Here is a 229,987-nt window from a genome sequence, read left to right as displayed (position 1 = left end):
GGTGTCGACACTGTGCCGGGCTACTGCCGGCGATAGGCGCCCGGCGCGGTTCCGAACTCCCGCTTGAACGCGTTGGCGAACGCGAACTCCGAGGCGTAACCCACCCGCTGGGCCACCGTGTGCAGCGAACTGTCGGTCTCGCGGAGCAGCCGTGCGGCGGTGGCCAGCCGCCACCAGGTCAGGTACGCGAGTGGTGGCTGCCCGACGATGGCGGCGAACCGGCGGGCGAACGCGGCCCGGGACAGCCCCGCCTCCACACCGAGGCTCTCGACGGTCCAGGGATGGCCGGGGTTTCGGTGGATCGCCGACAGCGCCGCGCTGACCGAGTGATCCCTGAGCGCGGCGGCCCATCCCCTTCCCTCGTCGCAGTCCGAGCCCTCCGTCCATGCCCGCAGGGCGAACAGCAGCAGCGTGTCCAGCAGCGCGGGTATCGCGGCGTCGGATCCGGGCTGCCGCTCCTGGACCTCGTGACCGAGGAGGTCGATGGCCGCACGCAGCGAGGGATCCCGGCCAGGCCGGGCCGGGAGGTGGACGTACTCCGGTAGCTCCGACAGCATCGGATGGACCCGTGAACGGTCCATCCGGTACGCCGCGCAGAGGAGCACGGTGGGCGGCCCGTCGCCCTCGGCGGCGGTGCCCGGGGCCGAGAGGGGAGTCGTGGGACTGTCGGCCAGCGCGTGTGCGGCGCCGCGCGGCGTGAGCACCACGTCCCCGACACCGAGCGGAACCGGCTCCGCGCCGGGCAGCAGCAGCACGGCGGATCCCTGCAGGATCACGTGGATTCCCGAGCCCTGGACGGAGGAGTACGAGTGGTGCCACGGCGCCCGGTGGGTGACCAGGAACGAATCGGGCTCCCCGGTCCGCATCGCGGCGACCAGCTGGCTGAGCGCGTCCACGCCCGCCAGCGTACCCCCGCCCGTCTGCCCGGGATCAGGTCGCGAAGACGCTCGAGTATGACCGCGAGACTTCCGCGCATGGGTCGTCTTCGTGGCGGTCCGTACGGTCGAACCCATGACCAGAGTAGGAATCATCATCGGAAGCACCCGTCCCGGCCGCAACGGCGAAGCCGTGGGCCGCTGGGTGCACGAACGGGCGAGTGCCCACGGCGGCGCGGAGTACGAGCTCGTCGACCTGGCCGACTTCGATCTTGCGCACCTGGACGAGAGTGTCCCGGCCGCGGCGGGCCAGTACGCCCACCAGCGAACGCGGCGCTGGGCGGACACTGTCCGCGGCTTCGACGCGTTCGTCTTCGTCACCCCCGAGTACAACCACTCGATGCCCGGTGTGCTGAAGACCGCGCTCGACTTCGTGTACGCGGAGTGGAACCACAAGGCGGCCGGCTTCGTCGGCTACGGCGTGGACGGAGGGGTCCGGGCCGTCGAACAGCTCCGGCAGGTGATGGCGCATCTGAAGATTGCCGATGTCGGACCACAGGTCACGTTGTCGCTGTGGAACGACTTCGTGAACCTGAGCGAGTTCCAGCCCGACGCCCGGCACGAGGCGTCGCTCGCGACCATGCTCGACGAGCTGCTCAGCTGGGCCCGCGCGTTGCGTACGGTGAGGGAGGAGCCGGTGCCCGAGCCGGTCGGCTGACGTCGAGGTCCCGCCGGTGAATCCTCGGCACGGTGAGCCGCTGCTAGCCTCCCGGGAATGGAGCCTGGACACCATGAAGTAGCCGGACTCACCGCGGCCGACCGCGGCTACCTCCGCCGCTGTGTCGACCTCGCGCGGGAGGCGCTGGACGACGGTGACGAGCCGTTCGGTTCCCTGCTCGTCGACGATCAGGGAACCGTTCGCCACGAGGACCGCAACCGGGTCAAGGACGGCGACGAGACGCGGCACCCGGAGTTCGAGATCGCCAAGTGGGCGGCGTCGAACCTCTCACCGGAGCAGCGCCGAAGCAGCGTCGTCTACACGTCCGGCGAGCACTGCCCGATGTGCAGTGCCGCGCATGCCTGGGTGGGCCTGGGCCGGATCGTGTACGCCACGAGCACGGAGCAGCTGGTCGGCTGGCGGGCAGGGTGGGGCGCCCCACCGTCGCCGGTCGCGCCGCTGCCGATCACCACGGTCGCACCGGGCATCGAGGTCGCCGGCCCCGATCCCCTGCTCGCCGACGAGGTACGCGGCCTGCACGCCCGCAAGCTGGGCGTCGAGGAGTAGCGCCGGTCGGCCCACGAGATCGGCCGCTCGGCCGCCAGGTCTCGATTCAGGCACGCGGGGTTAACGGTACGGACAATCCCGGCCGCAGCCCTCCTGGTGGCGCTTGACGCTCGCCCGCCGCGGGCTCATCCTCGCGGGCATATGGGGCCGGTGCCGGGTCTCGCACGCGGCCCCGGGGGAGTGTGTGAGATGACAACCGATCCCGTCGCGGCCGGCGCCCGTCAGCTGGTCCGGCGTACCGATCTGTATCTGCGGCTCGGGATGGTCCTGCTGGTGTTGCTGCTGGCCGCCGCCATCACGTTGGAGCGGCTGCGGTACGGCTCACTGCTGGACTCGGTCAGCGCCTACTACTACACGCCCGCGCACGCGGTGTTCATCGCCTGCCTGTGTTCGCTGGGCGCGTGCATGATCATCTATCCCGGGCGGAGCGGGTTCGAGGACGTGACCCTGAACGCGGCCGGGTTCCTGGCCTTCCTAGTGGCTTTCGTACCCACCAGCCGGGGCGAGGCCGAGTGCGACCCGAGCCGTGCCTTCTGCGACATCCCGACCTCGACGATCGCGGCGAACGTGGCGGCGGTGCTGCTCGTCGGCGGGGTCGGCCTGCTGGTCGCCTATCTCGCACCGATCATGGGGGCCGGGAAGGGAGTCCTGTCCCACGTGGGTGACCGGCACGCGAGGATCGCGCTCCACGTACTCGCGGTCGGATACGTGTTCCTGGTGGCCGTGTTCTTCCTCGACCGGGCGACGTTCCTGCGGATGGGGCACGGGTGGTCGGCCCTGGTGCTCTTCGCCGGCCTCATCATCGTCATCGTCAACTCGGGCTTGCATCTCGGTCACCGAGGAAGCCGGCGGGTCTGGTACTGGGGAAGCCTCGCGCTCGCGCTGCTCGCCATGGCGATCGTCTGGTTCGCCGGGAGGCGCGGCGCGATGGAGCACTGGATCTTCGTCGAGGAGTCCATCGTGATCGGCGGGTTCACCTTCTTCTGGGTCACACAGAAGGTCGCGGAGGTCTGGGCCGAACCCGCGGCCCCCGAGCCGACCGAGCCCACCGGGCCCACCGAGCCCCCCGAGCCCCCCGAGCGGGTCCTCGCGTAACACCCACCCGGCCGGCATGACATCCTCGGCCGGGTGACAGGTCAGGGCACTTTGCTGGTGGCCGGCACGACGTCCGACGCGGGCAAGACCGTCGTCACCACGGCGCTGTGCCGGGCGTTGCGGCGGCGGGGTTACCGGGTCGCGCCGTTCAAGGCGCAGAACATGTCGAACAACTCCATGGTCACCGCCGACGGTGCGGAGATCGGCCGCGCGCAGTGGGTGCAGGCGGTGGCGGCCGGCGCGGAGCCGGAGGCGGCCATGAACCCCGTACTCCTCAAGCCCGGCAGCGATCTGCGCAGCCACGTGGTGGTGATGGGCCGGCCGTACGGCACTCTCGACGCGTCGAACTTCCTCGCCGGGAGACGTCCGCTGGCCCGGGCCGCCTTCGACGCGTTCGACGACCTGCGGGCGCACTACGACGTGGTGGTGTGCGAGGGCGCAGGGAGTCCGGCGGAGATCAACCTGCGCAGGTTCGACTACGTGAACATGGGGCTTGCCCGGCACGGCCGCGTACCCACGATCCTGGTGGGCGACATCGACCGGGGCGGGGTGTTCGCGTCGATGTACGGCACGGTGGCGCTGCTGGAGCCGGCCGACCAGGCGCTGCTGTGCGGGTTCGTGGTGAACAAGTTCCGTGGCGACGTCGGCCTGCTGCGACCCGGGCTGGACAGTCTGGAGGAGCTGACCGGGCGACCGGTGCTGGGTGTGCTGCCCTGGCAGCGCGAACTCTGGCTGGACTCCGAGGACGCCCTCGCGCTGGAATCCCGTCCCCGGCCGGATTTCGCTGCTTCCGGTTCGCGGCTGCGGGTCGCGGTGGTGGTGCTGCCGCGGGTCAGCAACTTCACCGACGTCGACGCGCTGTGCCTCGAACCCGGCCTGGACGTGGAGTTCGTACGCGACGCCCGCGGGCTGGGCACACCGGACGTCGTGGTGCTCCCGGGCACCCGGGCAACGCTCGACGACCTGGCCTGGCTGCGGCAGCGGGGTCTGGCCGACGCGATCATCGCCCACGCGGCCCGCGGAGGGGTGGTGCTCGGCATCTGCGGAGGGTTCCAGATGCTCGGCCGCGAGGTGCGCGACCCGGACGGTGTCGAGGGCCCGGCCGGTGCTCGCGCCGAGGGGCTCGGCCTGCTCGACGTACGCACCGACTTCGGGCGCGACAAGGTGCTCCGGCTGCCGACCGGTGAGGCGCTCGGCGCCCCGGCGGGAGGCTACGAGATCCACCACGGCCGGGTCACGCTCGGGTCGGACGAGGCGTTCCTCGGCGGCGCCCGGTGCGGTTCGGTGTTCGGGACCATGTGGCACGGCAGCCTGGAAGGCGACGCGTTCCGCCGGGCCTGGCTGGCGGAGGTCGCCTCCCTGCTCGGCGTGTCCGTCGAGCAGGGGCAGGTCAGTTTCGCCGCGGCTCGCGAACGCCGCATAGACGACCTCGCCGACGCCGTCGAGGAACACCTCGACCTGGAGGCCGTCGTACGCCTGGTCGAGGACGGGCCGCCCGCACACCTCCCGGTGATCAGGGGAGCGCTGGGCTGACTCTGCCGATCTCGGTGTCGGTGCCCGTGTCGGGCGTACCGCACAAGGCCAGTCGCGCTTCGGTGAGTGCCCATGAGTCGGCTCTCAGAACGGTGGCAGGTCGTCGTCAGCTGACCGTGTGCCTGCGGTGGCGGGCACTGGTTCGTCGACCGGGTCAGTGAGTGAGGGCGCTGCGCTTCGGTACTGGCGACCGAACGGGTCGGTGAGGGTGTGTTCGCCTGGCCCGGTCTGCTTCAGTTTCCAGTCCCTCTCGGTTTTCGCCTTGTGGTGGCGTGGGCACAGCGGCGCGATGTTGTCGACGGAGGTTTCGCCGCCGTCGGCGTACTCGGTGTTGTGGTCCAGGTGACAGGTCGCGGCGGGTCTTCTGCAGGTGGTCCACACGCAGCGCTGGTCGCGGGCGTGGACCAGTTCTGCCTGTAGTCCGCGCAGGAACCTCGCAGGTATCGGATGCAGGTGCAGTAACCGTCCGGTGACCGGGTGGGTGATCCCGACGCTGAAGCGGGCTTCGGGGTTGTCGAGGTGGTTCGCCACGATCCGGCGGGCCACCTCGGTGATGATCGGTCCGATTCCGCCGAGTTCCCCGGGCTGGGTGGACAGTCCCATCAGGGTGGTCAGCGGCATGTTCAGTTGCACCTTGGCGCGTGTCTTGATCGGACCCCAGCTCGGCTGCGAAGAGGTCCACGGCGGTGGCGGTGGCGGTGGCGGTGGCGGTGGCGGTGGCGGTGTGGGATTGTCTGTCGGCCGATCAGGTGGATCAGGCTGCCCCGGTGGATCGGGTTGGTCGGGCTGTCCCGGCGGTTCGGCGTTGCGGGCTGCGGCGTGGTGGGCGGCGGTGTCGTGAACCCTTATACCGTTCATCGCGGCCGCACCGCACACGGTGCAGCTGGCCACCGGTGCCGGAGAACAGTTCCCACACTCACACCAGCTGTCGTGCAGGTCGTGGTCGGGGAACCGGTGCACGGCACAGCGCCCCTCCCCACCTTGCTCGGTCTCTCCCTGCGCCAGCTCGTTCTCGGTCTCGGGCTGCTCGGTCTCGCTCTGCGCCCGCCCGGTCTCGGGCTGGACGTCGTCTCGGGCTCGCGGCTCGTCTTCGGGCTGCTCGGCGTCGGCCTGCTCCTGCGGAGCTTCGACTTCCGCCGGGCGCTGCTCAGAGTCGTCATGCCCGGGGTCGTCCTGCTCGGAGTCGCCCTGGACCTGTTCCTCCGACTGCTGCTGCTCGGACTCACCTTCGGCCGGCGTCTGGTCGTCGGCCTCGGTGCCGGCCCGCCCGTGTGGGGCGGTGTCCTGGGCGGCCTGGTTGTCGCCCTGGTCGGCGGTGGTTGTGGGGGCGGAGCAGTCGATGATGTCGGCGGTGCCGCTGAGCAGGGAGAAGGCGACGTCCGCGCGCAGCTGGCTCAGCTTGCGCGGGTCACCGGCAGACTTGACGGCACGGGCGATCGCGTCGATGTACCCGTACGCCTCCGCGGCCTGATCAGCGGACAGACCCCGAATCGCCAGGTCGGCGACACCGTCGACAGCCGGCCAGATCGCCACGTTCCGTCCGGTGCGTGCTTCCCGGTGCCGCTTACCGGCAGCTTCGGGGTCGGCCTTGACGACCTCCGCTTCGACCTTCGCCCGCAACAGTCCGCCCCGCAGTTCCAGGACCTTGGGGAAGATGGCGTCCTCGATGGCTCCCCACAGGTCGGGGTTTGCGTCGGTGATCCGGTCCACGATCGCCCGCACCTCGGGCAGCTCCAGCCCACCGGACGCCAGCGCCGCACGCACACGCGGCAGACGGGGCAGGGTGAGGGCCAGTGCGAGGTACCAGCTGGCGTGGTAGCCGGACCATCGCAGCAAAGGTTCGAGGACGGCCTGGGTCATCGGGTCCATCTCGGGACTGCGTACGGCCGGCTCGTCGGGCATACCGGGTTCGGCGTAGGCGAGCTCGTTCACCTCGGCGAGGCACTCGGCCTCGGCCCAGCCGATCAGCCGCCGCCACGCCCTGGCCCGCTCCTCCACCTCGAACCCGTTACACACCCCGCGATCCACCGACGCCAGCAGCACCGCAAGCCGCGGACCACCCCGCACATCAGCGAACCCGTCCGGCAGCACCCGGCGACGACCCGGGCCATCGCCCAGGTCGTCGCCGTAGCACTCACCGCCGTCGCTCATGTGTTCGAGTCTACCGGACAAGATCGACTTCCGCTCGCAGGAAACCCCTTACCCACAAGAAGAATCGATGTCAATTTCGACTTGCGTCACCACCGGGTTCCCACTGCGGCGTACTGCGGGCGCCGACACCTCCTGCCGGGAACGGCCTTGCGGTGAACGGACATCGGGTGACATCGGAAAGCCAAGCCTGCTTGGATTGGCGTACCGACACGATCGACCGGTCGACATCGCGGCAACCGTCGGCCACGACACAGCGAGGAGTGGTTCGGTGAGTGGTCTTGCGACGGAGTTCGCCGCCAGGATCCGTCGGCGGGAAAGGGCGATCGGCTACTGGTCGGCCCTGGACGCTCCGGTGGCGACCGAACGCATCGGCCGGCTCGGCTACGACTACGTGGTGCTCGACGGGCAGCACGGGCTGATCGGCTACTCCGGGATCCTCAACGGGCTGATGGCCGTCGACGCCGGTGGGCAGGCAGTCGGAATGGTACGGGTGGAGGACAACCACCTCACGCCGATCGGACGTGCACTCGATGCCGGTGCGGCCGGAGTGATCGTCCCACTGGTGGACACACCGGCGGAGGCAGCCGCCGCCGTGAGCTCCACCCGGTATCCACCAATCGGCAGGCGGTCGTACGGACCGATGCGGTCCGGCCTGCGGATCGGTCCACGCCCGAGCCAGGCAAACGAAGACACGCTGGTGTTCGTGATGATCGAGACCCGCGAGGGCCTGGAGAACGTCGACGCGATCTGCCGTACGCCCGGACTGGACGGTGTCTACGTCGGTCCGTCGGATCTGGTTCTCGGACTCGGGGGAGCGATGCCGGGCGATCCCGCCGTCGCCGGAGAGTTCGAGTCGGCACTGCGTGCGGTGCGCGAGGCCGCGAAGGCGGCCGGCGTGGCGGCCGGAATCCACACCCACGACGGCGAGGTCGCCGCGAAACGACTGGCCGAGGGGTTCACGTTCGCCAGTGTGGCCTCGGACCTGCTGCACCTGGAGCAGGCGGCCGGCGCCCACCTGGCCGCCGCGCGTGGCGGTGAGGACCGGTGAGCCGACCCCGGTGAAACCGGGAACGGGGAGGAAGAAACGCTCATGGCGACGATCGGCGACGTCCGGCCGCTCGGGACGGAACTGGAACGCTCCTACGAGGTGTGGGTGCGCGGCAGGTTGAAGTTCCGGGTCAAACAGATCGTCTACGTGGCGTTCTCCATCGACGAGAGCGTGATGGGCTTCGCCTTTCCCCGTGAGGAACGAGCGGCGCTCGTGGCGGGTGAGCCACACAAGTTCCACCTGCCGGCGACCTCGGACCTACGGTTCAACTGGGTCCACGCCGACCTCACCGCTCTCGAGCCGACGGAGGCCCGCGAGCTCGTCGTCGACGCCTGGCGCATGGTCGTACCGGCGAAGCTCTCCCGTGCCTTCGACGCGGCCCATCCCCATGGCCCCGGCTCAACCCTGCCAAGCATCGCGGGAGTCAGCGGTCGCGCGCGGGAAGGTCCGCGGCAGGAGTGAGGTCCTGAGTGCCGACGACCCGCAGCAGGGCAAGGGCGTCGGCTTCGGAAGTGCCGGGCGCGGCGGAGTAGACGACCAGCAACTGATCGGACTCGGGAATGTGCAGGGTGTCGCACTCGAGGGTGAGCTCGCCCAGCGAGGGATGGATCACCGTCTTGGTGTGACTCCGCCAGACCGAGGCGTCGACGTCGTCCCAGAGTTCGCGGAACTCCGCCGAACCCCGCCGCAGGTCGGCGAGCAACCGCCGCAGTCCGGGGTCGTCGGGATATCGGCCGGCCGCGGCGCGCAGGTTCGCGACCGCCTGAGCGGAGGTGCGGGCGCGCTCCTCCGGAGAGCCGCCGATGGGGCTGTGCGGGGGTTCGTTCGGGTCCGGCAGGAACCGGAGCCGGCTCTGGTTCCTGCGCTCCGGTGACAACGCGGACCAGTCACCGAGCAGCGCGGACGACATCGCGTTCCAGGCGAGGATGTCGCTCTTCGCGCTGAGCACCATCGCCGGCAGGTCGGTGAAGCGGTCGATCAGCCGGAGAACACCGGGGCGCACGTGCAGGTCGATCTGGCCCTGCCGCGGTGGCGTACCCCCGGCGACGTGGAAGAGATGATCACGCTCGTCGGTGTCCAGCCGCAGTGCCCGGGCCAGGGCGGTCAGCACCTGCTCCGACGGCTGCGGCCCGCGGCCCTGCTCCAGCCGTACGACATAGTCGACGCTGATCCCGGCGAGCTGGGCGAGCTCCTCCCGTCGCAGGCCGGGTACGCGACGGTGGCGGCCCACCGGCAGACCCACCTCGCCGGGCCCGACGCGCTCACGGGCACGCCTGATCACCCGGGCCAGCTCCTCGCGGTTCGCCTTCACGCCTCCAGCATGCCCACGGCCGCCGGACCACGCCAGTCGTGGGGGTAGGACCGCCGGTCCCACGATCGGCCGGTCCTGGCAGACCCTCGCCGACCGCCGCAGGGTGGTGCCATGACGAAGAACCGCAACCACAGTGAGCACACCAATCACACCGACCGCACCACTGTCCTGGTCACCGGCGCCAACAAGGGCCTCGGCCTGGAGACCTCCCGCCGGCTGTCCCTGTTGGGCTGGACCGTCTGGATGGCCGCCCGCGACGAGCAAGCCGGGCTTGACGCCGCGACCAGGATCAGGACCGACCAGCCCGATGCCGACGTACGCCCTGTCGTGCTGGACGTCACCGATGACAAGTCCGTCTTGACGGCGTACGACATCGTCGTGGAGTCGGGCACCGGGCTGGACGTCCTGGTCAACAACGCGGGCATCGCAGGAAGTCACCCGACGACACTGGAGACCGTGCCCGCCGACTTCCTTCCTGTGTTCGGGGTGAACGTGCTCGGCCCGGTGCGGGTGACGCACGCGTTCCTGCCGTTGCTGACCGCCTCACCGCGTCCTCGGCTGGTGATGGTGTCCAGCGGCCTCGGCTCGATCGCCCTGGTCAACGATCCCGAGCGCACCGAGTCGGGCGTACCGGGGATGGTCTACCAGTCCTCGAAGGCCGCGCTGAACATGATCGCCAACCAGTACGCCAGGGACCTGCCGGGCGTTCGGGTCACCACCGTCGATCCCGGCTACACCGCCACCGACCTCAACGGGCACCGGGGGCACCAGACCGTCACCGAGGGCACCGACGCGATCGTGGCCGCCGCGTCCGCCGACACCGTGGCCGGTCCGCACATCGACCGCCATGGCGTCGTCCCACGCTGAGTCCCTGATCGCCGATGATGCGGGCCTGGCCGCGGAGATCATCGCTGGGCGGTGGTACTGGCACCGTCCAGCGTCTCCCGGATGATGTCCGCGTGCCCTGCGTGCTGGGCCGTCTCCCGGATCAGGTGCAGCAGGATCCGGCGTACCGGCCAGTGGATCGGCTCGGGCGGGGACCACGGCGTGGTCGGGAGCAGCACCTTCCGCCCGAGATCGGGATTCGTGCGTACGACATCCGCCAGTCCGCTCGCCGCCGTCGCGTACGACTCCAGCAACGACGCAAGGGAGTCCTGCGCGCCCATGTGGTACTGCCCGGTGTCGAGCATGCCGTCGGGCAGTTCCCCGTCGCCGGTGACGACGATCCGCGCCCAGACCCGCTCACCGGTGGCCAGGTGCCGGACGATCCCGCCCAGGGTGAGTTCGCTCACCGTCGTGCGCTGCCAGGCCTGGGCGTCGGTCACGCCGCGGACGGTGATGAGGAGCAGGTCGCGTTGTTCGGCCAGCGCACCCAGCAGTTCGGCGTGCTCTTCGGGCAGGGGAGTGGAAGTAGCGGTCGTCATGAGCCCGACCGTAGGAGGGACAGCGGCCAGTTCGCGGCCTCAATTCGTCTCGCCTGTCCGATCGCCGGCGACCAGGTGGCGGGCATGGAAACCGAGCAGCTGCTCGGCTCTGGTGATGACGTACGGCGTCTGCCGCCCGGCCAGTGGCGTGCGCACCTCGCTGGTCGGGTGGTAGCGCGCGACCAGTTCGGCGGTCGGGCGGTCGGCCAGGGTGTCCGGCGCCATGACGTACACCGGATGGAACCCCGGCACGTCGCTTTCGACGCCGAGCCGGATCGCCTCGGCCGCGTCCCGTACGTCGAGGTAGGCCCACAGCTCCCGCACCGCCTCCGCCGGGTCCGCGCGGACCTGCGCGGCGCGCTCGGCAAGCGCCTCCGCGGTGGTGGTGTACGGGAACCGGTAGGCGAGGATCGGCAGCTCGAAGCGCCGGTGGATCATCGCCGCGGTCGCCTCGTCCACCTGTTTGGACAGGCCGTAGGACTCCTCGGGCCAGAACGGGTGGTCCTCGTCGATCGGCACGTACGCCGGTGAGTTCACCTCGCGGGCCCATGCCAGGCCCAGCGCGGACACGCTGGAGGCGATCACCGCCCGGCCCACCCCCGCCTCGGCGGCGTACTGCAGCACCACCAGCGTCGCGCAGGAGTTGTTGACGAACACGTCCTCGGGCCGGCCTAGAGGTGCGGGCGTCGCGGCCAGGTGCACCACGGCATCCGCACCGTCCACTGCCGGCGCCACCGCCGCCGGGTCGGTGGCGTCTCCGCGTACGACCTCGACACCGTCGACGTCCGGCGGGGTGTCCTCCTCGCGCACCAGCGCCCGCACGTCGTGCCCGGCCTCGACGAGCCGGGCGGTGGCCGCTCCACCGATGGCGCCGCCCGCCCCCGTGACAAGAATCCTCATGACTTCACCGCTCCTCGGCCTCAACTGCCGCGGATCCACGCCGGTGACGCGGACCCGCACCGGTCGCCTCCCGTCGTCCGTCCTACTACGAGGTGGCCGACACGTCCACGACACAGCCGGTCACCACCCGCGATGTCCCGCCTCGTATCCCCGGAACATGATGGGGGACATGGACCTTTCGTACGTGCTGTGGATCGGCGGCCCGGCGGGTGCGGGCAAGACGACGGTCGCCAGGAGGCTGGCGCGGCGGCACGGCCTTCGCTGGTACAGCTCCGACAGCCGCACCTGGATCCATCGCGAGCGGGCGCGCGCCGCCGGTGTGCGGATGCCGGATCGCGGGCCGGCGCACGACCTCTACGACCGGGCGCCGATGATCGCCGACGACCTGCGCGCGCTGCCGGCGTCCCCGCTGGTGGTGGCCGAGGGCGGCCCGATCACCCCGGAGCTGGTGACCGCGGCCGGCCGGGCGGTGTGGCTGATGCCGTCGCGGGAGGTCCAGTACGAACGGTTGCGCGGTCGGCATCCGGAGGGTGTGCCGGCGTACTACCTGCGGACCTGGGACCGGCAGACCGCGACCCTCGCGGACTCGGGCGTCACCACGCTGGTCGTCGACGACCTGACCGAGGAGGAGACGCTCGCCGGGGTGGAGCGGGTCTTCGCGGCGGCGCTCGCCGACGGCCCCACGGCCACGAGCGTGGACGAACGCCGCGCTCTCGTCCGGTACGGAAACGACGCGCTGGTCACGCAGTACGCCGGCCCGCTGACCAGACCCTTGGTCCCGGTCGACACCGCGACGGTCGTACGGACCTTCGACTGCGAGTGCGCCCGGCCCGTGTGCACGGCCCTGGTGGACCTCGCCGTCGCCGACGCCGTGGCCGCGGTGGCCGCGCCGGCACCGTCGATCCTCGCCGCCGGGCACTGAAGCTGCGCGGGTGGGAGGCGGCCCGCCCGGCGTTCGCCCCTACGACCGGTCCGGATGGTTCTGCTGCGGCACCGTCGGATCACCGGGCAGGTACGTCGCGATCAGGTGCAGCAGTTGGTCGATGTCCACCGGCTTGGTGACGTAGTCGGTGGCACCGGCGGAAAGGCTCTGCTCCCGGTCGCCCTTCATCGCCTTGGCGGTGACCGCGAGCATCGGCAGCTCACGGTACTTCGGCATCTTCCTGATCGTCGTCATCGTCGCGTTGCCGTCCAGGCCCGGCATCATCACGTCCATCAGCACCAGGTCGACGTCGGTGTCCTGTTCCAGCGTGCGGACCGCCTCCATGCCGTTCTCGACGCAGAGTGGGTTCAGGCCGTGCTGCTCCAGTGCGGTGGCCAGCGCGTAGATGTAGCGCGGGTCGTCGTCGACCACGAGGATGCGTTCCCCTTCGAACGCCCGGAAGTGCCGCCAGCGCGCCTCCTCCGCCGAGCCCGGCCGCGGCGCGTTTCCGGCGTACGCGGACTGGGCGGAGGGCGGCGGCGGTGCGTACTCACCGGGGCCGTTGCGGACGGTCTCGTCGTGAACCCGCCCGTCCGGCGCGCCGGGCGGCGTGTCCTCGTGCCGCTCGGCGTTCGGTCGCGTGGTGTCGCTCGCCTCACGGGGCACGACCTTGCCGGGCACGACCTTGCCGGGCACGACCTTGCCGGGCAGGCCGTTGCCGGGCGGCATCGGAGTGGGGCCGCCCGATCCGGGCGTCATCGGACCGGGAATCCGCATCCCGGGCGACTTCACCCCGGGAATCGAGCCGTTGCCGGGAGGCCGCGGGTCGGAGGCGGTCGGCGTGGTCGGCTCGGCACCACCCTTGCCATCCGTACCCTCCTTACCCTCCATGTCGGCGCTCGCCTGCGGCGCGGAGACGTCCGCGTCGGCCGGCCGCGAGTCCGACGGCCTCGTCTCGGGGACCTTCATGCCGCCCGGGATCGCCGGTCCGGGCGCCCTGGTCGCCGGGATGGCGGTACCGGACATCGGCGTACCCCGCATCGCCTGCCATCCGGGTGAGGTCTGGTCCGTCAGCGCGATCTGCTCACCGATGGGCAGTACGAGGGTGAACGTGCTTCCTCGGCCTGCCTCGCTGAAGACCTGGAGTTCGCCGCCCAGCAGGCGGGCCAGCTCGCGGCTGATGGACAGGCCGAGGCCGGTCCCGCCGTACTTCCGGCTGGTCGTGCCGTCAGCCTGCTGGAACGCCTCGAAGATGAGCGCCAGCTTGTCCGCGGCGACCCCGATCCCGGTGTCCTCGACGACGAACGCCACCCGGGAGTGCGCGGCCTGCAGTGACGGGCTGTTCACCTCGGACTGCCCGACCAGCCGGATGTGCAGCTGGACGCCGCCGGTGTGGGTGAACTTCACGGCGTTGGACAGCAGGTTGCGCAGGATCTGCTGCAGCCGGTGCCGGTCGGTCTGCAGGGTGGACGGGACCATGGGGGACACCGTCACCGAGAAGTCGAGTGCCTTCTCCGCCGCCATCGGCCGGTACAGCGAGTCCACGTAGCCGACGAGGTCCTCCACCGTCACGGGTACGACGAGCACCTCCATCCGGCCGGCCTCCACCTTGGCGAGGTCGAGAACGTCGTCGATCATCTGCAGCAGGTCGGTGCCCGCGGAGTAGATCGTCCGGGCGAACTCGATCTGCTGTGCGGTCAGGTTGCCGTGCAGGTCGTTGGCCAGCAGCTTCGCGAGGATCAGCACGCTGTTCAACGGCGTCCGCAGCTCGTGGGACATGTTCGCCAGGAACTCCGACTTGTACGTCGACGCAAGCGAGAGTTGACGGGCGCGTTCCTCCAGCTCCTGGCTGGCCTGCTCGATGGCGATGTTCTTGATCTCGATGTCGCGGTTCTGGCTGGCCAGCAGGGCCGCCTTCTCGGCGAGTTCGATGTTGGAGCGCTGCAGCTCCTCCTGCTGCTGCTGGAGCTGTTCGGAGCGGGCCTGCAACTCCTGCGCGAGCCGCTGGGACTGCGCGAGCGACGCCTCCGTACGGGAGTTCGCCACGATCGTGTTGACGTTGACGCCGATGGTCTCCTTCAGCTGCTCCAGCAGGTCCCGGTGCACCGCCGTGAAGTCCTTCACCGAGGCGAGTTCGATCACGCCGAGCGTCTGGCCCTCGAACAGCACCGGGACGAGGATGACGTTGGACGGCATGACAGTGCCCAGCCCGGTGGAGATGCGTACGTAGCTGGACGCGCCGGCCATCACGATCGTCCGCTTGTCCGCGGCGGCCTGCCCGACCAGCGACTCGCCCAGGCAGAACCTCGCGGCCGGCGCGTCCACCAGGTCGGTGGGAATGGATCCGTAGCCGGCGGTGCGTTCGAGGATCACGTCGGCGTCGAGGTCGCTGGTGGCGAGGTAGAACGATCCGTACTGCGCGGAGACCAGCGGAGCGAGCTCGCTCATGATCAGCGACGCCAGCGCCTTGAGGTCGTGGCAGCCCTGCATCAGGCCGGAAATCCTTGCCAGGTTGGTCTTCAGCCAGTCCTGTTCGAGGTTGGAGGTGGTGGTCTCGCGCAGGTTGGCGATCATCTGGTTGATGTTGCCCTTGAGCTCGGCGACCTCACCGGAGGCATCCACGGTGATCTGCCGGGTCAGGTCGCCCTCGGTGACCGCGGTGGCGACGGCGGCGATCGCGCGCACCTGGGAGGTGAGGTTGCCGGCCAGGTGGTTCACGCTCTCGGTGAGCCGTTGCCAGGTGCCGGACACTCCGACCACCTCGGCCTGCCCGCCCAGCTTTCCTTCCGTACCGACCTCGCGGGCGACGCGGGTGACCTCCGAGGCGAACGCCGACAGCTGGTCGACCATCGTGTTGATGGTGTTCTTCAGCTCGAGGATCTCCCCGCGTGCGTCGACGTCGATCTTCTTGCTCAGGTCGCCCTGCGCGACCGCGGTGGTGACCTGGGCGATGTTGCGCACCTGGCTGGTCAGGTTGTTCGCCATGAAGTTGGTGTTGTCGGTGAGGTCCTTCCACGTACCGGCGACGTTGGGCACCCGGGCCTGACCGCCCAGGGTTCCCTCGGTGCCGACCTCGCGCGCCACCCGGGTCACCTCGTCGGCGAACGCGCGCAGCGTGTCGACCATCCCGTTGATCGTCTCGGCCAGCGCGGCGACCTCGCCCTTGGCCTCGACGGTGATCTTCTTGCTCAGGTCGCCGCCGGCGACGGCGGTCGCCACGGTGGCGATGCTGCGCACCTGGGCGGTGAGGTTCTCCGCCATGATGTTGACGTTGTCGGTGAGGTCCTTCCAGGTCCCGCCGACGCCACGGACCCGGGCCTGACCACCCAGCCGGCCGTCGGTGCCGACCTCGCGCGCGACGCGGGTCACTTCGTCTGCGAAGGACGAGAGCTGGTCGACCATCGTGTTGATGGTGTTCTTCAGAGCGGAGATCTCTCCGCGTGCGTCGACGTCGATCTTCTGGCTGAGGTCGCCGCGGGCGACCGCGGTCGTCACCTGGGCGATGCTGCGGACCTGGGCGGTGAGGTTCTCCGCCATGATGTTGACGTTGTCGGTCAGGTCCTTCCACGTGCCCGCCACCCCGGGCACCTCGGCCTGGCCGCCGAGTCGTCCGTCGGTGCCGACCTCGCGCGCGACGCGGGTCACTTCGTCGGCGAAGGACGAGAGCTGGTCGACCATCGTGTTGATGGTGTTCTTCAGCGCCAGGATCTCCCCGCGCGCGTCGACGTCGATCTTCTGGCTGAGGTCGCCGCGGGCGACCGCCGTCGTCACCTGCGCGATGCCTCGCACCTGGGCGGTGAGGTTCTCCGCCATGAAGTTCACCGAGTCGGTGAGGTCGCGCCACGTGCCCGCCACGCCGGGCACCTGCGCCTGACCACCCAGCCGGCCGTCGCTGCCCACCTCCCGGGCGACGCGGGTCACTTCGTCGGCGAAGGAGGAGAGCTGGTCGACCATCGTGTTGATGGTGTTCTTCAGGGCGGAGATCTCGCCGCGTGCGTCGACGTCGATCTTCTGGCTGAGGTCGCCGCGGGCGACCGCGGTGGCGACCTGGGCGATGTTGCGGACCTGGCCGGTGAGGTTCTCGGCCATGAAGTTCACCGAGTCGGTCAGGTCGCGCCAGGTGCCGGCCACCCCCGGCACCTGCGCCTGTCCACCCAGCCGTCCGTCGGTGCCGACCTCGCGGGCGACGCGGGTCACTTCGTCGGCGAAGGAGGAGAGCTGGTCGACCATGGTGTTGATGGTGTTCTTCAGGGCGGAGATCTCGCCGCGTGCGTCGACGTCGATCTTCTGGCTGAGGTCGCCGCGGGCGACCGCGGTGGCGACCTGGGCGATGTTGCGGACCTGGCCGGTGAGGTTCTCGGCCATGAAGTTCACCGAGTCGGTGAGATCGCGCCAGGTGCCGGCCACCCCCGGCACCTGCGCCTGCCCACCCAACCGTCCCTCGCTACCGACCTCGCGCGCGACCCGCGTCACCTCGTCGGCGAACGAGGACAGCTGGTCGACCATCGTGTTGAACGTGAACTTCAGCTCCAGCACCTCGCCGGACACGTCCACCGAGATCTTCTGGCTGAGGTCGCCGCGGGCCACCGCCTTCGCCGCCTGGGAGACGTCACGGACCTGCGCGGTGACGTTCGCGATCATGGAGTTCAGCGAGTCGGTGAGGTCCTTCCAGGTTCCCGTGGCGCCGGGCACCTGGGCCTGGCCACCCAGCCGCCCCTCCATGCCGATCTCGGTGGCCACCCGGGTGACCTCCGAGGCGAACATCGCCAACTGGTCGAGCAGGCCGTTGACCGTCTTGCTGAGCGAGTCCAGCTCGCCACCGGCCGGCGCCCTGGTGGCGTGGAAGGAGACCCGCTGGCTCAGGTCTCCGTCGGCCACCGCGCCGAGCACCCGGCTGAGTTCCGCCGTGGGCTGCAGCAGGTCCTCGATGGTGTCGTTCACCAGGTTCCCGGCGATCGACCAGCCGCCCGGCATGTCGTCCAGGCGCAGGCGTTCGGTGAACTGGCCCTCCCGGCCGGCGGCCTCGCGTACCCGCATCAACTCGCCCACCAGGCCCTGGTTGCGCTCGGCGATCTCGTTGAACGCCGCGGCGATCTTGGCGGTCACCTCGTCGTCGCCGCCGACGGTCACCCGGCGCCGGAAGTTGCCGTCCCGCAGGTCCTCCATCGCCGCCAGCAGGCGGTCGAGGGCGGCATCCTCCGCGTCCCGGGCACAGCCGCCGCCATTGCTGCCTTTCGGGGGGTTCGAGCGGGTGGCTTTGCGCCGGGTGCCTGTCGTACGAGTGGTCAACGCGATCTCCGGGAGTCTGGGGGCTGCGTTCCTCGACCGTTGGGAGCCATCGGCGCCCGGCACGGGAATGTCTTCACGGTGCGACCTCCACACCACCTGACCATCTCCTCACCGGCACAGGGCCGAAAGTCCCGAGGTCTCGACGGGTTGCGGGAGAAGGGCCGCGTGGGGTGTTAACGGGTTCCGTCCAAGTTAGGCTAGCCTTCCCTTGGGGAAAGGTCCCTGCGGGAACGCTTCCCGCCAAACGCCTCTGTCGTGTCGGAGTGGACGAATGCTGGCGAACTACCTGATCGGACTGCGCGAGGGGCTCGAGGCCTCCCTGGTCGTGGTCATCCTGGTCGCCTACCTCGTGAGGTCGGACCGTCGCCGCCTCGTTCCCCGGATCTGGGCCGGGGTGGCGGTCGCCGTCGGCGTCTCGCTGGCGTTCGGCGCGCTACTCACGTTCGGCCCTCGCGGCCTGAGCTTCGAGGCACAGGAGGCGATCGGGGGTTCGCTGTCCATCCTGGCCGTCGGGTTCGTGACCTGGATGGTGTTCTGGATGGCGCGCTCGGCCCGCGGGCTGTCCTCGGAGCTGCGAGGCCAGATCGACCGTGCCGCCGGCGGAGGCCGGACCAGCCTGGTCGTCGTCGCCATGCTCGCGGTCGGCCGGGAGGGTCTGGAGACCGCGTTGTTCCTGTGGGCCGCCACCCAGGCGGCCACCCGCACCGCGCAGGGCGCCACCTCCACCGTGGCCCCGCTCGCCGGCGCGGCGCTCGGGATCGTCACCGCGGTGATCGTGGGCTACCTCATCTACCGCGGAGCGCTCCGGCTCAACCTGTCGAAGTTCTTCACCTGGACCGGGGCGTTCCTGATCCTGGTCGCCGCGGGCGTGGTCGCCTACGGCGTGCACGACCTGCAGGAGGCGCGGATCCTGCCCGGGCTGAACAATCTGGCCTTCGACGTCAGCGACACGATCGCACCGACCTCCTGGCTCGGCACGCTGCTCAAGGGAACACTCAACTTCTCACCCGCCACCACCTGGCTGGAGGCGGGCGTGTGGGTCGCCTACGTGGTGCCGGTGATGTTCCTGTTCCTCCGCCAGATCCGCCGGAACAACCGTCCCTCCACAGCCGCCGCACCGTCCGTGCCCGCGTCGCCCGCGTCGCCCGCGTCAAGCGCCAGTTGACAACGCAGTCAACGCAGGCAAGGCAGACCCGAAGGATCACCTGTCCCATGCCTTTCCCGAAACGCCCGGCGGCTCCCGCAGTCCTCTGCGCGCTCGCCGCGACGACCGTCCTGCTCGCGTCGGCGGGCTGTACGTCCAACGAGCCGCAGCCCTCCGCCGACCGGGGGGACGGCGGGCGCGCCAAGGGTGGGATCACCGTCTCCGCCTCCGACGACACATGCGCGGTCTCCGCCACCAGCGCGAAGTCGGGAACGCTGGTGTTCGAGGTGACGAACGACGGCAGCAAGGTCACCGAGTTCTACCTCTACCGCGCGGACGGCACGGCGATCGCCGGCGAGGTCGAGAACATCGGCCCGGGCCTCACCCGCCGGCTGGTCGTCCGCGCCCAGCCCGGCACCTACACCACGGCCTGCAAGCCCGGCATGTCCGGCGAAGGCATCCGGGCGCGGTTCACCGTCACCGGGTCGGGTACGGCGAACGCCGGCGCCGACCAGCGGCTGCTCGACCAGGCGGCCGGACGCTACCGGGCGTACGTCACGGGCGAGGTCGGCAAACTGCTTGGCGGCACCAAGCAGTTCGTGACGGCCTACAAGGCGGGCGAGTACGACCGCGCCCGCGAGCTCTACGCGCCGGTGCGCGCGCACTGGGAGCGGATCGAGCCGGTCGCGGAGTCCTTCGGTGACCTCGACCCGAAGATGGACCTGCGCGAGGCGGACCTTGCGGAGGGGCAGACCTGGACCGGCTGGCACCTGCTGGAGAAGGACCTGTGGTGGCCGGCCGGTGCGCCGGCCTCGAAGCGGCTCACCGACCCAGAGCGCGCGAAGTACGCCGACCAGCTCCTCGCGGACACCCGCGACCTGCACGCGCGCGTCGCGACGCTGAAGTACCAGCCGGACCAGATGGCCAACGGCGCCAAGGAACTCCTGGACGAGGTGGCCACCGGCAAGGTCACCGGCGAGGAGGAGATCTGGTCGCACACCGACCTGTACGACTTCCAGGCCAACGTCGAGGGAGCCCGGGTCGCCTTCGACTCGCTGCGCCCGGTGGTGAACACGAAGGACCCCGCACTGGGCAGGGTCATCGAGCAGCGCTTCACCGCCCTGCAGAAGGACCTCGACCGCTACCGCCGCGGCGACGGGTTCGTCTCCTACACCGACCTGTCCAAGGCACAGGTCAAGCGGCTGTCGGACTCGGTGAACGCACTGGCCGAGCCGTTGTCCCGCCTCACCGCGGCCGTCCTGGTGTGACGACATGGGCCTGGTGTGACGACATGGGCCTGGTGTGACGACATGGGCCTGGTGTGACGACATGAGTCTGGTGTGACGACATGAGTCTGGTGTGACGACGTGAGTGGAGACCCTGGAGTCAGCAGGCGCCGGCTGTTCGGCCTGGCCGGGGCCGGTGCGGCCGTCGGCGCGGCCGGGTTCGCCGGCGGTCTCGGTGTCGCGCACGCCGCCGAGCCGGATGCGGCGGACCGTGCATCGTCCCCGGACCGGAGCGCGGTCGACCGCTATCCGTTCCACGGACCCCACCAGGCCGGCATCGTCACGCCCGCGCAGGACCGGCTGCACTTCGCCGCGTTCGACGTCACCGCGACCGGCCGAGCCGAACTCGTCGCGCTGCTGCGGGAGTGGACCGCCGCCGCTGCCCAGCTGACCCGGGGCCACGAGGTCGGTGGCGGTACGCCGGGCGTGTACGAGGCGCCTCCGGCCGACACCGGTGAGGCGCTGGGCCTGCCGCCCTCGCGGCTGACCCTGACGTTCGGCTTCGGGCCGTCCCTCTTCGGTGACGTCGAGGGGAAGGACCGGTTCGGGATCGGCGGCCGCCGGCCCCGGGCGCTGCGCCGCCTTCCGCACTTCCCCAAGGACAACCTCGACCCCGACCGCAGCGACGGTGACCTGTGTGTGCAGGCGTGCGCGGACGACCCGCAGGTCGCCGTACACGCGATCCGGAACCTGTCCAGGATCGCCTTCGGCACCGCCGCGTTGCGCTGGTCCCAGCTCGGTTTCGGCCGTACGTCGTCCACGTCGACGACCCAGCAGACGCCGCGCAACCTGTTCGGCTTCAAGGACGGCACCGCCAACCTCAAGGCGGAGGAGGCCCGGCTGGTCGACGAGCACGTGTGGGTGGGCCCCGACGACGACCCGGGGGCGCGCTGGCTCGCCGGCGGCTCCTACCTCGTGGCCCGGCGGATCACCATGAACATCGAGACCTGGGACCGCACATCCCTGCGGGAGCAGGAGAATCTCGTCGGCCGCGACCGGACCGAGGGCGCACCGCTGTCGGGCGGCAAGGAGTTCAGCCCACCCGACTTCACGGTGAAGGGGTCCGACGGCAAGCCGCTGTTGACAGCCGACTCCCACGTCCGGCTGGCGCATCCCAGCCAGAACGACGGCGTGCGGATGCTGCGGCGCGGCTACAACTTCACCGACGGCAACGACGCGCTCGGCAGGCTCGACGCGGGCCTGTTCTTCGTGGCGTACGTCCGCGATCCCGGCACGCACTTCATCCCGATGCAGACGAAGCTGGCGGCACAGGACGGCCTGATGGAGTACCTCCAGCACCGTGGCTCGGCGCTGTTCGCCGTGCCGCCGGGTATACGCCGCGGTGAGTACGTCGGCCAGGCGCTGTTCACCTGACCGGGCTGTCACCCCGGGCCGGCGTCTCACCTCGGGTCACCTCAGGCGGGCACCTCGGAGTAGTGCGAGGCGTCGCCCTTGCGTACGACACCGCGCACGCCGTTCACGCTGACCGGGACGTCGCCGGCCAACGTGATGCGGTGCAGCAGCCGGGGATGGTCGTCGTAGTCGTCGACGGCGTAGTGCTGGGTCGAGCGGTTGTCCCAGATCACGAGGTCACCGGGCAGCCAGTTCCACCGGACGGTGTTGTCCAGCCGGGTGACGTGCCGCTGCAGGAGCTCGAACAGGTCGAGGGTGTCCCGCGTGCTCAGGCCGACGAACCGGCGGACGAAGTGGCCGAGCAGCAGGGAGCGCTCGCCGGTCTCGGGGTGGATGCGGACGACCGGGTGCTCGGTCACGAACTCCTGGTGGCCGAACTCCGCGCGGTACTCCTGTTGCCGGACGTCGATCCCGCCGAGCCGCCGCTCGTCTCGTTCGGCCGCGTAGTCGTAGAGGTTGGAGTGCACCGCCCACAGCTCGTTCGTCAGTGCCTGGAGCGCGGGGTGCAGTGTGTCGTACGCCCGGACGGTGTTGGCCCAGACGGTCGACCCGCCGTAGGGCGGAAGCACCAGCGCGCGCAGCAGGCTGATCGCCGGCACCCGGTCGACGAACGTCACGTCGGTGTGCCAGCTGTTCGCCTTGCTGTAGTCGGAGTCGATCGGCAGCACCGCGTCGCCGTCTCCGGCCACCGTGGGGTGCGGCTTGGTCGGGGTGCCGAGCAGGTGTGCGAACGCCCGCTGCCCGGCGTCGTCCAAGTGGTGCTGGTCGCGCAGGAACACCACCCGGTGCACCAGCAGGGCCCGCCGGATCTCGGCCACGGTGGCCGGGTCGACGTCGCCGCCGACGCGGACCCCGCCGATCACGGCGCCGATGGTCCCCGAGGTCGGGCGTACTTCGATGTGGTCGTAACCGTCCCCGGTCGCGTCGGGCCGGTCCGTGGTGAGGTCTGTGAGCGTGGTCATAATCCCTACTATCCCGCTGGGAATTGTCATTAAACCGAGCTGTCCCGAGTCGTGGACAGGCAGGGCGCACCCTGCCGCGCGGAGGAGGTGGCGGCAGGGGAGGGCGCCGAGCCGGACTTGCCAGAGTTGTCGAAGTTGCCGGGGTTGGCGGGGTCGTCGGAGTTGTCGGAGTCGACCCGCAGGATCTCGCGGGCCAGCGCGTCGTTCTGGCGGAAGAACGGTGCATTCATCCGAGGCCGGGGAAAGGCGCCGCCGGCCACGGTGCCGGCCACCCAGTAACCCGCGGCGAACAGGTCCGGCGACGCCGATCCGTCGCCGCGGACCACCCGCAGGTCGGCCGGCCTGGCCCGCAGTCTGCCGGTCGGCCGGGCGTCGCCGTCGGCGTCGATGGCGACGTGCTCGGCGGCCTCCCCGCGCGCCAGCAGGTGTGCGACCAGCGCATCGGTGGTGCGGGCGACGTCTGGCCGGGGGAGGCGGGACTCCACCAGCCATCGGGCGGTGACCCGGTGGGGAGTGCTGGCGCTGGAGGCCACGAACGCACCGCGCGCCTCGTCGGCCTCGACCACCATGCCGGCGCCGAGGAAGTCGACGACGCCGGCCCGGGACAGAGCGAGCAACTCCTCCAGGCGCGGTGCCGGCGGTCCGCTGGCGAAGTAGCTGAAGAACCCGTGCCACCAGCCCTCGATGTCGGCCTGCGCACGGGTCGACAGGCATCCGGTGGCCGTCGCGGTGGCGAGCGTGCCGTAGACCACGAGCAGGGCGAGGAACGCGGCTCCGTCCGCGCTGAAGTACGGGTCGGCCCGACGGTCGAGGTCGGCGCGGATGTAGTCCCGCACCCAGGTCCGCAGGTCTTCTGGATCCTCGAAGGTTCTTCCGGCGAGCGGCCGGTCCAACGACGCCAGGTCCAGCCTGTCCTCCTGCTTCGGCACGGCCTGAGCCACGAGTGCGGCCAGGTCGGCGTCGTCGCGGTCCGGTTCGGCGTAGCGGGCGGCGAAGTCGTCCCAGGACATCGTGACGCGGTCGGGGTGGCCGGTGAACAGCTCGTGGTAGTACGCCCAGCGGATCTCCTTCCACATCAGGGGAAACAGGTCGTCCCAGAAGTCCAGCGGGCCTCGCTCGGCCCGCAACTGCAGACAGACGTCCGGGCTGAAGAAGCGCGGGGTGGACGGCCGTCCCAGCTCGTAGGAGATCTTGGAGTGGTACGGAACGCCGCGGCCGGAGCCCACCACGAGCCGCGGTTCGCGGCCGGAGGGGAGGTAGACAAGCTCGCCGGCCCGGCGGTCGAACCGCCCGCCGCGCCCCTGCCCGAGCAACACCATCAGGTCGACGAACGCGAGACCGAACCCGCGCAGCAGCACCGCCTCACCGGCAGGCAGGTGCTCCAGGTCGAGGTCGGCGGTGTAGCCGGTGGGAACGTAACCCAGCCCGCGCCGCTCGGCGAACGAGGCGAGCCGTTGTTCCTCCAGGGTGGGCCTGGTGTCAAGGTGGCCTTGCGCGAGGACGATCCGGTCCGCGGTGAGCTGGCCGGCCTCGCCGCGCAGGCTGACCAGGTGACGTCCGGTGCCCGGCTCCGGGGTCACGTCGACGGCCTGGGTCGCGTGCACGACGATGTCGACGCGCTCCGGCGCACTCGCCCTGATCCGTTCGAAAACCCAGCCCAGATAAGCACTTTGCAATCTCCGGGTCGCGAACGAACCGGGTCCCAGTCGCCGGGCCTCCTCGCCCACGGGAGAGCCGGCCGGAAGCAGCCGGGCGACGTCGCGGCCCCACTCCCACAGGGACGGCCCGGCCACCACCGGACCCTCGCACCGCACGGAGTCGTCCGGGAACGTCGTCACGTCCGCGGTGGTCGAGTTCATCCACAGCAGCGGCGACTGGTCGTGGCGCCAGACCCGGCCACCGCCCGGCGGGTGCGGGTCGACGAGGTGGACCTCCAACCGCCTGCCGGGTTCGAGCAGGTCGACGTTGGCCACCAGGCGTTCGAGTACGGACGTGCCGCGGGGACCGCCTCCGACGATGCACACGACGAGCGAGCGCTGAGCATGCATTGCCGCGCCTCCTTCCACGAAAGGTGCCTGCTGTCAGGTCCAGAACCGCCGTCAGGTCCAGAACTGCCGTCAGGTCCTGGTTCTTTCCTCAGGACCGCTGCCGGCCGGTGCGAGAGGTCAGCGACACAGACCGCTGGCCACGCGCATCAGGTCGACGGCGCGGCGAATCGTGAGCAGGAGAACGCGTGACACAAACCCTACTATCAGACTAGGAGATGGTTCCGGCCACCGTCGTCCCACGGATCGGACAGCCGAAACGTCTACCGGCAGGGCCGGAATACCAGCGTGCACGACTTCGTTGCAGACCACCAACCGAGTTCTGGAGGAAGCCGATGCCAGCTCCGCTCCCACTGCACCTCGCGGTGGCCCTCGAGGGTGCCGGGTGGCATCCGTCGGCCTGGCGCGACCCGCGGGCGCGCGCCGACGAACTCCTCAGCCCGGCGTACTGGACCGATCTGGTCCGTGAGGCCGAGACCGGCACGCTGGATCTCGTCACCGTCGAGGACTCCCTCGGGATTCAGACGACGAGCCCGGACGGGCCCGACGATCGGGTCGACCAGGTGCGCGGACGGCTGGACGCGGTGCTGATCGCGGCCCGGGTCGCCCCGGTCACCAGGGGAGTGGGCGTGGTGCCGGTGGCGACCGTCACGCACACCGAGCCGTTCCACGTCTCCAAGGCGATCGCGACGCTGGACTACGTGAGCAGGGGCCGGGCCGGCTGGCAGGTGCGGGTGTCGCCACGTGAATGGGAGGCCGAGCTCTTCGGGCGCCGGACCGTCCCGGCCATCGGGTCCGATCTCGACGCGCCGGAATCCGTCGCCGCGATGGAGGAACTGTTCGACGAGGCCGCCGACTACGTGGAAGTCGTACGCCGGCTGTGGGACAGCTGGGAGGACGACGCGGAGATCCGGGACGTCGCCACCGGCAGGTTCGTCGACCGCGAGAAGCTGCACTACATCGACTTCGAGGGACGCTGGTTCAGCGTGCGGGGGCCCTCCATCGTCCCGCGTCCGCCGCAGGGACAGCCTTTGGTGACCGCGCTCGCTCACCGCTCCGTCCCTTATCGGTTCGCCGCGAAGGCCGCGGACGTGGTGTTCGTGACCGCCCACGACGCGGAGGAGGCCGGGCGGATCGTCGCGGAGGTACGCCACGAGCAGGCCGCGGCCGGCCGGCAGGACGAACCCCTGCACGTGTTCGGTGACCTCGTGGTCTTCCTGGCCGACGACGAGCGCGCGGCGGCCGAGCGCAAGGCCCACCTGGATGCCTTGTCCGGAACGGATTTCACCAGCGACGCGCCTGTCTTCGTCGGCACACCGGGAGGGCTCGCGGACCGGCTGGAGGACCTTCGAGGGGCCGGGCTGACCGGATTCCGGCTCCGGCCGGGAACGATCCCACACGACTTGGAGGCGGTCACCCGGGGCCTGGTGCCCGAGCTGCGGCGCCGGGGGATCTTCCGCGAGCGCTACGACGCGCCCACCCTCCGCGGACGGTTGGGCCTGGAGCGTCCCGCCAACCGCTACGCCGCCACGACCGGGGGAGCCCGATGAGCCAGAACAGCCCGACCGGCAAGCCACGCAAGCAGATTCACCTGGCCGCCCACTTTCCGGGGGTGAACAACACCACCGTGTGGAGCGACCCGCGCTCGGGCAGCCACATCGAGTTCGACTCGTTCCTGCGCTTCGCCCAGGCCGCGGAGCGGGCGAAGTTCGACTTCCTCTTCCTGGCCGAGGGGCTCCGGCTGCGCGAGCAGGGCGGCCAGATCTACGACCTGGACGTGGTGGGACGCCCGGACACGTTCACGATTCTGGCCGCGCTGGCTGCCGTCACCGACCGGCTGGGCCTGGCCGGCACGATCAACTCGACGTTCAACGAGCCGTACGAGGTGGCCCGCCAGTTCGCCAGCCTGGACCACCTGTCCGGCGGGCGGGCCGCCTGGAACGTCGTCACCTCCTGGGACGCGTTCACCGGCGAGAACTTCCGCCGCGGTGGCTACCTCGCGCAGGAGGACCGCTACGAGCGGGCGAAGCTGTTCATGCGGACGACGTGGGAGCTCTTCGACTCCTGGCGGGGCGAGGAGATCGTGGCGGACAAGGAGACCGGCGTCTTCCTCGCCGACGCCACCGTGGGGACGTTCGAACGCCACGACGCGCAGTTCGACATCCGCGGCCGGTTCGACGTACCGCGCAGTCCGCAGGGACGACCGGTGATCTTCCAGGCCGGCGACTCCGACGAGGGCCGGGAATTCGCGGCGGCGACCGCGGACGCCATCTTCAGCAGGCACGCCACTCTGGAGGCGGGCCGGCCGTTCTACGCCGATGTCAAGGCGCGGTTGACAAAGTACGGTCGTACGCCCGAGCAGTTGCTCATCCTGCCGGCGGCGACGTTCGTGCTCGGCGACACCGACGCGGAGGCACGGGAGTACGCCGACGTCGTGCGGCGTCAGCAGGTCAGTGGCCAGACCGCGATCCGGTTCCTGGAACAGCTGTGGAACCGCGACCTGAGCGAGTACGACCCCGACGGTCCGCTTCCGGACGTCGATCCGGTCGTGGGGGAGAACGCCATCGCCCGCGGCCGGGCGAGCGTGCGGATGTATCGCGACCCGCTGCAGACCGCGAAGGAATGGCGCGAGCTCGCCACCGCGAAGAAGCTGTCCATCCGTGAGCTGATGATCGAGGTCACCGGCCGCCAGTCGTTCGTCGGCTCACCGGCGACCGTCGCGGCCGAGATCGACGACCTGGTCCAGCGTGACGCCAGCGACGGCTTCATTCTCGTTCCGCACATCACTCCGGACGGGCTGGACGACTTCGCCGACAAGGTGGTGCCGATCCTGCAGGAGCGTGGCGTGTTCCGGACCGACTACGCTGGCACGACGTTGCGTGATCACCTCGGACTTGCCCCTCTGGAGGTCCCCTTGCCCGCAGGCCGCCGATGACCATCGCGAAGCAGACGCCCCTGACCGACGCGCACGACCTGACTCGGCACCACCCGCTGGACAATCCGGTGTACGCGGCGCTGACAGGTCCGCAGGCCCACCTCGGCGAGACGGTCGGGCGGGCGGTGCGCTACCTGTCCGACGTCGCGCCGTTCGCCGGGCTGCCGGACGAGCCGACGGCGCAGGACTGGGCCGACCTCGCCCGGCTGGCCGGACCCGAGTCGGTGGTGATCCTTTCCGGTCGGCGGGTCGCTCCACCGCCGGACGGCTGGGACGTGATTCAGCGTCTGGACGGCGTCCAGTTCGTCGCGTCCGGGGTGGCGCCGGGCGACGGCGCGGAGGCCGTGCCGCTGGGTGCCGAGGACGTGCCGGAGATGCTCGACCTGGTGGAGCGGACCCGGCCGGGACCGTTCCGCCCGCGCACCGTCGAGTTCGGTGGCTATCTCGGGATCCGCCGCGGCGGCCGGCTGGTGGCGATGGCCGGCACCCGGATGCGGGTGCCCGGGTGGACCGAGATCAGTGCGCTGTGCACCGACGACGCGCACCGCGGCCAGGGGCTGGCCGGTCGGCTGGTCCGGGCCGTCGCCACGCAGATCCTGGCCGGCGGCGACCGGCCGTTCCTGCACTCCGTGGCCGACAACGCCGGTGCCGTCCGCCTCTACGCCGCGCTCGGGTTCGAGCTGCGGTGCGAGACGCCGTTCATGGTGCTGCGCGTTCCACCCGAGAAACAACCAGCCTGCTGAGAAGACGTACCAGCCCTGAGAAGACGTACCTGCCGAACTCCCGCTCATGGGGTCAGCGCCGACCTCGCGTGCCACCGCTCGTCGCCCCGGTTCGTACAGGAGGTCGCACGATGACCAGCTGCGTAGAGGTTTCGAACACGACGACCTCCGACCTGTTCAGGTCGGTCTTCCGGCGCTACGCCGCGGGTGTGGTCGTGGTCACCGCCGACGCCGGGTTCGGCCCGGCCGGGTTCACCGCCACCTCGCTGGCCTCGATCTCGCTGGACCCACCGCTGGTGTCGTTCGCGCTGTCCACGAACGCCTCCAGTTGGCGCACGATCAGCGTGGCCGAGACGGTGGTCGTGAACTTCCTCGACGCCGAGCAGCACTCGCTGGCGCGGACGTTCGCGACCAGCGGGATCGACCGGTTCGCGGCACCGACGCGGTGGTCCCGGCTGCCGGACGGCGAGCCCGTGCTGGACGAGGCGGCCGGCGTGCTGCGAGGGCGCATAGAGCACCGCTATCCGGTCGGCGACCACCACCTCGTGGTCGCCCGGATCCTCGACGGCACGAGCAGGCAGCACGCACCGCTCGTCTACCATGCCGGTTGCTACCGCACGGTCGACGCCTTCGGCACTGTCGCCGCCCTGGGCAGCGTCGACCGGTCCGGTGCGGCCGGCAGTACGGAGGTGGGCACCCGATGACGATCGACGTGGCAGTGGTGGGCGGGAGGTTCGGTGGGGAGTTCCTGCCGCTGTACCGCAGCCATCCGAACGTGGGCCGGGTGGCGCTCTGCGACGTCGACGAGGACACCCTGCACACGGTCGCGGACAGGTACGGCGTACCCGACCGGTTCGACAGCCTGGACGCGCTGCTGGCCTCCGACCGCTTCGACGCGGTGCACGTCGCCAGTCCGGTCCGCTTCCATGTCGACCAGAGCGTCGCGGTGCTGCAGAGCGGCCGGCACTGTGCGTCGGCGGTGCCGATGGCCACGACGCTGGACGGGATTCGCCGGGTGCTCGCGGCGCAGCGATCGTCTGGTCGCACGTACATGATGATGGAGACCATGGTCTTCGGACGGGAGTTTCTCCACGTCCGCGACCTGTACGAGCGTGGTGACCTCGGTGCGCTGACGTTCCTGCGCGGCGCGCACATCCAGAACCTCGACGGCTTCCCGCGTTACTGGTACGGCTACCCGCCGATGACGTACTCCACCCACGCGCTCTCGCCCCTGCTGGCACTGGCGGTCGCCCGGGTGCGGACCGCCGTCGGGCTGGGTTCGGGCCGGCTGACCGCGGACCGCCGCGGCGACTTCGACAACCCGTTCCCGGTGGAGACCGCACTTTTCCAACTGGACAGGGACGATCTGGCCGCCGAGGTCACGGTGTCGTTCTTCCAGACCGGTCGCACCTACTACGAGGGCTTCTCGGTGTACGGGCACGAGGCGGGCGTGGAGTGGCCGCAGCTGAACGAGGACGACGGTTTACGGGTGTTCCGCCTGGAGCCCCTCGGTGGTGGCGACGGACCCGGCGGCCGTGGCCGCGATGCCTCCGCGACCACCGTTCACCCGCCGGACCGCCCGGACCTGCTGCCGCCGGAGCTGGCGCCGTTCGTGCGGCCCACGACCTTCGACCCGGGCGGCGGTGCACCGGCCGTACGACTGGGCAGTGCACACGGTGGGTCGCACCCGCACCTCGTGCACGAGTTCGTGACCAGCATCGTGGAGTCGCGCGCGCCGGTGGTGGACGCGCTCACCGCCGCGGCCTGGACCGCGCCCGGCATCTGCGGGCACGAGTCGGCGCTGCGCTCCGGTGAACGGGTGGAGGTCCCGGACTTCGTTACAGAGCAGGGAGTACGCACATGAGCCGACCGGCCAACCCACCGATCCCGCCCGTCCCGGACGACCCGTTCCACCGGATGCTTCACCACGTCGCACCGGCCGGGCTGTCCGAGGCGACCGCGCAGAGTGCGGGGATGCGGCGGGTGGAGGCGATCAGCGGGAAGTCCGTCGGGTCCCGCCGGCTGTGGATGGGGCAGACACACGTGTCGCCGGCGACCGCCTCGGAGAACCACCACCACGGCCACTCCGAGACGGCGATCTTCGTGGTGAGCGGGCGGCCGGAGTTCGTCTTCCTCGACCTCGAGGGCGACGAGCCGAAGGAGGTCCGGATCGTGACCGGTCCGGGGGAGTATATCTACGTGCCGCCGTACGTCCCGCACCGGGAGGAGAACCCCGACCCCGAGCAGGAGGCCCTGGTCGTCATCGCTCGTACGACGCAGGAGGCGATCGTGGTCAACCAGCCGGACCTGCGCTGGGCCGGCCCGGTGATGACCAGCAGCGAGGACGTCAGGGAGCAGTAGCCCTGTCGCCACCGCCCCGGCAATCGCCGTCGCTTCCGCTTCCGCCGACGAACGTCACGCGCCGGAGGCCGTCGAACAGTGGGTGGTCACCGGCACCCTCGGTCAGCGCCTGGCAGTCGAAGAGCTCGAGGTCGAACCCGTCGCCGGCGATCTTCAGGTGATGGGTGTGCAGAACGTCACCGGAGCCGAGATCGTGCAGGTTCATCGGATCGAATCCCGTTACCCGCAAGGGCTTGTCTCTGGTAGTGAGGACCACCTTGTCGTCGCGGGCAAGGAACGATTGACGGCGGGAGCGACGTTCGTCTCGCAGCGCGGCGACGGCATCCCGCGCCCGGGCGGCGACCGCCGAGCGGTGGTCGGCACCGAACTCCGTCGGCGTTGCGCGGGCGAGCGCCGACCGGAGCAGGTCGTCCGGGTGCGCTTCGTCGTCGTCGGCCAGTGTCGTCTGCCACCCGGGCGCGAACCGGTCGAGCAGCAACGCGATCGCCTCGCCAGTCGCGGAGGCGGCCCGCCGGATCCCGTCCGGACGTACCGGCTCGGCCAGCGGCCGCAGGCATCGTGGGCTGCCGGCAGCCCTACCTTCCACGTAGTACGCCAGACCCTCGCAGCGCTCCAGGTCACGTTCGTATTGTGCGGCCGCGTCCGCGAGAAGCCGCCGCCGCTCGTGTCGCAGGGTGAGGGCAGCCGCTGCCCAGCCGGCTGCGGCCTCGTCGGAGTCTGAGGTGGAACCTGAGCCGGGGTCAGGGGCGGGCTCGGAGCTGATGTCGGACCGGGAGGCGGCGACCACGGCGCGGTGGAGGGCCTCCGCCTCCAGTTGGCGCAGCGTCAGCACGTCCGCGTCCTCGACCGGGTAGGCCAGGGCGGCGGACTCGTCCACGAACCAGCCTGGGTGGTGCTGCCGGCAGAACAGGTGGAAGGTTTCGTGCGCGATCTCCGCCCGTACGTCCAGGTCCTGGCGGTCACCGGTGAGGACCGTCGCTGTGGGCACGCCGTCGAGTTCGACCGTCGAACTGGCCACCACGGCCGGGTGGCGACCCACGAAGACGAGGGCGTCGGCAACCTGCGGGTCCGGGTGGAACTCCTCCGGTGGGCTCGGGTGCCTGTAGAGCCGGGTGTTCTCGCCGTCGTACACCGCTACCGGGTAGTCGCCAGGGGAGAACCCTGGCCAGAGGTGACTCACAGGGCCTCCCGCGTCGGCGATCGATGGATGATCAAGGTACTCGGAGGCCGACGGCCCAGGCGGCCGCGGTCAGAGCGCGGCCCGTCGGTCGGCGAGTACGGCGTCGATCAGCGCACGGGGCGACGTCCCGCGAGCAGCCCACGCGCCGGCCGCCGTCGACTTCCCCGACCCCGCCGGTCCAGTCAGCATGAGCGTCAGCGGCATGGCGAATTCCAGGTGTCCTTCGCGGCTGTCGATCGGAAGTAGGAGAGCCACCCGTCCCGGCGTTCCACCTTCTCCGGCAGAGTGTTCTCCCAGTCGTTGGGGTAGGAGACGCCGAATGCGTGCAGAACGAGCGCGTCGGGGACCACGATGTGATGGAGTCCGTGCGTCCGCATGACCGAGGTTGTCAGCTCGAACGTGTCGAGGTACTGCGAGCTTGTCGCCCACAGATAGCTCACGCAGGACATTCCTACTTCCTGGACGACGGCTCGGAACAAGGGAGTGTTACGAACGAGTGCGCAGGCGGGATGGAGTCGTCTGTCGAACAGCCGAGACGCCTTGGCACGTTCGCGTTCGGTCGGCGTCTCCCTCTCCCCGTCCCACGACATCCGCGGACCGGCTCCGAACGCCTTCTCCTCCGAATCGAGAGCTGCTCTCATCTGCTCGATGGTTCCTTGCCTGGTGAAACAGACGTCCGTGTCGAGGAACAGGAAGTAGCTACAGTCGGCGTTGGCTGGATCCAGTACGAACCGACGAAGGATCTCACCATGGGAGTTGTTCTCCGTCCGAGTGGTGAATCCGGACGGGACGAGCGGAACGCCGTACTCGTCGACCGCGCGAAGTAGCCCGGCCCGGTCGTCGGTTGAGGCGTTGTCGTAAACCGTCAGCGCCAGGTCGAGCCCCGGATGCTGCGCGTACGACGACCTGATGACGAGTTCGGTCCAGGGCGACGTGTCGTGGTTGACGACGACCGCGCGGATCAGGGCCGGCCTGGCCAGTTGCTCGACATTTCCCATGCGGGCAGTCCTACTCCTGGTGTGAACTCACTGCCAGCGGATATCGGGACCCGAGTTCGGCCGAGCTCGGAGGGTGCCTACACCTCCGAACGGGCCAGGGCGTCGAGTGCGCCTCGGGCCCGCCTCAGCATCTCGCGCACCGCGTCGCCGCCGAGGTGGTGGGCGGCGAAGCCGAGGTACTTGATGTTGACGCATGCGGTGGCCCATTGGTATTCGAGGTTCGCCCGCGGCAGGTCCAGCGCTCGACCGGCGGTGGCTTCCCACGCCTCGACGTAGACCGCGAACCGTGGACTGCCGGGTGCGACGAGGTTGGCCAGGTCCAGCATCGCGGGCCCGAGCGTGCCGGCTCCCCAGTCGATGATCTTTGCTCCGGCGGGCCCGGCGAGGATGTTGTTCGCGTGGATGTCTCCGTGCACCAGGGTGCGAGAGAGGCGTTCGGGTGTACGAACCAGCAGTGGGTCACCTCGCAGGCTCCGAACCAGGTCGAGCGCCTCGTGCAGTGGCGCCGGCTCGGAAGCGAATGGCAGCAGTTCGGACAGGCGTCGGTCGACGTGCCGGAACCCGTTGTCCCACCACGTCCCGTCGACGACCGGGAGGCCTGGCAAGGTGGCGTTGACATGGCGAACGTGTACGACGGCGAGGGACTCGAGCACGTCATCGGACACGTCGGCCTCTGACGCCGGTGCGTTGCCGGGATAGAACGGCAGGACCACCCACGGCCCGGCGGCGTCGGTACCGTCGGCCAGCAACCGCGGAAGCGCGCTCGCCCTCGTGTCGGTGACGTCCCGCAGTGCGCGTAACACGGTGACCTCGGCCTCGGTCGCGTGCTTCCGCAACACTTGACGCTTCACTGCCGTGCCGTCGCCCATCTCGATGAGCAGGTCCAGCCGCTCGACCGACGGCGAGGAGTATCCGTTGGTGATGGGCGTACGGCGGACGACCCGAGCGACCGCATCCTGTCCCCACCGGATCTTCACCCAGTCCAGCGGGTGGCCGGCCTCCTGCCCGACTCCGTCCGATGGCATCGACCCACACTGCCACGCCACCGCCGCGCCTCGCCGCCGCTGGGCCGGGGTAGGACATGATGACGGCATGCGAGTAGTTGTGCTGTCGGACACGCACGCGCCGCGGCGGTGGAAGTCCTGCCCGCCGAGGGTGGCCGAGCACCTGCGGGCGGCGGACGTGATCCTGCACGCCGGTGACGTGTGCGTGCCCGAAGTGCTGGACGAACTCGCGGCCTACGCCCCGGTCCACGCCGTCGCCGGGAACAACGACGGCCCCGAGGTCGCCGCATGGAGCTCGGGTGTGCCGGAGGTCCTCGAGATCACCCTGGCCGGAGTTCGGGTGGCGATGGTGCACGACAGCGGGCAGGCGACCGGCCGGATGGCGCGGATGCGGCGGCGGTTCCCGGACGCGGACCTCGTGGTGTTCGGTCACTCGCACATCCCGTTGACGCAGACCGAGGACGGCGTACGGATCTTCAACCCCGGCTCGCCGACCGACCGGCGACGGCAGCCGCACGGAACGATCGGCATCGTCGACCTGGAGCGCGGCCAGGTGAAGGGCGCGTCGATCGTTCCGGTGACGTAGGGCCGTCCTCCGTTCGTACGAGCCCCTTGTGCTTCACGGTCGTTGGACTTTCTGGTGGACGTCCACCCATTCGGGCGGGATGTACTCCGGGTGGCCGTGGCTGCCCATCCGTACCTGCCAGCCTTTGTGGTGGACAAAGGTGTGGTGGCTCTTGCACAAGAGGACTCCGTTGTCGAGGTCGGTCGGCCCGAAGTCGTCCCAAGCGGTCATGTGGTGCGCGACACAACGCCGCTCGGGCACCTGACAGTCGGGGAAGTGGCAGTGGGACCCGTCGCGGACGGCGAGTGCCCTGCGCTGCGCTTCGGTGAAGAACCGGTCGGCCATTCCGACGTCGAGGACCTCGCCGTTGCCGCCGAGGACGACGGGGATGATGTTCGCGTCGCACGCCATCCGGCGGATCGTGGCGACCGAGACCGGCTCCCCGCGCAGACCGGTGATGCGAGCCGATCCACCACCGCCGCACTTGCTGCACCCGTCGTGGGGGTCGAAGGCAGCCTCGGGCCCCGCCGCGCCCTCTTCGGGTTCGGCGTCGTCGTCTTCCGCTCCGAGGTTCCAGTCCTCGGGTCCGGTATGTGGTTCCGGATTCCCGTTGTGTGGTTCGGGTTCCGGATCCCGTCGTGGTCCCGGTTCAGCTTCCGGTTCGGTTCCTGGGCCGGGTTCGGTTCCGGTGGCGGTGTTCGGTTGTGGGGGCTCGCCGGGTTCTCGCGGTGCGGGTACCCGCTCCGCAGCCCCGGCAGGGGCAGTCGGGTCGGGCGGTGGTTTCTCGGTGTCTGGTTGACTTTCCGAGGTAGCTGCCGTGGTCTGCGCGGCAGCGGGAGCCGCCTGCGGGCCACTGGTGGCGGTTGGCCTCGCACCCCTCTTAAGGTCACTGTTCGCCTCCGGGTCACCGGCACCGGCCGGGTCGCCGGGCTGGACGGGGTCGCGAACCACGTCCGGGTCACCGAGGGCAGCGGCGCCAGCCGGTTCGGTGGGGTCACTGGGCCCGCTTGCGTCGTCCGGGTCGGTGATTCCTTGGCTCGGCAGGGCTTCAGGCCCGGTGTCGTCGGCGTTCTCGCTGGCCTTGGCGTCTGCACGGTGTTCGCCGTTGCTGCTGGGCTCGTCGTCCTCGGACGTGGCAGCCTCGGTGCCGTCAGGAGTCTTACCCGGCTTGGTGTTCTCGGCCTTGTCGGGCTTGGTGCTATCACTATCGCTAGCACTCTGGCTGGGTTCGGCGTCTGTCGTGCCGCCGCGACTCGCGCCCGACCCGGACTCGCCGGACTCGGAAGTCTCGCTGCGCTTGGCGTTCTTGCGGGCCTTGCGCTTGGTGGCCTGGCGCTGGGCCTGGCGTTTGGCGTCAGCCGTCTGGCAGCCGCACGGCATGGGGCGGACGGGGTTGAGGTCGTCGATGCTGCCGAACCCGACACCGTTCATGAGCTGCTGCAGGTGGATCAGCACCGTGACGCAGTCACGTCCACGGCCACGGTTGGGCGAGGCTTCCCACTCGGCCATGCTGGTGACGAGGTTGGCGAACGCGTCGCCTCGGCGTTGGTCGAGGGGGCGGTCGTCGGGTTCGGCGCGCTTGTCGGCGGCGACGAGTGCTTCGATGATCTTGCGGAGTTGTTCCATCTCCAGCACCGGCAGCCTGATCACCACGGTTTCGGAGCCGGGAACACCGTTGGGCCGGTAGAACAGGGACCGGCTGCGTTCGGCGGCACGTTCGGCGGCGTCGAGTTCCTTGCTCAGCCGCTCCTCCCACTCCTGCGGCGCGATGACCTGGAGGAGGTGGCGGCCGAGGATCCGTACGTCGTCGGGGTTACGCCGCCGCGATTCGTCGATCAGGTACTCCTCGGCTGCCGCGCGTTGTTCGAGGCTGACCCACTTGGGCAGGTCCTTGATGGCCCCGGCGATGACCTGCGCATGCCGAAACGACAACTCCCCGCGTGCCAGTGCCCGGGCGGTCAGGGTGATGGTGCGGTCCAGGTCACGGGCCAGCGCGACGGTGGCGTAGGAGTCGTTCTTGCCCATCCGCTGGCCGTTACGCAGCCACGCGGCCGTGGTCGCCGCACCGGTCGTTTTGCCGATGTCGCAGGCGTCGGCCTGGCGTACCCAGCCGAGCTTCAGCGCGTCACACCGGGACTGCTCGATCAGGAGTTCACCGATCAGCGACCCGAGTTTGGTGGCTTGCAGGAAGGTGGCCGGGGTCGACATCGCCTGGTCCACTCCGGCGCGGATGGTGGCCAGCGCAGCCTCCAGTCGCTGTTCGGCGTCGATGCCGCCGTCCCAGCCCGGAGGGTCCTGCGTGGTCGAACTCATGCACGAATGCTATCGACAACCACCGACAGGGATCCGTTGTCCACAAAGAGACCCCGAAACAGCACCGATCGACTACCTGTGGACAGAAACCTGGTTCCAGAGCCGCAAGCCGGAGTTGCTGTCCACGCGACCGGACGGCTACCGAGGCCGATCTCTCAGGTCGGTCCACTAGCGTGCGGTAGGACGAGGCAGGCGGCAGGACGGCAGCAAGATCGGCAGGTGGCGACATGGCGTGGTTCAAGCCAGGGGACCTGCTGGACCGCACGTTCGAGATCGGGATCATCCTCAAGGGCCTGGACGGTCTGCTCGAACTGGTCGGCGGGGTCCTCCTGCTGGCGGTGTCACCGGCCACGCTCAACCACCTGGTCGCCACCCTGACCCAGCACGAGCTGTCCGAGGACCCGCACGACGTCATCGCCACGCATCTGCTGCACCTGACGGCCGGCCTCGACCGGTCGACGGTGTGGTTTGGCGCCGTCTACCTTCTTCTGCACGGCGCGGTGAAGGTCGTCCTCGTCGTCGCGTTGCTGCGCAACCAGTTGTGGGCGTACCCCTGGACCATCGTCGTACTGCTCGCGTTCATCGGCTACCAGCTGTACCGCATCGCGCTGCATCCGACGATCGGGCTCGTGCTGCTGACGGTCTTCGACGCGTTCGTCGTCTGGTTGACCTGGCGGGAGTACGGCAGGCAACGCGCCGGCCGCACTCCCTCACCCGCGCCCGAATGACCGCCCGACACCTCAGGGACTGACCGCGAGGAACAGGAACGCGACCAGCAGGACGAGGTGGACACCGCCCTGCAGCCGGGTGGCCCGGCCGGGCACCACCGTGAGGACGCTCACCACCACGGTCAGGGCCAGGAGCACGAGCTGGGTGGCACCGAGCCCGAGGTGCAGCGGCCCCTTCAGCCAGATCGACGCGATCGCGATGGCGGGGATGGTGAGCCCGATGCTCGCCATCGCCGAGCCGTACGCGAGGTTGAGGCTGATCTGCGTCCGCTGCCTCCCGGCGGCGCGTACGGCGGCGAGGGTCTCCGGCAGCAGGACGAGCAACGCGATCACCACGCCGACGAACGACTGCGGGAATCCGACCGCCTTGACCGCGGCCTCGATCGACGGCGACTCGACCTTGGCCAGGCCCACCACCGCGACGAGCGCCACCAGCAGCAACCCGAGGCTGGCAAGCGCGGCCCGGGTGGTCGGGGGAGCGGCATGCTCACCGGCGTCCGCGCTCTCCTCGACGTCACCGGCCTCGTCGGCCTCGTCGGCCTCGTCGGCCTCGTCGGCCTCGGCCGGCTTGGAGGTGGGAGCGTGCCCACGTCCGGCGACCGGATCGTTGTCGTGGTGGACGGGCAGGAAGAAGTCGCGGTGCCGGACGGTCTGGGTCAGCACGAACATGCCGTACAGCAGGAGCGAGATGATCGCCGCGAACACGAGCTGGTTGGTGGAGAACACCGGTCCGGGTGCGCCCATGGTGAAGGTGGGCAGCACCAGGCTCAACGCGGCGAGGGTCGCCACGGTCGCCAGTGCGGCGCCACTGCCCTCCGCATTGAAGCGCGTCGTTCCGTAGCGCAGCGCGGCAACCAGCAAGGAGATGCCGACGATGCCGTTCGTGGTGATCATCACCGCCGCGAAGACGGTGTCCCGGGCCAGTTGGGCGGTCTCCGGACCGCCCGACACCATCAGGGTCACGATCAGCGCGACCTCGATCACGGTCACAGCCACCGCGAGAACCAGCGAGCCGAAGGGTTCGCCGACCCGGTGCGCCACGACCTCCGCGTGGTGTACGGCAGACAGCACCGCCCCACCAAGGACGACCGCGATCACCACGGCGAACGGGACCGCGATGTAACGCCCCCAGGTGAGTCCGAGTGCGACGAGGGCGAGCAGCGGCACGACGGTCGTCCACGAGACGTACGGCGGGCGGCGGGTAAGCGTCACGGCGTGGAGCCTTCCAGTCGTGGCGGACGAGAGGGTGAGAACCCGAAACGCCAATTGTAAAGGGCAGGCAAAGTTGCCTGGTCAACCGGCACGCGCTGGCCCCCGCCCCTACGGGTCGACCTCGATCCGGCGGATCGCGGTGGTTTCCGTGGCGTACCGGCGGCGGGCCCGGACGGCGAATGGCCTGTGGCGAGGATAGTTTGGGCACATGAGTGAGCTGCCGGAGCGACCCGACGTGCCCCAGGAGACCCACTCCGGGCTGGCCCAGGCCTGGGCCAGTGCGGGGGAGGCCGCGCAACAGGTGAGCGAGACGCGTCAGACCGAGCAGGAGACCACGGCCCGCACGACGTCGGGCACCACGCCCGCGCCCGTGACGTACGCCGTACTTCCCGCCGGCGGCGCGTTCCACGTCAAGCGCGATGCCGAGGTGGTCGGCTACTACACCGACCGCGAGTCGGCCCTGGCCGACGCCCGCAAGCTGGCGGGTGGCGACAGCCCCAGCCGGGTGGTCATCCACGACGACGACCGGCGGCCCGGCGAGGAAGAGACCTACTGAGGCTCTCGCCGACGGTCACAACGTCAGCGACTCACCGCGGCCGACGTAGCTGACCCGGTCCGCCAGCCCGCGCCGCTCCACCTCCGCGCGGAAGTCCGACAGCGGCGAACGCATCACGTCGTAGTCGTCGTAGTGGATGGGCACCGCGCGCCTCGGTGAGATGGTGGCGAGCAGGTCGGCGCCCTGCTCGCCGTCCATCGTCACCACCATCCCGCCGGGCAGAGTCGTACCGCCGAGATGGAGCAACGCGAGATCGGTGGCCGGGAAGCGCCGCGCGATCTCCTCCACGCCCGGGTACATCAGCGTGTCGCCGGTGATGTAGAGCCGGTGCCGCACCTCGCCTTCGGTGGTGGCGAGTTCGAGCACGCTGCCCATCACCGGGGGAAGCAGATGGCGTACCCGCCCGGGCGCGTGCCGGCCGGGTGTGGAAGTGATCCGCAGCGCCATGCCGCCCTTGGTCATGCTGTGCTGCTCCCAGGTGCGCAGCCCCACCGCTCGCCGGAACCCGTGCAGTCCCTGCAACCGCCGCGACGCGTGCGGTGTGGTGACGATCGGCAGCCCGGAGTCGAGGTTGCGGCGGGCCACCCGGTCCCAGTGGTCACCGTGCAGGTGGGACAGGACCACCGCGTCCAGAGGCGGCAGTTGGTCGATGCGCAACGCGGGCTCGGTCAGCCTCCTGCTGGTCAGCCCGTGGCCGAGGTAGGCCCGCTGACCGCGGTGCAGGAAGTTCGGGTCGGTGAGCAGGGTGAACGGGCCGTACTTCAGCAGCACGGTCGCGTTGCCGACGAAGAACAGTTCACCGACGGACGATGACGCGGCGGGATCGGCAGGGCCGGCGGTGCGGGCGGAACCAGCGGTGCGGGTGGAACCAGCAGTACGGGCGGAACCGGCGGCGCGGGTGGGGTCGTGGGCCATGGCTTGCGGCTACCCCCTCCACGGGCGATCATTCGGTACCCGCGTCGCGGAATCGCCGCTCAGCCAACCCGCAGGACAGCCCCTAGACTCACCGATCGTGAGTACGCGTTCGGCGCCGGCATCGGCGGTCAGCTATCCCGGCGGTTTCCTCACCGGCGTGGGCCTGCTGGTCCGCGGTGTGCGTATGTACGCCGTGAACCCCCGGCTCGCGCTGCTCGGCATCGTGCCCGCCCTTATCACTGGCGTGCTGTTCCTCGGCGCGTTCGTCACCCTCGCCTACTTCGCCGGTGACGTGGCCGCGGCGCTCACGCCGTTCGCCGACGACTGGTCCGGCGCGGCCCGTACGTTCGCGCGGTTCACCGCCGGGCTGGCGTTGCTCGGACTGACGGCGCTGATCGGCGTCCTCGCGTTCACCGCGGTCACGCTGGCGATCGGTGGGCCGTTCTACGAGCGGATCTCCGAACGTGTCGAGGACGGATACGGCGGCGTGCCGAACCCGGTCGAGATCGGCTGGGCGCGGTCGCTGCGGCGCGGGCTCGCCGACTCCTCCCGGCTGCTCGCCGCGTCGGCGCTGGTCGGAATCCCCTTGTTCGGCGCGGGTTTCCTGCCGGTGGTGGGACAGACCGTGGTGCCCGTGCTCGGCGCGGTTCTCGGCGGCTGGCTGCTCGCGGTGGAGTTGGCCGGTACGCCGTTCGAGCGGCGAGGAATGGGGCTCGCCGAACGCCGTCGGGCACTGCGCGCGATCCGGCCGGTGACCGCCGGCTTCGGGGTCGCGGTGTTCGTGGCGTTCCTGATCCCGCTCGGCGCGGTGGTGTTCACCCCGGCGGCGGTGGCCGGCGCCACCCTGCTCGCCCGGCGGGCGCTCGGCGAACCCACCGGGCCCGCGCCCGCCAAGCCCCGCTAGTTGTTGCCCCGCTGGTTGTTCAGGGCGCGGCACAGTGCCGCGACCGCGCCGGGAAAGAGGTGGTCCGGCGGCGTGCCGTACCCCACGATGATCGCGTGCCGGACCGGCTTCGGCGTACCGAACGTCAGCGAAGCGAGACCGGCAACCCCGAGCCCTTCCCGTCTGGCCCGCGCGATCACCTGCTCCTCCGTACCGGCCGGAACCTCCAGCAGGACGTGCAGCCCCGCGGCGATGCCGCTGACCCGGACGTGCGGCACGGCCTGCGCGAGCGCGGCGACCAGGTGGTCCCGTCGGCGCCGGTAGCGGGTCCGCATCGCGCGGACGTGCCGGTCGTAGTCGCCGGAGGAGATGAACTCCGCCAAGGTCAGCTGGTCGACCGTGGACACCTGCCAGCGGGACGAACCCAGTTCGTTCGCGGTGGCGACGAGCCGCTCCGGCAGCACCATCCAGCCCAGCCGCAGACCGGGCGCGAGACTCTTGCTCGCCGTACCCAGGTAGACCACGTGCTCGGGATCCAGGCCCTGCAACGCGCCGACCGGCTGGCGGTCGTAGCGGAACTCGCCGTCGTAGTCGTCCTCCAGGATCACGCCACCCTCGGCCCGTGCCCAGTCGATCGCCTGCGCGCGGCGTTCCGGCGACAGCGTCCCGCCGGTGGCGAAGTGGTGCGACGGTGTCAGCAGCGCGGCCTGGACGCCGAGCTCGGGCAGCGGCGCCGGGTCGACTCCGGCCTCGTCGTGGGGCAGCGACGACACCCGCAGCCCGGCATCAGTGAGCCGCGAGCGGTGTTCGGCCAGGCCGTACGCCTCCACCGCGACCCGCCGCGCACCCTGGGCACGGAGCACCTCGGCCATCCGCCACAGGCCCTGCATGATCCCCGCGCAGACCAGGATCCGGGACGGGTCGGCGTACACCCCGCGCACCCGGGCGAGGTAGTCGGCGAGCGCCCAGCGCAGTTCCGGCCGGCCCGAGGTCGCCTGGTAGCCGAACGCCTCACTGGGCGCCGCCGTCAGCGCCCGGCGGGTCGCGGCCACCCAGGCCGTCCGGGGGAAGGCCGACACGTCCGACGAACCGGGCATCAGGTTGTACGTCGTACCCGGCAGCAACGGATGGGTCGGCTCGGGCACGGCACGCGGTCTCGTGCGCCGCGACCTCGCTCGCTCGGCGACCACCGTGCCCGAGCCCTGGCGCGCGGTGAGCCAGCCCTCGGCGACGAGTTCGGCGTAGGCGTCGGCGACGGTGTTGCGGGCGACCCCCAGGTCGGCGGCCAGCGCCCGCGAGGACGGCAGCCGGGTACCCGGTGCCAGCCGACCGCTGCGGACGGCGTCGCGCAGCTCGCGGGTGAGCGCGGCGCCGAGCCCTCGCCCGTCGTGCCGGGGATCCCGGAGCTCAAGGTGGAGGTCCAGCGAAGTGGCCCACGATTCTGCCATGGAAATGGACCATATCCCTGGGCTGATCCGGTCGTAGCGTTGAGGGCATGACACAGCGAATCAACATTCACCAGCACTCGCCGAACGTCATCCGCCAGCTGATCAAACTCGCCAACGAGGCCGCCAAGGATCTCGACCCGACGATCAAGGAACTCGTGCTGATGCGTTCCTCGCAGATCAACCGCTGCGCGTACTGCATCGACATGCACACCAAGGACGCCCGTGCGGCCGGGGAGACCGACCAGCGCATCGCGCTGGTGGCGGCGTTCGAGGAGGCGGACAACTTCTTCACCGAGAAGGAGCGGGCGGCGCTGGCGCTGGCCGAGGCGATCACCGTGCTCACCGACGGCTTCGTGCCCGACGAGGTGTACGAGCGAGCCGCCAAGCACTTCGACGAGAAGGAACTCGCCCAGCTGATCTCGACGATCGCGGTGATCAACACGTTCAACCGGCTGAACGTCACCGCCCGCGCCGAGGCCGGCAGCTACACGCCCGGACAGTTCGCGGGACAGCACTGATGTCCGTCGACACCTTCCGCGCGCTCCACCACGGGCGGGCGCCGGGGGATCCGCTGATCCTGCCCGGGCCGTGGGACGTGGCCAGTGCGACGGTTTTCGTGGACGCCGGCTTCCCCGCGATGGCCACACCCAGCATGGCCATCGCGGCCATGCTCGGCTACTCCGACGGTGAGGGGACACCGCCGGCGGAGATGTTCGCGGCGATCGCGCGGATCACCCGTGCCGTGGACGTTCCGGTGTCCGCCGACGTCGAGGCGGGGTACGGTCTCCCGCCCGCCGAGCTCGTCGAACGCGTCCTCGAGGCAGGTGCGGTCGGGGTCAACCTGGAGGACACCGACCCGAAGACGCGCCGGCTGGTGGAGCCGCACCGGCAGGCGGACTACCTGGCCGCGGTACGCGCCGCGGCGGGCGACGACCTGTTCGTGAACGCCCGCGTCGACACCTACCTGCGCGGCGGCACCTCACCGGACGTGGCGATCGAGCGCGGCAAGCAGTACGCGGCCGTGGGCGCCGACGGGGTGTACCCCATCGGCGCCCCGCCGGACCACCTGCGGGTGCTCGCCGACGGGATCGGCCTTCCGGTGAACACCGCCGCGCGGCCGGGCGACCCGTCCCCGCGGGAGCTCGGCCGGCTCGGCGCCACCCGCATCACCTTCGGCGGCGGCCTTCAGCTGCAGGCCATGGCGGCCCTGAGGACCATCGCCGAGCAGCTCACCGCCTGAGACAGAAGGCTCGAACGGCGGGTCGCGCCCCTCCCCGCGACCCGCCGTTCCTGTTGCATCCGCTTCCCCCGGCCTATGGTGTCAACAGCACCTTGACGGCGCCGTCGTCCTTGCGCTGGAACATCTCGTACGCCCGCGGTGCCTCGCCCAGTGGGAGCCGGTGGGTCGCGAGATCCTCCACGCCCAGCGGGTCGTCGTCCCCGGCGACCAGGGGGAGGAGGTCGTCCACCCAGCGCTTGACGTTCGCCTGCCCCATCCGGATGGTGAGCTGCTTGTCGAACATCGTCATCATCGGCATCGGGTCGACCATCCCGCCGTACACGCCGCTGACCGAGATGGTGCCGCCTCGCCGCACCGCGTCGATCGCGCCGTGCAGTGCGGTGAGCCGGTCGACGCCGCCGCGTTCGGTCATCTTCGCGGCCAGCGGCTTGGGGAGCATCCCCACGAGCTGGTGGGCGGCCTTGCCCAGGGGCGCGCCGTGCGCCTCCATCCCCACCGCGTCGATGACCGTGTCCGCGCCGCGGCCGTCGGTGAGGTCGCGGACCGCGTCGCCGACGTTGCCCAGGCCGGCGTCGACGGTTTCGATGCCGTACTTCCTGGCCAGCGCGAGGCGTTCGGGAACGAGGTCCACGCCGATGACCTTGCGGGCGCCGAGGTGGGCGGCGATGCGGGCCGACATCTGGCCGATCGGCCCGAGACCGAGCACCGCGACCGTCGAACCCGTCCTCACGTCGCCGTACGCCACCGCCTGCCACGCCGTGGGCAGTACGTCGGAGAGGTAGACGAAGCGTTCGTCGGAGGGGCCCTCCGGCACCTTGATCGGCCCGAAGTGAGCCTGCGGGACGCGGAGGTACTCCGCCTGGCCGCCGGGCACCTGGCCGTAGAGCCTGGTGTAGCCGAACAGCGCGGCGCCCTTGTCCTGGTCGCGCACCTGCGTGGTCTCGCACTGGCTGTGCAACTGCCGCTCGCACATGTAGCAGTGACCGCAGGAGATGTTGAACGGCACCACCACCCGGTCACCCGGCCTGATGTGGGTGACGTGCTCGCCGACCTCCTCGACGATGCCCATCGGCTCGTGGCCGAGGATGTCGCCCTCGGTCATGAACGGCGTGAGCACTTCGTACAGATGCAGATCGGAACCGCAGATCGCGGTCGTCGTCGTCCGGATGATCGCGTCGGTGGGTTCCTTGAGGACCGGGTCGGGCACCTCGTCGACGCGGACGTCTCGCTTGCCGTGCCATACCGCTGCCTTCACGCGTCCACCTCTCCTGCGGGGCCGGCGCCCCCGTCGGGCACTTTTCCGGGCCGCCGTCGATCAGGTCCGGATGCCCTGAGCGAGGTGCCGTAAACGTTCGGGTCGTACCCTTCGGCCGCGGTGTCCGCCTCAGGCCGCGGGCCGCTCCGTACGGCAGTGGGCCAGGGGTCCCTGTGCGGGCAACTCTGTGCGGGTAACACTGGCCCGGTACGACTGGCCGCGTCGGAACGCCGGAACCCGGAGGGTGGACATGTCTGCCGTACCAGCGGAGCGAGTAGGAATCCTGACCAAGCGTTCGTTCGGTCACGTCGCCACCATCGGCCCTCACGGAGAGCCGCAGTCCAGTCCGGTGTGGATCGACTGGGACGGAGAGTTCCTGCTGTTCAGCCAGACGGACCAACGGCAGAAGTTCCGCAACGTGCGACGTGACGGGCGGATCGCGGTGTCGGTGACCGACCCGGACGAGCCGCACCAGTACCTCGAGATCAGAGGACGCGTCGACCGGGTGGAGGAGGACGGCGACCACGCCTTCATCAACAAGATGGCGAAGAAGTACCTCGGTGTCGACGAGTACCCCTGGAACCAGCCGGGTGACCACCGCGTGATCGTCTACGTACGCCCCGAGCACACCTCCATGCAGTAGGACCAGGTATCAGGGGCAGTAACAGCAGGATCCGGCGAACTCTCTCGCGTGCGGTGCCCGTTTCCGGACCTTGACGACGAATGTCCTTGTCTGTCTTGTTTGGCCGATCCAGGCCTGGCTGCCGTACGCCACCGGTCCGTGCCTCACTGTCAAGGAGGCCTTGACGGCGGGGTTGGAATCCTTCCGCGCGGATGTTCGTGCCGACGCGCCGAATCCGCATGTCGTGGTACTCGGCCGTCCTCCGTTGTTCTCCTCGTTGTCGTCCCGACTGTCCTGGCCGGTAAGGCGTCTGGCCGCATCCACGGCGACGCCGGCTTTTCGCCCGCGCGACACAGTGCGACGTATGCGTTATGGTCGCCAGATCCCGAAAGGGATCATGTGCACGACGACCTGACAGACCTGCGCCCGAAACCTGGTAGTGGTGATGAGCGAGCAGACACAGGCCCGACGGCCCGGTGGGTCCGGAGTCGCCCGGAGTCGGCCGAGGTGTGATGTCACCCAGGTTGTGAGAAGCGCCACGCGATGTTCCGCCGACCCTCGCGGTACGGCGGGCGTGGCGTGACGTGTCGTCACCGCCAGTCCTGGTCGCCCGCCCGCGACATTCCCTCACCTCAGCTTCGTCCGTCGGTCGCACGGGGGCAGACCGCAGACGCAACCACCCCCTGACCAGTACGTAGCGAGACGAACACGTGGAGGGACCTAATGGCGGCAGCGACACAGGGCATCAACCGGGCACCTCGGCCGAGCAGTCTCGCCGACGTGCTCGAAGTGATTCTCGACAAGGGCATCGTCATCGACGCGTATGTCCGGGTGGCGGTGGTGGGAATCGAACTCCTCACCATCGACGCGCGCATCGTGATCGCGAGTGTGGACACCTACCTCCGCTTCGCCGAGGCGGTCAACCGGCTCGACATGCAGCCGGACGGGCAGGTGGCGGGTGTTCCCGGCCTGATTCGCGAGGTCACCGAGGGCGGCGCCAAGCACGTGACGAAGGGCGCACTGTCAGGCGTCAAGGAGACCGCCAAGGACGTGATCTCGTCCTTCACCGGTGACGACGACGAGGAAGAGTCGGGCAGTCGGCGTGCGTCCAGCCGCTCGGGCTCGCGTTCCCGTCGCAGCAGCGACGACGGCTGACGGGTCGCACGCCAGGTCGTGCTGCCGCGCCCAGTCACCGGAACCATCTGGAAGGAGAAGCAGTGGACGACAGAGCCAAGATCGGCGCGGCGATCGCGGGAGGTTACCTCCTCGGCCGGACCAAGAAGGGAAAGGCCGCTGCCAGCTTCGCGCTGTGGCTCGCCGGGCGTCAGCTCGGGGTCGAGCCCCGCGAACTCGTACGTGAAGGACTCCTGAAGCTCGCCAAGACCCAGCAGGTCGGCGAGATCGGCGCACAGCTGCGAGGACCGCTGCTGGCCGCGGGGCGCAAGGCCGCGCTGGCGACTGTCGAGTCCCGGCTGAACAGCCTGTCGGACAACCTGAACCAGCGCACGGCCGACATCACCAACCGCGGATCGAAGGCGGCCGGCCAGGCGACCGACACGGCGTCGGATGCTGCCTCGGACGTGACCGACCGGGCGTCGGACGCCGCCTCGGACGCGACCGGCAAGGCAACTGACACGGCCGGCAAGGCAGGTTCCACGGGTGCGAAGGCGGGAAAGCGCGGCGCCGGGCTCGCCGGTAGGACGTCGGGCCTGACCGATCGGCTGCGGCCAGGTCGCGGGCGGAAGGCCGAAGAAGAGGACGTCGAGCCCGACGAGGACGCGTACGACGACGCGGAGGGGTCGGACGAGCCCGACGACGAGGACGACTTCGACGACGAGTACGACGACGAGTCGGACGATGAGTCGGAAGACGACGACTTCGACGACGAGTACGACGATGAGGCCGAAGAGGACGACGCCGAGGCCGACGATCGTGCTGACGACGACGAGTCGGACGACGAGTCCGATGACGACGACGACTTCGACGACGAGTACGACGAGTACGACGATGACGACGCCGAAGAGGACGACGCCGAGGACGGCGATGACGACTCTGCTGGAGACGTAGCCGACGAGGCCGACCTCGATGAGCCGGGACAGGACGACGAGTCCGACGGGGACGAGCCCGAGGACGAGTACGACGACTCCGATGACGACGAGCCTGCGGACGAAGAGCCCGAGGACGACGAGCCCGCGGACGAGCACGACGAAGAGTCCGAGGACGAGGAGCCTGCGGACGAGCACGACGAAGAGTCCGAGGACGACGAGCCTGCGGACGAAGAGCCTGCGGACGAAGAGCCTGCGGACGAGTATGACGACGAGTCCGAGGATGAGGCTGACGAGGCCGAGGACGGCGAAGACGGCTCTGCTGGAGACGACGTAGCCGATGAGGCCAACCTCGACGAACCGGAGCCGGACGACGACTCCGAGGACGACGAGCCTGCGGACGAGTACGACGACGAGGTCGAGGACCCGGCTGAGGAAGCTGACGACGACTCCGATGGTGGGCCGGACGGTGACGAATCCACAGACGAGTACGACGACGAGCCTGCGGACGAGGCCGACGAGCCTGAGGATGAGGCCGACGAGCCTGCGGACGAGCCTGAGGACGGCGACGGCTCGGATGGTGACGAGGTAGCCGATGAGGCCGACGTCGATGAGCCTGAGGCAGAGGACGACTCCCGCGAGTCCGATCGGGATGAGGCCGACGACGAGGACGAACTCGACGAGCCGGAGGCGGACGCCGAAGGCCAGCCGGCCAACAGCTCCGAGGAAGACCCGGACGAGGAAGACCCGGACGAGCACGACTCGGACGAGGACGACCAGCCGGAGGATGACACTCCGGATGACGAGTCCGACGCCCAGGACGACTCGGAGGACGAGCCGGATGATGCGCCTCAAGCGGTAGCGGAGTCGGACGACCGCTCCGGTGACGGTCCTGCCGACCGGACCGGCGACGGCGACGGCGACGGCGACGAGGACAAGTCCGACCCCGCGGACTCCGAGGGGGACTCGAGGTCTGAGGAAGCAACCGACTCCGCCCTCGGAGCCAGCGCCGAGGAGGCGGGCAGGACCTCGGACCTGCCAGCGAAGAAGGCTGCCACCGCCCGCAGGGCACGGAAGTCCACGGCTGGTGGACGTGCGAAGAAGTCCGCCTCCTCCGAAGGCGCGAAGAAGGCCGCGTCTGCTGACGCCGGAGCGAAGAAGGCTGCGGCGTCTCGTGGGGGTGCCAAGAAGGCCGCCTCCTCCGAGGGGGCGGCGAAGAAGGCGACGTCCACTCGTGGCGGGGCCAAGAAGGCCACGTCGTCGGGTGAGGGTGCCAAGAAGGCCGCCTCGCCCCGCGGTGGGGCCAAGAAGGCCGCATCGACAGACGGCGCGAAGAAGACTGCCTCGTCTCGTGGGGGTGCCAAGAAGGCTGCTCCCTCCGACGGTGCGGCGAAGAAGACGACCTCTGCACGGGGTGGCGCCAAGAAGGCCGCCTCCTCCGAGGGCGCGGCGAAGAAGACGACCTCTGCTCGGGGCGGGGCCAAGAAGGCCGCGTCGTCGGGTGAGGGTGCCAAGAAGGCCGCGTCGCCCCGCGGTGGGGCCAAGAAGGCCGCATCGACAGACGGCGCGAAGAAGACTGCCTCGTCTCGTGGGGGTGCCAAGAAGGCTGCCTCCTCCGAGGGCGCGGCGAAGAAGACGACCTCTGCTCGGGGTGGCGCCAAGAAGGCCGCGTCGTCGGGTGAGGGTGCCAAGAAGGCTGCATCGCCCCGCGGTGCGGCGAAGAAGACCGCTTCGACCGGTGACGGCGCGAAGAAGACTGCCTCGTCTCGTGGGGGTGCCAAGAAGGCTGCCTCCTCCGACGGTGCGGCGAAGAAGACGACCTCTGCACGGGGTGGCGCCAAGAAGGCCGCCTCCTCTGGTGGTGGCGCGAAGAAGGCTGCTTCGTCGGGTGGGGCGAAGAAGGCCACATCGCGCACGGCTGCGAAGAAGACCGCATCAACCGGTGGCGCGAAGAAGGCCGCGTCCTCGCGCGCCGGGGCCAAGAAGACCGCATCGACTGGTAGCGCGAAGAAGGCAGCCTCGTCCCGGGGTGGGGCGAAGAAGGCAGCATCCGCGTCCTAGAGCGGTACCTCCAACTCTGGACGTAGGTCCGCGCGCATCGGTCGGTAAGGAGAGGAGAGCAGATGGCAGGCAAAGGAAAATCGGTGTTGACCGGTGTCGGGTCGTCACTGCTGAAGGGCCCAGTGGGGGATCGCCTCAAGAAGGAGGCACGTGACTTCGCCACCGCCAAGGGGTCGGACTTCGTCCAGTCCCTCGGTGGCCGGCTCGAGGGAGTGACCCAGCGGCTGGAGGACCACGCCGAGAACCCCAACGGCCGCAAGGACAAGGACGACGACGGCGCCGACGACGGCCAGGAGGACGGCGAGGACTCCAAGCAGGGCCGCCTCGCCTCGTTCGGGTCGGGGCTGAAGGACAAGGCCAAGTCGCTCGTGGGCAAGGGCGATGACGACGAAGACGGCGACGACGAAGACGACGAAGACGGCGACGGCGAAGAGGGCGAAGACGGCGGCGGCGACAAGAAGGGCCGCGGCAAAGGCAAGTCCGGCCCGAAGATGATCAACATCATCGAGGACATCAACATCGGTGTTCCGGTGTCGGTGGCCTACGACCAGTGGTCGCAGTTCCAGGAGTTCGCGTCGTTCATGAAGGGCGTCCGCGGTGTCGACGCCAAGGACGAGACGGAGAGCAACTGGCGCGGCAAGGTCTGGTGGTCCACTCGCAGCTGGAGCGCCCGCGTCACCGAGCAGATCCCTGATCGCAAGATCGCCTGGACGACCGACGGTGCGAAGGGCACGACCAAGGGCATCATCACGTTCCACCCCTTGGCCGACGACCTCACCAAGGTGCTCGTGGTCCTCGAGTACTACCCCAAGGGGTTCATGGAGAAGACGGCGAACATCTGGCGGGCGTTCGGCCGTCGTGTCCGCTTGGACCTCAAGCACTTCCGGCGGTTCGTGACGGTCCAGGGCGAGGCCACCGGGTCGTGGCGTGGTGAGATTCGCGACGGCGAAGTGGTGCGCGAGCCCGACGAGAACGACGACTACCGCCGCGAGGACGACTACCGTCCGCCGAACCGGCTGAACGAGGACGAGGACTCGGATGACTCCGACCTCGACGACGAGGACGACGACTTCGACGACGAGTTCGACGACGAGGACGACGACTTCGACGACGAGGACGAAGACGACGACTTCGACGACGAAGACGACGAGTCCGATGGGGATGAGCCGTCCGACGAGTCCGACGAGGATGAGCCGACGGACGAGTCCGACGAGGATGAGCCGACGGACGAGTCCGACGAGGATGAGCCGAGCGACGAGTCCGACGAGGGCGAGCCGACCGACGAGTCCGACGAGGGCGAGCCGACCGACGAGTCCGACGAGGGCGAGCCGACCGACGAGTCCGACGAGGACAGCTCGGACGAGCCCGCGGCGGAGTCCGACCAGGGCGACGGGCAGGCCGAGGAGTCCGAGGACAGCTCGGACGAGCCGGCCGAGAGGCCCGCGCGCAGGCGGCGCCCGAGCTCGCGTCAGGGTTCGCGCCGGCGCTCGGAGAGGAGCTCCGAGGGTGACTCCGGCGACAGCTCGGACGAGCCCGCGGCGGAGTCCGACCAGGGCGACGGGCAGGCCGAGGAGTCCGAGGACAGCTCGGACGAGCCGACCGAGAGGCCCGTGCGCAGGCGGCGCCCGAGCTCGCGCGAGGGTTCGCGTCAGCGCTCGGAGAGGAGCTCGGACGGCGAGCGCAACGGTCGTTCGAGCGAGGGCCGTCGCTCCCCGCGCCGGGCCCGGAAGTCCAGCGCCTCGGCATGAGCACGCCGCGGTGAGCCACACCGCGTACCAGCGAACGAAAAGTCGTGCCCCTCGCGAGCAGCGGGGGGCACGACTTCATCTGGCGTTCGTCCGCGGACATCCACGTTCGTCCGTGGCGCAACGCACCCTATGAGCGGGCGGGAATCTCCGGCGGCGTCCAGTCCGCCCAGGGGGCGACCGCCCCTGTCCACACGCGTTGCGGTGCGAGCCGGACGAACAACTCGGCGAGCGTGTGGGTCATCCGTCCGTGCCGCTGGTTGCGCCGGCTCGACAGGCGTGCCGCGCGCGCGATCTGCTGGGTACGCGGACGCCGGTCGTGGTCGTACCCCGCCAGCGCGGCCTCCAGCCCGGCCGAGGTCGCGAGCCGTCCCGCGAGCACCACCGCGTCCTCCACGGCCTGGCAGGCGCCCTGGCCGAGGTCGGGGGTCATCGCGTGGGCGGCGTCGCCGAGCAGTGCGATCCGGCCCCGTACGTACGTCGGCAGCGGGTCGAGGTCGGTGATGTCGTGGTGGAGGATCCGGCCGGGCGGTGTGGCGGCGAGGAGGGCGGGGATCGGCGGGTGCCATCCACCCACGCGCCGGCGTACCTCTGCCGGTTCGTCACCGGCCCGCAGGTCCGCAGCGTCGGCGTCGGCGGTGAGGAACCAGTAGACCCGGCGGCCGGGCAGCGGCAGGAGCCCGAACTGCTCGCCGTTGCCGAGGGTCAGGCTCGCCTCCACCGGCCAGACGCTGTCCGGCTCGGTGAGGCCGCGCCAGACCGTCCGGCCCCGGAACGCCGCTCCCGGATCCGACGGCCACAGCTGCCGGCGTACGGTGCTCGCGATCCCGTCGGCGGCGACGACCAGGTCCGCGTCGAGCCGATCCTCCCCGTCCGGCGTCGTCAAGTTCACCTTGACACCGTCGCCGGAGCCCCCGGAGCCGGAGCCGGAGGACACGTCGTCGACACCGGTGACCAGTGCGCTGGTTCGTACGACATCGGCCGGCAGGGCCCGAAGCAGCACCTCCACCAGCGCGGTCCGGTGAACGGCGAGGACCTCGGTGTCGCCCGGCCGGGCGTGGCGTAGCCACCGACCGGAAGGGGTGCGGACGTTGCCGCGGGACACGACCGGCAGACCCTGTGCCCGTACGTCCGCCCCGACGCCCAGGACGTCGAGCGTACGCAGGGCGTTCGGCCACAGGGACAGGCCGGCACCGACCTCGGCGATCGCCTCCGCGCGTTCGAGGACCGTGACGGTCCAGCCCGCCCGGCGCAGCCCGACCGCCGCCGACAGTCCGCCGATCCCGCCGCCCACCACCACCGCGTGACCGGACATTTCTGTTCCCCCGTTCGCCGTTTCGCCCCGAGGAGACGCGGGTCTACTGCCGTGCGACCATCACCCAGCTGAGCTGGATGTCCGGGGCACGCGTCGGGGACACCGTGAGAGTGATCGTGCCGTCGGCGGCCGGCGCGACGTCGGTGTAGGTGCCCGCCACCGGCTCGGCCGTGAACAGCTGCTGGTCCGACACCACGGTCCCCTTGATGCCGACCCGGGCGGCGCGGTTGGCCCACGGCCACGGATCGTAGTAGCCGGCGTGGACGGTGTAGCGCCTGCGCGGGTCGAGTCCGGACATCGTGTACGAGAGGTCGCGGTGGCTCACCGCGTACCGCAGCGTGGTGTAGATGTCGCCGGCCACGACGTCGCGCGGCTTGCTTCCCTCACTCGTGTAGCCCCACCGCGCACCGGTCGCGGGGTCGGCGCCGAGTGGCTGCTCGGGCACGGAGTTGAGCAGTGGGCCGTCCTCGCGGGCGATCGCGGCGATCCGCTGCCAGTCGGTGGTGAAGTTGCCGCCCGCGTTCACGACGTACCGCGGCTGCTTCGGCACCACGAGCCGTCGGTGTCCTCGGTCACCACGACCTGTCCGCCGTGTGCCTGGATCGGCTTGCCGCCGGTGTCCAGCCAGGGCTGCCCCGGCCGGAAGGAGTCGTACGTGGTGGTGGCCGGCTGCCCCGTCGACGGCGCGGCCGGTGCCTCCTGGGCCGCCGCGGGCGGCGCACCCCACAGCAGCGCGGGCAGTGAGCCGCTCACGACCGCGGTGGCGGCAGCGAGGAGAAGAACCAGGCGAAACGGACGACGTCCCAGGCGCATGCTTCGGGATCGTCGCACCGTGTCGCCGCGCCGTCAACGAACAGTGACGGCCGAGGTGCGCAACGGCACGGCCAACATGGGCGTGCAGAGGCGTGCACGGGCGCGCATGGGCAGCACGGGCGCCAAGGGCTACCGGGCCTTGCTGTCCCGGTTCCCCCGGCCCCCGCGCAACAGGTCGGCGTGCTGACTGCGGGTCGCCTCCGACCAGGAGGCCGGAACCGAGACGGCGCCGAGGTGACTGAGCCACCGCGCCACCCGGTCCCGCACCATGCCCCCGGCCGCGGCCGAGTGGGTGTAGACGGTGGCAGGTACGGAACCGGTCACGGCCAGGACGGTGACGGCGCGGGCGGCGGTGTCCCGGACGCCGCGAGCCACCTGCTGGACGTACGGAACGGCCTTGTTCGTCATGGATCTCTCTCGTCCGCTGGAGCGTCCGGCCCCACGCCGGTCGGCGCGGCGGTGGTTCAGTGCTTCCTGATCCGGCGCAGCACGAGCAGCGAGACGAGGGCGACCGGGATCGCCACCGCGACGGCCTTGCCGTTGCGGGTACGCACGGTCGAGGCGACCTGCGTGCCGGTCCTGCGCAGCTGCTTGGGGCCGTCGGTGCGCGCCGTCGCGGACAGGCTCCTCGCCTTGTCCATGGTCACCTTGGACGCGCCGGTTGCACTCGAGCGCACGCGTCCGGTCAGCTTGGCGGACTTGTCCTGGGCCATCGCTCGTACGTTCATCTTGGTCCCAATCTCGTCGATGGTTCCACGTAGCCGTTCGCGGGCCTGGTCGACCTGGGCCTGGATCTGCGCGGGATCGGCGGCCTCGCCGTGGGTGTTCGCGTTCTGCTGCTCGCGCATCCTGCTTCCTTCCCGGGCCGGTTCGGTCACCTCTTGCTATCGACACCTGCCAACTGCGTCAAGTCGGTCATGACGGCGGTTGGATCGGCCCAGAGGAACTGGCGAGCGAATTGCCGACGGATATTGCGTCCGAGGTGCCGCCGAACCCGGACATTCGGAATGTATGGGCGCGGCCGGGTACGGACAGGTCCTTCGCACCTACGCACAGTCATTCCTTGCCTGGAAGGCCAAATCACCTCGCGCGACACAACGCAACCGATGCGGTAGCGTCGCGAAGGCGTCACCGGGGGGCTTACAAAGCCAAGCACGAAGTATCTGACCTGACCCATATCCGCGCTGGGGACTCATGACCGAGCGACAGAATTCAGACGCCGACCAGACCCGGGGACGGGAACCCCGCGCCAAGAAGAAGCCGAGCATGGCCCGGGTGATCCGTGGCGCCGTGCAGCAGTTCGGCGAACTCACCGGCAAGCAGGCCGACGGGGTGAGTGGCGTACGCCGTGAGGGCGAGGGCTGGTCGCTGCTGGTCGACGTCGTCGAGCTCGAGCGCATCCCGTCGACGACGACGGTGATCGCCACCTACCGGCTCGATGTCACCGCCGACGGTGAGCTGGACGGCTACGAACGCCTGCGCCGTTACGTGCGTGGTTCGGTGGATCCCTCATGACGCAGTCGGTTTCCGGCCGCAACCCCCGTCCCGACACGCTTGCCGATGTCCTGGAACGCGTTCTGGACAAGGGCGTCGTCATCGCCGGCGACATCGTTGTGAACATCCTGGACATCGAGCTGCTGTCCCTGAAGCTGCGGTTGTTCGTCGCCTCGGCCCAGACCGCCCAGGAGATGGGCATGGACTGGTGGACGCGCGACGAGTTCTTCACCTCCCAGGGATCCGGCGGGAGCAAGAAGAACGGTGAGGTCGAGGGCGGGCGAGCACCTGCCGAGCTGGAAGCCGAGAACAACCAACTGCGCGAACGCATCGAACGCCTCGAGCAGGCGATCTCCGACCGTGAGCTTCCGGAGCGGTCCGAGGGATCGAACCGGTCCGGAAAGGCCCAGCAGGAGGAGGAGCGCTGATGACGGCGGGCGACGCTCGTGGCCTCTACCTCTTCGCCATCGTCGGCTCCACGGCTGTGGATCTGTCCGGATTGCCCGGCATCGCCGGGGGCGACAGCCCACGGCTGGTGGGCAGCGGCGACCTCGCGGCCGTCGTCACCGACGTTCCCCTTTCCGCATTGGACGTACGCGAGGAAGAGGTCACCGAGGACGGCCGGCTCGCCCGGATGGCGATGGACCACGACACCGTCATCCGCGCCGTCTTCGAGCAGACCCCCGCTCTGCCGTTGCGTCTCGCGACGGTGGTCGGTGACGAGGATGCCGCCCGCCGCCTGCTGGAGGAGCGTTCGGCGGAGATCCGCGACCTGCTCGCCCGGCTTGCCGGCCATCAGGAGTGGGGTGTCCGGCTGCGCCGTGAGGGTGCGGCACCGGACGCGAACACCGAACGCGAACGCGACCGGGCCGCCCGTCCGTCCGGACGGGACTACCTGCAGGCGCGACGAGAAGCGTTGCGAGCGAGTCAGGAGCAGCGCCACGCCGTACGCCAGGCCGGCGACGAGGTCTACCGCGCGCTGGCCGAGCACGCCACCGACGCCACCCGGCTGTCGGGCGGAGGTGCCGCCGACCTGCTGCTGAACGCCACCTACCTCGTCCCCATCGCGGCGACGCAGGAGTTCCGCGACGTGGTGGAGAAGTACGCCACGGACCTGGCGGCCGGAGGAGTCCAGGTCGAGCTGACCGGGCCCTGGCCGCCGTACAGCTTCGCGCAGGTGACCATCGGATCGCAGGCGGCGGCCGATGGCTAACCGCACGCTCGTCACCGGCTCCGGCGGCGGCACCAGCCTGGTGGACCTGCTCGACCGGGTTGTCGACCGCGGCGTGGTCGTGTCCGGCGACATCATCATCTCCCTGGCCGGCATCGACCTGATCCAGCTCAACCTCCGGTTGTTGCTGATCGGGCTGGAGACGGCCAACGAGATGCACCGCACCAACTTCGAGGGGAGGGGAGCGCGATGAGCGAACCGGTACGGCTGCCGAAGCTGCCGGACATGCGGCGCACCCCTCGCATCGACGCGAACGCCGAGGACCTCGGTAGGGGCCTCGGACAACTCGTGGTGGCTCTGCTCGAACTCGTCCGTGACCTCCTGGAGCGCCAGGCGATCCGGCGGATGGACGGCGGAAGCCTCGACGACGAGGAAGTCGAACGCCTGGGGGAGGCGCTGCTCGCACTGGAAGACAAGTTCGCCGAGCTTCGGGAGATCTTCGGAGTCGAACGCGAGGGGCTCCGGCTTCCGATCGACGTCGACGACCTGCTCGACGAACACGAACGGCTCGACACGACAGGGAGGCGTAACACGCCATGGCAGCTGTAGCGACGCAGGGAATCAACCGTGCGCCCCGGCCGAGCAGTCTTGCCGATGTCCTCGAGGTGATCCTCGACAAGGGCATCGTCATCGACGCCTACGTCCGGGTCGCGCTCGTGGGTATCGAGATCCTCACCATCGACGCCCGGATCGTGATCGCGAGCGTGGACACCTACCTCCGGTTCGCCGAGGCGGTCAACCGGCTCGACCTCGGTCAGCAGGAGGACCAGGTGGCCGGGCTTCCGGGCCTGGTCCGCGAGGTGACCGGCGACGGCAAGTCCTCCGGCAGCAAGACCAAGGGCGCGATCAGCGGGGTGAAGGAGTCCTTCTCCTCCGACGATGACGACGACGACGATGACGACGACGGCCGTGAGCGGTCCACCGCCCGCCGGCGTTCGTCGTCGAGCCGCAGCACCACGCGCTCGCGTCGTCCCAGCCGGCAGTCGCAGGAGTCCTGAGATGTTGTTGCTGCACGGAGTGGTCCCGGCCGGCCGCGAGCTCGACGAGCAGGGCGAGCTCGCGGACGGGGAATACGAGCTCATCGAGGACGGCGACCTTGCCGTCCTCGCCCGGGAGGTCGTCAGCGAGGACGACCTGACCGAGGACGACGCGGTGAAGTACCTCGACGCGCTGGTCGAGCTCGTACGCGACGGACCCGTTCTGCCGCTCCGCTTCGGAACGGTCGCGCCCGACGTGGACGCGGTGCGCTCGGAGGTGCTCGCGCCCGCGGCCGAGCAGTTCGCCCGGGCACTGGACGCGACCGCCTCCCTGGTGGAGCTCCGGCTCACGTTCACCCTCACCGACGAGGCCGTCCAGCGGTTGTTCAGGGAGGACCCCGAGCTGCGCGCGGCGGTCGGTCGCGGCGGGCCGGGCAGTGAGATGTCGGAACGCATCGAGGTCGGGCAGCTCGTCGCACAGCGGCTCACCGAGCAGCGGTCCCAGCTGGTCGCGGCCTGGGTCGCGATGCTGGGCGAACTCACCGAGGACTCCAAGTCGATCAGCTCCTCGGAGGAGGGCTGGGAGCAGGTGGCCCTCCTCGTCCGCCGGGAACGGTTGGACGAGCTGGACGAGGCGGTCAGGACGCTCACCAACGAGGTCGACGGGCTGGCCGAGATCGAGTACGTCGGACCGTTGCCGCTCTACAGCTTCGACGCGATCGGTCTTGCCGACGCGTCGAGCACAACGCAGGCTCAGCAGTCCCGTTGGGGCTGGTGAGACTCGACGGTCGGGAGACCTTCACCGCGGGGTACCGCGGTGACGAGGCCGGGTCTTTCGCCGTTCATCGAGAGGAGAGCAACCGTGGATGACAGGACCAAGATCGCTGTCGCGGTCGCCGGGGGATACCTCCTCGGCCGTACGAAGAAGGGCAAGGCCGCACTGAGCCTCGCGCTGTGGCTCGCGGGCAAGGAACTCGGCCTGCAGCCGCGCGAACTCGTCCGTGAGGGCGTGCTCAAGCTGGCCAGCACCCCGCAGATCAGCCAGCTCGGCGACCAGCTGCGCGGCCCGGTGGCCGAGGCCGGCCGCAAGGCGGCGCTGGCGACGCTGGAGTCGCAGCTGACCCGCTTCTCCGACGGGCTGCAGTCGCGCACCACGTCCCTGACCGACAAGGCCAAGGTCACCGACAACGCGTCCAAGGTCACGGGCACGGCGTCCAAGGTCAAGGGCAAGGCCGGTGAGGCCACGCAGGGCACCGAGGACGAACTCGACGACGACTACGACGACGAGTACGACGACGAGGTCGACGACCGCGAGGACGACGAGCTCGAGGACGACGAGGCCGAGGACGACGAGGCCGGCGACGACGAGCCGGATGACGACGACGACTCCGATGACGCCGACGACTCCGAGGAGTCCGGCGACAGCGAGGAGCCCGCGGGCGAGCGCCAGGAGCGGCCGCGGCGTCGCCCCCGTGAGAGCCGTGGTGACGACTCCGAGGAGCGGCCGCGCCGTAAGCGGTCGGCCTCCGACGCGCCTCGCCGCGCCGCGAGCAGGACCCGTTCGTCGGCCTCCCGCCGGCAGGGTTCCGGTTCTGGCCGGCAGTCTCGGTCGCGAGGCTGAGAGAGGAGATCCGGGTGGCTTCCAAGAAGAGCTCTCTCCTGGGGGACCTCGGCAAGGCTCTGTTGAAGAGCCCTGTCGTCGAACGCCTCAAAGACGAGGCGAAGGAGTACGCCGCCGCCCGTGGGTCGGAGCTTGTCGGCAAGGTCAGCGGCAAGCTCGGCGGGCTGACCGAGAAGCTCGAGGACCAGGCCGAGAACCCCAGCGCGATGATGACCGGCGTCAAGGCCCTGCTCGAGGGCAAGTCGCCGTTGCGGGCCGGGATGAGCGCGCTCGGTCAGGGCCTGAAGAACAAGATCAAGGGTCTGTTCGGCGGCGGTCGTTCCGGGCCCAAGCTGACCAACATCATCGAGGACATCGAGATCGGTGCTCCGGTGTCGGTGGTGTACGACCAGTGGTCGCAGTTCCAGGAGTTCGGCTCGTTCATGAAGGGCGTCCAGGGTGTCGACGCCAAGGACGAGGTGGAGAGCAACTGGCGCGGCAAGGTCTGGTGGTCCAAGCGGAGCTGGAGTGCCCGGGTCACCGAGCAGATTCCGGACCGCAAGATCGCCTGGACGACCGAAGGTGCCAAGGGCACGACCAAGGGTGTCGTGACCTTCCACCCGCTGGCCGACGACCTGACGATGCTCCTGCTCGTCATGGAGTACTACCCCAAGGGGCTGTTCGAGAAGACGGCGAACCTCTGGCGGGCGTTCGGCCGCCGGGTGCGCCTGGACCTCAAGCACTTCCGCCGGTTCGTGACGATCCAGGGCGAGGCCTCCGGGTCGTGGCGTGGTGAGATCCGTGACGGCGAAGTGGTGCGCGAGCCCGACGAGGGCGAGGACCACCGCCGCGAGGACGAGTTCGGCCGCCGGGACCGGAGGCCGAACGACCGGGACGAGGCCGAGAACGACGACGACCTCGACGATGAGGCCGATGACGACCTCGACGACGAGGACGATCTCGACGACGACGACGAGGACGATCTCGACGACGACGACGAGGACGATCTCGACGACGAGGACGACGAGGACGACGACGACCTCGAGGACGAGGACGAGGACGACGACGACCTTGACGACGAGGACGACGACGACCTTGACGACGAGGACGACGACCTCGACGACGAGGACGACGACCTCGAGGACGAGGACGACGACGAGTCGGACGACACCTCGAACCGCAACGGCGATCGCAACGGCAGTCGCAACGGCAACGGCCGGGAACCCTCCCGTCGTCGCCGGCGTCACGCCGAGGCGGTTCGCTGAACCACCTCACCCGGCGGACACGCCGGCGGGAGTTCACACGTACTCCCGCAGTCAGCTCGCAACGACACAGGGCGCTCGTGAAGTGCCGGCTCCGGCCGGCCTTCCGGGCGCCCTGCGCCGTTTCACCGCCGGCATGGTGACGCGGACCACCACCCTGGGTGCGCAACCACGCTCCGCTGGCCGGTTCGGGGTTGGCTGGCCTACGGTGGGGGAGAACGGCGCGCTTCCCGCCCAGTCCCAGCGAACGGAGCGAACCCCGTGTCGACCAACGAAGCCAATGCCGCCGGCGTTGTCCATGCCGGTGCAGCCGACCCTCGGATCCGGATCGATTCGACCCACACCGAAGCCGGCACGCTCGTCACGTCCGTGACCGGCGAGGTGGATCAGGCCACTTCGGCACAGCTGTGCCAGGAGCTCAACAACCTGCTCGACGAACACCCGGCGATGGTCGTGCTCTCGCTGGAGGACGTTCCCTTCCTCGACTCCGGCGGACTCGACGTGCTGGTGAACCTCCAGCGTCGTGCCCACGCCGAGCATGTTCCGGTACGCATCTGCGCCCCGCGCCGGGGGCCGACCAAACTCCTCCACCTCACCGGGCTCGATGTGGCGTTCGACATCTACCCCACGGTGAAGGACGCGCTGGCCGGCACCACCAACGCGGGATCCCCCTTCGCCTGAGCCCGCGGCTCACCTGCTCCCGGTCCGCGATGAGCCCTGCGCCGTTTCACCGCCGGCACCTCGGGTACGCGATCTTCGACCCGGACCACCAGGTTGGTCCCTCCGTGACATGCCCGAGGGCGGGAGATCCGATGGACGAACCCACGACCCGAACAGCACTGGTGACCGGCGCCTCTCGTGGACTCGGCCTCCTGGTGGCGCGCGAACTCGCCCGGCGCGGTTACTCCCTGGTGCTGTGTGCGCGGACGGCCGAGGACCTGTACGCCGCCCGGGACGACCTGGTAGCCCGCGGCGCGGACTTGCTGGCTGTTCCCTGCGACGTACGCAACGCGCAGGAGGTCGAGCACCTGGTCGCCCGCGCGATCGGCCACCGGGGCGGGCTCGACGTGGTGGTCAACGTGGCGGGCGTCATCCAGGTCGGTCCGCTGGAGTCGGTGACCGTCGAGGAATTCCGGGACGCGCTGGAGACGATGTGCCTCGGCCCGGTGCGGGTCACGCTGGCGGCGCTGCCGCATCTGCGCGAGCGCCGGAGCGGACGGATCGTGAACGTCACGTCGATCGGCGGGAAGGTCGCGGTGCCGCACATCCTGCCGTACTCCGTGGCGAAGTTCGGGGCGGTCGGCTTCTCGGAGGGGCTGCGCGCCGAACTCGCCGGCAGCGGCATCTCCGTCACCACTGTCGTACCCGGCCTGATGCGCACCGGCTCCCACGTCCGCGCGTCGTTCGCGGGGCAGTCGACCAAGGAGTACGGCTGGTTCTCCGCCGCTGCCAGTGCGCCGCTGCTGTCGATGGACGCCGAACGCGCCGCTCGCCGGATCGTGGCGGCCGGCCTGGCCGGGCGAGCGGAGGTCACGCTCACCCCGGCCGCGATCCTCGGCGCCAGGGTGGCCGCGTTGATGCCGGGTACGACGAGCAGGCTGCTCGGCCTGGTCCGGCCGTTGCTGCCCGGTCCGCCCGCCGATCCCGGAAAGGCGGGCATCGAGCCCGGTCACCGGGCGCAGGAGCGGACTGACTCCAGGGTGCTGCGGAGGCTCACCACGATGGGGCGTTCGGCCGCCCGCAGGTTCAACCAGCGGCGCGCGACGAGCACCTAGGGTGTGCTGAGCGGGGCCGGCAGGAAGGCGCCGACCTCGGCGAGGGTCCGTACGTGCTCGTGGTCGCCGGGGTCGTCGCAGTCGCCGTACGGGTCGTAGTGCACGGCCAGGATGTCCGCGGCCTGGGCGCCGCGGACGTCCGCGGGCACGGTGTCACCGACGTGCACCGCCCGGTCGCGGGTGGCGCCGACCGCGTCCAGCGCGGCCCGGAAGAAACGCGGGTCCGGCTTGTCGTAGCCGACGACCGCGCTGTCCAGCACCGCGTCGACGGTCACCCCCGGGCCCTCGCCCTCCTGGCACATCGCGGCGTCCCGCAGCATCCGGGCGATCCGCCCGTCCGCCTGCGACACGATCGCCACGCGAACCCCTTCGGCGACGAATCCGGCGAGTGCGGCCTTGGAGGCGGGGTCCGGCGCGTGCCACATGTTCCGCGTACGGGAGACCGCGCGATAGTCCTCGACCGCCTCGGTCAGCCGCTCGGCCGGCACTCCCGCGAACCTCGGCAGCAGTTCGTAGTAGTCGCGCGGCTCACCACGGGCGGGGAACGCGGCGTTGTGCGCGGCGTAGTGCGCCCGCAGGAACTCCTCCTCGGTGCTGACGCCGCCGTGCCGGGCGACCACCGGGGTGAGCAGGGCGGCGTTGGGCAGCAGGAGCACTCCGCCCACGTCGACGAGCAGGGCGGTGGTCGGCGCGGGCGACGACGAGGCGAACTCGGCTGGCGACACCAGATCCTCCAAGGCTGGGCACGTTGCTGACACGTTGCCGAACACCTGCCGACACGTTGCAGAACGCGCGGTGGAAATGATTGACGCCCCAGAGTAGTCGATGTAAATATTGCCCGCATGGGGTCGGCGGGGGCGACGCGCGCGAACGAGAGCGCCACACTGCTGGAGCGGATCGCGTCGGCGCGCGACACGCTCACTCCCACCGCCCGCCGGATCGGCGACGTCGTCAGCGAGGACGCGGCCCTGGTCGCCCGGATCGGGATCGAGGAACTTGCCGAACGCGCCGGCACGTCCACCGCCAGCGTCAACCGCTTCTGCCGGATGCTCGGCCTCGCCGGCTACACCGAACTCAGGTTGGCGCTCGCGGGCGAAGCCGGCCGGGGCGGGCCGGCCGATGTCCATGACCCGGATGCCGACCCGAGTGGTGACCTACCGGCCGACGCCGATGCCGACGCGACGGTCGCACTGCTCGCGTCGTCGACGGTGCACGCGATCAGGCGTACGGCACAACTGCTCGACACCGCGGACCTGGACCGGCTGGCCGGCGCCGTGGCCGAGGCCGGACAGGTGCAGGTCTTCGCGTTCGGGGGAAGCGCCGACGTCGCGCACTACCTCGCTGCGCAGCTCACCGGCATCGGCGTACCGACCCTCACCTCCGCCGACGTGCACACCGCCGCCGCGTACGCCGTGACGTTGGGACCGGACGACGTCGCGATCGCGATCAGTCACTCCGGCCGGGCCGTGCAGGCGATCGAACTCCTCGACCTGGCCCGCTCCCGCGGCGCGACCACGGCCGCCGTCACCAGCAGCGCCGCGTCGCCGCTCGCCATGGGCGCCGACGTCACCCTGGCGACCACCGCGCGTACGGCGACCTACCGCTATCGCGGCACCGCCGGGCGGCACGCGCAACTCTTCGTCACCGACGCGTTGTACGTACGAGTGGCACAGCGGCGGGCCGAGACCGCACGGCAGTTGCTCGACCTGGCCGGCGCCGCCACCGCGCGCTACCAGGTCGGGCCGGCGCGAAAGCGCGCGCCCAAGCCGGCAAGGAAGTCCAAGCCGGCAGCGAAGTCCGAACCAGCAAGGAAATCCGAACGCACCAGGAGCAGCAGTCGCACCTCGAATCCCCACCGCTGAAGGAGAACGAGCATGCGTGTGACCCGTGGCATCCTCGCCGGAGTGTCCGCCTGCCTGCTGGCCGCCACCGTCGCCGGGCCCGCCGCCGCGGCCACGGCCGACGGCCAGGCCCGTCCCGCGCCCATCATCGTCACCGAGCAGGCCGGTGACCGCGTTGTGGTGCTGGACAGCACCAAGCGCTGGGCGAACCCGAATGCCACCCTGTGGTCGTGGCAACCCGGCGTTGACAGCGACACCGGTGACACCAGCACGTCCTGGGGCCTGCCCGACGACGCTCGCCTGCGCACGGGCGCCGACGGCAACCAGTACGTCCTGGTCACCGACTCCTACGGGCTGCTCGCCTCGGTGCCCTACCCGGACAAGGGGCCGGTGGCGTGGTCGGTCGACGTCGGGCGAAGTCCCAACCCGCACGGCATCGAGCTCCTGCCCGACGGCAACATCGCGGCCGCCGCCAGCAACGGCAGCTGGATCCGCGTCTACACCGCGAGCCAGGGCAGGCATTCCAGCACCTACGTCGAGGCCGCGCTGCCCGGCGCGCACGAGGTCTGGTGGGACGCGCGGCTGACGGTCCTGTGGGCGATCGGCGACCACCTGCTGGTGAAGTACGCCGTGGGCGGGACGCCGGCGGCACCGACCCTGACCCAGCTGGCGGCGTACAACCTGCCGACGAACTGGGGCCACGACCTCGGACCGGTGCCCGCAGATCCGGACCGGCTGTGGCTCACCACCGTGTACGGCGTCCACCAGTTCCAGAAGTCCACCGGAAAGTTCGTCGGCTTCCCCCGCCAACGTGAGCTTTACGCCTCCAACATCAAGAGCGTGGGGACGGACGCGGCCACCGGGACGGTGCTGGAGACCACCCCGAAGGCCGGCAACCCGTGTAGCTGGTGCACGGATTCGGTGGACCTGTTCGTAGGTGCCGACGGGACGGAGGAGAAGGTCCTTCCCGGCGCCCAGATCTACCGAGCCCGCTGGTTCGACGACGAGAGCTCGTAGCCGAGGAGCGTTCGCGGCGCGGGTGCGGATGTGCCCGGGTCCCGGGCAGCTTCCGACCCGCGTCCGGTTCACCGGTGGAGCGCCGCCTCCCAGTCGGACAGGTGGAGGTCGAAGTACGCCAGGTCTCCGGCCTCCGCCCGCGGGTCGATCGCCGGCAGGTCGGCGAGCGTTCCGAGTTCAACCAGCCGCCGCATCCCTTCGACGGTGCGCCGCATCCGCTGCCGGGTGAGGGCGAGCAGGTCGGCCCGGTCACCGCCGGTCAGTCCGTACGCGTCCACGAAGAGCCGGAGCCGGCGCCCCCGTTCCAGTGGCGGCCAGCCGAGTGGCGCGGTGTACTCCGGGCGGTGCAGCGGGACCAGCCGCCAGACCGCGTACGCCAGATCCCAGGTCCGGCTGCCCGGCGCGGCGAGGTCCCAGTCGATCACCGCGCCGACCCGACGTCCCTGGAACACCAGGTTGAACGGCGCGAGGTCGTTGTGGCACACCACCTCGTGCCAGCCGCTCGGGTCGGCCACGTCGGGGTTCCAGCCGTGCCAGCCGGTGGCCAGCAGTCCGGCGGAGAGGTCGTGGAACCGCCGGATGGTCCGGGCGGCCTCGACGAGCGCCTCGTCGGAGGCGATGTCGGGGGTGATCGGCGGGTGACCCGCCCGGCCCGGCACGAACGACCAGACCTCGCGGCCCAGGTCGTCGACGCCGAGCGGCTCCGGCGCCTGCTCGAACCCGCACCGGCGTAGGCCCGTCAGTAGTTCCTGGATCGCCGGCGTATGGGGGGATGCGGCGCGGCGTACGGTCTGCCCGACTCGGACGGCGCCGGCGATCACCCCACCGGTGAGGGACTGCTCGCGGGACGACTCGGAGTCCGGCCCGGCAAACGGCTCGGGCCGCTTCGACGATTCAGGGTGGTCCGATGGTTCGGTGGCATGCATGGTTGCTCCTCGCCTTTAACCCGGCAAGCCGGCGCCGACCGAGTCCCGGTGGTCGGTGTGGTCGCCACGGTTGCGGCGGGACCGCCGGTACGCCGGACCGCGGCGGGGACCGTGGTCGCGGCGCGAACGGTGGACGAGCACGCGGGCCGGGCCGACCATCCGCGGTCCGGCGTACCTGCGTTCCGAACGCGACAACCCACGGCGCAGCGGCTGGAGGAGGAACTCGCCGAGGATCGCCCCGGCGGCGAGGGCCAGCGACTCGGTGGCGGCCAGCAGCAGGCCGGAGACCCCGCCGCGGCTGTCGCCCTGGGTGATCTGCAGCATCGCGGAGTAGATCGTGAGACCGGGCAGCATCGGCACGATGGCCGGCAGCACCACCGCCAGGGCGGGCAGCCGCCGCCGGGAGGCGATCGCCTGCCCGCACATGCCGATGGCGACCGCGACCACCCCGCGGGCCATCGACGGCGAGGAGAGCACCTGGTCCAGGCCGAGGTAGGCGACCCAGCCGAAGCCACCGAGCAGGAACACCGCCGGCAGCAGCCGCATGGTGGCGTACAACCCGACCGCCATCGCGGCGGCGACCACCCCCGCGGAGAGGAAGCGAGGCGGCAGCCCGGCGAGGGTGAACGGCGCCGGCGGAGTCACCGTCATCGTCACGCCGACCTGGCGGGCCACGATGAGCGCGGCCGCGACGCCGCCGGTGATGCCGGCCGCCAGCAGCACCACCTCCATCGCCCGGGCGGAGGCCGTCACCATGAACCCCGTCAGCGCGTCCTGCACCGCGCCGAGCAGAGCGATACCCGGCAACAGCAGGACCACCCCGCCGGCCACGACCAGGCCGGGCTGGACCGGCGCGCCCATGCCGGTCAGGGCAACGGCCACGGCGGTGACCAGGGCGGCGCCGATGAAGTTCAGGTAGAAGTCCGGGAGGTTACGCCTGGCCAGCCGGCGGCCCAGCCGGTCGATGACCACCGTGGTGGCGAAGGTGAGCAGCGCGAGCAGCCACCCGCCGCCGAGCTGGACGGCCACCGCGGCGGCCAGGGCTCCCCAGGCGCCGCTGACCACCCAGCGGGGATAGCGTTTCGGCGCGCGCACGACGGCGTTCAGCCGGAGGTACGCGGCGTCGGGAGTCAGCGAGCCCTCGGTGAGCCCGAGCACCAACTGGTGCAGGGCGACCAGCCGGTTGTGGTCGACGGCGCGTACCCGCACGATCCGCAGGTCGGTCAGCGGAGCACCCGAACCCTCGACCGCGACCGAGACCAGCACCTGGGTATAGGTGACCGAGACCTCGACGTCCTCCAGTCCCAGTGCCGTGGCGCTGGCCACGATCGAGGCCTCGACGTCGACCGAGCCGGCGCCACTTCGCAACAGCAGCTCCCCGAGCCGGAGCAGGAAGTCCAGCGCGTGCCGCAGGTCGCGGTCGTCGGCGTGGGTGGCGGTGCGGATGGGGTACGGCGAGTGCCGCGGGCGCTGGGAGACGACGGGCTCGTCCCGGCGTAGTGCGGCTCCGGCCGCGCGGCGTAGGCGGTTCCGCATCCCGGCGGTGGCGGGGTCGTGCACGGTAAGTCTTCCTTGTCGCGTTTGTGGCCGTTTCGACCCCACCACGGTACGTGGTTGCCTCGACGCTCCCGCGCGCGCCCGTCCCGCCGTCTCGGAGGGGCTACGACTCGCGTTGCCGGGCTCGGCGCACCGGACGGGGAGCCTCCACCGGTTCGGCGAGGTGGCCGGTGGTCAGCCGTTCGAGAGCGTGCAGGAAGGCCTTGCGTTCCTGGGCGGGAAGCGCGGCGAGCGCCTCCTGGTGCACCCGGTCGACCACCCGCTGGCTGCGCCGGGCCATCCGTGCACCCTCCTTGGTGACGGCCACGATCCGAGCCCTGCGGTCGGTGCTGGACGGCTGCCGCTGCGCCAGCCCCGCCTGCTCCAGCGCGTCCACCGTCACCACCATCGTGGTCTTGTCCATGTCGCCGAGCTCGGCGAGCTGGATCTGGGTGCGTTCCTCCGCCAGGGCGTGCACCAGCACACAGTGCATCCGGGCGGTGAGCCCGATCTCGCCCAGCGCCGCCGCCATTCGCGTCCGCAGGACGTGGCTGGTGTGGTCCAGCAGGAACGACAGATCGGGTTCGGCACGTGCGGGAGCCATGGCGGTCATGCCGTTCAGGCTACAACTCGATCCGAAGCGGATTATCCCGGAACGTCGTTCCCGGCGGGGTCACGGCGTGGCGAGTACGCGCGACCGGTCCGCGGCGATCCGGATCGCCAGCCCGGCCAGCACCGTGCCCATGAGGTAGCGCTGCACCCGCAGCCACGCCGGCCGCCGGCCGAGGAAGGCGGCCAGCGAACCCGCGCTGAGCACGATCAGCGCGTTCACCGTCAGCGCCACGGTGATCTGCGTCAGCCCGAGCGCCAGACTCTGCCCGGCAATGTGACCGCGCGAGGGGTCGACGAACTGCGGCAGCAGCGAGACGTACAGGATCGCGATCTTGGGGTTCAGCAGGTTCGTGACGAAGCCCATTGCGAACAGCCGGCGCGGCGGGTCGATCGGCAACGCCTTCGGCGCGAACGCCGACTCTCCGCCCGGCCGCACCGCCTTCCACGCCAGCCACAGCAGGTACGCCGCACCGCCCAGCTTCAGCGCAGTGTAGAGGGCGGGCACCAGCGAGAAGACCGTCGCCAGTCCCGCCGTCGCCGCGAGGAGGTAGACGAGGAAGCCCACGGCCACGCCGGTCAGCGACACCAGGCCCGCACGGCGTCCCTGCGTCACCGAACGCGAGACCAGATAGATCATGTTCGGTCCGGGGGTGAGGACGAGGCCGAGGGCGACGGCGGCGATCCCGAGCAGGGCGTGCGGACTGGTCGGCATGACTGTGCCAAGTTCACCCGCCCGCGCGGTTATTCCCGGACGGTCCGCCGCGGCCGGATCCCGCCCGGCGCGGTGGGATCCGGCCACGGTTCAGCCGGAGGTGTGGTCCTCGACCAGCCGCCAGACCGTCGTCTGCTTGTCCTCCGCGTCCTCCAGGGTCACCGGCACCGGCATCCGGTACGACGCGACCGCGACGAACCCGTCCGGCGGCAGGTAGGCACGCCCCGGGTCGCCGACCAGGACGCGGGCGCCGGCTGCCCGTGCCCGGCGCAGGAATGGCAGCATCCGGGCGGCGGTGGCGCGTTCGTAGAAGATGTCGCCTGCGAGCACCACGTCTGCGTCGACCGCGGGCCGTGCCAGCAGGTCACCGAGGTGCCCGGTGAGCTGCACGGAGTTGGCGGCCGCGTTGCGGTGGATCGCCGCGAGGGACAACGGATCCAGGTCGTTGGCGGTGACGGCGGCGGCACCGGCCAGCGCGGCGGCGATCGCGACCAGGCCCGAGCCCGACGCCAGGTCGAGCACCCGCGCGCCGGCCACCTCGTCCGGATGGTCGAGGAGGTACCTCGCCAGCGCCTGGCCACCGGCCCAGGCGAACGCCCAGAACGGCGGCGGCGAGTCGGTGCGGCCGAAGGTGGTCTCGGTCTCCTGCCACAGCCCGATCGCGTCGTCGGCGAGGTGCAGGCTGACCTCGGGTACGCCGGGCACCGGCCGCAGCCGGGTGTGCGCCCGGACGAACCGCAGGAACTCCTCGGACCCGGCCTCCGTGCCGGTACTCGCCTCGGGAGTCGCGCCAGAAGTCGTGACGGGGTCCGGCTCAGCGTTCGCGCCGGGATTCACAGCTGGGCAGCCGTTCTGGCGAGCCAGTCCTCGAACCGCGCCCACTCCGCCCGGGAGACCGGCGTCGACGGCTCGGGCGCGTCGAGCAGTCCGTCGCAGGCGTCCAGCAGATCCCAGTACGGATGGTGCGCGTCGGCCACACCGACCCCGCGGTAGAGCGCCAGGAACTGCTCGGCCACCTCGCCGCCGTAGCGTCCGGCCAGGTTGAGCCGCATCCGGGCCAGGTCGATGCCGCGCGGGCCGAGACAGCCGGTGGTCCAGTCGACCACCCCCACCAGGCGGTCGCCGTCCCACAGCGTCTGGCCGGGGTGGTAGTCGCGGTGGATGAAACCCGGCGCCGTCGGCGGCGGCCCGGCGGCCACCACGTCGAAGACCCGGTTCCACAGCCGGGGCGCCGCGGACCAGGCGGGCGGCCGGCGGTGGCCGTCGCGGTGGCGGTCGTAGTAGGGCCGGTACGGCGGAAGTGCGCGCACCACCGGGAGGTCCACGGCGTGGACGAGCGCGAGCGTCTCCGCCAGTTGTGCCAGCACGGTCCGGTCGGCGTGCACCGGCGGGCTGCCGGGCACTCGGGTGGTGAGCAGGGTGGGCACGTCGCACATCGTCGGCGCGGTGTCGGCGGCCACGAGCCGGGGCGCGGGTACGTCGGTACTGCCCAGCAGGCCGAGCACGGTGGCCTCGTTCGCGGGGGCGTACCACGGGTCGGTGCGCAGCCGGTCGGTCCGGTGGAAGCGGCGCAGGGCGAGGCGGTGCAGCACGCCGGTGGCGCTGAGCACGTCGACCGCGTGCAGGGTGGTCGAGTCGACCCCCATCAACCGCACGGACGCCACCAGGGCGCCCGGGCCGGTGACCTCGCGTACCCACCGAAGCGTTGCGCCGGACGGTGGGGGTACGCCGTCCGGCCGCTGATCGACACTCATCGCGTGCCTGAACGTTACCGGCGGGCTCGCGTCGCCCGGCGCGGCCTCGGGATCGGGCCCCTCCGGTGCCGTTCGGTACTCGCTCGGCCCCGTTCGGCTCCGTTCGGCCACTCGCCCGACGTCGCGGCGGCAGACTGGCCAAGTAGGGCCTACACTTTCGGTCCTGACTGAAAACGACAGGAGCGACATGGACCCGTCTCGCCCGGCGTCGACGGCGGCGCCGAGCCCGGCACCCACGCCGAATCCCGCGCCCCGGCGCGTCGGACTGATCGGTCTGGGCAGCATCGGCGTCACCCACGCGCGCGTCCTCGCCGAGCTGCGCCCGGAGGTGGAGCTCGTGGCGGCCAGCGGGGGAGCCGGCACCGACCTCGCCGAACTCGGCTGGCCGGAGGCCACCCGGGCCGACCCCGACGACATCCTCGCCCGCGGAGACCTCGACCTGGTGGTGCTCTGCGGGCCGACCCCCACCCACGCGCCACAGACGCTGGCGGCTCTGCGCGCCGGCCGCAACGTCGTGGTGGAGAAGCCGCTGGCGCTGGACGTGGCCGCCGCGCAGGAGATCGCGTGGGAGGCGGCCCAGTCCGGGCTGCTGGTGTCGGTGATGGCGCAACGCAGGCTGGAGCCGCAGCACCTCGACATCAAGCGCCGGCTGGACGCGGGCGAGCTCGGCCGGCCGATCCTCGGCGAGACGTTCGTCCACTGGTACCGCGACGACGACTACTACGCGCACGCCTCGTGGCGAGGTCGGCAGGACAGCGGCGGCGGTTCGGTGATGAACCAGTCCGTGCACAACATCGACCTGCTCCGGTGGTTCCTCGGCGCTCCGGTCGAGGTCACCGCCCAGTCGGCGACGCTCGGGCACGACCCGGCGGTGATGTCGGCCGAGGACACCACGGTCGCCACGCTGCGGTTCGTCTCGGGCGCACTCGGCGTGGTGGTCTCCTCCACTGCCGTACGCCCCGGTGATCCGGCGTGCCTCACCCTCCGCACCAGCTCGGGCACGATCGAGCTCACCCACGACGAGGTGACCCGCTGGGACCTGCCCGGCGTACCCCCTCCATCGGAAACACCATCGGACGGCGGCGGTCCGGCCAGCGGCGCGCAGAACCCGGCCGCGATCGGCCTGGCCGGGCACCGGGCGCAGTGGCGCGACATCCTGGACGCGTTGCGGGACGACCGGCCGCCGGCCGTCGACGTCACCGACGGCGTGAAGACCGTACGGCTGTTGTGCGCGATCTACTCCGCGGCCGCGACCGGACGGGCGGTCCAGCTCCATCCCGAGCCCTGACGCGGTGCTGACGCAGTACTGAAGCACCTCGTGGCGCCGGTACCGGCCCGGCACACGGCACCTGCGCGGCAGCTATTCGGCTCGGACCGGATAACCTCGGCCGCGGAGCCACCAGCCGGTGGCCGGAGCGCGCGGACGCGGCGAGGTGTGAGTGAGCGGGTACGACATCCTCCTGACCGGCGGCACCGTCGTGGACGGCACCGACCCCGGCGGCCACACCGGTGACGGCGGCACCGGAGGGCGACCGCGACGTGCGGACGTCGCCATCCGGGACGGCCGGATCGCCGCCGTGGGGGACCTGGGTGACGACGTCTCCGCCCGGACCGTGCTGGACGTGACCGGCCGGTACGTCCTCCCCGGTTTCGTCGACTCCCACGTGCACGCCGACGCGGTGCTCACCCGCCCGGACGTCCAGGAGGCCATGCTCCGCCAGGGCGTCACCTCGGTGGTCCTCGGCCAGGACGGCCTGTCGTTCGCACCCGGCTCGGCGGAGACGGTGGCCTACGTCGCCCGCTACTTCGCCGCGGTCGACGGCACGCCTCCGCCGGAGCTCGCGGCCGGTTGCACCGTCGCGCAGCTGCTGGACTTCTACGACCGCAGGACGCCGGTCAACGTCAGTTATCTCGTTCCGCTCGGCACTGTCCGGCACGAGGTGCTCGGTCCCGACGACCACCCCGCCGGCGACCGGCTGCCCGAGCTGGTGCGGCTGGTCGAGCAGGGGCTGGACGAGGGAGCGGTCGGGGTGTCGACCGGGCTGGAGTACGTCCCGGGCGTGTTCGCCGACTTCGACGAGCTCGCCGCGCTGTGCCGGGTCGCGGCCAGGGTGGGTGTGCCGTACGTCAGCCACCTGCGCAGCTACGACGGCGGCCACGCGCCCGGCATGGTCGAGGCCCGCGACCTCGGCCGGACGACCGGCGTCCCGATCCACGTCTCGCACCTGCGCGGGCGGGCCGAACCCCTGCTCGCCCACCTCGCCGACTGCGCCGCGGACGGCGTGGACGCGACCTTCGACGTCTACCCGCACATCTACGGCAACACCATCCTGGCGATGAAGGCGCTGCCGCCGCAGGTGCAGGGAGGCGGGGTGGAGGCGACGCTGCGCCGGCTCGGCGACCCGGCCGTGCGGGCCGAGCTGCGGGCGAACTGGTTCCCGCGGGTCAGCCACGACCTGGCGCCGGCGATCCTCGGCTACGTCGCGGGGGAGAAGTTCCGGTGGGCCGAGGGGCGCACCCTCGCCCAGGCCTGTGCCGAGACCGGGCTCGACCTGCCCGACCTGCTGTGCGACCTGTTGCTCGACAGCAATCTCGCCGTCGGCGCGATCATCCCGGCGCCCGGCGGCGACGAGTCCGACCTGCGCGCGATGCTGCGCGACGACCGGCACGTGGGCTGCTCCGACGCCATCTACCTCGGCGGCCACCCGCACCCACGCGGCTGGGGAGCGTTCGCCCGTTTCCTCGGCCGGCACACCCGTGAGCTCGGCGACTGGACGTGGCCCCAGGCGGCGTGGCACCTCGCGGGGCACCCCGCCCGGCGGTTCCAGCTCGCCGACCGGGGACGGCTCACCGAGGGCGCGGTCGCCGACGTCGTGGTGGTCGACCCCGAGCGGGTCGGCGACAGGGCGACGTACGACCACCCGAGGCGGCTGGCCGACGGGGTGCACGACGTACTGGTCGCCGGTGAGCTCGTGCTGACCGGCGGCGAACTCACCGGCGCGACCCCCGGACGCGCCCTGCGACGAGGAGAAGCCGGCCGATGACGCCCGACGCACCCGCACCCGACGGCACGAACGCTCCCATGGCCGGCATCGCCTACGACGCGCAGGTCCTCGACGCCACCCTGACAGCGCTGCGCGAGCAGCCGATCAGCCCGGCGGAGAAGGGATTCACCGCCCTCGCCCCGCTGACACCGGCGGACGTCGTCGCGCGCAAGGTTGGCTTGCGTACCGGCGAACTCACGTTCCCGTTGATGGTGCTGCGGGAGACCGCACTGGCCGCGAACGCCACCACGATGGCCGCGTGGTGCGCCGAACGCGACGTGGTGCTCGCGCCGCACGGAAAGACGTCCATGTCGCCGGAGGTCACCGCGCGGCAGCTGCGGGCCGGCGCGTGGGGAATCACCGCGGCGACGATCGGCCAGGTGCGCGCCTACGCCGAGTGCGGCGTACGCCGGATCCTGCTGGCCAACCAGCTCGTCGACCCGGCCGGCATCGGCTGGCTGGCCGCGGCCACGACCGCCGACCCGGACCTCACCGTCTACGTCTGCGTCGACAGCACCGAGGGCGTGACCCTGCTGGACGAGGCGCTGCGCGCGCACGCCGCGAGCCGGCCGCTGCCGGTGCTGGTCGAGATCGGCGTACCCGGCCGGCGAACCGGCGCGCGCGGCCACGACGCCGCGATGGCCGTGGGCCGGGCCGCTGCCGCCGCGCCGATGCTGCGGGTCGTGGGCGCGACCGGCTACGAGGGCGTGCTCGGGCACGGGCGCGACGAGGCCGCACTCGCCGCCGCCGCGGCGTTCTGCCAGGAGGTACGCACGCTCGGCATCGCGCTGCGCGAGGAGGGCCTGGTGGACGTGCCCGACGGCCGGCTGCTGCTGTCCGCGGGCGGCAGCACGTACTTCGACGTGGTGGCGCAGGAGTTGACCGGCGTGCCGTCGTCGACGGTGGTCGTCCGCAGCGGCGGCTACGTCACCCACGACGAGGAGCTGTACGGCCACGCCACCCCGCTGCCCACCGGGGGCCGCCCGCACGAGCTGCGGGCCGCGCTGGAGGTGTGGGCGTACGTCCTCTCCCGGCCGGAGCCGACCCGTGCGCTGGTGGGCGCCGGGCGGCGGGACGTGCCGTTCGACGTCGCCTTGCCGTCGGTGCGCGCGGCAGTGGGGCCGGACGGCCGGCGCCGGGACGTCGCGGGGGTGAGCGTCAGCGCCCTCAACGACCAGCACGCGTTCCTCGACCTGCCGGCGGAGGCAGACCTGGCCGTCGGCGACCTGGTGCGCTTCGGGATCTCCCACCCCTGCACGGCATTCGACAAGTGGCGGCTGGTCCCGGTCGTGGACGAGGAGGACCGGGTCGTCGAGGTGGCACACACGTTGTTCTGATGGGGTTCTGACCGGCCGGCTGGACCTGCTACGTGGGTGACCCGACGTCGGACAACCCGGCGTCGCATGGCCGGACGTCGCACGCCCCGGTGTCAACCCCGGGTTGGCGGCGCTGAAACGAGAAAGGCCCGGCGACTGATCATGGATCAGTCGCCGGGCTGACGTACGCTCGAGGATCTCTTGTTCTGCTGGGATCGGCCTCGGAAGGGGTCTGGAAAGTCCTACGCCCGCTTGCGGGTGCGCTTGGCCGCGGGGCGCTCAGCGCCCTGTGCGGCCTGCCGGCCAACCTCCTGGCGCAGCGCGGAGTAGTCCAGCCCGGCCTCGGCGAGTGCCTGGCCGGCCTGGGTGCGCGGGTCGCTGGCCAGGGCCAGCAGCACGTGCTCGGTGCCGATCTCGCCGCCACTGAGTCGAAGCGCCTCGCGCACGGCGACGTCCAGCGCCCGCACCGACGCCCGGCCCAGCGGGGGGTTCTTGGTGACCCGGCGCGGTCCTTCCGCGGTCAGCCGAGCCCGCGCGGTGCGGCGCACGTCGGCCACCCGCACGCCCGAGGCCTTCACCGCGCCGACGGCGCCGCCGCCACGGTTGTCCAGCAACGCCAGCAACAGGTGCAGGTCGTCGACGTAGCGGTGGTGATGGGACACCGCCAGGTCGCGGGCCGCCGACAGGGTGGCGGTGGCCCGGGTGCTGTAGGGGAGTGCGGCGCGGCTGCCCGCCGCCTCCACGTCGACCCCCTCAGCCGGAACGAAGCGCTGCTGGGCGGCCTGCCGGGTGACGCCGAGCGCCGCGCCGATGTCGGTCCAGGAGGCGCCCTCGTGACGCGCCTGGTCGACGAAGTGCGCGACCACGTGCTGGGCAAGGGCGTCCAACCGGGTCGCCGCCGCCCGCGCGGCATTGACCCGCTCCAGCGGGGTGGCCTGGGTCTGTTCACCTTCGACCGCGGCGATGATCTGGTCGAGATCCAAGTCGTTGACAGCCATGGGGACAGATTGGTTGGATGATCGCTTCATGTCAAGCGGGCGTTGACATAGTTGGCCGTACCTTGCCTGCGGTCGGGTTCAGCCGGCCGGAGGCACGAGGTCGACGTCGTCGGCGAGCACGTAGCCGATGCGGTGGCCGAACTGCACCTGGTAGTAGCGCAGTTGCCCACGGATCACCTGATGGTCGGCCGGATCGAAGGTCACCGCACGGTAGTACTCCGCGTCGGCCTCCATCCCCAGCACGTAAGCCTGTCCCGCGGGCCAGGAGTACTGCAACGGCACCAGCGGCTGCACGGGAACGTCGCTCGGATACGCCGCGGCCTCGGGGTAGGCCCGGCCGTAGATCTGCACCGAAGCCCTGCCCTGCTTGGGTTTCACCAGCGTCGCCTTCGTCCACACCGCACGCGGAGCGTCGGCGGGGTTGAAGAACCACCCCTTCTGGCCGAGGTACCAGATCGCCGTCCAGTCGCCGCGCACCTCGGCGACGGCGTACTGCTGCCCGGTGGACACCCGGCTGCCGATGTCGGCGACGTTGGTCGTACTCGCGCCGTCGGGCGGGTTGCTGCCCACGTCCTTCAGCAGCGGGGCGTCCTGACGGGGTTCGGTGTGCAGCAGCAGCGCCGACGACGGCCAGGCCCGGCAGCGACGCGGGCGGCCCTCCGACGGCGGGCCCGGTTGGTCCTCGCAGTGGGTGAAGACCGGCCGGTTGGTCGCGGGGTTCGGCTTGATGGTCACCGCTCCGCCGCCGGCGGCGGTGGCGTTCTGGGTGAACGGCGCGCCGAGGAGCTCGAAGTAGTGCGCCCAGTCCCAGTAGGGACCCGGGTCCCAGTGCATGCCGGCCACGTTGGCCGGCGTGATGCCGGGAACGTTGTCGTGGCCCAGGATGTGCTGGCGGTCCAGCGGGATGTCGTACTTCGCGGCCAGGTAGCGCACCAGGGAAGCGGAGTTGCGGTACATCACCTCGGTGAACCAGTCGCCGCGGGCGGCGTAGCCCTCGTGTTCCAGGCCGATCGACTTCGCGTTGACGTACCAGTTGCCCGCGTGCCAGGCGACGTCCTTGGTGGGCACGTGCTGGGCGATGTGGCCGTCGCTGTCGCGCAACGTGTAGTGCCAGCTGACGTAGGTGGGGTCCTGCACGAGGTTGATGGTGCCGGCGTAGCTGCCCTCGGTGCTGTGGATGACGATGTAGCGCACCTTCTGGCTGTTCGGCCGGTCGGCCAGGTCGTGGTTGCCGTAGTCGCCGTCGCCGAACTCCTCGTACGGTGCGGGAATCCACTCACACCCGAGGTCGGCGGGGCACTCCGGCGCCTGCTCCGTCGTGACCGTGCGCAAGCCCAGCTTGCGCAGCCAGGTGCGGTCGGCGCGTACGGCGGTCGGCGCGAGCGTGACCCGCTGCCCGTCGTCGGTCGCCCGGCTCGCGCCGGTTCGGATCTGGGCGTAGACGTCGTCGGCGAACGCCCGCGCCGCGGACTGTTCGGTGGCGCCGGAGTACGCCGCGACCGCGCCGTACCAGTCACCGGGGTCGGTGGCGCCCGCTCCACCCAACCGGCGTTGGTACTCGGCGAGCACCGCCGCACCGCCGCGGATGTTGGCGGCGGGGTCGGTGCGCAAGGTGGCCTTGCGCTCGCCGGTCAACCGGGCGGCGAGGTCGGCGGTCCGGAAGGCCGGGCCACTCGGGACGCCGGTCGCGCCCGGACGCGCCGGGTCGCCGCGCTCACCGGGAGCCGGGGTGCCGCCCTGTGCGGTGGCGGCGGCCAGGTCGGTGAGGTGCATCGGGCCGTAGCCGCCCGCCATGGACGGCCGTCCATGGTGGGCGTCCCAGCGGGTCTCGAGGTAGGACACCCCGAGCAGCACCGGCAGCGGTACGGCGTACTCCCGTGCCGCCTGCGCGAACGCCGCCTGGCGGGAGGCCGAAACCCCTGCTGTGGTTGAACTCTGACCACTCTGACCACTCTGGCTGGTCTGGCCGCCCTGCTGGGCCGCCGAACTCGGGACCGCCGCCCGCGCTCCGGCCGCGGGCACCCCGCTCATCGCGAGTGCCGCGGCGGCCACGGCGGCGGTGGCGACGCCAACCCGCAACGACGCCCTGCCCGGGTTCCTCGGAAACTTCCGGCGCATCAACTGACCTCCCCGTCAGCCACGCGGCACAGGCCTTCGGTGCATCAGGCCGCGAAATGTCGCGCTCAGCGTTATCCCACCCACCGAGCCGCGTCAATGGATTGCGCACATCCGGACGTCCCCGCAGGTATTTCCCGAGGCCGGGACCTCACCCCGGGACATGCCCTACCTTGGTCGGAATGAAGGCAACCACGGTTGTTCCGGGCGTCTACCGCATCAGGCACGGGTTCGTGAGTTCGTACGTCGTGGAGTCCGACGACGGTCTCGTCCTCGTCGACACCGGCGAACGCAAGGGCGACGAGGACATCGCCGAAGGCCTGCGGCAGCTCGGCCGGGAGGCGGCGCAGATCCGCCGGATCCTGGTGACGCACCACCATCCCGACCACGTGGGCGGCCTGGCCGCGATGGTGCGGCGCACCGGCGCTTCGGTGTACGCACATCCGGTCGACGCCGGTGTGGTGCGGGGCGAGACTCCGCGGCAGTGGCCGCAGTGGCAGGGCGTGGTCGCCCGCGTGCTCGGTCCCCTCGTCGTTCGGATGAACGCCAGGAGCGAGGAACCCGAGCCGGCCGCGGTCGACGTCGAGGTGGACGAGGGGGAACGGTTGCCGTTCGCGGGCGGGATCCGGGTGATCCACACGCCCGGCCACACCCGCGGGCACCTGTCGTTCCTGCTCGAACGCGACGGCGGGACGCTCCTCGTCGGCGACGCGGCGGTGAACCTCGCGGGCATCCGGTCGCCCGCCAGCCGGGCGGGGGAGATCGTCACCGAGGACCTGCCCGCCGCGGCACGGAGCTTCCGCCGGCTCGGGGAGTTCGACTTCGAGAAGGCGGTGTTCGGCCACGGCGAGCCGATCCTGTCCGGTGCGTCCGAACGCTTCCGGCGCAGGGCCGCCCGCGGGCGCAGTCGTTCCCAGGACACGCCCTAGCCGAATTGGTCCGGTGACCGGGCCGCTGATCGGCCGGTCCGCGCGCCCCGTGCACCCCTAACGTTGCCGCCGAAGGCGCGAAGCGCGTCGGAACGCTCGGAACCAGCTCGACAGGAGATTCATGGAACACCGGTATCTCGGCCGGACCGGCCTGCGGGTCAGCGAACTCTGCCTCGGCACCATGTCGTTCGGGCAGTCCAGCGACGAGGCCACCAGCCACAAGATGCTGGACCGGTTCGTGGAGGCCGGCGGGACGTTCGTCGACACCGCCGACGTCTACGGCACCGGCACCAGCGAGGAGGTCGTCGGCCGCTGGCTCGCCACGAAGAACCGCGACGACATCGTGCTGGCGACCAAGGTGTACGGGCAGATGGGCCCGGGACAGAACGACACCGGCGCCGGCCGCAAGCACATCATGGCCGCGGTGGATGCCAGCCTGCGCCGCCTCGGCACCGACCACATCGACCTCTACCAGGTGCACGTCTTCGACGACGGTACGCCGATGGAGGAGACGCTCGGCACCCTCGACCGGCTGGTGCAAAGTGGCAAGGTCCGCTTCGTCGGCGCCAGCAACTACACCGGATGGCAGCTGCAGAAGTCGATCGACCTCGCCCGGCACAACGGCTGGGAGCCGTTCGCCTGCCTGCAGCCGCTGTACAACCTCCTCGACCGCTCCGCCGAACTCGAGCTCGTCCCCGTCTGCGAACGCGAGGGCGTCGGCCTGATCGCCTGGAGCCCGCTGCGCGGTGGCTGGCTGTCCGGGAAGTACCGCCGCGGCGCGAGCGGCGCGGAGACCGGCTCCCGGGTCGACCAGGCGTGCGGCAACGACAACGGCGAGAGCTGGGACCGCTACGCCACCGAGCGCACCTGGACCGTCCTGGACGCCCTGCACGACATCGCCGGGACGACCGGCCACTCGGTCGCGCAGGTCGCGCTGCGCTGGGTCGCGCAACGCCCCGGCGTGACGTCGCCGATCATCGGCGCCCGGACGATGGAGCAGTTCGAGGACAACCTCGGCGCGGCCGGCTGGTCGCTGACCTCGGAGCAGATGGCCCGGCTGGACGAGGCGAGCGAGTTCGACCGGCCCTACCCGTACGGCCTGTTGCGGTCGTTCGTCCGCCGGCCCGCCTGAGCCTCGGCTGGACCCGTCGGCTCACCAGCCGCGGGCGCGCCACTCCGGCAGGTGGGGCCGCTCGGCGCCGAGCGTGGTGTCGGCGCCGTGACCCGGGTAGACCCAGGTCTCGTCGGGCAGCCGGTCGAACAGCCTGTGCTCCACGTCGTCGATCAGCCGGGTGAAGTCCTTCTTCGACCCGTGGGTGTTTCCGACGCCTCCGGGAAACAGGCTGTCGCCGGTGAACAGGTGCGGGCGCCTGCCCGGCTCGTCGTAACACAACGCGACCGAGCCGGGCGTGTGCCCGACCAGGTGGGTGACGGTGAGGACGCAGGACCCGACGCGTACCTCGTCGCCGTCGTGCAGCGGCTCGGTGGTGGGCACCTTGATGCCGGGAGCGTCGTCGACGTGGGCGGCGGTCGCGGCGCCGGTCCGTTGCACGACCTCGGCCAGCGCCTGCCAGTGGTCGCCGTGCCGGTGGGTGGTGATCACCCGGGCCAGCGGGGCTCCGCCGAGCAGGTCGATCAACGTGCCGGCGTCGTTGGCCGCGTCGATCAGGACCTGCTCCCCGGTCTCCCGGCAGCGCAGGAGGTAGGCGTTGTTGTCCATCGGGCCCACCGAAACCTTGGTCAGGATCAGCCCGCCGAGCTCCCGGACCGCGGGGGCGCCGCCAACCCGCACATTTCCGTCGTACGCCATGCCGGGGACGGTAGCGCACCACGGCGTGCACCACGACGCGCCACAGCCCGCCAACATGTGACCCGCCGCGTGCCCTCGGGCGGGTGGGCGTGCGATCCTTACGTGTTGTGACCGACCTTCCCGAGCTGCTCGCGCAGAAGCTGGCCCGTGCCTTCGCCGACGTGGCGGGATCGCCCGCCGATCCGGCGGTGCGCCGTTCCGACCGTGCCGACTACCAGGCCGACGGCGCGCTGCGCCTGGCCAAGCAGCTCGGCCGCCCGCCGCGCGAGGTGGCGGCGGAGGTGCTGGAGCGCGCCGACCTCGGCGAGCTGGTCGCGGCCGCGCAGATCGCCGGGCCCGGGTTCGTCAACCTCACCGTCTCCGACGCCGCGCTCTCCGCGCTGGTCGAGCAGATGGCCGCGGACACCGAGCGGCTCGGCGTGGCCACCACGCCGGAGCCGGAGCGGGTGCTGGTCGACTACTCCGGACCGAACGTCGCCAAGGAGATGCACGTCGGGCACCTGCGCTCGACGATCATCGGTGACGCCCTGTCCAGGCTGCTGACCCACCTCGGGCACGACGTCGTACGCCAGAACCACATCGGTGACTGGGGCACGCCGTTCGGCATGCTGATCGAGCACATGCTCGACCTCGGCGCCGGCGAGACCGCACACGAGCTGTCCGTCGGCGACCTCGGGGTGTTCTACCGGGGCGCGCGGCAGAAGTTCGACGCCGACCCCGACTTCGCCGACCGGGCCCGCCGCCGGGTGGTGGCGCTGCAGGGCGGCGACGCCGAGACCCTCGCCCTGTGGCGGCTGCTGGTGGAGGAGTCCGAGCGCTACTTCGCCGCGGTGTACGACCGGCTGTCGGTGCTCCTCACGCCCGCCGACATCGCGGGGGAGTCCAGCTACAACGACCAGCTCGGACCGGTGATCGACGAGCTGATCCGGCTCGGCCTCGCCCGGGAGAGCGAGGGCGCGCTGTGCGTCTTCCCCGACGGCTTCACCGGCCGCGACGGCGGTCCGCTGCCGCTGATCCTGCGCAAGAGCGACGGCGGGTTCGGGTACGACACGACCGACCTGGCCGCCCTGCGGCACCGCGTCCACGACCTGAAGGCCCGCCGGCTCGTCTACATCACCGACCTCGGCCAGCGGCTGCACTTCGAGATGATCTTCCAGGCGGGCCGGGAGGCCGGCTGGCTCGGCGCCGAGGCGCGGGCGGAGTTCCAGGGCTTCGGCATCGTGCTCGGCCCGGACCGGAAGCGGCTGCGCACCCGGTCCGGTGACTCGGTCAAGCTGATCGACCTGATCGAGGAGGCCGTCCGGCGGGCCGCCGCGGTGGTGGCGGAGAAGGCCCCCCACCTGTCGGCGGAGGAGCAGGCCGACGTCGCCCGGATCGTGGGCATCGGCGCGCTGAAGTACGCCGACCTGTCCAACGACCGGGTGAAGGACTACGTCTTCGACTGGGACCGGATGCTGTCCTTCGACGGCAACACCGCGCCGTACCTCCAGTACGCCCACGCCCGGATCCACTCGGTGTTCCGGCGCGGCGAGATCGACCCGGCGAGCGTGGCCGGCGCCAAGGTGGTGCTCGCCGACCCGGCCGAGCACGCCCTGGCGCTGCGGCTCGCGGAGTTCGAGGGCGTCCTGCACAAGGCGGTCGAGGAGGTGGAGCTGCACCGCATCGCGGGGTACCTCTTCGAGCTGGCCACGGCGTTCACGGCGTTCTACGAGCGGTGCCCGGTGCTGCGGGCCGAGGACGACCGGACCCGGACCAGCCGCCTCGTCCTGTGTGACGTGACCGCCCGGGTGCTGGCCACCGGCCTGTCACTGCTGGGGATTGCCGCGCCGACCCGCATGTAGGACGCTGACAGACCCCGGAGCAGGCGTGGAAGGATGACCGCATGAGTGAGTCCGCGAGTGCGACGCAAGGGCTGCGCGCGGCCATCGACCGCAGTGGCTACTACCCGGACGTCGTCGCCGACGCGTTGGAGACCTGCCTGGCCGGTGAACGGGTCGTCTCCTATTTCGTCCACCACGAGCCGACGTTCTACTCCGAGGAGGTTCGCCGGCACATCACGGTGCTCGTCCTCACGCCGAGCCGGCTGGTCCTCGGCCACACCGACGAGCATCCGGCCGACGAGTCCCTGCCGACGCCGTACGCCACCGCCTCCACCGAGGCGGTGCCCATCGACCGGGTGAGCTCGATCGTGGTGAGCCGGGTGGTGGCCAACCCGGCCGCTTACGAGCCGGGCGGGCCGGTGCACGAGGCGATCCTCACCATCGGCTGGGGCGCGATGGGCAGGCTCGACCTGGAGCCCGCCACCTGCGCCGACCCCAACTGCGAGGCCGATCACGGCTACACCGGCACCTTCTCCTCCGACGATCTCACCGTGCGGGTGAGTTCGGCGGTGGAGGGCGGGGACGCCGTGGGCCGGCTGCTCGGCTTCGCGCAGGAGTTGTCGGTCCTCACCCGGCGCCCGCCGCAGTTTCGATGACCTCACCGGAGGGCGGTGGCCGGCCCGGGACGCCGCCGCCTCCCTCGGCTCCGCAGCCTCCCTCGGCTCCCTCGGCTCGGCCGGGTCTGGTGCTGCCGCGCTACGGCGCCGGCGCACTGTCCGACGTGGTGCCGTCCGCTCTTGCCGCCCTCGGTCTCGAGGGTGAGCGCGACCTGCTCGGCCTGCCACCGGCAGACAGGTACGTCGTCCTCCTCGTCGACGGGCTGGGCTGGCACCTCCTGCACGCCCACGCCGAGGACGCGCCGTTCCTCACCGGACCGGGCCGGATCCGGCGTTCGCTGACCGTGGGTGCGCCGTCCACCACCTCCACCAGCCTGACCAGCCTGGGCACCGGCCTGGCGCCCGGCCGGCACGGCGTGGTCGGCTACACGATGGCCGTGCCGGGCACCGACCGCCTGCTCAACACACTGCGCTGGGACACCACGGTCGAGCCGCTGGTGTGGCAGCCGCACCGGACGGCGTTCGAACGCGGGGTCTCGGCCGGGGTGGCCGTCACCACCGTGTCCCGCAAGGCGTTCCGCGGCTCGGGCATCACGGTGGCCGGGCTGCGCGGCGGGGAGTTCGTCCCCGCGGACAGCGCCGGGCAGGCCACCGCCGGGACGGTCGAGGCGAGCCGGCGCGGGGACCGCAGCCTGGTCTATCTGTACGAGGGCGACCTGGACTGGACCGGCCACCGCGAGGGCGTGAACGCGCCGGCGTGGCGCCACCAGCTGTCCGCGGCCGACAGCTTCGCCGCCCGGCTGCGCGCGTCGCTGCCGGCCGATGTCGTACTCCTGGTCACCGGTGACCACGGCATGGTGGACGTGCCGCCGGACGCCCGCGTGGACGTCGACTCCGCGCCGGAGCTGCGCGCCGGGGTACGCCTCGTCGGCGGAGACCCGCGCCTGCGCTTCCTCTACACCGACCCAGGCGACTCCGGCGCCGCCGATGACGTCGTGGCGACATGGCGGGAACGCCTCGGCGACGGAGCCCTGGTGCTGACCCGGGACGACGCGATCGCGGCCGGGTGGTTCGGCGAGGTGGAGGACCGCGTGCGCCCCCGGATCGGTGACGTGGTGATCGCCGCACTGGACGACCTGGCGGTCGAGTGCAGGCGGGAGTTCCCGATGGAGCCGCTGATGGTCGGCTGGCACGGCTCCCTCACGCCCGCGGAGATGCTGGTACCCCTGGTGATCGCCGGCTGACAGAGGGTCCACCCTCCGTCCCGCCTGCCGTCCCCCGGCCGTCCGGCCTGCCGATTCCTCAGCCGATCCGCTGCCCCCGCCGATCACTCGGCGCGAGTGGTACGCGAAGATTGCCCGCCGTGGCCGACCTCGTCTTCTTCACCGGAACCATGGACTGCGGCAAGTCGACCCTTGCCCTGCAGATGGACCACAACGCCCGGCAACGTGGCCTCGCGGGACGGCTGTTCACCTGCCACGACCGGGCCGGCGCGGCCACGCTGTCCAGCCGGCTGGGGCTCACCGTGCCCGCCGTGGAGGTACGCCCGCACCTCGACCTCCAGCAGTACGTCGTCGCCGAGATGACCGCGGGTGCCCGGATCGACTACCTCATCTGCGACGAGGCGCAGTTCTACTCCGGCGCGCAGATCGAGCAGCTCGGCCGGGTCGTGGACGAGCTGAGCGTCGAGGTCTACGCGTTCGGCATCCTCACCGACTTCCGCACCAGGATGTTCGAGGGCAGCCAGCGGCTGGTCGAACTCGCCGACCGGGTGGAGGCACTGCAGGTGCAGGCCCTGTGCTGGTGCGGTCGCCGCGGCACCCACAACGCCCGGACGGTGGGCGGCGTGATGGTCACCGAGGGTGCGCAGGTCGTGCCCGGCGACACCGACGACGGCGCCACCCTGGAGATCGGGTACGAGGTGCTGTGCCGGCGCCACCACCGCCGGCGGGTCACCGCGCACGCGGCCGGCGCCGGATCCCCCTCGCCGGACGTCCTGCCGTTCGGTGCGTCCGCCTGAGGCGTCCGCCAACAGCCTCAGACCGTACGCAGGAAGTGGTCCAGCACCCGCGCGCCGAACCGCAGGCCGTCCACCGGCACCCGTTCGTCCACCCCGTGCGCCAGGCCCCGGAACGGGAAGTCGGCCGGCAGCCGCAGCGGTGAGAAGCCGTAGCCGGCGATGCCGAGCCGGGCGAACGACTTGGCGTCGGTGCCGCCGCCCATGCAGTACGGCACCACCACCGCGTCCGGGTCCTGCGTACGCAACGCGGCCGCCATCGCGTCGAACCACGGCGAGTCGATCGGCGCGGACACCGCCTCGGTGTAGTCCAGGGTCTCCCGCTCGACGTGCGGGCCGAGGAGCTCGTCGATGGTGTCCAGGAACTCCTGCTCGGCGCCCGGCAGGGCGCGGCCGTCGAGGTTGGCGTGCGCGGTGCCGGGGATGACGTTGATCTTGTAGCCCGCGTCCAGCATCGTCGGCGTCGCCGTCGCCCGCACGGTCGCCGTGGCGAGCGCCCCCGCCTTGCCCAGCCGCTCGATCGTGGCGTCCACGCCGGCCGGGCCGGACAGGTCGACGTCGACACCGAGTGCCGCACCGGTGCGTTCGAGGAACGCCCGCACGGTCGGGGTGAGCCGGACCGGCCACTCGTACGCCGCGATCCGGGCCAGCGCGTGCGCCAGCCGGACGACGGCGTTGTCGGGATTGGGGCGGGAACCGTGACCGGCCCGCCCGCGGGCGGTGAGCCGGAGGTGGATCGTGCCGCGCTCGGCGGCGGCCACCGGATACAGGCGTACGCCGTCGACGTCGAAGGTGTGCCCACCGGACTCGCTGATCCCGATCGCGCACCCCGCGAACAGGTCCGGGTGCTCGTCCACCAGCCAGCTCGCGCCGTAGTCGCCGTGCGCCTCCTCGTCGGCGACGAACGCCAGCACGATGTCGCGCCGCGGTCGCAGGCCGGCCGCCGACCAGGACCGCACCACCGCGAGCACCATCGCGCACATGTCCTTCATGTCGACCGCGCCGCGGCCCCACACCAGGCCGTCGCGGATCTCACCGGAGAACGGCGGCACCGACCACTCGCCCGGGTCGGCGGGTACGACGTCGAGGTGCGCGTGCACCAGCACCGCCTCGGCGTTCGGGTCGGTGCCGGGGATGCGCACCACGACGTTGGCCCGCCGGGGAGCCGACTCCAGCAGCGTCGGCGACAGGCCCGCGTCGGTGAGCACGCCCGCGACGTACTCGGCGGCCTCGCGTTCGCCCTCCGAGTCGCCGGGCCCGCGGTTGGTGGTGTCGAAACGGATCAGCCGCGCGCACAGGTCCTCCACGCCCTCCTCCGGCCGGTGGACCGGTGGGGTGCCTTCCTGCTCGGCCGCGCCGTCCGCGCCGCTGCCGGGGTTGGTGGGGGAGTACGCCTGGTCGGTTCCGGTCACTTCGATCCCTCGCTCACCTTCGCCTCGTCCTCCAACGCCGCCACGTCCTCGCCGGCAATGCCGTTCCGTGCCCCGGCTTCCTCAGCCGATCGTCTCGGTGAGCACCAACTGCGCCGCCCCGGCCTCCGGATCGGCGACCAGTTCCACCTGCGCGCCGAGCGGCACCGCGAGCTGTGCCGGGCAGTGCCCGAACCCGAGCTCCCAGATGATCGGTACGCCGAGGCCGCCCAGCCGGTCGGCCAGAAGTGCCCGGACCGTCGCGAGGTCGCCGCACTCCACCCACGATCCCAGCGCGATCCCGGCCACGCCCTCGAAGTACCCCGCGCGCAGCAGGTGTGTCACGAAGTGGTCGATGCGGTACGGCTCCTCGGTGACGTCCTCGAGCAGGACGATCGACCCCGGCGGTGGCGGGGCGACGTCGGGAACCCCGCGCCCGGAAACCACCAGGCTGAGGTTGCCGCCGACGGTGCGCCCCCGTGCCCGGCCGGGCACCATGGTCTGCGCAAGCGGCCCGGACAGCACCAGGCCGGCATCCGGCTCGAACAGCAGCCGGCGGAGGTTCTCCTGGGCGGCCGGGTCGTCCACGAACGACGCCGATCCCACCATCGCCCCGAACACCGTGGGTGTTCCGAGCCGGGAGCCGATCACCTGGTGCAGCGCGGTGATGTCGCTGGAGCCGGTGAACACCTTCGGCGGGGCGGCGGCGATCGCGTCCCAGTCGAGCAGGTCGAGGATGCGGAGCCCGCCGTAGCCGCCGCGGGCGCAGAAGATCGCCGCCACGTCCGGGTCGCACCACGCGCCGGTCAGGTCGCCGGCCCGGTCGGCGTCGGCGCCGGCGAGGTAGTCGAAGGTGGGGTGCCGGTCGCGGGCGTGCGGTGCGACCTCCACCTCCAGGCCCCAGGACCGCAGGACGGCCACACCCTTGTCGAGGTACTCCGGCACCAGGGGGCCGGACGGTGCCACCACCGCCACCCGGTCACCGGGACGCAGCCGGCGCGGAGCGGTGGTACCGGAACGGGCAGCGGAAGTGGCACCGGTATCGGCGTCGGCATCGGTAGCACCGGAACGGGCACTGTCGGGGCCGGGGAACGCGGACGTCGGCATCGAACCCTCCTCGGCGGCCGGCGCTCGCGGGCAGCCGGGCTGCCCAGCCTGTCAGATCGCCGGACACCGGTCGATCACCGGTCCACCGCCTGGAAGACTGGCCGCCATGAGCCCGATCCTCTCCGTGCCCGATCTGGTCACCTGGCTGGCTGGTGACCAGCCGCCCGTCGTCCTCGACGTCCGGTGGACGCTTGCCGGGCCACCGGCCCCGGAGGTCTACCGCGCCGGGCACGTGCCCGGCGCGCGGTACGTCGACTTCGACACCGTGCTGTCGGGTCCGGCCGATCCGGCCGGCGGTGGGCGGCACCCCCTGCCCTCCGCGCAGGTGTTCACCGCGGCCATGCGTGACCTCGGCGTACGGACCGACAGCGACGTGGTGGTCTACGGCGCCCCCGACGGGTTCGGCGCCGCGCGCGCCTGGTGGTGCCTGCGGTACTTCGGCCACCGCTCGGTACGCGTGCTCGACGGCGGGTTCGCCGCCTGGGCCGGAGCCGGGCAACCGGTCGAGACGGGGGAGCAGGCACCGGTCGAGGTCGCGGGCGACTTCACCGCCCGGCCGGGTGGCATGCCGGTCCTCGACGTGGACGAGGCGGCCCGGCTCGCCCGGTCCGGCCTGCTCCTCGACGCCCGGGCGGGGGAGCGCTACCGCGGTGAGACCGAACCCGTCGACCCGGTGGGCGGGCACATCCCCGGTGCGCTGAGCGCTCCCACCGCGGCGAACCTCGACGCCGACGGCCGGCTCCTGGACGCCACCCAGCTTCGGGAGCGGTTCGCGGCGCTGGGGATCGATTCACCGGCAGCCGACGTGCCGGGGCAGGACGCGGCATCGGCCGGGCCGGACCCGGCCGAGGGCGGATCCGTCGTGGGCACCTACTGCGGTTCCGGGGTGAGCGCGGCGCAGCAGGTGCTCGCCCTGGAGTTGGCCGGCGTACGCGCCGGGTTGTACGTCGGCTCCTGGTCAGACTGGGTGTCCGACCGCCGGCGCCCGGTGGCCACCGGCCCGGACCGGGGCTGAGCTCCGAACGGCTGAGCTCCGAACGGCTGACCTGCGGACCGCGGGCGTCCCGGTGAATCCGCCGGCACCCGCGGTGAGGTGGGGGACGAGGTCGGCGAGCAGTCGGTCGAACACCTCCGCTGCCGCGTCGACGGACAACAGCCCGGCCTTGTAACCACGCCAGCCGCGTTCGGCCGCGCCGTCGTAGCGCACGCCGCCGACGGGTCGCGCGTCCTTACGCAGCACCAGCCGGGGCGGCGCCTGCGGAGCGGGCAGGTGTTGGCCGCAGCCGCAGTCGCAACGGCCCGCCGGGTCGGCGAACAGGAAGTCACCCTCGGCGTAGCGCTCGAGGTCCACGGTCGTGCCGTGGCAGCGGAAGTGCAGCAGCCCGCCGGCCGGCAGCAGGGCCCACAGCCGCACCGGGGCGGGGTGGCTCGGCGGCACGACGCGCAGGCCGCGGTCGAAGAGAGTGCGAGTCCAGGCAGCGAAATCCATCGCGGGCGTCCTCTGGAAGCTGGTTGTTGCTGCGGCGGCAGGCCGCGGGACCGGATGAGGTCAGCAGCAACAACAACAGCGGTGCAGGACGCCAGAACGCATAGCGGGAGTCTGCCAGCCTTTCGGCCGGGCCTAACCTCGCGTCCAGCATCCGGACGCCATGTCCAGCGCGGGCAGGGCGAAACCGGGCCGCGCAGTACGAACCGTTCCTCAGGACGGAGCCTTCCGACTCGGGACGGCTCGGTACGAACCGGGCCGTCCCGAGTCGGGACGAAGCGGCCTGCAGGGGAGAACTACTCCGAACCGCGTCCGCCGCCGAACAGGATGTCGTCCCAGCTGGGCACGGCGCTGCGGCCCTTGCCCTTGCCGCCCGCGGCACGTGCCCGGCGCCGCCGGGCCTCCGCCGCCCGACGGCGGGCGGGTTGCTCGGGAACGGGCTGTTGCTCCTGCTCTTCGTGTTCCCTCTCGTCCTTCTCGCCGGTGGCGCGCTCGCTCGCGGCAGCCACCTCCGGCTCGGCAGGCTCGTCCGGCTCGGCATCCTCCGGCTCGGGGGCGACCTCGGTCCGGGTGCCGTGGGCCTTCCGGGCCGCGGCGGGTGCCGGGGGCGGCGGGAGCTCGTCCGCCGGTGCGGACGCTGCCGCCGGCTCGGTCTCCGGCGCCTCGTTCAGGTCGGGAACCTCGTCGGGATCGAGGTCGTCGGGTTCGTTCGCGTTCCCGGTGCCACGCGTGCTCGGCCGGTCTGCCGGCACCGCGCGCGGGCCCTGCCCGGCGGCGAGCTGGCGGCCGATGCTGTGCGAGAGGTCGATGGTGTCCTCGGTGTCCGGCCTGGCCTCGGCCGGCGGTGGGGCGAGCCGGAGCCGGTGGGCCTCCCGCGACAGCGGCTCGGCGGCGGGCTCGGGTGCCGCCGGTGCGGCGGGCGGCGGGACGATGCTGTCCATCGGCGCCTCACCGACCAGGGCTCGTGCCTTGGCGTCGGAGGTGACGACGACCCGGCCGAGCGGGTCGTAGCTGAACATCGCGCGGTGCTCGTCGCCCTCGAACGCGAAGGTGACGGTGACCGCCCAGCGGCCCTCGGGGGTGCGCCAAGCGTCCCACGTGGCGTGGTCGCGGCCGATCCCGAGCGCGTCCAGCCGGCTGCCGACCGCCTCGTCGAGAATCTGTGCCGGACCCTCGCGCCCGTTGCGGCGAAGGGCGCAGCGGCGGGCCTGCCCGGCGGTGTACTCGCGTTCGGCCAGCACGGGACCGGCGTAGCGCAGGATCCGCTCGATCGGCACCTCGGCGGCCGCGGCGACGGACTCCGACGACTCACCGGCACGCAGCCGAGCCTGGATCTCCTTGGGCCGGAGCCTGCTCTGCTTCTCCAGCGGCGCCGAACCCTGCCGCGCCCGGTCACTGACGACGGCTCCGCGGAGCCGGTCGTCGATCTTGAGCGCGAACTCCTCCCCCGAGCCCTCGTGAGTCAGGAGCAGATGGGTGCCGTCGTCGCTGAGGTGTACCAGCCTGACGTCGCGCACAGTGTGCCTCCCCACATCTCGAGCCTGCACAGTCTCTCGCGTACCGGGGAGACGATGCCAGGCACCGCGCCGGAGACACCCGAGGCGGTTCGACTGATCCGTGGTCTCGGGTGGAGCCGTCTTCGCTCAGACCCTAACGTCTGCCCCGCGCGTCGACGTCGGTCCCTGGTCGCGAGAGGGACCGACGTCACGGCGTCATGAACCCCGCCAGGGCCGGGCTCAGGTCGTGGTCAGCTCGACGGGCCCGGCGACGTCGGCGGCCGCACGTCGTCGTGGTGTCCTGGCGACGAACGCGACGAGCACGGTCAGGACTCCCGCGGTGAGGGGGACGTAGAAGCCCGCGCGGCCGCCCGCGGCGTCGACGACCTGGCCCGCGACGGCGGCGCCGGCCGCCACGCCCGCGGCCATCCCGGTGGTGGTCCAGGCCATGCCCTCGTTGAGCCGCGCGGCCGGGACCGTGCGCTGCACGACCGCCATGCTCGACACCAGCGTGGGCGAGATCGCGAACCCGGCGAGGAAGAGGACGACGCCGAGCACGCCGAGGTGACTGATGAACGGCAGCGGCAGCATCGTCGCCGCGATCGCGGCGGCGCCGAGCCGGAACCGCTTCATCGGCGGCATCCGCAGCCGCATCGCGCCCATCGCCAGCGCCGACAGCATGCTTCCGGTGGCCCAGCCGGCCAGCAGCAGACCGGACGCGGACCGGTGGCCCGCGTCGGTGGCGACCGCGACGACCACGACCTCGGCGCTGCCGAACAGCGCGCCGAGACCAGCGCACGCGACGACGACCGGGCCGAGCACCGGCCAGCCGAGCGGCGGCTTCACCAGCTGCCCGCCGCCGGGACGGTGGACCGGTGGTTGCGTACGCCGTTGCGCGGCCAGCAGGCAGGCGCCGACGATGCCGGCGACGATGGCCGTCGCCAGCCCCGCGACCGGGCTCACCGTGGTGGCCAGCAGGGTCACCAGCGGCGGGCCGACCATGAACACGACCTCGTCCAGCAGCGCCTCCAGCGCGAACGCCGTGTGCAGCTCCGGCCTGCCCTCGAGCAGGTGGGTCCACCGGGCCCGGACGTAGGAACCGACCAGCGGCCCGGACGCACCGGCGACCGCCGCCAGCGCCTGGGGGAGCGGGGACGCGACGCCGGCGCGGACGGCGACGATCAGGCCGCCCAGCGCGACCGCGTTGAGCGCCGCGATCAGGGGAAGGACGAGGTGCTGCCCGTGCCGGTCGACGAGGCGGGCCTGCACCGGGGCGAGCACCGCCGCCGCGATGACGTACGACGCGGAGATCGTGCCGGCCAGGCCGTAGGAGCCGGTGGTGGCCGACACCAGCAGGACCAGGCCGAGCCCGACCATCGACAGCGGAAGCCGGGCGAACCAGCCGGTGAGGGAGAAGGAGAGGGTCCCGGGCAGGCCGAGGATCGTGCGGTAGGGGCTGAACATGGCAGGGCGGCTCACGGTGGGGGTCGGTCGGGACGTGGTGGTGACGTGCTGGTGCGCTGCTGATGACGTGGTGGTGCGGTGCCTCACGTACTGCGCGAAGTGCGGCGACGGGTCCGGGGAACCGCACCGCTCACCCTAACGAGCAACACCGACAGGGCACCTGCGAATATCGGGACCATGCGAGCCGTCCCGATCGATGCCGTCCTGCTGGTCTCGTTCGGCGGACCGGAAAAACCGGACGACGTCGTGCCATTCCTCGAGAACGTCACCCGCGGGCGGGGCATTCCTCGCGAACGCCTCGCCGAGGTGGGCCAGCACTACTTCCTCTTCGGCGGCCGCAGCCCGATCAACGACCAGTGCCGGGCACTGAAGGCCGAGCTGGAGGAGGACCTGCGGGCCGACGGCCCGAACCTCCCCGTCTACTGGGGAAACCGCAACTGGGACCCCTACCTGTCCGACACGCTGGCCCGGATGCGCGCGGACGGGGTCCGGCGGGCGGCGTGCCTGTTCACCAGCGCCTACGCGTCCTACTCCGGCTGCCGGCAGTACCGCGAGAACCTCGCCGACGCGCTGGCCGAGGTGGGCGAGGGCGCACCGGAGCTCGTCCGGCTGCCGCACTACTTCAACCGTCCCGGTTTCGTCGCCCCGTTCGTGGACGGAACGGCCGAGGCGCTGGAGGGCCTGCCGGCCGGGTCGCGGATCGTGTTCGTCACCCATTCGGTGCCCGAGGCGATGAACGACGCCAGCGGACCCGAGGGCGGCCGCTACGTCGCCGAACACCGTGACGTCGCGACGGCCGTGGCCGGCGAGGTGGCCGCCCGGACCGGCCGGGAAGCCGGATGGGATCTCGTCTACTGCAGCCGGTCCGGACCGCCGAGCCAGCCGTGGCTGGGGCCGGACGTCAACGACCACTTGACAGCGCTGGCCGGCCAGGGAGTGCGGGGCGTCGCGGTGGTGCCGATCGGCTTCGTCTCCGACCACATGGAAGTGCTGTACGACCTGGACACCGAGGCCCGTGCCACCGCCGACCGCCTCGGGCTGGCCTTCACCCGGGTGGCCACGCCGGGGATCGATCCGAGGTTCGTCCGTATGGTCGGCGACCTCGTCCGGGAGCGGGTCGCCGCGGACGACTCGGAACACGACGACTCGGAGCGCGGCGGGGGAGAGCCCGGCAGTGTCGGTGACGTGGCGCCGACTGGGCTGCCCGAGCTGACCGGCTCGCTGGGGCCGACCTGGGGCAACTGCCCGGCCGGGTGCTGCCGCAACCTGCGTGGAGATCGTCCGGCCGCCTGCGGCACCGACTGAGCCCGCCGCCCGGACGCGAACCGCGCCCTCGACAGAAGGGTCGATCCGGCCGGCGTCCGGACCGTCGACCGGGCAGCCCTGGCCGGAGTGGGCCCGGGTGGCCGAAGATCATCGTCGCCCCGGGTGGGCGCCCCCCTCTAGGCTGATCGACATGACTGCGGAGACGGCCACCCCCTTCCATGATCTCGATCACTACGTAGCGTTGCGCCGGCTCGCCGGTCTGTGGCTGGCGCCCGACGGCAGCCGGCTGGTGGCCGCCGCCCAGCAGCTCGCGCCCGACCGCAAGAAGTACGTCACGTCGTTGTGGCAGGTCGATCCCTCCGGCGCCCGCCCGGCGCGGCGGCTCACCCGCGGCACCACCGGGGAGGGCGGCGTGGCGTTCCTGCCCGACGGCTCGCTGCTGTTCGTGGCCAAGCGCCCGCACGAGGAGTGGCCGGAGCCGCCGGAGTCCGCGCGGTCCGGGAATACGGACGACACCGAGGACCCCGGCTCGGCGGAGGCGCCCACCGGCGACGGGAACGACGCCGACAAGCCCGCCCTGTGGGTGCTGCCCGCCGGAGGCGGCGAGGCCCGCCGGGTGGTGGCCCGGCCGGGTGGCGTCAGCGGGGTGATGGTGGCGCGCGACGCGGGGACGCTGGTGTTCTCCGCGCCGACACTTCCCGGCACCAAGTCCGCCGACGACGACCGCGAACGCCGCAAGGCCCGCACCGACGCGTCGGTGTCGGCGATCCTGCACGAGAGCTATCCCGTTCGCTACTGGGACCACGACCTCGGCCCGGACGAGGTCCGGCTGTTCGCCGCCGACGCGTTCGACGTCGACGAGGGCCACCCTCGACCCCGCGACCTCAGCCCCGAGCCCGGCCGGGCCCTCGACGAGGGAGCGGCCGACGTCAGCGCGGACGGACGCACCGTGGTCAGCACGTGGAAGGTCGCGACCCGCCAGGGCGACCACCGCGTCGACCTGGTGGAAGTCGACACCGAGACCGGCGAGCGCCGGGTGCTGGCCACCGATCCCGACCACGACTTCGAGGCGCCCCGGATCTCACCGGACGGCCGCTGGGTGGCGTGTACGCGCGAACGCCGCAGCACCACCGAGGCCGCGGGCGACGTCACGCTGTGGCTGGTCCCCACGAACGGCGGCGAGCAGCGCGACCTCACTCCCGAGCTCGACCTGTGGCCGAACGAGCCCCGCTGGTCCCCGGACGGGCACACCATCTACTTCACCGCCGACGAACGCGGCCACAGCCCGGTGTTCGCCGTCGACGTCGCCACCGGCTGCGTGCGCCGCCTCACCGCGTCCGGCGCCTACGCCGCGGTGGAGCCGGCACCCGACGGCCGGTCCCTCTACGCGCTGCGCAACGCCGTCGACTCGCCGCCGTCGATCGTCCGGCTCGCCGTGGACGCCGTCGACCAGGAGGCGGAGCGACTGCGTGGCCCGGAGGCGACACCCACGTTGCCGGGCCGGCTCACCGAGGTGACCGCGACCGCCCAGGACGGCTCCGACCTGCGGGCGTGGCTGGTCCTGCCCGACGGCGCGTCCGCACAGGAGCCGGCACCGTTGCTGCTGTGGATCCACGGCGGTCCGCTGTCGTCGTGGAACACCTGGAGCTGGCGGTGGAACCCCTGGCTGATGGCCGCGCGCGGGTACGCCGTCCTGCTGCCCGACCCGGCACTGTCCACCGGCTACGGCCAGGAGTTCGTCGACCGGGGCTGGGGCCGCTGGGGTGCCGAGCCGTTCACCGACCTGATGGCGGTGACCGACGCGGCCCTCGAGGTGCCCGAGATCGACGCCGGCCGGACGGCGGCGATGGGCGGCTCGTTCGGTGGCTACATGGCCAACTGGGTGGCCGGGCACACCGACCGGTTCAAGGCGATCGTGACCCACGCCAGCCTGTGGGCGCTGGACCAGTTCGGGCCGACCACCGACGTGGCGTCCTACTGGTTCCGCGAGCTCACCCCCGAGCGCGCCCTCGCCAACTCCCCGCACCTGTCCGTGGAGCAGATCACCACGCCGATGCTGGTGATCCACGGTGACCGCGACTACCGCGTGCCGATCGGGGAGGGGCTGCGCCTGTGGTGGGAGCTCAACCGCCTGCACGACGGGGACCCGGCCGAGTTGCCGCACCGGTTCCTCTACTTCCCCGACGAGAACCACTGGGTGCTCTCGCCGCACCACGCGAAGGTGTGGTACTCCACCGTCTTCGCCTTCCTCTCCTGGCACGTCGAGGGTGCGGGCTGGGAACGCCCGGAGCTGGTGTGAGCACGGGACCGGTCGATGCGGGCGGGCACGCCGCCGGAGAGGGTGCCGATCCGGCGGCGTTGCTCGACCTCGCGACCCGGACGGCGCGCGAGGCGGGCGAGCTGCTGCGCGCGCGGCGGCTGACCGACGAGGTGAGTGTCGCGCACACCAAGTCGACGCCGACCGACATCGTGACCGCGATGGACACCGCGTCGGAGGCGCTGATCCGCGACCGGCTTCGGGCGGAGCGCCCGGACGACACGATCCTCGGCGAGGAGGGCGGCAGTATCCCTGGCCAAGTCCCTGGCCAATCCGGGGTCAGGTGGCTGGTCGACCCGCTCGACGGCACGGTCAACTATTTGTATGGCCTGCCGGCGTACGCCGTCAGCATCGCCGCGGAGGTGGCCGGTGAGGTGGTGGCCGGTGCCGTGTTCTGTCCGCCGGCGGGGGAGATGTGGACGGCGGTGCGGGGCGCGGGCGCCTGGCTGAACGACGACCCGGTACGGGCCAACGAGGTGCCCGAGCTCGACCGTGCGCTGGTGGGCACCGGCTTCTGGTACGACTCCGGTCTGCGCGCCCGGCAGGCCGAGCTGCTGAGGCACGTCCTGCCCCTGGTGCGTGACGTCCGCCGGATCGGTTCCGCGGCGCTGGACCTGTGCTCGGTGGCCTGCGGCCGGCTCGACGCCTACTTCGAGACCGGCCTGCATCCGTGGGACTGGTCGGCCGGCCTGCTGGTGGCGCGGGAGGCCGGCGCCCGGGTCGGCGGCCTGCCCGGAGAGCCGGCGAGCCGCCGGCTGGCGATCGCCGCGGCCCCGGGTGTCTTCGACGAACTCCGGTCGCTGGTGGTGGCTCACGGGGCCGGCGTCGTGGACAGCCCGGTGGTGGACACCGCCCCCGTGAGTCACGGCCGGGTCGACTCCTAGAAAGCGCCGCCATCCGTTTTGCCGTTCGTACGCCGAACGGGAAACCGCGAATGCGGTGAACATCACATTCGCGGGACAATCGCGCGGTTATCTGATTGCTCGCAGTAATTGTCCGGACGCTTTCCGGAGTCGAACCGGAAACGGGTTAGCAGACCGTCGCCACTAACACCGGAACGACACCACGGAACGTCCCGCCGATTCGTACACAACAGACGACGCGCGAATGGCGGCACTTCTTCCGGCGGGTGGCGTCCCGCGATTCGGCCCGAGAGCGTCGAGAATCGCCACGAAACCGGACATACGGTACAGAGAGCTGCGCGAAACCGGGTGGACATAGCCGGGAGTGTGCAGATATCCGCAACAAAATCGGGTTACAACTTGCCTGATGTGGTTCCGTTCCGCCCCGGTGAAGGTATACGTTCCGGGTCAGTCAACGTTCCCGGTGCGAATCCGCACAGGGAGCACTGTGTGAAACCACGCATCCCTGTGTCGACAGTGTCGGAACGACCGCGCATTGTGTGCGGAGGCCACCTGGTCGTGCCGGTGATGGGGAGAGCCGGGAGGTGAAGGTGGCTGCGACCGAAAGCCTGGACACGGACGAGCCGGAGAAGGGCTCGAAACCGGCCGGCCGGACATCGTCCACGACCAGATACGTCGTGGGCCGGGTCGTCAAGGCGTTCCTGACGATCTACGTGGTCGCGACCGCCATCTTCTTCCTGGTGCGGCTGCTGCCGGGCAACCCGGTGGACGTCTACATCAACCAGCAGATCGCGCAGTACGGCATGAGCTACCAGGAGGCCTCCAACGCGGCGGCCGGCCTGTTCTCCTTCGACCCGAACGAGTCGAAGTTCATGCAGTACCTCCACTACCTCGGCGGTCTGGTCCAGGGCGACCTCGGCACCTCGCTGCTCTCGCCGGGCTCGTCGGTGACCTCCCAGATCGGCGCCTACCTCCCGTGGACGTTGTTCAGCGTGGGCATCGCGCTGATCATCAGCTTCGTGCTCGGCATCGGCATCGGCATGGCGATGGCCTACCGTCGCGGCGGGATCTTCGACCACGCGATGACGCTGGTCGCCTCGATCACGCACTCCATCCCGAACTTCCTGCTGGCGATGATGATCATCGTCTTCTTCGGCGTCCAGCTGGAGTGGCTGCCGATCGCGAACATGCGCGGCGCCTACTCGCCGGGCGTCCACCCGGAGTTCAGCCTGTACTTCCTGTCCGACGCCTTCTACCACGCCGCTCTGCCGATGTTCGTGTACGTGCTCACCTCGCTCGGCGGCTGGATGCTGGTGATGAAGTCGTCGACGGTGGAGACCCTCGGCGAGGACTACGTGACGGTCGCCCGGGCGCGGGGGCTCACCGACCGCCGGATCCAGGTGCAGTACGTCGGCCGCAACGCGATGCTGCCGCTGTTCACCAGCTTCGTCCTCTCCCTCGGCTTCGTCGTCGGCGGCTCGATCCTGGTCGAGCAGGTGACGCAGTACCAAGGCATCGGCTTCCTGCTCTACGAGGCGGTCCAGCGTCGTGACTACCCCGTCCTGCAGGGCATTCTGCTGATCGTCACCATCTCCGTGGTGCTGGCCAACCTCGTGGCCGACCTGCTCTACAGCCGGGTCGACCCGCGGATCCGCATCACCAGCAAGGAGGGCTGACCGTGACCCAGATCGTCGACACCGGCACGATGCAGCCGGCCCAGGCGCCGGCGCCGGACGAGCAGGGCACGGGCGCGTTCCGCACCTTCGTACGCCAGTTGATGCGCAGCAAGACCGGCTTCCTCGGCTTCTGCGTGTTCACGCTGATGGTCCTGATCTGCCTGATCGGCCCGCTGCTCACCCCGAACGACCTGCCGACCAACACCAACCTCATCTACGGCCCGGCGAGCTGGGGTCACCCGTTCGGCTACGACTCCGAGGGCCGGGACGTGCTGATCCAGGTCATCGACGGCGGCAGGGCGGTCATCCTGGTCGGCTTCCTGGCCGCGCTGATCTCCACCGTGATCGCGGTGGTGTTCGGCGCGCTGGCCGCCTACCTCGGCGGGCGGGTCGACTCGGTCATCGTGACGGCCACCGACATCGTGCTGACGGTGCCGAGCATCATCCTGCTCGCGGTGCTCGCGGCGTTCTACCGCGTGGGCGACTCGATCACGCTGGCCGTCATCCTCGGCGTTCTCGGCTGGCCCGGACTGCTGCGCGCCGTTCGCGCCCAGGTGTTCTCGCTCAAGCAGCGGGAGTACATCGAGGCGGCGAAGCTGCTCGACCTCGGCACCGGCCGGATCGTGATCCGGGAGATCCTGCCCAACATGGCGAGCTTCATCCTGATGAACTTCGTCATCGGCATGACCAACGCCATCTACGCGATGGCCGGTCTGTACCTCCTCGGCCTGGCGCCCATGCAGGGCGACAACTGGGGCATCATGATCAACTTCGCCTGGACCCGCGGCGCCATCTTCTTCGACGGCAGCCTCGGCTACATCCTCGGTCCGGTGCTGTCGATCTGCATCCTCCAGCTCTCGCTCGTGACGATGGCGAGGTCGTTCGAGGAAATTCTGAACCCCCGACTGCGGCACAACTAGGAGGACGCTGTGGGAGAAGGCGTAGTCGAGGGTTCGAACGCGAACCCCACTGGCGAGCCGGTCCTGTCGGTACGCGACCTCGTGGTCGAGTACAAGACCGGGCAGGGTGTCCACGACCCGGCCCACCGTGCCGTGGACGGCGTGAGCTTCGACCTCTACCCGGGCGAGAGCATCGCGCTGATCGGGGAGAGCGGCTGCGGGAAGACCACGCTGGGCCTCGGCCTGCTGCGGCTGCTGCCGAAGCTGGGCTCGATCCCGTCGGGGTCGGTGACCTACCGGCGCCGGGACGGCTCGAAGGTCGACCTGCTCAAGCTCGACAACCAGCAGTTGCGGAAGTTCCGCTGGTCCGAGGCCGCCATGGTGTTCCAGGGCGCGATGAACTCCTTCAACCCGGTGCTGAAGGTCTGGGACCAGATGTACGACACCGTTCGGGCGCACGACCGGTCGATGTCGAAGCGGACGGCGTACGAGCGGTCCGCACAGGTCCTTCGCGACGTCGACCTCGACCCCGACCGGGTGCTGAAGTCCTACCCGCACGAGCTGTCCGGCGGTATGCGCCAGCGGGTGCTGATCGCGATGGCGATGCTGCTGCGTCCGCAGATGCTCATCCTGGACGAGCCGACCACCGCGCTGGACATCCTCACCCAGCGGGCGATCGTCGACCTGATCCACGAGCTGCACGAGCGGCTGGACTTCGCGATGATCTTCGTCTCGCACGACCTCGCGGTGGCCGCCGAGCTGGCCACCCGGGTGGCCACGATGTACGACGGCAAGATCGTCGAGATGGCCGACGTCCGCGACATCTTCTACCGCCCGCAGCACGAGTACACCAAGAGCCTGATCAACGCCGTGCCCACGGTGACCGAGGAACGCAAGGAGGTGCCGACCAATGGCTGACGGCGCGACGTCCGGCCCGCTGCTGGAACTCGACGGCATCACGCAGGTGTTCAGCACCCGTCGCGGTGAGGTGCGGGCCGTCGACGACGTGACCCTGCGGCTCGGGGTGGGCGAGGTGCTGTGCCTGGTCGGGCAGAGCGGCTCGGGCAAGAGCACCACGGCGAAGATCGCCTCCGGACTGCTGCGTCCCTCCGACGGTGTGGTGCGGTTCGAGGGCGAGGACATCCTCGGGAGCAAACGCCCGGACAGGAGCCGGTTCAAGCGGTTCCGGCGCGCGGTGCAGTACGTCCACCAGGACCCGTACGCCTCGCTGAACCCGATCCAGGACGTCTACACCACGCTGTCGGCGCCGCTTCGCCGGCACGGCCTGGTGAAGAGCCGGTCCCAGGCGCGGGAGCGGGTGGCCGAACTCCTCGCCCAGGTGGGCCTCAACCCGCCCGAGATGTTCATGCCGAAGTTTCCCCACCAGATGTCGGGTGGGCAGCGCCAGCGGGTGGCCGTCGCCCGGGCGCTGACCCTCGAGCCGCGGTTGATCATCGCGGACGAGGCGACCTCGATGCTCGACGTGTCCATCCGGATCGAGTTGCTGCGCATGCTCACCAAGCTGCGTACCGAACTCGGCGTCGGCTTCCTGTTCATCACCCACGACCTCGCGATGGCGAAGTACTTCGGCGCCGAAGGCGACATCGCGGTGATGCACGAGGGGAAGATCGTCGAGTACGGCCCGACCCTGCGGGTGATCGAGGACCCTCAGGACAGCTACACCAAGGCGCTGCTGGAGGCCGTGCCCGAGGCCGACCCGGACCTCGCCCGGCGCAAGCGTGCGGCCCGCACCGCGGCCAGGGCGACGGCCGGTGGCGCCCCGGCCAGTGGGGTCCCGGCGGCATGATCGGCCCCGGAGCCGGACTCACGGCGTTCCGGGTGGCGGCGTTCATCGTCGTCTTCTCCGGGCTGTTGTTGCTCATCGTCGAGCCCGGCACGGCACAGTTCGTGATCACCTGTTTCATGCTCGTCATGGGGCTGGTGTTCGCGGCGGCGGTCTTCGTTCTCGTACGTCTGAAGAATCGCTAGGCAGAACCCTCCTAGCGCTGCACTGATCCCTTGATGGGGAGGAACCTGATGAACGCAACACCAGGCCCGTTCGGGCCCGAGCTCTCCCGGCGACGGGTGCTCGAGATCTTCGGCCTCGGTGCCGCGGGCGCCGCGGTGCTGTCCGCGTGTGGCGGCCAGCACAGCGGTAACGGAGGGGGCGGTGGTGGTGGCGGCGGCGGCGGCGGTGGAGCCGGCGGCGGCGGAGGCAAGGGCGGCGAGTTCCACGGCGCCTATCCGTACTCTGTGCCGCCCAAGGGCCACTTCAACCTGATGAGCGGTGTGACCGACTCGATCATGGGTGGTACGCCGTACCAGGACCTCATTCTTCTCCCCGGCGGCATGTACCGCTGGGCGGAGAAGAAGTGGGAGCCCATGCTGGCCGAGAAGTGGGAGTTCGACGCCAAGGCGAAGACGTTCACCTACCACGTCCGGCAGGGCCTTTCGTGGAGTGACGGCAAGCCGATCACCAGCAAGGACGTCGTGACGACGTTCTGGTGCCGGCGGATCATGCGCCAGGTCGAGTGGGACCTGATCGACGACGTGAAGGCCACCGACGGCCAGACCGTGGTCTTCTCGATGAAGAAGCCGTCGACGGTGCTGGAGCGGTACGCCATCCGGCAGGCGATCTTCTCCGACGCGACCTACGGCAAGTTCGCCAAGCGCGCGCAGGACCTGTTCGGCGGCGGCAAGGACCTCGACAGCCCCGAGGGCAAGAAGCTGAACGAGGACCTGCAGGGCTACCGCCCGAAGAACCCCGCCAAGGAGTTCATCAGCAGCGGCCCCTTCACGTTCGACTTCAACAGCATCACCAACGCCCAGCTGACCCTGCTCAAGAAGGACAAGGGCTACGCCACGGACAAGGTGCTGTTCGACCGGATCGTGCTCTACAACGGCGAGGTGCCCACCATCACCCCGCTGGTGCTCGGCAAGCAGGTCGACTACGCCACCCACGGCTTCCCGGTGGCGACCGAGAAGCAGGCGATCAAGAAGGGGATGCGGATCATCCGGCCGCCGGTCTACTCCGGCCCGGCGATCTTCTTCAACCAGGCCAAGCTGCCCGAGTTCCGCGACCCGCGGGTCCGCCAGGCCATCGCGCACGCGATCAACCGCAACGACAACGGCACGTTCGCGCTCGGTGACTCCGGCAAGGGCGTGAAGTTCATGACCGGCTTCTCCGACAACCAGGTGCCGGACTGGCTGACCGACGCCGAGCAGTCCAAGCTCGACAAGTACGAGCTGGACCCGAAGAAGGCGGCCGACCTGCTCACCCAGGCGGGCTGGAAGAAGCAGGGCAGCTCCTGGATGAAGCCGGACGGCAAGCCGGCGTCGTACGAGCTCACCTTCCCGGCGGAGTTCGCCGACTGGTCGGCGGCCGGTGAGAACGCCGCCAAGCAGCTGTCGGCGTTCGGGATCAAGGTCACCGGCCGCGGGGTCACCTTCACCCAGCAGCCGATCGACGTGGACAAGGGCAACTTCGAGCTGGCGATCCAGGGCTGGGGCACCTCCTCCCAGCCGCACCCGCACTTCGCCTTCGTCGCCGACCTGTTCACACACAACATCCCGATCGCCGCCAACCAGGGCGGCAAGGGCATGGGCTTCGAGCTGAAGCAGACCACCAAGGCGTACGGCAAGGTGGACCTCGAGGAGGTCGTGCTGTCCGCGGCTCAGGGTCTGGACGAGGCCGAGCAGAAGCGCAACGTCGCCAAGGCGGCGGTGGTGTTCAACGAGTTGCTGCCGATCGTGCCGCTGTTCGAGCGGTACGGCAACAACCCGTGCCTGGAGGGCGTCCGGGTGGACAAGTGGCCGGCCGACAGCGACCCGCTGCTGCAGAACTCCCCGTACGCCGACAACTTCACCATCATGTTGATGTTGTCCGGCGACCTGAAGCCGGCCGGCAAGTAGGCCCGGTCAGATAGGCCCGGTCAAGTAGGTCTGGTCAGGTAGTCGCGGAGCAGCGAACAGGGAACGGCCCCCGCCCGAGAGGGTGGGGGCCGTTCCCTGTTGTCGCTCCGGCCAGCTGGTGGTCTCGACTCAGCTGGTCGCCTCGACGGAGGCCGGGGTGGAGGAGCCCTTCCGGGCGCCGCGCCACGCGTCCAACAGGGAGATCTTGGCGCCCATCCGCAGGATCGCGCCCTCGTAGATCCGTGCGCCGCTCACCACCAGCGCGGCGATCGCGGCCAGCATCAGCACCAGGGCCAGCCCGATCTCCCACAGCGGTGCGTCACCCCGCGCCATCCGCACCGGCGCGCACAGCGCCGAGAACGGCGGCAGGACCGAGAGCAACCGCGAGATCAGGGAGTCCGGGTTGGAGTTGACGTAGAACGTCGCGAAGAACGACACCATGATGGTCATGCTGGCCGGGGTGATGACGTTCTGCAGCTCCTCCTGGCGCGACACCCGGGCCGCGCTCGCGGCGAACACCGAGCTGTAGAAGCCGTAGCCGAGCACGAACCACAACAACACGAAACCGACCGGGACCAGCAGGTCGGCGGTGACGTTCAGCATGCCGGTGGCGTTGCCCAGCGCGAGGCCGAACGCCGCGATCAGGGCCAGCTGGGCGAACCCGAGGAGCCCGATCCCGAGAATCTTCCCGGCCAGCAGCGCCTTGGTGGAGATCGCGGACAGGATGAGCTCGACCACCCGGCTCGACTTCTCCTCCACGATGCCGAACGCCACCCACATGCAGTAACCGATCAGCTGGCCGTACAGCACGATGCTGCCGATGAACGCGATCTGGCCGCGCTGGTCGGCCTTGGGGTCGGTCGGGTCCAGCGCGTCGACCGCGAGCGGCGCGACCTGCTGGGCCGCCTGGACCGCCGCGGGGTCCAGGCCCGCCTGGCGGAGCCGCTGACCGGCCGCCACGTCGCGGTGTGCGGTCTGGATCGCCGCGCCGATCTGCGGATCCAGCTTGTCCTTGACGATCACCGTGCCGGTGCCGACGTACGCGTCCAGCTTGCCGTCGGTGACGGCGGCGCGGGCCGCGGCCTCGTCGGCGTAGCGGGCGCGTTCGACCGTCACGTCGAGCGCGGTGGCCTGGGTCTTCACCGACGCGGCGAGCTGGTCGGCGTCGGGTCCGGCGTACGCGACCCGGTAGGTGTCGTCACCGCCGAACAGCTTCGGGAGGAACAGGACGACGCCGAGGATCAGCAGCGTGATGACGGTGGAGACCCAGAACGACTTGTCCCGCAGCCGTTCGGTGAGCTCGCGACGGGCCACCGTGCGGGTGGCCTCGACCATGGTCAGTGGGGCGCTCATGCCGGAATCTCCTGGGTGGCCGGGCTGCGGTGGCTGCCGTCGGTGCCGTCGGTGCGGTCGGTGCCATTGGTAGTGGCGGCGCCGGCGGGGGACTGGGGGAGCTCCTCGGAGACGACCTCGCGGAAAAGGTCGACCAGGCTCGGGATGAGCGGCCGGAACTCGTGCACCGGACCGGCGGCGCGGGCGGCGTCGAGCAGGTGCTGCGGGTCGACCGTGGAGGCGAGCTCGACCGTGGTGGCCAGGCTGCCGTCACGCCGGTCCTCGGCGACCACCTCGACGCCCGGAACGCCGGCGGTCCAGCCCGGACCCGCACCGACCGCGACGAGGTAGCGGCGCGGGCGGTTGTGCGTCCGCAGCTCCTCGACCGTGCCGGTGGCCACGATCCGGCCGGCCGCGATGATGCCGACCGCGTCGCAGAGGCGTTCGACCAGATCGAGCTGGTGGGAGGAGAACAGCACCCCCACGCCACGGCGTACGCGCTGGGCGAGGATCTCGGCCAGCGCGTCGACCCCCACCGGGTCCAGGCCGGAGAACGGCTCGTCCAGCACCAGGAACGCCGGGTCGTGGACGAGCGCCGCGGCCAGCTGCACCCGCTGCTGGTTGCCGAGGGAGAGCGCCTCCACCCGGTCACCGCCGCGGTCGGCCAGGCCGAACTCCGCCAGCAGTTCCTCGACCGCGGGTGCGGCGACGTCGGGGGCGGTGCCGCGCAGCCGGGCGAGGTAGACGAGTTGTTCGCGGATGCGCATCTTGGGGTAGAGCCCGCGCTCCTCGGGCATGTACCCGAAGCTTCGCCGGGCGTCGGCGTCGGCGGGACGGCCGTTCCACCGGACCTGCCCGGCGTCCTGTTCCAGGACGCCCATCAGGATGCGCATCGTCGTGGTCTTGCCCGCGCCGTTGGTTCCGACGAAGCCGAACATCTGGCCGGGCCCGACCGACAAGGAGAGATCATCGACGGCGACGCGGTCGCCGTACCGCTTGGTGACACCCACGAGTTCAAGCACCAGGCAAGACTTTCAGGCGTTCGTGGCAAATCAGGTCATCCTCGGGGACGGTTTGTCATCGACCCGGGGTAGGATCCGGGCGCCGCGCATGTCAAACGGCGGGTGAAACCGTGCCTTCGACGACCAGATCGACGACACCTGATCCAGGTGCCTCCGGCCCGGAGCGGGGTAAGGCAGAATCTGCGCCCCGGATCGGGCACAAGTTGAGCCCGCCGAGCGTTAGGTGCTCGATAAGCAGTCCGGACCCGCTGCCCGAGCGCCGCAGACCGAGGGTCCCGTTACACACAGCTACACACAGCGCACAACGACGTGCACACCGCAAGACCCGCTGAGCCAGGGGGAAGAGGGACGATGGCCACCGATTACGACGCGCCACGCAAGACGGACGAGGAGCTTTCCGAGGACAGCATCGAGGAGCTCAAGGCGCGGCGCATGGACAAGAACTCCGGGAAGGTCGACGTCGACGAGGCCGAGGTGGCCGAGACGTTCGAGCTCCCGGGCGCCGACCTTTCGAACGAGGAACTCTCCGTGCGGGTGCTGCCCCGCCAGGCGGACGAGTTCACCTGTTCGAACTGCTTTCTGGTGCACCACCGCAGTCAGCTCGCGTTCGAGAAGAACGGCGGGCCGATCTGCCGGGACTGCGCCGCCTAGGGTCCGCAGGACAGATCCGAGCAGCAGCAGCCCAGCCGGGCAGCCACACCGCCGGGCTGGGCTGGACGGGGAACACAGACCTACGCGTCCGGGGGTGAGCGACCGCCACGTGCGGCGGCTCACCACCGGACGCGTCGTCGTGTACGGGCGACGCCTCGCCGGTGGCCGGCGCTACTTCGACGGCGGCAGCTCACCCGTCCAGCGCTGCCACAGCTTGGCGGCCTGCCGGGTCGCCAGCAGCCGGGCGATGGCGATGCCCATCCCGCTGGCCAGCGCCCAGGTGACCGCTTCCTTCCAGGTCAGGTCGGGGTCCTCCGGGTCCGAGGGCGGCTCGTTGCCGGTGACGTAGCGCCAGCTGGTGTCGACCGCCTTGCGGGTCACGGCGACCGCGGCCAGAGTGCTGACACTCCGTACGACGGTCCATCCGAGTTTCGACCTTTGCACGTGGAAACCTCCCTGTTTTGGTCGAGTCTGGCATGTCGTGCACCCGCTCGCGCGAGATCCCGGTGGCACGGGCGGGGTGTTCGGGACCGGGGCGGACCGCCGGCAGCCCCCGTCGGAGGCGGACCCGGGCCGCCGCGGCTCAGCCGTCGACGGGCCGGGTGCCCGGAGCCCGCTCCAGCGCGGCGGCCAGCCGCTCGGGGTGGCGGCTCGCGACGTACCAGTACGGCGTCGGGTCGGTCGGGTCGGTGATCTCCACCCGTACCCCCCGGGACAGGTAGGGACGCAGGAACATCCGGGCGGTCGCGTCGGCCGCCGGCCCCCGCAGCGTCCGGGCCTGCCCGGTCGTCAGGGCGAGCACCGAGCCGATCGCCGCCCGCGGGGCCCGCGCGGTGCCCACCGAAAGTCCGGCGCCGTCGACCAGGACGCGGGTGCTGCCGAGGTAGCCCAGGCCCGCGCCGCACAGCACTGCCGCCAGGGCGCCGATCACGTGGCCGGGGACGCCCATCGCGTGCTCCGCGGCGAACCACAGCGACGCCACCATCACCGCCGCGAACGCCCACCAGGACGCCGGCACCCACCAGCGTTCGGCGTAGACCCGCCCGGCGTAGGACTCTGGCCCGGAGTCCGGCCCGGGCGCTCGCTCAGGCGTGGGTGACGGCCCCGGCGAACCGGTCCGCGCGGGGCCCACGGGGTGGTCCGGGGTGTGATCCGATGGCGCGTTCACGTCGGCAAGCCTCCCACCGCGAGCGCCCGGGATTGCGGGTAGGGTCGGGCACCGTGACCAGCACGGACGACGTACCGGTGTTGATCCGGCGTCTCGACCCCGACGTGACGATTCCGGCCTACGCCCACCCCGGTGACGCCGGAGCTGACCTCGTGACCACGGTCGACGTGACGCTCGCCCCGGGTGAGCGCGGGGTGGTGCCGACCGGAGTGGCGCTGGCGTTGCCCGCCGGATTCGCCGCCTTCGTGCATCCGCGTTCCGGCCTCGCGGCCAGGCTCGGCGTGTCGATCGTCAACGCACCGGGCACCGTCGACGCCGGCTACCGCGGCGAGATCCAGGTCGTCCTGGTCAACCTCGACCCCCACACCACGGTCGAGTTCCGGCGCGGTGACCGCATCGCGCAGCTGGTGATCCAGAAAGTCGAACGTGCCCGGTTCGTCGAGGTCGACTCCCTGCCGGGGTCGCTGCGCGGCGCCGGCGGCCACGGCTCGACCGGGGGCTTTACCGATGCGGGCCAACCCCGCGGTGGAGGGATCTGACGTGATTTTCCGACGGGCCAACTCCTCACCCGCCGACCTCGACGCGCGCGACCGCCGCCGCCGGGGCCGACGTCCGGCCGACGAGGACGTGCCCACGTACGCCGTCGACGACGAGCAGTCCGGCGCCGGTGCCGACGAGACCGGGGCCGGACGCGGGGCCTCGGGCGACGGCTCGGCGCCGCGCACCCAGGGGCCCTACGACGCCGCCGACGTGGACTCCCTCGACGAGCCGCTGGAGGTGGGCCGGATCGACCTCGGCGGGCTGCAGGTGCACCCCGTCGAGGGGCTGGAGCTGCGGCTCCAGGTGGACGAGGAGTCCCAGACCGTGGTGGCCGCGCTGTTCGTCCAGGAGGACTCCGCGCTGGAGCTGCGGCCGTTCGCGGCACCGCGCACCGAGGGCCTGTGGGGCGAGATCCGTCGCGAGATCGCGGCCGAGACCACCCGGCGCGGAGGCATGGTGACCGAGGGGACGGGACCGTTCGGGCCCGAGGTGAAGGTCGTCGTCCCGGCCACGATGCCCGACGGCCAGCAGGCCACCCAGGCGTCCCGCATCATCGGTGTGGACGGCCCCCGGTGGTTCCTGCGCGGCACGCTGATCGGTCGCGCGGCGGTCGAACCCGACGCCGCCGAACCCCTCCTCGCGGCGATGGCGCAGGTTGTCGTGGTCCGGGGCAAGGGACCGATGGCGCCGCGCGACATGATCCCGCTGCGCCTGCCCGAGGAGGCCCAGCAGATCGGCCCCGAGGACGTCGACGACCCCGGCGACCTGGTCTGAGCGGCTCCACGGTCGCAGGCGACGTTTCCGGTGCGTGAGCGCCGCGCGGCTGCCCGCGTCCGTGCGGGCTCGTCGCGTCCGGAGCCTCCGAGTACGCTGCGTCGCATGAGCGGCGACACGTCCAGGTCGACACGCACCGGTATGTGGCGTCGTGCCCTTTCCAGACTGACCAGCAGCCAGGACGACCTCGAGGCGGCCGAGCTGCAGGACGACGTGCTGGAGGCGGGCTACGACCCGATCCACGGCTGTGCCGACCGTGAGCTGGTCCAGCTGCGCGGCACCATCAAGACGGTGACGCTGCGCCCCCGGGCGGGCACGCCGGCACTGGAGGCGGAGCTGTACGACGGGTCCGGCAAGGTGGCCCTGGTGTGGCTCGGCCGGCGCCGGATCGCCGGCATCGAACCCGGCCGCAACATCATCGTCCGCGGCCGGATCGCCGTGCACGACGACCGCAGGATCATGTACAACCCCCGCTACGAGCTCAGGCCCCTGGGAGAGTGACCGTGACCGACGGACCGTCGCCCCGCCCAGACGACGACTCACCCGGCCGGCCCGCCGAGCGCACCGAGGCTCCCGAGCGCGCCGGGCACTCCGCGACTACCGAGCACCCTGAGGCTCCCGAGCGCGCCGAGGCGCCGGCGGGGGAGGACGAGGACGCGTTCTCCCTGTTGCGCGTCTTCGGCGGGTGGAACGGCCTGCTGGACGCGGGACTCCCCGGTCTGGCGTTCGTCGCCACCTTCACCATCACCGGCCAGCAGCTACGGCCGGCGCTGATGGTGGCGATCGGGGTGGGCGTGGTGTTCGCGGCCGTCCGGCTGGTACGCCGTGACCCGCTGCAGAACGTCGTCGGCGGCTTCTTCGGGGTCGCCATCGCGGCGCTGATCGCCAACGCCACCGGCAAGGCCGCCGACTTCTACCTGCCCGGCCTGTTCATCAACGCCGCCTACGCGATCGGCTACCTCGTCGCCAACCTGGTGCGCTGGCCGCTGATCGGTGTCGTGGTCGGGCTGGCCGCCGGTTGGGGCACGGCCTGGCGTGACGACCCGGTGCTGTTGCGGGCATTCACCCGGGCGGGCTGGTTGTGGTCGGGGTTCTTCCTGCTCAAGCTCGCCGTCCAGCTGCCGTTGTACCTCGCCGACCAGGTGGTCGCGCTCGGCGTGGCCAGGGTGGTGATGGGCTGGCCGCTGTGGCTGGTCCTGCTCTGGCTGACGTACGTCGTGGTGAAGGGCTCGGTGCCGCAGGAACACTTCCGCGCGGTCAAGCAGGCCGCCGAGCGGATCGCCGCCCGGCAGCACCCCAACAAGTAACCCGCCCGGGAGGACCCCGAGTAGCCCGCCCGGCCCGATCAGCCCTGGCGGGCCTTCTTCGCCTGGTGCGGGCACAGCAGTTCCTGGAGTTCCTTCTCCCGCTCGGTGACGGCGACGAACAGCAGCTCGTCGTGCGCCTCCAGCGGCGTGTCTCCGGTGGGCACCAGGACCCGGCCCTCGCGCACGATGGTCACCAGCACGGTGTCGGGTGGCCAGGAGACGTCCTGGACGCGGTTTCCGATGCAGGTGGAGTCGGACGGCAGCGTGAGCTCGACCAGGTTGGCCTCGCCCTGGCGGAAGGTGAACAACCGCACCAGGTCACCGACCGAGACCGCCTCCTCGACCAGCGCGGCCATGATCCGGGGAGTGGAGACCGCGACGTCGACTCCCCAGGACTCGTTGAACATCCACTCGTTCTTGGGGTGGTTGACCCGGGCGACGACCCGCGGCACGCCGAACTCGGTCTTGGCCAGCAGCGACACGACGAGGTTCGCCTTGTCGTCGCCGGTCGCGGCGATCGCCACCTGGCAGCGGTGCAGCGCGGCCTCGTCGAGCGTGGACAGTTCGCAGGCGTCGGCCAGCAGCCACTCCGCGTTGGGCACCGCCTCGGCCTTGGTGGCCCGCGGGTCCCGGTCGATCAGTAGGACCTCGTGGTCGTTCTCGAGGAGTTCGGCGGCGATGGAACGGCCGACGTTGCCGGCCCCGGCGATCACGACACGCATCAGACGTCCTCCGGTCCGGTGGCGAATGCGGCCTCGACCTTCGCGATGCCGTCCTCCCGCATGATGACGTGCACCAGGTCGCCGTCCTGGATGACGGTGTCCCGGTGGGGGAGGATCCCCTCGCCGAGCCGGGTGAGGAACGCCACCCGGGCGCCGGAGGCCTGCTCCAGGTCGCTCACCCGGTGGCCCACCCAGGCGGACCCGATGTGCACCTCGGCCAGCCGGACGGTGCCGGTCGGGTCGCGCCACTCCGGCTCCGAGCCCTCCGGCAGCAGCCGGCGGATGATCTGGTGGGTCGTCCAGGGGATCGTGGCCACGGTGGGGATGCCGAGCCGCTGGTAGACCTCGGCCCGGCCGGGGTCGTAGATGCGGGCCACCACGTTGTCGACCCGGAAGATCTCCCGGGCGATCCGTGCGGCGAGGACGTTGGAGTTGTCTCCGCTGGAAACCGCCGCGAACGCACCGGCCTGCTCGATTCCCGCCTCGATCAGGACGTCCCGGTCGAAGCCGATTCCGGTGACGGTGCGGCCGGCGAAGTGCGGGCCTAGCCGGCGGAAGGCCTCGGCGGCCCGGTCCACGATCGCGACGCTGTGGCCGCGGTCCTCGAGGCTGTGCGCGAGTGTGGAACCGACCCGGCCGCAGCCCATGATCACGATGTGCACAGTGTCCTTCTTCGCACGATCTCTCGTCAGGGCAATCCCGAACGCTACACCGGGGCGGGCGTACCCGCCCGCCCGGCGGGTGATCCAGGCGCGCACGCGACCGGATCAGCACGTACCTCTAGCATCCTCCCGTGGGATTAGGTGATCTGGGCAAACGCCTGCTCGTCGGCCGCAAGCTCCGCAGCACGCAGCTGGGCGAGACGCTGCTGCCCAAGCGGGTGGCCCTGCCCGTCTTCGCCAGTGACGCGCTCTCGTCGGTGGGCTATGCGCCGGACGAGATCTTCATCACCCTCTCCGCGGCCGGCCTGGCGGCGTACGCCTTCTCCTGGAAGATCGGGATCGCGGTCGCCCTGGTGATGCTCGTGGTGGTCGCCTCCTACCGCCAGACGGTGCAGGCGTACCAGTCCGGCGGCGGCGACTACGAGGTCGCGAGCGTCAACCTCGGCCAGTCGGCCGGGCTCACGGTGGCCAGCGCGCTGCTGGTCGACTATGTCCTGACCGTGGCGGTGTCGATCTCCTCGGCCGCGCAGTACGCCGCGACCGCGGTCGAGTCGCTGCAGGGTCACCAGACCACGGTGGCGGTGATCGCCACGGTGTTCCTGATGACGATGAACCTGCGCGGCATCCGCGAGTCCGGCACGGCCTTCGCCATTCCGACGTACCTCTTCATGTTCTCCATCCTCGGCATGGCGGCGTGGGGGTTCGTCCGGCTGGTGTTCGGAGACCTCCCACAGGCGGCGACCGCCGAGCTGCACGTGGCGCCCGAGCCCGCCTACTCCCAGGGCCTGATGGGCCTGGCCGGCGTCTTCTTGATCATGCGGGCGTTCGCGTCCGGCAGCGCGGCGCTCACCGGCGTGGAGGCGATCAGCAACGGTGTGCCCGCGTTCCGCAAGCCGAAGGGCCGCAACGCCGCGACCACCCTGCTGATGCTGGCGGTGGTCGCCGTCAGCATGGCGATCAGCGTGATCGTGCTGGCCAACCTGATGCACGTACGCATGGCCGAGCGGCCGGCCACCCAGCTGCTGCACGCGGACGGCACGCCGGTCGGGCCGGGCTACCACCAGCCGCCGGTCATCAGCCAGCTCGCCGCCGGGATCTTCGACCACTTCCCGGTCGGCTTCTACGTGGTCGCCGCGGTCACCGGCGTGATCCTGGTACTGGCCGCCAACACCGCGTTCAACGGCTTCCCGGTGCTCGGCTCGATCCTCGGCCGGGACGGCTTCCTGCCCCGCCAGCTGCACACCCGCGGCGACCGGCTGGCGTACTCCAACGGCATCATCCTGCTGGCCGGCTTCGCGATCGTGCTGATCGTCGCGTTCCGGGCGGACGTGACCCGGCTGATCCAGCTCTACATCGTCGGCGTGTTCGTGTCGTTCACCGTCAGCCAGACCGGGATGCTGCGGCACTGGGGCAGGCTGCTTCGCACCGAACAGGACCCCGCCAGGCGCGCCCGGATGCAGCGCAGCCGGCTGGTCAACGCGGTCGGCCTGGTGACCACCGGGCTGGTGCTGATCATCGTGCTGATCACGAAGTTCACCCACGGCGCGTGGATCGCGCTGGCCGCGATGGCCGTGCTGTTCGTGCTGATGAAGGGCATCCGCAAGCACTACGACCGGGTGGCCGACGAGATCGCGATCGACACCGACGAGGACATGACGCTGCCGTCGAAGGTGCACGCGGTGGTGCTGGTCTCCAAGCTGCACCGGCCCAGCCTGCGGGCGATCGCGTTCGCCCGGGCGTCCCGGCCGGACGTCCTGGAGGCGGTGACCGTCGACGTCAACCCGGAGGAGACCGCCCGGCTGGTGGACGAGTGGGACCACCGCGGGATCCCGGTGCCGCTGAAGGTCCTCGCCTCGCCGTACCGTGAGATCACCCGGCCGATCGTGGAGTACGCCCGCAGCATCCGCCGGGCCAGCCCGCGCGACATCGTGATGGTCTACATCCCGGAGTACGTCGTGGGCCGCTGGTGGGAGCAGCTGCTGCACAACCAGAGCGCCCTGCGGCTGAAGGGGCGGCTGCTGTTCACCCCGGGGGTGCTGGTGACCAGCGTTCCGTACCAGCTGAGGTCGTCGCGGATCGCCGCCCGGCGCGAGGACAGCCCGTGGCGGGCGCCCGGTCAGGTACGCCGCGGAGGGCCGGGGCGCTCGGCCCGCGACCGGACCGGCACCCGCCGCTGACCGTTCGGGCCGGCGGGTCGGGAAGGATGCCGGGCATGGACCTGCGCATCTTCACCGAACCCCAGCAGGGCGCGACGTACGACGACCAGCTCCGCCTCGCCCGTGCGGCGGAGGAGTGCGGCTACGACGCGTTCTTCCGTTCCGACCACCTGCTCGCCATCGACGGTATGCCGACCGCCGGCCCGGACGGGCTGCCCGGTCCCACCGACGCGTGGACGACGCTGGCCGGCCTGGCCCGCGACACCAGCCGGATCCGGCTGGGCACCCTGGTCTCCCCGGTGACGTTCCGGCCGCCCGGCCTGCTCGCGCTGCAGGTGGCGCAGGTGGACCAGATGTCCGGCGGCCGGGTCGAGCTCGGTCTCGGCGCGGGGTGGTACGAGGAGGAGCACCGGGCGCTCGGCCTGCCGTTCCCCTCACGGAGGTTCGGGTTGTTCGCGGAGCAGCTCGCGATCCTCACCGGGCTGTGGTCGACGCCGGTGGGCGAGCGGTTCGACTTCGACGGCGAGCATTACCAGCTCACCGGCGCGACCGGGCTGCCCAGGCCGGTCCAGTCCCCGCCCCCGATCATCGTGGGCGGCGCCGGACCACGTCGTACGCCCGCGCTGGCGGCTGCGTACGCCGCCGAGTTCAACCTCGGCTTCGCCGCACCGAAGGAGCTGGCACCGGCCTACGACCGGGTCCGGTCGGTGTGCGCCGAACACGGCCGCGACCCGGGCACGCTCCGGCTGTCGGCCGCGCTGACCGTGTGCTGCGGCCGCGACGACGCCGAGGTGGCCCGGCGGGCGGCGGCCATCGGCAAGGACCCGGCGGAGCTGCGCGAACGCGGCCTGGCCGGAACACCGGCCGAGCTGGCCGACCGGATCGGCGAGTACGCCGAGCTCGGCGTGTCGAGGTTCTACCTCCAGTTGCTCGACCTCACCGACCTGGACCAGGTGGAGCTGATCGCCGAGCGGGTCGCCCCGCAGGTGCACTGACTCCGTCCCGCCGGCGGTGGTCGGCGACCCGCACCCGGTTGGCACATCGCAGCGAACAGAACCGCCGCCGGCCGTTGCGGGAGACGTCCAGGAACACCGCACCACACCCCTCCCGGTCGCAGCGTCCGAGCCGGTGGCCGGCGGCGTCACAGACCACGTGCGCGAGGCCGGCGGCGGTCTGCGCCCGGACGCGGGTCACCACGTCCGGGTCCTCGGGGAAGTAGTGCAGGTGCGGTGGCCGGCCGCCGTGCCGGCTGACGAACGGGCGGCTCGCGCCGAGCTCGAGAAGTTCGTTGACCAGGGCGACCTGGCGGTCCGGGTCGGGCTCGCCGTAGGCCCGGTCCAGGTGCGCGGCCCAGCCGGCGAGGTCGTGGGTGTCACGCCGGGTCAGCCGTCCGGGCTCGATCTGGTGGGCGGCCAGGATCCGGGCCAGCTCGTCGACGTCCGGCGGGCCGGGCCCGCCCGCGGCCTCCCGGCAGTGGTTGACCAGTGCCGTCGCCAGCCGGGCCGCCGATCCGCCGTAATGGTTGAAGTGCACAAGACCATGACAGCACGCTGGGGTGGTGCATGACGACGAGGGCTGCCCCACCTGCGGCTGGCCGGTGGCCGAGCTGACCGACCCGACCGACCTGAACGATCTGGCCGACCTGAACGATCCGAACGACCTGGCCGATCGCGGGGGAGCGGGCGAGCTGCTGTCCCGGCACCGCACCTCCGCGGGCACCGTGACGTACGTGCGGTGCGTCTGCGGCGGCGTCCTCGTCCTGGTGGCGGATGCGGTCGTGGGTGGCGCCGGGTCGTGGCCGAGCGAGCCGAGTGAGCCGAGTGAACGAGGTCCGGCCCACCGGGGCACGCCCGCCACCCGGGGCACTCCCTCCTAGACTCTGGACCGACGTACTTCCGAACGAACGGGACCGGTCGTGAGCCACCCCGGCAGTGGGCCGCTGCGGATCATCCGCGGCGCGTTGCTCGCTGTCTGCTGCACCGCACTGGCCGTCCTCGGCCACGTCGGCGGGGGCGGCGAAGCACCGCCGGTGACGGCGCTGGTGGCCGGCACGCTCGTCGTGGGGGCGGCGTTCGCGGTGCTCGCGGACCGGCGGCGCGCGTTCGGCCAGATCCTCGCGGCCGCGCTGGTGGCGCAGGCGATCTTCCACGCCGCGTTCTCCCTCGCGTGCGCCCACGGGTTCGACGTCACGACGGGTTCCGCCATCACCCCCGGTCCGGTCGCCGGCGCGCCGGCGGAGGTGTTCCCCGGTCCGGTGATGGTGCTCGCCCACCTCGGCGCCGCCGCGCTGCTCGCGGCGCTGGCCGCGGCCGGCGAGACCCTCGTGTGGGTGGTGTTCCACCTGCTCGGGCTGGTGCGCCTGCCCGCCCTCACCCTGCCGTCGCCTGCCGGGGTCAACCTCACCCCGGCGCGGCACCACCACGACGATCTTCCCGGAGCACGCGAGCTCCGGGTCTGCCGAGCCCACCGGCGGCGAGGACCTCCGGCCGTGATGCCGGCTCCGGCCTGACCCACCGCGACACCCATGGTGCGGACGGCCGGATCCCATCGAGCCACCGTCTCGTCATCACCGCGCGCCGGTACCCACCGCTGGTGGCCCATCCGCGCGCGGGTTCGCACCGAAGGGTTCTCATGCAGGTCAGACCGCTTCACCTCCCATCCCGCTCCAGCACGCCGCGATCGGTCCGTACGTCACTACGGCGGGCCGCCGTGGTCACCGGCACCGCCGCCGGTGCGCTGCTGGTGTCGACCGGGACCGCCTCCGCCCACGTGACCGTGAATCCCGGCGAGGCCGGGCAGGGGGAGTACGCCAAGCTCACCTTCCGGGTGCCCAACGAGTCCGGCACCGCCTCCACCGTCCGGATCCGGGTGAACTTCCCGGCGGCGACCCCGCTCCCGTCGGTGCGGGTGAAGCCGCACCCGGGCTGGACGGCGAAGGTCACCGAGTCCAGGTTGCCGCGGCCGGTCGACGTCGGCGACGTACGACTGGACCGGGCAGTCACCTCGGTCACCTGGACCGCTGCCGAGGGTTCGACGATCGGGCCGGGGGAGTTCGACGAGTTCGACGTGTCGGTCGGCCCGCTGCCCGCGAAGAGCTCCATGTCCTTCCCGGTCGTCCAGACTTACGACGACAAGACGGTCGCGCGCTGGGATCAGGCCCAGGCGGCCGGGGCGGCCGAGCCGGAGCACCCGGCTCCGACGCTCACGCTGGTCGCCGGTTCGGGCGGTCACCACGGCACCGAGGCCGCCGCGTACGCGGCGCTCGCGGTTCGCCGCCTCGGCCGGGGCGGCGCACGATGACCGGCAGGCCCGGGACACCCGGCCGAACCACGCCCGCCGGAGTGCTGGGCAGACGGCGGGGCGCCGGAGCGCGGGTGCTCGCCACCGCGCTGGTACTCGCCGGGTGCCTGGGCCTGCAGGCCTGGTCGTCGGTTCCGGCGTACGCCCACGCCGCCCTGGTGTCCAGCGACCCGAAGGACGGCGCGGTGCTCGACCGGCCGCCGCGGCGGATCACGCTGGAGTTCGACGACCCGATCTCCCGGAAGTTCGACTTCGTCGCCGTCAGCGGACCCGGCGGCGCCACCTACCAGTCCGGCAGCCCGCGGGTGATGGGAAACAAGGTGACCCAGCGGCTGGACCACCTCGGGCCGGCCGGCACCTACGAGGTCGCCTGGCGGGTGGTGTCCGCCGACGGGCACCCGGTGTCCGGGACGCTGACGTTCACCACCCGCGCCGCCGGTGGCGGGCATGGCACGCCGGCCACCACCAGGCCCGGCAGGACGCAGGCGCCAGGCTCCACGGCCACCCCCGGAGCGTCCGGCACGCCGGCCGCGTCAGGTCCGGAGGGCTCCTCCGGCACGCCGTGGTGGCCGATCGGGGTGGCGGTGCTCGTGGTGGCCGGCGGCGGCGTGCTGGTGGCCGCCCGGCGGCGGCGCGACGGCGACCCGCCGTCACCGGACGAGGGTTAGGTGGGGATGCTGTGAGCGTGACCGAACGTCGAGACGCCGGTAGCCGGCCGGACCGGAGCGGCACCCGCCCGGGTCCGGCCGGCAACCTGCCCTGGGTGGCCGTCGGCTGGCTGCTCGCCGGGGTGGGCGTGCTCGTGATCGCCCTGGTGGTGGGCGGGGGACGGCCGAGGACCGCCGCCCCGGGCCTGCCCGACCCGGGAATGCTCACCGGCTGGGGCCTGCCGATCGCCAAGCTGGCCATGGACCTCGCCGCCGTCGGCGCGGTGGGGTCGCTGTTGTTCGGGGTGCTGGCGCCCACCCGGGCCGGGGCGCTCGAGCCCGCCGCCACCCGGGCGCTGCGCGGGGCGGCGGCCTGCGCGTGGGCCTGGGCGGTCGCCGCCGCGCTCACGCTGATGTTCACCCTTTCGGACTTCCTCGGCATCCCGGTCGCCCGGCTGGACTATCGGGACAACCTGGCCGGTTTCGTCGCCGAGGTGACCCAGGGCCGGTCACTGGCGGTCGTGTTCCTGCTCGCGGTCATCCTCGCCGCGACCGCGCGCGGCGTACGGACGCTGAACGGCGTCGCCCTGCTGCTCGTCCTCGCGGTGACCGCCACCCTTCCGCCGGCCCTGACCGGTCACTCGGCCGGCGCCGCCGACCACGACATCGCCACCTCCAGCCTGCTGGTGCACATCGTCGCGGTGACGCTGTGGGTCGGCGGCCTGGTGGGCCTCGCCGTGTACGGATGGTGGGCGACCACTCCCGCACTGGGCAGCGCGGCCGGCCGGTACAGCTCGCTGGCCCTGTGGTGCTTCGCCGCCGCGGGCTTCTCCGGGCTGCTCAACGCGTGGGTACGCCTCGGCGGGATCGCGCCGCTGGTCACCTCGTCGTACGGCTGGCTGGTGCTCGGCAAGCTCGCCGCGCTGGTCGCCCTCGGCTGGTTCGGCTGGTGGCACCGCCGCCGGACGCTGCCGGCCCTGGACAAGAAGGCGCCGGGGGCGTTCCGCCGGTTCGCGGCGGTCGAGGCGGCGGTGATGGCCGCCACGATCGGGCTGGCCGTGGCGTTGTCGCGGACGCCGACGCCGGTGCCGGAGGAGGTGGAGCGCCAGTCGACCGCGCAGGCTCTGATCGGGTGGGCGGTCCCGCCGTTCTCCTGGTCGAACGTGCTCACCCTGTGGCGGACGGACGCGCTGGTGCTGGTGGCGGCGGCCACCGGCGTCGTCCTCTACCTGCGCGGGGTGTGGCGGCTGCGGACCCGCGACCTGCGCTGGCCTGTCGGGCGAACGATCAGCTGGCTGCTCGGGGTGGCGGTGACCGTCTTCGTGCTGTGCTCGGGCATCGCGACGTACGCCCCGGCGATGTTCAGCGTGCACATGGCGCAGCACATGACGCTCACCATGCTGTCGCCGATCCTGCTGGCCATGGGCGCTCCGGTGACGCTGGCGCTGCGCGCGCTCCCGGCCGGCCGCCGGGCCGAGGACGGCGGCCGGGAGCGGGGCATGCGCGAGTGGATCCTCACCGTTTTGCACAGCCGGGTGGTCCGGGTGTTCACCCATCCCCTGGTGGCGCTGGCGTTGTACGTCCTGAGCCTGTACGCCTTCTACTTCACCCGGCTGTTCGCCTCGGCGATGAGCAGCCACACCGGCCACCTGCTGATGACGTTCCACTTCCTGGCGGTCGGGTCGCTGTACTTCTGGCCGATCATCGGGCTGGATCCGATGCCGCGGCGGCTGCCTCCGGTCGGCCGGATGCTGTTGCTGTTCGCGTCCATGCCGTTCCACGCGTTCTTCGGCGTGATCGTGATGACCACCACGACGGTGCTCGGCGCGCAGTGGTTCGCCGGCCTGCGGCTGCCCTGGCTGGACCCGCTGGCCGACCAGAACGTCGGCGGCGGAATCGCCTGGGCCGCCGCGGAGCTTCCGGTGATCATCGTTCTCGGCGTGGTGTTCGCGCAGTGGGTGCGGGCCGACGCGCGGGAGGCGAAGCGGACGGACCGGCGCGCCGACGCCGGTGACGGGCGGCTGTCCGACTACAACGCGATGCTGGCCCGGCTGGCCGCGCGGGACGACTCCGGCCGCTAGGGGAGGCGGGGACGGGTGGCGCCGGCTCGCCCGATCCGTGTATCTTGATGTCGAGATAATTGCGTGACGCCCGGACCGCATCCGGACCCCGGCCGGTGCACTCGGTACGTCGGTGGGCAGGATGGCGGCGGGTGCGACAACGCGGGATCGACCGGGCCCACCGGGACCCACCGGGACCTGCCGGGACAGATCCAGCGGACAGATCCAACGGACAAGGGGAGAGGCCATGGCGAGCGTCGACAGCTTCGGAGCCAAGGGACAGCTCGAGGTCGGTGAGGCGTCGTACGAGATCTACCGGCTCGCCGCCGTCGACGGCGCCGAGCGGCTGCCGTACAGCCTGAAGATCCTGCTGGAGAACCTCCTGCGCACCGAGGACGGCGCCAACATTACCGCCGACGACATCCGGGCGCTGGCGCAGTGGGACGCGAACAGCGAACCCAGCAAGGAGATCCAGTTCACCCCCGCCCGGGTCATCATGCAGGACTTCACCGGCGTGCCCGCCGTGGTCGACCTGGCCACGATGCGTGAGGCGGTCCGCGACCTCGGCGGCGACCCGGCGCGGATCAACCCGCTGTCGCCGGCCGAACTCGTCATCGACCACTCCGTCATCGCCGACGTGTTCGGTACGCCGGACGCGTTCGCCCGCAACGTCGAGATCGAGTACGAACGCAACCGGGAGCGCTACCAGTTCCTGCGCTGGGGCCAGGGCGCCTTCGACGACTTCCGTGTCGTCCCGCCGGGCACCGGCATCGTGCACCAGGTCAACATCGAGCACCTCGCCCGAGTGGTGTTCGGCCGCGAGGTCGACGGCGCCCGGCAGGCCTACCCCGACACCTGCGTCGGCACCGACTCCCACACCACGATGGTCAACGGGCTCGGCGTCGTCGGCTGGGGCGTGGGCGGGATCGAGGCCGAGGCGGCGATGCTCGGCCAGCCCGTGTCGATGCTCATCCCGCGGGTGGTCGGCTTCAAGCTGAACGGCGAGCTGCCCGAGGGCGCCACCGCCACCGACCTGGTGCTCACCATCACCGAGATGCTGCGCAAGCACGGCGTGGTCGGGAAGTTCGTGGAGTTCTACGGCCCCGGTGTGGGAGCGGTCCCACTGGCCAACCGCGCCACCATCGGCAACATGTCCCCGGAGTACGGCTCCACGATCGCGGTGTTCCCGATCGACGAGGAGACCGTGCGCTACCTGCGGTTGACAGGCCGTCCGGACGAGCAGGTCGCGCTGGTCGAGTCCTACGCCAGGGAGCAGGGCCTGTGGCACGACCCCGAGCGCGAGGCCGCCTACTCGGAGTACCTCGAGCTCGACCTGTCCACGGTCGTTCCGTCCATCGCCGGCCCGAAGCGGCCGCAGGACCGGGTGAGCCTCACCGACGCCAAGCAGGTGTTCCGCGGCGTGCTCACCGACTACGTCACCGCCGAGGTGAAGACGAACGGGGACGAGAAGGGCTACGACGAGGCGGCCGCGGAGTCCTTCCCGGCCAGCGACGCGCCCTCCTTCAGCGGTGACAACCACGCCGACCAGCCGGCGGGCTACGCCTCGGCCGCCCGCGGCGCCGACGGCCGCCCGAGCGCGCCGACCCGGGTCACCCTGCCCGACGGCACCGAGTGCGAGGTCGACCACGGTGCCGTGGTGATCGCCGCGATCACCTCCTGCACCAACACCTCCAACCCGTCGGTGATGGTCGGCGCGGCGTTGCTGGCCAAGAAGGCGGTCGAACGCGGCCTGAACAGCAAGCCCTGGGTCAAGACCACCCTGGCGCCCGGTTCGAAGGTCGTCATGGACTACTACGAGCGGGCCGGCCTCACGCCGTACCTCGAGAAGCTCGGCTTCAACCTGGTCGGCTACGGCTGCACCACCTGCATCGGCAACTCCGGCCCGCTCATCCCCGAGGTGAGCAGGGCGGTCAACGACGCCGACCTCGCCGCGGTGTCGGTCCTGTCCGGCAACCGCAACTTCGAGGGCCGAATCAACCCGGACGTGAAGATGAACTACCTCGCGTCCCCGCCGCTGGTGGTGGCGTACGCCCTCGCCGGCAGCATGGACGTCGACCTGAGCACGGAGCCGCTCGGCCAGGACAACGACGGCAACGACGTGTTCCTCGCCGACATCTGGCCGTCGGGGCACGAGGTCGAGGAGGTCGTCGCCGGGGCCATCGCCAGCGAGATGTTCACCCGCGACTACGCCGACGTGTTCGCCGGTGACGAGCAGTGGCAGGGCCTGCCCACGCCCGAGGGCGAGGTGTTCGCGTGGGACGGGCAGTCCACCTACGTGCGCAAGCCGCCGTACTTCGAGGGCATGGCCGCAGAGCCCTCGCCGGTGAGCGACATCACCGGCGCCCGGGTGCTGGCCAAACTGGGCGACTCGGTGACCACCGACCACATCTCCCCGGCCGGTTCGATCAAGAAGGACAGCCCGGCCGGCGCGTACCTGCTGGACAACGGCGTGCAGTTCCGCGACTTCAACTCCTACGGGTCGCGGCGCGGCAACCACGAGGTGATGATCCGCGGCACCTTCGCCAACATCCGGTTGCGCAACCAGCTGGCGCCGGGCACCGAGGGCGGCTTCACCCGCGACTTCACCGCGGGCGGCGAGGTCGCCACGATCTACGACGCCTCCACGCACTACCAGGAAGCCGGCACGCCGCTGGTCATCCTGGCCGGCAAGGAGTACGGCTCGGGATCCTCCCGCGACTGGGCGGCCAAGGGCACCGCGCTGCTGGGTGTCAAGGCGGTGTTGGCGGAGTCGTACGAGCGGATCCACCGGTCCAACCTCATCGGCATGGGTGTGCTGCCGCTGCAGTACGCCGACGGTGAGTCCGCGGAGTCGCTCGGCCTCACCGGCGAGGAGACCTTCGACGTGGTGGGCATCGAGGCGCTCAACGAGGGGGAGACCCCTCGGGAGCTGACCGTGCGCGCCGACGGCAGGGAGTTCCGCGCCGTGGTCCGCATCGACACCCCGGGCGAGGCCGACTACTTCCGGCACGGCGGGATCATGCAGTACGTCCTGCGGTCCCTGCTCGCCCGCTGAGGTTCACACCCGGCGCACCACGCGACGTCGCCCCCGTCCCCACGATGCACGTGGGGACGGGGGCGACGTCGTGGTACGGCGTTCGAGCGATGCTCGGAACGCTCAGGCGGCCTCGTAGGCCTGGGTGGTGGGGTACTCCCCGGCCTCGGCGTCGGTGGCGGCCCGCCGGCGCAGCGCGGCGGCGCCGATCAGCACCAGGAGCAACCCGCCGACGGCGATCCACGCGCCGGGCTGGACGTCGGCGACCCGGAACTGTGCCGCCCCGTCGGCGAAGCCGATCCGGGCCACCCACAGCCCGGCGGTGGCAGCGCCGAGCAGGAACGACAACCACAGCAGCACCCGCACCAGCAGCAGCGCGCCCAGGATGCCGATCGCACCGGCGACCGCGAGCGGGGCGGCCATCGAGGTCCAGTAGTTCAGTGTCTGCCCGGTCAGGTCCTTGACCTCGGGCCGGGTCAGCAGGTCCTGCAGGCGAACCTGCTGTGGTGAGCGGTTTCCGAGCCAGTCGAAATAGGCCCCGCTCGCTATCGCGATGGCTCCGATGGTGGCGAGTACCGCCGCCCGAGGACGAACGATTGTCATGGCCGGACCTCCAGCGTCGTGCCGATCCCCGTGTGACTGCCCCCGCGAACTTCGGGGTGCAACCTACCCCAATCCGGGTCGGTCGCGCGGGCCGTCGCCGCGCGGGCGTACCAGCGGGAACAGCAGGGTCTCCCGGATCGACCGGCCGGTCAGGGTCATCACCAGCCGGTCGATCCCGAGGCCGAGGCCGCCGGCCGGTGGCATGCCGTACTCGAGCGTGCGCAGGAAGTCCTCGTCGAGCTGCATCGCCTCGGGGTCGCCGCCTGCGGCGAGCAGGGACTGGGCGGTGAGCCGGCGGCGCTGCTCGACCGGATCGGCGAGTTCGGAGTACGCCGTGCCGAGCTCGACCCCGAACACCACGAGGTCCCAGCGTTCGGCGAGGCGCGGGTCGTCGCGGTGCGACCGGGTGAGCGGTGAGACCTCGGTGGGGAAGTCGGTGTAGAAGGTCGGGCAGACGGTGTTCGGCTCCACCAGCGCGTCGTACACCGCGAGAACCGCAGCGCCGGCGCCGGCCGCCGCGTCGACGTGCACGTTCGCGCGTGCGGCATACCCGCGCAACGTCTCGGCGTCGGTGCCGGGGCCCACCTCCTCACCGAGCGCTGCACTCACCGCCGCGTGCACGCTCACCACCGGCCACTCCGCGGCGAGGTCGACTTCGGTGGTGCCGTCGGCGTCGGGGTTCGTCCGGGTGAGCACCGTGCCACCGTGCACCGCGCGGCAGGCGGCGCGCACGAGGTCGCGGGCCAGCAGGCGCATGGAGTGGTAGTCGCCGTACGCCTGGTAGGCCTCCAGCATCGTGAACTCCGGGTTGTGCGTCGCGTCGGCGCCCTCGTTGCGGAAGTTGCGGTTCAGCTCGAAGACCTGCTCCAGCCCGCCGACGAGCAGCCGCTTGAGGTACAGCTCCGGCGCGATCCGCAGGTAGAGCGGCAGGTCGTAGGCGTTGATGTGGGTGCTGAACGGCCGGGCGTTCGCGCCGCCGTGCACCGGCTGCAGCATCGGCGTCTCCACCTCCTCGTACCCGCCGGCCCGCAGGGTGTCCCGGACCGCCGCGACCACGGCCCGGCGCTGCGCGAACAGCACCCGGCTGTCGGGCCGGACGGCCAGGTCGACGGCGCGCTCGCGTACTCGCGCCTCCGGGTCGGTGCGGCCGTGCCACTTGTCCGGCAGGGGGCGCAGGCACTTCGACGTCAGCGCCCAGTCGCTCGCGCGTACGGTGAGCTCGCCCGATCTGGTCGTACCGACGTGGCCGGTGACGCCCACGTGGTCGCCGAGGTCGACGTCGTGCTTCCAGCGGGTGAGCGCGGCCCGGTCGGTCAGCTGCCGCGGGTCGAGCATGACCTGCAGGTCGCCGGTGCCGTCGCGGACGGTGGCGAAGGCCAGGTTGCCGAACGTACGCAGGCCGACGACCCGGCCGGTGACGCCCACCTGCCGGGTCGTCCAGGTGTCGGGCGCGAGGCCGGCGAACTCCGCGGCCACGTCGGCGGCGGTGGCGGTGCGGGGATAGCCGACGGGATAGGGGTCGACGCCTTCGGCGCGCAGCCGGCGCAGCTTGTCCCGGCGGACGCGTTCCTGTTCGGGCAGGGCGCGTTCGCGGCGGCCCTCGAGCGCGTCGAGGTCGGCGGCCGGCTCCTCGCCGGGGAAGGCGACTGCGCCTTCGGGTCCCTCGGTCGCCGGTGGCTGGAGAGTTCCGGCGACACCGGCGACACCGGCTGCCTCGGCTGCCTCGGTGGCGGCCCGGTCCGGCAGCTCCGTCGCCAGCCCGTGCGCACCGGCGGGGCGCAGCCCGCGGCCGGGCAGGACGGGTACCGGCAGCAGGCCCTCCGCGACCCCCGTCGCCACCGCGATCCGGGGCAGGTCCCGCGACCTCGGGTAGCACAGGAACCTCGTCACCCACTCCGGCTCGAACTTCGCGTTCGCGCGGTACAGCGCCTCGATCTGCCACCAGCGCGAGGCGAGCAGCAGTGTTCGCCGCCACACCCGGGCCACCGGTCCGGCGCCGATCTCGGCACCCTCCACCAGGCCGGAGCGGAAGATCGCGAAGTTGAGCGAGATCCGGTCCACGCCCAGCGCCCGCGCCGCCTCGACCAGCCGGGACACCATCAGCTCGACCACGCCGTTGGGCGCCACAGGGGAGCGGCGCATCAGGTCCAGGGACAGACCGCGGCGACCCCACGGCGCGAACGACAACAGGGCGCGCCGGTAGCCGTGCCGGTCCAGGCACTCGACCAGGACGCACCGGCCGTCACGCGGGTCGCCGACCCGGCCGAGCGCCATCGAGAAGCCGCGTTCACCCTGCGTACCCCGCCACCGGTCGGCGTCGGAGCCGATCTCGGCGAGCTCGTCCGCGGGCACGTCGGCGTGCCGCCGGATCCGGCAGGTGTATCCGAGCCGCTCCAGCCGCTGCACCGCCTGGCGTACGCCCCGCATCCGCCGTCCGGCCAGGTCGTAGTCGGCGACGCGCAGGACCGCCTCGTCGCCGACCTCGAGCACGTGCAGGCCCGCGTCGGCGTAGGCGTGCGCGCCCGCCTCGGTCGTCCCCATCACCGCCGGCGCCCAGGCGTAGCGGCGGGCCTCGGCGAGCCAGGCGCGGATCGCGGCCGGCCACTGCCGCGGATCGCCCACCGGGTCCCCGGACGCCAGGCTGACCCCGGCCACCACGCGGTAGGTGACCGCCGCCGCACCGGACGGAGCGAAGATCGCCGACTTGTCCTGGCGGGTGGCGAAGTAGCCCAGGGAGTCCTCGGCGTACGTCGTCAGCAGTCCGCGGAGCTGCCGGTCGTCGGCCGGTGTCTGGTACAGCGTCTTGCGGCGCGGGCGGAACAGCACCCAGGCGCCGGCGAGCTGGACCGCCGCGCCGAGCAGGCCGAGGAAGACCGTCACGCCGTGCGGGGGCGGAGGAGAGGACAGCTCGCGGAAGATGTCGAACCGGTTCGTGGTGGCGTTGGTGCCGCCGGTGAGGAACACCAGCGCGGTCGCGGCCCGGTCGCCCACGGACGCGATCTGCCCGGGGAAGAGCGTCAGCGCCGCCATCCCGAGCACGAACCCCACCACGACGGCGACCGCCACCGTGGCCAGTGCCCGCCAGCCGGCCCGCGGCGCGACCTCGGCGTCGAACGCCGGCCGGGCCAGGACCAGCACCACCAGCACCCCGGTCAGCACCACCAGGCTCAGCAGGCCGTGGCGGAGGATCACGACCTCGAAGACGTCGTACACCATGTTCGGCACGATCAGCAGCACGACGAGGAACCACCAGGCGATCCGCTTGCGGCGCCGGACCGCGGCGGCCAGGATCCCGAGGTACGCCGCGTAGGCGAGGTTCGGCTGGGCGCCGATGGTGGTCAGCTCGATCAGGTCGCGCACGGGTTCCAGCACCCGCCGCAGCCCCGGGAACAGCGCGGTGACCACACAGAAGACCGCCACCGCGGTCAGGAAGCGCGCGATCCAGGTCGCCAGGACCGCTGCCCTGGCGTCCTTGCGAGTTGCCATCCGGGGCTGTCTCACAGGCCCGCACCGGCGGCCGGGCACTCAGGCGGGTCGGAACGCACGCCGGGCAGCATAGAAGGCCTTCCTGGTCACAGGGCCGCGCGGACCTTCGCGGCGTACTCCCGGGCCTCGTCCTCGCCGGCGTACTTGTGCCGTGGCCAGAAGAACCCCCGCAAACCGTCACCCTTGGTGCGCGGCACCACGTGGGTGTGCAGGTGCGGGACGCTCTGGCTGATCCGGTTGTTGATCGCGACGAACGACCCCTTCGCGCCGAGGCCGGTCTCCATCGCCCGGGCCACCCGCTGGACCGCCGCGAGATAGGGGTCGCGCAGCTCCCCGGGAAGGTCGAGCAGGGTGTCCACGTGGCCGCGGGGGACCACCAGCGTGTGCCCCTTGAACACCGGGCGTACGTCGAGGAACGCCACCACGTCCGGCTCGTCCAGCACCAGGTCGGCCGACCCGTCGGCGACGACGCCGCAGAACACGCAACCGGCGTCGGCGGCCGCGGAGCGCGGCGCGGAGTCCGGCGCTGAGCCCGGCGGGGAGGTAGGCATGGTGGACAGATTACGGCCTGTCCACCTCCGGACCGCAGAACCGCCGCGCACACCGGGCGACATGACGTGCCGATTACGGCAACGTGCTCCGGCTGGTAAACCCTTGACGATCATGTGACGGAATAGTTGTCTGTGGCCCGTGACGCACCGGCCTGGTTCGCAGGCGTCGCTTCGGGCGGCAAACGTACGTCGGGTGCTGGCAGCGGTCCGGGCACACGGCGTACTGAGTCAGGCCGAGATCGCGCGGATCACCGGTCTGTCGCCGGCCTCGGTCTCCAACATCGTGCACCAGCTGGCCGACGCGGACGCCGTCGAGCTGTCCCCGGGGATCCGGGGCGGCCGGCGGGCGCAGGAGGTACGCGTCCGGTCCGACGGCGGCCTGGTCGTCGGGCTGGACTTCGGCCACCGCCACATCCGGGTCGCGGTGTCCGACCTGCGGTTCGTCGTACGCGCCGAACGCCGGGTGGAGTGCGACGTCGGAGCGTCGGCGCTGTCGGCGCTCGCGGTCGCGGAGAGGCTCGTCGGCGAGCTGCTGGACGAGATCGGCACCACCAGGTGCGGCGTCCGGGCGGTCGGGCTCGGCCTGCCGGCGCCGATGGGTCCCGACGGCGGCACGCTGGCGGCCTGGCCGATCCTGCCGAGCTGGGCGACCATCGACCCCGCCCGGCACCTCGCGAAGCGGCTGGGCGCGCCGGTCTACGCCGACAACGACGCCAACCTGGGCGCCCGCGGCGAGTTGTACTTCGGCGCCGGGCGCGGCGTGTCCGACCTCGCCTACATCAAGGCGGCCACCGGCCTGGGCGCGGGACTGGTGGTGGCCGGGAACGTCTACCGCGGGTTCGCCGGCTCCGCGGGCGAGATCGGCCACCTGACCATCGACGAGATGGGGCCGGTGTGCTCGTGCGGCAACCGCGGCTGCCTGGAGACGATGGTGGGCGCGCCGTACCTCCTGGAACTCATCCGGCACAGCCATCCCGACGTGCGCACGGTGGAACAGCTCGTCACCTGCGCGCTGGCCGGCGACGGCGGCTGCCGGCGGGTGGTCGCCGACGCGGGCCGGCACATCGGGTTCGTGGCCGCCAACCTGTGCAACGTCGTCAACCCCGAGCGGGTGGTGGTGGGCGGTGACCTGGCGGCGGCGGGCGACCTGCTGCTGGAACCCCTGCGGTCCGCGATGCCCCGGTATGCCGTGGTCACGGTGGCGTCGACGCCCGTGGTGGCCGCGCTGACGGGGGAGCGGGCGGAGGTGCTCGGCGCTTTGGTCCTCGCGGTCGAGCAGTTCCAGCGCCGGCACGACCAGGCCGAGGGCGCGGACGTCCCCGCCGACGACCCGGGCCGAGAGGTTCCGAGCGGGGACGATGCGGGCGTGAACGATCCGGGCAGGGACCCGGCGGGCAGGGACTCGGCCAGGGACTCGGCGGGCGAGGCCGTACGAGACGGCTCGGGCGACCCCGGCTTCCGTACCGAGGCCGGCCTGGCCAACGGGCACCATCCCGCGGTCTCCGGCCCCGCGCCGGACCTCGGCCCGGCTGGTCGCAGCCCGGTCAGCGGCCCCGCCTAGGTTCCGTCCCGCCCAGGGTCCGTCCCGCCCAGTCGCCCGGATCGGCGGAGCTGCTCGCACCGCTCGGCGGCCCGCACGGCAGGCCCTCGCTGCGCGTCCGCCGTGGGTCGCGTTCCGGTGTGCCCCACCGTGGTGCAGGCGTCACCGTGGGTGCCGGACCGGACGTGGCGTACGTTACTCACCAGTCCAGGTCCCACCCGGCGGCCGTGCGGCCCTCTAGACTCGACCCCAGCCGGAGACGGTCGACAACGCGTGGGAGGTAGCTGGGATGGGTGTGCTCGAGAAGGTACGGGAACCAGCCGACCTCAACGCTCTGTCCGAGGAGCAGCTCACCACCCTCGCCCGCGAGATCCGCGACTTCCTGGTGGCCAAGGTCTCCCGCACCGGCGGCCACCTGGGCCCCAACCTCGGCATCGTCGAGCTCACCCTCGCCCTGCACCGCGTCTTCGAGTCCCCCAGGGACCGGATCATCTTCGACGTCGGCCACCAGGCCTACGTGCACAAGATGCTCACCGGCCGCCAGGAGGGCTTCGACCTGCTCCGCCAGAAGGGCGGGCTGTCGGGCTACCCCAGCCGGGCGGAGTCCGAGCACGACCTGGTGGAGAACTCCCACGCCTCGGCGTCGCTTTCGTACGCCGACGGGCTGGCGAAGGCCTACCAGCTGCGCGGTGAGGACCGGCACGTCGTCGCGGTGATCGGCGACGGCGCGCTGACCGGCGGGATGGCCTGGGAGGCGCTGAACAACATCGCCGGCGCCAAGGACCGGCCGCTGGTCATCGTGGTCAACGACAACGGCCGTTCCTACACCCCGACCGTCGGCGGGATCGCCGACCACCTCACCGCCCTGCGCACCGACCCCCGCTACGAACGCGTGCTGGACCTCGTCAAGCGCTCCCTGAGCCGGACCCCGCTGGTCGGGCCGCCGCTCTACGACGTGCTCCACGGCATCAAGCGCGGTCTCAAGGACGTGATGGCGCCGCAGGGCCTGTTCGAGGACCTCGGGATGAAGTACGTCGGCCCCGTCGACGGGCACGACCGCGAGCTGGTCGAGCACGCCCTGGAGCAGGCGAAGAACTTCGGCGGCCCGGTCATCGTGCACTGCGTCACCAGCAAGGGCCACGGCTACGAGATCGCCGAGCAGGACGAGGCCGACTGCTTCCACAGCCCCTCCGGCGCGTTCGACCCGCTGACCGGCACCCCGGTGGCCGCGCCGGGCGCGAAGTGGACCAACGTCTTCCGCGACGAGCTGGTCGAGCTGGGCCGGGAGCGCCCCGACATCGTGGCCATCACCGCCGCCATGCGGCACCCGACCGGCCTGGACGCGTTTGCCCGGGCGTTCCCCGAGCGTTCCTTCGACGTGGGCATCGCCGAGCAGCACGCCGTGACGTCCGCGGCCGGCCTGGCGATGGGCGGCATGCACCCGGTGGTGGCGATCTACTCCACCTTCCTCAACCGCGCGTTCGACCAGATGCTGATGGACGTCGCGCTGCACGGGTGCGGCGCGACGTTCGTGCTCGACCGGGCCGGGGTGACCGGCGAGGACGGGCCGAGCCACAACGGCATGTGGGACATGTCGATCCTGCAGGTCGTGCCCGGACTGCGGCTCGCCGCTCCGCGCGACGGCGCCCGGCTGCGCGAGCTGCTCCGCGAGGCGGTCGCGGTCGACGACGGCCCGACGGTGCTGCGGTTCCCCAAGGGCGCGCTCGCGGACGACCTGCCCGCTCTCGAACGCCGGGACGGCGTCGACGTCCTGGTCCGCGAGGGCGACACCGACGTCCTGCTCGTCTGTGTCGGCTCGATGGCCGCCACCGGAGTCGAGGTGGCCGCCCGGCTCACCGGCCAGGGCATCGGCGTCACCGTCGTCGACCCCCGCTGGGTGAAGCCGGTCAACCCCGTCCTGGTCGATCTCGCCCGCACGCACCGGCTGGTGGTGTCGCTGGAGGACAGCGGCCGGGTCGGCGGGTGCGGCGCGGCTCTCGGGCTCGCCCTGTCCGACGCCCGGGTCGGCACACCGCTGCACGTCGCGGGCATCGCCCAGCGGTTCCTCGACCACGACAAGCGGCCCCAGCTGCTGGCCGAGATGGGACTCGGCGCCCAGGACCTCGCCCGCGACATCGTCGAGCGGATGGCCCAGGCCGACGACGCCGCTCTGGTGACCGACGATCACGGCGCGGTGTCACGCGGGTAACCCCCGCAACCATTCGCTGACCTGCGCGAAAGCCCGGACACGCACCCCGCTGGCCGACTGGTGGCCGGTCCTCTACCTTGGTCCGATGAATCCCAGGGACACGCGCGGGTCGACGTCGCTCATGCGCACCAAGCCGGTCGAAAAGGCCATCTCCGACACCGAGGCGCCGGAGCATCGGCTGAAGAAGAACCTCGGCGCGCTCGACCTCACCGTCTTCGGGGTCGGTGTCACGATCGGCGGCGGTCTGTTCGTGCTCACCGGCACGGCCGCCGCGACGTACGCCGGTCCGGCGGTGGCGCTGTCGTTCGTCATCGCCGCGGTGGCCTGTGGCCTGGCGGCACTGTGCTACGCGGAGTTCGCCTCGACCGTCCCGGTGGCGGGTTCGGCGTACACCTTCTCCTACGCCACCCTCGGCGAGCTGATCGCGTGGATCATCGGCTGGGACCTCATCCTGGAGTTCTTCGTCGGCGCCGCGGCGGTGTCCAGCGGCTGGTCGGGGTACCTCGCGAGCGCCCTGCAGGGCACGCCGCTGCAGATACCCGCGGCGGTGGCCAACACCAAGGACGGGTTCATGAACCTCCCGGCCGGGCTGCTCGTGCTGGCCCTGACCGCGGTGCTCGTCATCGGCATCAAGCTGTCCAGCCGGATCAACCAGGTCGCCGTCGCGATCAAGGTGGGCGTGGCCCTGCTGTTCGTGCTGGCCGGCATCTTCTTCGTCAAGGCCGCCAACCTCACGCCGTTCGTTCCGCCGAGCCAGCCGACCAAGGGCGGCGGTGGCGCTCTCACCGAGCCGCTGATCCAGGTGCTGTTCGGCATGCAGCCGGGGTCGTTCGGCTGGGCCGGAGTGATGAGTGGCGCCGCGGTCGTGTTCTTCGCGTTCATCGGGTTCGACGTGGTGGCCACCACCGCTGAGGAGACCCGTAAGCCGCAGCGCAACCTGCCGATCGGGATCATCGCCTCGCTGGCGATCTGCACCGTCCTCTACGTCACCGTCAGCCTGGTGGTGACCGGAATCCAGAGCTACAAGTCGATCGACCCCGCCGATGCCGCGCCTCTGGCCACCGCGATGACCCACGCCGGGCACCCCGCGCTGGCCAGGATCATCTCCATCGGCGCCGCGGTCGGCATCATCGTCGTGGTGATGATCCTGCTGCTCGGGCAGAGCCGGGTGGCGTTCGCGATGGCCCGCGACGGCCTGCTGCCGCCGGTGTTCGCCAAGGTGCACCCGAAGTTCCGTACGCCCTACGTCGTCACCATCGTGGTCGGAATCGCGGCGGCGCTGCTCGCGGCGTTCACCTCGATCGACGTGCTGGCCGAACTCGTCAACGTCGGGACGCTGGCGGCGTTCATCCTGGTCAGCATCGGGGTGCTCGTCCTGCGTCGGTCCCGGCCGGACCTGAAGCGCGGCTTCCGCACACCGCTGGTGCCGGTGCTGCCGATCGTCTCGGCGCTGGTGTGCTTCTACCTCATGCTCAACCTCGCGGTGGAGACCTGGCTGCGGTTCCTGGTGTGGATGGCGATCGGCCTGGTCATCTACTTCGCGTACGGCCGTCGGCGGTCCCGGCTGGTGACCGGCAACGTCGAGGCGGGTGGCCGGGGAGGCCGCACCAGCCGGAGCTAGCTTCGACGCGGACGCCGTTTCGTCGGGTCGGGCGTGGTGCCGGATACTCCAGCACTCAGCCCGGCCCGACGATTCTTCCGCGGAAGAATTCTCTGGCTCCCATGCTTGTCGCCGCGCGCTCCTGAAGTCACGGCACCGTCCGCAGCCGTTGACGGGCGATTCTTCCGCGGAAGAGTCGCCTGGCCCTCCGCATGCTCGTCGCGTCGTTTCCTCTCGCACTTCCGTCTCCGGCCGATCAGGTCAGAGCAAGTGTGAAGACGGGCGGCTAACCGAGCCACCTCCAGCTTGCACACTCCGGCGCGAGCAGGCAGCCGGGTATCGCGGGGGGCCCGCCATCGGCCCGCGGTCATCGATTCTTCCGCGGAAGAATCGACGGAGGTTCAAACGGCGCACTGCCGCCCACCCCTCAGGCGCATCAGCCGGTTCGGCGTGTGCGGCACGTGGCGCCGATTCTTCCGCGGAAGAATCCCGGAGCAGAGGTGGTTGGCCTCCGGATCGGGTTGGCCGTCGAGGCAGTGGGTTCACCCGATCGGCGCCGGGCGGGCCACTCGTGTGGCTGGGCGAGAAACCGCAACTCGTTCGAACGAAGCAATGCGGGCCACACCCATGGGTGTGGCCCGCATCAGCTCGGGTCGAGGTTCGCCGAGTGGCCGGGAAGTTAGCCCGGTCGTAGGAGACCGTCAGGCCGGCAGGCTCGCGGCCCCCACCGGAAGGAACCGCCGTCCGCCGACTCGCTCGGCGATCCCACTGCGGTCGAGGTACGGCGTGATGCCGCCCAGGTGGAACGGCCAGCCCGCGCCGAGGAGCATCGCCAGGTCGACGTCGGGTGCGTCGGCGACCACGCCGTCGTCCAGCAACCGGCGTACCTCGTCGGCGACCGCCGCCATCGCGCGCTCGCGTACCTGCTCCCCGGTGGAGGGTTGGTCGCCCTGCTCCAGCAGGGCGCGGGTGTCGTCGTCGAGGAACGGCTTGCCCTGGGCGTCCCACGACCACAGGCCGGGCTTGTTCGCCGCGACCAGCCGCTGCAGGTTGGGGGAGACGTAGAACCGGTCGGGGAACGCCTCGTGCAGCGTCTCGGCCACGTGCAGCCCGACCGCCGGGCCGACCAACTGCAGCAGTACGAACGGCGTCATCGGCAGGCCGAGTGGGAGCACCGCCTGGTCCGCGACCTCCACCGGAGTTCCCTCGTCGACGCAGCGGGTGACCTCGCCCATGAACCTCGTCAGGATGCGGTTGACGACGAACGCCGGCGCGTCCTTGACCAGGATCGCGTTCTTCTTGAGGCCCTTGGCGGTGGCGAACGCCGTGGCCAGGCTCGCGTCGTCGGTGCGCTGCCCGCGGACGACCTCCAGCAGCGGCAGGATCGCCACCGGGTTGAAGAAGTGGAACCCCACCACGCGTTCGGGATGGGTCAGCTTGCTCGCCATCGTGGTGACCGACAACGACGAGGTGTTGGTGGCGAGGACGCACTCGGGCGAGACGATCCCCTCCAGCTCGGCGAACACCTGCTGCTTGACCTTCATCTCCTCGAAGACGGCCTCGAGTACGAAGTCGCAGTCGGCGTAGACGCCCTTGTCGGTGGATCCGGTGACCAGCGCCTTGATCCGGTTGGCCTGGTCGCCACTCACCCGGCCCTTGGCGGCCAGCTTGTCCACCTCACCGCGGACGTACGAAAGGCCCTTCTCGACCCGCTCGTCGTCGATGTCGGTGAGCACCACGGGGACCAGCAGCCGGCGGGCGAACAGCAGCGCCAGCTGGCTGGCCATCAGGCCCGTGCCGACGATGCCGACCTTCGTCACCGGCCGGGCCAGCGACTTGTCCGGAACGCCGACCGGCTTCTTCGCCCGCCGCTGCACCAGGTCGAACGCGTACAGCCCCGACCGGAACTCCTCGCTCATCAGCAGATCGGCCAAGGCGTCGTCCTCGAGGGCTAACCCCTCCTCCTTGGAGCAGGTCTTCGCCGCCGCGATGATGTCCAGCGCACGCTGCGCGGCCGGCGCCGCGCCGTGCAGCTTGGCGTCGACGAACGCACGGCCACGGGCGACGGCCGCGTCCCACGCCTCGCCCCGGTCGACCGGCGCCCGCTCCACCTGGGTGCGCCCGCTCAGCACCTGACCCGCCCAGTCGAGGGAGCGTTCGAGGAAGTCGGCACCCTCGAACGTCGCGTCGGCGATACCTAGCGGCTGCACCTGTGGTCCGCGCAGCATGCGGTTGTTGTTGAGGGCGTTCTCGACGATCACCTTCACCGCGCGGTCGGCGCCGACGAGGTTGGGCAGCAGCCAGGTGCCGCCCCAGCCGGGCAGGATGCCGAGGAAACACTCGCTGAACGCCACTGCCGGCGCCGAGGCGATGACGGTTCGGTAGGTGCAGTTGAGCGCGACCTCCAGCCCGCCGCCGATCGCCAGGCCGTTGACGAACCCGAACGACGGCTTGCGGCCGTCGTCGAGCTTGCCGAACACCTCGTGGCCGTACCGTGCGATCTCCTTGGCCTGCTCGCGCCGGGTGATCCGGGGCATGCCGCTGATGTCGGCGCCGGCGGCGAGGATGAACGGCTTCCCGGTGATGCCGATCGCCGCGACGTCCTCGCGGGCGAGGGCGGACTCGATGGCAGCGTCCAGCTCTGCCAGGCCCTGCGGCCCGAACGAGTTGGGCCGGGTGTGGTCGAGGCCGTTGTCGAGGGTGATCAACGCCATCGTTCCGGCGCCGTGGGGGAGGTCGACGTCTCGCACGTGCGCGTGCGTGACCACCTCGTCGGGGAAGACGTCGGAGAAGTCTCGGGTCAGGGTGGTCGGGCTGGTCACGGTGCCTCCTGAAGCGCTTCGGTCGTGGTGCCCGCTCACGCGGCGCCCTGCCAGTGGGGGTTTTCCCAGACGACGCTGCCGCCCATGCCGATGCCGACGCACAGCGTGGTGAGGCCGTAGCGAACGTCCGGACGGTCCTCGAACTCCCGGGCCAGCTGCAGCATCAGGCGCACCCCGCTGGATGCCAGCGGGTGCCCGACGGCGATCGCGCCGCCGTAGGGGTTGAGCCGCGCGTCGTCCTCACGCAGGCCGAAGTGGTCGCAGAACGCCAGCACCTGAACGGCGAACGCCTCGTTGATCTCGATCAGCCCGATGTCGTCCATCGTCAGGCCGGCCTTGGCGAGCACCTTCTCGGTGGCGGGGATGGGCCCCTCGCCCATCACCTCCGGCTCCACGCCGACGAAGGAGTAGGCGACCAGCCGCATCTTCGGCGTCAGCCCCAGCTCCTTCGCGGCCTCCTCCGAGGCCAGCAGGCAGGCGGTGGCGCCGTCGTTGAGGCCGGCGGCGTTGCCCGCCGTCACCCGGCCGTGCGGGCGGAACGGGGTGCGCAGCTGGGCGAGCCCTTCGACGGTGGTGTCCGGGCGGGGGGGCTCGTCGACCGTGGCCAGCCCCCAGCCCTCGTCGGTGCTGCGCGTCGCGACCGGCACCAGGTCGGGCTGGATGGTGTTGTCGGCGTACGCCTTGGCCAGCTTGCGCTGGCTGGCCGCGGCATAGGCGTCGGCGCGCTCCTTGCTGATGCCGGGGAAGCGGTCGTGGAGGTTCTCCGCCGTCTGCCCCATCACCAGCGCGGACGGGTCGACCAGCTTCTCGGAGATGATGCGGGGGTTGGGGTCGACGCCCTCGCCCATCGGGTGGTGGCCCATGTGCTCGACCCCGCCGGCGATCACGACGTCGTAGGCGCCGAAGGCGATACCGGACGCGGTGGTGGTCACCGCGGTCATCGCGCCCGCGCACATCCGGTCGACCGCGAAGCCGGGAACGGTCTTGGGCAGCCCGGCCAGCAGCGCGGCGGTCCGCCCGATGGTCAGGCCCTGGTCACCGGTCTGGGTGGTGGCGGCGATGGCGACGTCATCGACCCGATCGGCGGGCAGGCTCGCGTTGCGGCGAAGCAACTCGCGGATGCACTTGATCACCAGGTCGTCGGCGCGGGTCTCGGCGTACATGCCGCCCGCCTTACCGAACGGCGTACGGACGCCGTCCACGAAGACCACGTCACGGAGCTCACGGGGCACGTCGCTCTCCTCGTCGTCGGACCGTCGGGGGTGCCTGGCAGGGTGCTCGACCCGATGCCTGACAGACCTGATGCTACTCACTGGTAACAAGAACGCGCGGCATCCGGGTCAACTCCTTCGTCCCGAGTCGCCGTGGGCCCTCCACGTCAGGGGGGCGGATGGTGCTTCAGCGCCTCCCGGCGCGAAAGTGGGGCGAGCCGGTCCTCCTGCTCGGCGACGTAGGAAAGCACCCAGGTGGGGTCGGTCCGGGCATACTCGCGCAGCGCCCACCCGATCGCCTTGCGCAGAAAGAACTCCGGTCTTCCCAGGCTGGGTTCGAGGCACGCCCGCAGCAGGTCGGTGTCGGTGGATACCTTCGCCTTCAGCTGGGCCAGGATCGCCACCCGGCGCAGCCAGACGTCCTCGCCCGCGGCCCAGCCGAGCAGGACCGGCGCGACGGCCGCGGGATCGCCGGCCAGGATCGGGCCCACGCGGTTGGCGGCGATCTCGTCGACGTGGTCCCACCAAGCGCCGGTCACCGCGAGATGTTCGTAGAGACGCAGCGTGCCGGCGTCCTGCCATCGGCGGTAGCCGCGATGCCCGGTCAGTGCCAGCGCGGCGTAGCGCTCCTCACGGAACGCCGCGTCGTCCCACAGGGTTCGGACGGTGGCCTCCCAGGAGGCCCGGTCCCCGACGGGGTGAGCGGGCAGCACCTCGCGGCAGAGCCGCTTCAGGGCCGGGGCCGGCACTCCCCGAAAAGGCATCGCCGACTTCATGTAGGCGCGCATCCGCTCCGCGCGCTCGGGGTCGCCGGCCGCGGCCAGGGCGGCCCGCACGGCCTCGACCAGGCGCTGGTCCGGCTCGGGCCGACCGGGCGCCGGCGGCCGCGTCCTCGACGATCGTGGGTTCACGTCGCGGAGCATAGAAGCCCGCGCCGACAGGCCGCGGACGCCGCGTCGTACGGCCTGCTCCAGCAGGACCTGAGGGTTGCCGAGCAGGGGCGAGCGACGTCAGGCAAGGTCAGGCAAGGTCAGGCAAGGTGGGTCAGGCTGGGTCGGGCAGATGCGCGGCGAGCGCCTCTGCCAGCGCACCCGAGGTGAGCTCGACCTGCCAGTCGCGGGCACCTCGCTCGCGCAACACCCGGGCCACCGCCTCCGACGTCGGATCGGCGGGCGGGTCCCAGGCCAGCCGGCGTACGGAGTCGGGTGCGAGGAGGTTCTCCACGGGCAGCTCGCACCGGTCGGCGATCGCGTGCAGGCTCGTCCGGCAGGCGGACAGCCGGGCGGCCGCGGACGGGTCGCGGTCGGCCCAGGCACGGGCCGGTGGCGGGCCGTCGTAGGGCATGGTGTGCTCGGGGAGGTCGCCGTCGTCCAGCTCACGGGCACGGCGCACCGCCGACCACCACAGATCGAGGTCGCGGCGGGCCGCGCGGTTCTCGAACGGTCCGAGTGCCGCGAGCTGCGCCCGGCTGGTCGGTTTGGTGCTCGCCGCCGTGATGATGGCGAGGTCGCTCAGCACCCGGCCGGGGGAGATGTCACGCCGGCGGGCGGTCTCGTCGCGCGCCGTCCACAACGAGCGGACGTACGCGAGCTCGCGGCGGTTGCGGATCCGGTGGATGCCGGAGGTGCGCCGCCACGGGTCGCGCCGGGTCTCCCGCGGCTCGTGCCCGACGAGCGCGGCGAACTCCTGTGTGGCCCACTCGCGCTTGCCGGACGAGTCCAGCGCCTCGGCCAGGACGTCGCGCAGCTCCACCAGGAGTTCGACGTCCAAAGCCGCGTAGACCAGCCAGGGTTCGGGCAGCGGCCGGGTCGACCAGTCGACCGCGGAGTGGCCCTTCTCCAGGGTGAAGCCGAGCAGCTCCTCGACCAGCGCGCCGAGGCCGACCTTGGGGTAGGACAGCAACCGGCCGGCGAGTTCGGTGTCGAACAGCGTGCGTGGCCGGAAGCCCAGCTCGGCCAGGCAGGGAAGGTCCTGGGTGGCCGCGTGCAACACCCACTCGGTGTCGGCGAGCGCCGCGTCGAGGTCGTGCAGATCGGGGCAGCGAACGGGGTCGATCAGCGCGGTGCCGGAGCCGGCTCGGCGAAGCTGGACGAGGTAGGCCCGGTGGGAGTAGCGGTAGCCGGAGGCCCGCTCGGCGTCCACGGCGACCGGGCCGTGCCCGGCGGTGAACGCCTCGACGGCAGCGGCGAGCGCCTCCGCAGAGTCGACGACCGGTGGCAGACCGTCATGGGGCTTCAGCAGCGGAACAGGCACGCCCTTCGCGGGTCCAGACGAGGGGGGCTGGTCTGTCACCGGCTCCTCACCCGCCGGCCCGGGATGGGGATGACACCGGCCGGAACCGTCGGCAGGCCGGCCGAGGTGCACAGCAGCCGCCCCCAGGCAAGCGCGTGCCGGCCGAGCGCGTCGTCCACGGGTGTCCAGGAGGCGCGGATCTCCAGCTCGGCCCGCGCCGGCTCGTCGGCCATCCCGCCGAAGCTTTCCGAGGCGACCCGGGTGACGGTGCCGCTGGGCGCGGTGAAGTCGGCGTCCTCGGCGTCGAGCGCCTCCACCAGCCAGGACCAGCCGACGCCGCCGAGGAGTGGGTCGGTGACCATCTCGGCCTCGATCTCCGCACGGACGTACGCCACACACCGGAAGGTACCGTTCCAGGCGTCATGGCCGTCGGGGTGGTGGAGCAGGACGAGCCGGCCGCTGGCCAGGTCGAGGTCGTCGACCACGACGTCGGCGCTGATCGCGGCCGCGAAGGGCGCGACTCGCTGCGGTGCCGGCACCTCCTCGGCAATGATCTCCGGCCGGAAGGGTGCGGCACGTATCTCGCTCAGCGCCCGCTGGAAAATCTCGGGCGGGGCGTTCGAATCCGTACGCGCGGCCACGCGGGAGAGCCTACGTCGGCCCACCCCCGCGCGCCGGGGACCGACGCGCCGAGAATCCCGGCGATACACGGACATGTCGTGAAAGAAACCTGCGAACCACTTCTTCGCGGGGAAGCACCGCAGAGTTCGGCAGTGGTGTGGCCGTAGTGGGGCAGGTGTGGCGGTAGTACGGCCGGACGCGGCGGCGGCGCCGGGCCCGCCGGACCGACCGTCGGACCTGTCGGACCGACCGCCTACGCTTCGAAACGTGGACACCAGCACCGCACGGACCAGCCTCACACCACGCAACGCCGACCTCGCGGACTCGGCGTTCCTGCGCGCCTGCCGCGGCGAGCCCGTGCCGCACACGCCGGTGTGGTTCATGCGCCAGGCGGGGCGTTCCCTGCCGGAGTACCGCGCGCTGCGCGAGGGCATCCCGATGCTCGAGTCGTGCACCCGGCCCGAACAGGTGGTGGAGATCACCATGCAGCCGGTCCGCCGCTACGGCGTGGACGCGGCGATCTTCTACTCCGACATCATGGTGCCGCTGAAGGCGATCGGTGTGGACCTCGACATCGTGCCCGGCGTCGGGCCGGTGGTCGCCGAGCCCGTGCGCACCCTCGCCGACCTGGCCCCGCTGCGTCCGATCGAGCCCGGCGACGTCACGTACGTCACCGAGTCGATTCGTGGTCTCACGGCGGAGCTGGGCGGCACACCGCTGATCGGGTTCGCCGGCGCGCCGTTCACGCTGGCGTCCTACCTCGTCGAGGGCGGCCCCAGCAAGGACCACGCCGCGACGAAGGCGCTGATGTACGGCCAACCCGAGGTCTGGCACGAGCTGCTCGGCCGGCTGGCCGGGATCGCCGCGGGCTTCCTGCGCATCCAGGTCGAGGCGGGCGCGTCCGCGGTGCAGTTGTTCGACTCCTGGGCGGGCAGCCTGGCTCCCGACGACTACGACCGGTACGTCCGGCCGCACTCGGAGGCGGTGCTGGCGGAGGTCGGCACGCTCGGCGTACCCCGCATCCACTTCGGTGTGGGCACCGGCGAGCTGCTGGGCGCCATGGCGGCGGCCGGGGCGGACGTCGTGGGTGTCGACTGGCGGGTTCCGCTGGCCGCCGGGATCGACCGTGTCGACGGCCGGCCGGTGCAGGGCAACCTCGACCCCTCGCTGGTGTTCGCACCGTGGGAGATCGTCGCGGAGAAGGCGGCCGACATCCTCACCGCCGGCCAGAAGGCGCCCGGGCACATCTTCAACCTCGGGCACGGTGTCCTGCCCAAGACCGACCCGGACGTCCTGGCCCGGCTGGTCGACTTCGTGCACACCGAGTCCGCCCGCGGCTGAGCCACCCGCTTCATCGACGGCCCACTCCGGCACCTTCCTAGGAGGCGGCAGGCGGGGGCGTCGGCTCCACCGGCGCGTCCCGGCGCTCGGACCTCGCCCGCAACCGGCGCCGCAGCGGTAGGCCCACGAGGACGCAGAGGCCGAGCAGGACGAGGAACGGCGTCATCGCCCCGAGAGCGGTCAGCAGCGCCTTTCCGGTGGCGGCGAACGCCGACCAGCCCGAACGCAGTCCGCCCAGGAACCCGGTGCCCGCGTGGTCGCCGTCGTCGGTGCCCGCGACCGGCGGAGTCTCGAAGTCGACCCGGATCGTCGCCAGGGTCGCCTGGCCGCCGAGGGCCGCCGCCCGGGCCTGCAGCGACTCCAGCTCGGCCTCACGCGAGGCGAGCTCGGTCTCCACCTGCATCACCTCACCGACGGTCTTCGCCTGGCCGAGCAGGGTGCGCAGCCGGTCGATGCTGCGCTGCTGGCTCTTCACCCGGCTGTCCACGTCGACCACCTGGTCGGTGACGTCGGTGGCCTGCTGGGAGTCGGTGCGTACGGTTCCCAGCTCGCGGAGCGCCCCGACCACCCGGTCGAAGTCCGCGACGGGGACCCGCAACACCAGGTTGACCCCGATGGGCGCGACATCTCCGGCGCCCCGGGTTCCGGGGGTGTCGGAGCCCGAGCCGTCCTTGTCGGAGCTGCTTTCCTGGCTGGCCACGTACCCACCGGATCCCTCCGCGAGGGACGCGGCGCGGCGGGCGGCCGCCCGGGCGTCCTTGGTGCGGATGCCGAGGGTGGCGGTCCGGACGATGGACCGCTGAAGTTCCTTCAGTTCCACACTGGCCGGTTGGGCCTTGGACCCGCCGGCCTTCGCCCCGGCATCCGTGCCGGGCTTGGCGGCGGCTCGGTCCACGGGTTGTCCGGCGCCGGGATCCGCCTTGCTCGCCGATCCGCCACCGGCCGCGCTTTCGGACGGCGTGCCGGCGCACCCGGCCAGCGCCAGGGTGACGGCGAAGGCCGGCAGGAGTCCCCACGTACGGGCGAACCACGACGAGCGGGAGGAGCGGGAAGAGAGGGTGCGGCTGGACGGAAGAGTCGATCGGAACTGACGGCGTGTTTCTGGGCCGGTCATGGCGGACCTCCGCGCGGGCGACGAGCCGGGTGCGGCGCCGATCCGTGTTGGCACGTGTCGTACCGACGTACGGCGTGATCACCCGGTGGGGGTGCTGTCCCGACGCGTGCGGGCCGGGCAAGGTTGCCCGTGCCTGGTCTGCGAAGGTGGGCGTATGCGGGAGATCGTGATCGTCGGGGGCGGTGTCGCGGGTGCGGCCACGGCGTGGTTCCTCCGTCAGGCCGGCCGCACCGACCTCACGGTGACGATCCTCGAGGGCTCGCCCCGGATCGGCGGCAAGCTGGCCACCGCCGAGCTCGCCGGCGTACCGATCGACACCGGGGCCGAGGCGATGCTCAACCGGCGCCCGGAGGCGGTCGACCTCGCCCGTGCCGTCGGGCTCGGCGACGCGCTCCGGTATCCCGCCACCACGTCCGCCTCGGTGTGGACCCGCGGCGGCCTGCGTCCCCTTCCCGCCGGCACCGTGATGGGCATCCCCGCCGACCGGGCCGCGGTCGCCGGCGGTGGCATCCTCGGCCCGGACTCGATCGCCCGGATAGCCGCCGAACCCGACGAGCCCGGGCCGGCGCTGTCCGGTGACGTGGCGATCGGGAAGTACGTCGAACGCCGGCTGGGCCGGGAGGTCGTCGACCTGCTGGTCGAGCCGCTTCTCGGCGGGGTGTACGCGGGGCACGCCGACGAGCTGTCCCTGGAGGCGACGGTCCCGCAGCTCGCGGCCCAGCTGCGTACCGACCCCTCGCTCGTACGCGCCGCCGCCCGCGCCAAGGCGGCCGCCCCCACCTCCGACGCGCCGGTGTTCGCCGGGCTGGACGGCGGTGTCGGACGGCTGGTGCCCGCGGTGGCCCAGGCGTCCGGGGCGACCGCGCGTACGGACACGACCGTCCGCGCGCTCGCCCGCACCGCCACCGGCTGGGAACTCCTCACCGGGCCCACCCGCGCCCCGGTGACCCTCCGCGCCGACGCGGTGGTGCTGGCCTGTCCGGCCCGCCCCGCGAGCCGGCTGCTGGACACCGTCGCGCCCGCAGCGGCTGCCGACCTCGCCGGGATCGAGTACGCCAGCATGGCCACGATCGCGCTCGCCTACCCCGCGGCCGCTGTGCCCGAGGACCTGGTCGGCTCCGGCTTCCTGGTGCCACCGGTGGAGCGCCGGTCGATCAAGGCGGCGACGTACTCCTCCCGCAAGTGGGGCTGGCTGGCCGAGCGGGCGCCCGACATGGTGATCGTCCGCGCCTCGATCGGCCGGCATCACGAGGAGGCCGACCTGCAGCGTTCCGAGGAGGAACTGGTCGCCGCCGCGCGCGCCGACCTGGCCGCGGCCACCGGGATCGCGGGCGAGCCGGTCGACACCCACGTCCAGCGGTGGGGAGGCGCGCTGCCCCAGTACGCCGTCGGCCACCGGGCGCGGGTCGAGCGGATCCGCGCCGGCGTCGCCGCCCACCCCGGACTGGCCGTGGCCGGCGCCGCCTACGACGGCCTCGGCATCCCCGCCTGCGTGGCGAGCGCCCGGACGGCCGCCACCCAGGTGCTCGCCGCCCTGCCGCCCGCGGGGACAATGACCCCATGAGCGCACCACGACACGAGAGCGGCACCGCGCGCCCCAGGGCACGTGACCTGAACCAGACGATTCGCTACACCATGTGGTCGGTGTTCCGGTTGCGCGAGCCGCTGGGTGCCGACGGCCGTGCGCTGGCCGCGGAGGTCGAGGACCTGTTCGGGCAGCTGGCCGGCAAGGACGTGGTGGTCCGCGGCACCTACGACGTGTCCGGGATGCGCGCCGACGCCGACCTGCTCATCTGGTGGCACGCCGCCGACGCCGACGACCTGCAGGAGGCGTACAACCGGTTCCGGCGTACGTCCCTCGGCCGGCACTTCGAGCCGGTGTGGTCCCAGCTCGCGCTGCACCGCCCGGCGGAGTTCAACAAGAGCCACATTCCGGCGTTCCTCGCCGACGAGGAGCCGAAGCGCTACGTGAGCGTCTACCCGTTCGTCCGGTCCTACGAGTGGTACCTCCTGCCCGACGAGGAGCGCCGCGCGATGCTGGCCGAGCACGGGATGATGGCCCGCGACTACCCCGACGTACGCGCCAACACGGTGTCGTCGTTCGCGCTCGGCGACTACGAGTGGATCCTCGCCTTCGAGGCCGACGAACTGCACCGGATCACCGACCTGATGCGCCACCTGCGCGGCGCGAAGGCCCGGCTGCACACCCGCGAGGAGGTGCCGTTCTACGCCGGACGGCGCAAGCCGATCGCGGACATCGTCGACCAGTTGCCCTGACCGCCGACGCGGCCCCCATGTGTGAAGGTGGGTGCGGGGGACGGGCGATGCCCAGGGGACGCAGGGGACGCAGGGGAGAGGAGCAGGTGTGAGCTGGTTGCGGAAGGTGTTCGGCGGCAGTGACGACCTGGCGGCAGCGCCGGTGACGATGGACGTCGAGCGGCGCAAGGAGCAGTTGCTCAGGCTGGAGAACGCCCTCGACCGGCTGGTCGCGGTGATGAAGGCCAACGAGGAGCGGATGGCCAACCCCGCTTGGAAGGAACGCATGGCGGAGTACCGCCGGATCTCCGGTGAGTGCTACAAGCTGCGGTCGGGCGGGTTCACCCGCGAGCAGATCCTGGACGTGGCGTTCGAGGTGCGACCGGTCTTCGGCGGCGAGCTTCCGCCCGACGTGCGTGCCGTCGAGCCGCCCCAGGAGGAGGCGCTCGCCGCCGCCGCGGAGATCCAGGCCGTGCTTCCCGGCGAACGCCCCACCAACTGACCGGACCCGGCCCAGGACTCTAGGAGGTCGTCCCGGGGGCTTCGTCGGGTTCGAGGGTCAGCGACACCGAGTTGATGCAGAAACGCTGGTCGGTGGGTGTGCCGTAGCCCTCACCCTCGAAGACGTGCCCGAGGTGGGAGTCGCACGTGGCGCAGCGCACCTCGGTGCGAACGGAGCCGAACGACCGGTCCTCCAGCAGCCGCACCGTGTCGCCGGCCATCGGCGACCAGAACGACGGCCACCCGCAGTGGCTGTCGAACTTCGTGTCGCTGCGGAAGAGTTCGGTCCCGCAGGCGCGGCAGCGGTAGACCCCGGTGGTCTTGGTGTCGACGTACTCGCCGGTCCAGGGGCGCTCGGTGCCGGCCTGACGGAGAACGGCGTACTCCTCCGGCGACAACTGGGCGCGCCACTCCTCGTCACTCTTGCGTACCTGCCCGGCCTGGGGTGCCTGGGCGGTCTGCGTGCTCTGGGTGTTCTGTGCGTTCTGGTTCTCCGGCATGCTTTCGACCCTACGCCGTCCCGCCCAGCGCCCCGCCGCGACGCCCTGCGGCAGCGGACATGAACTGACCGCAATGTCGGGCATGCTGGGCGCATGGCGAACACCAGCTCCCGGACGCTGCGGCTGCTCTCCCTGCTCCAGACCCACCGGTACTGGCCCGGCCAGGAGCTCGCCGACCGGCTCGGCGTTTCCGTACGCACCCTGCGCCGCGACGTCGACCGGCTGCGCGAGCTGGGCTACCCGGTGGACGCCAACCGCGGTGTCGACGGCGGCTACCAGCTCGCCGCCGGTGCGGCCCTGCCCCCGCTGGTGATCGACGACGAGGAGGCGGTGGCCGTGGCGATCGGCCTGCGGGTCGGTACGCAGGGGGCGATCGCCGGCATCGAGGAGTCCTCGGTCCGGGCGCTCGCCAAGATCACCCAGGTGATGCCGCCCCGGCTGCGCCGCCGGGTGGACACGCTGCGCACCGTGACCGTCCCCGCGGCGTGGACGGGCGGGCCGACCGTGGACGCCGACATCCTGACCACGCTCGCCCAGGCCTGCCGCGACGAGGAGCAGGTGCGGTTCTCCTACACCGCCTACACCGGCGAACGCAGCGAACGCCAGGTGGAGCCGCACCGGCTGGTGTCGCTGGGCCGCCGGTGGTATCTCGTGGCGTACGACCTCACCCGGCACGACTGGCGCAGCTTCCGGCTGGACCGGGTGGCCGAACCCCGCAGCACCGCCACGCGCTTTCGCCCGCGCGATCTGCCGGCGGAGGACGCCGCGGCGTTCGTTCGCGCCGGGATCGACAACCGCGCGGTCTCGACCGCCGTGGAGGTGGTCGTGCACGCACCGGCCGACGCCGTCCGGGCGAAGGTCGGTCAGTGGGCGACGGTCGAGGACGCCGGCGAGGGAAGCAACGACCGGTGCCGGCTGCTCATGACGGTCGACTCCCTGGACTGGGTGCTGCTGATCGTCGGGACGGTGGGCGCGGAGTTCGAGGTCGTCAGCCCACCTGAGCTGACCGAGCTGGCACGCGAGTGGTCGGCGCGCTTCGGTCGGGCCGTGGCCGCCGGGCCCGCCGGCACCTCGCCGACGGCGGCCGGTGCGGCGGCCGCACCGACCGCACCGACCGCACCGACCGCACCGACCGGACCGCCCGCGTAGTTCACGGGATGATGCGCACCACCTGGGGGTCGTGGTCGCTCACCTGGTCGGCGAAGTCCGCGTTGACGTGCACGATGTCGTACCCACGCACCCGGCCGGACAGGCCGGCGGACCTGGTGCCGATCAGCGCCGGGCTCACCAGGATCTGGTCGAGCACCTGGGAGTTGCCGTCGAAGACGTACGAGTAGCGCTCGGCCGGCGGCAGCAGGGCGGGCAGGCTCACCAGCGTCCGGCCCTCCTGCAGGATCTGGGCCGTACGCGAGAACTCGAAGTCGTTCAGGTCGCCGACGACGAGTACCTCCGCGTCCGGCTGGACCGCCCGGATCCGGGCGACGAAGTCGTGCACGAGCTGGGCCTGGGCGTGCCGTTGGGTCTCCGACGAACGCACCGGCGGCTGCCAGCGGCCGAGCAGGGGTTCGTCGCCGCCCTTGGAGTTGAAGTGGTTGGCGACGACGAAGAACGTCCGCCCTCGGTAGGTGAACTCACCGGCGAGCGGCTTGCGCGAGTTGTTCCACGCGGCGTCGGTGGGCGCGATCCGGCCGGGGGACAAGGTGAGCGCCGCCCGCCCGTCGGCCTGCCGCGTCACGTCCGTGGCGGTCGTCGCGTCTGCGCCGGCCCGGTCGACGAACGACACTCCGCGGTCGGTGCGGAAGAGGAAGGCCACCCGGATGTTGCCGGTCGGCTCGCCGCCGTCGGCCAGGTTGACCGGGGAGATCTGGCGCCACTGGTACGCCGGGCCGCCGGCCGCGGTGATCGCGTCCGTGAGCATCCGCAGCGTCCTGTCCGCCGACACCACCCCGTCGGACTGGCACGTGGCCGAAGGGCCGTCGGGGCACTCCGGTCCGGTGTCGTCCTGGACCTCCTCCAGCGCGAGGACGTCGGGAGCGGCGAGGTTGCGCACGATCGTCCCGGCCAGCCGGTCGAACTTCTCCCGCGGGTCGGTCGGGTCGAGGTTCTCCACGTTGAACGTCGCGATCGCCACCTCGTTGCGCGCCGGGGCCTCGGTGACCTCCTTGGTCAGCCCACCGGAGCGGACCGTCGGCACCGAGGTGGGGTAGAGGCGGAACGTGCCGTAGTCGTAGGAGAGCGGGCCGCTCACCTCGCCGGCCAACGAGTCACCGACGTTCGCGGCGGGCATCTGCTTGTAGATGATCTCGTCGTCGACGGTGAGCCGAGAGGTGTTGGGCGTGTCGTAGGAGGCGTAGCGAACGCCGCCGGCCCGCGTGCGGGGTGCACCGGTGGTGCCGCCGGGTACGACTGTCAGTTCGCCGTAGCTGTTGGTCGGCCCGACCACCTGCGCGTCGCCGACCTCCACCAGCATGCTTTCCAGCGTCTCGTAGAAGTCGATCGCGTCCCGGTCGGGCCGGAAGTCGCCGGTCGTCTCCACGTCGACCCGGTTGCCCGAGCCGTCGCCGCTGTCGGCGTTCTCCGCGGGGGCGACCCGTCCGCCCGGTCCGATCAGGACCGGCGCCGGCATCTTCTCCTGCTGGGCGGCCTCGGTGAAGGTGGCGTCGGTGAGTTCGGTGAGGGCGAGGTTGGGGCCGGTACGCGAGGACGGGCGGAACTCGCTCACCGTGGCGGTGACGGTGACCGTCTTCCCTACCGCGGGCTTCGCGCCGGAGGCGCCGGCGTAGACGTAGACGCCGTCGGAAGTGGTGTCGTCGCCGTCGCCGGCGGAGTCCTGGATCCAGTAGCCGTCGAATTTCTTCGCCGTCACCACGCCGGTGGTGACGACCCGCCTGCCGCCGTAGGGGGAGCGGTGCCCGTGGCCCTGGATGGCGGGAATTGTCGCCTGCTCGGGTTCGGGACCGGGGTCGGTGCCGCCTCCGGACTCCCCGGCTGCGTTGACCGGGGTCGGAGTGCCGGTGGCGAAGTCGGCCGCGTTGTCGTCGGTGTCGCGGGCGTCCGCCGCGCCGCCGCGCGAGGAGGCCGTGGCGTTGGAGGTAGCCACCGCCGGGTGGCCCTCGAAGTCGTTCGCGCTGCCGTAGCCGAGGAAGTCCACCACGGCCGGGTCGGTGGCACAGGACATGCCGCACGACAGGACGGTCGTGCCGCGCACCAGGGCGACCTTCCCCGCCGTGCCGGACAGGTTGATCGCGGTGCTCGACTGGTCCGGCTCGGGCAGCGCCTGGCCGGTGCCGGAGCCGGGCGCGAGCTGCACGAGGAACGTGTGACCGGGCGCCACACTGCCGTGCAGGTCGACCTTCAGCGATCCGGACCCGGGCGCGGAACCACCGCCGAGGTTGCCCGCTGCCGAGCCGTACTGCAGCGACAGCCCCTCCAGCGACGCCGGAACGCTGCCGTGGTTGAGGAGTTCGACGAAGTCGTGGGTGTACGCCGCGCCGGAGTTGCCACCACCGCCGTACACCTCGTTCAGCACCAGGTCGGTGGAGGCGGCCGAGGCGGACGTGGTGGTGACGGTGAGGCCGGCGAGCGCGAGCGCGAAGGTCGATCCCGCGGCCAGCGCCGTACGCGCCCTGCGTCCAGAGGCTCTGCTTGCCGAGAAGAGGTGGATGCGCCGACGCGTCATCAGGAGGCTCCCGGGGGTGGTCGAAACCTGCTCGGGTGTTCTTACCACTACTGGCGGTCAGACGCGCGGCTTCGTGGTGAACATCTGGTTATCCACAAGGCCGACGACGCCGGATGCGCCGAGGCGATCAGTTCGCGTACCGTCGTTCCCGGACGCCGCGCGCCGGCGTTCTCACACGTTGTTCGATCCGCGGCGGCCGGCACGTCCCGGCCGGGCCGGCGAGGGTCGTACGCCAGCTTTCACACGAGGACGGTGGCCGTAGATGGGGACTCAGGTCGAGCCGGGTGCGCTGGACTCCTTCGCGAAGTACGTCGACGAGCTCGCCGACGGGTGGAACGACAAGTCGACGTCGGACGCGGTGCGGATGTCCGACTCGAAAGAGGGCGACTACAACTACCCCCGGCTCGGAGACTTCGGCGGCGCCAAGACCTTGACATCGACGTACGAGCAGAAACGTGCCGACACGGCCAAGTCCTGCGGCGAGCTCTACGACGCACTCCGCGGGCTGGCCAAGGCCACCCGGAAGATCGCCGACAAGTACCGCTCCGCCGAGGCGCTGAACAACGCCAACGTCGGCCAGATCGACAAGATTCTGGGGGAGAACATCAAGTCCCCGGCGAAGGACCCGACCAACCCGGGCACCGACCCGCCCAAGGCGTAGTGCCACCAGGTAAACCGCGGGTCCACGACGAGGGAGAGTGTGATGGGGGATTTCCCGACCGACGAGTTCGAGAAGACCGAACACGCCAAGGTCATCGGCAAGCTGTGGGGCGAGTGGTCCCACATGCCTGAGACCGACACCGACGCCGACACCGTTCCGTCGAGCAGTACGACCTACAACACCAAGACGCTGTGGCAGAACGTCGGGTCCCAGGCCGACACTCTGGCGGAGGGCCTCGACAAGGCGCTGAAGACGCTCCTCGACGGTGGCCACGGCAGCTGGGAGGGCGACGCGGCCGAGGAGTTCCGCAGGACGGTCAAGCAGATCGTGCGGTTCACCCGGGAGATCGCGCACACCGCCGACAGCACGTATCCCAAGCCCGGTGGCGAGGGCGAGAAGAGCGACAGCAACTTCGAGTCCGCCAACGCGACCAAGAGCTTCGCGCAGATCTTCGACGACATCGACTCCCAGCTGACCTCCACACAGAAGGACGAGGCGCTTCCCGCGCCGCCCTACTGGACCACTCCCTACTGGATCAAGTGGTGGGCCGACTTCGGGTTGGACTGGACCATCAAGTACGAGATCCGCAAGGGAACGGGTGACGGAAGCATCATCACCCCGCCGGGCGGCAAGGCCTGCTACGACTCGGACGAGATGTCCGGCGGCGACTCCGGCGCGGGCGGCATCTACGCCACCGCACAGGTGAAGGTCGAGAAGGACTGGGACGGGATCGTCTTCGGCTTCCTGCCGAAGGAGAACACCGACAACAACAAGCTGATGACCCACCTCAAGTTCAACGAGGAGCAGGAGAAGACCTGCCGGGAGTCGGCGAAGACGCTGCTGGAGAAGTACGGCGAGGCCCACAAGAACATGCCCACCCCGCCGTCGGGCCTGAAGCTGACCTTCAAGTCCGGTGACCCCGGCGCGTTCGGCGGCGGTGGCGGTGGCGGGGGTGGCGGTGGCGCCCCCAAGATTCCCGGTGGTGGCGGCGGCGCCCCGAAGATACCTGGTGGCGGCGACGGCCCGAAGGTGCCCGGTGATCGCAACGGCGACGGGATCCCCGACGACCCGACCAACGGCGGTCGGCCCCAGGTGCCGGGCGACCGGGACGGTGACGGGATCCCCGACAACAAGGACCGGTATCCCGACGACCCGACCCGTGGCGGCGGTGGCGGGTTCGACCCGTCCAAGGACCGTGACGGCGATGGGGTGCCCGACTACAAGGACCGGTATCCCGACGACCCGACTCGCGGTGGCGGTGGCGGATTCGACCCGACCGACCTGCCCGACCGTGACGGCGACGGGGTCCCCGACTACAAGGACCGGTATCCCGACGACCCGACCCGCGGCGGCGGAGGCGGATTCCCCGGCGGCGGCGCGGGCAACGTCGACACCGGCACGACCACCGCGCGCGCGGGCGGCTTCGGTGGTGGCGGCGGCTTCGGTGGCGGCGGAGGCGGCATCCCCGGTGGCGGCGACCTCCCGGGTGGGGGCGGCATCCCCGGTGGCGGTGGGCTCGCGGGCGGCGGCGTCCCGGCCGGTGCGCCGGCGGGAGCCCTCAACGTCGGCGGCACCGGAGCCGGCGCGAACGGCATGGGTGGTCCTGGCGCGGCAGGCGCCCGCTCCGGCATGGGCGGCATGATGCCGATGATGGGCGGCGGCGGCATGGGCGGCGAGGACGGCGGCCAGGAGCAGGAGCGCTCCACCTGGCTCGACGAGGACGAGGACGTCTGGGGGAGCGACGACGACGCCCCGCCCCCCGTACTCGGCGGAGGCTTCTAGAACTCCGAGAGCCACCACGGCAAGGCGATCACGGCGGCGGGCCGAACCCTCGACGGTTCGGCCCGCCGCTGCACGTGTGCCCGAGCGTTCCTGCCGGCTGGATCGCCCGCGTGGGCTCTACCGCCCGCGGGTGAGCTTCGGGGTGACGGTGAGCTGTCCGTCCCCGCTGTCGGTCCGGGCGACGGCCAGGTGCAGCCCGGCGACGTCGCCTTCCACGAAACCGTTCTTGGGCGTCAAGTGGCCGTCGACCCACCGCCGGGCCTCGTCGGACTGCATTCCGTCCGCGACCTGGCGCAGCAGGTCGGCGTACCGGCTCCGGAGTTCGGCGTCGGTGACCTTCGCCTTGCCGTCGTAGTGGATCGCGCTCATCGTCGCTTCCGCGGCGGAGAACTTCGCCCGTACGTCGTACGCCGAGGACTTCGGGGTGCAGCTGTCCGCATCGCACTCGTACCCCACCTTGCCCAGAGCTGCGGACATGGCACCGGGGTCCTTCGGGAAGTCGGTGCCACGCGGCATCTCCGGCGCGCCGGACCTGGTGAAGGACGCGGTGGCCGCCTCCGGATGTGCGGTGAAGCTCACCGACCCCCAGCTCAGGCGGGTGGCCTGGTCGACACCGTCGCCGAACGTGGGCAGTCCGGCGTACTCCTGCCCGAGCAGCGGTTTGCCGACCACCTCGATCACTTCCCGCACGGGGCCGACCGCGTCGCCGGTAGTCCGGTGTTCTCCTCGGATACCGGAGAACGGCGCGGCGTCGATCTCCACCAGCGCCGCCTGGTCGCCGCTCGCGGACCCGATCCGAACCACCAGCCGGGTGCCGTCGGACTCGGTGCGATAACACGAGCGCACCGGGGTGGGCGCCGGCTGCGTGTCGTAGCAGGTGAATCCCCGGCTGGTGAGAGCGCCGGTGAGTCCGGTGGCGGCCACAGGCGCGGCCGCGGGCCTGGTCATCGCCTCGTGCGGTGCGGACCCGCCGAGTCCACCGCCCAGCACGCCCGAGCCGAAGAGGTAGCCGCCGATGACGACAACGAGGAGGAGTACGACGACCAGCGCGCCGCCGAGTAGCAGGCGCTTCCGGCGTCGCACGGACGTGGCCTGGGGTGCGGCGGACCGGCCCTGGTCCGGTGGTGTCGGCCGGCCCGGTGGCCGACCCTGCCGGCTCTGCTGCCCCGGTTGCCACTGCTGATCCTGCTGCCGGGGTGGCGGGCCCTGGTACGGCGCTGAGCCGTGGGGTGGAGGTGTGCCCTGAGGGGTGCCCTGCCGCGGGTCCGTGCGCCGGCCCGGGCCCTGCCGGGGACCTTGGCGGTCGTACGGCGGGGGAGCCTGGCCCGGCCGCTGGGGCTGACCCTGGGGTGGGTTCTGGCCGGTCGGTCGATCCGCGCGGGAGGGCGGTCCGGACTCGGTGTGGGGCGTGGGACCAGACCGTCGTGGCGGACCCTGCGGCCCGGGCGGACCGCCGGATCCCCGCGGAGGAGGGGCCGGACGTCCAGGTGGCGGTTGGCTCATGGTCGCCAAGTATGCCGTCTGGGTAGTGGTCCGTTGCGTACCTTCTGCCCGGTTTTGACAACGGACGAAGCGGCGGTAAAGGTAACCCACATGTCGATCGTCGCGCTGCTGGCGGTCCTGCTGCTGATCGCGATCCTGGCAGCGGCCGTGCTGGCAGTCGTCCTGGCCGGCAGGCAGCGCGCCGGCTCGCGACCCGGACCGGGCGCACCGCCTCCGGGCTGGGGTGGCCCGCCGCCGCGACGCTGAGGCTCCGCCCGGCACCCGGATTCGCAGACCGACCGACTGACAGACCGAGATGGCGTTGGGTCCGCACGACCGACGTGACGAGGGGAGAGGCGGGCCAGTGCAACCGCCAGCAGACCGCCGGCCGGGGCCGCCTCCACAGCGTCCCCAACAGGGCCTGCCGCACAGGTCGCCCAATGGTCCGCAGCAGCACCGGCCGCAGGGGCCACGCCCGCAGGGTCAGCCGAACGGGCCGCGCCCGCAGGGTCAGCCGAACGGGCCACGCCCGCAGGGTCGGCCGCCGGGTTGGCCGTCAGGTCGCCCACCCGGCCCGGGACACCCGAACCCCCCGAACTCGAACCCGAACCAGCCCCCGCCGCCGCCCGAGCGTCGGCGAGGACGCGCCGGCGTCGTCCTCGCCGTCGTGGGCTTGGTGATCGTTCTCGTCGCCGTCGCCGGAGCAGCGGTCTGGTTCGGCAAGAACTGGAACCGCGGCTCCTCCGACGACGCGGGCGACTACTACGGCAAGCAGGCTGACAGCCCGCGTGAAGCGCCGACGTACGCCGAGCCGGGTGGCACCGGCGGCGCGATGGGACAGGCGCTGCGATCCAGCCTCACCTCCGCCGGCTTCTCCTGCACCCGCACTCCGGGCAACCGTTCCGCGTTGCTGACCTGCGTCCAGACCGGGAAGGCCCCCGCCCCGTTCGTGGCGAAGGTGACCGTGCTGACCGGCCGCGAGAAGGTCGTCCGGGTCGACGCGGACGTACGCCCCGACCCGGCCTGGTCGGACCTGGACTCCGGCAGCGGCAACAACTTCGACGGCGCGCCGGACGTGTCGGCCGTGGCGTACCGCACGTTCGTCGTGCTGGGTCTGGCCGCGATCCCCGACGGCGAGCGCCCGGAGTTCGACAAGGCGATGCAGAAGTCGCTGTCGGAGAAGAGCCGGGAGACCGCGAAGACGTCGGTCGCCGAGATCGCCGTGACGGTGAGTAAGTCGGGTCCGTCCACCTTCGAACTTCGAGGGGACGAGGAGAGCGGCGACCTCGACTACACGCCGGGCCTCAGCCTGATCACCCCGAAGGAGGTGTCGGCCGCCCTCGGCAAGCAGGGAATGAACTGCGACCGTGCGGAGCAGTCGATGACCTGCACCCGTGGCGACGTCAAGGTCCACCTGACGTTCCCCCGGCCGGCGATGAAGGGCCCCGACCAGAAGATCACCGAGCTGACCGCCTCCGCGCCGTCGACCGGCGGGGTTGTCAACCCGGAGTTGCGGGCGACCGCGCGGACGCTCACCGGCCTGGTGGCCGGGAAGTTCGGCGGCGCCGGGCCCGCGCAGTCCTGGGCCGGCGGCTGCTTCGGTGACCGGACCGCGGAGACGGTGGTGGGTGCCAGCACCCTGGTCTGTACGCCGCGGCTCACGGGCACGGTCGACTCCCCGCGGGTCGTGAGCCACGAGTTCGCCGTCCGCCCGGTGCAGGACTGACCGCAGGACTGACCGCAGGCCTGACCGCAGGACCAGGGGGAGTCGCGCAGGTCTCGGGTACGACCCTCCGGTCGCTACCGGCCCGCCTGGGGGTGGTGCGCGCTAGCGTTCCTCCATGGCGACGCCGTACGAAGAGCTCGAGGTCGGTGACCGCACCGTCCGCCTCACCAACCCCGACAAGATCTACTTTCCTGAGCGGGGCTTCACCAAGCGCGACGTGGTGCACTACTTCCTGTCCGTGGGCGACGGTATTCTCGGCGCTCTCCGCGAGCGGCCGACGACCCTGGAGCGCTGGCCCGGCGGCGTGTTCGAGGGCGCGAAGCTGTCCACCCGGGCGGACAACCGCGGCGACGCGTTCTACCAGAAGCGGATTCCCAAGGGCGCGCCCGAGTGGGTGGAGACCGCCCGGATCGCGTTCCCGAGCGGGCGGTTCGCCGACGAGGTGTGCCCGACCGAGCTCGCGGCGGTGGCCTGGGCGGCCAACCTCGGCACGCTGACGTTCCACCCGTGGCCGGTCCGCCGTGCGGAGGTCGACAATCCCGACCAGATCCGGATCGATCTCGACCCCCAGCCCGGCACCGACTTCACCCACGCGGCGGCGGTCGCGCCGCGGCTGCGGGAGCTGCTGCACGAGCTGGGCATGGAGGGCTGGCCGAAGACCTCGGGGGGCCGTGGCCTGCACGTCTACGTCCCGATCCAGCCGCGCTGGCCGTTCACCGAGGTACGCCGCGCCGTGATCGCCCTGGGCCGGGAGCTGGAACGCCGGATGCCCGACCACGTCACGATGTCGTGGTGGAAGGAGGAACGCGGCGTGAAGGTGTTCGTCGACTACAACCAGATGGCCCGCGACCGCACTATCGCCTCGGCATACTCCCTGCGGCCCAATCCCCGGGCGACCGTGTCGGCGCCGCTGCGCTGGGACGAGCTGACCGAGGTCCGTCCCGACGACTTCGACCTGGAGACGATGCCGAAGCGGTTCGCCGAGGTGGGTGACCTGCACGCGCCCGTCAACGACGAGGCGTACGACCTCACGCCCCTGCTGGAGTGGGCCGACCGGGACGCCCGCGACCACGATCTGGGCGACCTGCCCTACCCGCCCGACTACCCGAAGATGCCCGGGGAGCCGATGCGGGTGCAGCCCAGCCGGGCGAAGAAGGCCTGACCGCAAGCAGGGGTTGACGGACACGTGCGCGGGACTGCGATGACGGACGAACGAGCGGCGAGAGCGGCGGTAGAGCAGGCGTTCGGTGACCACTGGGGCCGGCTGCTCGCACTGCTCACCGGCCAGCTGCGCAGTCTGGAGATCGCGGAGGAGTCGCTGGCCGACGCCTTCGAACGCGCGATCCGGCACTGGGCCGTCGACGGCGTACCCGACCGGCCGGAGGCCTGGCTGCTCACCACAGCCCGCAACCGCGGCGTCGACCAGCTGCGCCGGGAGAAGACCCTGGCCCGCAAGCTGCCCCTGCTCGTCGTCGACGCCGAACCGGCCGGGGCCGCCGGCAGCACGGACCCCGCGGACCCCGCCGACCTGGTCGATCTCGCCGCCGGTGCCAAGGAGGAGATCCCGGACGAGCGCCTCCGGCTGTTGTTCACCTGCTGCCATCCGGCGCTGGCGATCCCGGCCCGGGTCGCGCTCACGCTTCGCATGGTCGGCGGCCTCACCACGGCGGAGATCGCCCGGGCGTTCCTGGTGTCCGAGCCCACCATGGCGGCCCGGATCACCCGGGCGAAGAAGAAGATCGCCGCGGCCGGCATCCCTTACCGCGTGCCGCGCGGCGCGGACCTGCCCGAACGCCTCGGTGGCGTCCTCGCGGTGCTGTATCTCGTCTTCACCGAGGGCCACGCGGCGTCGTCGGGGGAGACCCTCGTCCGAAGGGGACTGTGCGCGGAGGCGATCCGGCTCACCCGGGTGGTGTCCGCCCTGCTGCCCGCGGAGCCCGATCCGGTGGCGTTGCTCGCGCTGATGGTGCTCCAGCACTCCCGGCGCGACGCGCGCACCGACGAGGAGGGCCGGCTCGTGGTCCTGCCCGAGCAGGATCGTTCCCGCTGGCACCGCGCCGAGATCGACGAGGGAGTCGCGCTGGTCGAGCGGGCGGCGTCCTACCGGCAGGTGTCGGCGTACCTCCTGCAGGCGGCGATCGCCGCCGAACACGCCGGCGCGGCGCGGGCCGTCGACACCGACTGGGCGGCCATCGCGCAGCTGTACGAACGACTGGAACGCCTCACCGGCGGCTCGCCCGTCGTCCGGCTCAACCGCGCGGTCGCCGTCGCCGAGACGGCAGGAGCCGACGCCGGGCTGGCCCTGCTGGACGGCCTGGAGGAACGGCTCGGCGACTACCAGCCGCTGCTGGTCGCCCGGGCGGAGTTCATGCGGCGGACCGGAGATCACGACGCCGCGCGGCGCGCCTACGTGAGGGCCCGTGAGCTGGCCGGGAACGACGCCGAGCGGGACTTCCTCGGCCGCAAGCTCGCCGACCTCGACGAGGACAGCCGGTAGGACGGCGCCGAGCGGCCGCGGAAAAGAGAGGGCAGCCGGTAGGACAGCGACGAGCCGCCGCGGAGGTGAACGGGACGGGCGAGGTGGGGAACGCCGTCAGACCGACCGCTCGTCGCGTACCGACGGGTCGCCCGGTGCGTGCGGGTCCCGATGCTCGATCAGGTGCAGGCAGGGTACGCCGAGACGGCGGCGTGCCTTGGACGTCCAGTCGACGTGGAAGAACTCCGCGACCACGTGCGGGCGGGTGAGGATGACCACCTCGGAGGCCTGGCGTTCCCGGACCGCGTTCGACAGCGCCTCGACCGGCTCGGCGGAGGTAATTTCGCCGTCGACGGTGCAGCCGCGGTCGGCCAGGGCGGCCAGGCTCTCGTCGAGCGCGGCCTGGCTGCGTTCGACGATCTCGGCCTGGATCTTGGCCAGGTCGACGTCGGGGAAGTTCAGGGCAGAGGTGGCCAGCACCTCGCTGGCGGCGATGGACCCGAGTGCGGACTCCACCCGGGCGGACGCGTCCTCCACCGGGAGCAGCACGTGCACATGGGTGCGCCCGGGATGGGTGCGAGCTCCGTAGAGTCCGGCGATCTGGCCGGCGTCGACCTGCGACAGCGGCTTCTCGATCAGGAGTACGACCTCATACATCGCGGACCTCCTTCTCCCTCAGGTTCATCGTCGCTCGCGGGTGGTGCGGTGCAAAGGATGTCACTGCAGACCCAGGATCTCGGCGAGGTCGAAGCGGACCGGCTCCTCGAGCTGGTCGTAACGGCACGACTCCGGCTCCCGGTCCTCGCGCCACCGGACGAACTGCGCGGTGTGCCGGAAACGCACGCCCTCCATGTGGTCGTAGCGGACCTCGACGACGCGTTCGGGCCGCAGCGGCACGAACGACAGGTCCTTGCCGGCGCTCCATCGGCTCTGCTCGGCGTTGCGGGGCGTACGGCTGCCGGCCTCCTGCTTGGCCCACGCCCACGGGTGGTCGTCGAACGTCGTCACCAGCGGCTGCAACTCGGTGAACAGCTCCCGCCGCCGCGCCAGCGGGAACGCGCCGATCACGCCCACGCTGGCCAGGTCGCCGGCGTCGTTGAACAGGCCGAGCAGCAGCGAGCCGATCGCGTCCGGTCCGCTCTTGTGCACGCGGTAGCCGGCGACGACGCAGTCGGCGGTGCGCTCGTGCTTGATCTTGAACATGACCCGTTTGTCCGGCTCGTACGGCCCACCGAGCGGTTTGGCGATCACGCCGTCCAGCCCGGCGCCCTCGAACTGGTGGAACCAGCGTTCGGCCAGGCTCCGGTCGGTGCTCGCGGGCGTCAGGTGGATCGGCGAGGTGACACCGGCCAGCGCCTCCTCCAGCGCTGCGCGGCGCACCGAGAACGGCTCACCGGTGAGGTCGCGGTCGTCCAGGGCCAGCAGGTCGAACGCCACGAAGTGGGCCGGCGTCTGCTCCGACAGCAGCCGCACCCGGCTGGCGGCGGGGTGGATCCGCTGCTGCAGGGTGTCGAAGTCGAGGCGGCCGCGGGCGCGGTCGGGCACCACGATCTCGCCGTCGACCACGCACCGGACGGGCAGCTTTTCCAGGACGGCGGCCACCACCTCGGGGAAGTAGCGCGTCATCGGCCGCTCGTTGCGGCTGCCGATCTCCACCTCGTCGCCGTCGCGGAAGATGATCGACCGGAAGCCGTCCCACTTGGGCTCGTAGCTGTGGTCGCCGTGGGGGATGTGCTTGACCGGCTTGGCGAGCATCGGCGAGACCGGTGGCATCACGGGCAGCTGCATCCGCCCAGTCTGGCCGAACGCGGTGCCGCCGGGCGAGGTCACCCCGGCGTTTCGCGGTGCGAACCGGTGAGCCAGCGCTGGAACACGAAGCCGTCCTCCTCCAGCAGGGAGGCCAGGGTGAGCCGCGTGGGTTCGGCGAGCAGTGGGCCGTGCGTGATCCGCATGGCGGGCCCCGCCAGCAGCTCCGGGGACTGGGTGAGGCACACCTCGTCGACCAGCGACCCGGCCAGCAGCTTCGCGAACAGGTTCGGGCCGCCCTCGGAGAGGATCCGCCGATACCCCCGCTGGGCCAACGCGGCCACCGCCTCGGCCACGTCGACCTCGGACTCGCCGGCGATCGCGACGTCCACCCGGCTTTCGAGCGCGGTCCGGCGTTCGGGCGAGCAGGAACGGGAGGTGATCACGATGGTGCGCGGATCGGCCAGCAGCCGGTCCGGCACGTCCAGGGAATGGCTCACCACGGCGATCGGCGGGGTGGGCGCCAGGCCGAGCTGCTCCCGCAGCGCGACGAACGCGGGCCGGATGGTCGCCGGTCCGTAGCGTTCGGTACGCGCGGTTCCGGCGCCGACCAGGATCACGTCGCACAGTGCCCGCAGCAGGGCGAGGACGTGCCGGTCGGGCCGGCCCGAGATCGTCCCGGACCTCCCATCGGGACCCTGCGCGGCGCCGTCCACCGAGGAGACGAAGTTGACCCGCAGCCAGGCCCGGTCGGCGAGGTCGGCGGGGTAGCGGTAGATCTCGGCGAGTTCGGCGTCGGTCAGGTCCGCGGTCTCCCGAGCGGACGCGGCCGGGCCGGTGGTGAGGATGCGCACCCGGTCGATCCCACCAGACCGGCGTACGACCGCCGACGCCAGGGGCCGGGCGGCGGTACCTCGCACGCGGACGTGGATGCGGGCAGACTTGCCCTTGCCAACCGGGCAGGGTGGACGACGTGGCGACATGGACGACGTGGAACGGGAGCGCGGATGAGCAGGGACGACGTGACGGAGCGGCTGGCCGGCGTACTCGCCCTGAAACCGGGGCCGGTGGATCTGGCGAAGCTCCCCACCAACGCCACCCCGGGCTTCGAGGGCGGCAAGCGCGCCGGCAAGCGGGCGCTCGCCGAACTGACCCCCACGATCTCCGACCTGCAGGAGCGGCTGTTCGCCGAGGGCCACACCGGGGGCAACCGCAGCCTGCTGCTCGTCCTGCAGGGGATGGACACCTCCGGCAAGGGCGGGACGCTGCGGCACTCGGTCGGCCTGGTGGACCCGCAGGGCGTGCGGATCACGTCATTCAAGGCACCAACCCGGCAGGAGCTCCGGCACGACTTCCTCTGGCGGATCCGCAAGGCGCTGCCCGAGCCCGGGTACCTCGGGATCTTCGACCGGTCCCACTACGAGGACGTGCTCGTCGCCCGCGTGCACGAGCTGGTTCCGCCGGAGACCTGGACGGTCCGCTACGACGTCATCAACGAGTTCGAACGTGAGCTCACCGGCAACGGCGTCACCGTCGTCAAGTGCTTCCTGCACCTGTCGAAGAAGGAGCAGAAGAAGCGGCTGACCGCCCGGCTGGAGGACCCGACGAAGTACTGGAAGTACAACCCGGGCGACGTGGACGAGCGCGCCCGGTGGGAGGACTACCAGGCCGCGTACGAAGCAGCGCTGGAACGCACCAACACCGACGCCGCCCCGTGGTACGTCGTGCCCGCCGACCGCAAGTGGTACCGCAACCTCGCCATCACGAAGCTACTGGTGGAGCGGCTGTCCGACCTCGATCCGCAGTGGCCGGCCGCGAACTTCGACGTCCGGGGCGAACTCGCCCGGCTGAACCGCACCTGAGCCCGCTGTTCAGTCGTACCCCCCGGCCATGCGGCCGGCAAAGGAAGCCGCGGCCCACACCTGGGGGCCCACCTCAGGCAGCACCTCAGGCGTCGTCGCCCACCAGCGCCTCCAGTGCCGGCAGCGCGGCGACGAGTGCGTCGTGCTGCTCGGGCGTCAGCCGGTCGACGCGGTTGCGAAGTGCTTCGGTACGCAGTGAGCGCAGCCCCCGGGCGATCTGCTGGCCCTCCTCGGTGGCTGCGACGATGCTGGCCCGCCGGTCCGCCGGATCGGACGTGCGGACGGCGTACCCCGCGCTCTCCAGCGTGGCCACCACTCGCGACAGGGTGGGTGGTGCGACCTGCTCGCGGTTGGCGAGGTCGCCGAGCCGCATCGGTCCGGCGTGGGTCAACGTGGCCAGAGCGGACATTCCTCCGTGCCCGAGATCTCCGCGCTGGGACGCCCCCTGGCGGCGCATCCAGCGCGACAGCCGGGCGATGGCGAGGTAGAGCCGGGTGGCCTCCTCCCGGTCCATGGGCGCGGGCCGTGTCGTCGCCTTGTCCGTCATGCGGCGGCACCCTCTTCCTCGAAGTCCTCGAAGTCCTCGATGTCCTCGATCCGGCGTTCGCCGTGAACGTAGCGCTCACCGCGCAGCAGCGAGGCGAAAGCGCCGATGACAGTCATGATGGCAGCCGCGGCGAAAACGATCACCAGCCCGTGGTGGAACGGCGCGGAGATCAGCCGGGGAAAGAACTCCTTGCCGGTGAGCGTCGCGACGTTCGAGGCGGGCAGGTGGTCCAGCGCGCCGGTCGGTCCGAGCAGCTTGGCGATCGGGTTGTAGCCGAGGAAGGCCGCGAACAGGCTGCCGACCGGCGGCAGGTTGCCCACCGACGCGGCGACCGGGGAGGACACGCCCTGCGCCTCCAGCCCGCGGGTGAGCGTGGCCGGCAGGGAGTTGGCCAGGCCGGCGATCATCAGCGAGAAGAAGATACCGATGGACAGGGACGTGCCGGAGTTGAAGAACGTCCCGCGCATTCCGGACGCCGCGCCGCGCTGGCCGGCCGGGACGCTGTTCATGATCGCGGAGGTGTTGGGGGAGGAGAAGAGTCCCGAGCCGATGCCGTTCACCGCGATCAGCGCGGCGAACGCCCAGTACGGAAACTCCACCGGCAGCATCAGCAGGCCGACGAACGTCGCGGCCACCACCAGCAGCCCGCCGGTTGCGAAGGCTCGCGCGCCGTACCGGTCGGAGAGGTAGCCCGAGAGCGGCCCGGCGAGCAGGAACCCGATGGTGAGGGGTACGAGGTAGATCCCCGCCCACAGGGGCGTGGCGGCGTAGTCGAACCCGTGCAGCGGAAGCCAGATCCCCTGCAGCCAGATGATCAGCATGAACTGCATGCCGCCGCGCCCGATCGAGGCGAGCAGGCCGGCGAGGTTCCCGGCGCTGAACGCGCGGTTGCGGAACAGTCCGAGGTGGAACATCGGGTCGGCCACCCGGGACTCGACCACGCAGAACGCCACCAGCAGGGCGACGCCGCCGATGAGCCCGGTGAGCACCCACGGACTCGTCCACCCCATGGTGTGCCCGCCGTAGGGCTGGATGCCGTACGTGATGGCCGCCAGCACGGCGGTGAGCCCGAGGGCGAAGGTGAGGTTGCCGGCGACGTCGATCGAGCCGCGCCGGCGTTCGCCGAGTTCGTGCAGGGAACGGTAGGACCAGATGGTGCCGAGGATGCCGATCGGGACGCTCACCCAGAACACCGCCCGCCAGTGCCACTCGGCCAGCAGTCCGCCGATGATCAGCCCGAGGAACGACCCGGCGATCGCCGCCACCTGGTTGATGCCGAGGGCCATGCCCCGCCGGTTGGCCGGGAACGCGTCGGTGAGGATCGCGGTGGAGTTGGCGAACAGCATCGCCCCGCCGACGCCCTGGACCACCCGCCAGCCGATCAGCCAGAGCGCGCCGGCGCTGTGCACGAACGGGTCGACGGCGAGCATGACCGAGGCGACGGAGAAGACCACGAAGCCGTAGCTGTAGATGCGGACCCGGCCGTACATGTCGCCGAGCCGGCCGAGGGAGACCACCAGGACCGCGGAGACCAGCAGGAAGCCCATGATCATCCAGAGCAGGTAGCTCACGTTGCCCGGAGCCAGCGGGTCCAGCTGGATGCCGCGGAAGATCGCCGGCAGGGAGATGATCACGATCGAGGAGTTGATCGTGGCCATCAGGACGCCGAGTGTGGTGTTGGACAGCGCCACCCATGGGTACCGCGGGTGGTCGTGTTCGTACCGCGCGCGCCTGCCGGCGGTGCGTACGGATGTCTCGTCTCGTTCCCGGACGCCCCGCGCGCCGCTCGTCGGGTCGCCCGGGAGGTTGCCCGGCGGGTTGGTCGGCACTGACACGGGTGTGGGCCTCCACGGATCGACCAGAATTAGTTGCTTGACGCTAACTAACCTAACCGACGTGGTGGGCGCGGATGTTCCCGGCTGCCGCCTTCTCCAGATCGGCGATGCTGCCGGACATGATCGTCCGGAGGCGGGCTAGTTGCCGCCGAGCGCCCTCGCCGAGCCGCCGCCGTCATCGTCGCTTGAGGGCGAAACGACCGCGACCCGCCCCGAAAAGCTCCGGGGCGGGTCGCGATGTGTCTCGTCGTGGATGACGGGCGGGCTTATCCCCGCTTGAGCACCAGCAGGGAGCGGGCCACGAGCTTGACCTGCTCGCCCGCGCGCACGGCCTCCCGGTCGCTCACGTCGTCGTCGGCGGTGTCCAGGACCGGCTCCCAGGCCTCGCCGTACTTCTGCGGCGGCAAGGCGAACTCGATGTCGTCCTCGGAGGCGTTGAACAGCAACAGGAACGAGTCGTCCACGATCCGCTCGCCCTGGTCGCCCGGCTCGTGGATGGCCTCGCCGTTCAGGAACACCGCGAGGGACTTGGCGAACCCGGCTGTCCAGTCCCGCTCGGTCATGTCGTTGCCGTCCGGCTTGAGCCAGGCGACGTCACCGAGCTTGTCGCCGGCGCCGTCGATGCCGGCGAAGAACCGCCGCCGGCGGAACACCGGGTGCGCGCTTCGCAGTTCGCTCACCGCCCGGGCGTAGCCGAGCAGGTCGGAGTCGACCGCGCCCCAGTCGATCCAGGAGATGTCGTTGTCCTGGCAGTAGGCGTTGTTGTTGCCCTTCTGCGTACGCCCGAACTCGTCGCCGTACAGCATCATCGGCACGCCCTGGGACAGGAACAACGTGGTGAGGAAGTTGCGCTGCTGACGCCGGCGGACGGCGAGCACGCCCGGGTCGTCGGTCGGCCCCTCCGCGCCCGCGTTCCACGAGCGGTTGTCGTCGGTGCCGTCGTTGTTGTTCTCGCCGTTGGCCTCGTTGTGCTTGGAGTTGTACGAGACCAGGTCGTTCAGCGTGAATCCGTCGTGGGCGGTGATGAAGTTGATCGACGCGTACGGCTTGCGGCCGTCGTCCTCGTACAGGTCGGAGGAACCGGTGAGCCGCATGGCGAACTCGCCCAGCGTGGCCGGCTCGCCGCGCCAGAAGTCGCGTACGCAGTCGCGGTACTTGCCGTTCCACTCCGTCCACAGCGGCGGGAAGTTGCCCACCTGGTAGCCGCCGGGACCGACGTCCCACGGCTCGGCGATCAGCTTCACCTGCGACACGATCGGGTCCTGCTGGACCAGGTCGAAGAACACCGACAGCCGGTCGACCTCGTGGAACTGCCGGGCCAGCGTGGCCGCCAGGTCGAACCGGAACCCGTCCACGTGCATCTCGGTCACCCAGTAGCGCAGCGAGTCCATGATCAGCTGGAGCACGTGCGGGTGGCGCATGAGCAGGCTGTTGCCGGTGCCCGTGGTGTCCATGTAGTAGCGCGGGTCGTGGTCGACGAGGCGGTAGTAGGCCGCGTTGTCGATGCCGCGGAACGCCATCGTCGGGCCCTGGTGGTTGCCTTCGGCGGTGTGGTTGTACACCACGTCGAGGATGACCTCGATGTTGGCGCGGTGCAGGGCGCGCACCATCGCCTTGAACTCCAGCACCTGCTCACCGAGCTGCCCGGTGGAGGAGTAGGCGTTGTGTGGGGCGAAGTAGCCGATGGTGTTGTAGCCCCAGTAGTTGCGCAGACCCTTCTGGACCAGCAGGTCGTCGTGCACGAACTGGTGCACCGGCAGCAACTCGACGGCGGTGACGCCGAGTGACGTCAGGTGGTCGATCATCGCCGGCGAGCCGAGGCCGGCGTAGGTGCCGCGGATCTCCTCCGGAATCTCCGGGTGGTCGATGGTGAGGCCCTTGACGTGTGCCTCGTAGATGACGCTCTCGTTGTACGGGCGCCGCGGCGGACGGTCGTCCTGCCAGTCGAAGTACGGGTTGATGACCACCGACTTCATCATGTGCGGCGCGGAGTCGAGAGTGTTGAGCGTCTCGGGGTTTTCGAAGCGGTAGGAGAACAACGCCTCGTCCCAGTCGACCTCGCCCTCGATCGACTTCGCGTACGGGTCCAGCAGCAGCTTCGCGGGGTTGCAGCGCTGCCCCTTGCTCGGGGCGTAGGGCCCGTGCACGCGGAAGCCGTAGCGCTGCCCGGGCGCCACCCGGGGGAGGTAGCCGTGCCAGACAGACGCTTCCCGCTCGGTGAGCGAGACCTTCGTTTCGTTGCCGTCTTCGTCGAACAGACAGAGTTCGACGGATTCGGCGACCTCGCTGAACAACGCGAAGTTTGTGCCGGCGCCGTCGAACGTCGCCCCCAGGGGGTACGGCGTTCCCGGCCAGACGTCGACCATTCGCGTTCCTTTCCTTGTCCTCTTGCGCGAATACTGCCAGGTTCGGAATCGATCGGCTCGGCGCCTCCTGCCCGGCGGCGGTGAGCGTTTTCCGCTCCGGCCGCGCCCGAGAGGTGTCACGGTCGGTGACCGGCGACGTGGTGGACGCGATTCCCAACCAGGTCAGCGATGTGTGGTCCGGGCGAAGGCCCGCCGGCCGCGGCGATCACCGGGACGGGTCCACCGAGACCGCGCGCCGAGCACACTGGGACCACACTGGATCCGTCATACCCCGCGAGCCGACTCGAATCCGGACGGCCGCGTCAATTCCCCGTTACGGACTTTCCGCCATACGGGCGACCATACGGGCAACCCTTCGGACCGCGGCGGACCCGCGTCAGGTGCCGCATCGGTCGGCGACGATCGCCGCCACCTGCGGGCACGCGCCCAGCGGCTCGCCGACGGCCACCGCGCCCGCGGAGGTCGCGGACGCGGCGATCCGGTCTGCGAAGAAGCCCGGCGCCAGCAGGTACGTCGCGACGCCCACCCGCCGGGCGCCCCGTGCCCGAAGGTCGCCGACCGCCTCCTCGACGGTGGGCGCGGCGGCGGAGGCGAAGGCACATCGGGCCGGTACGCCGAGAGCGCGGCCGAGTGCGGCGGCCGTCTCCGCCATCGTGTCGTTCGCCTGCCGGTTGCTCGACCCGGCGGCGGCGAGAACCACCGCGTCCAGCGGCGGGCCGCCGGGAGCCTGGGTCCCGGCGAGCCGGGCGGCCGCCGCCTCCACCAGCCGTGGGTCCGGGCCGAGCACCCGGCTCAGCCGGACCGTCCAGCCGCGGGACCGGGCGAGTTCGGCGACCGCCGGCAGGTCCTCCTGGGCGTGGTAGGCGTCGCTGAGCAGGAACGGCACAACGGTGAGGTCGGTGACGCCCCGCGCGGCGAGGGTCTCGACCGCCTCCTGCGGCGTGGGGGTGGCGAGCTCGAGGAACGCGGCGCCGGTGGCGACGCCGGGACGCAGCCGTTCGACCAGGGCCGCGACCTCGTGGGCGACCGGCGCGGCCCTGGGATCCCGGCTGCCGTGGGCGACCAGCAGCAGCCCCTCAGCCGCCGGCATTCCCCTCGGCATCCCGTTCGGTGGGCTCGTTGGGCTCGGTGCGTTCGGTGGGCTCCGCCGGGCCGGCGGCGAGGCCCGCGAGTTCGGTGGCGACGTCGACAACGTCACCGACCACGATCACGGCGGGGGAGCGGACACCCCGGGCCGCGGCGACATCGGCGATCGTGGCCAGGGTGCCGGTGGTGGTGCGCTGGTCGGGGAGGGTGCCGCGTTCGACCACGGCGACCGGGGTGGTGGTGGGCCGGCCGAAGCGGAGCAGCGCCTCGGTCAGGGTGGGCAGCTGCCCGACGCCCATCAGGAACACCAGCGTGCCCTCGGTGGCGGCGAGCCCCTCCCAGTCGGGCGTCTCGTCGGCACCCCGGGCGTAGTGGGCGGAGACCACCGTGAACTGCCGGGCCACCGCGCGGTGGGTGACCGGGATTCCGGCCGACTCGGGTACGGCAACCGCGCTGGTCACCCCGGGTACGACCTCGCAGGTGACGCCGGCCCGCGCGCAGGCGAGCGCCTCCTCGGCTCCGCGCCCGAACACGAACGGGTCGCCGCCCTTGAGCCGGACCACCCGCTGGCCGGCCAGCGCCCGGGCCACCAGCAGCTCGTTGATCTCCAGTTGGCTGAGCGCGTGCGCCAGCGGTCCCTTGCCGGCCTCGACCACCTCGACCTCGGCGTCGAGCTCGTCCAGCAGTGCGCGCGGGGCGAGCCGGTCGACCACCACCACGTCGGCGTCGGCGAGCAGCCGCCGCCCCCGGACGGTGATCAGTCCCGGGTCGCCGGGGCCGCCGCCGACCAGGGCCACGTGGCCGGCGCCGGGAGTCCGGCGTATGCGGCGCAGCGGCGCCTCACCGGACTGCAGCCAGGTCGCGATGCGGTCCTTCAGCCTGCGGGCCCGGCGCGGGTCGCGGCCGGCCGAGACGGCCACAGTGACGTCGTCGAACCGTACGGTGGCAGGCGTCCAGGCCGCGGAGCGCTCCGCGTCGTCGGCGCGTACGCACCAGATGCCGGCGGCGTCGGCCTCGGCGGCCACCGCGGCGTTGGTGCCGGGGTCGTCGGTGGCGGCCTGGACGACGCGGGCGCCGGCCAGCTCACCTCTCAGGTCACCACCCAGGTCTCCGCTCAGATCACCGGGGGAGTACTCCCGGGCCACCCAGTCCACCCGGCCGGGCTCGACCAGGGCGGCCAGGTCCTCACACAACGCCGGGGCGACCACCGTCACCACGGCACCCGCGTCCAGCAGCCCGCCCACCCGCCGCACGGCGACCGGGCCGCCGCCGACCACCACGGCCCGGCGGCCGGTGAGGTCGAGGAACAGCGGGTAGCGGGGGCTCACTTGTGGATGCCGCACTCGGTCTTCGCCCGGCCGGCCCACCGGCCCGCGCGGGCGTCTTCGCCCTCGGCGACCTGGCGGGTGCACGGCCAGCAGCCCACCGACGGGTAGCCGTCGTCCAGCAGCGGGTTGGTGAGGACGCCGTTGTCGGCGACGTAGCGGTCCACGTCCTCCTGGGTCCAGTCGGCGAGCGGCGCGATCTTGACCTTGCCGCGCCGGTCGTCCCAGCTGACCACGGGGGTGTTCGCCCTGGTGGGGCTCTCGTCCCTGCGGATCCCGGTGGCCCAGGCGTCGTAGTTGGTCAGCGCCCGCTCCAGCGGGGCGACCTTGCGGAGCTGGCAGCACAGCTCGGGGTTGCGGCGGTACAGGTCGGGCCCGAGGGTGGCGTCCTGCTCGGCGACGGTCTGCCGCGGCCGTACGGTCACCAGGTTGATCGGGATGGTGACCGACGCGGCGTCGGCGGTGCCGAGCGTCTCCGGGAAGTGGTAGCCGGTGTCCAGGAACACCACGTCCACCCCGGGCACCTGCTGGGAGACCAGATGGGCGAGCGCGGTGTCCTGCATGGACGAGGTGACCGCGAACCGGTCGCCGAAGGTGTCGGCGGCCCACCGCACGATCTCCGCGGCGCTCGCCCCCTCGAGGTCGCGGCCGGCCTGCCGGGCGAGCGCCGCCAGGTCGTCGCGGCAGCGCCGGGTGGCCGTGGTCGCGAGCGTCATGGGCGCACCTTCGTTCCGACGTACTTCACCGAGAAGACCCTGGTGCAGCCGCGGCACTCCCAGGCGCCGTGTGGCTCCTCGACCGGCCGCAGGTCCTCCTCGGCGCAGTACGGGCAGTAGAACGGGGTCGCGCGTTCGGTCATGCCAAGGCCTCCTGCGGAGCTCGGGTGACCCACTGCGCGAACCGCTCCTGTGGCTCGCGCTGGTCGAGGTAGTGCCGTACGACGCGTTCGATGTAGTCGGGCAGTTCGGCGGAGGTGACCTTCAGGCCGCGCAGCTTGCGCCCGAAGCCCGCGTCCAGTCCGAGCCCGCCACCGAGGTGAACCTGGTAGCCCTCGACCTGATTCCCGTCCTTGTCCAGGACGATCTGTCCCTTCAGGCCGATGTCGGCCACCTGGATGCGGGCGCAGGAGTTGGGGCAGCCGTTGAGGTTGACGGTGACCGGGGTGTCCAGCTCGGGGATCCGGCGTTCGAGGTCGTCGATCAGGTCGTGCGCGCGCTTCTTGGTCTCGACGATGGCGAGCTTGCAGTACTCGATGCCGGTGCAGGCCATCGTGTTGCGCCGCCACGCCGAGGGCCGGGCGTGCAGCCCGAGGTCGGCGAGCGCGGTCACCGCCGGCTCGACCAGATCCTCCTCGACGTCGAGGACGAGCAGCTTCTGGTGCGGTGTGGTGCGTACGCGGTCACTGCCGTGCGCCTCCACCACGTCGGCGAACTTGCCGAGCAGGGTGCCCGAGACCCGGCCGGCCACCGGGGCCAGGCCGAGGAAGAACTTCCCGTCGCGCTGCCGGTGGACGCCCACGTGGTCACCGGGCACCGCGGGGATCGCCGGTGCGGGCCCGTCGACCAGCTTCCGCTTGAGGTATTCGTCCTCGACCACCTGGCGGAACTTCGCAGGGCCCCAGTCGGCCATCAGGAACTTGATCCGCGCACGGTGCCGCAGCCGCCGGTAGCCGTAGTCGCGGAAGACGCTGGTGACCGCCCACCAGACCTCGGCCACCTCCTCGCGCGGCACCCAGGTGCCGAGACGCTCGGCGAGCATCGGGTTGGTGGACAGCCCGCCGCCGACCCACACGTCGAAGCCGGGGCCGTGCTCGGGGTGCTCCACGCCGACGAACGCGATGTCGTTGATCTCCGGCGCGACGTCGTGGTTCGGGTGGCCGGTGAGCGCGGTCTTGTACTTGCGCGGCAGGTTGGAGAACTCCGGGCTGCCGATGTAGCGGGCGGCGATCTCCTCCACCGCGGGGGTGGGGTCGATGATCTCGTCCGCGGCGATGCCGGCCACTGGGCTGGCGATGATCACCCGGGGGCAGTCACCGCACGCCTCCTGCGTCTGCAGGCCGACCGACTCCAGGCGTTCCCAGATGGCCGGGACGTCCTCGATCCGGATCCAGTGCAGCTGGATGTTCTGCCGGTCGGTGATGTCGGCTGAGTCCCTGGCGTACGTCGAGGAGACGTCGGCGATGGCCCGCAACTGGGCGACCGTGAGCTGGCCGCCGTCTATCCGCACCCGGAGCATGAAGTACTCGTCGTCGAGCTCCTCCGGCTCCAGCGTTGCGGTGCGACCGCCGTCGATCCCGGGCTTGCGCTGGGTGTAGAGGCCCCACCACCGGAACCGCCCGCGCAGGTCGGAGGGGTCGATGGAGTCGAAGCCGCGCTTGGCGTAGATCTGCTCGATGCGCGCCCGGACGTTCAGCGCGTCGTCGTCCTTCTTCAGCTGCTCGTTCTTGTTCAGCGGCTCGCGGTAACCGAGCGCCCACTGGCCCTCGCCGCGCTTCGGGCGCGGCTTACGGGGAGCGGCGGTGCGGCGGTCGGCGGTGCGGTCGACGGCCTGGGGCGCAGTAGCCATGGAGTGCGATCCTCGCTGGAGAGCAGGTCACGGACAGGTGTGACAGGAAGCAGGTCTGGCGGTGGATCGGCGCTACTGGGGCGCCCGGGTGGCCACCGGCAGGTGTCTGAGTGCGGCCGGAAGTGGGGGCGCGTCAGCGCGCCCGGCGACAGAGCATGCTGCGCATTCGGCCGAAATCGAGATGGCGCCGTCCGACGAGCAGTGGGCAGACGGGCGCAGTCATGGGCATCAGCCTGCGTGATCGAGACCTCACCAGGCAACCGGCGTGACCGGTATCCGAGACGATTGTCTCGAAATCGGCACGGCCACCCGCGTTCCACGCCCCGGGGTCGCTTCTGTACCTACTAGTACGTATGCTGACGCCGTGACGAGTGCGGACCGGCTGATCGAGAGCACGCGCGAGCTGCTGTGGGAGCGCGGCTACGTCGGCACCAGCCCCAGGGCGATCCAGCAGCGGGCCGGTGCCGGCCAGGGCAGCATGTACCACCACTTCGCCGGCAAGCCCGACCTCGCCCGCGCCGCGATCGGGCGTACGGCCGAGGAGCTGCGGGCGACCGCCGAGGCGCTGCTCGGCGCGCCCGGCCCGGCACTGGAGCGGGTCGCCGCCTACCTGCACAGGGAGCGGGACGTGCTGCGGGGGTGCCCGGTCGGGCGGCTCACCCAGGACCCGGACGTGATGGCCGACGCCACTCTGCGCGAGCCGGTACGGGAGACCTTCTCCTGGCTGGCCGGGCGGATCGCCGGGGTCCTCCGGGAGGGCCGGGACCGTGGCGAGCTTGTTCCCGACCTGGATCCGGAGAGCACCGCCGCCACTGTCGTCGCGACCCTGCAGGGCGGCTACGTACTGGCCCGCGCCGCCGGCTCGGCCGAGCTGTTCGACCGGGCGGTCGCCGGGGTCCTGCACCTCCTCACCGCCTACGACACGTCCACCCGGCGCGAGGTCGGGCGGGACAGCTGAGCCGTCGGGACGAAACGATCCGACCCGGGCCGAACCGACCCGGGCCGAACCGACCGAGCCGAGAGGCGACAGCCGTGTATGCCATGCAGTACGAACTCACCCTGCCCGCCGACTACGACATGGCCGTCATCCGGAAGCGGGTGGCGCTCGGCGGTCACGTGCTCGACGACCGCGTCGGCCTCGGCCTGAAGGCGTACGTCATCCGCGAACGCGGGGTCGACGGCTCGCCGGTCAACCAGTACGCGCCGTTCTACCTGTGGAACGACACCGGCGCGATGACCCACTTCCTGCTCGGCGGTGGCGGGTTCCAGAACATCGTCCGCGACTTCGGCCGGCCGCTCGTCCGGCACTGGACCGGGGTCGCCTGCCACCCGGGCCCTGCCCGGGCGGAGGTCCCGAGAGCGGCCTCCCGCCTGGTCGCCACCGTGCCCGTCGACCCCGACTCCGACCGGACGGGCCTGGGCCTGGCGGCGTGGACCGAGCGGCAGACCGCGGCTCTGCGGGAGCTCGCCGCCCGGGACGACGTGCACAGTGCCGTCCTGGCCGTCGACCCACACCACTGGCAGGCGGTGCGGTTCGTGCTGTGGCGGGACGAGGCGCCGGCCGACGGCGGCGAGCCCACCGCCGAGGAGCTCACCGAACGCTACGAGGTGCTGCGCCTGTCCATGCCTGGCCGGTGACCCGGCCGGTGACCCGAACGGAGACCCTCGACATGCCTTTCGTCCGCATCGACGCACTGCGGGCCGGCAGTGACCGGCTCGACGCACTCGGCCGTGCCGTGCACGACGCCCTGGTCCAGACCATCGCCATCCCGCCGGGCGACCTGTTCCAGGTGCTCACCAGTCACGACGGCGCCACCGGCACCCTGCGTTACGACCCCGGTTTCCTCGGCGTGCACCGCGACGACGACCTGGTGTTCGTCGGGATCACCATGCGGTCCGGTCGCACGGCCGAGCGCAAGCAGGCGCTGTACCGCAGGATCGCCGAGCTTGCCCAGGAGTACGCCGGGACCGAGCCGCGCAACGTGTTCGTGTCCGTCACGGAGAACGAGTCGGCCGACTGGTCCTTCGGCGACGGGGTGGCGCATTACCTCCAGTACGTCCAGAACGTGTAGATCATCGCCGGCCTCGGTCCGGCTCGTCAGGCGGCGACGGCACGTGCACGTCGAGCGCGCCGGGTCGCCCGGCCGCCGCGCTGGAGCCACCACTCCGCGACCAGGAGGTTGACCGTCCAGCTCATCCAGCCGCTCACCAGCCCGGCGTCCAGGACGAGCGCGTCCATGTCACCGCCGTACTGCGTGGACAGCCGGGGCATCAGCACCATGATCCACACCACCAGCCAGACGCGGTTCAGCACGATCGAGGTGGTGAGCGCGAAGCTACGCACCATCCAGCGCCGGTGGTCGGCGTACCGGCGCTGCCGGGCCGCGCGGTAGCCCGCGATCGTGAACGGCAGCCACAGCACCGCGAGCATCGTGTTGGAGACCTGGCCGACCACGCCGGTGAAGCTCAGTGGAGCGACACCGAGGATGGCGACCCCGGCGGGGAGGACGCCGCCGAAGAAGTACGCCCGGCCGCTCCACCGGTGCACCGCCGGGTGACGCCGGCGCAGCCACGGCCACAGTTGCAGGCAGCCGGTGACCAGGGCGACCGACCCGCAGAAGATGTGCGTGACCAGCAGCGGGTAGTACGCCGGGAAGCCCGCCGGCACCGGCAGCCGGGCCCTGCTCGGGTCGAGTCCGAGGTACGGCGGCAGCGAGTAGGCGAGAAAGCCCGCGGCCGCGAGCAGGAGCACTACCACGCCGACGGTCTGCCGGCGGGTGCGTGGGCGCCGCTTTCCTCGCGGCGGGTGAGCCTGGGCCGGCCCGCCGATGGCCGGCGGCCGCCCGGTCTCGTTCGCGTTCGGCTCGCTCGTGGTGGTGGTCATCGCCCGAAGTCCCCTCCGTCGTTCGCGGGTGTGCGTGTCCGCGCCCGCCCTTCCGACGACCGTAGATCCCGTGTTAGACATTTGTCTAGTACGTATGTGCAAGACGTATGTACGTCAGAACGGCTAGGCTCGCCGCCATGGGAAATCGGGAGGACCTCCTTGCCGGCGCCCAGCAGTGCCTGCGGGAGAAGGGCTACGCGCGCACCACGGCCCGCGACATCGCTGCGGCCTCCGGCGTCAGCCTCGCCTCGATCGGCTACCACTTCGGCTCCACCGACGCGCTCCTGCGCGCGGCGATGATGGCGACGACGCACGCATGGAGCGAGGAGCTGGAACGCGCCCTCACTCCGCCCGAGCCCGCAGCCCGTGGCGACCGGGACAAAGAGGCGGGCGACAGCACTCCGGCCGGCTCCCTCGGCCGGTTCGAGGCCAACTGGACCCGCGTCCTGGAGTCCTTCGCCGACCACCGGTCGCTGTGGGCCACGCAGTTCGAGATGGTCGCCCGGCTCGAACACGACCCGGAGTTCCGGGAGTTCTTCGCCGAGGCCATCGAAGGGGCGAGGTTCGGGCTGGCCGCGTTGTTCGAGGGACTGAACCCCGGCGCCGACCGCGCGACGGCGTGGAAGGTCGGCGCGTTCTACGACGCGCTGCTCATCGGCCTGCTGGTGCAGTGGCTCGCCGACGCCGACCGCGCGCCGACCGGCCGGGATCTGGCCGACGCCCTGAGACTGGTCGCCGCCGGAGCCGCCCGGCCACCGGAGAAGGTGTCCGCGGACCGGCCGAACGCGCCGGTGGCCGACGCCGGGCAGGGCCCGCGTACGACCGACCCGACTGACACAGCCGACACGACTGACTCAACCGGCGGAGCGGCCGGAGGAGCCGACCTCGCACGGTGGGAGGCGGTCGCCGGGCCGGGCAGCCGCTGCGAGTGGGTGGACGGAAGCGTCCTGATCACTCCGCCGGCCGGGGCCGCGCACGACCGCACGGTCGCGGCCTACGCGGCCGTCCTCACGGCGGCGGCGCCGAAGGGGTGGCGGGTGGCGACCGGCCCCGGAGTCCTGGTGCCCGACGGGCGGCTGCGCCCGGATCTCGCGGTGTTCACCCCCCGAGCGGACGAGCCGGCCGAGTGGAGCGCCGCCGCGGAGGTGGGGCTGGTGGTCGAGGTCGAGGGGGACCGCGCCGGAGACCTCGCGCGGGGCACCCGGGCGCTGAAGTACGCCCGCGCCGGGATCCCGGCCTACTGGCGGATCGAGCCGGACGGCACGGTCGTCGTCTCCGCGCTGGTCGCTCCGGACCACTACGGCATCGTGGCGCGCGTCGCGGCGGGCGAGCCGTTCACCGCGGCCGTGCCGTACGCGGTCACGTTCACGCCGGACCGGCCCCGCGGCTGAACGCTGTGGTGGCCGAAGCGCCGGGCCCGACCGGAAACCCCCGTCAGCGCGGGAGGGCGGCGGGCGTGGCGCGGTCGACGATGGCCGCCGCGCCGGTTCCGCGGGGGAGCGTGCCGAACGTCGCGCACCCACCCGGGCCCAGCCGGGAGGCGCAGAACGCGTCCGCGACCTCCGGCGGGGCGTACCTCACCAGCAGCGCGCCCTGGAAGACGACGGCGATGCGCTCGGCCAGCCGGCGAGCCGTGTACTCCGGTTCGGACAGGTCGGCGAGCGAGGTCAGCAGGTCCTCCACCGCGCGGTCCAGGCGCGGGTCGGCGCCGCGGGCGGGCGCGATCTCACCCAGCCAGGCGGTCAGGGCGTCGGGTTCGCGTCGCAGCGCACGGAGCACGTCGAGTGCCTGGACCGAGCCCGCGCCCTCCCAGACGGAGTTCAGCGGCGACTCCCGGAACAGCATCGGCATGCCGGACTCCTCGACGTACCCGTTGCCGCCGAGGCACTCCAGCGCCTCCGCGGCCACCGCCGAGGCACGCTTGCACACGTGGTACTTCGCCGCCGGCAGCGCGATCCGCAGCAGCGCCCGCTCGCCCGGGTCGGTCTCCGCCGCGTCCGTCGCGGCGGCGAGCCGCATCGCCAGCGTGGTCGCGGCCTCCTGTTCCAGCGCCAGGTCGGCGAGCACGTTCGCCATCGCGGGCTGGTCGGCGAGGGGGCGGCCGAACGCCCACCGGTGCGTGGCGTGCCAGATCGCCTCGCCGACCGCCCGGCGCATCAGGGCGGCCGAGCCGAGTACGCAGTCCAGCCGGGTGGCGTTCACCATCGACAGGATCGTCGCCACGCCGCGCCCCTCCGGACCGAGGCGGCTCGCCAGGGCACCCTCGAACTCCACCTCGGCGGAGGCGTTGGACCGGTTGCCGAGCTTGTCCTTCAGCCGTACCAACCGGAGTGCGTTGCGGGTGCCGTCGGGCAGCACCCGCGGCAGCACGAAGCAGGTGAGCCCGCCGGGCGCCTGGGCCAGCACGAGGAACACGTCGCTCATCGGCGCCGAGCAGAACCACTTGTGCCCGGTCAGGACGTACTCCCCACCACCCCCGTCAACCCCGTCAGTACCGTCACCACCTCCGGCGCCGGCCGGGTCGGCCCGCGTGGTGTTGGAACGTACGTCCGAGCCGCCCTGCTTCTCCGTCATCGCCATCCCGGCCAGCGCGCCCCGCTTGCCGGCGGCCGGCCGCAGCCCCGGGTCGTACGCGGTGGAGGACAGCAGCGGCGTCCACGCGGCGGACAGGGACTCCTCCGCGCGCAGCGCCGGCACCGCGGCGTACGTCATCGACACCGGGCAGCCGTGCCCGGCCTCGGCCTGGCTCCACAGGTAGAAGCCGGCGGCCCGGGCCAGGTGGGGCGTGGCCTCCCCGGCGGTCCACGCCGCCCCGTGCAGGCCCCAGCCGACCGCCCGCCCGAGCAGGTGGTGCCACGAGGGGTGGAACTCCACCTCGTCGGCGCGTTCGCCGTAGCGGTCGTGGGTGACCAGGCGCGGCGGGTGCCGGTGGGCGTCGAACGCCCACTCCCGGGCCTGCTCCGACCCGGCCAGCGCGCCGATCTCGGCGAGCTGCCCACCGGGGGCGGCGAGTCCCGGGCGGCACCAGCGGTCGAGTGCCTCGCCGAGCGCGTGGTCGGCGGCGAGCGCGTCGTGGGGTGCCAGTGGCGGCGGCTGGTTGGACACCGTGTGGGTCGCGAACCGCCGCCCACCGGACCGGCCGCCGGACCGGGCCGCGGACTCGCCGGTGCCGGTGGTACGGGACGTCGCGGGGCCCGTTGGGTTCATGTCGTTACGGTATGCCTCATGAGGGCCGGACCCGTGGGGGCGCGAAGAGTGGTCAGGATCCGTCGCCGGGTCCGCCGTACGCTCGCGTGGCGCCTGGTCCGGGGGACGGTCGCCACCTGCCTGCGCTACCGCGTGACCGGCCTGGCCGCGGAGGGCGCGTTCTTCGCCATCCTGTCCCTTCCGCCCCTCGTCTTCGGGCTCGCCGGATCCGTCGGCTATGTCGTGGGCGGCTTCGGCCCCCACGCGATCAACGAGGTCAAGGGCCAGCTGGTCGACATCGCCCGCGGCGCCCTCACCGAGGACAGCGTCCAGCGGGTGATCGTCCCCACGCTGAACGCCGTCCTCGACCGCGGCCGCGCCGACGTCATCTCGATCGGGTTCGTGCTCGCGCTGTGGTCGGGCTCGCGGGCGCTGAACGTCCTCATCGACACGATCACGATCATGTACGGCTTCGGCGGTCGGCGCGGCATCGTCCGGACCAGGGTGCTGTCGTTCTCGATGTACGTCGTGGCCCTGGCCATCGGCATCGTGGTCATCCCGCTGGTGCTGGCCGGCCCGACGCTGGTCGACTCGTTCCTGCCGTCGCGGCTGCAGTTCCTGGTCTCGTTGTACTGGCCGGTCGTGGTGGTGGCCTCCACCGGGTTCCTCGCCACGCTCTACCACCTGGCGCTGCCGGAGCGAACTCCCTGGCGGCACGACTTCGGCGGCGCCGCGGTGGCCATGGTGATGTGGCTCGCCGGTGGCTGGGTGCTGCGGACCACGCTCACCCAGACCATCGGCGGCACCTCGATCTACGGGCCGCTGGCCGCGCCGATCGTGGTGTTGTTGTGGTTGTACGTCGTGGTGATCTCGCTGCTGGTCGGTGCGGCGTTCAACGCGACCCTGCACGCCCATCTGGAACGCCGGGCCGAGGCCCGCCGCCGGGTGGCGGACGGGGCGGAGGCGCCGCGGGAGGCGTCTCCGCGCCGGACCGAGGTGTTTCCCGGCGTGACCGCCGGGGAGCACCCGCTGGAGGCGCGCAACCCCGACGACCTCACCGACGACCTGACCGACCGGGCCGGCGACAGGGCCGACGACAGGGCCGGCGACAGGGCCGGCGACGTCTCCCCTCAGCCGAAGGCGAAGTAGCGCAGCCAGACGTAGGGCCAGGCCAGCGACACCGTCACCACGGTGACGATCGCGCCGTACTTCGTGAACTCCCAGAAGCTGATCCGCTCGCCGTTGCGGGCGGCGATGCCGAGGACCACGACGTTGGCGCTGGCCGCGACCGCGGTGGCGTTGCCGCCGAGGTCAGCGCCGAGCGCGAACGCCCACCACAGCGCGGTGCCCTGCTCGGGGTCGGGCGCCGCGTCCACCACGCCCTGCACGATCGGCACCATCGTCGCGACGTACGGGATGTTGTCCACGAACGCGCCGAGGACCGCCGAGCCGAACAGCAGCGCGGTCGCGGCGAGGAGGTACTCACCGCCGACCGCGGAGATCGCCGCCTCGCCCAGCCACTCGATCACGCCGGTGCGCACCAGCCCGCCGACCAGCACGAACAGTCCCATGAAGAACACCAGGGTCGACCACTCCACCTCCTCCAGGAACTGCTGGGACGACGTCCCGGACACCACCACCATCACCCCGGCGCCGAGCAGCGCGACGATGGAGGGCTCGAGGTGGAACACCGAGTGCAGCGCGAACGCGACCACCACCGCCGACAGCACGACGAGGCACCGGACCAGCATCTTCGGGTCGGTGATCGCCTCCCGCTCGTCGAGGTCCATCAGGTCCTCGGCGTGCTGCGGCCGGCGGCGCAGGGTGTCCCTGAACAGCCACCGGCACATCAGCAGGAACACACCGACGAGGACGACCACGATCGGTGCGAGGTTGAACAGGAAGTCGTTGAACGACAGGCCGGCGCGGGTGCCGATGATGATGTTCGGCGGGTCGCCGATCAGGGTGGCGGTGCCGGCGATGTTGGAGACCAGGGCCTCCGCGATGAGGTACGGCGCGACCGGGAGCCCGAGCCGCCGGCAGACCAGCACCGTGACCGGGGCGATCAGCAGCACCGTGGTCACGTTGTCCAGGAACGGCGACAGCACCGCGGTGATGAGCAGGAGCATGACCATCAGGCGGTACGGCCGGCCGCGCGCCCGCTTCGCCGCCCAGATCGCGAGGAACTGGAACAGCCCGGTCTGTTTGAGGATGCTGACGATGATCATCATCCCGAGCAGCAGGAAGATGACGTTCCACTCCACGCCGGTCTCCTCGGCGAAGAACGCGGAGTGGGCGTCGACGATGCCGGCCAGCGCCATCAGGCCGGCGCCGGCCAGCGCCGCCGTGACCCGGTTCACCTTCTCGGTGGCGATGAACACGTAGGCGATGACGAAGATGCCTACGGCGAGGACTGCTGTCAGGGTCATGAGATGTCCGTCCTGGTTCGCGGGCGGAAGGTGCGCGGGCGGATGGTGGCGGCAGGCGGTGGGTCCTCGCCGTGTTCGCCGAACCACCGGGCCAGCCGCCCGGCCCGGCCCACTGCTCGCAACCGGCGTTCGGTCTGCGGCCGCGCGCTCGTCGTGGTGACCACCAGCAGCTGGTCCCCGGACCGGACGACGGTGTGGCCGGTGGGAACGAACGCCCCGCCGGTGCGGACGACGAGGCTGACCGCGGCGCCGGTGGGCAGCCGCAGCTCGTCGACGTAGACGCCGACGAGGCGGGACCCCGGTGGTACGCCGACCTGGAGCAGTTCGGCATCCGCCTCCTCCAGCGGGGCCGACTCCACGGTCAGGTCCAGCGCCTGCCCGGCGGAGCCGATCCCCAGCCACCGGGCGAGGAACGGCAGCGTGGGTCCCTGGATCAGGGTGAAGACCACCACCAGGACGAAGACGACGTCGAAGATCATGGTGGCCGCGGGCAGGCCCGCGCTGAGCGGGAAGGTGGCCACCACGATCGGCACCGCTCCCCGCAGCCCGGCCCAGGACATGAACACCTTCTCGCGCCACGGCACCCGGAATCCGGTCGTACAGATGAGCACGGTCAGCGGCCGGGCCAGCAACAGCAGCGCGCCTCCGACGACCAGTGCCGGCACCAGGGCCGCGGCCAGCCGGGCCGGGCTGACCAGCAGCCCGAGCAGGACGAACAGCCCGATCTGGGCCAGCCAGGCGGTGCCCTCGGCGAATCCCAGGGTGGCCCGCCGGTGCGGCAGGCGTGCGTTGCCGAGCCACAACCCGGTGACGTACGCCGCCAGCAGTCCGCTGGCGTTGAGCATCCCGGCTCCGGCGTAGGCGAGCAGCGCCATGGCGAGGGTCGCGATCGGATACAGCCCCGCGGCCGGCAGCGCGCTGCGGGACAGCACCCACTGGGCGAACCGGCCGACGACCAGGCCGACCAGGACCCCGACGACCAGCTGGTAGCCCACCTGGCCGAGCGCGACGAACGGGTTGGCCTGGGTCCAGGCGTCGGAGACCACCAGCGTCACCAGGATGACCACCGGCGGGTCGTTGAACCCCGACTCCGCCTCCAGGGTCGCGCCGAGCCGGCTCGGCAGCGGCAGCCGGCGGAGTACGGAGAACACCGCGGCCGCGTCGGTGGACCCGACCGCGGCGGCGAGCAGGATCGACGTACGCCAGTCGAAGCCCAGGGCCGCATGGGCGACGAACGCGGTGACCGCGACGCTGATCGCCACGCCCAGGGTGGCCAGGATCGCGCTGACCTCGACGACCGGCCGGATCGCCGACCAGCGGGTGGTGAGCCCGCCCTCGGCGAGGATCACCGCGAGCGCGATCAGGCCGAGGTTCTGGGTGAGCTGGGCGTCCTCGAACTCCAGGCCGAGCCCGGCCTCGCCGATCACCAGCCCGATGGCGAGGTAGACCAGCAGGGTGGGCAGGCCCGCCTTCGCCGACAGCCGGACCGCGGCCGTCGCGGCGAGCAGGACGAGCATCGCGCCCGCGAGGACGACGTTGAGCTCGGCGGCGCTCATGACGGTGGGGTGGGCGGCGAGAGCGTGGGCGGCGAGGGTGGGGTCACGGCGCGGTGGTCGTGGCGGGAAGCCACGAACGAGCAGGTGCCGGCGCGGAGCCTGGTGACAGGCCGGCCGGGGTGCGCGACCACGCCGTGCACCGCGCAGGAGCGGTTCACGGGTCGGACCTCCGGATGATGCGCACGCACGGGCGTACCGGGGCGTGCGGAGAGCTCAGGCGGACGGAGTCGGCTCGTCAGGCCTGCGGAGGTGCGCGGCTCGGGTGGTGGTCGGTGAGGGCGGCGTGCACCTGCCGGGTGGCCCCGGGCGGGGGCGCGGTGGCGGCGGAGACGCCGAGCGTCGGCGCCTGGTCGGGGAGGGTGGAGTTGAGTCCGTGCACCCAGGAGATCAGCGGTGCCCCGGCGGACACTGCCGCGTCGGGTCGCTCGCCGTGGTCCGGCGCCGGTGACGCGGACGTGGCGGTGTGCTCACCGCCGGCGACCGCGGTGGCAACGGGTTCGCCGGCCGGGTTCGAGGCGTGGGTGGTGCCGGCGGCGGAGGCGCGCAGGGCCGGGGGAGGACTGACGGCGGGCTCGGGGCCGGTCAGCAGGGTCCCGAACAGCACGGCCAGCACACTCAGCAGGAGCAGGGCGGAGTGAGCGGACCGCGTTGCCGGGACCGATGGGGCCGGTGGGGCCGGTGGGGCCGACGGGTTGCGTCGGTGCCGGAGGCGGCCCGCTCGGGCAGAGCCGGGGGAGGAACGCACGATGCGCCACCTCCTCCGCTCGCTTTACCGTCCCTTTACCTTACTGGCGGTGGCAAGCCTGAGCGGAAGTGGACCGAGTGGGCGGTCGGTGACCGAAGATCGTTCACATCGGAGCGGCCGGCGGGACGAGCCGGGGCCGGACAAGCAAAAGGCCCCGCCGAAGCGGGGCCCGAACTGCGTATACGGGGTGGGCGATACTGGGATTGAACCAGTGACCTCTACCGTGTCAAGGTAGCGCTCTCCCACTGAGCTAATCGCCCGCATGGTGCGAGGGGGTTGGAGGTGGAGACGGGATTTGAACCCGTGTACACGGCTTTGCAGGCCGTTGCCTCGCCTCTCGGCCACTCCACCAACGGCGCCGCCCTGCTGACCTGGATCAAAACCCAAGCCCCAGGCCCGCTCCGAGCGGACGACGGGATTCGAACCCGCGACCCTCACCTTGGCAAGGTGATGCGCTACCAGCTGCGCTACGTCCGCATGTGCCCCGAGCTGTTTCCTCGACGCGCAGTGAACATTATCGGATCCCACGCCGGGCTCAAACCGGGGGTGTCCCTATCCGTCCCAAACCGGTGCAGCCGGTCAGATCCGCGAACTCCCGGCGCAGGCGTTCAGCCTGGTCACCGGCGGTGAATCGGGGCAGCCCGTCTGCGCCGACCCGGCCCGGCGTCCAGCGAGCCCCGCGCACCGACCGCCCCTCCATGGTCAGGGTGAGCACACCTGTCGTCGACTCGCGCCGGCTGTTCCGGGAGTACCACACGAAGTTGCCCAGGCCGTACGCCACGAAGGTGCCGTCCAGCTTCCCCGCGCCCAACTGGATGTGCGCGTGGCTGCCCACCACGACGTCGGCTCCGGCCTCGGCGAGCCGCCGGGCGAGCTCGCGCTGGTCGGAGGTGGGACAGCCGACCCGTTCCTGGCCCCAGTGGAGGTAGACCACCACCACGTCCGCGTTACGCCGGGCCGCCCGCACGACGGCCACCAGCCGGTCCGGCCGTACGGCCACCGCGATTCCGGCGCTGTCGTCGTCCGCGGCGAAGTGCCGGGTGGTGGGGTCCGGCACCGCGTCCGCGCCGATCACCGCGACCGTCGTACCCCGGATCCGGGTCACGTACGGCGCGAACGCCTGGGTGGCGTCCGACCCGATGCCGACCACGGCCACCGGAGCGTGCGCAGCCGCGGCGAGGGTGTCCCGCAGCCCGACCGGCCCGTAGTCGACAGCGTGGTTGTTGGCCATCGTCACCACGTCGATCCCGGCGGCGGCCACCGCGGCGAAGGCGCTCGGCGGCGCCCGGAACCGGTAGCGCTTGTCCTCGGCCCGGCCACGGGTGGTGATCGCCGTCTCCAGGTTCGCGACGGTGAGGTCGGCACCGGACAGCTCCGGTCGCAGGGGAGCCAGCGCGGTCCCCGGGTTCGCCAGCCGCGGCCTGAGCTGGTTCTGGAAGTGGATGTCGCCGGCGAACGACAGCGTGATGGGCTCCCGCGCGTGCGGAGGCGTGACCCGGGCCGCCGGGGTGTGGGGCTTTCGTGACGTGCCGGCCGGGGTGTGAGTCGTCCCCGAGCCAGCCGGCGCCGAGACCCACGAGGCGCCGCCGGCCGGTCGGCCCTGGCCGGCGCCCGGCGGTGCGGAACACCCCGCGCCCAGGGCGAGTGCCCCTACGACGGCGTACGACACGAGCTCCTTCGCCCGGGCAGACAGCGCCCGCCCGGGCCGTCCACGACCCCCCATGGTTCGGAGGGTAGGTATCCGTGGGTGCCCGCCCGGGGCCATAGGCTGGCCGTGCTGGCCAACGGCGACCTAGGTCAGGTCGAACGTCGCAGAAAGGGACGTGTGCGCAGAATGAGAGTTTGGGTCGACGACCGCCTCGTCGAGGATCCGTACGCACCCGCGCTGGCTCCGCTGGACCACGGCGTCACCGTCGGCGACGGTGTGTTCGAGACGCTCAAGGTCGTCGCCGGCCGGCCGTTCGCACTCACCAGGCACCTGGACCGGCTGGCCCGCTCCGCGAACGGCCTCGGGCTCACCGGGCTCGACCTGGCCGCCGTACGCCGCGGCGTCTCGGCCGTCCTGGACGCGTGGGACCAGCCCGACGGCCGGCTGCGCATCACCGTCACCGGCGGGCCCGCGCCGCTCGGGTCCGAACGCGGCGACCAGGGGCTGACCCTGATGGTGGCGATCGCCGACCTGGCGGCCCGCCCCGACTCCACCGCACTGGCCACCGTTCCGTGGCCGCGCAACGAGCGCGGCGCCCTGGCCGGGCTGAAGACGACGTCGTACGCGGAGAACGTCGTCGCGCTCGCCCACGCGCGCGAACGCGGCGCGACCGAGGCGTTGTTCGCCAACACCGTCGGCAACGTGTGCGAGGGGACGGGCTCGAACCTGTTCGTCGTACTCGGCGGAGAGGTCTACACCCCGCCACTGTCGGCGGGCTGCCTGGCCGGCGTGACCCGCGCCCTGGTGCTGGAGTGGTGCGGGGCGTACGAGAAGGACCTGCCGATGAGCGCGCTGGAGGAGGCGGAGGAGCTCTTCCTCACCTCGACCACCCGCGACGTGCAGGCGGTGAACTCACTGGACGGGCGGAAGCTCACCGCTCCCGGTCCGGTGACCGCGCGCGTGATGGCGGAGTTCGCCCGCGCGGCGGCCGACCGGATCGATCCCTGACCGGAGCGCGGCCGGCGACACACCGTGACCGCGCGACTGTGCCGAGGTTCCGTACGCAACGTCGAATCGACCCCGGACCACCCAGAGGTGGGCCGGGGTCGATCCGCGCGTAGCCTGGCTAGACCGCCGGGCCGGAGCTGCGACGCAGTTCCTCGACCAGCAGGTCGAGGTCGACGTGCCCGCTCTCCTCACCCGGGGGGATCAGCGAGTACGTGCTCTGCAGGAAGGTCGCGAGGCCGTCCGCCGGAGCATGGAGCACCGCCTCCCCGTCGGGGGAGCGGAGCTCGATGAGCACGATGGCGCGGCCCGTCTCGTCCACGAGGGGCGAAACGTGCACGTCACCGTCACCGGTGGGACGGAACAGACCTTCGGACAGGAGTTCCCTGGCGAAGACCCAGCGGACACCGCGGGGTTCGCCGGTATGGAACACCGCGTCGACGGCATACGGGTCGGCGGCGTCGTATCGGAGCTCTGCGGTCAGCCGCAGCGCGGCTCCCGTTCCGTCGATGAGACGAAGCGGCAGCGCGTGCGTGATCGAAGCGGGGAGTGCATCCATCGGGGGGCGGGGGCCTTTCCGTGGGTGGTGCGGGACCGGCGGTAGGGCCATAGCGCGAGAGTCTGCTACTCCAAAGTCCCTTGCATCAAACCGGGAAGGTGGGTGCGTCCCGGTCTGGTCGAATTCGCCCCGCCAAACTTCTCAGTATGCGAGACGAGATCGCGGTTTTCCCTTCCGCAGAAGGGGGTCGGACCTCACGGTAGGCTCTGCGGCTATACCACTGGCAGTGGGGGCATTATGTCTCCGGGCCCCGCGCTCAAACCATAACGGACGAAGCGCGGAGAACCACGCAGGAGGATTCGTGAGCGCCTACCGACACACCGACCACGGCGAGGGTGTGGCCGATGGACGGCAGGCCGTCGCGCCTCCGCGCCCCGACCGGCACAGCGTCGAAGGCGTCGCCGACAACTCCGAGAACGACACCGAAAACGACACGCCGCCCGGGTCGGACGATCGGGGATCAGCCGACCACGAAGGCCATCAGCCGCAGAGCGAGCACGACGGCGAGCATCGGGACGGACCCGACGGCGAGCGCAACGGTGAACACGATGGTGAGCACGACAGCGAGCACGACGGTGAACACGGGAAGAAGCACCGGCCCTGGCGCCGGATCCGCTGGCACCACCGCGCGCGCCGCCGCATCCGCCGCCACCCCACGCTCAACGCCACGTGGCGCGGCGCGGTGTTCGTGGTCGGCGTACTCCTCATCGTCGCCGGGCTCGTCATGTTCATCGCGCCCGGTCCGGGTTGGCTGACGGTCATCCTCGGACTCGCCGTGCTGGCCACGGAGTTCGCGTGGGCGCACCGGACTCTGGAGTGGTCGAAGGACAAGGCCCGCGCCGCCGGTGAGAAGGCGATGGACCCGAAGGCCCGCAGGCGCAATCTCCTGATCGGCGCCGGCGTGGTGGTGCTCGTCGCCGCTGCCGCCGCTGCCTGGGTGGTGACGCAGGGATGGCCCGGCCCGGTCGTCTCCGCCTGGGAGTGGGTCCGGTCGTTGCGGTAGATGGCGATGCGCTAGGGTTTCTGTCGCCCCGCTCGGGGCGTGCAAGAGGGGCGATTAGCTCAGCGGGAGAGCGCTTCGTTCACACCGAAGAGGTCACTGGTTCGATCCCAGTATCGCCCACCGAAAGCACTGCAGATCGAGAGCTCGTCGCCGACGCCGGTGACGAGCTCTCGTCGTTTGTGTCGTTCGTTCGCGTCATGTGCGGTCCGCGCTCGTCACCGGTCACGTTCCGTGCGCCGAGGGTCGTCGACGGATCGGCCGCGACGTTCCGGGGCCGGCCGGACGGAAGCACCTGAGTCTGCGGCCGTTCCCCGGCGGGCCGTTCAGACGGAGGTGACCACGACGTCCAGCGGCCAGGGACGTCCGCGCTCGGGGCGCTCGGCCTCGACCTGGTAGCCCAGCCCCCGCAGCACCTCGACCAGGTCGGCGGGGCGGCGTGGGGTGTCGTCGCTGTTCAGCAGGTCGCGGACCAGCCGGCCCTTGGTGGCCTTGTTGAAGTGGCTGACGACGGTACGGCTGGAGGCGTCGCCGGGCCGCGTCTCCTGCAGCACCCGCACGGTCGCGGTGCGCCCGGCCAGTTCGCCGGTGGGCGTCCAGGCGGTGGCGTACGCCGAGGAGCGCAGGTCCAGCACCAGCCCGCGGCCGGCAGCACCGGCGATCGCGGCCGGCATGCTCTCCCGCCAGAAGGCGCCCAGCGGGCCGACGCCGGGCAACCGGACCGTCATCGAGCAGCGGTACGCCGGAATGCGGTCACGCAACCGGACCGCGCCCCACAGGCCGGAGCAGACCAGCAGGAAGCGCTGCGCCCGGCGACGCTGTACCGCCCCGAGCGAGGCCAAGTCGAGTGCGTCGTACAGCACTCCGGTGTACAGCCTGGCCGCCGGCAGCGTCGGCGCGTCGCGCAGGCGCGCGTCGCGTTCGACCTCGCCGCGCTGGCTCGCGGACAGCCCGAGCACTGCCATCGCCTCGTCGGTCCGCTCCGTGTCGCCGCACAGACCGGCCAGCGCGTCGAGGACCTTCGTACGGGCCGGGGTGAGTTCGGGCAGCGACAGCGAGTCCAGGTCGACCGGACGTCCTCTGCCGGGGGCGGCCTTGCCCTCCGAGGGCGGCAACAGGATGAGCACGAACGGGAGGGTAACCGGAACGCGCGGTACCGCGGTCGTCCCGGGGATGTCGGATCCGGGCGGCATGATGCCGGGATGGCGGAACGCCACGAAGGTGAAGGTTCAGCTACGTTGGGTGGACTGGTTCCGGACTGGTTCCGGCCCGGTCGCCGGTGTGTTCTCCGGCCGGTCTTCGGTGTGGTTGACGGCGTGTTGGAAGGGACGGACTCGTGGGGCACACGATCGGTATCGACCTGGGCACCACCTACTCCGCCGCCGCGCGGGTGAACGACCTCGGCAAGCCCGAGATCGTGGTCAACCGGGACGGCGAGCGCCTCACGCCGTCGGTCGTGCTGTTCCAGGACGAGTTGCCGATCGTGGGCACGATGGCGAAACGCTCCGCGGTGACCGCGCCGCTGGACGTCGTGCAGTTCGTGAAGCGGTCGATGGGCGACCCGAGCTGGAAGTTCGAGACCAGCGGCGGGACGACGTACCGGCCGGAGGAGATCTCCGCGATCATCCTGCGCCGCATCAAGGACGACGTCGAACTCGCGCTGGGTTCGCCGGTGACCGACGCGGTGGTGACCGTCCCCGCGTACTTCGACGACGCCCCGCGGCGGGCGACCATCGACGCCGGCCGGATCGCCGGGCTGAACGTCGCCCGGGTCCTCAACGAGCCGACCGCCGCGGCACTCGCCTACGGCGTCGAGCACGAGGTCGAGGGCACCGTGTGTGTCTACGACCTCGGCGGAGGGACGTTCGACGTGACCGTGATGCGGGTGGGCGGCGGCGACTTCGACGTGCTCGCCACCCACGGCGACCGCAACCTCGGCGGCTTCGACTTCGACAACCTGCTGATGCGCCTGCTGGACGAACGCTTCCAGGCCGCCGGTGGGCCGAGCCTGCTGGACGGCGCCGAGGCCGAGGCGGACCTGCGGGAGAAGGCCGAGATCGCCAAGCGCAGCCTCACCACGGTCGAGCAGACCCGGGTGGTGCTGTCCGGCGGCGGGGTGTCGAAGGTCGTGCCGCTGACCCGGGCGGAGTTCGAGGACGTCACCTCCAGCCTGGTCAGCCGCACCCGCGACATCGCCGAGATGGTCGTCGGTGACGCCGGCCTGGACTGGCCCGGTGTCGACCACGTGCTGCTCGCGGGCGGGTCGACCCGGATGCCGATGGTGCGGGCGATGATCGGGAAGGTCGCCGGTCGGGAGCCCATCCGTACGGTCAATCCCGACGAGGTGGTCGCGCTGGGTGCGGCGATCCAGGCGCACCTGGTCGACCTCGACAAGGTCACCGGCGAGAGCACGAACGGCAGCGCCTCCGGCACGGTCGACGGCATCAGCGCGGAGCCGCTGCCGGTGCTGGCGTCGGCGGTGACCCGCCCCCGGGTGCGCGACGTCACCTCGCAGGGGCTGGGCGCGCTGGCCGTACGCCGCGGCGCCGCCTCGGCCGAGGACGTGGAGAACGTCGTCATCATCCCGGCCAACACCAAGATCCCCGCCAAGCGCGGCCAGGTGTTCGAGACCATCGAGAACAACCAGACCCGGCTCAAGGTCGAGGTGACCCAGGGCGACGACGACGACCCCGACTACGTACGCGCGATCGGCGAGCAGACCTTCGACATCCCGCCCTATCCGGCGGGCGCGCCGTTCGAGGTGGTCTACGCGTACGACATCGACCAGACAGTCTTCATCGAGGTGCACGACAAGACGTCGGGGGAGCGGATCGGCACCTTCGAGGTGAACAACGTCGCCACGATGGCCGAGGGCGAGGTCGCGTCGGCCACCGACCGGATGCGGCTGCTCGACATCAGCTGAGCCGACGAGCCGACCGATGACGACCGAGCCGACTGTGCTGACTGAAGACGACTGAGACCATGCCCGTCGACTACTACGAGATCCTCGAGGTCGCGCCGAGCGCCGGCGCCGAGCAGATCCGGGCGGCGATCACCGCGCAGCGCCGGGTCTGGGTGCGCCGCCAGTCCAGCCCGGACCCCGAGCGCCGGGCCTACGCCGAGCAGCGGGTGCGTGACGTCGACGCGGCGGAGAAGGCGCTGCTGGACCCGGCGGCACGTTCGGCGTACGACGAGAAACTCGCCCGGGCCCGGCAGGCCGCGGCGACCGCGGGCGGCGCGACCGGCCCCGGCGGCGGCGTTCGCGACCGGGTGCCCGCGCCGGCCCCCGCACCGGGCGGGCCGAGGGGGTCGAGTGGCTCCGGCTCCGGCGGGACCGGCTCCGGCGGCCAGGGCTCGTCCGGTCACCGCCGCGATCCCGACCTGCACGACCACCTGCGCCGGGGCGACCGCTACCTCGAGCAGGGCAGGTGGCGCCTCGCCCAGGCCGAGTACGACTACGTCCGTGAACGCGAGCCCGGCAATCTCCGCGCGCTCACCGGCCTGGGTGCCGCCCAGGTCGGTGCCGGCAAGGTGAAGGAGGGGCTGGCGGTCCTGCAGCGCGCGGCCGAGGCCAACCCCGAGGCGGAGGACGTCAAGGTCGCGCTGGCCACCGCGCTGTACGAGGTGGCCGTCACCAGCGTCGACCACTGGGGCGACGGCCGGGGAACCGACCGGCCGGTCATCACCTCCCGGCGGCAGTACACCCTGGTCCGCCGGCACCTGCGCCGCATCCGCAAGCTCGGCCTGACCGACTGGAACGTGACGATGTACGCCGAGGAGCTGAAGGACCTGCTCGCCGAGGCCCGCGCCCCGGTGTGGGTGCGCAGCCGCTCGCTGCGGCTGTACCTCGTCCCGCTGGCCGGCGCGATCCTGTTCGTCGCCCTCGCCCACGTGCAGAGCCTGCGGGTGGTGGGCGCGTGCTGGATCGTGCTGATTCTCGTGCTGTACGTCTTCCGCCACCGGCAGCCGGCCTGGAAGCAGCACCGGCGCGGATACGGCCGCGGCCGGGGCGGCGGCCGCGGGCCCACCTACGGCGGAACCTTCCGGAAGGGAATCTAGGCATGTCCGAACGAACCTCGCAGCCGGTGAGGCAACCGGCCGAGCAGCCTGACGGGGGGCCGGCCGCGCAGCACCTGGCCGGGTCGCCGGAGGTGGCCGAGCTGGCGAAGGAGGTGGCCGCGCTGCGCGACCTGTTCCAGCGCCGCCTGCTGGAGGACCAGGCCCGGCAGCGGATGTACGACGAGCTGTACCGCCAGCTGGAGTTCGCCCGGCAGGGCCTGGTCGAGGAGTTCGTGGCGCCGCTGGCCCGGGAGATCCTGCTCGTCGTGGACCGGATCGACGCGCTCACCGGCCAGGTGGCCCGTGACGGGAACGCGAACGATGCCGCGGACGACGCCGGAAACCTCGGCTCGGTGCGCGCGGAGCTGCTGGAGATCCTGCACCGGCGCGGCCTGCGCGAGGTCGACGCGACAGGTCAGGAGTTCGACCCCCGGGTGCACGAGGCGGTGGCCCGGGTTCCGGTCGAGCCCGGCGACCAGGTGGGCCGGGTGGTGGAAGTGCGCCGGCCCGGCTACGCGCTGGCCGACCGGCTGCTGCGCCCCGCCCAGGTCGGGGTCGGCTACCGGCCGGCCGGTGCGCGGTCCTGACAGGCGCGTGCGGCGGCTCCGGGACACCCGGGGGCACCGCATAGGATCGCCGGGTAGTCCACTCAGTCCACTCGCTGTCCCCGTACCCCCGGAGGAGCCCGAAGTGTCCGAGATCACCGTCACCGTCGTCCGTTCCGGCGAGCACGCCGAGGCCGAGGTGACGACGGGCACGACGGCCGGTGCGGCGCTCGGCGTCCAACCGGGCGACCGCTCCGTCGTGGCCGCCCGGGTCAACGGCGAGCTGCGCGACCTCGCCTGGCCGCTGTCGGCCGGCGACGAGGTGGAGCCGGTGGCGATCGACAGCACCGACGGCCGGGCGATCCTGCGGCACTCCACCGCGCACGTGCTGGCCCAGGCGGTGCAGGAGCTCTTCCCCGAGGCGAAGCTCGGCATCGGCCCGCCGGTGGAGAACGGCTTCTACTACGACTTCGACGTCGCCGAGCCGTTCCATCCCGACGACTTCAAGCGCATCGAGAAGCGCATGCAGGAGATCGTCAAGGAGGGGCAGGCGTTCTCCCGGCGGGTGGTCGGCGACGACGACGCCCGCACCGAGCTGGCCGGCGAGCCGTACAAGCTGGAACTCATCGGTCTCAAGGGCGGTGCCGGCGCGGCCGCGGAGGGCGCCGGCGTCGAGGTGGGCGGCGGCGAGCTGACCATCTACGACAACCTGCGCCGCGACGGCGAGCTGGCCTGGAAGGACCTGTGCCGCGGACCGCACCTGCCCACCACCCGCACCATCCCGGCGTTCAAGCTGATGCGGGTGGCGGCGGCGTACTGGCGGGGCAGTGAGAAGAACCCCCAGCTGCAGCGCATCTACGGCACCGCCTGGGAGTCCCGCGACGCGCTCAAGGCCTACCTCCAGCGGCTGGAGGAGGCCGAGCGGCGCGACCACCGCAAGCTCGGCCGCGAGCTGGACCTCTTCTCCTTCCCCGACGAGCTCGGCTCCGGCCTCGCGGTGTTCCACCCCAAGGGCGGTGTCATCAAGCGGGAGATGGAGGACTACGTCCGCCGGCGCCACCTGGAGGAGGGCTTCCAGTACGTCGGGACGCCGCACCTCACCAAGCAGGGGCTGTTCGAGACCTCCGGGCACCTGCCGTACTACGCCGACACGATGTTCCCGCCCATGGAGCTGGAGGGCGCGAACTACTACGTCAAGGCGATGAACTGCCCGATGCACAATCTGATCTACCGCTCGCGGGGCCGCTCCTACCGCGAGCTGCCGCTGCGGTTCTTCGAGTTCGGCGCGGTCTACCGGTTCGAGAAGTCCGGCGTCGTGCACGGCCTCACCCGGGTGCGCGGCATGACCCAGGACGACTCGCACTCCTACGTCGCGCCCGAGCAGGCGGCCGACGAGATCAAGCACCTGCTCGGCTTCGTGCTCGGGCTGCTCAAGGACTTCGGGCTGGACGACTTCTACCTCGAGCTGTCCACCCGCGACGACTCCGACAAGTTCATCGGCTCCGACGAGCAGTGGGCCGAGGCCACCAAGATCCTCGAGGACACCGCCAAGGAGACCGGCCTGGAGCTGGTGCCCGACCCGGGCGGCGCGGCGTTCTACGGCCCGAAGATCTCGGTGCAGACCCGGGACGCGATCGGGCGCACCTGGCAGATGTCGACCATCCAGTACGACTTCAACCAGCCGGCCGGGTTCGGGCTGGAGTACCAGGCGGCCGACGGGTCGCGACAGCAGCCGGTGATGATCCACTCGGCAAAGTTCGGGTCGATCGAACGGTTCCTCGGCGTCCTGGTCGAGCACTACGCCGGCGCGTTCCCTCCCTGGCTGGCGCCGGTCCAGGTGGTCGGGATCCCGATCACCGACGAGCACGTGCCCTACCTCCGCGACGTCGCCGCGAAGCTCGCCGAGCACGGCATCCGGGTCGAGATCGACACCTCCGACGACCGGATGCAGAAGAAGATCCGCAACGCGCAGAAGCAGAAGGTGCCATACATGCTGCTGGCCGGCGACGACGACGTCGCCAAGGGTGCGGTGTCGTTCCGGTACCGCTCCGGTGAGCAGAAGAACGGCGTGCCGGTCGACGAGGCGGTGGCAGAGATCCTCGAGGCCGTACGCAGCCGCGTCCAGGTCTAGGTCCGTTCCGCGGCGGCGTGCGTGATCGCGGTCGTCGGGCACACCTGCGTCGAGACGACCGTGCCCGACGGCCTGCTGGGCGACGCCGACGCGTTCGGTGAGCACGTCCTGTCCACCTCGGTGTCCGGGGTCGGCGTCAACGTGGCGTCGGCGCTGCACACGCTGGGTCAGGACGTCCGCTTCGCGTCGGTCGTCGGCCAGGACCTGCTCGGTGACGTGTGCGTACGCACGCTCGCCGCCCGCGGGCTGGACCCGACCCATGTCGTACGGGCGACCCCCGCCACCGCGCAGTCGCTGGTGCGGTACGACCCGGACGGCCGGCGCCGCAACCTCGTCGACCTCAAGGACGTCCAGCGCGCGGCGTACCCACCGGAGCTGGTGCCCGGACTGCTCGCGGACGTACGGCTGGCCGTGCTCGGCACCATCGGCTACGCCCGCCCGCTGCTGGCCGAGGCCCGTGAGCGCGGGGTGCCGGTGGCCGCCGATGTCCAGGCGGTGTCCGGCCCGGACGACGCCTACAACCGTGACTGGCTGGCCGGGGCGGACCTGCTGTTCGCCTCCCACGAACGCCTCGACCTCCCACCTGGGGACTTCGTCGCCGCGCAGCACCGTCGGCACGGAACCGCCGTCGTCGTGGTCGGGCTCGGAGCGGACGGCGCGCTGCTCGGTGTCCGCGGCGAACCGCCCGTGCACGTTCCTGCCGTCCGCACGCGGGCCGTGGTCAGCACGGTCGGGGCCGGCGACGCGTTGTTCGCCGCGTTCCTGGACGGGTGGTCCCGCGGACTGGACCCGCGCGCCGCGCTGTCGAGGGCGGCGTACTTCGCCTCCTGGAAGGTCGGCGCGGCCGGGGGAGCGGCCGGGTTCCTGGACCGGGACGGCCTCGATGCCCTGGTCGCGGCCGGGCCCTGAGCGGCCCTGGGTCGCACCGAGCGGGCACTGATCGGGCACTGATCGACACAAGTGCGGAGTCCCGGCAGGATGGACGAGTCGGGCCGTCGCCGGTGCCAGCCAGATCGTGTCAGGAGAGTGCGGATGTACGACTACGACCTGCTCGTCATCGGATCCGGGCCCGGCGGCCAGAAGGCCGCGATCGCCGGTGCCAAGCTCGGCCGCCGCACGGCGGTGGTGGAGAAGCGGCACATGATCGGCGGTGTCTGCATCAACACCGGGACCATTCCGTCCAAGACGCTGCGCGAGGCGATCCTCTACCTCACCGGGCTCAACCAGCGGGAGCTGTACGGCTCGGCGTACCGGCTGAAGGACGACATCACCGTCGCCGACCTGTCCGCGCGTACCCAGCACGTCATCGGCCGCGAGATCGACGTGATCCGCAGCCAGCTCGCCCGCAACCGCGTGCAGATGCTGTTCGGCGTGGGCAGGTTCGTCGACGACCACACCGTCGCGGTCACCGGACCCGACGGCGGCGTACGCACCGTCACCGCCGACCGGATCGTGATCGCGGTCGGCACCCGCCCGGCCCGGCCGTCCTCGGTGGCCTTCGACGGTCGCAGCATCGTCGACTCCGACCAGCTGCTGGAGATGGACCAGATCCCGTCGTCGATGGTGGTGGTCGGCGCCGGGGTGATCGGTATCGAGTACGCCTCGATGTTCGCCGCCCTGGGCAGCAAGGTCACGGTGGTCGAACGCCGCGACCGGATGCTGGACTTCTGCGACCTGGAGATCGTCGAGGCGCTGAAGTACCAGCTGCGCGACCTCGCGGTGACGTTCCGGTTCAACGAGACGGTGGCCCGGGTCGACCACCACGACGGCGCGACGCTCACCGTCCTGGAGAGCGGCAAGCGGATCCCGGCCGACACGGTGATGTACTCCGCGGGCCGGCAGGGCGTCACCGAGGGGCTCGAGGTCGGCAACGCCGGGCTGGAGGCCGACGCCCGCGGCCGGATCAAGGTCGACGAGTTCTACCGCACCGCCGTACCCCACATCTACGCCGTGGGCGACGTGATCGGCTTCCCCGCGCTGGCGGCCACCTCGATGGAGCAGGGCCGGCGGGCCGCCTACCACGCGCTGGAGGAACCCGTCGGTACCGAGATGGGCGAGCTGCAGCCGATCGGCATCTACACGATCCCCGAGATCAGCTACGTCGGCCGCACCGAGGACGAGCTGACCGAGGCGAACGTGCCGTTCGAGGTGGGGATCTCCCGCTACCGCGAGCTGGCCCGCGGCGCCATCCTGGGCGACAGCTACGGCATGCTCAAGCTGCTCGTGCACGCGGAGGAGCGGACGCTGCTCGGCGTGCACGTGTTCGGCACCGGAGCGACCGAGCTGGTGCACATCGGGCAGACCGTGATGGGCTGCGGAGCCACCGTCGACTACCTCGTGGACGCGGTGTTCAACTACCCCACGCTGGCGGAGTCCTACAAGGTCGCGGCGCTGGACGCCATGAACAAGATGCGGGCCGTGCAGCGCTTCCTGACCTGAGCCGGACCGGACTCGGCGACGGGCGAGGCGCGCACCGGCCGGGCGCCGTCCGTAAGATCTGCTGGGTGGACGAGCCGGAGCACCAGCACCAGCCGGATCAGCCCGACCAGCCCGAGCGGCAGGAAGGCGTCGGCACCCCCGACGCGTTCGAGCGGCTGTGGACGCCGCACCGGATGGCCTACATCCTCGGCGAGAACAAGCCGCGCGGCGACGGTCCGGGCGACGGATGTCCGTTCTGCGACATCCCGGACCGCTCCGACGAGGACGGGCTGGTGGTCACCCGCGGCAAGGTCGCCTTCGCCGTGCTCAACCTCTACCCCTACAACCCCGGCCACCTGATGGTCTGCCCGTACCGCCACGTCGCCGACTACACCGAGCTCACCGACGAGGAGACCGACGAGGTGGCCCGGCTCACCAAGCAGGCCATGCGTGCGGTGCGGGAGGTGTCGGGCGCGCAGGGGTTCAACATCGGGCTGAACCAGGGCCCGGTCGCCGGCGCCGGAATCGCCGCCCACCTGCACCAGCACATCGTGCCGAGGTGGGCGGGCGACACCAACTTCATGCCGATCGTCGGCGGAACCAGGGTGCTGCCGGTGCTGCTGCGCGAGACCCGGGCGCTGCTGGCGAGGTCCTGGCCGACCGACTGATCCCGTACGACTGATCCCGTACGACTGATCCCGTACGACTGATCCCGTACGACTGATCTCGTACGACCGACTCGTACGACCGGCCCGGCGGGCTCAGGTACCCAGCTCGTGCCCGACGGTGGCGTCCACGTGGCCGGGCACCTCGTCGTGCCGGTCGCCCACGCTGGAGGTCCCGGTGGGCTCGAGGAGCAGGACCGACGCACCCGACGGCGCGGACGGCTTGTGCTCGGTGCCCCGCGGAACGGTGAAGACCGATCCGGGCCGCAGGACCACGGTCCGCTCGCCGGCGGGTTCCCGAAGAGCGATGTGTAACTCCCCGTCGAGGACCAGGAAGAACTCGTCGGTGTCGTCGTGGACGTGCCAGACGTGGTCGCCTTCGGCCTTGGCGACCCGGACGTCGTAGTCGTTGACCCGGGTGACGATGCGCGGGCTCCACCGCGCGTCGAAGGATGCCAGCGCTTCGTTCAGCGCGATCGGTTCGTTGGTCATGCACCTACTGTGCCTGGTCACGGAGACGGGAACCCAGGAAAGATTCGGGCCGGGGCCGAGCCGTCGGGTGCGGTCGGCACCCCACGTCGCTCGCGCCCCGGCCCGAGCCGGATTTCGGTGAAGCCGGGGTCCTACAGCTGCGCCAGGAAGGTGTAGATCGCGTCGCCGTTGCCGGGCAGGCCCTCGTGGCCGTAGTCGGGGTACATCCGCAGCGACTTCGGGCTGGTGATCTTGTTGTACGCCGCGAACTGCGTGGACGGCGGGCACACCTGGTCACCGAGCCCCACACCCATCAGGACCTCCGCCCGGATCCTCGGCGCGAGGTGCTGGACGTCGACGTACCCGAGGGTGGTGAAGACCTCGTCCTCGCGCTCGTGCAGCGGGTCGAAGCGGCGGAACCACTCCTGCAGTTCGGCGTAGGCGTTCTTGGCCAGGTCGAGGTCCCACACCCGCCGGTAGTCGGTCAGGAACGGGAACGTCGGCGCGGCCCGCCTGATCCTGGGCTCCAGAGCCGCGCAGGCGAGGGTCAGCCCGCCGCCCTGGCTGCCGCCGGTGGCGCCGACGCGGTTCTCGTCCACGTCGTCCATGCCCATCACGATCCGGGCCAGCAGGGCGGTGTCGAGGTAGACGTGGCGGTAGTAGAGCTTCTCGGGGGCCTGTGCCAGGCCGTCGTCGAGCCCGCGGACGATGTGCCCGCGCAGGGTCCAGCCCGTCACCCCGCCGACGTCCTCCGACAGCCCGCCCTGGCCGCGGCAGTCCAGCGCGGCGACGGTGTATCCCATCGCCACGTGGCCGAGCAGCTCCGACCAGTCGGCCGAGCGGCCGGAGTAGCCGTGGAAGTGGACCACGCCGGGGTGCTGCTCGGCGGCATTGCGGGGGCGCAGCAGCTTGGCGTGCACCCGGGCGCCGCCGGTGCCCTGGAACCACAGGTGGAAACACTCGGCGAACGCCGTCTGGAAGTCGGCCGGCTCCAGCTCGACCTTCGGGTCGAGGGCGTCCAGCTCTGCCAGCGCGGCGTCCCAGTACTCGTCGAAGTCCGCGGGCCGGGGGTTGGTGCCGGTGTACGTCGCGAGCTGTTCCCTCGGCATGTCGAACGTCAGGGGCATGGACGGTCCTTCCTGAGGCAGCGTGGTGCTGGGATGCGGTCGAGCGTAGTGACGCATCGGCCCACGCCGGGGCGCACCTTCCAGCACTGGCCACGGGGCGGCCGCCGGAACGAGGCGCGTTTACCCTCGCCCCGGCGGATCGCCGCCCGGCCCACCGCCTGGATCGCGCCCGGATCACCGTCCGGATCAGCTCGCCCGGTCAGCCGTCGGCGGCCTGCTCCTTCGCGAGCTTGCTCGCCAGCTGTGCCGGCATCGGCTCGTACCGTACGAACTCCCGGGTGAAGGTGCCGTTACCGTGCGCCATCGACCGCAGGTCGACGGCGTACCTCGTGATCTCGATCTGCGGCACCTCCGCCTTCACCAGCGTCCGGCCCTGCCCGACGGGCTCGGTGCCGAGCACCCGGCCCCGCCGCCCGGACAGGTCGCCCATCACGGTGCCCACGAAGTCGTCGTCGACCAGCACCGACACCAGGTCGACGGGTTCGAGGAGGCAGACCTGGCCGTCCGGGGCGGCCTCGCGCAGGGCCAGCGACCCCGCGGTCTGGAAGGCCATGTCGGAGGAGTCGACGCTGTGCGCCTTCCCGTCCACCAGAGTCACCCGGATGTCGACGACGGGGTAGCCGGCGTTGATCCCGCGTTCCATCTGCGCGCGTACGCCCTTCTCCACGCTCGGGATGAACTGCCGGGGGACCGAGCCGCCGACCACCTTGTCCACGAACTCCAGGCCCGAGCCCTGGGGGAGCGGCTCGACCTGGATCTCACAGACGGCGTACTGGCCGTGGCCGCCGCTCTGCTTGACGTGCCGCCCCCGCCCGGTCGCCTTGCGGCCGAAGGTCTCCCGCAGCGGCACCCGCAACGGAACCTGGTCCACCGACACGCCGTACCGGTTGGCGAGCCGGTCGAGGACGACGTCGGCGTGCGCCTCGCCCATGCACCACAGCACCAGCTGGTGGGTCTCGGCGTTGTGCTCGATCCGCAGCGTCGGATCCTCCGCGCCCAGCCGGGCCAGCCCGAGCGACAGCTTGTCCTCGTCGGCCTTGGCGTGTGCGGTGACCGCGATCGGGAGCAGCGGCTCGGGCATCGACCAGGGCCGCATCAGCAGCGGGTGTTCCCTGGCCGAGAGGGTGTCGCCGGTCTCGGCACGGGACAGCTTGCCGATGGCCGCGATGTCCCCGGCCACACAGTGGTTCAGCGGGCGTTGCTGCTTGCCCAGCGGCGACGACAGCGAACCGACCCGCTCGTCCTCGTCGTGGTCCTCGTGGCCGCGTTCCTCGCCGTAGAACGCCGAGGAGTGCCCCGACACGTGCAGCACGGTGTCCGGCCGTACGGTTCCGGAGAAGACCCGCACCAGGCTGATCCGGCCGACGTAGGGGTCGGAGGAGGTCTTCACCACCTCGGCGAGCAGCGGTCCGTCGGGGTCGCAGGGCAGCCGGCCCTCCGACTTGCCCACCGGGGTGTAGACCTCGGGCTGGGGGTGTTCGAGCGGGGAGGGGAACGCGCTGGTCATCACCTCCAGAAGCTCGGTCATGCCCACGCCGGTGGTCGCGCACGCCGGCAGGGCCGGGAAGAACGACGCCTGCGCGACCGCCTTCTCCAGGTCGTCCACCAGGACCTTCGCGTCGATCTGCTCACCGCTGAGGTAGCGGTCCATCAAGGACTCGTCCTCGGACTCCTCGATGACGCCCTCGATCAGCGTGCCCCTCGCCTCCGCCGTCGCGTCGGCGTACTCCTGCGGTGCGGTGCCCTCGGTGCGGGCGCCCGAGGAGTAGTCGAACAGCTTCTCCGACAACAACCCGACCAGCCCGGTCACCTCGCCCTGGCCGTCGACCGGGAGGTACAGCGGCAGCACCTTCTCCCCGAAGGCCGCCCGCGCCTGCGCCAGCACGCCCGCGTAGTCGGCCCGGTGGTGGTCGAGCTTGGTGATCACCACCGCCCGCGGCATGCGAACCGAGGCGCACTCCTGCCACAGCGCCTGGGTCGGGCCGTCGACCCCCTCGCTCGCGGCGATCACGAACAACGCGCAGTCGGCGGCGCGCAGTCCGGCCCGCAACTCGCCCACGAAGTCGGCGTACCCGGGAGTGTCCAGCAGATTGATCTTGATGCCGTCGTGCACGACCGGCGCCAGGGACAGGCCGACCGACCGCTGCTGGCGATGCTCCACCTCGTCGAAGTCGCTGACGGTCGCGCCGTCCTCCACCCGGCCGGGGCGGGGGATCGCTCCCGTGGCCGCCAGCAGGGCCTCGACCAGGGTCGTCTTGCCGGAGCCGGACGGGCCGACCAGCACGATGTTGCGGATCGCATCGGGCCGGTCGGCCGTCGGTGCCTGACCGGCGGCTCCACCGGGGTTGCCTTGTTTGTCCGCCATGGCGACGCCTCCTTGCGCGCGCGTTGCGTGGATCCTGCGTGGATACAGCCGGACGCGCCCGGACGGCTGCCGTCCGTGACGGCGCCCTGACATGTGGTTTTCCACCTTTCACCCGGCCCGGCCAGCGCACAAGCCCCACGCGCTGAGTAGCATCGGCGCGTCTCGCGAACCCCGACGGAACGCTGGCGACGCGCAGACGGACGACCAGGTCACCGAGCGAGCGGGCTGCCCCACATGTTGCGAAGGTTCCACCAGTTCTGGCTACGGCTGCTGACCCCGGTCGCGCGGTTCTTCCTGCGTGTCGGCATCGGCCCGGACATCGTCACGGTGGTCGGCACCGCCGGGCTGTGCGTCGGCGCGCTCGCCTTCTACCCCCGCGGAGTGCTCTTCTGGGGGACGGTGTTCATCACCTTCTTCGTGTTCTCCGACATGATCGACGGGCTGATGGCCCGGATGTCGCAGCGGTCGTCGAAGTGGGGCGCGTTCCTCGACTCCACTCTGGACCGGATCGGCGACGCCGCGGTGTTCGGCGGCCTGACGCTGTGGTTCGCCGGCGGCGGCGACGCGTTCTGGCTCGCCTGCGTGGCGCTCTACTGCCTGGTGATGGGCAACGTCACGTCGTACGCCAAGGCCAGGGCGGAGAGCCTGGGGATGACCGCCAACGTCGGCATCGCCGAACGCGCCGACCGGTTGGTCGCCGTCCTGGTGGCCACCGGACTGGCCGGGCTCGGAGTGCCGTTCCTGCTGCCGGCCGTCCTGTGCCTGCTGGCGGTCGCGAGCACGGTGACCGTCGTACAGCGGATTCTCGCGGTGCGGGCGCAGGCGGCGGCGAACGAGGGTGGATCAGGCCCGGGTCGGAGCCCGGGCGGTGCCGCGACGGGCAGGGCCGCCAACCGGGCGGGCGCCGAGCGGCCGGGGGCCGGCCCGAGCGCCGGCCCGAGCACCGGCCCGGGTGCGGAGAGGGAGGCCCGGTGATCGCAGCCGGCCGGCCCGCCGCCGAGGAGCCGGGTCGAGACCGTCCGCACACCGACAGCCACCCCACCGAGCAGAGCCCCCCAGATCACAGCTCCACAGATCACCGGCACACCGAGCGCCTCACGCTTCCGGTTCGCCTGAAGTACGCCGCCAGCTACCGCGCCTACGCCGTCGGCTGGAAGGTCCTGCGCCTGCTGCCCGCCCCCGCCGCGTACGGCCTGCTGCGCCTCGGCGCCGACCTCGTCTGGCGGCGCCGGCTCAAGGGCGTGCGGCGGCTGGAGCGTAACCTCGCCCGCGTCCGCCCCGACGCCACCCCGGAGGAGCTCCGGCGGCTGTCCCGGGCCGGGATGCGGTCGTACTTCCGCTACTGGTGTGAGGCGTTCCGGCTGCCCGACCTCGGCCCGGACGACATCAAGGGCGCCGTCGTCACCCACGGCGAGGACGCGTTCTGGGCGGCGATCCGGTCCGGCAAGGGCGTGGTGGCGCCGCTGCCGCACATGGGCAACTGGGACTTCGCGGGCGCGTGGGCCGCCGCCAACGGCGCGCCGGTGACCACGGTCGCCGAGCGCGTCCGCCCCGAACGCCTGTACGACCGGTTCGTCGCCTACCGCGCCGCGCTCGGCATGCAGGTGCTCGCCGCCACCGGCGGCCCGGACCCGATGCGGGTGCTCGCCGACCGGCTGCGGGAGGGCGGCCTGGTCTGCCTGGTCGCCGACCGCGACCTGTCCGCCCGGGGCGTCGAGGTCGACTTCTTCGGCGAGCGCACCCGGATGCCCGCCGGACCCGCCGCGCTGGCGCTACGGACCGGCGCCACCCTGCTGCCGGTCACGCTGTGGTACGACGGACCCACCATGCACGTGCGCTTCCACCCGGCGGTCGCCAAGCCGCCCGGCTCGCGGCAGGCCATCCGCGACCTCACCCAGCAGGTCGCCGACGCCTTCGCCGCCGGGATCGCCGAGCATCCGCAGGACTGGCACATGCTGCAGCGGCTGTGGATCTCCGACCTCGAACCCGCCCGCCGCGCGGACCTCGACCGGAGGCGCTGATGCGGGTCGGCATCGTCTGCCCGTACTCGCTGGACGCGCCCGGCGGGGTGCAGAACCACGTCCGCGACCTGGCCGAGGTCCTCCTCGCCGAGGGACACGCCGTGTCCGTGCTCGCGCCCGCCGACGACGACACGCCGGTGCCGCCGTACGTCGTGCCCGCGGGACGTGCCGTCCCGGTGCCGTACAACGGCTCGGTTGCCCGGCTGGCGTTCGGCCCGGTGTCGGCGGCCAGGGTGCGCCGCTGGATCCGCGACGGGCAGTTCGACGTGCTGCACATCCACGAGCCGGCCACCCCGTCGCTGTCGCTGCTCGCGCTGTGGGCGGCTGTCGGCCCGATCGTGGGCACGTTCCACACCGCCATGCCGCGCTCGCGGATGATGAGCGTCGCCTCGTCCGTCCTGCGCCCGGCGCTGGAGAAGATCTCCGCCCGGATCGCGGTGAGCGAGCCGGCCCGGGACACCCTCGTGCAGCACCTTGGTGGGGAACCTGTGGTGATCCCGAACGGCCTGTTCGTGGACCGGTTCGCCCGTGCGCGACCCCGGCCGGAGTGGCAGGGCGAGGACGGCACGATGTGCTTCCTGGGCCGCCTGGACGAGCCGCGCAAGGGCCTTGCCGTGCTGCTGCGGGCGTTCCCCGCGATCTGGCGGGCCCGGCCCAGCGTACGCCTGCTGGTCGCGGGTCCCGGCGACGTCGAGGAGGTCCGCTCCGGGCTGCCCGCCGAGTGCCGGGACGCGGTGACGTTCCTCGGCAAGATCGACGACGAGGGCAAGGCCGACATGTTCGCCAGCTCGCAGGTGTACGTCGCGCCGCAGACCGGCGGCGAGTCGTTCGGCATCGTGCTGGTGGAGGCGATGGCGGCCGGCGCACCGGTGCTCGCCAGCGACCTCGACGCGTTCCGGCTGGTGGTGGACGGCGGCCGGCTCGGCCGGCTGTTCGGGGTCGGCGACAGCGACGACCTCGCCACCGGTGCGCTGGAACTGCTCGGGGACGCGGCCCTGCGGGACCGGCTGCGCGAGGCGGCCCGGGTCGCCGTGCGCCGCTACGACTGGAGCGCCGTCGCCAAGGAGATCCTCTCGGTGTACGAGATGGTGGCCGCGGGCTATCCCGGCGTCGGCGAGGCCGACGACCGGAGTGGCGGCGTCCGGCCGGGCGGGAAGGTCCGGTGAGGGTCCGGTGAACTGGCTGCTGCTCGTCCTCGCGGTCCTCGCGGTGGCCGGGGTCTACCTGTCCTGGACCGCGGGCCGGATCGACCGGCTGCACGCCCGGCTCGACGCCGCCGGGGCGGTCCTGGAGGCCCAGCTGTTCCGCCGGGCGGCGATCGCGCTGGAGGTCGCGACGTCCGGCATGCTCGACCCGGCCACCTCGCTGCTGGTGATCGACGCCGCCCAGCGCTCCAGCGCCGCCGACGACGAGGAGGAACGCGAGGTCGCGGGCTCGGACCTGTCCAAGGCACTGGCGGTGGTGTTCCCCGACGTGGAGACCAGTCAGGAGATCGCCGCCGAGCCCGGCGCCGCCGAACTGCTCGCCGAACTCGGCGCCGCCTGCCGCCGGGTGGAGATGGCCCGGAGGTTCCACAACGACACCGTGGCCACCACCCGCGCCCTGCGCGGACGCCGGCTGGTGCGGTGGTTCCGGCTGGCCGGGCACGCGCGGATGCCGGCCACGGTGGAGATGGACGTCACCCCGCCGGCCGGTCTCGCACCCTGATCACCCGCCACGCGGCGGAGCGTCACGCGCGGTCGCCTACCATGGATGTGCCGTTCCGTGCCCATTCTCGCGAGGTAGACAGTGACCGAACCCCAGTCCACACCCACCGACGCCACCAGCCGGCCCACCACCGCTCCCGTCACCGGGACCGCCAAGGTCAAGCGCGGCATGGCGGAGATGCTCAAGGGCGGGGTGATCATGGATGTGGTCACGCCCGAACAGGCGAAGATCGCCGAGGACGCCGGCGCCGTCGCGGTGATGGCGCTCGAGCGGGTCCCCGCCGACATCCGGGTGCAGGGCGGCGTGGCCCGGATGAGCGACCCCGACATGATCGACGGCATCATCGGCGCGGTCTCCATCCCGGTGATGGCCAAGGCCCGCATCGGCCACTTCGCCGAGGCCCAGGTCCTGCAGGCGATCGGCGTCGACTACGTCGACGAGTCCGAGGTCCTCACCCCGGCCGACGAGGCGCATCACATCGACAAGTGGGCGTTCACCGTCCCGTTCGTGTGCGGCGCCACCAACCTCGGCGAGGCGCTGCGCCGCCTGTCCGAGGGCGCGGCGATGATCCGTTCCAAGGGCGAGGCCGGCACCGGCAACGTCGTGGAGGCCACCCGCCACATGCGGTCCATCCGCGCCGAGATCCGCCGCCTCGCCACCCTCGACGAGGAGGAGCTGTTCGTCGCCGCCAAGGAGCTGCGCGCGCCGTACGACCTGGTGCAGGAGGTGGCCCGAGCCGGCAAGCTGCCGGTCGTGCTGTTCACCGCCGGCGGCATCGCCACCCCGGCCGACGCGGCGATGATGATGCAGCTCGGAGCCGAGGGCGTCTTCGTCGGCTCGGGCATCTTCAAGTCCGGCGACCCGGCCAAGCGGGCCGAGGCGATCGTGAAGGCGACCACCTTCCACGACGACCCCGACGTGGTGGCGAAGGTGTCCCGTGGCCTCGGCGAGGCGATGGTCGGCCTGAACGTCCGCGACCTTCCCGAGAGCGAGCGGCTCGCGACCCGCGGTTGGTGACCAGGCAGACGGGTGAGGGGCGTCGGCGCCGACCGGCGCCCTTCCGTTTCCGTACAGCCTGACGAGGGTTGGTACGGGTTGGTACGCCCCGGCACGACTCGAGCAGGTTGGGCGGCGCTCGTAGACTGGGACTTTGCCCGGAACGTTGCCTAGGACCTCGTCCGGAAAACTCCGACCGGACCTGTGCCCGAAACCGTGCCCGGACGTGTGTCCTGACTGTGCCCCTAGCGCGCAAGGAACCCAGTGAGCGAACCCACCATCGGCATTCTCGCCCTGCAGGGCGACGTCCGCGAACACCACCGGATGCTGGCGGAGTCCGGCGCGAAGCCGGTGAACGTCCGCCGGCCCGAGGAACTCCTCGCCGTCGACGCCCTGGTCCTCCCGGGCGGTGAGTCGACCACGATGTTCAAGCTGGCGGCGGCGTTCGACCTGCTCGAGCCGCTGCGCAAGCGGGTGGCCGGGGGGATGCCGGCCTTCGGCACCTGCGCGGGCATGATCATGCTGGCCGACCGGATCCAGGACGGCATCGAGGGCCAGCAGACCGTCGGCGGGATCGACGTGACCGTACGCCGCAACGCGTTCGGCCGTCAGGTCGACTCGTTCGAGGCCGACGTGCCGCTGGACGCCATCGACCCCAGCCCGCAGCCGCAGCCGTACCACGCGGTGTTCATAAGGGCACCGTGGGTGGAGTCGGTCGGTGAGGGTGCGGAGGTGATCGCCCGCGTCGCGTCCGGCCCGGCCGCCGGTAGGATCGTCGCGGTCCGCCAGGGTCGCCTGCTCGCCACGGCGTTTCATCCCGAGCTTGCCGGTGACGCGCGCATCCACCGTTTCTTCGTCGAACTCGTGAAGGAGGCGTAGCCCGCCATGTCCGGCCACTCCAAGTGGGCGACCACGAAACACAAGAAGGCCGTCGTCGACGCCAAGCGCGGCAAGCTCTTCGCGAAGCTGATCAAGAACATCGAGGTCGCCGCGCGGGTGGGCGGGGGAGATGTGGCCGGCAACCCGACGCTCTACGACGCCATCCAGAAGGCGAAGAAGTCCTCGGTCCCCAACGACAACATCGATCGCGCGATGAAGCGCGGCGCGGGCCTGGAGGCCGGCGGCGCCGACTACCAGACGATCATGTACGAGGGCTACGGACCGGCCGGGGTCGCGATCCTGATCGAGTGCCTCACCGACAACCGCAACCGCGCCGCCGGTGACGTCCGCACCGCCACCACCCGCAACGGCGGCACGATGGCCGACGCGGGCAGCGTGTCGTACATGTTCAGCCGGCGTGGCGTCGTGGTCGTCCCCCGCGAGCAGGAGGGTCGCGAGCTCGGCGAGGACGACGTGCTCGGCGCCGTGCTCGACGCGGGTGCGGAGGAGGTCAACAACCTCGGCGAGGCGTTCGAGGTGATCTCCGAGCCGACCGACCTGGTGGCCGTGCGGACCGCGCTGCAGGACGCCGGGATCGACTACGAGTCCGCCGAGGCGAGCTTCGTGCCGAGTGTCACCGTGCCGCTGGACGAGGAGACCGCGCCGAAGATCTTCCGGCTGGTCGAGGCGCTGGAGGACCTCGACGACGTGCAGAACGTCTACGCCAACTTCGACGTCTCCGACGAGATCATGGAAAAGGTCGGCTAGCACTTCCCGGAGCGTCCACCGCCGCCCCACCCGCGATCCGGGTGCGGGCGGCGGTTTGTCGTACCTACGCCTGTTTCGAGAGGTTTTCGCTCAGCCCGGGTAGTCCACCTCAGGGTTTCGTCAGGGTCGGACAGGCCCCCTTGAGCCCGACATCGGCCACCGGCGGCGGTTACCGTGTTGGCGTGCGACGTGACCTCGCCGACGACGCCACCACTGTCGAGTCGGCCCGACTCGGCGGCTATGTGCTTCACGAGCGGGTCGGCGAAGGCGGCATGGGTGTGGTCCACCGGGCCACCGACCCTCGCGGCCGGGTGGTGGCGGTCAAGCTCCTGCGGCCCCACGTCGCCGGTGACGAGGAGTCACGGGCCCGGTTCGCCCGCGAGGCCAGGGTGCTGGCCCGGGTGCGCGGCCGGCACGTCGCCCAGGTGCTCGACGCCGACGTGGCCGCGGCCACGCCGTACCTCGTCACCGACTTCGTGGACGGGCCCGCGCTGTACGAGGTGGTCGACAACGACGGCCCGCTGACCGGTGCGGAGCTGGCCGACCTTGCCGGCGACCTGGCCGACGCGCTCTGCTCGATCCACGGCGCCGGCGTGGTGCACCGCGACCTGAAGCCAGGCAACGTCCTGCTGGCCGACGGGATCGCCGTGGTGATCGACTTCGGCATCGCCCAGATCGCCGACGACACCCGGATGACCACGCCCGGCCTGGTGTACGGCACCCCCGGGTACGTCGCGCCGGAGATCCTCACCGGCGCCGACGTCGACGGCGCCGCCGACGTGCACGCCTGGGCGGCGACGGTCGCCTACGTCGCCACCGGCCGGCCGCCGTTCGGGCGCGGGCCGCTGGAGGCGGTCGCCTACCGCGTTCTGCACGAGGACCCCGACGTCGCCGGCTGCCCGGAGTGGCTGGAGCCGGTGCTCCTGCGGTGCTTCGCGAAGAACCCCGCCGAACGCCCGACGTCGGCACAGCTGCTGCGCTGGCTGGAGACGGGGGAGGAACCGCCCGTCTCGACGCCGGACGACGGAGGCGACGACGCGTACGACCCGGCGGGGGCGTACGAACCCGAGGACCCAGAGCACCCGGAGACGGTGCGCCTCGGGACCGGCGTTCCGGTGGGGACGTACGCGGACGACACCTACGCCGACGAGCGGTACGCCTCGCCCGACGGGACCGCCGTCTACCCGGCCGTCCCCGGAGACGACCAGCGCGACGACGGGCCTGACGGGCACGACGAGACCTACGCCGACGAGGCCTACGCCGACGAGCGGCATCCGGGCGAGGGGCGTCCCGGCGAGCTCGACCCTGGCCGCGAGGACGATGCCGAGGCCGCCGCCCGGGCGTCACACTCGGGCCTGCCCCGGTCCTCGTACCGCGTGCTGACCGGGCTGGGCTTCCTCACCGTCGGGGCGCTCGCGGCGGTGGCGCCCTTCGGCGCGCTCGCGGTTCTGATCGGCTGGCTGCTGGTCGCGTGGACGGTGCAGGGTTCGGCCGGGTTCGTCGAACGCCGTCGCCACCAGCGTGGCCGGCGCCGGACGGATCCGTTCGCCGCCGCGGCCGTGCTGCCCTGGCACGTCGTACGCGCGGCGGCGGTCACCACCCTCACGGTCACCGCGGCGCTCATCGGCGCGGGGTTCCTGGCGGCGGTGCTCGTCCTGTTCTTCTACGTCGGCGCGATCCGCCCGCGCTGGGACCTGGCCTGCGGTGTCACCGGACTGGTCGTCGCCGCGCTGACCTGGTGGGGCATCCGCGGCGAGGGTCTCCAGGAGGGTGCCCGGCGGATCCTGCGCCGGGTCGTCGGCCGGCGCCGGGGCCTGCTGGTCGCGACCGGGGTCGTGCTCGCCGCGCTGACGTTGTTCCTGGTCGCGGTGGCGAGCGCCGAGCCAGTGTCGTGGTGGCCGCTGGAGCACAACCCGATCCCTCGACTGGACTGGCCCGGCTGACCGTCCGGCCGGTGATCGTCGCCGGCCTGGGCCACGCGTTCGCGGCGACCGGAGCGACCGGGGTGAACCGCGCTCGGCGTACGCGCGACCTTCGGCCCGCTCCGGCGCGTCGGCCGGCCTCGCTGATCAACCACCGCTAGGCTCCGAACAGGTGTTCGGTGAACGACGCGGGAGGTACGACAGCCGGTGCGGGTGCTCGGAGTCGACCCCGGCCTGACCCGCTGCGGGCTCGGGCTGGTGCAGGGCGGGCATCCCCGTCAGCTGGCGTTGGTCGCCGTCGACGTCGTGCGCACCGGGCCCGACGAGGATCTCGGCGTCCGCCTGCTCGCCGTCGACCGGGCGGTCGGTGACTGGCTGGACGAGCACCGCCCCGACGCGGTGGCCCTGGAACGCGTGTTCAGCCAGCACAACGTCCGCACCGTGATGGGAACCGCCCAGGTGAGCGGCGTCGTCCTGGCCGCGGCGGCCCGGCGCGGCATCCCGGTCGGCCTGCACACGCCCAGCGAGGTCAAGGCGGCGGTCACCGGCAGCGGCCGGGCCGGCAAGGAACAGGTGACGAACATGGTCACCCGGATCCTCGCCCTGACCAGCAAGCCCCGCCCGGCAGACGCCGCCGACGCGCTGGCACTGGCCATCTGCCATCTGTGGCGCGGACCGGCGGCGGCTCGCATCGAGGCCGCGAAGGCCCAGGCGTCGAAGATGCAGGCGGCGCAGCTCCAGGCCGCGAAGACTCGGCAGACGCAGGCCGCGAAGGTCCAGGCGGCGAAAGTCCAGGCGGCGAAGGTCCAGGCCGCAAGGGCCGGGACCGGAGCGACGACCGGGGCGAGGGCCGGAGCCGTCGGGTGGCAGACTCCACGCCGCGCCCCCGACCCACCGAGGAGCAGCACGTGATCGCATTCGTCCGTGGAACCATCGCCTCCGTCGGGCTCGACACCGCGGTCGTCGAGGTCGGCGGCGTCGGCATGGAGGTCCGCGCCGCGCCCGCCACCCTCGCCGAGCTCCGCGTGGGCGCGACCGCGAAGTTGCCGACCAGCCTGGTCGTCCGGGAGGACTCCCTGACGCTCTACGGCTTCGCCGACGACGACGAGCGCGCGGTGTTCGAGCTCCTGCAGACCGCGAGCGGTGTCGGGCCGAGGCTGGCCCAGGCGATGCTGGCCGTGCACCGTCCGGACGAGCTCCGCCGCGCGGTCGCCACCGAGGACCTCACCGCGCTCACCAAGGTCCCGGGGATCGGCCGCAAGGGCGCCCAGCGGATCGTGCTGGAGCTCAAGGACCGGCTCGGCGCTCCGATCGGCGGCTCGGCCGGTGCCGGTGCCGCGCTTCCGGTCGCGGGGGTGGCGCCCGGTGCCGCCTGGCGTGACCAGGTACGCGGCGCCCTGCTCGGCCTGGGCTGGTCCGCGCGGGAGGCCGAGTCCGCGCTGGACGCCGTGGCCCCGATGGCGGAGGAGATGGCCGCCGGGAACGGGGCGGACGGTGCCAACGGTGCCAAGCCCACCAACGGCGGCGGCGCGCCCGACGTGGCCGCGCTGTTGCGAGCCGCACTCCGTACGCTCTCCAGGGCCTGAGGAAGACGAGGAGTTGTCCGCATGACGTCCCACGTCGACGACGGCGGCGACCACTCCGTCGGCCGTTCCCTGATCGCCGCGGAGGCGGCCGCCGACGAGAGCACCGTCGAGGCGGCGCTGCGTCCCCGCACCCTGGGGGAGCTGATCGGCCAGGGCCGCGTCCGCGACCAGCTCGGGCTGGTGCTGGAGGCGGCCCGTAGCCGCGGCCGGCCGCCGGACCACGTGCTGCTCGCCGGCCCGCCCGGGCTCGGCAAGACCACCCTGGCGATGATCATCGCCGCTGAGCTGTCCGCGCCGCTGCGGGTGACCAGCGGCCCGGCCATCCAGCATGCCGGCGACCTCGCCGCCATCCTGTCCTCCCTGGCCGAGGGCGAGGTGCTCTTCCTGGACGAGATCCACCGGATGAGCCGCCCCGCCGAGGAGATGCTCTACATGGCGATGGAGGACTTCCGGGTCGACGTCGTGGTGGGCAAGGGGCCGGGCGCCACCGCCATCCCGCTGGAGATTCCGCCGTTCACGCTGGTGGGCGCGACCACCCGCGCCGGACTGCTGCCGGGTCCGCTGCGCGACCGGTTCGGTTTCACCGGCCACCTGGAGTACTACGAGGTGGACGAGCTGGACGAGATCGTCCGCCGGTCCGCGCACCTGCTCGACGTACCCATCACCGACGACGCCGCCCGGGAGGTGGCCGGCCGGTCGCGCGGAACGCCGCGGATCGCCAACCGGCTGCTGCGCCGGGTCCGCGACTACGCGCAGGTCCGCGCCGACGGTGTCGTACGCACCAAGACCGCGCAGGCGGCACTCGAGCTGTACGAGGTGGACGAGGAGGGCCTGGACCGGCTCGACCGGGCCGTGCTCGACGCGCTGTGCCGCCGGTTCGGTGGCGGCCCGGTGGGTGTGTCCACCCTCGCCGTCGCGGTCGGCGAGGAACGCGAGACAGTGGAGGAGGTGGCCGAGCCCTTCCTGGTCCGCCGGGGCTACCTCGCCCGCACTCCACGCGGCCGGGTGGCGACGCCGGCGGCATGGCGGCAGCTCGGGCTGGCACCTCCGGCCGACGCGGCGTTCGGGCAGTCGCCCAGCCTGTTCGACGAGCCGTGATCGGCGTGGCGCCGGGCCCGTCGCGAAGGTCGTCGCCATGGTCATCGCCGTGGTCGTCGCGGCAGCCGCGGGAAAGGCTCGCCCGCCACGGACAGGTCGCACGCCCCCGCGCCGGACGGCGCCGCTAGACTCCGCCGGTGGCCGTGCGTGACATGGCCGTGGCCAGACGACCAAACCGGCGATCGCGACGTCGGGGAAGGAAACGACCTCCATGCTTCTCAGCCAGGCGGCCACCGGCGGCGGCGCCAACTACTGGACGCTGCTTCTCCCGATCCTTCTGCTGGCGTTGTTCTGGGTCGTGGCGATTCGTCCGCAACGACGCCGCCAGCGCGAGACCTCGGACATGCAGAGCAAGCTCCAGCCCGGTCAGCAGGTGATGACCGGAGCCGGGCTGCTGGCCACCGTGCATGCCGTGGAGGACGACGCGGTGGTGCTCGAGATCGCACCGGGTGTGTACGCCCGGCACGTACGCCAGGCCATCGTCCGCATCATCGACCAGCCGGATCAGCCCTCGCAGTCGCAGGTCGGCGAAGGAACCACGCCGCCGAGCGACCGCCCCGAGGACCCCACCGCATGAGACCCGCTTCACGGGGAGAGTGAGTAGACGACGTGGCGACGAAGAGACCGCATCCCTGGCGCTCTCTGGCGGTGCTCCTGGTGGCGCTGCTGGTCGGTGTCGGGCTGATGGCCACGCTCGGTGCGTGGACACCACGGCTCGGCCTCGACCTACGTGGCGGCACCTCCATCACGCTGACCGCCCGGCCCTCCGCGGGCCAGGGTGCGATCACCCCGGAGAAGCTCGCCGAGGCGGTCGAGATCATCCGCAACCGCGTCGGCGCGATCGCCGAGGCCGAGGTGACCACCCAGGGCAACGACCACATCGTGGTCGAGGTGCCGGGTGTCGGCCAGGACCAGATCGTCCGGTTGGTGGGCAGCACCGCGGAGCTTCGGTTCCGGCAGGTGCTGGCAGCGGCCCCGGTGGCGGCGCCCCCGCAACCGAAGCCGACGCCGTCGAAGTCCCCGGCCACGTCGAAGGCCACGCCCAAGCCGACGGTCGGCCCGTCGGTCAAACCCTCGAACAAGGCGACCAAGAGCCCCGCGCCGCGCGCGCCCGGCCGGGCGGTGCCGCAGGCGTTCCGGCGGAACGCCCCGACGCCGACACCGACGCCCACTCCCAAGGCGACTGTCCCCGCCCCCAAGGCGACCACGCCGACGGTCGACAACGGCAAGGTCCGGGTCTCCACCACCGGCGCCTCGCCCGAGCAGATGGCCGCCCTGCAGAAGTTCAAGTGCGCCGACTACACGCCGGGCAAGGACAACTTCAAGCAGGCGCTCTTCACCTGTGATCGCGAGGGCACGACGAAGTTCGTCCTCGGCCCGGCGATCGTCCTCGGCTCCGAGATCGCCGACGCGAGCGCCCAGCTGCCGCAGAACCAGCTCGCGTGGCAGGTGGGGCTGCGCCTCAAGGGCGCGGGCAAGAGCAAGTTCGCGCAGGCGAGCACGCAGATGTACCAACTGCAGCAGCCGCTGAGCCAGTTCGCGATCGTGCTGGACGGCAAGGTCGTGTCGTACCCCGTGATCCAGGGGCCGATCACCGACGGCCAGGCCAGCATCACCGGCAACTTCTCCCAGCAGGAGGCGACCGACCTCGCCAACACGCTGAAGTACGGCGCGTTGCCGCTGAGGTTCGAGACCAGCCAGGTCTCGGCGGTGTCGCCCACGCTGGGAAGTGACCAGCTCACCGGTGGCCTGGTCGCCGGAGCGATCGGGCTCGCGCTCGTGGTGCTCTACTCGTTCTTCTACTACCGGGGCCTCGGCCTGGTGGTCGTGCTGTCCCTGGCGGCGGCCGGCGCCCTCGTCTACGCCTCGGTGGTGCTGCTCGGCAAGTCGGCGGGCTTCACGCTCACCCTGGCGGGGATCGCGGGACTGATCGTCGCCATCGGCATCACCGCGGACTCCTTCGTCGTCTACTTCGAACGCCTGCGCGACGAAGTACGCGACGGCCGAAGTCTGCGTACCGCCGTGGAGACCGGCTGGGTGCGTGCCCGGCGCACGATCCTCGCCGCCGACTCGGTGTCGCTGCTGGCGGCGGTGGTGCTGTACGCGCTGTCGGTGGGCAACGTCCGCGGTTTCGCGTACGCGCTCGGGCTGACCACGCTGATCGACATCATCATCGTGTTCGTCTTCACCAAGCCGCTGGTCACCCTGCTGGCCCGCACCCGCTTCTTCGGTGAGGGCCACCGCTTCTCCGGACTCGATCCGACCCGGCTCGGTGTGCCGCGCGAACGCCTCGCTCCACGCACCGCAACCCGCGCCTCGACCCGCGCCTCGTCGCCGAAGGGGGCCTGACATGTCGCGCCTGGGTGCCGTCGGGCACAAGCTCTACACCGGCGAGGTCTCGCTGAACTTCGTCGGCCGGCGGAAGCTGTGGTACCTCATCTCCGCGGTCGTCCTGGTGATCGCCATCGGGGCGGTCCTGATCCGCGGCCTGGCGTTCTCCATCGAGTTCCGCGGCGGCGTCGACTTCCAGGCGCCGGTGGCGTCGGGTTCGGCACAGAACGCCATCCCGGGCGTCCGGACCGCCGTCGTCGACACCGGCGTCCTCGGCCGCGCGGAGCCGATCGTCACCTCGATCGGCGCCAACCAGGTCCGGGTCGAGACCCCGCCCCTGAGCACCGACAACATCGCGAAGGCCCGCACCGCGATCGCCAAGCAGCTCAAGGTCGGCGAGGGTCAGATCGACTACTCCAGCATCGGGCCGACCTGGGGCGCCCAGATCACCGACAAGGCACTGCTCAGCCTCGGGGTGTTCCTCGTCCTGGTGATGGGCGTGATCTGGCTCTACTTCCGCGAATGGCGGATGTCGGTGTCCGGGCTGGTCGCGCTGCTGCACGATGTGGCGATCACCGTCGGCATCTACGCCCTGGTCGGCTTCGACGTCACCCCGGCCACGATCATCGGCGTGCTCACGATCCTGGGCTACTCGCTGTACGACACGGTGGTCGTATTCGACAAGGTGCGGGAGAACACCCGGTCGATCTCCTCGGGGAGCCGGTGGACCTACAGCGAGGCGGCCAACCTCGCCGTCAACCAGACGCTCGTCCGGTCGATCAACACCTCGATCATCGCGCTCCTGCCGGTGGCCGGCATCCTCTTCGTGGGCGCCGGGCTGCTCGGTGCGGGGACGCTGAAGGACCTGTCCCTCGCGCTGTTCATCGGCATCGCGGTCGGTACGTACTCCTCGATCTTCATCGCCACCCCGCTGCTGTGCGACCTGAAGGAGCGCGAGCCGGCGATGCGAGCGCTCTCCCGTCGGGTGGAGCAGCGCCGAGCGGGTGCGGCGGCGAAGAGCGCGGCCAGCGGTTCCGCGGGCCCGGCAGCAGTGTCGGGTACGCCCGGCGGCGCCGAGGGCGGCGAGCCCGCCGCCTCCGGTGAGGACCAGGGAGCCAACGGCACCCGGCAGTCGGTGCCGGCGACCTCGCGCGCGCAGGGCCGTCCCGCCGGCAGGCCGCAGTCGACCAGCAGCAGGTCGGCCGGGCGCAGCCAGCCGCAGCGCAAGCCGAGGTCGACGCGGCGTCCGAAGGGGCACGGCCGATGAGCGAGATCCGGTCGGTGGACCGCCTGGTCGCGGACCTGGTCCGGGACGTCCCCGACTACCCCAAGCCCGGCGTCGTGTTCAAGGACATCACGCCCCTGCTGGCCGAGCCGGAGGCGTTCGCGCACACGGTCGACGCCCTCGGCGCGCCCTGGCGGGACGCCACCCCGCGCGTGGACAAGGTGGTCGGGATCGAGGCCCGCGGCTTCATCCTGGCCGCGCCGGTGGCGCTGGCGCTGGGCGCGGGGTTCGTTCCGGTCCGCAAGGCCGGCAAACTGCCCGGCCCGACGCACTCCCGCTCCTACGCCCTCGAGTACGGCCAGGAGACGCTGGAGGTGCAGCGGAACGCCTTCGAGCCGGGCGACCGGGTGCTGATCGTCGACGACGTACTCGCCACCGGCGGCACCGTCGAGGCGACGCACGCCCTCGTCCGCGACGCCGGAGCGGAGGTGGTCGGAATCTCGGTGCTGCTGGAGCTCACGTTCCTCGCCCCGCGCACCAGGACCGGCGATCTCACCGTTCACTCACTGCTTCCGGTGTGACGACCCGGGCCCTGCTGCCTGGCGGGGAACACGCCTGGGGTGGACACTGGGGGAGCGGCCCAACCGGACCTGCCGGACAGCCCGCTCACGGGGGACGATTCTCGGCCAATCCTGAGCAGGGCAGTACGACCCGGGACGGGTGGGTCGGCGTCGGACGGGCTCGGACAGGGTTGACGGCAACCCGACCCGGTGCCCGTAAACTGGTTTCTTGCCGCCCCCAAGGAGACCGCCGTGGCCGACGAGACCGCTCCATCCGCGCCGGCGCGCCGTGAGGTGTCTCCGGCGCCGCACCGCTCGGTGAGCGTGTCCAGAAGTCGCGCCGCGGCTCTGGAGGCAGCCGCACCGGAATCCGACACCCGCCCGGCCGAGTCGCCCGACGAGGCCGACGGCACGAACGGCACCGGGGAGACCGGCTCGACGAGCGGCCGGCGCGCGTCCGCCCCCTCCGGCGGGCAGGCGGCGGTCGGCCCGTTCTCCGCCTCGTCGCGGCGGATGCGCCAGCGGCTTGCCCGGCTGGGCCGGGCCCCGCAGGGCAACCCCGTGCTGGAGCCGTTGTTCCGGATCGTACGCAGCACCCACCCCAAGGCCGACCTGGCGCTGATCGAGCGCGCCTACCACACGGCCGAGCGGTACCACCGGGGCCAGACCCGCAAGAGCGGTGACCCGTTCATCACCCATCCCGTCGCGGTCGCCACCATCCTGGCCGAGCTCGGAATGACGCCGCCCACCCTGTGCGCGGCGTTACTGCACGACACGGTGGAGGACACGCCGTACACCCTCACCGAGCTCCGCAACGACTTCGGCGACGAGATCGCGCTGCTGGTCGACGGGGTGACCAAGCTCGACAAGGTGAAGTACGGCGAGAGTGCCCAGGCCGAGACCATCCGCAAGATGGTGATCGCGATGGCCAAGGACATCCGGGTGCTGGTGATCAAGCTCGCCGACCGGCTGCACAACATGCGGACGCTGCGCTACGTCAAGCAGGCCTCCCAGGAACGCACCGCGCGGGAGACCCTGGAGATCTACGCCTCGCTGGCCCACCGCCTCGGCATGAACACGCTGAAGTGGGAGATCGAAGACCTCGCGTTCGCCACCCTGCATCCCAAGCTGTACGACGAGATCGTCCGCCTGGTCGCCGAGCGGGCGCCCTCGCGCGACGAGTACCTCGCCAAGGTCATCGACCGGGTGCAGTCCGACCTGCGTGAGGCCAAGATCAAGGCCACCGTCACCGGCCGGCCCAAGCACTACTACTCGATCTACCAGAAGATGATCGTGCGCGGCCGGGAGTTCGGCGACATCTACGACCTGGTCGGCATCCGCGTCCTGACCGACTCCGTACGCGACTGTTACGCCGCTCTCGGCGTCATCCACGCGCGATGGAACCCCGTGCCCGGGCGGTTCAAGGACTACATCGCGATGCCGAAGTTCAACATGTACCAGTCGCTGCACACCTCGGTGATGGGGCCCGAGGGCAAGCCGGTCGAGATGCAGCTGCGGACGTTCGCGATGCACCGGCGGGCGGAGTACGGCGTCGCGGCCCACTGGAAGTACAAGGAAGACCCCACCGCCGCTCCCGAGACCGACAGCGGCGGCCCCAACGACATGGCCTGGCTCCGGCAGCTGCTGGACTGGCAGCGCGAGACCGAGGACCCCGGCGAGTTCCTGGAGTCGCTGCGGTTCGAGATCAACTCCACCCAGGTCTACGTCTTCACCCCGCGCGGCGACGTGATCGCGCTGCCCATGGGCTCGACACCGGTCGACTTCGCGTACGCCATCCACACCGAGGTCGGCCACCGCTGCATCGGCGCCCGGGTCAACGGCCGGCTGGTCCCGCTGGAGAGCCAGCTGGAGAACGGCGACCTGGTGGAGGTCTTCACCTCCAAGGCCGAGGGCGCCGCACCGAGCCGCGACTGGCTGAGCTTCGTCCGCAGCCCGCGCGCCCGCAACAAGATCCGGCACTGGTTCACCAAGGAGCGCCGCGAGGAGGCCATCGACCAGGGCAAGGAGCAGCTGGCCCGGATGGTCCGCAAGGAGGGCCTGCCGCTGCAGCGGATGCTCACCCACGAGTCACTGGCCTCGATCGCCCGCGACCTGAAGTACTCCGACGTGTCGGCGCTGTACGCCGCCGTCGGGGAGGGCACCATCACCGCACAGTCGGTGGTCCGGCGGCTGGTGGAGTCGGTCGGCGGCGCCGGCGAGGAGGCCGAGGACGTCTCCGAAGCTGTGATCATCTCCCCGGACACCGGCCGCAAGGAGCGGTTGCCCCGGGGTGACTCCGGTGTGGTCGTGAAGGGCGTCACCGACGTCTGGGTGAAGCTGGCCAAGTGCTGTACGCCGGTGCCGGGCGACGCGATCGTCGGCTTCGTCACCCGTGGGGCCGGTGTCTCGGTGCACCGCGGCGACTGCGTCAACATCGGCCACCTGACCTCCCAGCCCGAACGCATGGTCGAGGTCGAGTGGGCGCCCACGGCACAGAGCCTGTTCCTCGTCGCCGTCCAGGTGGAGGCGCTGGACCGCGCCCGGCTGCTCAGTGACATCACCCGGATCCTGTCCGACCAGCACGTCAACATCCTGTCGGCGTCGGTGACCACGACCCGCGACCGGGTGGCCAAGAGCAGGTTCACCTTCGAGATGGGCGACCCCAAGCATCTGGGCCACGTGCTCCGCGCGGTGCGCAGCGTGGACGGCGTGTTCGACGCGTACCGCGTCACCAACTGACCCGACGCCCAGGCTCGGCGGGTTCGCCGATTCCTCCGCGGAAGAATCGCCGGGGTGCCGAGGAGGACCTCCGCGTGGTGGCCCGGGTCCGAGCCGTTCGATGCGGCCCACGAGCCGGTGGGATGCGGCTCACCAGCCGGTGAAGCGTGAAATGCCCGGGTGGTCAGGACCCCCGCGAGGTTTCACACTCGCGGTCCGGCCCCTCCTAGCGCGGTGAAGCGTGAAGGACCCGCGGGGGTCAGAGCCACCTCGAGGTTTCACACTCCGCCGGAGTATGCGTGCCGAGGACAACGCAGCCGACCGTGATGCAAGGCTCGCTCAGCCGGAGAACTCGTCGAGGGTCTTCTCCACCTCGGCCAGCCAGGCCCGCCGGGCGTCCAGTGCCTCCTGCGCGCGGCGTTCGCCGGTGACGTCGCCCTTCGCCTGCTGGGCTTCCAGGTCGCGTTCGAGGTCGGCGATGGAGTTGCGCAGCTGGGTGAGCGTGTCGTTGGCACGGGCGCGCGTCTCGGGGTTGGTCCGGCGCCACTCGTTGCTCTCCGCGGACTTGATCGCTTCCTCGACCTTGCGCAGCCGGCCCTCGACCGGACGGACGGAGTCGCGGGGGACGCGCCCGATCTGGTCCCAGCGTGCCAGCAGCGAGCGGTAGGCCTCCCGGGCGGCGCGGTGGTCGCGCACCGGCAGCAGAGCCTCCGCCTCGACCAGCAGCGCTTCCTTCTGCTCGAGGTTGGTGCGGTACTCCGCGTCCTGCTCGGCGAAGGTCGCGTTGCGGGCGTTGAAGAACCGGTCCTGCGCTGCCCGGAACCGCTTCCACAGCTGGTCTTCCACGTCGCGCGCGGCGGGCCCGGCGGCCTTCCAGCGCTGCATGAGGGTACGGAACTGCGTGCTGCCGCGGCCCCAGTCGGTGGAGTCGGCGAGCGCCTCGGCCTCGGCGGCGAGCGCCTCCTTGGTCTGGCGGGCGTCGTCGCGGCGTACGTTCAGCTCGGAGAAGTGCTGCTTGCGCCGGCGCGTGTAGGAGGTGCGGGCACTGGAGAACCGCCGCCACAGCTCGTCGTCGGTCTGCTTGTCCAGCCGGGGCAGCGCCTTCCACTGCTCGAGCAGCTCGCGGAAGCGTCCGACGCCGTGCCGCCAGTCCGAGCCGGCCGCCAGGGTCTCGGCCTCGTCGGCGATCGCCGCCTTGGCCGTCCGGGCCTCCTCGAGCTGCCGCTTGCGTTCGGTGCGGCGTTCGGCGCGCCGCCCGGCGATCACTTCCTCCAGCCGGTCGAGCTTGGCCGACAGGGCGCCGAGGTCGCCGATCGCCTGGGCGCCCGCGAGGTTGCGGCGCTCGCGGCGCAGTGCGTTGTGGGCGTCGTCGGGGGCGAGAATGCCGCTGTCCACCCGGGAGGCGAGCAGGTCGACCTCCAGCGCGAGGGCGTCGTACTTGCGGCGGAAGAAGGCCAGCGCTCCCTCGGGATCGCCGACCTGCCAGGATCCGATGGCGCGCTCGCCCTCGTCGGTGCGGAGGTAGACGGTGCCGTCGTCCGCGACCCTGCCCCAGGGCTCCTCTGCCGTTCCGCTCACTGCACGCTCCCGTCGCAGATCACGTCGTCGTGACCTTGACATCTTTGCCGATGCCCGAGGACGCCGCCTGCCCGGTCCCCGCAACCCCCGTGATCGAACGGGGACGAATCACCGTAGCCAGTGAGGAATCCCTCGGCACCGGGTTTTTCGCCACGACCGGGACCAGCCGGCCCGGCCCGGCGCGATGCTCGCCGTGGCGCGGACGATCGGCCCCGTTCCCAAGAATGTAGCCCGGCGCCGGCGCGGCCGGTGGTGCCGCGAGTACGCCGATCCGCGCCGAGGTGCCCGGCCGGGCGGCCGCGGAGGAACTGTCGCCGCGCACGAGGAAGAAGATCAGGTAGACCGCCGCGGCCACGGCGAGCACGCCGACGACGACCGCCACGATGATGCCGTTTCGTCGTGCCCGGCGCCGCCGGGTGGTGCGGCGAACCTGCTGACGCTCCCAGTGCTGCCTGGCGAGGCGGCGTCGGCGCTGCTCCTTGGTGACCACCGAAGGCCCCGTTCTCTCCGCTTAGCTGTCCGATGACCGGTGTGCCAGTCTAGGAGACGCCCTGGGTCCGGTAGCGGTGTGTGTCCCGTTAATCGCCAGGACCGGCCAGGTTCGCCGCGCCGGACACCCCGCCGGTAGTCTTCGAAGGTCCCCCACCTCGCCACCCGACCGCAGAGGATTCCATGCTCGTCGCCGGCTTCCCGACCGGAGTGTTCGCCGCGAACTGCTACGTCGTGGCGACCGGCGCGGGACAGGAGTGCGTCGTGGTCGATCCGGGCCAGGACGCGGCCGGCGCGGTGGCCGAGGTCGTCCGCGAGCACCGGCTCCGGCCGGTCGCGGTGCTGCTCACCCACGGGCACCTCGACCACATGTGGTCGGTGCTGCCAGTGTGCGGAAGCTACGACGCGACCTGCTGGGTGCACCCGGCCGACCGGCCGCTGCTCGCCGACCCGATGCGCGGCCTGCCACCGGAGTGGGCCGGCGCGCTGCTCGGGGGCGGGCAGTCGTTCGCCGAGCCCGACGACGTACGCGAGCTCACCGACGGCACGCGGGTCGACGTCGCCGGGCTGAGCTTCACCGTCGACCACACCCCGGGCCATACGAGCGGGTCGGTCGCGTTCCGTACCCCCGTCGAGGGGGACGTGCGCGGGGCAGGCGCCCCGACGTGGACCGGCCAGGCGGGTGCGGCGCCCGAGCTGATGTTCGCGGGCGACCTGCTCTTCGCCGGGGCGATCGGACGGACCGACCTGCCGGGTGGTGACCATCCGACGATGCTGCGCAGCCTTGCCGACAAGGTGCTGCCGCTCGACGACCGGATCGTGGTCCTGCCCGGCCACGGTGACCAGACGACCATCGGCCGGGAACGCCAGACCAATCCCTTCCTGAGAGGGCTCGTGCCCGGCCCGGCACGGAGCGGGTGAAGATCGCAGATGAGTTTCCAGGCGCCCAAGGGCACCTTCGACGTCGTACCCCCGAGGTCCGCGACCTGGCTCGCGGTGCGGGAGGCGCTGAGCCGACCGCCGCGGCTGGCCGGATACGAGTACGTCGAGACACCGCTGTTCGAGGACACCGGGCTGTTCGTCCGCGGCGTGGGTGAGTCGACCGACGTGGTGACGAAGGAGATGTACACCTTCGCCGACCGGGGCGGCCGTTCGCTGACCCTCCGCCCGGAGGGGACCGCCGGTGTGCTGCGCGCGATCGCCGAGCGCGGCCTGCACCGCGGGCAGCTTCCGGTGAAGGTGTGGTACGCCGGGCAGAACTTCCGGTACGAACAGCCGCAGTCGGGCCGCTACCGCCAGCACACCCAGGTGGGGGTGGAGACGATCGGCGGGGACGACCCGGCCCTGGACGCCGAGATCGTCTGGATGGCGTGGCAGGCCCAGCGGTCGCTCGGACTGACCGGCACCCGGCTGCTGCTCAACAGCCTGGGCTGCCGGGAGTGCCGCCCCGCCTACCGCGAGCTTCTCCAGGACTTCCTGCGCGGGATCGACCTGGACGACGACACCCGCCGGCGGGCGGCGATCAACCCGATGCGGGTGCTGGACGACAAGCGCCCGGAGGTCCAGGCCCAGCTGACGGACGCGCCGTTGATCACCGACCACCTGTGCGGCGCGTGCAAGGAGCACCACGCCCAGGTCCGCTCCTACCTCGCCGACCTCGGCGTGGAGTGGGAGGACACCCCTCGCCTGGTGCGCGGGCTGGACTACTACGTCCGTACGACGTTCGAGCTGGTCCACCCCGGGCTCGGCGCGCAGTCGGCGATCGGGGGCGGCGGGCGTTACGACGGGCTGCTGGCCACCATCGGCGGCCCCGACCTCGGGGGTGTCGGCTTCGGGCTCGGCCTGGACCGCACCGTTCTGGCCGTGGAGGCGGAGGGCCTGACGGTGGGGGAGACCAGCCGGTGCGACGTGTACGTCGTACCCCTCGGCGCCGCGGCCCGGCGGCGGACGGTCACCCTCCTGCGCGACCTCCGCGCGGCGGGCGTACGGTCCGACACGAGCTACGGCGGGCAGGGCCTCAAGGGCGCGATGAAGGCGGCCGACCGTTCCGGCGCGGCGTTCGCGCTCGTCCTCGGTGACCGCGACCTGGAGCAGGACAGCGCCCAGCTGAAGGACCTGCGCGGCGGCGGCCAGCGGCCTGTCCCGCTCGCCGAACTGGTCGACGTGGTGGCCGGCGCGATGGCGCCGGCGCACGCCGAACAGGACTAGCCAGAACGGCACACACCGGTCAGAACGCACCTGGGCAGCACCGAGTAGCACCTGGGCAGCACCGAGCAGCACCGACGACGAAGGAGACGCACGGGTGATCCGTACGCACGAGGCCGGCACGCTCCACGCCGACCATCTGGACGCGACCGTGACCCTGGCCGGGTGGATCGCCCGGCGCCGCGACCACGGCGGCGTGGCGTTCCTCGACCTGCGGGACGCCTCCGGGACCGTCCAGGTGGTGATCCGCGACGAGGAGGTCGCGCACGGCCTGCGCCAGGAGCACTGCCTGCGGGTGGTCGGGCAGGTCCGCCGCCGCCCGGAGGGCAACGCCAACCCCAACCTGCCCACCGGTGAGGTGGAGGTGGTGGCCGACGAGGTGCAGGTGCTCAGCACCGCGGAGGCACTGCCGTTCCCGATCGAGGAACACCACCAGACGCCGGTCAACGAGGAGGTCCGGCTGCGGCACCGCTACCTCGACCTTCGCCGGCCGGAGATGGCGGCCAAGCTGCGCACCAGGTCGCGGGTCACCCGGCTGATCCGCGACGTGATGGACGAGCACGGCTTCGTCGACGTGGAGACGCCCTACCTCACCCGGTCCACCCCCGAGGGCGCCCGCGACTTCGTGGTGCCGGTCCGGTTGCAGCCGGGCAGCTGGTACGCCCTCCCGCAGTCGCCGCAGCTGTTCAAGCAGCTGCTGATGGTCGCGGGCATCGAGCGCTACTACCAGATCGCGCGGTGCTTCCGGGACGAGGACTTCCGGGCCGACCGGCAGCCGGAGTTCACCCAGCTCGACGTGGAGATGTCGTTCTGCGACACCGACGACATCATCGCGCTGACCGAGCAGGTGCTCACCCTGGTGTGGAAGAACGTTCTGGGGTACGACATCTCGCTGCCGATCCCGCGGATGACCTACGCCGAGGCGATGCGCAGGTTCGGCATCGACCGGCCCGACCTGCGTTTCGGCAACGAGCTGGTCGACTTCACCGAGTACTTCGCGCAGACGCCGTTCCGGGTGTTCCAGGCCAAGGGCGAGGACTTCCACGTCGGCGCCGTGGTGATGCCCGGGGGAGCGGGGCAGGCGCGCAAGGAGCTGGACGCCTGGCAGGAGTGGGCCCGCTCGCGCGGCGCGAAGGGTCTGGCGTACGTCCTGGTGGGTGAGGGCGGCGAGCTCGGTGGCCCGGTGGCCAAGAACCTCTCCGAGGACGAGCGGGCCGGTCTGGCCCAGCATGCCGGCGCGAAGCCGGGGGACTGCGTCTTCTTCGCGGCCGGACCCCGCACGGAGGCGCTGGCGCTGCTGGCGGCGGTGCGGCTGGAGGTGGGCGAGCGCTGTGGCCTGATCGACCATTCCCGGTGGGAGTTCTGCTGGGTGGTCGACGCGCCGATGTTCGAGCCGGTGGAGACGTTCGGCGGGGAGAAGGGGTGGACCGCGATCCACCACCCGTTCACCGCGCCCACGGCGGAATGGGCCGACCGGTTCGAGGAGGACCCGGGGCAGGCGCTGTCCCAGGCGTACGACATCGTGCTGAACGGCAACGAGATCGGCGGCGGGTCCATCCGTATCCACCGGGCCGACGTCCAGCAGCGCGTCTTCGACCTGATCGGGCTGTCCCAGGAGGAGGCGGCCAGTCAGTTCGGCTTCCTGCTGGAGGCGTTCAAGTACGGCCCGCCCCCGCACGGCGGCATCGCGCTCGGCCTGGACCGGCTGGTGGCGCTGCTGACCGGTGCGGAGTCCATCCGTGACGTCATCGCGTTCCCCAAGAGCGCGTCCGGCGCCGATCCGCTCACCGGCGCGCCGACGCCGATCTCGCCGGCGCAGCGCCGGGAGGCCGGAATCGACGTCGTACCGGGCAAGCCGTCCGGTACCGGACGGCATCGCGCGGACGAGGAGAAGGTGACCGATACCGTCGACAGGAACAACCCTGCGTAGGGGACCGACCTCGTTCGATCTCGACGGACGCCGACGGGAATCGCCGTCAAGTACCCGTCGATGACGTTTGTGTTTCGGCGGCCGACCCAATTGGGTCGGCCGCCGTTTCTATTACCGAGAGTGCCGTAGCTGCTGCAATTCGCTCACCAGTTGTCACGGCAAGCGTTTACAAATCGTGATCCAAGCGGCGCTGTGTATATGCCCTTCTTTCGCTTATGGTCAGGCACCACAATCTTTGTGCACAGCGCGTCGCCGACTGCTGTGTGTCGTGATTCGTAAGCCAGGAAGGCATACGGCTACTCATGGCGGACCCGACCCTGCTCGAGACCGGAAGCAGCACACCGGTCGCCCCTCCGGAGAACCCGGTCAAGAGCAAGTCTCCGACGCAGATCGCGCTGGAGCGGCTTCGTAAGGACAAGATCGCGATCGTCTGTGCGGTCATCGTTCTCTTCTTCGTCCTGCTCGCGATCTTCGCCGACGCCATCACCGCCCTCACGCACACCGACCCGAGCACCCTCCACCAGGACCTGGTCGACGAGTACGGCTTCCCGACCGTCAACCCGAGCGCGGCGCATCCGTTCGGGCTGGAACCCCGCCTGGGCAGGGATCTGTTCGCCCGGTGGGTGCAGGGCAGCCGCCCGTCCCTGATCGTGGCGACCAGCGCGGCGGCCATCTCCACGATCCTCGGTACGGCGATGGGGCTGCTGGCGGGTTTCCTCGGCGGGTGGGTCGACCGGGCGATCTCCTGGCTGATCGACCTGATGCTGTCGCTGCCGCTGATCCTCTTCGTGTTCGCCTTCGTCCCGGTCGTGCAGTCGTGGTTCTCCGCCGACGAGGTCACCGTCTCGCGGGTACGCCTGTGGTCACTGGTGGCCATCTTCGCGGTCTTCGGCTGGACCGGCCTCGGCCGGCTGGTGCGGGCACAGGTGCTGTCGCTGCGCGAGCGGGAGTTCATCCAGGCGGCCCGGGCGATCGGTGCGCCGACCCGCCAGATCCTGTTCCGCGAGCTGCTGCCCAACCTCACCGGGCAGATCATCGTCTTCCTGTCGCTGGCGGTTCCGAGCTACATCGCTTCGGAGGCAGGGCTTTCCTACCTCGGGATCGGCCTGACCGAGCCGACACCCTCGTGGGGGCGCACGATCAACTCCGCGCTCTCCTACTACGAGACGTACCCCATCTACTTCTGGCAACCGGCACTGGCGATTCTCGTTCTGGTGCTGGCCCTGAACCTTCTCGGCGACGCGATCCGCGACGCCTTCGACCCAACGACTCGTCGGTAGCACGTGCCGACGGCCCACAGCAAGGAAGGCAAGTAAGTGACTCGTATGCGATGGAGAAGGTTGGCGGTGGCTGCCGGCGTGCTCGCGCTCGGTACGACGGCCGCCTGTGGGGGAGGCGCCTCTCCTTCGGAGAAGGCGCAGGAGCAGCAGAAGAAGCAGCAGAGCAACTCTTCGGCGAAGGCGCCCAAGGGCGGCGGCTTCGACGTCGTGCAGGACGCCAACGCCAAGGGTCCGGCCAAGGACATCGCCGGTGCGCAGAAGGGCGGCACCGCGACCGTCCTCACCGCGGCGGCGCCGGAGACGTTCGACCCCACCAGGGCCTACTACATCGACTCCCTGGCGGTGCTGCGGCTGACCGCACGCACTCTCACCGCGCTGGAGCTTCGCGCGGACGGGAAGTACTACCTGGTTCCGGACCTGGCCACCGACCTGGGTCAGCACAACGCTGACTACACCGAGTGGAAGTTCACGCTCAAGGACGGGCTGAAGTACGAGGACGGCTCCCCGATCAAGTCCCAGGACATCGCGTACGCGGTGAAGCGGTCCTTCGCCACCGAGGAGCTTCCGGGCGGCCCGACGTACCAGCAGAGCTACTTCCTGGACGGCGGAAAGTACAAGGGTCCGTTCAAGTCCAAGGCCAAGGGCGGCGGGCTGGACTACCCCGGGGTCGAGACTCCCGACGACAAGACGGTCGTCCTGAAGATGGCCAAGCCGTTCCCGGACCTCGCCTACTACGCGACGTTCCCGGTGTACAGCCCGATTCCGCAGGCCAAGGACACCAAGGACGCCTACGGGAACAAGCCGCTGGCCGCGGGCCCGTACAAGTTCGACAGCTACCAGAAGGGCAAGCGCCTGGTCCTGGTCAAGAACGACCAGTGGGACCCCAAGACCGACCCGGTGCGCCACCAGTACGTCGACAAGTACGACTTCAAGTTCAGCCAGAACCCGATCAAGCTGCAGGAGCAGCTGATCGCGGACAACGGGCCGGACCAGACCGCGATCACCTACGACAGTGTCGACTCCTCGCTGCTGCCCAAGATCCAGGGCAAGGAGCCGGAGAAGCGGATGATGACCGGTGACGGCACCTGCACCACCTTCATCTACCTCGACACCCGGCGAATCCCGCTCGAGGTGCGCAAGGCACTGATGGTGGCGTGGCCGTTCGACTCGCTGCACAAGGCGGCCGGCGACAGCCCGTTCACCTACGCCCCGGCGACGACGATCCTGCCGAAGGTGACACCGGGCTTCGTCAACTACGACCTGTTCGGCAACGGCGCCAAGGGTGACGGCGACCCCGCCAAGGCCAAGAAGATGCTGGAGAAGGCGGGCAAGCTCGGCTTCGACGTCGTGTGGGCCTACTCCAACGACAACGACATCGCCGCGCAGGTCTCGGCGGTGCGGTCGCAGAAGCTGAAGGCCGCGGGGTTCAAGACCACCGCGATCCCGATGCCGCGTGACCAGGTGCGGGCGGAGTTCGACAACCCGAAGTCGAAGATCAACATCCGGCCGCTGGGCTGGTGCCTTGACTGGCCGTCCGGAACGACGGTGTTCCCGGCCATCTTCGACGGCCGGCTGATCGCCCTCAACCCGAACTCGGCGCCGAACAAGTCGTTCCTGAACGTGCCCGAGGTCAACTCCGAGATCGACCGGATCTCCTCGCTTCCGCTGAAGAAGCAGGAGCCGGAGTGGGCCAAGCTGGACAAGTCGATGATGCAGAAGTACCTGCCGGTCATTCCGACCGACTACAGCAAGACCAACTTCCTGTACGGCTCCAAGCTCGGCGGCGTCGTTCTCGACCCGTTCAGCGGCGGGCCCGACTTCACCAAGCTGTACGTGAAGCAGTAGGTAGCACCCGGCGGGTGGGAAGGGCGATCCCCTTCCCACCCGCTGTTCGGTCAACTGTCCTTCGGTCCGTCACCGCGAGGTTGCCAACATGTTCGGATACATCGTGCGACGGATCGTCGCCGGCATCGCCGTGATCCTCGTGGTGATGGTCGCGTCGTTCTTCCTGTTCTTCCTCGGGCCGTCCCAGCCCGAGTACGCAATCTGTGGCAACCGCAACTGCACGCCCGACCGGCTCCAGGACATCCGCCGCAGCCTGTCGCTGGACAAGCCGATGCCCGAACAGTTCGCGGAGTTCTTCACCGGTATCGTCACCGGGCGGGAGATCCACTCCGGCGGTTTCGTGAAGAAGTGCGACGTGCCCTGCCTGGGTTACTCGTTCGTGGCCGACCAGCCGGTCACCACGATGATCGTGCAGGGTATTCCCGTCACGATCTCGGTGGCACTCGGCGCGATGGTCATCTTCACCGTGTTCGGCGTGACCACCGGCGCGCTGGCGGCCATTCATCGCGGAACGCTGTGGGACAAGACACTCGTCAGCGGGTCGATGGTGCTGACGTCGTTCCCGTACTACCTCGTCGCGCTGCTCGCCGCCATCTACCTCACGATCCAGTACCAGGTCCTTCCACGCAGCGGGTACGAACCCTTACTGCAGAATCCGCTCGGCTGGTTCAAGGGTCTGCTGCTGCCGTGGGTCGTGCTCGGCGCGGTGTACGCCACGAGCTACGCCCGCTACACCAGGGCCGCCATGGTGGAGGCGCTCGGTGAGGACTTCGTCCGGACCGCGCGAGCCAAGGGACTCACCGTACGCAAGGTCAACTTCAAGCACGCGCTACGTGCCGGCCTGACCTCGGTGGTGACGATCCTCGGCCTCGACCTGGCCAACCTGCTCACCGGCACGGTGTTCACCGAACAGATCTTCAACGTGCAGGGGCTCGGCCTGATCGCCCTCAACGCCTTCGGCAACGGCGACCTGCCGGTCATCATGGGATCGGTGTTGTACGCGTCGTTCCTGCTGGTGGCGCTCAACATCGTCGTCGACATCGTTTACAGCTTCCTCGACCCACGGGTGCGACTCGGATGACCACCAACGACAAGTCCAGGACCACCGAGGACGGCGACACGCCGTTCCTCGCGGTGGACAACCTCACTGTCCGCTTCCCGACCCCGGACGGCATGGTGAACGCCGTCACAGAACTCTCCTACGACGTGCACCTGGGCCGGACCCTCGGCATCGTCGGCGAGTCCGGGTCGGGAAAAAGCGTGTCCAGCATGGCGATCATGGGTCTGCACGACCGGCGCCGGACGAAGATCAGCGGCAGCATCCGCCTGCAGGGCACGGATCTGATCGGCGTGGACGACGAACGCATGCGGCGCATCCGCGGCAACGCCGTCTCGATGATCTTCCAGGACCCGCTGTCCAGCCTGCACCCGTTCTTCAGCATCGGTGACCAGATCGCCGAGGCCTACCTCGCCCACCACAAGGCGTCCAAGGGCCAGGCCCGCAAGCGGGCGATCGAGATGCTGGACCGGGTGGGCATCCCGCAGGCGTCCCGGCGGGTCGACGACTACCCGCACCAGTTCTCCGGCGGCATGCGCCAGCGGGCGATGATCGCGATGGCGCTCGTCAACGACCCCAAGCTGCTGATCGCCGACGAGCCGACCACGGCGCTGGACGTGACCGTGCAGGCGCAGATCCTCGACCTGCTGCAGGACCTGCAGCGGGAGTTCGGGTCGGCGATCATCCTGATCACCCACGACCTCGGCGTGGTTGCCGAGGTCGCCGACGACGTGCTGGTGATGTACGGCGGCCGCTGTGTGGAGTACGGCACCGGCAAACAGATCCTCACCCGGCCCGAACACCCCTACACGTGGGGGCTGCTGTCCAGCGCGCCACACCTGACCGGTGACCCGGACCAGCGGCTGAACCCGATCAAGGGGATGCCGCCCAGCCTGATCAACCTGCCGTCCGGGTGTTCGTTCAACCCGCGTTGCCCGTACTCGTCCCGGCTGCCCGACGACCGGTGCGTCACGACCCTGCCGGAGCTGCGGCCCGGCGGGCGGGTGGCCGACCACCTGAAGCGCTGCCACCTACCGGATCCCGACGAGATCTTCGTCGAAGAGATCCAGCCGCGGCTCGGGTGAGGGAGAAGCTGTCATGACCGAAAGCACCACTACGACGACCACGCCGGGGGCGCACGCGGCCGTCAGGGCGCGCGGGCCCGTCGGCGACCCCACGGCTCCGCTGCTGGAGGTACGCGACCTCGTCAAGCACTTCCCCGTCCGCTCCGCCGGCGTGGTCCGGCGGGTGGTCGGCCAGGTCCAGGCGGTGGACGGGGTCTCGTTCACGTTGGGGCGCGGGGAGTCGCTCGGCCTGGTCGGCGAGTCCGGCTGCGGCAAGTCGACGACCGGCCGGCTGATCACCAGGCTGCTGGACCCGACCAGCGGCGAGGTGCGCTTCGAGGGCACCGACATCAGCAAGCTGTCGGGCCGCAAGCTGCTGCCGTACCGGCGCGAGATCCAGATCATCTTCCAGGACCCCTACTCGTCGCTGAACCCCCGGCACACCGTGGGCTCGATCGTCGGCACGCCGCTGCGCGTGCACGACATCGTTCCCCGCGACAAGGTGCTGTCGCGGGTGCAGGAACTCCTCGAGGTGGTGGGCCTCAACCCCGAGCACTACAACCGCTATCCGGGCGAGTTCTCCGGCGGCCAGCGGCAGCGGATCGGGATCGCCCGGGCCCTGGCGGTGCGGCCCAAGCTGATCGTGGCCGACGAGCCGGTCAGCGCGCTGGACGTGTCGATCCAGGCCCAGGTCGTCAACCTGCTGGCGGACCTGCAGAAGGAGTTCGGCATCTCCTTCGTGTTCATCGCCCACGACCTGGCGGTGGTGCGCCACTTCTGTCCCCGGGTCGCGGTGATGTACCTCGGGAAGGTCGTGGAGATCACCGACCGGGAGCGGCTGTACTCCCGGCCGCACCACCCCTACACCCAGGCGCTGCTGTCCGCGGTGCCCGACGTGGGGCAGGCGGCGATCGGCGGCCGGCGGGAACGGATCCGGTTGTTCGGCGACGTGCCCAGCCCGATCGACCCGCCGTCGGGATGCCGGTTCCGTACGCGGTGCTGGAAGGCGCAGGAGATCTGCGCCACTCAGGAGCCGCCGCTGGTGCAGATCGCCGGCGGGCACCGGGTGGCCTGCCACTTCGCGGCCCCGCCGACGGCAGCGGACGCCCAGGCGAGCCAGGTGGCCGCGGCCGCCGCGGCCGAGGGCGACGGCGAGGTCCACCCGGAGGACCTCACGTCGCTGCGCTGACGGCCCGCGAGGACGAGGGCGGTCCCGGATAGTCTCGTGGCCGTGACCGACGAGGCGTTGTTCGAGGTGTCCGGCCGGGCCGGCGGATCCGACGGCCCGGGCAGCCGTGCCGGCGCCGATGGCTTCGGGGCCGGTGCGGCCCGTGGCTCGGGGAGCCTGGCCGACACCGACCACCAGGCGGCGCCGCTGGCCGTCCGGATGCGCCCCCGGAGCCTGGAGGACCTGGTGGGCCAGCGCCAGCTCCTGGCGCCGGGTGCGCCGCTGCGCCGGATGGTCGAGGGCGACCAGGCGATGTCGCTGCTGCTGTGGGGACCGCCCGGTTCGGGGAAGACCACGATCGCCTCGATCGTGAGCCGCCAGACCAACCGCGCGTTCGTGGAGGTCTCGGCCGTCTCCGCCGGAGTGAAGGAGGTCCGCACCGTCATCGACGCGGCCCGCCGCGACCTCGGCCGGGGCCGGGAGACGGTGCTGTTCGTCGACGAGGTGCACCGGTTCAACAAGGCCCAGCAGGACGCGCTGTTGCCCGGCGTGGAGAACCGCTGGATCTCCCTGGTCGCCGCGACCACCGAGAACCCCTTCTTCTCCGTCATCTCACCGTTGCTGTCGCGTTCGCTGCTGTTACGGCTGGAGCCGCTGTCCGACGACGACATCGGCGACCTGGTGGACCGGGCACTGGCCGACGAGCGCGGACTGGCCGGCGCGGTGGAGCTGGCCCCACAGGCCCGCGAGCACCTGGTCCGGATGGCCG

At 71.4% G+C, this 229,987-nt stretch carries 205 protein-coding genes, 4 tRNA genes and 1 pseudogene (1 of these 210 running past the window's edge); 127 read left to right on the top strand and 83 right to left on the bottom strand.

All coding sequences use genetic code 11. The annotated features are described in order from the left end of the window. Positions 1-20: 20 nt before the first annotated feature. Positions 21-896 (bottom strand): AraC family transcriptional regulator, encoded by an 876-nt coding sequence (locus FHR37_RS12600; protein ID WP_092882565.1) that lies wholly within the window; start codon positions 894-896, stop codon positions 21-23. A gap of 115 nt (positions 897-1,011) precedes the next feature. Between FHR37_RS12600 and FHR37_RS12595 the strand changes: the two genes are divergently transcribed. The 4 genes from FHR37_RS12595 to FHR37_RS12580 all read left to right on the top strand — a co-directional run bounded on the left by FHR37_RS12595 (position 1,012) and on the right by FHR37_RS12580 (position 4,788). Further along, entirely contained in the window at positions 1,012-1,593 is a 582-nt protein-coding gene (locus FHR37_RS12595; RefSeq protein ID WP_092882566.1) for an NADPH-dependent FMN reductase, read from the top strand. Positions 1,594-1,650: 57 nt separating this feature from the next. Further along, positions 1,651-2,160 (top strand): nucleoside deaminase, encoded by a 510-nt coding sequence (locus FHR37_RS12590; protein WP_092882567.1) that lies wholly within the window; start codon positions 1,651-1,653, stop codon positions 2,158-2,160. Positions 2,161-2,349: 189 nt separating this feature from the next. Next, positions 2,350-3,255, top strand: a complete 906-nt coding sequence (locus FHR37_RS12585) for a hypothetical protein (RefSeq protein ID WP_092882568.1) — start codon at positions 2,350-2,352, stop codon at positions 3,253-3,255. A 21-nt stretch (positions 3,256-3,276) separates the two neighbouring features. Then, positions 3,277-4,788 (top strand): cobyric acid synthase, encoded by a 1,512-nt coding sequence (locus FHR37_RS12580; RefSeq protein ID WP_237768710.1) that lies wholly within the window; start codon positions 3,277-3,279, stop codon positions 4,786-4,788. A gap of 84 nt (positions 4,789-4,872) precedes the next feature. On the opposite strand, the gene FHR37_RS31505 is transcribed toward FHR37_RS12580, so the two are convergent. Continuing rightward, positions 4,873-6,939: an HNH endonuclease signature motif containing protein gene (locus FHR37_RS31505; protein WP_237768685.1), complete on the bottom strand. Its 2,067-nt coding sequence runs from the start codon at positions 6,937-6,939 to the stop codon at positions 4,873-4,875. Positions 6,940-7,207: 268 nt separating this feature from the next. Between FHR37_RS31505 and FHR37_RS12570 the strand changes: the two genes are divergently transcribed. Both FHR37_RS12570 and FHR37_RS12565 read left to right on the top strand, forming a co-directional pair. Further along, positions 7,208-7,987 (top strand): HpcH/HpaI aldolase family protein, encoded by a 780-nt coding sequence (locus FHR37_RS12570; protein WP_237768686.1) that lies wholly within the window; start codon positions 7,208-7,210, stop codon positions 7,985-7,987. Between the two features lie 42 nt (positions 7,988-8,029). Next, positions 8,030-8,449, top strand: coding sequence for an MmcQ/YjbR family DNA-binding protein (locus tag FHR37_RS12565; protein WP_092882573.1), 420 nt, complete (start codon positions 8,030-8,032; stop codon positions 8,447-8,449). Here FHR37_RS12565 and FHR37_RS12560 read toward each other — a convergent pair. Beyond that, positions 8,412-9,299, bottom strand: coding sequence for a helix-turn-helix transcriptional regulator (locus FHR37_RS12560; RefSeq protein ID WP_092882574.1), 888 nt, complete (start codon positions 9,297-9,299; stop codon positions 8,412-8,414). The two genes, FHR37_RS12565 and FHR37_RS12560, sit on opposite strands and share 38 nt — an antisense overlap. A gap of 111 nt (positions 9,300-9,410) precedes the next feature. On the opposite strand from FHR37_RS12560, the gene FHR37_RS12555 reads away from it, so the two are divergent. After that, the gene (locus FHR37_RS12555) at positions 9,411-10,166 is read left to right on the top strand and encodes an SDR family NAD(P)-dependent oxidoreductase (protein ID WP_092882575.1); all 756 of its coding nucleotides are present in this window, start codon (positions 9,411-9,413) and stop codon (positions 10,164-10,166) included. A gap of 38 nt (positions 10,167-10,204) precedes the next feature. On the opposite strand, the gene FHR37_RS12550 is transcribed toward FHR37_RS12555, so the two are convergent. Both FHR37_RS12550 and FHR37_RS12545 read right to left on the bottom strand, forming a co-directional pair. After that, complete coding sequence (locus FHR37_RS12550) at positions 10,205-10,723, bottom strand: DinB family protein (protein WP_202817996.1); 519 nt, start codon at positions 10,721-10,723, stop codon at positions 10,205-10,207. Positions 10,724-10,762: 39 nt separating this feature from the next. Next, positions 10,763-11,623 (bottom strand): NAD-dependent epimerase/dehydratase family protein, encoded by an 861-nt coding sequence (locus FHR37_RS12545; RefSeq protein ID WP_092882576.1) that lies wholly within the window; start codon positions 11,621-11,623, stop codon positions 10,763-10,765. Positions 11,624-11,792: 169 nt separating this feature from the next. On the opposite strand from FHR37_RS12545, the gene FHR37_RS12540 reads away from it, so the two are divergent. Beyond that, positions 11,793-12,545, top strand: coding sequence for a cytidylate kinase family protein (locus FHR37_RS12540; protein WP_092882577.1), 753 nt, complete (start codon positions 11,793-11,795; stop codon positions 12,543-12,545). 39 nt (positions 12,546-12,584) lie between these two features. Here the strand turns inward: FHR37_RS12540 and FHR37_RS12535 are convergent, their stop codons facing one another. Then, entirely contained in the window at positions 12,585-17,834 is a 5,250-nt protein-coding gene (locus FHR37_RS12535; RefSeq protein ID WP_202817997.1) for a HAMP domain-containing protein, read from the bottom strand. 271 nt (positions 17,835-18,105) lie between these two features. On the opposite strand from FHR37_RS12535, the gene efeU reads away from it, so the two are divergent. The 3 genes from efeU (at position 18,106) to efeB (ending at position 21,638) form a co-directional block, all read left to right on the top strand. Continuing rightward, complete coding sequence (gene efeU / locus FHR37_RS12530; RefSeq protein WP_092882579.1) at positions 18,106-18,999, top strand: iron uptake transporter permease EfeU; 894 nt, start codon at positions 18,106-18,108, stop codon at positions 18,997-18,999. Positions 19,000-19,046: 47 nt separating this feature from the next. Continuing rightward, positions 19,047-20,246, top strand: coding sequence for an iron uptake system protein EfeO (gene efeO, locus FHR37_RS12525; RefSeq protein WP_092882580.1), 1,200 nt, complete (start codon positions 19,047-19,049; stop codon positions 20,244-20,246). A 99-nt stretch (positions 20,247-20,345) separates the two neighbouring features. Continuing rightward, complete coding sequence (gene efeB, locus FHR37_RS12520; protein WP_092882581.1) at positions 20,346-21,638, top strand: iron uptake transporter deferrochelatase/peroxidase subunit; 1,293 nt, start codon at positions 20,346-20,348, stop codon at positions 21,636-21,638. 41 nt (positions 21,639-21,679) lie between these two features. Here the strand turns inward: efeB and FHR37_RS12515 are convergent, their stop codons facing one another. Beyond that, positions 21,680-22,639, bottom strand: coding sequence for a TauD/TfdA dioxygenase family protein (locus FHR37_RS12515; protein ID WP_092882582.1), 960 nt, complete (start codon positions 22,637-22,639; stop codon positions 21,680-21,682). Between the two features lie 29 nt (positions 22,640-22,668). After that, positions 22,669-24,687 carry an FAD/NAD(P)-binding protein gene (locus FHR37_RS12510; RefSeq protein WP_092882583.1) on the bottom strand — a complete coding sequence of 673 codons (2,019 nt, stop codon included), beginning with the start codon at positions 24,685-24,687 and terminating at the stop codon, positions 22,669-22,671. 332 nt (positions 24,688-25,019) lie between these two features. Here FHR37_RS12510 and FHR37_RS12505 point away from each other — a divergent pair, with 332 nt between their 5' ends. From FHR37_RS12505 to FHR37_RS12480, 6 genes are all read left to right on the top strand, one after another. Next, positions 25,020-26,234, top strand: coding sequence for an LLM class flavin-dependent oxidoreductase (locus FHR37_RS12505; RefSeq protein WP_092882584.1), 1,215 nt, complete (start codon positions 25,020-25,022; stop codon positions 26,232-26,234). After that, a complete protein-coding gene (locus tag FHR37_RS12500; RefSeq protein ID WP_092882585.1) occupies positions 26,231-27,619 on the top strand; it encodes an NtaA/DmoA family FMN-dependent monooxygenase in 1,389 nt (462 codons plus the stop codon). The genes FHR37_RS12505 and FHR37_RS12500 overlap by 4 nt, the downstream gene beginning before the upstream one ends. Continuing rightward, entirely contained in the window at positions 27,616-28,362 is a 747-nt protein-coding gene (locus FHR37_RS12495; protein WP_092882586.1) for a GNAT family N-acetyltransferase, read from the top strand. Before FHR37_RS12500 ends, FHR37_RS12495 begins: the two co-directional genes overlap by 4 nt. Positions 28,363-28,472: 110 nt before the next feature. Continuing rightward, on the top strand, positions 28,473-29,045 hold the full coding sequence (locus FHR37_RS12490; protein ID WP_092882587.1) for a flavin reductase family protein: 573 nt from the start codon (positions 28,473-28,475) through the stop codon (positions 29,043-29,045). Continuing rightward, entirely contained in the window at positions 29,042-30,205 is a 1,164-nt protein-coding gene (locus tag FHR37_RS12485; protein ID WP_092882588.1) for a Gfo/Idh/MocA family protein, read from the top strand. Before FHR37_RS12490 ends, FHR37_RS12485 begins: the two co-directional genes overlap by 4 nt. Continuing rightward, positions 30,202-30,702 (top strand): cupin domain-containing protein, encoded by a 501-nt coding sequence (locus FHR37_RS12480; RefSeq protein WP_092882589.1) that lies wholly within the window; start codon positions 30,202-30,204, stop codon positions 30,700-30,702. Before FHR37_RS12485 ends, FHR37_RS12480 begins: the two co-directional genes overlap by 4 nt. Here the strand turns inward: FHR37_RS12480 and FHR37_RS12475 are convergent. The 4 genes from FHR37_RS12475 to FHR37_RS12465 form a co-directional block, all read right to left on the bottom strand. Continuing rightward, on the bottom strand, positions 30,689-31,882 hold the full coding sequence (locus FHR37_RS12475) for a hypothetical protein (RefSeq protein ID WP_139238880.1): 1,194 nt from the start codon (positions 31,880-31,882) through the stop codon (positions 30,689-30,691). The two genes, FHR37_RS12480 and FHR37_RS12475, sit on opposite strands and share 14 nt — an antisense overlap. Before the next feature lie 69 nt (positions 31,883-31,951). After that, positions 31,952-32,086 (bottom strand): hypothetical protein, encoded by a 135-nt coding sequence (locus FHR37_RS32425; protein WP_269086073.1) that lies wholly within the window; start codon positions 32,084-32,086, stop codon positions 31,952-31,954. Further along, the gene (locus FHR37_RS12470; RefSeq protein WP_092882591.1) at positions 32,077-32,880 is read right to left on the bottom strand and encodes a glycosyltransferase family 2 protein; all 804 of its coding nucleotides are present in this window, start codon (positions 32,878-32,880) and stop codon (positions 32,077-32,079) included. The genes FHR37_RS32425 and FHR37_RS12470 overlap by 10 nt, the downstream gene beginning before the upstream one ends. Before the next feature lie 77 nt (positions 32,881-32,957). Beyond that, positions 32,958-33,905: a phosphotransferase family protein gene (locus FHR37_RS12465; protein WP_175542427.1), complete on the bottom strand. Its 948-nt coding sequence runs from the start codon at positions 33,903-33,905 to the stop codon at positions 32,958-32,960. Positions 33,906-33,972: 67 nt separating this feature from the next. Here FHR37_RS12465 and FHR37_RS12460 point away from each other — a divergent pair, with 67 nt between their 5' ends. After that, positions 33,973-34,470, top strand: coding sequence for a metallophosphoesterase family protein (locus FHR37_RS12460; RefSeq protein ID WP_092882593.1), 498 nt, complete (start codon positions 33,973-33,975; stop codon positions 34,468-34,470). 33 nt (positions 34,471-34,503) lie between these two features. Here FHR37_RS12460 and FHR37_RS12455 read toward each other — a convergent pair whose 3' ends face one another. Then, positions 34,504-36,762 (bottom strand): DUF222 domain-containing protein, encoded by a 2,259-nt coding sequence (locus tag FHR37_RS12455; protein WP_092882594.1) that lies wholly within the window; start codon positions 36,760-36,762, stop codon positions 34,504-34,506. Positions 36,763-36,989: 227 nt separating this feature from the next. Here FHR37_RS12455 and FHR37_RS12450 point away from each other — a divergent pair, with 227 nt between their 5' ends. Beyond that, on the top strand, positions 36,990-37,490 hold the full coding sequence (locus FHR37_RS12450) for a DUF2127 domain-containing protein (RefSeq protein ID WP_092882595.1): 501 nt from the start codon (positions 36,990-36,992) through the stop codon (positions 37,488-37,490). A 12-nt stretch (positions 37,491-37,502) separates the two neighbouring features. On the opposite strand, the gene FHR37_RS12445 is transcribed toward FHR37_RS12450, so the two are convergent. Further along, complete coding sequence (locus FHR37_RS12445; protein ID WP_092882596.1) at positions 37,503-38,702, bottom strand: calcium:proton antiporter; 1,200 nt, start codon at positions 38,700-38,702, stop codon at positions 37,503-37,505. A 208-nt stretch (positions 38,703-38,910) separates the two neighbouring features. Here FHR37_RS12445 and FHR37_RS12440 point away from each other — a divergent pair, with 208 nt between their 5' ends. Continuing rightward, positions 38,911-39,258 carry a DUF2188 domain-containing protein gene (locus tag FHR37_RS12440; protein ID WP_092882597.1) on the top strand — a complete coding sequence of 116 codons (348 nt, stop codon included), beginning with the start codon at positions 38,911-38,913 and terminating at the stop codon, positions 39,256-39,258. Between the two features lie 15 nt (positions 39,259-39,273). On the opposite strand, the gene FHR37_RS12435 is transcribed toward FHR37_RS12440, so the two are convergent. After that, the gene (locus FHR37_RS12435; RefSeq protein WP_092882598.1) at positions 39,274-40,173 is read right to left on the bottom strand and encodes an MBL fold metallo-hydrolase; all 900 of its coding nucleotides are present in this window, start codon (positions 40,171-40,173) and stop codon (positions 39,274-39,276) included. Positions 40,174-40,270: 97 nt separating this feature from the next. Here FHR37_RS12435 and FHR37_RS12430 point away from each other — a divergent pair, with 97 nt between their 5' ends. Next, on the top strand, positions 40,271-41,077 hold the full coding sequence (locus FHR37_RS12430) for an EI24 domain-containing protein (protein ID WP_202817998.1): 807 nt from the start codon (positions 40,271-40,273) through the stop codon (positions 41,075-41,077). Here FHR37_RS12430 and pdxR read toward each other — a convergent pair. Then, entirely contained in the window at positions 41,074-42,504 is a 1,431-nt protein-coding gene (gene pdxR, locus FHR37_RS12425) for a MocR-like pyridoxine biosynthesis transcription factor PdxR (protein WP_092882600.1), read from the bottom strand. The genes FHR37_RS12430 and pdxR overlap by 4 nt on opposite strands. A gap of 47 nt (positions 42,505-42,551) precedes the next feature. Between pdxR and FHR37_RS12420 the strand changes: the two genes are divergently transcribed. Next, a complete protein-coding gene (locus FHR37_RS12420) occupies positions 42,552-43,022 on the top strand; it encodes a carboxymuconolactone decarboxylase family protein (protein WP_092882601.1) in 471 nt (156 codons plus the stop codon). Further along, a complete protein-coding gene (locus tag FHR37_RS12415; protein WP_092882602.1) occupies positions 43,022-43,744 on the top strand; it encodes an isocitrate lyase/PEP mutase family protein in 723 nt (240 codons plus the stop codon). Before FHR37_RS12420 ends, FHR37_RS12415 begins: the two co-directional genes overlap by 1 nt. 73 nt (positions 43,745-43,817) lie before the next feature. Here the strand turns inward: FHR37_RS12415 and FHR37_RS33080 are convergent, their stop codons facing one another. Then, complete coding sequence (locus tag FHR37_RS33080; protein WP_092882603.1) at positions 43,818-44,999, bottom strand: zinc-dependent alcohol dehydrogenase; 1,182 nt, start codon at positions 44,997-44,999, stop codon at positions 43,818-43,820. A gap of 250 nt (positions 45,000-45,249) precedes the next feature. Here FHR37_RS33080 and FHR37_RS12405 point away from each other — a divergent pair, with 250 nt between their 5' ends. From FHR37_RS12405 to FHR37_RS12390, 4 genes are all read left to right on the top strand, one after another. After that, complete coding sequence (locus FHR37_RS12405; protein ID WP_092882852.1) at positions 45,250-45,642, top strand: PPOX class F420-dependent oxidoreductase; 393 nt, start codon at positions 45,250-45,252, stop codon at positions 45,640-45,642. A gap of 702 nt (positions 45,643-46,344) precedes the next feature. After that, a complete protein-coding gene (locus tag FHR37_RS12400) occupies positions 46,345-46,776 on the top strand; it encodes a gas vesicle structural protein GvpA (protein ID WP_092882604.1) in 432 nt (143 codons plus the stop codon). 62 nt (positions 46,777-46,838) lie between these two features. Further along, positions 46,839-49,727, top strand: a complete 2,889-nt coding sequence (locus FHR37_RS12395; RefSeq protein ID WP_175542428.1) for a putative sodium/potassium/calcium exchanger — start codon at positions 46,839-46,841, stop codon at positions 49,725-49,727. Positions 49,728-49,810: 83 nt separating this feature from the next. Beyond that, positions 49,811-51,475, top strand: coding sequence for an SRPBCC family protein (locus FHR37_RS12390; protein ID WP_202884516.1), 1,665 nt, complete (start codon positions 49,811-49,813; stop codon positions 51,473-51,475). Positions 51,476-51,602: 127 nt separating this feature from the next. Here FHR37_RS12390 and FHR37_RS12385 read toward each other — a convergent pair whose 3' ends face one another. From FHR37_RS12385 to FHR37_RS12365, 5 genes are all read right to left on the bottom strand, one after another. Continuing rightward, positions 51,603-52,787, bottom strand: coding sequence for an FAD-dependent monooxygenase (locus tag FHR37_RS12385; protein WP_092882606.1), 1,185 nt, complete (start codon positions 52,785-52,787; stop codon positions 51,603-51,605). A 43-nt stretch (positions 52,788-52,830) separates the two neighbouring features. Then, on the bottom strand, positions 52,831-53,340 hold the full coding sequence (locus FHR37_RS12380; RefSeq protein ID WP_092882607.1) for a hypothetical protein: 510 nt from the start codon (positions 53,338-53,340) through the stop codon (positions 52,831-52,833). Beyond that, complete coding sequence (locus FHR37_RS12375) at positions 53,310-53,600, bottom strand: hypothetical protein (protein WP_092882608.1); 291 nt, start codon at positions 53,598-53,600, stop codon at positions 53,310-53,312. The genes FHR37_RS12380 and FHR37_RS12375 overlap by 31 nt, the downstream gene beginning before the upstream one ends. A 129-nt stretch (positions 53,601-53,729) precedes the next feature. Further along, a complete protein-coding gene (locus tag FHR37_RS12370; RefSeq protein WP_092882609.1) occupies positions 53,730-54,008 on the bottom strand; it encodes a hypothetical protein in 279 nt (92 codons plus the stop codon). 56 nt (positions 54,009-54,064) lie between these two features. Then, the gene (locus FHR37_RS12365; protein ID WP_092882610.1) at positions 54,065-54,448 is read right to left on the bottom strand and encodes a DUF3618 domain-containing protein; all 384 of its coding nucleotides are present in this window, start codon (positions 54,446-54,448) and stop codon (positions 54,065-54,067) included. Positions 54,449-54,794: 346 nt separating this feature from the next. On the opposite strand from FHR37_RS12365, the gene FHR37_RS12360 reads away from it, so the two are divergent. The 11 genes from FHR37_RS12360 to FHR37_RS12310 all read left to right on the top strand — a co-directional run bounded on the left by FHR37_RS12360 (position 54,795) and on the right by FHR37_RS12310 (position 61,939). Continuing rightward, positions 54,795-55,115 (top strand): gas vesicle protein GvpO, encoded by a 321-nt coding sequence (locus FHR37_RS12360; RefSeq protein WP_092882611.1) that lies wholly within the window; start codon positions 54,795-54,797, stop codon positions 55,113-55,115. After that, positions 55,112-55,522, top strand: coding sequence for a gas vesicle protein (locus FHR37_RS12355; protein ID WP_092882612.1), 411 nt, complete (start codon positions 55,112-55,114; stop codon positions 55,520-55,522). Before FHR37_RS12360 ends, FHR37_RS12355 begins: the two co-directional genes overlap by 4 nt. After that, a complete protein-coding gene (locus tag FHR37_RS12350; protein WP_092882613.1) occupies positions 55,522-56,307 on the top strand; it encodes a GvpL/GvpF family gas vesicle protein in 786 nt (261 codons plus the stop codon). The genes FHR37_RS12355 and FHR37_RS12350 overlap by 1 nt, the downstream gene beginning before the upstream one ends. Beyond that, a complete protein-coding gene (gene gvpJ, locus FHR37_RS12345) occupies positions 56,300-56,518 on the top strand; it encodes a gas vesicle protein GvpJ (RefSeq protein WP_092882614.1) in 219 nt (72 codons plus the stop codon). Before FHR37_RS12350 ends, gvpJ (FHR37_RS12345) begins: the two co-directional genes overlap by 8 nt. Further along, a complete protein-coding gene (locus FHR37_RS12340; protein ID WP_175542429.1) occupies positions 56,515-56,874 on the top strand; it encodes a gas vesicle protein K in 360 nt (119 codons plus the stop codon). The genes gvpJ (FHR37_RS12345) and FHR37_RS12340 overlap by 4 nt, the downstream gene beginning before the upstream one ends. Beyond that, the gene (gene gvpJ / locus FHR37_RS12335) at positions 56,862-57,323 is read left to right on the top strand and encodes a gas vesicle protein GvpJ (protein ID WP_092882615.1); all 462 of its coding nucleotides are present in this window, start codon (positions 56,862-56,864) and stop codon (positions 57,321-57,323) included. Before FHR37_RS12340 ends, gvpJ (FHR37_RS12335) begins: the two co-directional genes overlap by 13 nt. Before the next feature lies 1 nt (position 57,324). Beyond that, positions 57,325-58,080 (top strand): GvpL/GvpF family gas vesicle protein, encoded by a 756-nt coding sequence (locus FHR37_RS12330; RefSeq protein ID WP_092882616.1) that lies wholly within the window; start codon positions 57,325-57,327, stop codon positions 58,078-58,080. Positions 58,081-58,164: 84 nt separating this feature from the next. Then, on the top strand, positions 58,165-58,923 hold the full coding sequence (locus FHR37_RS12325; protein ID WP_092882617.1) for a hypothetical protein: 759 nt from the start codon (positions 58,165-58,167) through the stop codon (positions 58,921-58,923). 14 nt (positions 58,924-58,937) lie between these two features. After that, a complete protein-coding gene (locus FHR37_RS12320; protein WP_202817999.1) occupies positions 58,938-60,167 on the top strand; it encodes an SRPBCC family protein in 1,230 nt (409 codons plus the stop codon). A 258-nt stretch (positions 60,168-60,425) separates the two neighbouring features. Continuing rightward, complete coding sequence (locus tag FHR37_RS12315) at positions 60,426-60,845, top strand: STAS domain-containing protein (protein ID WP_175542430.1); 420 nt, start codon at positions 60,426-60,428, stop codon at positions 60,843-60,845. Between the two features lie 131 nt (positions 60,846-60,976). Beyond that, the gene (locus FHR37_RS12310; RefSeq protein WP_092882619.1) at positions 60,977-61,939 is read left to right on the top strand and encodes an SDR family NAD(P)-dependent oxidoreductase; all 963 of its coding nucleotides are present in this window, start codon (positions 60,977-60,979) and stop codon (positions 61,937-61,939) included. Here the strand turns inward: FHR37_RS12310 and FHR37_RS33075 are convergent. Next, the gene (locus FHR37_RS33075; RefSeq protein ID WP_139238882.1) at positions 61,936-62,664 is read right to left on the bottom strand and encodes an HAD family hydrolase; all 729 of its coding nucleotides are present in this window, start codon (positions 62,662-62,664) and stop codon (positions 61,936-61,938) included. The genes FHR37_RS12310 and FHR37_RS33075 overlap by 4 nt on opposite strands. A gap of 117 nt (positions 62,665-62,781) precedes the next feature. Here FHR37_RS33075 and FHR37_RS12300 point away from each other — a divergent pair, with 117 nt between their 5' ends. Beyond that, complete coding sequence (locus tag FHR37_RS12300; protein ID WP_092882621.1) at positions 62,782-63,801, top strand: MurR/RpiR family transcriptional regulator; 1,020 nt, start codon at positions 62,782-62,784, stop codon at positions 63,799-63,801. A gap of 12 nt (positions 63,802-63,813) precedes the next feature. Beyond that, positions 63,814-64,797 carry a DUF6528 family protein gene (locus tag FHR37_RS12295; protein ID WP_139238883.1) on the top strand — a complete coding sequence of 328 codons (984 nt, stop codon included), beginning with the start codon at positions 63,814-63,816 and terminating at the stop codon, positions 64,795-64,797. A gap of 68 nt (positions 64,798-64,865) precedes the next feature. Here FHR37_RS12295 and FHR37_RS12290 read toward each other — a convergent pair whose 3' ends face one another. From FHR37_RS12290 to FHR37_RS12265, 6 genes are all read right to left on the bottom strand, one after another. After that, positions 64,866-65,723 (bottom strand): phosphotransferase, encoded by an 858-nt coding sequence (locus tag FHR37_RS12290; RefSeq protein ID WP_092882623.1) that lies wholly within the window; start codon positions 65,721-65,723, stop codon positions 64,866-64,868. A gap of 15 nt (positions 65,724-65,738) precedes the next feature. Continuing rightward, positions 65,739-67,283, bottom strand: a complete 1,545-nt coding sequence (locus FHR37_RS12285) for a threonine/serine exporter family protein (RefSeq protein WP_092882624.1) — start codon at positions 67,281-67,283, stop codon at positions 65,739-65,741. A gap of 100 nt (positions 67,284-67,383) precedes the next feature. Then, entirely contained in the window at positions 67,384-67,872 is a 489-nt protein-coding gene (locus tag FHR37_RS12280; protein WP_092882625.1) for a MarR family winged helix-turn-helix transcriptional regulator, read from the bottom strand. A 60-nt stretch (positions 67,873-67,932) separates the two neighbouring features. Continuing rightward, a complete protein-coding gene (locus FHR37_RS12275) occupies positions 67,933-68,583 on the bottom strand; it encodes a LysE family translocator (protein WP_092882626.1) in 651 nt (216 codons plus the stop codon). 90 nt (positions 68,584-68,673) lie between these two features. Next, a complete protein-coding gene (locus tag FHR37_RS12270) occupies positions 68,674-69,420 on the bottom strand; it encodes a class I SAM-dependent methyltransferase (protein ID WP_237768688.1) in 747 nt (248 codons plus the stop codon). Further along, positions 69,417-70,337: a phosphotransferase family protein gene (locus tag FHR37_RS12265; RefSeq protein WP_175542431.1), complete on the bottom strand. Its 921-nt coding sequence runs from the start codon at positions 70,335-70,337 to the stop codon at positions 69,417-69,419. Before FHR37_RS12265 ends, FHR37_RS12270 begins: the two co-directional genes overlap by 4 nt. A gap of 187 nt (positions 70,338-70,524) precedes the next feature. Between FHR37_RS12265 and FHR37_RS12260 the strand changes: the two genes are divergently transcribed. From FHR37_RS12260 to FHR37_RS12250, 3 genes are all read left to right on the top strand, one after another. Then, positions 70,525-71,625 (top strand): Gfo/Idh/MocA family protein, encoded by a 1,101-nt coding sequence (locus tag FHR37_RS12260; protein ID WP_092882627.1) that lies wholly within the window; start codon positions 70,525-70,527, stop codon positions 71,623-71,625. 151 nt (positions 71,626-71,776) lie between these two features. Beyond that, positions 71,777-73,381 (top strand): N-acyl-D-amino-acid deacylase family protein, encoded by a 1,605-nt coding sequence (locus FHR37_RS12255; protein WP_202818000.1) that lies wholly within the window; start codon positions 71,777-71,779, stop codon positions 73,379-73,381. Continuing rightward, on the top strand, positions 73,378-74,718 hold the full coding sequence (locus tag FHR37_RS12250) for a type III PLP-dependent enzyme domain-containing protein (RefSeq protein ID WP_092882628.1): 1,341 nt from the start codon (positions 73,378-73,380) through the stop codon (positions 74,716-74,718). Before FHR37_RS12255 ends, FHR37_RS12250 begins: the two co-directional genes overlap by 4 nt. Before the next feature lie 221 nt (positions 74,719-74,939). Here the strand turns inward: FHR37_RS12250 and FHR37_RS12245 are convergent, their stop codons facing one another. Beyond that, on the bottom strand, positions 74,940-75,695 hold the full coding sequence (locus FHR37_RS12245) for a Clp protease N-terminal domain-containing protein (protein ID WP_175542432.1): 756 nt from the start codon (positions 75,693-75,695) through the stop codon (positions 74,940-74,942). A gap of 78 nt (positions 75,696-75,773) precedes the next feature. Next, positions 75,774-77,813: an N-acetylmuramoyl-L-alanine amidase gene (locus FHR37_RS12240; RefSeq protein WP_237768689.1), complete on the bottom strand. Its 2,040-nt coding sequence runs from the start codon at positions 77,811-77,813 to the stop codon at positions 75,774-75,776. A 179-nt stretch (positions 77,814-77,992) separates the two neighbouring features. Here FHR37_RS12240 and FHR37_RS12235 point away from each other — a divergent pair, with 179 nt between their 5' ends. Beyond that, the gene (locus FHR37_RS12235; protein WP_175542433.1) at positions 77,993-78,739 is read left to right on the top strand and encodes an MBL fold metallo-hydrolase; all 747 of its coding nucleotides are present in this window, start codon (positions 77,993-77,995) and stop codon (positions 78,737-78,739) included. Between the two features lie 121 nt (positions 78,740-78,860). Then, positions 78,861-79,871 (top strand): aldo/keto reductase, encoded by a 1,011-nt coding sequence (locus FHR37_RS12230; RefSeq protein WP_092882631.1) that lies wholly within the window; start codon positions 78,861-78,863, stop codon positions 79,869-79,871. 21 nt (positions 79,872-79,892) lie between these two features. Here the strand turns inward: FHR37_RS12230 and FHR37_RS12225 are convergent, their stop codons facing one another. Then, positions 79,893-80,549: an MBL fold metallo-hydrolase gene (locus FHR37_RS12225; protein ID WP_092882632.1), complete on the bottom strand. Its 657-nt coding sequence runs from the start codon at positions 80,547-80,549 to the stop codon at positions 79,893-79,895. Positions 80,550-80,656: 107 nt separating this feature from the next. On the opposite strand from FHR37_RS12225, the gene argS reads away from it, so the two are divergent. The 4 genes from argS (at position 80,657) to FHR37_RS12205 (ending at position 85,006) form a co-directional block, all read left to right on the top strand. After that, positions 80,657-82,390 (top strand): arginine--tRNA ligase, encoded by a 1,734-nt coding sequence (argS, locus tag FHR37_RS12220; protein ID WP_092882633.1) that lies wholly within the window; start codon positions 80,657-80,659, stop codon positions 82,388-82,390. Positions 82,391-82,431: 41 nt separating this feature from the next. Continuing rightward, positions 82,432-83,025, top strand: a complete 594-nt coding sequence (locus FHR37_RS12215) for a DUF5998 family protein (RefSeq protein WP_092882634.1) — start codon at positions 82,432-82,434, stop codon at positions 83,023-83,025. An 89-nt stretch (positions 83,026-83,114) separates the two neighbouring features. Then, on the top strand, positions 83,115-84,230 hold the full coding sequence (locus tag FHR37_RS12210; protein ID WP_237768690.1) for an alkaline phosphatase family protein: 1,116 nt from the start codon (positions 83,115-83,117) through the stop codon (positions 84,228-84,230). Between the two features lie 119 nt (positions 84,231-84,349). Beyond that, positions 84,350-85,006 (top strand): thymidine kinase, encoded by a 657-nt coding sequence (locus FHR37_RS12205; protein ID WP_092882636.1) that lies wholly within the window; start codon positions 84,350-84,352, stop codon positions 85,004-85,006. Positions 85,007-85,023: 17 nt separating this feature from the next. Here the strand turns inward: FHR37_RS12205 and FHR37_RS12200 are convergent, their stop codons facing one another. After that, positions 85,024-86,415, bottom strand: coding sequence for a M20/M25/M40 family metallo-hydrolase (locus FHR37_RS12200; protein ID WP_092882637.1), 1,392 nt, complete (start codon positions 86,413-86,415; stop codon positions 85,024-85,026). Positions 86,416-86,496: 81 nt separating this feature from the next. Next, positions 86,497-87,519 carry a S66 peptidase family protein gene (locus FHR37_RS12195; protein ID WP_092882638.1) on the bottom strand — a complete coding sequence of 341 codons (1,023 nt, stop codon included), beginning with the start codon at positions 87,517-87,519 and terminating at the stop codon, positions 86,497-86,499. A gap of 106 nt (positions 87,520-87,625) precedes the next feature. Between FHR37_RS12195 and FHR37_RS12190 the strand changes: the two genes are divergently transcribed. Continuing rightward, positions 87,626-88,534: a sulfurtransferase gene (locus FHR37_RS12190; protein WP_092882639.1), complete on the top strand. Its 909-nt coding sequence runs from the start codon at positions 87,626-87,628 to the stop codon at positions 88,532-88,534. Here FHR37_RS12190 and FHR37_RS12185 read toward each other — a convergent pair. The 3 genes from FHR37_RS12185 to FHR37_RS12175 all read right to left on the bottom strand — a co-directional run bounded on the left by FHR37_RS12185 (position 88,478) and on the right by FHR37_RS12175 (position 91,980). Then, positions 88,478-89,008 (bottom strand): hypothetical protein, encoded by a 531-nt coding sequence (locus FHR37_RS12185; protein WP_092882640.1) that lies wholly within the window; start codon positions 89,006-89,008, stop codon positions 88,478-88,480. The two genes, FHR37_RS12190 and FHR37_RS12185, sit on opposite strands and share 57 nt — an antisense overlap. 293 nt (positions 89,009-89,301) lie before the next feature. Further along, positions 89,302-90,522 (bottom strand): septation protein SepH, encoded by a 1,221-nt coding sequence (gene sepH / locus FHR37_RS12180; protein WP_175542434.1) that lies wholly within the window; start codon positions 90,520-90,522, stop codon positions 89,302-89,304. Positions 90,523-90,741: 219 nt separating this feature from the next. Beyond that, the gene (locus FHR37_RS12175) at positions 90,742-91,980 is read right to left on the bottom strand and encodes an MFS transporter (RefSeq protein ID WP_237768691.1); all 1,239 of its coding nucleotides are present in this window, start codon (positions 91,978-91,980) and stop codon (positions 90,742-90,744) included. Positions 91,981-92,142: 162 nt separating this feature from the next. Between FHR37_RS12175 and FHR37_RS12170 the strand changes: the two genes are divergently transcribed. The 9 genes from FHR37_RS12170 (at position 92,143) to FHR37_RS12130 (ending at position 102,898) form a co-directional block, all read left to right on the top strand. Beyond that, positions 92,143-93,270 carry a ferrochelatase gene (locus FHR37_RS12170; RefSeq protein ID WP_092882643.1) on the top strand — a complete coding sequence of 376 codons (1,128 nt, stop codon included), beginning with the start codon at positions 92,143-92,145 and terminating at the stop codon, positions 93,268-93,270. Positions 93,271-93,421: 151 nt separating this feature from the next. Continuing rightward, positions 93,422-95,530, top strand: a complete 2,109-nt coding sequence (locus tag FHR37_RS12165; protein ID WP_092882644.1) for a S9 family peptidase — start codon at positions 93,422-93,424, stop codon at positions 95,528-95,530. Then, positions 95,527-96,432: an inositol monophosphatase family protein gene (locus tag FHR37_RS12160; protein WP_092882645.1), complete on the top strand. Its 906-nt coding sequence runs from the start codon at positions 95,527-95,529 to the stop codon at positions 96,430-96,432. The genes FHR37_RS12165 and FHR37_RS12160 overlap by 4 nt, the downstream gene beginning before the upstream one ends. Positions 96,433-97,001: 569 nt before the next feature. After that, positions 97,002-98,087: an ABC transporter permease gene (locus FHR37_RS12155; protein WP_092882859.1), complete on the top strand. Its 1,086-nt coding sequence runs from the start codon at positions 97,002-97,004 to the stop codon at positions 98,085-98,087. A 2-nt stretch (positions 98,088-98,089) separates the two neighbouring features. Then, positions 98,090-99,007, top strand: coding sequence for an ABC transporter permease (locus tag FHR37_RS12150; RefSeq protein WP_092882646.1), 918 nt, complete (start codon positions 98,090-98,092; stop codon positions 99,005-99,007). Between the two features lie 9 nt (positions 99,008-99,016). Then, positions 99,017-99,904, top strand: a complete 888-nt coding sequence (locus FHR37_RS12145; RefSeq protein WP_092882647.1) for an ABC transporter ATP-binding protein — start codon at positions 99,017-99,019, stop codon at positions 99,902-99,904. Further along, positions 99,897-100,793 (top strand): ABC transporter ATP-binding protein, encoded by an 897-nt coding sequence (locus FHR37_RS12140; RefSeq protein ID WP_092882648.1) that lies wholly within the window; start codon positions 99,897-99,899, stop codon positions 100,791-100,793. Before FHR37_RS12145 ends, FHR37_RS12140 begins: the two co-directional genes overlap by 8 nt. Beyond that, positions 100,790-100,975, top strand: coding sequence for a hypothetical protein (locus FHR37_RS12135; RefSeq protein WP_092882649.1), 186 nt, complete (start codon positions 100,790-100,792; stop codon positions 100,973-100,975). Before FHR37_RS12140 ends, FHR37_RS12135 begins: the two co-directional genes overlap by 4 nt. Before the next feature lie 48 nt (positions 100,976-101,023). Then, the gene (locus FHR37_RS12130) at positions 101,024-102,898 is read left to right on the top strand and encodes an ABC transporter substrate-binding protein (RefSeq protein ID WP_092882650.1); all 1,875 of its coding nucleotides are present in this window, start codon (positions 101,024-101,026) and stop codon (positions 102,896-102,898) included. Between the two features lie 129 nt (positions 102,899-103,027). On the opposite strand, the gene FHR37_RS12125 is transcribed toward FHR37_RS12130, so the two are convergent. Next, positions 103,028-104,251, bottom strand: a complete 1,224-nt coding sequence (locus FHR37_RS12125) for an ABC transporter permease (RefSeq protein WP_092882651.1) — start codon at positions 104,249-104,251, stop codon at positions 103,028-103,030. Then, complete coding sequence (locus FHR37_RS12120; RefSeq protein WP_175542435.1) at positions 104,248-105,252, bottom strand: ABC transporter ATP-binding protein; 1,005 nt, start codon at positions 105,250-105,252, stop codon at positions 104,248-104,250. The genes FHR37_RS12125 and FHR37_RS12120 overlap by 4 nt, the downstream gene beginning before the upstream one ends. Positions 105,253-105,603: 351 nt before the next feature. Here FHR37_RS12120 and FHR37_RS12115 point away from each other — a divergent pair, with 351 nt between their 5' ends. After that, on the top strand, positions 105,604-105,903 hold the full coding sequence (locus tag FHR37_RS12115; protein WP_092882653.1) for a DUF4193 domain-containing protein: 300 nt from the start codon (positions 105,604-105,606) through the stop codon (positions 105,901-105,903). Between the two features lie 171 nt (positions 105,904-106,074). Here the strand turns inward: FHR37_RS12115 and FHR37_RS12110 are convergent, their stop codons facing one another. Both FHR37_RS12110 and FHR37_RS31485 read right to left on the bottom strand, forming a co-directional pair. Beyond that, positions 106,075-106,347, bottom strand: a complete 273-nt coding sequence (locus FHR37_RS12110) for a DUF4235 domain-containing protein (protein WP_092882654.1) — start codon at positions 106,345-106,347, stop codon at positions 106,075-106,077. A 139-nt stretch (positions 106,348-106,486) separates the two neighbouring features. Next, a complete protein-coding gene (locus tag FHR37_RS31485; RefSeq protein ID WP_269086074.1) occupies positions 106,487-107,071 on the bottom strand; it encodes a DUF3093 domain-containing protein in 585 nt (194 codons plus the stop codon). Between the two features lie 53 nt (positions 107,072-107,124). Between FHR37_RS31485 and dut the strand changes: the two genes are divergently transcribed. The 4 genes from dut (at position 107,125) to FHR37_RS12085 (ending at position 109,692) form a co-directional block, all read left to right on the top strand. Then, entirely contained in the window at positions 107,125-107,610 is a 486-nt protein-coding gene (dut, locus tag FHR37_RS12100; protein ID WP_269086075.1) for a dUTP diphosphatase, read from the top strand. A 1-nt stretch (position 107,611) separates the two neighbouring features. Beyond that, the gene (locus tag FHR37_RS12095; RefSeq protein WP_237768692.1) at positions 107,612-108,385 is read left to right on the top strand and encodes a DUF3710 domain-containing protein; all 774 of its coding nucleotides are present in this window, start codon (positions 107,612-107,614) and stop codon (positions 108,383-108,385) included. A gap of 105 nt (positions 108,386-108,490) precedes the next feature. Then, positions 108,491-108,886, top strand: a complete 396-nt coding sequence (locus tag FHR37_RS12090; RefSeq protein WP_092882658.1) for an OB-fold nucleic acid binding domain-containing protein — start codon at positions 108,491-108,493, stop codon at positions 108,884-108,886. Between the two features lie 2 nt (positions 108,887-108,888). Continuing rightward, positions 108,889-109,692, top strand: a complete 804-nt coding sequence (locus FHR37_RS12085; RefSeq protein WP_175542436.1) for a DUF3159 domain-containing protein — start codon at positions 108,889-108,891, stop codon at positions 109,690-109,692. Positions 109,693-109,730: 38 nt separating this feature from the next. Here FHR37_RS12085 and FHR37_RS12080 read toward each other — a convergent pair whose 3' ends face one another. Together FHR37_RS12080 and FHR37_RS12075 are read right to left on the bottom strand one after the other, a co-directional pair. Continuing rightward, the gene (locus tag FHR37_RS12080) at positions 109,731-110,414 is read right to left on the bottom strand and encodes a potassium channel family protein (protein WP_092882660.1); all 684 of its coding nucleotides are present in this window, start codon (positions 110,412-110,414) and stop codon (positions 109,731-109,733) included. Continuing rightward, on the bottom strand, positions 110,414-111,076 hold the full coding sequence (locus FHR37_RS12075; RefSeq protein ID WP_092882661.1) for a potassium channel family protein: 663 nt from the start codon (positions 111,074-111,076) through the stop codon (positions 110,414-110,416). Before FHR37_RS12075 ends, FHR37_RS12080 begins: the two co-directional genes overlap by 1 nt. 131 nt (positions 111,077-111,207) lie before the next feature. Between FHR37_RS12075 and FHR37_RS12070 the strand changes: the two genes are divergently transcribed. Together FHR37_RS12070 and FHR37_RS12065 are read left to right on the top strand one after the other, a co-directional pair. Next, positions 111,208-113,253, top strand: coding sequence for an APC family permease (locus FHR37_RS12070; RefSeq protein ID WP_092882662.1), 2,046 nt, complete (start codon positions 111,208-111,210; stop codon positions 113,251-113,253). 35 nt (positions 113,254-113,288) lie between these two features. Beyond that, the gene (locus FHR37_RS12065) at positions 113,289-114,227 is read left to right on the top strand and encodes an LLM class F420-dependent oxidoreductase (protein WP_092882860.1); all 939 of its coding nucleotides are present in this window, start codon (positions 113,289-113,291) and stop codon (positions 114,225-114,227) included. Here the strand turns inward: FHR37_RS12065 and FHR37_RS12060 are convergent. After that, entirely contained in the window at positions 114,169-114,765 is a 597-nt protein-coding gene (locus tag FHR37_RS12060) for a CGNR zinc finger domain-containing protein (protein ID WP_092882663.1), read from the bottom strand. The genes FHR37_RS12065 and FHR37_RS12060 overlap by 59 nt on opposite strands. Before the next feature lie 25 nt (positions 114,766-114,790). On the opposite strand from FHR37_RS12060, the gene FHR37_RS12055 reads away from it, so the two are divergent. The 6 genes from FHR37_RS12055 to FHR37_RS12030 all read left to right on the top strand — a co-directional run bounded on the left by FHR37_RS12055 (position 114,791) and on the right by FHR37_RS12030 (position 122,294). Continuing rightward, positions 114,791-115,108, top strand: coding sequence for a hypothetical protein (locus FHR37_RS12055; protein WP_139238884.1), 318 nt, complete (start codon positions 114,791-114,793; stop codon positions 115,106-115,108). 39 nt (positions 115,109-115,147) lie between these two features. Further along, the gene (locus tag FHR37_RS12050; RefSeq protein ID WP_092882665.1) at positions 115,148-115,741 is read left to right on the top strand and encodes a hypothetical protein; all 594 of its coding nucleotides are present in this window, start codon (positions 115,148-115,150) and stop codon (positions 115,739-115,741) included. Between the two features lie 200 nt (positions 115,742-115,941). Next, a complete protein-coding gene (locus FHR37_RS12045) occupies positions 115,942-116,532 on the top strand; it encodes a YcnI family copper-binding membrane protein (protein WP_175542437.1) in 591 nt (196 codons plus the stop codon). After that, entirely contained in the window at positions 116,529-117,200 is a 672-nt protein-coding gene (locus FHR37_RS12040) for a copper resistance CopC family protein (RefSeq protein WP_092882667.1), read from the top strand. Before FHR37_RS12045 ends, FHR37_RS12040 begins: the two co-directional genes overlap by 4 nt. 17 nt (positions 117,201-117,217) lie before the next feature. Beyond that, the gene (locus tag FHR37_RS12035) at positions 117,218-119,260 is read left to right on the top strand and encodes a cytochrome c oxidase assembly protein (protein WP_139238885.1); all 2,043 of its coding nucleotides are present in this window, start codon (positions 117,218-117,220) and stop codon (positions 119,258-119,260) included. 226 nt (positions 119,261-119,486) lie between these two features. Further along, positions 119,487-122,294, top strand: coding sequence for an aconitate hydratase (locus FHR37_RS12030; RefSeq protein WP_092882669.1), 2,808 nt, complete (start codon positions 119,487-119,489; stop codon positions 122,292-122,294). Between the two features lie 102 nt (positions 122,295-122,396). Here the strand turns inward: FHR37_RS12030 and FHR37_RS12025 are convergent, their stop codons facing one another. From FHR37_RS12025 to FHR37_RS12015, 3 genes are all read right to left on the bottom strand, one after another. Continuing rightward, on the bottom strand, positions 122,397-122,876 hold the full coding sequence (locus tag FHR37_RS12025; RefSeq protein ID WP_092882670.1) for a hypothetical protein: 480 nt from the start codon (positions 122,874-122,876) through the stop codon (positions 122,397-122,399). A 63-nt stretch (positions 122,877-122,939) separates the two neighbouring features. After that, positions 122,940-126,362 carry a bifunctional lysylphosphatidylglycerol synthetase/lysine--tRNA ligase LysX gene (gene lysX, locus FHR37_RS12020; RefSeq protein ID WP_092882671.1) on the bottom strand — a complete coding sequence of 1,141 codons (3,423 nt, stop codon included), beginning with the start codon at positions 126,360-126,362 and terminating at the stop codon, positions 122,940-122,942. Between the two features lie 86 nt (positions 126,363-126,448). Further along, positions 126,449-126,913, bottom strand: coding sequence for an HIT family protein (locus FHR37_RS12015; protein ID WP_092882672.1), 465 nt, complete (start codon positions 126,911-126,913; stop codon positions 126,449-126,451). Positions 126,914-127,106: 193 nt separating this feature from the next. Here FHR37_RS12015 and FHR37_RS12010 point away from each other — a divergent pair, with 193 nt between their 5' ends. From FHR37_RS12010 to FHR37_RS12000, 3 genes are all read left to right on the top strand, one after another. Then, complete coding sequence (locus FHR37_RS12010; protein WP_237768693.1) at positions 127,107-128,474, top strand: ROK family transcriptional regulator; 1,368 nt, start codon at positions 127,107-127,109, stop codon at positions 128,472-128,474. Positions 128,475-128,742: 268 nt separating this feature from the next. Continuing rightward, positions 128,743-130,662 (top strand): 1-deoxy-D-xylulose-5-phosphate synthase, encoded by a 1,920-nt coding sequence (dxs, locus tag FHR37_RS12005; RefSeq protein ID WP_092882673.1) that lies wholly within the window; start codon positions 128,743-128,745, stop codon positions 130,660-130,662. Between the two features lie 85 nt (positions 130,663-130,747). Continuing rightward, positions 130,748-132,283, top strand: coding sequence for an amino acid permease (locus tag FHR37_RS12000; protein ID WP_092882674.1), 1,536 nt, complete (start codon positions 130,748-130,750; stop codon positions 132,281-132,283). Positions 132,284-132,963: 680 nt separating this feature from the next. On the opposite strand, the gene FHR37_RS11995 is transcribed toward FHR37_RS12000, so the two are convergent. The 5 genes from FHR37_RS11995 to FHR37_RS11975 all read right to left on the bottom strand — a co-directional run bounded on the left by FHR37_RS11995 (position 132,964) and on the right by FHR37_RS11975 (position 139,168). Next, positions 132,964-135,084 (bottom strand): 3-hydroxyacyl-CoA dehydrogenase NAD-binding domain-containing protein, encoded by a 2,121-nt coding sequence (locus FHR37_RS11995; RefSeq protein ID WP_092882675.1) that lies wholly within the window; start codon positions 135,082-135,084, stop codon positions 132,964-132,966. Between the two features lie 35 nt (positions 135,085-135,119). Next, complete coding sequence (locus FHR37_RS11990; protein WP_092882676.1) at positions 135,120-136,316, bottom strand: thiolase family protein; 1,197 nt, start codon at positions 136,314-136,316, stop codon at positions 135,120-135,122. 146 nt (positions 136,317-136,462) lie between these two features. Further along, positions 136,463-137,206: a DNA alkylation repair protein gene (locus tag FHR37_RS11985; RefSeq protein ID WP_237768694.1), complete on the bottom strand. Its 744-nt coding sequence runs from the start codon at positions 137,204-137,206 to the stop codon at positions 136,463-136,465. 133 nt (positions 137,207-137,339) lie between these two features. Further along, positions 137,340-138,587 (bottom strand): ribonuclease D, encoded by a 1,248-nt coding sequence (locus FHR37_RS11980; RefSeq protein ID WP_092882678.1) that lies wholly within the window; start codon positions 138,585-138,587, stop codon positions 137,340-137,342. Further along, complete coding sequence (locus FHR37_RS11975; RefSeq protein WP_237768695.1) at positions 138,584-139,168, bottom strand: DUF3000 domain-containing protein; 585 nt, start codon at positions 139,166-139,168, stop codon at positions 138,584-138,586. The genes FHR37_RS11980 and FHR37_RS11975 overlap by 4 nt, the downstream gene beginning before the upstream one ends. A gap of 247 nt (positions 139,169-139,415) precedes the next feature. Between FHR37_RS11975 and hemE the strand changes: the two genes are divergently transcribed. Next, positions 139,416-140,489 carry a uroporphyrinogen decarboxylase gene (gene hemE, locus FHR37_RS11970; protein WP_175542438.1) on the top strand — a complete coding sequence of 358 codons (1,074 nt, stop codon included), beginning with the start codon at positions 139,416-139,418 and terminating at the stop codon, positions 140,487-140,489. Positions 140,490-140,526: 37 nt separating this feature from the next. On the opposite strand, the gene FHR37_RS11965 is transcribed toward hemE, so the two are convergent. After that, complete coding sequence (locus FHR37_RS11965; RefSeq protein WP_092882680.1) at positions 140,527-141,603, bottom strand: DUF4349 domain-containing protein; 1,077 nt, start codon at positions 141,601-141,603, stop codon at positions 140,527-140,529. Between the two features lie 154 nt (positions 141,604-141,757). On the opposite strand from FHR37_RS11965, the gene hemG reads away from it, so the two are divergent. The 3 genes from hemG (at position 141,758) to FHR37_RS11950 (ending at position 144,361) form a co-directional block, all read left to right on the top strand. Beyond that, positions 141,758-143,167 carry a protoporphyrinogen oxidase gene (gene hemG / locus FHR37_RS11960; RefSeq protein ID WP_092882681.1) on the top strand — a complete coding sequence of 470 codons (1,410 nt, stop codon included), beginning with the start codon at positions 141,758-141,760 and terminating at the stop codon, positions 143,165-143,167. Next, complete coding sequence (gene hemQ, locus FHR37_RS11955) at positions 143,164-143,880, top strand: hydrogen peroxide-dependent heme synthase (RefSeq protein WP_092882682.1); 717 nt, start codon at positions 143,164-143,166, stop codon at positions 143,878-143,880. Before hemG ends, hemQ begins: the two co-directional genes overlap by 4 nt. A gap of 88 nt (positions 143,881-143,968) precedes the next feature. Next, a complete protein-coding gene (locus tag FHR37_RS11950; RefSeq protein ID WP_092882683.1) occupies positions 143,969-144,361 on the top strand; it encodes a hypothetical protein in 393 nt (130 codons plus the stop codon). 19 nt (positions 144,362-144,380) lie between these two features. On the opposite strand, the gene msrB is transcribed toward FHR37_RS11950, so the two are convergent. Continuing rightward, entirely contained in the window at positions 144,381-144,860 is a 480-nt protein-coding gene (gene msrB / locus FHR37_RS11945) for a peptide-methionine (R)-S-oxide reductase MsrB (RefSeq protein WP_092882684.1), read from the bottom strand. A gap of 93 nt (positions 144,861-144,953) precedes the next feature. On the opposite strand from msrB, the gene FHR37_RS11940 reads away from it, so the two are divergent. Then, a complete protein-coding gene (locus FHR37_RS11940; RefSeq protein ID WP_092882685.1) occupies positions 144,954-146,009 on the top strand; it encodes a helix-turn-helix transcriptional regulator in 1,056 nt (351 codons plus the stop codon). Between the two features lies 1 nt (position 146,010). On the opposite strand, the gene FHR37_RS11935 is transcribed toward FHR37_RS11940, so the two are convergent. Next, entirely contained in the window at positions 146,011-148,539 is a 2,529-nt protein-coding gene (locus FHR37_RS11935; RefSeq protein ID WP_092882686.1) for an endonuclease/exonuclease/phosphatase family protein, read from the bottom strand. A 262-nt stretch (positions 148,540-148,801) separates the two neighbouring features. Here FHR37_RS11935 and FHR37_RS11930 point away from each other — a divergent pair, with 262 nt between their 5' ends. Both FHR37_RS11930 and FHR37_RS11925 read left to right on the top strand, forming a co-directional pair. Continuing rightward, the gene (locus tag FHR37_RS11930; RefSeq protein WP_092882687.1) at positions 148,802-149,200 is read left to right on the top strand and encodes a hypothetical protein; all 399 of its coding nucleotides are present in this window, start codon (positions 148,802-148,804) and stop codon (positions 149,198-149,200) included. A 42-nt stretch (positions 149,201-149,242) separates the two neighbouring features. Beyond that, positions 149,243-150,982, top strand: a complete 1,740-nt coding sequence (locus FHR37_RS11925) for a hypothetical protein (protein ID WP_092882688.1) — start codon at positions 149,243-149,245, stop codon at positions 150,980-150,982. A 117-nt stretch (positions 150,983-151,099) separates the two neighbouring features. On the opposite strand, the gene FHR37_RS11920 is transcribed toward FHR37_RS11925, so the two are convergent. Further along, on the bottom strand, positions 151,100-152,065 hold the full coding sequence (locus FHR37_RS11920; protein WP_092882689.1) for a hypothetical protein: 966 nt from the start codon (positions 152,063-152,065) through the stop codon (positions 151,100-151,102). A gap of 510 nt (positions 152,066-152,575) precedes the next feature. Between FHR37_RS11920 and FHR37_RS11915 the strand changes: the two genes are divergently transcribed. The 4 genes from FHR37_RS11915 (at position 152,576) to FHR37_RS11900 (ending at position 156,687) form a co-directional block, all read left to right on the top strand. After that, positions 152,576-152,731, top strand: coding sequence for a hypothetical protein (locus tag FHR37_RS11915; RefSeq protein ID WP_175542439.1), 156 nt, complete (start codon positions 152,576-152,578; stop codon positions 152,729-152,731). A gap of 400 nt (positions 152,732-153,131) precedes the next feature. Next, a complete protein-coding gene (locus FHR37_RS11910) occupies positions 153,132-154,190 on the top strand; it encodes a hypothetical protein (RefSeq protein WP_092882690.1) in 1,059 nt (352 codons plus the stop codon). A gap of 115 nt (positions 154,191-154,305) precedes the next feature. Further along, a complete protein-coding gene (gene ligD / locus FHR37_RS11905; RefSeq protein ID WP_092882691.1) occupies positions 154,306-155,352 on the top strand; it encodes a non-homologous end-joining DNA ligase in 1,047 nt (348 codons plus the stop codon). A gap of 39 nt (positions 155,353-155,391) precedes the next feature. Next, positions 155,392-156,687 (top strand): RNA polymerase sigma factor, encoded by a 1,296-nt coding sequence (locus FHR37_RS11900; protein WP_092882692.1) that lies wholly within the window; start codon positions 155,392-155,394, stop codon positions 156,685-156,687. Between the two features lie 96 nt (positions 156,688-156,783). Here the strand turns inward: FHR37_RS11900 and FHR37_RS11895 are convergent, their stop codons facing one another. From FHR37_RS11895 to FHR37_RS11885, 3 genes are read right to left on the bottom strand one after another with little or no spacing between them, the layout of a single operon-like run. Beyond that, positions 156,784-157,323: a hypothetical protein gene (locus FHR37_RS11895; protein ID WP_092882693.1), complete on the bottom strand. Its 540-nt coding sequence runs from the start codon at positions 157,321-157,323 to the stop codon at positions 156,784-156,786. A gap of 60 nt (positions 157,324-157,383) precedes the next feature. Further along, positions 157,384-158,454: an ATP-dependent DNA ligase gene (locus FHR37_RS11890; protein WP_092882862.1), complete on the bottom strand. Its 1,071-nt coding sequence runs from the start codon at positions 158,452-158,454 to the stop codon at positions 157,384-157,386. A 38-nt stretch (positions 158,455-158,492) separates the two neighbouring features. Then, on the bottom strand, positions 158,493-159,332 hold the full coding sequence (locus FHR37_RS11885) for a pyrimidine reductase family protein (RefSeq protein ID WP_175542440.1): 840 nt from the start codon (positions 159,330-159,332) through the stop codon (positions 158,493-158,495). 87 nt (positions 159,333-159,419) lie between these two features. Here FHR37_RS11885 and FHR37_RS11880 point away from each other — a divergent pair, with 87 nt between their 5' ends. Then, positions 159,420-160,274 (top strand): polyphosphate kinase 2 family protein, encoded by an 855-nt coding sequence (locus tag FHR37_RS11880; RefSeq protein WP_092882695.1) that lies wholly within the window; start codon positions 159,420-159,422, stop codon positions 160,272-160,274. Positions 160,275-160,359: 85 nt separating this feature from the next. Here FHR37_RS11880 and FHR37_RS11875 read toward each other — a convergent pair whose 3' ends face one another. From FHR37_RS11875 to FHR37_RS11840, 8 genes are all read right to left on the bottom strand, one after another. Continuing rightward, complete coding sequence (locus FHR37_RS11875; RefSeq protein ID WP_092882696.1) at positions 160,360-160,821, bottom strand: MarR family winged helix-turn-helix transcriptional regulator; 462 nt, start codon at positions 160,819-160,821, stop codon at positions 160,360-160,362. Then, on the bottom strand, positions 160,818-162,656 hold the full coding sequence (locus tag FHR37_RS11870; RefSeq protein WP_237768696.1) for an MFS transporter: 1,839 nt from the start codon (positions 162,654-162,656) through the stop codon (positions 160,818-160,820). The genes FHR37_RS11875 and FHR37_RS11870 overlap by 4 nt, the downstream gene beginning before the upstream one ends. A gap of 266 nt (positions 162,657-162,922) precedes the next feature. Then, positions 162,923-165,022 carry a glycogen debranching protein GlgX gene (gene glgX / locus FHR37_RS11865; RefSeq protein ID WP_092882697.1) on the bottom strand — a complete coding sequence of 700 codons (2,100 nt, stop codon included), beginning with the start codon at positions 165,020-165,022 and terminating at the stop codon, positions 162,923-162,925. A gap of 376 nt (positions 165,023-165,398) precedes the next feature. Next, the gene (locus FHR37_RS11860) at positions 165,399-166,112 is read right to left on the bottom strand and encodes a sirohydrochlorin chelatase (protein WP_202818001.1); all 714 of its coding nucleotides are present in this window, start codon (positions 166,110-166,112) and stop codon (positions 165,399-165,401) included. Further along, positions 166,099-167,436, bottom strand: coding sequence for a uroporphyrinogen-III C-methyltransferase (gene cobA / locus FHR37_RS11855; RefSeq protein ID WP_092882699.1), 1,338 nt, complete (start codon positions 167,434-167,436; stop codon positions 166,099-166,101). The genes FHR37_RS11860 and cobA overlap by 14 nt, the downstream gene beginning before the upstream one ends. Continuing rightward, positions 167,433-168,149, bottom strand: a complete 717-nt coding sequence (locus tag FHR37_RS11850) for a phosphoadenylyl-sulfate reductase (RefSeq protein WP_092882700.1) — start codon at positions 168,147-168,149, stop codon at positions 167,433-167,435. The genes cobA and FHR37_RS11850 overlap by 4 nt, the downstream gene beginning before the upstream one ends. Continuing rightward, positions 168,146-168,292 carry a hypothetical protein gene (locus FHR37_RS11845; protein ID WP_175542441.1) on the bottom strand — a complete coding sequence of 49 codons (147 nt, stop codon included), beginning with the start codon at positions 168,290-168,292 and terminating at the stop codon, positions 168,146-168,148. The genes FHR37_RS11850 and FHR37_RS11845 overlap by 4 nt, the downstream gene beginning before the upstream one ends. After that, on the bottom strand, positions 168,289-169,998 hold the full coding sequence (locus FHR37_RS11840) for a nitrite/sulfite reductase (protein ID WP_092882701.1): 1,710 nt from the start codon (positions 169,996-169,998) through the stop codon (positions 168,289-168,291). Before FHR37_RS11840 ends, FHR37_RS11845 begins: the two co-directional genes overlap by 4 nt. A gap of 364 nt (positions 169,999-170,362) precedes the next feature. On the opposite strand from FHR37_RS11840, the gene FHR37_RS11835 reads away from it, so the two are divergent. From FHR37_RS11835 to FHR37_RS11825, 3 genes are all read left to right on the top strand, one after another. Then, positions 170,363-170,956, top strand: a complete 594-nt coding sequence (locus tag FHR37_RS11835; protein ID WP_092882702.1) for a TetR/AcrR family transcriptional regulator — start codon at positions 170,363-170,365, stop codon at positions 170,954-170,956. A gap of 83 nt (positions 170,957-171,039) precedes the next feature. After that, positions 171,040-171,636 carry a DUF4865 family protein gene (locus FHR37_RS11830; RefSeq protein WP_202818002.1) on the top strand — a complete coding sequence of 199 codons (597 nt, stop codon included), beginning with the start codon at positions 171,040-171,042 and terminating at the stop codon, positions 171,634-171,636. 32 nt (positions 171,637-171,668) lie between these two features. Then, positions 171,669-172,070, top strand: a complete 402-nt coding sequence (locus FHR37_RS11825) for a tautomerase family protein (protein WP_092882864.1) — start codon at positions 171,669-171,671, stop codon at positions 172,068-172,070. 26 nt (positions 172,071-172,096) lie between these two features. Here the strand turns inward: FHR37_RS11825 and FHR37_RS11820 are convergent, their stop codons facing one another. Next, positions 172,097-172,882 (bottom strand): DUF2306 domain-containing protein, encoded by a 786-nt coding sequence (locus FHR37_RS11820; protein ID WP_092882704.1) that lies wholly within the window; start codon positions 172,880-172,882, stop codon positions 172,097-172,099. A 137-nt stretch (positions 172,883-173,019) separates the two neighbouring features. On the opposite strand from FHR37_RS11820, the gene FHR37_RS11815 reads away from it, so the two are divergent. Beyond that, entirely contained in the window at positions 173,020-174,273 is a 1,254-nt protein-coding gene (locus FHR37_RS11815) for a Uma2 family endonuclease (protein ID WP_175542442.1), read from the top strand. Positions 174,274-174,316: 43 nt separating this feature from the next. Here FHR37_RS11815 and FHR37_RS11810 read toward each other — a convergent pair whose 3' ends face one another. Then, positions 174,317-176,089 carry an acyl-CoA dehydrogenase family protein gene (locus FHR37_RS11810; RefSeq protein WP_092882705.1) on the bottom strand — a complete coding sequence of 591 codons (1,773 nt, stop codon included), beginning with the start codon at positions 176,087-176,089 and terminating at the stop codon, positions 174,317-174,319. 18 nt (positions 176,090-176,107) lie between these two features. On the opposite strand from FHR37_RS11810, the gene FHR37_RS11805 reads away from it, so the two are divergent. Further along, the gene (locus FHR37_RS11805) at positions 176,108-177,217 is read left to right on the top strand and encodes a YihY/virulence factor BrkB family protein (protein WP_237768697.1); all 1,110 of its coding nucleotides are present in this window, start codon (positions 176,108-176,110) and stop codon (positions 177,215-177,217) included. Here FHR37_RS11805 and FHR37_RS11800 read toward each other — a convergent pair. From FHR37_RS11800 to FHR37_RS11770, 7 genes are all read right to left on the bottom strand, one after another. Beyond that, a complete protein-coding gene (locus FHR37_RS11800) occupies positions 177,199-178,497 on the bottom strand; it encodes an ArsB/NhaD family transporter (RefSeq protein ID WP_456237020.1) in 1,299 nt (432 codons plus the stop codon). The genes FHR37_RS11805 and FHR37_RS11800 overlap by 19 nt on opposite strands. After that, positions 178,494-180,053: a potassium/proton antiporter gene (locus FHR37_RS11795; RefSeq protein ID WP_092882706.1), complete on the bottom strand. Its 1,560-nt coding sequence runs from the start codon at positions 180,051-180,053 to the stop codon at positions 178,494-178,496. The genes FHR37_RS11800 and FHR37_RS11795 overlap by 4 nt, the downstream gene beginning before the upstream one ends. Before the next feature lie 235 nt (positions 180,054-180,288). Continuing rightward, positions 180,289-180,657 carry a hypothetical protein gene (locus tag FHR37_RS11790; protein WP_139238886.1) on the bottom strand — a complete coding sequence of 123 codons (369 nt, stop codon included), beginning with the start codon at positions 180,655-180,657 and terminating at the stop codon, positions 180,289-180,291. Between the two features lie 329 nt (positions 180,658-180,986). Beyond that, positions 180,987-181,058 (bottom strand) — tRNA-Val (locus FHR37_RS11785). A 17-nt stretch (positions 181,059-181,075) separates the two neighbouring features. Further along, positions 181,076-181,149: transfer RNA gene (locus tag FHR37_RS11780), tRNA-Cys, on the bottom strand. Positions 181,150-181,202: 53 nt separating this feature from the next. Then, positions 181,203-181,275: transfer RNA gene (locus FHR37_RS11775), tRNA-Gly, on the bottom strand. Positions 181,276-181,333: 58 nt separating this feature from the next. After that, complete coding sequence (locus tag FHR37_RS11770) at positions 181,334-182,521, bottom strand: CapA family protein (RefSeq protein WP_139238887.1); 1,188 nt, start codon at positions 182,519-182,521, stop codon at positions 181,334-181,336. 111 nt (positions 182,522-182,632) lie between these two features. Between FHR37_RS11770 and FHR37_RS11765 the strand changes: the two genes are divergently transcribed. Continuing rightward, positions 182,633-183,454 (top strand): aminotransferase class IV, encoded by an 822-nt coding sequence (locus tag FHR37_RS11765; protein WP_092882709.1) that lies wholly within the window; start codon positions 182,633-182,635, stop codon positions 183,452-183,454. A gap of 118 nt (positions 183,455-183,572) precedes the next feature. Here FHR37_RS11765 and FHR37_RS11760 read toward each other — a convergent pair whose 3' ends face one another. After that, positions 183,573-184,010, bottom strand: a complete 438-nt coding sequence (locus tag FHR37_RS11760; protein WP_092882710.1) for an SsgA family sporulation/cell division regulator — start codon at positions 184,008-184,010, stop codon at positions 183,573-183,575. Positions 184,011-184,311: 301 nt separating this feature from the next. Between FHR37_RS11760 and FHR37_RS11755 the strand changes: the two genes are divergently transcribed. Continuing rightward, positions 184,312-185,013, top strand: a complete 702-nt coding sequence (locus tag FHR37_RS11755; RefSeq protein WP_202818003.1) for a TIGR02611 family protein — start codon at positions 184,312-184,314, stop codon at positions 185,011-185,013. Positions 185,014-185,061: 48 nt separating this feature from the next. Next, positions 185,062-185,133 (top strand) — tRNA-Val (locus tag FHR37_RS11750). Between the two features lie 203 nt (positions 185,134-185,336). Here the strand turns inward: FHR37_RS11750 and yaaA are convergent. Beyond that, positions 185,337-186,137, bottom strand: a complete 801-nt coding sequence (gene yaaA / locus FHR37_RS11745; RefSeq protein WP_092882868.1) for a peroxide stress protein YaaA — start codon at positions 186,135-186,137, stop codon at positions 185,337-185,339. A gap of 209 nt (positions 186,138-186,346) precedes the next feature. Between yaaA and FHR37_RS11740 the strand changes: the two genes are divergently transcribed. The 7 genes from FHR37_RS11740 to FHR37_RS11710 all read left to right on the top strand — a co-directional run bounded on the left by FHR37_RS11740 (position 186,347) and on the right by FHR37_RS11710 (position 194,831). Beyond that, positions 186,347-187,933, top strand: a complete 1,587-nt coding sequence (locus tag FHR37_RS11740) for an Hsp70 family protein (protein WP_092882711.1) — start codon at positions 186,347-186,349, stop codon at positions 187,931-187,933. A 59-nt stretch (positions 187,934-187,992) separates the two neighbouring features. Continuing rightward, complete coding sequence (locus FHR37_RS11735) at positions 187,993-189,069, top strand: J domain-containing protein (RefSeq protein ID WP_092882712.1); 1,077 nt, start codon at positions 187,993-187,995, stop codon at positions 189,067-189,069. Between the two features lie 2 nt (positions 189,070-189,071). Continuing rightward, positions 189,072-189,656 carry a nucleotide exchange factor GrpE gene (locus FHR37_RS11730; RefSeq protein WP_092882713.1) on the top strand — a complete coding sequence of 195 codons (585 nt, stop codon included), beginning with the start codon at positions 189,072-189,074 and terminating at the stop codon, positions 189,654-189,656. Positions 189,657-189,759: 103 nt separating this feature from the next. Continuing rightward, the gene (gene thrS, locus FHR37_RS11725; protein WP_092882714.1) at positions 189,760-191,745 is read left to right on the top strand and encodes a threonine--tRNA ligase; all 1,986 of its coding nucleotides are present in this window, start codon (positions 189,760-189,762) and stop codon (positions 191,743-191,745) included. Between the two features lie 21 nt (positions 191,746-191,766). Then, positions 191,767-192,654, top strand: coding sequence for a carbohydrate kinase family protein (locus tag FHR37_RS11720; RefSeq protein WP_092882715.1), 888 nt, complete (start codon positions 191,767-191,769; stop codon positions 192,652-192,654). A gap of 123 nt (positions 192,655-192,777) precedes the next feature. After that, positions 192,778-194,184: a Si-specific NAD(P)(+) transhydrogenase gene (gene sthA / locus FHR37_RS11715; protein ID WP_092882716.1), complete on the top strand. Its 1,407-nt coding sequence runs from the start codon at positions 192,778-192,780 to the stop codon at positions 194,182-194,184. Between the two features lie 155 nt (positions 194,185-194,339). Next, a complete protein-coding gene (locus FHR37_RS11710) occupies positions 194,340-194,831 on the top strand; it encodes an HIT family protein (protein ID WP_238345166.1) in 492 nt (163 codons plus the stop codon). 93 nt (positions 194,832-194,924) lie between these two features. Here the strand turns inward: FHR37_RS11710 and FHR37_RS11705 are convergent, their stop codons facing one another. The 3 genes from FHR37_RS11705 to FHR37_RS11695 all read right to left on the bottom strand — a co-directional run bounded on the left by FHR37_RS11705 (position 194,925) and on the right by FHR37_RS11695 (position 198,791). Beyond that, positions 194,925-195,320 (bottom strand): cupin domain-containing protein, encoded by a 396-nt coding sequence (locus FHR37_RS11705; protein ID WP_092882718.1) that lies wholly within the window; start codon positions 195,318-195,320, stop codon positions 194,925-194,927. A gap of 131 nt (positions 195,321-195,451) precedes the next feature. Next, positions 195,452-196,426 (bottom strand): acetylxylan esterase, encoded by a 975-nt coding sequence (locus tag FHR37_RS11700; protein ID WP_092882719.1) that lies wholly within the window; start codon positions 196,424-196,426, stop codon positions 195,452-195,454. 199 nt (positions 196,427-196,625) lie between these two features. After that, positions 196,626-198,791 (bottom strand): elongation factor G-like protein EF-G2, encoded by a 2,166-nt coding sequence (locus FHR37_RS11695; protein WP_092882720.1) that lies wholly within the window; start codon positions 198,789-198,791, stop codon positions 196,626-196,628. A 234-nt stretch (positions 198,792-199,025) separates the two neighbouring features. On the opposite strand from FHR37_RS11695, the gene pgsA reads away from it, so the two are divergent. The 16 genes and pseudogenes from pgsA (at position 199,026) to FHR37_RS11615 (ending at position 216,623) form a co-directional block, all read left to right on the top strand. Continuing rightward, on the top strand, positions 199,026-199,766 hold the full coding sequence (pgsA, locus tag FHR37_RS11690) for a phosphatidylinositol phosphate synthase (protein ID WP_092882721.1): 741 nt from the start codon (positions 199,026-199,028) through the stop codon (positions 199,764-199,766). Next, positions 199,763-200,812, top strand: a complete 1,050-nt coding sequence (locus FHR37_RS11685; protein WP_237768698.1) for a phosphatidylinositol mannoside acyltransferase — start codon at positions 199,763-199,765, stop codon at positions 200,810-200,812. The genes pgsA and FHR37_RS11685 overlap by 4 nt, the downstream gene beginning before the upstream one ends. After that, a complete protein-coding gene (locus FHR37_RS11680; RefSeq protein WP_092882722.1) occupies positions 200,812-201,978 on the top strand; it encodes a glycosyltransferase family 4 protein in 1,167 nt (388 codons plus the stop codon). Before FHR37_RS11685 ends, FHR37_RS11680 begins: the two co-directional genes overlap by 1 nt. Before the next feature lie 7 nt (positions 201,979-201,985). Further along, on the top strand, positions 201,986-202,519 hold the full coding sequence (locus tag FHR37_RS11675; protein ID WP_092882870.1) for a LemA family protein: 534 nt from the start codon (positions 201,986-201,988) through the stop codon (positions 202,517-202,519). Between the two features lie 81 nt (positions 202,520-202,600). Then, positions 202,601-203,536, top strand: a complete 936-nt coding sequence (gene pdxS / locus FHR37_RS11670) for a pyridoxal 5'-phosphate synthase lyase subunit PdxS (RefSeq protein WP_092882723.1) — start codon at positions 202,601-202,603, stop codon at positions 203,534-203,536. Positions 203,537-203,779: 243 nt separating this feature from the next. Continuing rightward, entirely contained in the window at positions 203,780-204,394 is a 615-nt protein-coding gene (gene pdxT, locus FHR37_RS11665; RefSeq protein WP_092882724.1) for a pyridoxal 5'-phosphate synthase glutaminase subunit PdxT, read from the top strand. Between the two features lie 6 nt (positions 204,395-204,400). Continuing rightward, complete coding sequence (locus FHR37_RS11660) at positions 204,401-205,162, top strand: YebC/PmpR family DNA-binding transcriptional regulator (RefSeq protein ID WP_092882725.1); 762 nt, start codon at positions 204,401-204,403, stop codon at positions 205,160-205,162. A 182-nt stretch (positions 205,163-205,344) separates the two neighbouring features. Continuing rightward, a complete protein-coding gene (locus tag FHR37_RS11655) occupies positions 205,345-207,105 on the top strand; it encodes a serine/threonine-protein kinase (RefSeq protein WP_092882726.1) in 1,761 nt (586 codons plus the stop codon). 186 nt (positions 207,106-207,291) lie between these two features. Next, positions 207,292-207,792 (top strand): annotated as a pseudogene (ruvC, locus tag FHR37_RS11650) (crossover junction endodeoxyribonuclease RuvC); the annotation flags it as partial. 200 nt (positions 207,793-207,992) lie between these two features. Further along, positions 207,993-208,670 (top strand): Holliday junction branch migration protein RuvA, encoded by a 678-nt coding sequence (ruvA, locus tag FHR37_RS11645; RefSeq protein WP_092882728.1) that lies wholly within the window; start codon positions 207,993-207,995, stop codon positions 208,668-208,670. A 21-nt stretch (positions 208,671-208,691) separates the two neighbouring features. Then, positions 208,692-209,768, top strand: coding sequence for a Holliday junction branch migration DNA helicase RuvB (gene ruvB, locus FHR37_RS11640; RefSeq protein WP_092882729.1), 1,077 nt, complete (start codon positions 208,692-208,694; stop codon positions 209,766-209,768). A 211-nt stretch (positions 209,769-209,979) separates the two neighbouring features. Continuing rightward, complete coding sequence (gene yajC, locus FHR37_RS11635) at positions 209,980-210,345, top strand: preprotein translocase subunit YajC (protein ID WP_092882730.1); 366 nt, start codon at positions 209,980-209,982, stop codon at positions 210,343-210,345. A 32-nt stretch (positions 210,346-210,377) separates the two neighbouring features. Next, positions 210,378-212,117, top strand: a complete 1,740-nt coding sequence (gene secD / locus FHR37_RS11630) for a protein translocase subunit SecD (RefSeq protein WP_237768699.1) — start codon at positions 210,378-210,380, stop codon at positions 212,115-212,117. Between the two features lies 1 nt (position 212,118). Then, on the top strand, positions 212,119-213,366 hold the full coding sequence (secF, locus tag FHR37_RS11625; protein WP_092882731.1) for a protein translocase subunit SecF: 1,248 nt from the start codon (positions 212,119-212,121) through the stop codon (positions 213,364-213,366). Continuing rightward, positions 213,363-213,905 carry an adenine phosphoribosyltransferase gene (locus tag FHR37_RS11620; protein WP_175542443.1) on the top strand — a complete coding sequence of 181 codons (543 nt, stop codon included), beginning with the start codon at positions 213,363-213,365 and terminating at the stop codon, positions 213,903-213,905. Before secF ends, FHR37_RS11620 begins: the two co-directional genes overlap by 4 nt. Positions 213,906-214,397: 492 nt before the next feature. Continuing rightward, a complete protein-coding gene (locus tag FHR37_RS11615) occupies positions 214,398-216,623 on the top strand; it encodes a RelA/SpoT family protein (protein WP_202818020.1) in 2,226 nt (741 codons plus the stop codon). A gap of 318 nt (positions 216,624-216,941) precedes the next feature. On the opposite strand, the gene FHR37_RS11610 is transcribed toward FHR37_RS11615, so the two are convergent. Together FHR37_RS11610 and FHR37_RS11605 are read right to left on the bottom strand one after the other, a co-directional pair. After that, entirely contained in the window at positions 216,942-218,180 is a 1,239-nt protein-coding gene (locus FHR37_RS11610) for a DUF349 domain-containing protein (RefSeq protein ID WP_237768700.1), read from the bottom strand. Between the two features lie 19 nt (positions 218,181-218,199). After that, positions 218,200-218,562, bottom strand: coding sequence for a hypothetical protein (locus FHR37_RS11605; protein ID WP_175542444.1), 363 nt, complete (start codon positions 218,560-218,562; stop codon positions 218,200-218,202). 290 nt (positions 218,563-218,852) lie between these two features. On the opposite strand from FHR37_RS11605, the gene FHR37_RS11600 reads away from it, so the two are divergent. The 9 genes from FHR37_RS11600 to FHR37_RS11560 all read left to right on the top strand — a co-directional run. After that, positions 218,853-219,590, top strand: coding sequence for an MBL fold metallo-hydrolase (locus FHR37_RS11600; RefSeq protein ID WP_092882735.1), 738 nt, complete (start codon positions 218,853-218,855; stop codon positions 219,588-219,590). 9 nt (positions 219,591-219,599) lie between these two features. Further along, positions 219,600-220,877: a histidine--tRNA ligase gene (hisS, locus tag FHR37_RS11595; protein ID WP_092882736.1), complete on the top strand. Its 1,278-nt coding sequence runs from the start codon at positions 219,600-219,602 to the stop codon at positions 220,875-220,877. A gap of 94 nt (positions 220,878-220,971) precedes the next feature. After that, a complete protein-coding gene (gene aspS / locus FHR37_RS11590; RefSeq protein ID WP_092882737.1) occupies positions 220,972-222,804 on the top strand; it encodes an aspartate--tRNA ligase in 1,833 nt (610 codons plus the stop codon). A gap of 302 nt (positions 222,805-223,106) precedes the next feature. Then, on the top strand, positions 223,107-224,084 hold the full coding sequence (locus tag FHR37_RS11585; protein ID WP_092882738.1) for an ABC transporter permease: 978 nt from the start codon (positions 223,107-223,109) through the stop codon (positions 224,082-224,084). Positions 224,085-224,150: 66 nt separating this feature from the next. Further along, entirely contained in the window at positions 224,151-225,929 is a 1,779-nt protein-coding gene (locus tag FHR37_RS11580; protein ID WP_175542445.1) for an ABC transporter substrate-binding protein, read from the top strand. A gap of 88 nt (positions 225,930-226,017) precedes the next feature. Next, positions 226,018-227,010 carry an ABC transporter permease gene (locus tag FHR37_RS11575; protein WP_092882740.1) on the top strand — a complete coding sequence of 331 codons (993 nt, stop codon included), beginning with the start codon at positions 226,018-226,020 and terminating at the stop codon, positions 227,008-227,010. Next, positions 227,007-228,071, top strand: coding sequence for an ABC transporter ATP-binding protein (locus tag FHR37_RS11570; protein WP_092882741.1), 1,065 nt, complete (start codon positions 227,007-227,009; stop codon positions 228,069-228,071). The genes FHR37_RS11575 and FHR37_RS11570 overlap by 4 nt, the downstream gene beginning before the upstream one ends. A 13-nt stretch (positions 228,072-228,084) precedes the next feature. After that, on the top strand, positions 228,085-229,239 hold the full coding sequence (locus tag FHR37_RS11565) for an ABC transporter ATP-binding protein (RefSeq protein ID WP_092882742.1): 1,155 nt from the start codon (positions 228,085-228,087) through the stop codon (positions 229,237-229,239). Positions 229,240-229,395: 156 nt separating this feature from the next. After that, positions 229,396-229,987: the 5' portion of a replication-associated recombination protein A gene (locus tag FHR37_RS11560; protein ID WP_237768715.1), read on the top strand. Its footprint extends 707 nt past the window's final position; the window shows 592 of its 1,299 coding nt (coding positions 1-592); the start codon lies at positions 229,396-229,398; the stop codon falls past the right edge of the window.

The organism is Actinopolymorpha cephalotaxi, from assembly GCF_013408535.1.
Classification (GTDB): domain Bacteria; phylum Actinomycetota; class Actinomycetes; order Propionibacteriales; family Actinopolymorphaceae; genus Actinopolymorpha; species Actinopolymorpha cephalotaxi.
The sequence above is the reverse complement of the archived record's forward strand: the minus strand, read 5'-3'. Positions and strand labels throughout refer to the sequence as shown.

Excerpts from the sequence above, each read along its gene's own strand:
- FHR37_RS12595 (WP_092882566.1), top strand. The coding sequence starts at position 1,012 with ATGACCAGAGTAGGAATCATCATCGGAAGCACCCGTCCCGGCCGCAAC.
- FHR37_RS12590 (WP_092882567.1), top strand. The coding sequence starts at position 1,651 with ATGGAGCCTGGACACCATGAAGTAGCCGGACTCACCGCGGCCGACCGC.
- FHR37_RS12585 (WP_092882568.1), top strand. The coding sequence starts at position 2,350 with ATGACAACCGATCCCGTCGCGGCCGGCGCCCGTCAGCTGGTCCGGCGT.
- FHR37_RS31505 (WP_237768685.1), bottom strand. The coding sequence starts at position 6,939 with ATGAGCGACGGCGGTGAGTGCTACGGCGACGACCTGGGCGATGGCCCG.
- FHR37_RS12565 (WP_092882573.1), top strand. The coding sequence starts at position 8,030 with ATGGCGACGATCGGCGACGTCCGGCCGCTCGGGACGGAACTGGAACGC.
- FHR37_RS12555 (WP_092882575.1), top strand. The coding sequence starts at position 9,411 with ATGACGAAGAACCGCAACCACAGTGAGCACACCAATCACACCGACCGC.
- FHR37_RS12550 (WP_202817996.1), bottom strand. The coding sequence starts at position 10,723 with ATGACGACCGCTACTTCCACTCCCCTGCCCGAAGAGCACGCCGAACTG.
- FHR37_RS12545 (WP_092882576.1), bottom strand. The coding sequence starts at position 11,623 with ATGAGGATTCTTGTCACGGGGGCGGGCGGCGCCATCGGTGGAGCGGCC.
- FHR37_RS12540 (WP_092882577.1), top strand. The coding sequence starts at position 11,793 with ATGGACCTTTCGTACGTGCTGTGGATCGGCGGCCCGGCGGGTGCGGGC.
- efeU (WP_092882579.1), top strand. The coding sequence starts at position 18,106 with ATGCTGGCGAACTACCTGATCGGACTGCGCGAGGGGCTCGAGGCCTCC.
- efeO (WP_092882580.1), top strand. The coding sequence starts at position 19,047 with ATGCCTTTCCCGAAACGCCCGGCGGCTCCCGCAGTCCTCTGCGCGCTC.
- FHR37_RS12515 (WP_092882582.1), bottom strand. The coding sequence starts at position 22,639 with ATGACCACGCTCACAGACCTCACCACGGACCGGCCCGACGCGACCGGG.
- FHR37_RS12510 (WP_092882583.1), bottom strand. The coding sequence starts at position 24,687 with ATGCATGCTCAGCGCTCGCTCGTCGTGTGCATCGTCGGAGGCGGTCCC.
- FHR37_RS12505 (WP_092882584.1), top strand. The coding sequence starts at position 25,020 with ATGCCAGCTCCGCTCCCACTGCACCTCGCGGTGGCCCTCGAGGGTGCC.
- FHR37_RS12500 (WP_092882585.1), top strand. The coding sequence starts at position 26,231 with ATGAGCCAGAACAGCCCGACCGGCAAGCCACGCAAGCAGATTCACCTG.
- FHR37_RS12495 (WP_092882586.1), top strand. The coding sequence starts at position 27,616 with ATGACCATCGCGAAGCAGACGCCCCTGACCGACGCGCACGACCTGACT.
- FHR37_RS12490 (WP_092882587.1), top strand. The coding sequence starts at position 28,473 with ATGACCAGCTGCGTAGAGGTTTCGAACACGACGACCTCCGACCTGTTC.
- FHR37_RS12485 (WP_092882588.1), top strand. The coding sequence starts at position 29,042 with ATGACGATCGACGTGGCAGTGGTGGGCGGGAGGTTCGGTGGGGAGTTC.
- FHR37_RS12480 (WP_092882589.1), top strand. The coding sequence starts at position 30,202 with ATGAGCCGACCGGCCAACCCACCGATCCCGCCCGTCCCGGACGACCCG.
- FHR37_RS32425 (WP_269086073.1), bottom strand. The coding sequence starts at position 32,086 with ATGCCGCTGACGCTCATGCTGACTGGACCGGCGGGGTCGGGGAAGTCG.
- FHR37_RS12470 (WP_092882591.1), bottom strand. The coding sequence starts at position 32,880 with ATGGGAAATGTCGAGCAACTGGCCAGGCCGGCCCTGATCCGCGCGGTC.
- FHR37_RS12465 (WP_175542427.1), bottom strand. The coding sequence starts at position 33,905 with ATGCCATCGGACGGAGTCGGGCAGGAGGCCGGCCACCCGCTGGACTGG.
- FHR37_RS12460 (WP_092882593.1), top strand. The coding sequence starts at position 33,973 with ATGCGAGTAGTTGTGCTGTCGGACACGCACGCGCCGCGGCGGTGGAAG.
- FHR37_RS12455 (WP_092882594.1), bottom strand. The coding sequence starts at position 36,762 with ATGAGTTCGACCACGCAGGACCCTCCGGGCTGGGACGGCGGCATCGAC.
- FHR37_RS12450 (WP_092882595.1), top strand. The coding sequence starts at position 36,990 with ATGGCGTGGTTCAAGCCAGGGGACCTGCTGGACCGCACGTTCGAGATC.
- FHR37_RS12440 (WP_092882597.1), top strand. The coding sequence starts at position 38,911 with ATGAGTGAGCTGCCGGAGCGACCCGACGTGCCCCAGGAGACCCACTCC.
- FHR37_RS12435 (WP_092882598.1), bottom strand. The coding sequence starts at position 40,173 with ATGGCCCACGACCCCACCCGCGCCGCCGGTTCCGCCCGTACTGCTGGT.
- pdxR (WP_092882600.1), bottom strand. The coding sequence starts at position 42,504 with ATGGCAGAATCGTGGGCCACTTCGCTGGACCTCCACCTTGAGCTCCGG.
- FHR37_RS12420 (WP_092882601.1), top strand. The coding sequence starts at position 42,552 with ATGACACAGCGAATCAACATTCACCAGCACTCGCCGAACGTCATCCGC.
- FHR37_RS12415 (WP_092882602.1), top strand. The coding sequence starts at position 43,022 with ATGTCCGTCGACACCTTCCGCGCGCTCCACCACGGGCGGGCGCCGGGG.
- FHR37_RS12405 (WP_092882852.1), top strand. The coding sequence starts at position 45,250 with ATGTCTGCCGTACCAGCGGAGCGAGTAGGAATCCTGACCAAGCGTTCG.
- FHR37_RS12400 (WP_092882604.1), top strand. The coding sequence starts at position 46,345 with ATGGCGGCAGCGACACAGGGCATCAACCGGGCACCTCGGCCGAGCAGT.
- FHR37_RS12385 (WP_092882606.1), bottom strand. The coding sequence starts at position 52,787 with ATGTCCGGTCACGCGGTGGTGGTGGGCGGCGGGATCGGCGGACTGTCG.
- FHR37_RS12375 (WP_092882608.1), bottom strand. The coding sequence starts at position 53,600 with ATGCGCCTGGGACGTCGTCCGTTTCGCCTGGTTCTTCTCCTCGCTGCC.
- FHR37_RS12370 (WP_092882609.1), bottom strand. The coding sequence starts at position 54,008 with ATGACGAACAAGGCCGTTCCGTACGTCCAGCAGGTGGCTCGCGGCGTC.
- FHR37_RS12365 (WP_092882610.1), bottom strand. The coding sequence starts at position 54,448 with ATGCGCGAGCAGCAGAACGCGAACACCCACGGCGAGGCCGCCGATCCC.
- FHR37_RS12360 (WP_092882611.1), top strand. The coding sequence starts at position 54,795 with ATGACCGAGCGACAGAATTCAGACGCCGACCAGACCCGGGGACGGGAA.
- FHR37_RS12355 (WP_092882612.1), top strand. The coding sequence starts at position 55,112 with ATGACGCAGTCGGTTTCCGGCCGCAACCCCCGTCCCGACACGCTTGCC.
- FHR37_RS12350 (WP_092882613.1), top strand. The coding sequence starts at position 55,522 with ATGACGGCGGGCGACGCTCGTGGCCTCTACCTCTTCGCCATCGTCGGC.
- gvpJ (WP_092882614.1), top strand. The coding sequence starts at position 56,300 with ATGGCTAACCGCACGCTCGTCACCGGCTCCGGCGGCGGCACCAGCCTG.
- FHR37_RS12340 (WP_175542429.1), top strand. The coding sequence starts at position 56,515 with ATGAGCGAACCGGTACGGCTGCCGAAGCTGCCGGACATGCGGCGCACC.
- gvpJ (WP_092882615.1), top strand. The coding sequence starts at position 56,862 with ATGGCAGCTGTAGCGACGCAGGGAATCAACCGTGCGCCCCGGCCGAGC.
- FHR37_RS12330 (WP_092882616.1), top strand. The coding sequence starts at position 57,325 with ATGTTGTTGCTGCACGGAGTGGTCCCGGCCGGCCGCGAGCTCGACGAG.
- FHR37_RS12310 (WP_092882619.1), top strand. The coding sequence starts at position 60,977 with ATGGACGAACCCACGACCCGAACAGCACTGGTGACCGGCGCCTCTCGT.
- FHR37_RS12300 (WP_092882621.1), top strand. The coding sequence starts at position 62,782 with ATGGGGTCGGCGGGGGCGACGCGCGCGAACGAGAGCGCCACACTGCTG.
- FHR37_RS12295 (WP_139238883.1), top strand. The coding sequence starts at position 63,814 with ATGCGTGTGACCCGTGGCATCCTCGCCGGAGTGTCCGCCTGCCTGCTG.
- FHR37_RS12290 (WP_092882623.1), bottom strand. The coding sequence starts at position 65,723 with ATGCATGCCACCGAACCATCGGACCACCCTGAATCGTCGAAGCGGCCC.
- FHR37_RS12280 (WP_092882625.1), bottom strand. The coding sequence starts at position 67,872 with ATGACCGCCATGGCTCCCGCACGTGCCGAACCCGATCTGTCGTTCCTG.
- FHR37_RS12275 (WP_092882626.1), bottom strand. The coding sequence starts at position 68,583 with ATGCCGACCAGTCCGCACGCCCTGCTCGGGATCGCCGCCGTCGCCCTC.
- FHR37_RS12265 (WP_175542431.1), bottom strand. The coding sequence starts at position 70,337 with ATGAGTGTCGATCAGCGGCCGGACGGCGTACCCCCACCGTCCGGCGCA.
- FHR37_RS12260 (WP_092882627.1), top strand. The coding sequence starts at position 70,525 with ATGGACCCGTCTCGCCCGGCGTCGACGGCGGCGCCGAGCCCGGCACCC.
- FHR37_RS12250 (WP_092882628.1), top strand. The coding sequence starts at position 73,378 with ATGACGCCCGACGCACCCGCACCCGACGGCACGAACGCTCCCATGGCC.
- FHR37_RS12245 (WP_175542432.1), bottom strand. The coding sequence starts at position 75,695 with ATGGCTGTCAACGACTTGGATCTCGACCAGATCATCGCCGCGGTCGAA.
- FHR37_RS12240 (WP_237768689.1), bottom strand. The coding sequence starts at position 77,813 with ATGCGCCGGAAGTTTCCGAGGAACCCGGGCAGGGCGTCGTTGCGGGTT.
- FHR37_RS12235 (WP_175542433.1), top strand. The coding sequence starts at position 77,993 with ATGAAGGCAACCACGGTTGTTCCGGGCGTCTACCGCATCAGGCACGGG.
- FHR37_RS12230 (WP_092882631.1), top strand. The coding sequence starts at position 78,861 with ATGGAACACCGGTATCTCGGCCGGACCGGCCTGCGGGTCAGCGAACTC.
- FHR37_RS12225 (WP_092882632.1), bottom strand. The coding sequence starts at position 80,549 with ATGGCGTACGACGGAAATGTGCGGGTTGGCGGCGCCCCCGCGGTCCGG.
- FHR37_RS12215 (WP_092882634.1), top strand. The coding sequence starts at position 82,432 with ATGAGTGAGTCCGCGAGTGCGACGCAAGGGCTGCGCGCGGCCATCGAC.
- FHR37_RS12195 (WP_092882638.1), bottom strand. The coding sequence starts at position 87,519 with ATGCCGACGTCCGCGTTCCCCGGCCCCGACAGTGCCCGTTCCGGTGCT.
- FHR37_RS12190 (WP_092882639.1), top strand. The coding sequence starts at position 87,626 with ATGAGCCCGATCCTCTCCGTGCCCGATCTGGTCACCTGGCTGGCTGGT.
- FHR37_RS12185 (WP_092882640.1), bottom strand. The coding sequence starts at position 89,008 with ATGGATTTCGCTGCCTGGACTCGCACTCTCTTCGACCGCGGCCTGCGC.
- FHR37_RS12170 (WP_092882643.1), top strand. The coding sequence starts at position 92,143 with ATGCGAGCCGTCCCGATCGATGCCGTCCTGCTGGTCTCGTTCGGCGGA.
- FHR37_RS12165 (WP_092882644.1), top strand. The coding sequence starts at position 93,422 with ATGACTGCGGAGACGGCCACCCCCTTCCATGATCTCGATCACTACGTA.
- FHR37_RS12140 (WP_092882648.1), top strand. The coding sequence starts at position 99,897 with ATGGCTGACGGCGCGACGTCCGGCCCGCTGCTGGAACTCGACGGCATC.
- FHR37_RS12135 (WP_092882649.1), top strand. The coding sequence starts at position 100,790 with ATGATCGGCCCCGGAGCCGGACTCACGGCGTTCCGGGTGGCGGCGTTC.
- FHR37_RS12130 (WP_092882650.1), top strand. The coding sequence starts at position 101,024 with ATGAACGCAACACCAGGCCCGTTCGGGCCCGAGCTCTCCCGGCGACGG.
- FHR37_RS12125 (WP_092882651.1), bottom strand. The coding sequence starts at position 104,251 with ATGAGCGCCCCACTGACCATGGTCGAGGCCACCCGCACGGTGGCCCGT.
- FHR37_RS12115 (WP_092882653.1), top strand. The coding sequence starts at position 105,604 with ATGGCCACCGATTACGACGCGCCACGCAAGACGGACGAGGAGCTTTCC.
- FHR37_RS12090 (WP_092882658.1), top strand. The coding sequence starts at position 108,491 with ATGAGCGGCGACACGTCCAGGTCGACACGCACCGGTATGTGGCGTCGT.
- FHR37_RS12080 (WP_092882660.1), bottom strand. The coding sequence starts at position 110,414 with ATGCGTGTCGTGATCGCCGGGGCCGGCAACGTCGGCCGTTCCATCGCC.
- FHR37_RS12065 (WP_092882860.1), top strand. The coding sequence starts at position 113,289 with ATGGACCTGCGCATCTTCACCGAACCCCAGCAGGGCGCGACGTACGAC.
- FHR37_RS12040 (WP_092882667.1), top strand. The coding sequence starts at position 116,529 with ATGACCGGCAGGCCCGGGACACCCGGCCGAACCACGCCCGCCGGAGTG.
- FHR37_RS12030 (WP_092882669.1), top strand. The coding sequence starts at position 119,487 with ATGGCGAGCGTCGACAGCTTCGGAGCCAAGGGACAGCTCGAGGTCGGT.
- FHR37_RS12025 (WP_092882670.1), bottom strand. The coding sequence starts at position 122,876 with ATGACAATCGTTCGTCCTCGGGCGGCGGTACTCGCCACCATCGGAGCC.
- lysX (WP_092882671.1), bottom strand. The coding sequence starts at position 126,362 with ATGGCAACTCGCAAGGACGCCAGGGCAGCGGTCCTGGCGACCTGGATC.
- FHR37_RS12015 (WP_092882672.1), bottom strand. The coding sequence starts at position 126,913 with ATGCCTACCTCCCCGCCGGGCTCAGCGCCGGACTCCGCGCCGCGCTCC.
- dxs (WP_092882673.1), top strand. The coding sequence starts at position 128,743 with ATGGGTGTGCTCGAGAAGGTACGGGAACCAGCCGACCTCAACGCTCTG.
- FHR37_RS12000 (WP_092882674.1), top strand. The coding sequence starts at position 130,748 with ATGAATCCCAGGGACACGCGCGGGTCGACGTCGCTCATGCGCACCAAG.
- FHR37_RS11965 (WP_092882680.1), bottom strand. The coding sequence starts at position 141,603 with ATGACCGGCCCAGAAACACGCCGTCAGTTCCGATCGACTCTTCCGTCC.
- hemG (WP_092882681.1), top strand. The coding sequence starts at position 141,758 with ATGCGGGAGATCGTGATCGTCGGGGGCGGTGTCGCGGGTGCGGCCACG.
- hemQ (WP_092882682.1), top strand. The coding sequence starts at position 143,164 with ATGAGCGCACCACGACACGAGAGCGGCACCGCGCGCCCCAGGGCACGT.
- msrB (WP_092882684.1), bottom strand. The coding sequence starts at position 144,860 with ATGCCGGAGAACCAGAACGCACAGAACACCCAGAGCACGCAGACCGCC.
- FHR37_RS11940 (WP_092882685.1), top strand. The coding sequence starts at position 144,954 with ATGGCGAACACCAGCTCCCGGACGCTGCGGCTGCTCTCCCTGCTCCAG.
- FHR37_RS11935 (WP_092882686.1), bottom strand. The coding sequence starts at position 148,539 with ATGACGCGTCGGCGCATCCACCTCTTCTCGGCAAGCAGAGCCTCTGGA.
- FHR37_RS11930 (WP_092882687.1), top strand. The coding sequence starts at position 148,802 with ATGGGGACTCAGGTCGAGCCGGGTGCGCTGGACTCCTTCGCGAAGTAC.
- FHR37_RS11925 (WP_092882688.1), top strand. The coding sequence starts at position 149,243 with ATGGGGGATTTCCCGACCGACGAGTTCGAGAAGACCGAACACGCCAAG.
- FHR37_RS11915 (WP_175542439.1), top strand. The coding sequence starts at position 152,576 with ATGTCGATCGTCGCGCTGCTGGCGGTCCTGCTGCTGATCGCGATCCTG.
- ligD (WP_092882691.1), top strand. The coding sequence starts at position 154,306 with ATGGCGACGCCGTACGAAGAGCTCGAGGTCGGTGACCGCACCGTCCGC.
- FHR37_RS11900 (WP_092882692.1), top strand. The coding sequence starts at position 155,392 with ATGACGGACGAACGAGCGGCGAGAGCGGCGGTAGAGCAGGCGTTCGGT.
- FHR37_RS11895 (WP_092882693.1), bottom strand. The coding sequence starts at position 157,323 with ATGTATGAGGTCGTACTCCTGATCGAGAAGCCGCTGTCGCAGGTCGAC.
- FHR37_RS11890 (WP_092882862.1), bottom strand. The coding sequence starts at position 158,454 with ATGCAGCTGCCCGTGATGCCACCGGTCTCGCCGATGCTCGCCAAGCCG.
- FHR37_RS11880 (WP_092882695.1), top strand. The coding sequence starts at position 159,420 with ATGAGCAGGGACGACGTGACGGAGCGGCTGGCCGGCGTACTCGCCCTG.
- FHR37_RS11875 (WP_092882696.1), bottom strand. The coding sequence starts at position 160,821 with ATGACGGACAAGGCGACGACACGGCCCGCGCCCATGGACCGGGAGGAG.
- glgX (WP_092882697.1), bottom strand. The coding sequence starts at position 165,022 with ATGGTCGACGTCTGGCCGGGAACGCCGTACCCCCTGGGGGCGACGTTC.
- FHR37_RS11860 (WP_202818001.1), bottom strand. The coding sequence starts at position 166,112 with ATGCCGGCGGCTGAGGGGCTGCTGCTGGTCGCCCACGGCAGCCGGGAT.
- FHR37_RS11850 (WP_092882700.1), bottom strand. The coding sequence starts at position 168,149 with ATGACGCTCGCGACCACGGCCACCCGGCGCTGCCGCGACGACCTGGCG.
- FHR37_RS11845 (WP_175542441.1), bottom strand. The coding sequence starts at position 168,292 with ATGACCGAACGCGCGACCCCGTTCTACTGCCCGTACTGCGCCGAGGAG.
- FHR37_RS11840 (WP_092882701.1), bottom strand. The coding sequence starts at position 169,998 with ATGGCTACTGCGCCCCAGGCCGTCGACCGCACCGCCGACCGCCGCACC.
- FHR37_RS11830 (WP_202818002.1), top strand. The coding sequence starts at position 171,040 with ATGCAGTACGAACTCACCCTGCCCGCCGACTACGACATGGCCGTCATC.
- FHR37_RS11825 (WP_092882864.1), top strand. The coding sequence starts at position 171,669 with ATGCCTTTCGTCCGCATCGACGCACTGCGGGCCGGCAGTGACCGGCTC.
- FHR37_RS11820 (WP_092882704.1), bottom strand. The coding sequence starts at position 172,882 with ATGACCACCACCACGAGCGAGCCGAACGCGAACGAGACCGGGCGGCCG.
- FHR37_RS11815 (WP_175542442.1), top strand. The coding sequence starts at position 173,020 with ATGGGAAATCGGGAGGACCTCCTTGCCGGCGCCCAGCAGTGCCTGCGG.
- FHR37_RS11810 (WP_092882705.1), bottom strand. The coding sequence starts at position 176,089 with ATGAACCCAACGGGCCCCGCGACGTCCCGTACCACCGGCACCGGCGAG.
- FHR37_RS11805 (WP_237768697.1), top strand. The coding sequence starts at position 176,108 with ATGAGGGCCGGACCCGTGGGGGCGCGAAGAGTGGTCAGGATCCGTCGC.
- FHR37_RS11800 (WP_456237020.1), bottom strand. The coding sequence starts at position 178,497 with ATGACCCTGACAGCAGTCCTCGCCGTAGGCATCTTCGTCATCGCCTAC.
- FHR37_RS11795 (WP_092882706.1), bottom strand. The coding sequence starts at position 180,053 with ATGAGCGCCGCCGAGCTCAACGTCGTCCTCGCGGGCGCGATGCTCGTC.
- FHR37_RS11770 (WP_139238887.1), bottom strand. The coding sequence starts at position 182,521 with ATGGGGGGTCGTGGACGGCCCGGGCGGGCGCTGTCTGCCCGGGCGAAG.
- FHR37_RS11765 (WP_092882709.1), top strand. The coding sequence starts at position 182,633 with ATGAGAGTTTGGGTCGACGACCGCCTCGTCGAGGATCCGTACGCACCC.
- FHR37_RS11760 (WP_092882710.1), bottom strand. The coding sequence starts at position 184,010 with ATGGATGCACTCCCCGCTTCGATCACGCACGCGCTGCCGCTTCGTCTC.
- FHR37_RS11735 (WP_092882712.1), top strand. The coding sequence starts at position 187,993 with ATGCCCGTCGACTACTACGAGATCCTCGAGGTCGCGCCGAGCGCCGGC.
- FHR37_RS11730 (WP_092882713.1), top strand. The coding sequence starts at position 189,072 with ATGTCCGAACGAACCTCGCAGCCGGTGAGGCAACCGGCCGAGCAGCCT.
- sthA (WP_092882716.1), top strand. The coding sequence starts at position 192,778 with ATGTACGACTACGACCTGCTCGTCATCGGATCCGGGCCCGGCGGCCAG.
- FHR37_RS11705 (WP_092882718.1), bottom strand. The coding sequence starts at position 195,320 with ATGACCAACGAACCGATCGCGCTGAACGAAGCGCTGGCATCCTTCGAC.
- FHR37_RS11700 (WP_092882719.1), bottom strand. The coding sequence starts at position 196,426 with ATGCCCCTGACGTTCGACATGCCGAGGGAACAGCTCGCGACGTACACC.
- FHR37_RS11695 (WP_092882720.1), bottom strand. The coding sequence starts at position 198,791 with ATGGCGGACAAACAAGGCAACCCCGGTGGAGCCGCCGGTCAGGCACCG.
- pgsA (WP_092882721.1), top strand. The coding sequence starts at position 199,026 with ATGTTGCGAAGGTTCCACCAGTTCTGGCTACGGCTGCTGACCCCGGTC.
- FHR37_RS11680 (WP_092882722.1), top strand. The coding sequence starts at position 200,812 with ATGCGGGTCGGCATCGTCTGCCCGTACTCGCTGGACGCGCCCGGCGGG.
- FHR37_RS11660 (WP_092882725.1), top strand. The coding sequence starts at position 204,401 with ATGTCCGGCCACTCCAAGTGGGCGACCACGAAACACAAGAAGGCCGTC.
- ruvB (WP_092882729.1), top strand. The coding sequence starts at position 208,692 with ATGACGTCCCACGTCGACGACGGCGGCGACCACTCCGTCGGCCGTTCC.
- yajC (WP_092882730.1), top strand. The coding sequence starts at position 209,980 with ATGCTTCTCAGCCAGGCGGCCACCGGCGGCGGCGCCAACTACTGGACG.
- secF (WP_092882731.1), top strand. The coding sequence starts at position 212,119 with ATGTCGCGCCTGGGTGCCGTCGGGCACAAGCTCTACACCGGCGAGGTC.
- FHR37_RS11620 (WP_175542443.1), top strand. The coding sequence starts at position 213,363 with ATGAGCGAGATCCGGTCGGTGGACCGCCTGGTCGCGGACCTGGTCCGG.
- FHR37_RS11615 (WP_202818020.1), top strand. The coding sequence starts at position 214,398 with ATGCGCCAGCGGCTTGCCCGGCTGGGCCGGGCCCCGCAGGGCAACCCC.
- FHR37_RS11600 (WP_092882735.1), top strand. The coding sequence starts at position 218,853 with ATGCTCGTCGCCGGCTTCCCGACCGGAGTGTTCGCCGCGAACTGCTAC.
- hisS (WP_092882736.1), top strand. The coding sequence starts at position 219,600 with ATGAGTTTCCAGGCGCCCAAGGGCACCTTCGACGTCGTACCCCCGAGG.
- FHR37_RS11585 (WP_092882738.1), top strand. The coding sequence starts at position 223,107 with ATGGCGGACCCGACCCTGCTCGAGACCGGAAGCAGCACACCGGTCGCC.
- FHR37_RS11575 (WP_092882740.1), top strand. The coding sequence starts at position 226,018 with ATGTTCGGATACATCGTGCGACGGATCGTCGCCGGCATCGCCGTGATC.
- FHR37_RS11570 (WP_092882741.1), top strand. The coding sequence starts at position 227,007 with ATGACCACCAACGACAAGTCCAGGACCACCGAGGACGGCGACACGCCG.
- FHR37_RS11565 (WP_092882742.1), top strand. The coding sequence starts at position 228,085 with ATGACCGAAAGCACCACTACGACGACCACGCCGGGGGCGCACGCGGCC.